Origin of the sequence: Solibacillus sp. FSL K6-1554 (genome assembly GCF_038005185.1) — a bacterium.
GTDB lineage: Bacteria > Bacillota > Bacilli > Bacillales_A > Planococcaceae > Solibacillus > Solibacillus silvestris.
In genome coordinates, this window is sequence record NZ_JBBOSS010000001.1 from 628,015 (window position 1) to 858,700 (window position 230,686).

At 38.0% G+C, this 230,686-nt stretch carries 184 protein-coding genes and 1 other annotated feature (2 of these 185 running past the window's edge); of the genes, 147 read left to right on the plus strand and 37 right to left on the minus strand.

All coding sequences use genetic code 11. The features are described from left to right. Positions 1–179 carry the end of a single-stranded DNA-binding protein gene (locus MHB58_RS03160; RefSeq protein ID WP_340734644.1) on the plus strand. Its footprint begins 232 nt before the window's first position, so 179 of the gene's 411 nt are visible here — the last part of the coding sequence; its start codon lies off the left edge, out of view; the stop codon is at positions 177–179. 172 nt (positions 180–351) lie between these two features. On the opposite strand, the gene MHB58_RS03165 is transcribed toward MHB58_RS03160, so the two are convergent. Together MHB58_RS03165 and MHB58_RS03170 are read right to left on the minus strand one after the other, a co-directional pair. Next, positions 352–3,129, minus strand: a complete 2,778-nt coding sequence (locus tag MHB58_RS03165) for a DEAD/DEAH box helicase (RefSeq protein WP_340734645.1) — start codon at positions 3,127–3,129, stop codon at positions 352–354. Between the two features lie 29 nt (positions 3,130–3,158). Beyond that, positions 3,159–4,733: an SWIM zinc finger family protein gene (locus tag MHB58_RS03170; protein ID WP_340734646.1), complete on the minus strand. Its 1,575-nt coding sequence runs from the start codon at positions 4,731–4,733 to the stop codon at positions 3,159–3,161. 316 nt (positions 4,734–5,049) lie between these two features. On the opposite strand from MHB58_RS03170, the gene MHB58_RS03175 reads away from it, so the two are divergent. The 33 genes from MHB58_RS03175 (at position 5,050) to MHB58_RS03335 (ending at position 44,303) form a co-directional block, all read left to right on the plus strand. Beyond that, positions 5,050–5,529: an IDEAL domain-containing protein gene (locus tag MHB58_RS03175; RefSeq protein WP_008404409.1), complete on the plus strand. Its 480-nt coding sequence runs from the start codon at positions 5,050–5,052 to the stop codon at positions 5,527–5,529. A gap of 384 nt (positions 5,530–5,913) precedes the next feature. Then, positions 5,914–7,182, plus strand: a complete 1,269-nt coding sequence (locus tag MHB58_RS03180; RefSeq protein WP_014824716.1) for a nucleotide sugar dehydrogenase — start codon at positions 5,914–5,916, stop codon at positions 7,180–7,182. Between the two features lie 80 nt (positions 7,183–7,262). Next, a complete protein-coding gene (locus MHB58_RS03185) occupies positions 7,263–7,985 on the plus strand; it encodes a WecB/TagA/CpsF family glycosyltransferase (protein WP_340734647.1) in 723 nt (240 codons plus the stop codon). Positions 7,986–8,678: 693 nt separating this feature from the next. Next, a complete protein-coding gene (locus MHB58_RS03190) occupies positions 8,679–12,005 on the plus strand; it encodes an S-layer homology domain-containing protein (RefSeq protein ID WP_340734648.1) in 3,327 nt (1,108 codons plus the stop codon). A 94-nt stretch (positions 12,006–12,099) separates the two neighbouring features. Continuing rightward, positions 12,100–12,552, plus strand: a complete 453-nt coding sequence (locus tag MHB58_RS03195; RefSeq protein WP_340734649.1) for a hypothetical protein — start codon at positions 12,100–12,102, stop codon at positions 12,550–12,552. A gap of 884 nt (positions 12,553–13,436) precedes the next feature. Next, the gene (locus MHB58_RS03200; RefSeq protein ID WP_340734650.1) at positions 13,437–15,962 is read left to right on the plus strand and encodes a hypothetical protein; all 2,526 of its coding nucleotides are present in this window, start codon (positions 13,437–13,439) and stop codon (positions 15,960–15,962) included. Between the two features lie 1,146 nt (positions 15,963–17,108). Then, positions 17,109–17,456 carry a hypothetical protein gene (locus tag MHB58_RS03205; RefSeq protein WP_340734651.1) on the plus strand — a complete coding sequence of 116 codons (348 nt, stop codon included), beginning with the start codon at positions 17,109–17,111 and terminating at the stop codon, positions 17,454–17,456. Positions 17,457–17,698: 242 nt separating this feature from the next. Beyond that, positions 17,699–18,163 (plus strand): JAB domain-containing protein, encoded by a 465-nt coding sequence (locus tag MHB58_RS03210; RefSeq protein WP_340734652.1) that lies wholly within the window; start codon positions 17,699–17,701, stop codon positions 18,161–18,163. A 13-nt stretch (positions 18,164–18,176) separates the two neighbouring features. Continuing rightward, positions 18,177–18,476, plus strand: a complete 300-nt coding sequence (locus MHB58_RS03215; RefSeq protein WP_340734653.1) for a hypothetical protein — start codon at positions 18,177–18,179, stop codon at positions 18,474–18,476. Between the two features lie 323 nt (positions 18,477–18,799). Continuing rightward, the gene (locus MHB58_RS03220; RefSeq protein WP_340734654.1) at positions 18,800–19,672 is read left to right on the plus strand and encodes a tyrosine-type recombinase/integrase; all 873 of its coding nucleotides are present in this window, start codon (positions 18,800–18,802) and stop codon (positions 19,670–19,672) included. Positions 19,673–19,696: 24 nt separating this feature from the next. Continuing rightward, positions 19,697–20,086 (plus strand): hypothetical protein, encoded by a 390-nt coding sequence (locus tag MHB58_RS03225; protein WP_340734655.1) that lies wholly within the window; start codon positions 19,697–19,699, stop codon positions 20,084–20,086. A 29-nt stretch (positions 20,087–20,115) separates the two neighbouring features. After that, positions 20,116–20,388, plus strand: a complete 273-nt coding sequence (locus tag MHB58_RS03230) for a DUF960 family protein (RefSeq protein WP_340734656.1) — start codon at positions 20,116–20,118, stop codon at positions 20,386–20,388. A 529-nt stretch (positions 20,389–20,917) separates the two neighbouring features. Further along, positions 20,918–21,409 carry a hypothetical protein gene (locus MHB58_RS03235; RefSeq protein WP_340734657.1) on the plus strand — a complete coding sequence of 164 codons (492 nt, stop codon included), beginning with the start codon at positions 20,918–20,920 and terminating at the stop codon, positions 21,407–21,409. Positions 21,410–21,521: 112 nt separating this feature from the next. After that, on the plus strand, positions 21,522–22,022 hold the full coding sequence (locus MHB58_RS03240) for a hypothetical protein (protein ID WP_340734658.1): 501 nt from the start codon (positions 21,522–21,524) through the stop codon (positions 22,020–22,022). A 532-nt stretch (positions 22,023–22,554) separates the two neighbouring features. Next, a complete protein-coding gene (locus MHB58_RS03245; protein WP_340734659.1) occupies positions 22,555–24,438 on the plus strand; it encodes a DUF927 domain-containing protein in 1,884 nt (627 codons plus the stop codon). Between the two features lie 104 nt (positions 24,439–24,542). Continuing rightward, on the plus strand, positions 24,543–25,409 hold the full coding sequence (locus tag MHB58_RS03250; RefSeq protein WP_340735888.1) for a tyrosine-type recombinase/integrase: 867 nt from the start codon (positions 24,543–24,545) through the stop codon (positions 25,407–25,409). A gap of 12 nt (positions 25,410–25,421) precedes the next feature. After that, the gene (locus tag MHB58_RS03255; RefSeq protein WP_340734660.1) at positions 25,422–26,177 is read left to right on the plus strand and encodes a hypothetical protein; all 756 of its coding nucleotides are present in this window, start codon (positions 25,422–25,424) and stop codon (positions 26,175–26,177) included. 234 nt (positions 26,178–26,411) lie between these two features. Then, positions 26,412–27,536: an Ig-like domain-containing protein gene (locus MHB58_RS03260; protein ID WP_340734661.1), complete on the plus strand. Its 1,125-nt coding sequence runs from the start codon at positions 26,412–26,414 to the stop codon at positions 27,534–27,536. Positions 27,537–28,180: 644 nt separating this feature from the next. Next, entirely contained in the window at positions 28,181–30,217 is a 2,037-nt protein-coding gene (locus tag MHB58_RS03265) for an Ig-like domain-containing protein (RefSeq protein ID WP_340734662.1), read from the plus strand. A 489-nt stretch (positions 30,218–30,706) separates the two neighbouring features. Next, a complete protein-coding gene (locus MHB58_RS03270; protein WP_340734663.1) occupies positions 30,707–31,171 on the plus strand; it encodes a JAB domain-containing protein in 465 nt (154 codons plus the stop codon). A gap of 13 nt (positions 31,172–31,184) precedes the next feature. Continuing rightward, positions 31,185–31,484: a hypothetical protein gene (locus MHB58_RS03275; protein ID WP_340734664.1), complete on the plus strand. Its 300-nt coding sequence runs from the start codon at positions 31,185–31,187 to the stop codon at positions 31,482–31,484. Positions 31,485–31,808: 324 nt separating this feature from the next. Further along, complete coding sequence (locus MHB58_RS03280; RefSeq protein WP_340734665.1) at positions 31,809–32,681, plus strand: tyrosine-type recombinase/integrase; 873 nt, start codon at positions 31,809–31,811, stop codon at positions 32,679–32,681. A 24-nt stretch (positions 32,682–32,705) separates the two neighbouring features. Next, positions 32,706–33,095 carry a hypothetical protein gene (locus tag MHB58_RS03285; RefSeq protein ID WP_340734666.1) on the plus strand — a complete coding sequence of 130 codons (390 nt, stop codon included), beginning with the start codon at positions 32,706–32,708 and terminating at the stop codon, positions 33,093–33,095. Between the two features lie 682 nt (positions 33,096–33,777). Beyond that, entirely contained in the window at positions 33,778–34,266 is a 489-nt protein-coding gene (locus MHB58_RS03290; protein WP_340734667.1) for a hypothetical protein, read from the plus strand. A 21-nt stretch (positions 34,267–34,287) separates the two neighbouring features. Then, positions 34,288–34,977, plus strand: a complete 690-nt coding sequence (locus tag MHB58_RS03295) for a hypothetical protein (protein WP_340734668.1) — start codon at positions 34,288–34,290, stop codon at positions 34,975–34,977. 117 nt (positions 34,978–35,094) lie between these two features. Further along, complete coding sequence (locus MHB58_RS03300; protein WP_340734669.1) at positions 35,095–35,706, plus strand: hypothetical protein; 612 nt, start codon at positions 35,095–35,097, stop codon at positions 35,704–35,706. A 79-nt stretch (positions 35,707–35,785) separates the two neighbouring features. Continuing rightward, a complete protein-coding gene (locus MHB58_RS03305) occupies positions 35,786–37,477 on the plus strand; it encodes a DUF927 domain-containing protein (protein WP_340734670.1) in 1,692 nt (563 codons plus the stop codon). A gap of 100 nt (positions 37,478–37,577) precedes the next feature. Beyond that, a complete protein-coding gene (locus MHB58_RS03310) occupies positions 37,578–38,504 on the plus strand; it encodes a tyrosine-type recombinase/integrase (protein ID WP_340734671.1) in 927 nt (308 codons plus the stop codon). Next, the gene (locus tag MHB58_RS03315; protein WP_340734672.1) at positions 38,494–39,192 is read left to right on the plus strand and encodes a hypothetical protein; all 699 of its coding nucleotides are present in this window, start codon (positions 38,494–38,496) and stop codon (positions 39,190–39,192) included. Before MHB58_RS03310 ends, MHB58_RS03315 begins: the two co-directional genes overlap by 11 nt. Positions 39,193–40,135: 943 nt before the next feature. Further along, positions 40,136–42,058 carry a beta strand repeat-containing protein gene (locus MHB58_RS03320; RefSeq protein ID WP_340734673.1) on the plus strand — a complete coding sequence of 641 codons (1,923 nt, stop codon included), beginning with the start codon at positions 40,136–40,138 and terminating at the stop codon, positions 42,056–42,058. A gap of 80 nt (positions 42,059–42,138) precedes the next feature. Next, complete coding sequence (locus MHB58_RS03325; RefSeq protein WP_340734674.1) at positions 42,139–43,263, plus strand: hypothetical protein; 1,125 nt, start codon at positions 42,139–42,141, stop codon at positions 43,261–43,263. A gap of 383 nt (positions 43,264–43,646) precedes the next feature. Continuing rightward, the gene (locus MHB58_RS03330; protein WP_340734675.1) at positions 43,647–44,111 is read left to right on the plus strand and encodes a JAB domain-containing protein; all 465 of its coding nucleotides are present in this window, start codon (positions 43,647–43,649) and stop codon (positions 44,109–44,111) included. A gap of 45 nt (positions 44,112–44,156) precedes the next feature. Further along, complete coding sequence (locus MHB58_RS03335; protein ID WP_340734676.1) at positions 44,157–44,303, plus strand: hypothetical protein; 147 nt, start codon at positions 44,157–44,159, stop codon at positions 44,301–44,303. 851 nt (positions 44,304–45,154) lie between these two features. On the opposite strand, the gene MHB58_RS03340 is transcribed toward MHB58_RS03335, so the two are convergent. Further along, complete coding sequence (locus MHB58_RS03340; RefSeq protein WP_340734677.1) at positions 45,155–46,228, minus strand: hypothetical protein; 1,074 nt, start codon at positions 46,226–46,228, stop codon at positions 45,155–45,157. A gap of 553 nt (positions 46,229–46,781) precedes the next feature. On the opposite strand from MHB58_RS03340, the gene MHB58_RS03345 reads away from it, so the two are divergent. Beyond that, the gene (locus MHB58_RS03345) at positions 46,782–46,949 is read left to right on the plus strand and encodes a hypothetical protein (protein WP_340734678.1); all 168 of its coding nucleotides are present in this window, start codon (positions 46,782–46,784) and stop codon (positions 46,947–46,949) included. 9 nt (positions 46,950–46,958) lie between these two features. Here MHB58_RS03345 and MHB58_RS03350 read toward each other — a convergent pair whose 3' ends face one another. Beyond that, positions 46,959–47,390, minus strand: a complete 432-nt coding sequence (locus MHB58_RS03350; protein WP_340734679.1) for a hypothetical protein — start codon at positions 47,388–47,390, stop codon at positions 46,959–46,961. 69 nt (positions 47,391–47,459) lie between these two features. Between MHB58_RS03350 and MHB58_RS03355 the strand changes: the two genes are divergently transcribed. The 5 genes from MHB58_RS03355 to MHB58_RS03375 all read left to right on the plus strand — a co-directional run bounded on the left by MHB58_RS03355 (position 47,460) and on the right by MHB58_RS03375 (position 56,172). Then, entirely contained in the window at positions 47,460–48,008 is a 549-nt protein-coding gene (locus tag MHB58_RS03355) for a hypothetical protein (RefSeq protein ID WP_014824707.1), read from the plus strand. A 666-nt stretch (positions 48,009–48,674) separates the two neighbouring features. After that, positions 48,675–50,060 (plus strand): Ig-like domain-containing protein, encoded by a 1,386-nt coding sequence (locus MHB58_RS03360; protein WP_340734680.1) that lies wholly within the window; start codon positions 48,675–48,677, stop codon positions 50,058–50,060. Positions 50,061–50,206: 146 nt separating this feature from the next. Then, positions 50,207–51,436, plus strand: a complete 1,230-nt coding sequence (locus MHB58_RS03365; protein WP_340734681.1) for a fibronectin type III domain-containing protein — start codon at positions 50,207–50,209, stop codon at positions 51,434–51,436. 330 nt (positions 51,437–51,766) lie between these two features. Beyond that, a complete protein-coding gene (locus tag MHB58_RS03370; protein WP_340734682.1) occupies positions 51,767–53,764 on the plus strand; it encodes a pectate lyase-like adhesive domain-containing protein in 1,998 nt (665 codons plus the stop codon). 17 nt (positions 53,765–53,781) lie between these two features. Further along, the gene (locus tag MHB58_RS03375; RefSeq protein ID WP_051032377.1) at positions 53,782–56,172 is read left to right on the plus strand and encodes an RCC1 domain-containing protein; all 2,391 of its coding nucleotides are present in this window, start codon (positions 53,782–53,784) and stop codon (positions 56,170–56,172) included. 74 nt (positions 56,173–56,246) lie between these two features. Here the strand turns inward: MHB58_RS03375 and MHB58_RS03380 are convergent, their stop codons facing one another. Together MHB58_RS03380 and MHB58_RS03385 are read right to left on the minus strand one after the other, a co-directional pair. Beyond that, the gene (locus tag MHB58_RS03380; RefSeq protein WP_340734683.1) at positions 56,247–60,233 is read right to left on the minus strand and encodes a DUF5011 domain-containing protein; all 3,987 of its coding nucleotides are present in this window, start codon (positions 60,231–60,233) and stop codon (positions 56,247–56,249) included. 21 nt (positions 60,234–60,254) lie between these two features. Further along, positions 60,255–60,878, minus strand: coding sequence for an Ig-like domain-containing protein (locus tag MHB58_RS03385; protein ID WP_340734684.1), 624 nt, complete (start codon positions 60,876–60,878; stop codon positions 60,255–60,257). A gap of 69 nt (positions 60,879–60,947) precedes the next feature. Here MHB58_RS03385 and MHB58_RS03390 point away from each other — a divergent pair, with 69 nt between their 5' ends. The 4 genes from MHB58_RS03390 (at position 60,948) to MHB58_RS03405 (ending at position 68,856) form a co-directional block, all read left to right on the plus strand. Continuing rightward, complete coding sequence (locus MHB58_RS03390) at positions 60,948–63,833, plus strand: Ig-like domain-containing protein (RefSeq protein ID WP_340734685.1); 2,886 nt, start codon at positions 60,948–60,950, stop codon at positions 63,831–63,833. A 23-nt stretch (positions 63,834–63,856) separates the two neighbouring features. After that, positions 63,857–64,651 carry a cohesin domain-containing protein gene (locus MHB58_RS03395; RefSeq protein ID WP_014824700.1) on the plus strand — a complete coding sequence of 265 codons (795 nt, stop codon included), beginning with the start codon at positions 63,857–63,859 and terminating at the stop codon, positions 64,649–64,651. Positions 64,652–64,665: 14 nt separating this feature from the next. Continuing rightward, positions 64,666–66,081 carry an Ig-like domain-containing protein gene (locus tag MHB58_RS03400; RefSeq protein ID WP_340734686.1) on the plus strand — a complete coding sequence of 472 codons (1,416 nt, stop codon included), beginning with the start codon at positions 64,666–64,668 and terminating at the stop codon, positions 66,079–66,081. Between the two features lie 369 nt (positions 66,082–66,450). Next, positions 66,451–68,856 (plus strand): hypothetical protein, encoded by a 2,406-nt coding sequence (locus MHB58_RS03405; protein WP_041865791.1) that lies wholly within the window; start codon positions 66,451–66,453, stop codon positions 68,854–68,856. Between the two features lie 101 nt (positions 68,857–68,957). Here the strand turns inward: MHB58_RS03405 and MHB58_RS03410 are convergent, their stop codons facing one another. The 3 genes from MHB58_RS03410 to MHB58_RS03420 all read right to left on the minus strand — a co-directional run bounded on the left by MHB58_RS03410 (position 68,958) and on the right by MHB58_RS03420 (position 73,999). After that, positions 68,958–70,298: a S8 family peptidase gene (locus tag MHB58_RS03410; protein ID WP_340734687.1), complete on the minus strand. Its 1,341-nt coding sequence runs from the start codon at positions 70,296–70,298 to the stop codon at positions 68,958–68,960. Positions 70,299–70,548: 250 nt separating this feature from the next. After that, the gene (locus MHB58_RS03415) at positions 70,549–72,366 is read right to left on the minus strand and encodes a transglutaminase domain-containing protein (RefSeq protein ID WP_340734688.1); all 1,818 of its coding nucleotides are present in this window, start codon (positions 72,364–72,366) and stop codon (positions 70,549–70,551) included. 742 nt (positions 72,367–73,108) lie between these two features. Continuing rightward, positions 73,109–73,999 carry a sulfurtransferase gene (locus tag MHB58_RS03420; RefSeq protein ID WP_014824696.1) on the minus strand — a complete coding sequence of 297 codons (891 nt, stop codon included), beginning with the start codon at positions 73,997–73,999 and terminating at the stop codon, positions 73,109–73,111. 472 nt (positions 74,000–74,471) lie between these two features. Between MHB58_RS03420 and MHB58_RS03425 the strand changes: the two genes are divergently transcribed. Together MHB58_RS03425 and MHB58_RS03430 are read left to right on the plus strand one after the other, a co-directional pair. Next, the gene (locus MHB58_RS03425) at positions 74,472–78,008 is read left to right on the plus strand and encodes a chitobiase/beta-hexosaminidase C-terminal domain-containing protein (protein ID WP_340734689.1); all 3,537 of its coding nucleotides are present in this window, start codon (positions 74,472–74,474) and stop codon (positions 78,006–78,008) included. A 194-nt stretch (positions 78,009–78,202) separates the two neighbouring features. Beyond that, positions 78,203–79,768: a sensor domain-containing diguanylate cyclase gene (locus tag MHB58_RS03430; protein WP_014824694.1), complete on the plus strand. Its 1,566-nt coding sequence runs from the start codon at positions 78,203–78,205 to the stop codon at positions 79,766–79,768. 48 nt (positions 79,769–79,816) lie between these two features. Here MHB58_RS03430 and MHB58_RS03435 read toward each other — a convergent pair whose 3' ends face one another. From MHB58_RS03435 to MHB58_RS03445, 3 genes are all read right to left on the minus strand, one after another. Beyond that, entirely contained in the window at positions 79,817–81,292 is a 1,476-nt protein-coding gene (locus MHB58_RS03435; RefSeq protein WP_340734690.1) for an S-layer homology domain-containing protein, read from the minus strand. Positions 81,293–81,431: 139 nt separating this feature from the next. Further along, positions 81,432–82,862, minus strand: coding sequence for an HlyD family secretion protein (locus MHB58_RS03440; protein ID WP_340734691.1), 1,431 nt, complete (start codon positions 82,860–82,862; stop codon positions 81,432–81,434). Continuing rightward, positions 82,862–83,542, minus strand: coding sequence for an amino acid transporter (locus MHB58_RS03445; protein ID WP_340734692.1), 681 nt, complete (start codon positions 83,540–83,542; stop codon positions 82,862–82,864). Before MHB58_RS03445 ends, MHB58_RS03440 begins: the two co-directional genes overlap by 1 nt. A gap of 245 nt (positions 83,543–83,787) precedes the next feature. On the opposite strand from MHB58_RS03445, the gene MHB58_RS03450 reads away from it, so the two are divergent. The 11 genes from MHB58_RS03450 (at position 83,788) to MHB58_RS03500 (ending at position 105,428) form a co-directional block, all read left to right on the plus strand. After that, complete coding sequence (locus MHB58_RS03450) at positions 83,788–84,972, plus strand: chromate transporter (RefSeq protein WP_340734693.1); 1,185 nt, start codon at positions 83,788–83,790, stop codon at positions 84,970–84,972. A 479-nt stretch (positions 84,973–85,451) separates the two neighbouring features. Then, complete coding sequence (locus MHB58_RS03455; protein WP_014824689.1) at positions 85,452–88,349, plus strand: S-layer homology domain-containing protein; 2,898 nt, start codon at positions 85,452–85,454, stop codon at positions 88,347–88,349. Between the two features lie 471 nt (positions 88,350–88,820). Beyond that, positions 88,821–91,592, plus strand: a complete 2,772-nt coding sequence (locus tag MHB58_RS03460) for an S-layer homology domain-containing protein (RefSeq protein WP_340734694.1) — start codon at positions 88,821–88,823, stop codon at positions 91,590–91,592. 174 nt (positions 91,593–91,766) lie between these two features. Next, positions 91,767–94,685 (plus strand): S-layer homology domain-containing protein, encoded by a 2,919-nt coding sequence (locus MHB58_RS03465; RefSeq protein ID WP_340734695.1) that lies wholly within the window; start codon positions 91,767–91,769, stop codon positions 94,683–94,685. A 482-nt stretch (positions 94,686–95,167) separates the two neighbouring features. Further along, positions 95,168–95,827, plus strand: coding sequence for an S-layer homology domain-containing protein (locus MHB58_RS03470; RefSeq protein WP_340734696.1), 660 nt, complete (start codon positions 95,168–95,170; stop codon positions 95,825–95,827). 481 nt (positions 95,828–96,308) lie between these two features. Next, the gene (locus tag MHB58_RS03475; protein ID WP_340734697.1) at positions 96,309–98,876 is read left to right on the plus strand and encodes an S-layer homology domain-containing protein; all 2,568 of its coding nucleotides are present in this window, start codon (positions 96,309–96,311) and stop codon (positions 98,874–98,876) included. Positions 98,877–99,167: 291 nt separating this feature from the next. Beyond that, entirely contained in the window at positions 99,168–100,229 is a 1,062-nt protein-coding gene (locus MHB58_RS03480; RefSeq protein WP_340734698.1) for a CAP and S-layer homology domain-containing protein, read from the plus strand. A 284-nt stretch (positions 100,230–100,513) separates the two neighbouring features. Further along, positions 100,514–101,455, plus strand: coding sequence for a C40 family peptidase (locus MHB58_RS03485; RefSeq protein WP_340734699.1), 942 nt, complete (start codon positions 100,514–100,516; stop codon positions 101,453–101,455). 575 nt (positions 101,456–102,030) lie between these two features. Next, positions 102,031–104,007 (plus strand): N-acetylmuramoyl-L-alanine amidase, encoded by a 1,977-nt coding sequence (locus MHB58_RS03490; protein ID WP_014824681.1) that lies wholly within the window; start codon positions 102,031–102,033, stop codon positions 104,005–104,007. 231 nt (positions 104,008–104,238) lie between these two features. Further along, positions 104,239–104,541, plus strand: a complete 303-nt coding sequence (locus MHB58_RS03495; protein ID WP_014822792.1) for a transposase — start codon at positions 104,239–104,241, stop codon at positions 104,539–104,541. Next, positions 104,538–105,428 carry an IS3 family transposase gene (locus MHB58_RS03500; protein WP_081483418.1) on the plus strand — a complete coding sequence of 297 codons (891 nt, stop codon included), beginning with the start codon at positions 104,538–104,540 and terminating at the stop codon, positions 105,426–105,428. Before MHB58_RS03495 ends, MHB58_RS03500 begins: the two co-directional genes overlap by 4 nt. Positions 105,429–105,705: 277 nt before the next feature. On the opposite strand, the gene MHB58_RS03505 is transcribed toward MHB58_RS03500, so the two are convergent. Beyond that, the gene (locus MHB58_RS03505) at positions 105,706–107,715 is read right to left on the minus strand and encodes an S-layer homology domain-containing protein (protein WP_014824680.1); all 2,010 of its coding nucleotides are present in this window, start codon (positions 107,713–107,715) and stop codon (positions 105,706–105,708) included. Positions 107,716–108,023: 308 nt separating this feature from the next. Beyond that, the gene (locus MHB58_RS03510) at positions 108,024–108,290 is read right to left on the minus strand and encodes a hypothetical protein (RefSeq protein ID WP_008407391.1); all 267 of its coding nucleotides are present in this window, start codon (positions 108,288–108,290) and stop codon (positions 108,024–108,026) included. Between the two features lie 162 nt (positions 108,291–108,452). Between MHB58_RS03510 and MHB58_RS03515 the strand changes: the two genes are divergently transcribed. The 4 genes from MHB58_RS03515 (at position 108,453) to MHB58_RS03530 (ending at position 113,648) form a co-directional block, all read left to right on the plus strand. Continuing rightward, positions 108,453–108,914, plus strand: coding sequence for a hypothetical protein (locus MHB58_RS03515; protein ID WP_014824679.1), 462 nt, complete (start codon positions 108,453–108,455; stop codon positions 108,912–108,914). 226 nt (positions 108,915–109,140) lie between these two features. Then, positions 109,141–110,631, plus strand: coding sequence for an O-antigen ligase family protein (locus tag MHB58_RS03520; protein ID WP_014824678.1), 1,491 nt, complete (start codon positions 109,141–109,143; stop codon positions 110,629–110,631). 245 nt (positions 110,632–110,876) lie between these two features. Beyond that, positions 110,877–113,150 carry an S-layer homology domain-containing protein gene (locus MHB58_RS03525; protein WP_014824677.1) on the plus strand — a complete coding sequence of 758 codons (2,274 nt, stop codon included), beginning with the start codon at positions 110,877–110,879 and terminating at the stop codon, positions 113,148–113,150. 300 nt (positions 113,151–113,450) lie between these two features. Next, positions 113,451–113,648, plus strand: coding sequence for a hypothetical protein (locus tag MHB58_RS03530; RefSeq protein WP_041865790.1), 198 nt, complete (start codon positions 113,451–113,453; stop codon positions 113,646–113,648). A gap of 234 nt (positions 113,649–113,882) precedes the next feature. On the opposite strand, the gene MHB58_RS03535 is transcribed toward MHB58_RS03530, so the two are convergent. Then, positions 113,883–114,830: a nuclease-related domain-containing protein gene (locus tag MHB58_RS03535; protein ID WP_014824676.1), complete on the minus strand. Its 948-nt coding sequence runs from the start codon at positions 114,828–114,830 to the stop codon at positions 113,883–113,885. A gap of 364 nt (positions 114,831–115,194) precedes the next feature. Here MHB58_RS03535 and MHB58_RS03540 point away from each other — a divergent pair, with 364 nt between their 5' ends. From MHB58_RS03540 to MHB58_RS03555, 4 genes are all read left to right on the plus strand, one after another. Beyond that, positions 115,195–116,337 carry a polysaccharide pyruvyl transferase family protein gene (locus tag MHB58_RS03540; RefSeq protein ID WP_340734700.1) on the plus strand — a complete coding sequence of 381 codons (1,143 nt, stop codon included), beginning with the start codon at positions 115,195–115,197 and terminating at the stop codon, positions 116,335–116,337. Next, complete coding sequence (locus MHB58_RS03545; RefSeq protein ID WP_340734701.1) at positions 116,337–117,425, plus strand: glycosyltransferase; 1,089 nt, start codon at positions 116,337–116,339, stop codon at positions 117,423–117,425. Before MHB58_RS03540 ends, MHB58_RS03545 begins: the two co-directional genes overlap by 1 nt. 31 nt (positions 117,426–117,456) lie before the next feature. Continuing rightward, entirely contained in the window at positions 117,457–118,974 is a 1,518-nt protein-coding gene (gene murJ, locus MHB58_RS03550) for a murein biosynthesis integral membrane protein MurJ (protein WP_014824673.1), read from the plus strand. Between the two features lie 308 nt (positions 118,975–119,282). Next, on the plus strand, positions 119,283–119,870 hold the full coding sequence (locus MHB58_RS03555) for a TetR/AcrR family transcriptional regulator (protein WP_014824672.1): 588 nt from the start codon (positions 119,283–119,285) through the stop codon (positions 119,868–119,870). 43 nt (positions 119,871–119,913) lie between these two features. Here the strand turns inward: MHB58_RS03555 and MHB58_RS03560 are convergent, their stop codons facing one another. Both MHB58_RS03560 and brnQ read right to left on the minus strand, forming a co-directional pair. Beyond that, positions 119,914–121,284 carry a S41 family peptidase gene (locus MHB58_RS03560; protein ID WP_014824671.1) on the minus strand — a complete coding sequence of 457 codons (1,371 nt, stop codon included), beginning with the start codon at positions 121,282–121,284 and terminating at the stop codon, positions 119,914–119,916. A gap of 187 nt (positions 121,285–121,471) precedes the next feature. Then, on the minus strand, positions 121,472–122,791 hold the full coding sequence (gene brnQ / locus MHB58_RS03565; RefSeq protein ID WP_014824670.1) for a branched-chain amino acid transport system II carrier protein: 1,320 nt from the start codon (positions 122,789–122,791) through the stop codon (positions 121,472–121,474). Positions 122,792–123,093: 302 nt separating this feature from the next. On the opposite strand from brnQ, the gene MHB58_RS03570 reads away from it, so the two are divergent. Together MHB58_RS03570 and MHB58_RS03575 are read left to right on the plus strand one after the other, a co-directional pair. After that, the gene (locus MHB58_RS03570; protein WP_340734702.1) at positions 123,094–124,077 is read left to right on the plus strand and encodes a C40 family peptidase; all 984 of its coding nucleotides are present in this window, start codon (positions 123,094–123,096) and stop codon (positions 124,075–124,077) included. 313 nt (positions 124,078–124,390) lie between these two features. Further along, positions 124,391–124,942: a C40 family peptidase gene (locus MHB58_RS03575; protein ID WP_008407374.1), complete on the plus strand. Its 552-nt coding sequence runs from the start codon at positions 124,391–124,393 to the stop codon at positions 124,940–124,942. Positions 124,943–125,439: 497 nt separating this feature from the next. Here MHB58_RS03575 and MHB58_RS03580 read toward each other — a convergent pair whose 3' ends face one another. Then, on the minus strand, positions 125,440–126,345 hold the full coding sequence (locus MHB58_RS03580; RefSeq protein WP_014824668.1) for an accessory Sec system S-layer assembly protein: 906 nt from the start codon (positions 126,343–126,345) through the stop codon (positions 125,440–125,442). Between the two features lie 3 nt (positions 126,346–126,348). Further along, complete coding sequence (secA2, locus tag MHB58_RS03585; RefSeq protein WP_340734703.1) at positions 126,349–128,709, minus strand: accessory Sec system translocase SecA2; 2,361 nt, start codon at positions 128,707–128,709, stop codon at positions 126,349–126,351. 367 nt (positions 128,710–129,076) lie between these two features. Between secA2 and MHB58_RS03590 the strand changes: the two genes are divergently transcribed. Together MHB58_RS03590 and MHB58_RS03595 are read left to right on the plus strand one after the other, a co-directional pair. Continuing rightward, positions 129,077–130,132: a glycosyltransferase family 4 protein gene (locus MHB58_RS03590; RefSeq protein ID WP_014824666.1), complete on the plus strand. Its 1,056-nt coding sequence runs from the start codon at positions 129,077–129,079 to the stop codon at positions 130,130–130,132. A 92-nt stretch (positions 130,133–130,224) separates the two neighbouring features. Beyond that, on the plus strand, positions 130,225–130,419 hold the full coding sequence (locus MHB58_RS03595; RefSeq protein ID WP_340734704.1) for a hypothetical protein: 195 nt from the start codon (positions 130,225–130,227) through the stop codon (positions 130,417–130,419). Between the two features lie 140 nt (positions 130,420–130,559). Here MHB58_RS03595 and MHB58_RS03600 read toward each other — a convergent pair whose 3' ends face one another. Both MHB58_RS03600 and MHB58_RS03605 read right to left on the minus strand, forming a co-directional pair. Then, complete coding sequence (locus MHB58_RS03600; protein WP_340734705.1) at positions 130,560–131,609, minus strand: LCP family protein; 1,050 nt, start codon at positions 131,607–131,609, stop codon at positions 130,560–130,562. Positions 131,610–131,750: 141 nt separating this feature from the next. Beyond that, positions 131,751–132,386 carry a YigZ family protein gene (locus tag MHB58_RS03605; RefSeq protein ID WP_340734706.1) on the minus strand — a complete coding sequence of 212 codons (636 nt, stop codon included), beginning with the start codon at positions 132,384–132,386 and terminating at the stop codon, positions 131,751–131,753. Positions 132,387–132,547: 161 nt separating this feature from the next. On the opposite strand from MHB58_RS03605, the gene MHB58_RS03610 reads away from it, so the two are divergent. The 4 genes from MHB58_RS03610 (at position 132,548) to MHB58_RS03625 (ending at position 136,201) form a co-directional block, all read left to right on the plus strand. Then, positions 132,548–133,711 (plus strand): sensor histidine kinase, encoded by a 1,164-nt coding sequence (locus MHB58_RS03610; RefSeq protein ID WP_087615613.1) that lies wholly within the window; start codon positions 132,548–132,550, stop codon positions 133,709–133,711. Between the two features lie 22 nt (positions 133,712–133,733). Continuing rightward, complete coding sequence (locus MHB58_RS03615; protein ID WP_008407366.1) at positions 133,734–134,408, plus strand: response regulator; 675 nt, start codon at positions 133,734–133,736, stop codon at positions 134,406–134,408. A gap of 258 nt (positions 134,409–134,666) precedes the next feature. After that, a complete protein-coding gene (locus tag MHB58_RS03620; RefSeq protein WP_340734707.1) occupies positions 134,667–135,182 on the plus strand; it encodes a nuclear transport factor 2 family protein in 516 nt (171 codons plus the stop codon). Positions 135,183–135,358: 176 nt separating this feature from the next. Then, positions 135,359–136,201: a DegV family protein gene (locus tag MHB58_RS03625; RefSeq protein ID WP_340734708.1), complete on the plus strand. Its 843-nt coding sequence runs from the start codon at positions 135,359–135,361 to the stop codon at positions 136,199–136,201. A 76-nt stretch (positions 136,202–136,277) separates the two neighbouring features. Here MHB58_RS03625 and cas5 read toward each other — a convergent pair whose 3' ends face one another. Then, on the minus strand, positions 136,278–136,382 hold the full coding sequence (gene cas5, locus MHB58_RS20275) for a CRISPR-associated protein Cas5 (protein ID WP_445683153.1): 105 nt from the start codon (positions 136,380–136,382) through the stop codon (positions 136,278–136,280). Positions 136,383–136,884: 502 nt separating this feature from the next. On the opposite strand from cas5, the gene MHB58_RS03630 reads away from it, so the two are divergent. The 22 genes from MHB58_RS03630 (at position 136,885) to MHB58_RS03735 (ending at position 157,145) form a co-directional block, all read left to right on the plus strand. Further along, positions 136,885–137,958 carry a DEAD/DEAH box helicase gene (locus MHB58_RS03630; protein ID WP_340734709.1) on the plus strand — a complete coding sequence of 358 codons (1,074 nt, stop codon included), beginning with the start codon at positions 136,885–136,887 and terminating at the stop codon, positions 137,956–137,958. Next, positions 137,951–138,556, plus strand: a complete 606-nt coding sequence (locus MHB58_RS03635; protein ID WP_340734710.1) for a ComF family protein — start codon at positions 137,951–137,953, stop codon at positions 138,554–138,556. Before MHB58_RS03630 ends, MHB58_RS03635 begins: the two co-directional genes overlap by 8 nt. A gap of 67 nt (positions 138,557–138,623) precedes the next feature. After that, complete coding sequence (locus tag MHB58_RS03640; protein ID WP_340734711.1) at positions 138,624–139,034, plus strand: TIGR03826 family flagellar region protein; 411 nt, start codon at positions 138,624–138,626, stop codon at positions 139,032–139,034. A 169-nt stretch (positions 139,035–139,203) separates the two neighbouring features. Then, positions 139,204–139,464 (plus strand): flagellar biosynthesis anti-sigma factor FlgM, encoded by a 261-nt coding sequence (flgM, locus tag MHB58_RS03645; protein ID WP_340734712.1) that lies wholly within the window; start codon positions 139,204–139,206, stop codon positions 139,462–139,464. 36 nt (positions 139,465–139,500) lie between these two features. Beyond that, entirely contained in the window at positions 139,501–140,004 is a 504-nt protein-coding gene (locus MHB58_RS03650; RefSeq protein WP_340734713.1) for a flagellar protein FlgN, read from the plus strand. Positions 140,005–140,097: 93 nt separating this feature from the next. Then, positions 140,098–141,807, plus strand: a complete 1,710-nt coding sequence (flgK, locus tag MHB58_RS03655; RefSeq protein WP_340734714.1) for a flagellar hook-associated protein FlgK — start codon at positions 140,098–140,100, stop codon at positions 141,805–141,807. Positions 141,808–141,838: 31 nt separating this feature from the next. Beyond that, entirely contained in the window at positions 141,839–142,762 is a 924-nt protein-coding gene (flgL, locus tag MHB58_RS03660) for a flagellar hook-associated protein FlgL (protein WP_340734715.1), read from the plus strand. A gap of 166 nt (positions 142,763–142,928) precedes the next feature. Beyond that, the gene (locus tag MHB58_RS03665; protein ID WP_340734716.1) at positions 142,929–143,495 is read left to right on the plus strand and encodes a DUF6470 family protein; all 567 of its coding nucleotides are present in this window, start codon (positions 142,929–142,931) and stop codon (positions 143,493–143,495) included. Positions 143,496–143,506: 11 nt separating this feature from the next. Further along, a complete protein-coding gene (fliW, locus tag MHB58_RS03670) occupies positions 143,507–143,944 on the plus strand; it encodes a flagellar assembly protein FliW (protein WP_340734717.1) in 438 nt (145 codons plus the stop codon). A 4-nt stretch (positions 143,945–143,948) separates the two neighbouring features. Next, positions 143,949–144,158, plus strand: a complete 210-nt coding sequence (gene csrA, locus MHB58_RS03675) for a carbon storage regulator CsrA (protein ID WP_340734718.1) — start codon at positions 143,949–143,951, stop codon at positions 144,156–144,158. A 221-nt stretch (positions 144,159–144,379) separates the two neighbouring features. Continuing rightward, positions 144,380–146,110 carry a flagellin N-terminal helical domain-containing protein gene (locus MHB58_RS03680; RefSeq protein ID WP_340734719.1) on the plus strand — a complete coding sequence of 577 codons (1,731 nt, stop codon included), beginning with the start codon at positions 144,380–144,382 and terminating at the stop codon, positions 146,108–146,110. Positions 146,111–146,197: 87 nt separating this feature from the next. Then, entirely contained in the window at positions 146,198–146,437 is a 240-nt protein-coding gene (locus MHB58_RS03685; RefSeq protein WP_340734720.1) for a hypothetical protein, read from the plus strand. A 302-nt stretch (positions 146,438–146,739) separates the two neighbouring features. Beyond that, complete coding sequence (locus tag MHB58_RS03690; RefSeq protein ID WP_340734721.1) at positions 146,740–147,096, plus strand: flagellar protein FlaG; 357 nt, start codon at positions 146,740–146,742, stop codon at positions 147,094–147,096. A 57-nt stretch (positions 147,097–147,153) separates the two neighbouring features. After that, entirely contained in the window at positions 147,154–149,220 is a 2,067-nt protein-coding gene (gene fliD / locus MHB58_RS03695; protein ID WP_340734722.1) for a flagellar filament capping protein FliD, read from the plus strand. A gap of 18 nt (positions 149,221–149,238) precedes the next feature. Then, positions 149,239–149,598, plus strand: coding sequence for a flagellar protein FliT (locus tag MHB58_RS03700; RefSeq protein WP_340734723.1), 360 nt, complete (start codon positions 149,239–149,241; stop codon positions 149,596–149,598). Between the two features lie 44 nt (positions 149,599–149,642). Further along, positions 149,643–150,050 carry a flagellar export chaperone FliS gene (fliS, locus tag MHB58_RS03705; RefSeq protein WP_340734724.1) on the plus strand — a complete coding sequence of 136 codons (408 nt, stop codon included), beginning with the start codon at positions 149,643–149,645 and terminating at the stop codon, positions 150,048–150,050. 649 nt (positions 150,051–150,699) lie between these two features. Further along, positions 150,700–151,242, plus strand: coding sequence for a competence protein ComK (locus MHB58_RS03710; protein ID WP_340734725.1), 543 nt, complete (start codon positions 150,700–150,702; stop codon positions 151,240–151,242). A 238-nt stretch (positions 151,243–151,480) separates the two neighbouring features. Then, positions 151,481–151,858: a PilZ domain-containing protein gene (locus MHB58_RS03715; protein ID WP_340734726.1), complete on the plus strand. Its 378-nt coding sequence runs from the start codon at positions 151,481–151,483 to the stop codon at positions 151,856–151,858. Between the two features lie 159 nt (positions 151,859–152,017). Continuing rightward, the gene (hpf, locus tag MHB58_RS03720; protein ID WP_008407321.1) at positions 152,018–152,575 is read left to right on the plus strand and encodes a ribosome hibernation-promoting factor, HPF/YfiA family; all 558 of its coding nucleotides are present in this window, start codon (positions 152,018–152,020) and stop codon (positions 152,573–152,575) included. A 153-nt stretch (positions 152,576–152,728) separates the two neighbouring features. Continuing rightward, positions 152,729–155,239 carry a preprotein translocase subunit SecA gene (secA, locus tag MHB58_RS03725; RefSeq protein ID WP_087615593.1) on the plus strand — a complete coding sequence of 837 codons (2,511 nt, stop codon included), beginning with the start codon at positions 152,729–152,731 and terminating at the stop codon, positions 155,237–155,239. Positions 155,240–155,521: 282 nt separating this feature from the next. Continuing rightward, a protein-coding gene (gene prfB / locus MHB58_RS03730) for a peptide chain release factor 2 (RefSeq protein ID WP_156732626.1) occupies positions 155,522–156,626 on the plus strand; the annotation gives its coding sequence in 2 pieces (ribosomal slippage) (positions 155,522–155,593 and positions 155,595–156,626; 1,104 coding nt in all). A gap of 165 nt (positions 156,627–156,791) precedes the next feature. Beyond that, the gene (locus MHB58_RS03735; protein WP_340734727.1) at positions 156,792–157,145 is read left to right on the plus strand and encodes a hypothetical protein; all 354 of its coding nucleotides are present in this window, start codon (positions 156,792–156,794) and stop codon (positions 157,143–157,145) included. A 5-nt stretch (positions 157,146–157,150) separates the two neighbouring features. Here the strand turns inward: MHB58_RS03735 and MHB58_RS03740 are convergent, their stop codons facing one another. Beyond that, positions 157,151–157,642, minus strand: coding sequence for a competence protein ComK (locus tag MHB58_RS03740; protein ID WP_340734728.1), 492 nt, complete (start codon positions 157,640–157,642; stop codon positions 157,151–157,153). A gap of 187 nt (positions 157,643–157,829) precedes the next feature. Between MHB58_RS03740 and MHB58_RS03745 the strand changes: the two genes are divergently transcribed. The 17 genes from MHB58_RS03745 to MHB58_RS03825 all read left to right on the plus strand — a co-directional run bounded on the left by MHB58_RS03745 (position 157,830) and on the right by MHB58_RS03825 (position 184,768). Beyond that, positions 157,830–158,069, plus strand: coding sequence for an IDEAL domain-containing protein (locus tag MHB58_RS03745; protein ID WP_008407312.1), 240 nt, complete (start codon positions 157,830–157,832; stop codon positions 158,067–158,069). Positions 158,070–158,429: 360 nt separating this feature from the next. Beyond that, positions 158,430–160,412 carry an excinuclease ABC subunit UvrB gene (uvrB, locus tag MHB58_RS03750; protein WP_340734729.1) on the plus strand — a complete coding sequence of 661 codons (1,983 nt, stop codon included), beginning with the start codon at positions 158,430–158,432 and terminating at the stop codon, positions 160,410–160,412. Positions 160,413–160,417: 5 nt separating this feature from the next. After that, on the plus strand, positions 160,418–163,285 hold the full coding sequence (uvrA, locus tag MHB58_RS03755) for an excinuclease ABC subunit UvrA (RefSeq protein ID WP_340734730.1): 2,868 nt from the start codon (positions 160,418–160,420) through the stop codon (positions 163,283–163,285). Positions 163,286–163,371: 86 nt separating this feature from the next. Further along, positions 163,372–164,586, plus strand: coding sequence for a DUF4097 family beta strand repeat-containing protein (locus MHB58_RS03760; protein ID WP_340734731.1), 1,215 nt, complete (start codon positions 163,372–163,374; stop codon positions 164,584–164,586). A gap of 541 nt (positions 164,587–165,127) precedes the next feature. Next, entirely contained in the window at positions 165,128–165,814 is a 687-nt protein-coding gene (gene ftsE, locus MHB58_RS03765) for a cell division ATP-binding protein FtsE (protein WP_008403596.1), read from the plus strand. After that, positions 165,804–166,700 (plus strand): permease-like cell division protein FtsX, encoded by an 897-nt coding sequence (ftsX, locus tag MHB58_RS03770; protein ID WP_340734732.1) that lies wholly within the window; start codon positions 165,804–165,806, stop codon positions 166,698–166,700. Before ftsE ends, ftsX begins: the two co-directional genes overlap by 11 nt. 133 nt (positions 166,701–166,833) lie before the next feature. Beyond that, positions 166,834–168,138 (plus strand): murein hydrolase activator EnvC family protein, encoded by a 1,305-nt coding sequence (locus tag MHB58_RS03775; RefSeq protein ID WP_340734733.1) that lies wholly within the window; start codon positions 166,834–166,836, stop codon positions 168,136–168,138. Positions 168,139–168,247: 109 nt separating this feature from the next. Beyond that, the gene (locus tag MHB58_RS03780) at positions 168,248–168,820 is read left to right on the plus strand and encodes a peroxiredoxin family protein (protein WP_087615588.1); all 573 of its coding nucleotides are present in this window, start codon (positions 168,248–168,250) and stop codon (positions 168,818–168,820) included. A 127-nt stretch (positions 168,821–168,947) separates the two neighbouring features. Then, positions 168,948–170,381 carry a S41 family peptidase gene (locus MHB58_RS03785; RefSeq protein WP_340734734.1) on the plus strand — a complete coding sequence of 478 codons (1,434 nt, stop codon included), beginning with the start codon at positions 168,948–168,950 and terminating at the stop codon, positions 170,379–170,381. A gap of 212 nt (positions 170,382–170,593) precedes the next feature. Then, positions 170,594–171,763, plus strand: coding sequence for a PDZ domain-containing protein (locus MHB58_RS03790; RefSeq protein ID WP_340734735.1), 1,170 nt, complete (start codon positions 170,594–170,596; stop codon positions 171,761–171,763). Positions 171,764–171,902: 139 nt separating this feature from the next. Next, positions 171,903–172,526, plus strand: a complete 624-nt coding sequence (locus MHB58_RS03795; RefSeq protein WP_087615585.1) for a TVP38/TMEM64 family protein — start codon at positions 171,903–171,905, stop codon at positions 172,524–172,526. A gap of 126 nt (positions 172,527–172,652) precedes the next feature. Beyond that, entirely contained in the window at positions 172,653–176,294 is a 3,642-nt protein-coding gene (gene addB / locus MHB58_RS03800) for a helicase-exonuclease AddAB subunit AddB (RefSeq protein ID WP_340734736.1), read from the plus strand. Beyond that, on the plus strand, positions 176,269–179,988 hold the full coding sequence (addA, locus tag MHB58_RS03805) for a helicase-exonuclease AddAB subunit AddA (RefSeq protein WP_340734737.1): 3,720 nt from the start codon (positions 176,269–176,271) through the stop codon (positions 179,986–179,988). Before addB ends, addA begins: the two co-directional genes overlap by 26 nt. Positions 179,989–180,000: 12 nt before the next feature. Beyond that, the gene (locus MHB58_RS03810; RefSeq protein ID WP_340734738.1) at positions 180,001–181,179 is read left to right on the plus strand and encodes a DUF418 domain-containing protein; all 1,179 of its coding nucleotides are present in this window, start codon (positions 180,001–180,003) and stop codon (positions 181,177–181,179) included. A 139-nt stretch (positions 181,180–181,318) separates the two neighbouring features. Beyond that, complete coding sequence (locus tag MHB58_RS03815) at positions 181,319–182,221, plus strand: fumarylacetoacetate hydrolase family protein (RefSeq protein WP_340734739.1); 903 nt, start codon at positions 181,319–181,321, stop codon at positions 182,219–182,221. A gap of 209 nt (positions 182,222–182,430) precedes the next feature. Beyond that, positions 182,431–182,799: a YisL family protein gene (locus tag MHB58_RS03820; RefSeq protein ID WP_008403585.1), complete on the plus strand. Its 369-nt coding sequence runs from the start codon at positions 182,431–182,433 to the stop codon at positions 182,797–182,799. Positions 182,800–183,313: 514 nt separating this feature from the next. After that, the gene (locus MHB58_RS03825; protein ID WP_340734740.1) at positions 183,314–184,768 is read left to right on the plus strand and encodes an alpha-amylase family glycosyl hydrolase; all 1,455 of its coding nucleotides are present in this window, start codon (positions 183,314–183,316) and stop codon (positions 184,766–184,768) included. 55 nt (positions 184,769–184,823) lie between these two features. On the opposite strand, the gene MHB58_RS03830 is transcribed toward MHB58_RS03825, so the two are convergent. Then, complete coding sequence (locus MHB58_RS03830; RefSeq protein WP_008403583.1) at positions 184,824–185,630, minus strand: Cof-type HAD-IIB family hydrolase; 807 nt, start codon at positions 185,628–185,630, stop codon at positions 184,824–184,826. A gap of 102 nt (positions 185,631–185,732) precedes the next feature. Here MHB58_RS03830 and MHB58_RS03835 point away from each other — a divergent pair, with 102 nt between their 5' ends. The 3 genes from MHB58_RS03835 (at position 185,733) to MHB58_RS03845 (ending at position 189,174) form a co-directional block, all read left to right on the plus strand. Beyond that, positions 185,733–186,497, plus strand: coding sequence for a serine aminopeptidase domain-containing protein (locus MHB58_RS03835; protein WP_338091643.1), 765 nt, complete (start codon positions 185,733–185,735; stop codon positions 186,495–186,497). Between the two features lie 62 nt (positions 186,498–186,559). Then, positions 186,560–186,868, plus strand: a complete 309-nt coding sequence (locus MHB58_RS03840; protein ID WP_039966323.1) for a metal-sulfur cluster assembly factor — start codon at positions 186,560–186,562, stop codon at positions 186,866–186,868. A gap of 176 nt (positions 186,869–187,044) precedes the next feature. Continuing rightward, a complete protein-coding gene (locus MHB58_RS03845) occupies positions 187,045–189,174 on the plus strand; it encodes an ATP-dependent Clp protease ATP-binding subunit (RefSeq protein WP_340734741.1) in 2,130 nt (709 codons plus the stop codon). A 317-nt stretch (positions 189,175–189,491) separates the two neighbouring features. Here the strand turns inward: MHB58_RS03845 and MHB58_RS03850 are convergent, their stop codons facing one another. After that, positions 189,492–189,689 (minus strand): YjzD family protein, encoded by a 198-nt coding sequence (locus MHB58_RS03850; protein ID WP_008403579.1) that lies wholly within the window; start codon positions 189,687–189,689, stop codon positions 189,492–189,494. A gap of 446 nt (positions 189,690–190,135) precedes the next feature. On the opposite strand from MHB58_RS03850, the gene MHB58_RS03855 reads away from it, so the two are divergent. Then, the gene (locus MHB58_RS03855; protein WP_340734742.1) at positions 190,136–191,071 is read left to right on the plus strand and encodes a beta-ketoacyl-ACP synthase III; all 936 of its coding nucleotides are present in this window, start codon (positions 190,136–190,138) and stop codon (positions 191,069–191,071) included. A gap of 117 nt (positions 191,072–191,188) precedes the next feature. After that, entirely contained in the window at positions 191,189–192,430 is a 1,242-nt protein-coding gene (fabF, locus tag MHB58_RS03860) for a beta-ketoacyl-ACP synthase II (protein ID WP_008403577.1), read from the plus strand. Positions 192,431–192,675: 245 nt separating this feature from the next. Here the strand turns inward: fabF and trpS are convergent, their stop codons facing one another. After that, positions 192,676–193,665, minus strand: a complete 990-nt coding sequence (gene trpS / locus MHB58_RS03865) for a tryptophan--tRNA ligase (protein WP_340734743.1) — start codon at positions 193,663–193,665, stop codon at positions 192,676–192,678. A 64-nt stretch (positions 193,666–193,729) separates the two neighbouring features. Beyond that, positions 193,730–193,946: a binding site (T-box leader), on the minus strand. A 465-nt stretch (positions 193,947–194,411) separates the two neighbouring features. Here trpS and spxA point away from each other — a divergent pair. The 4 genes from spxA (at position 194,412) to pepF (ending at position 199,089) form a co-directional block, all read left to right on the plus strand. Next, positions 194,412–194,810, plus strand: coding sequence for a transcriptional regulator SpxA (spxA, locus tag MHB58_RS03870; protein ID WP_008403575.1), 399 nt, complete (start codon positions 194,412–194,414; stop codon positions 194,808–194,810). 313 nt (positions 194,811–195,123) lie between these two features. Further along, positions 195,124–195,777, plus strand: a complete 654-nt coding sequence (mecA, locus tag MHB58_RS03875; RefSeq protein WP_014824615.1) for an adaptor protein MecA — start codon at positions 195,124–195,126, stop codon at positions 195,775–195,777. A gap of 321 nt (positions 195,778–196,098) precedes the next feature. Beyond that, on the plus strand, positions 196,099–197,226 hold the full coding sequence (locus tag MHB58_RS03880; protein WP_340734744.1) for a competence protein CoiA: 1,128 nt from the start codon (positions 196,099–196,101) through the stop codon (positions 197,224–197,226). Between the two features lie 54 nt (positions 197,227–197,280). After that, a complete protein-coding gene (gene pepF, locus MHB58_RS03885; RefSeq protein ID WP_014824613.1) occupies positions 197,281–199,089 on the plus strand; it encodes an oligoendopeptidase F in 1,809 nt (602 codons plus the stop codon). A gap of 1,069 nt (positions 199,090–200,158) precedes the next feature. Here the strand turns inward: pepF and MHB58_RS03890 are convergent. From MHB58_RS03890 to MHB58_RS03905, 4 genes are all read right to left on the minus strand, one after another. After that, positions 200,159–200,980 carry a DsbA family protein gene (locus tag MHB58_RS03890; RefSeq protein WP_008403571.1) on the minus strand — a complete coding sequence of 274 codons (822 nt, stop codon included), beginning with the start codon at positions 200,978–200,980 and terminating at the stop codon, positions 200,159–200,161. Beyond that, positions 200,977–201,375: a globin domain-containing protein gene (locus tag MHB58_RS03895; protein ID WP_008403570.1), complete on the minus strand. Its 399-nt coding sequence runs from the start codon at positions 201,373–201,375 to the stop codon at positions 200,977–200,979. Before MHB58_RS03895 ends, MHB58_RS03890 begins: the two co-directional genes overlap by 4 nt. 309 nt (positions 201,376–201,684) lie before the next feature. Next, the gene (locus MHB58_RS03900) at positions 201,685–202,452 is read right to left on the minus strand and encodes a lytic transglycosylase domain-containing protein (protein ID WP_340734745.1); all 768 of its coding nucleotides are present in this window, start codon (positions 202,450–202,452) and stop codon (positions 201,685–201,687) included. Between the two features lie 23 nt (positions 202,453–202,475). Further along, the gene (locus tag MHB58_RS03905) at positions 202,476–203,063 is read right to left on the minus strand and encodes a CYTH domain-containing protein (RefSeq protein WP_008403568.1); all 588 of its coding nucleotides are present in this window, start codon (positions 203,061–203,063) and stop codon (positions 202,476–202,478) included. A 168-nt stretch (positions 203,064–203,231) separates the two neighbouring features. Between MHB58_RS03905 and MHB58_RS03910 the strand changes: the two genes are divergently transcribed. From MHB58_RS03910 to MHB58_RS03935, 6 genes are all read left to right on the plus strand, one after another. Beyond that, complete coding sequence (locus MHB58_RS03910; RefSeq protein ID WP_008403567.1) at positions 203,232–203,615, plus strand: UPF0738 family protein; 384 nt, start codon at positions 203,232–203,234, stop codon at positions 203,613–203,615. A gap of 155 nt (positions 203,616–203,770) precedes the next feature. After that, the gene (locus tag MHB58_RS03915) at positions 203,771–204,448 is read left to right on the plus strand and encodes a GTP pyrophosphokinase (RefSeq protein ID WP_008403566.1); all 678 of its coding nucleotides are present in this window, start codon (positions 203,771–203,773) and stop codon (positions 204,446–204,448) included. Further along, complete coding sequence (locus MHB58_RS03920; RefSeq protein ID WP_008403565.1) at positions 204,448–205,242, plus strand: NAD kinase; 795 nt, start codon at positions 204,448–204,450, stop codon at positions 205,240–205,242. Before MHB58_RS03915 ends, MHB58_RS03920 begins: the two co-directional genes overlap by 1 nt. 11 nt (positions 205,243–205,253) lie before the next feature. Then, complete coding sequence (locus MHB58_RS03925; RefSeq protein ID WP_014824609.1) at positions 205,254–206,138, plus strand: RluA family pseudouridine synthase; 885 nt, start codon at positions 205,254–205,256, stop codon at positions 206,136–206,138. Positions 206,139–206,335: 197 nt separating this feature from the next. Next, on the plus strand, positions 206,336–207,706 hold the full coding sequence (mgtE, locus tag MHB58_RS03930) for a magnesium transporter (protein ID WP_014824608.1): 1,371 nt from the start codon (positions 206,336–206,338) through the stop codon (positions 207,704–207,706). Between the two features lie 40 nt (positions 207,707–207,746). Continuing rightward, positions 207,747–208,073, plus strand: a complete 327-nt coding sequence (locus MHB58_RS03935) for a 4-diphosphocytidyl-2C-methyl-D-erythritol kinase (protein WP_340734746.1) — start codon at positions 207,747–207,749, stop codon at positions 208,071–208,073. A gap of 97 nt (positions 208,074–208,170) precedes the next feature. On the opposite strand, the gene MHB58_RS03940 is transcribed toward MHB58_RS03935, so the two are convergent. After that, entirely contained in the window at positions 208,171–208,695 is a 525-nt protein-coding gene (locus MHB58_RS03940) for a CotY/CotZ family spore coat protein (protein WP_008403561.1), read from the minus strand. Between the two features lie 160 nt (positions 208,696–208,855). On the opposite strand from MHB58_RS03940, the gene MHB58_RS03945 reads away from it, so the two are divergent. The 6 genes from MHB58_RS03945 to MHB58_RS03970 all read left to right on the plus strand — a co-directional run bounded on the left by MHB58_RS03945 (position 208,856) and on the right by MHB58_RS03970 (position 211,557). Continuing rightward, positions 208,856–209,257 carry a YhcN/YlaJ family sporulation lipoprotein gene (locus MHB58_RS03945; RefSeq protein ID WP_008403560.1) on the plus strand — a complete coding sequence of 134 codons (402 nt, stop codon included), beginning with the start codon at positions 208,856–208,858 and terminating at the stop codon, positions 209,255–209,257. Position 209,258: 1 nt separating this feature from the next. After that, a complete protein-coding gene (gene spoVAC / locus MHB58_RS03950) occupies positions 209,259–209,714 on the plus strand; it encodes a stage V sporulation protein AC (RefSeq protein WP_014824606.1) in 456 nt (151 codons plus the stop codon). After that, positions 209,708–210,703, plus strand: coding sequence for a stage V sporulation protein AD (locus MHB58_RS03955; protein ID WP_014824605.1), 996 nt, complete (start codon positions 209,708–209,710; stop codon positions 210,701–210,703). The genes spoVAC and MHB58_RS03955 overlap by 7 nt, the downstream gene beginning before the upstream one ends. After that, complete coding sequence (gene spoVAE, locus MHB58_RS03960; RefSeq protein WP_014824604.1) at positions 210,700–211,074, plus strand: stage V sporulation protein AE; 375 nt, start codon at positions 210,700–210,702, stop codon at positions 211,072–211,074. The genes MHB58_RS03955 and spoVAE overlap by 4 nt, the downstream gene beginning before the upstream one ends. 63 nt (positions 211,075–211,137) lie before the next feature. After that, positions 211,138–211,290: a YjcZ family sporulation protein gene (locus tag MHB58_RS03965; protein ID WP_008403556.1), complete on the plus strand. Its 153-nt coding sequence runs from the start codon at positions 211,138–211,140 to the stop codon at positions 211,288–211,290. 18 nt (positions 211,291–211,308) lie between these two features. After that, positions 211,309–211,557 (plus strand): stage VI sporulation protein F, encoded by a 249-nt coding sequence (locus tag MHB58_RS03970; RefSeq protein ID WP_008403555.1) that lies wholly within the window; start codon positions 211,309–211,311, stop codon positions 211,555–211,557. 93 nt (positions 211,558–211,650) lie between these two features. Here MHB58_RS03970 and MHB58_RS03975 read toward each other — a convergent pair whose 3' ends face one another. The 3 genes from MHB58_RS03975 to MHB58_RS03985 form a co-directional block, all read right to left on the minus strand. Continuing rightward, positions 211,651–212,079 (minus strand): GNAT family N-acetyltransferase, encoded by a 429-nt coding sequence (locus MHB58_RS03975; RefSeq protein ID WP_008403554.1) that lies wholly within the window; start codon positions 212,077–212,079, stop codon positions 211,651–211,653. Positions 212,080–212,082: 3 nt separating this feature from the next. Continuing rightward, positions 212,083–212,598 carry a YjcG family protein gene (locus MHB58_RS03980; RefSeq protein WP_008403553.1) on the minus strand — a complete coding sequence of 172 codons (516 nt, stop codon included), beginning with the start codon at positions 212,596–212,598 and terminating at the stop codon, positions 212,083–212,085. 189 nt (positions 212,599–212,787) lie between these two features. Then, positions 212,788–213,507, minus strand: a complete 720-nt coding sequence (locus tag MHB58_RS03985; protein ID WP_065216510.1) for an alpha/beta hydrolase — start codon at positions 213,505–213,507, stop codon at positions 212,788–212,790. Positions 213,508–213,626: 119 nt separating this feature from the next. Here MHB58_RS03985 and MHB58_RS03990 point away from each other — a divergent pair, with 119 nt between their 5' ends. The 10 genes from MHB58_RS03990 to MHB58_RS04035 all read left to right on the plus strand — a co-directional run bounded on the left by MHB58_RS03990 (position 213,627) and on the right by MHB58_RS04035 (position 223,313). Beyond that, positions 213,627–214,208, plus strand: coding sequence for a phosphatidylglycerophosphatase A family protein (locus MHB58_RS03990; RefSeq protein ID WP_008403551.1), 582 nt, complete (start codon positions 213,627–213,629; stop codon positions 214,206–214,208). Between the two features lie 257 nt (positions 214,209–214,465). Further along, positions 214,466–215,284: a thermonuclease family protein gene (locus MHB58_RS03995; RefSeq protein ID WP_340734747.1), complete on the plus strand. Its 819-nt coding sequence runs from the start codon at positions 214,466–214,468 to the stop codon at positions 215,282–215,284. A gap of 110 nt (positions 215,285–215,394) precedes the next feature. After that, a complete protein-coding gene (gene aroQ / locus MHB58_RS04000) occupies positions 215,395–215,835 on the plus strand; it encodes a type II 3-dehydroquinate dehydratase (protein WP_014824601.1) in 441 nt (146 codons plus the stop codon). 395 nt (positions 215,836–216,230) lie between these two features. After that, on the plus strand, positions 216,231–217,007 hold the full coding sequence (locus tag MHB58_RS04005) for an NEAT domain-containing protein (protein WP_014824600.1): 777 nt from the start codon (positions 216,231–216,233) through the stop codon (positions 217,005–217,007). A 20-nt stretch (positions 217,008–217,027) separates the two neighbouring features. Beyond that, complete coding sequence (locus MHB58_RS04010) at positions 217,028–218,827, plus strand: S-layer homology domain-containing protein (RefSeq protein ID WP_340734748.1); 1,800 nt, start codon at positions 217,028–217,030, stop codon at positions 218,825–218,827. Positions 218,828–219,034: 207 nt separating this feature from the next. Then, positions 219,035–219,940 carry a heme ABC transporter substrate-binding protein IsdE gene (isdE, locus tag MHB58_RS04015; protein ID WP_340734749.1) on the plus strand — a complete coding sequence of 302 codons (906 nt, stop codon included), beginning with the start codon at positions 219,035–219,037 and terminating at the stop codon, positions 219,938–219,940. Positions 219,941–220,057: 117 nt separating this feature from the next. Continuing rightward, entirely contained in the window at positions 220,058–221,011 is a 954-nt protein-coding gene (locus MHB58_RS04020) for a FecCD family ABC transporter permease (protein ID WP_008403539.1), read from the plus strand. An 8-nt stretch (positions 221,012–221,019) separates the two neighbouring features. Beyond that, positions 221,020–221,790 carry an ABC transporter ATP-binding protein gene (locus MHB58_RS04025; protein ID WP_014824597.1) on the plus strand — a complete coding sequence of 257 codons (771 nt, stop codon included), beginning with the start codon at positions 221,020–221,022 and terminating at the stop codon, positions 221,788–221,790. A gap of 1 nt (position 221,791) precedes the next feature. Then, positions 221,792–222,475, plus strand: a complete 684-nt coding sequence (srtB, locus tag MHB58_RS04030) for a class B sortase (RefSeq protein WP_340734750.1) — start codon at positions 221,792–221,794, stop codon at positions 222,473–222,475. Positions 222,476–222,488: 13 nt separating this feature from the next. Then, positions 222,489–223,313 (plus strand): EfeM/EfeO family lipoprotein, encoded by an 825-nt coding sequence (locus tag MHB58_RS04035; protein WP_340734751.1) that lies wholly within the window; start codon positions 222,489–222,491, stop codon positions 223,311–223,313. 133 nt (positions 223,314–223,446) lie between these two features. Here MHB58_RS04035 and MHB58_RS04040 read toward each other — a convergent pair whose 3' ends face one another. Together MHB58_RS04040 and MHB58_RS04045 are read right to left on the minus strand one after the other, a co-directional pair. Further along, positions 223,447–223,875 carry a hypothetical protein gene (locus MHB58_RS04040; protein WP_339263894.1) on the minus strand — a complete coding sequence of 143 codons (429 nt, stop codon included), beginning with the start codon at positions 223,873–223,875 and terminating at the stop codon, positions 223,447–223,449. A 186-nt stretch (positions 223,876–224,061) separates the two neighbouring features. Next, positions 224,062–224,214, minus strand: a complete 153-nt coding sequence (locus tag MHB58_RS04045) for a hypothetical protein (RefSeq protein WP_008403534.1) — start codon at positions 224,212–224,214, stop codon at positions 224,062–224,064. A 319-nt stretch (positions 224,215–224,533) separates the two neighbouring features. On the opposite strand from MHB58_RS04045, the gene MHB58_RS04050 reads away from it, so the two are divergent. Then, positions 224,534–225,922, plus strand: a complete 1,389-nt coding sequence (locus MHB58_RS04050; protein WP_339263895.1) for an aldehyde dehydrogenase — start codon at positions 224,534–224,536, stop codon at positions 225,920–225,922. A gap of 46 nt (positions 225,923–225,968) precedes the next feature. Here MHB58_RS04050 and MHB58_RS04055 read toward each other — a convergent pair whose 3' ends face one another. Continuing rightward, on the minus strand, positions 225,969–227,546 hold the full coding sequence (locus tag MHB58_RS04055) for a two-component system sensor histidine kinase NtrB (RefSeq protein WP_065216502.1): 1,578 nt from the start codon (positions 227,544–227,546) through the stop codon (positions 225,969–225,971). A gap of 347 nt (positions 227,547–227,893) precedes the next feature. Here MHB58_RS04055 and MHB58_RS04060 point away from each other — a divergent pair, with 347 nt between their 5' ends. From MHB58_RS04060 to MHB58_RS04070, 3 genes are all read left to right on the plus strand, one after another. Continuing rightward, positions 227,894–229,363, plus strand: a complete 1,470-nt coding sequence (locus MHB58_RS04060; protein ID WP_340734752.1) for a UDP-N-acetylmuramoyl-L-alanyl-D-glutamate--2,6-diaminopimelate ligase — start codon at positions 227,894–227,896, stop codon at positions 229,361–229,363. A gap of 76 nt (positions 229,364–229,439) precedes the next feature. Next, positions 229,440–230,000 carry a VanZ family protein gene (locus MHB58_RS04065; RefSeq protein ID WP_008403529.1) on the plus strand — a complete coding sequence of 187 codons (561 nt, stop codon included), beginning with the start codon at positions 229,440–229,442 and terminating at the stop codon, positions 229,998–230,000. Between the two features lie 66 nt (positions 230,001–230,066). After that, on the plus strand, positions 230,067–230,686 hold the 5' end (the start) of the coding sequence (locus MHB58_RS04070) for a peptide chain release factor 3 (protein ID WP_014824591.1). Its footprint extends 952 nt past the window's final position; the window shows 620 of its 1,572 coding nt (coding positions 1–620); its start codon is at positions 230,067–230,069; the stop codon falls past the right edge of the window.

Below are 230,686 nucleotides of genomic sequence, written 5' to 3' on the forward strand. Positions count from 1 at the left end.
CAAGATCATATGTCAATCGTGAAAATCAGAAAGTATACACGATGGAAGTGCAAACAGAAGATGTACAGTTTTATTCATTAAAAGCCCCTGGTGAAGCAGAAAAGCTCCAAACACCGTCCCCGATTCCCGAAGATTTCGTGCTTCCAAAACAAGAAACCAAACTCGTACACCAGCCGTAATCTTTTTCCTCTCCGATAAAATAATATTTCTCAGGAGGTGAAGCGCCCAAATCTGCTGTTTGACCGCGCAGTAGTAACCATTCCTTCTCACAATCCTATAACAACTAAATAAAGTAGTGAAGTAAGCATAAAAAGAGTCTACTTCATGGCGTAAAAGTAGACTCTTTTCACATTATTTTATATTGCCCGTATCCAAAATGAGTAAATCCATCAGTTCCGAATCATCCAGTTCAGTCAACCATTTACTTGATTGAATTAATTCTTCGGACAGTGCTGATTTCATTGCAATCATTTTATCGATTTTTTCTTCAATCGTTCCAATTGTCACAAACTTATGCACTTGCACAAATTGTGTTTGTCCGATACGGTATGCCCGGTCTGTCGCCTGATTTTCGACTGCCGGATTCCACCAGCGATCGGCATGGAGTACATGCGTAGCTGCTGTTAAATTAAGGCCTGTTCCGCCAGCTTTAAGCGACAGTAAAAACACAGGGAACTCGCCAGCCTGGAACTGATCGACTAAATTGTCGCGCTGATTTTTCGGCATACTACCTGTTAAAAACGGAACTTCAACATTATAAAGCTCTGTTAAACAATGCTGAATTAAATTACCCATTCCGATGTACTGTGTAAAGATTAAGCATTGTTCGCCATTATCGATAATTTCCTTCGTCATCTCAATAATGCGCTTAAGCTTTACAGAACGAGAAACCATCGTATTGGCATCTTCAAAAGGCTCTTTTAAAAACAGGGCAGGGTGGTTGCAGAGCTGTTTTAATTTGTTAAGCATTTTTAAAATACGTCCCTTTTTCTCGAAGCCGGTGAGCTCTTCAAGTGTCGCTAAAGTATCTTGAATATAGCCTTCATAATGTGCTGCCTGCTCAGGGGTAAGTGCACAAAATTCAAGGGATTCCTGCTTGTCAGGCAAATTCAGCTGAAGCTCGGGATCACGTTTTGATCGACGCAGAAGGAACGGACGGATTTTCATACGTAAAACACGTTTATGGGATTCAGACTCTTCCCGTTCAATTGGTGTAATAAAGTTTTCGGTAAATCTTGTAAAGCTACCTAAATAGCCTTTATGAATAAAATCAAAAATGGCCCACAGCTCGGAAAGACGGTTTTCAACAGGTGTACCTGTTAACGCAATATGATGCTCGCCTTTTAATTTCCGGATTGCACGGGATTGCAATGTTTGCATATTTTTTATATTTTGTGCCTCATCCAAAGCAACTGTTGCCCAGTCTATAAGCTGTAAGTCATCTGCATCCTGAGTGACCGTACCATATGTGGAAAGAATGACATGCGGACGCTGTGTTGCAATATAGCTTGTCAGGTCATCACCTTTTAAACGTCGTGGCCCGTAATGTGTATATACTTCCAAGTCGGGAGCGAAACGAGTAAGCTCTTTTTGCCAGTTGCCGACAACCGATGTCGGGCACACAATCAATGTCGGTTTATCAATTTGCAGAACGGAAACGGTATGGAGCATATACGTAATAAGCTGAACGGTTTTACCAAGTCCCATATCATCTGCCAGACAGGCACCGAATTTTTGGTCACGCATGAAAACAAGCCATTCAAAGCCTTCCTGCTGGTATGGACGCAGCTCAGCATGAAGCTTGGCTGGTACAGCTACTTTTGGCAAACCTTTTTTATTTTGCAGTTGATCAATATAATCCTGCAGTGATTGTTGCATCTCAAATGCAAATAATGGGTCGTCGCGCTCAGCATCATCTTCTGTATCATCTTCAATAGGTGCAGTTAATGTTTCAGGCAGCTCACGGAACAGTAAATCGCGTACTGTCCAATTTTCTTCTTTTGCCTGATCCATCAGTTCACGCATTTCATTGAGCCACTCTGCATCAATACGGAACCATTCCGTGCCAATACGGATAAATTCACGTTTTTCAGCAACGAGTTTCTGGAAGGCTTCTGCGGAAATTTCTTCGCCATTCATCGAGAACTGCCATTTGAATGTCAAAATATCGTCCAGCCCTGCTACACTACGGGCCGATTGGTTATTGGCACTGACACGTACACGCATTTTCGATTGACGGAGTTCCTTAAGCCAAGCCGGTAAAATCACATCAAAGCCTAAAGCCTGTAATTTAGTAAGTTCGAGACGTAAAAATTCACGTACTTCCTGATCATTGAATTGTGTATGAATAAACTGAGCACTTTCAGCATTTAATTGAATTAAATCAACTATTTGATTTTGCAGCTCTTCAATGTCATTAGCAATTGCACTCCACTTTTTCGGCAGTGCTTCCAATATCGGCAGTTTCAGTTTTGATGAAGCAGGTGTCCAATGTTTTGCGGCATTTGGACTAATAAGCACCGTTTCCAACAGCCAGTTTTCCTCATTTTCTTCTGGCTCGCTTAAACGCAGTGCCACTTTTACACCATCAAATACATGAGAAGTTTGCATCGGCCAGCCGCCATTTTGGAAAAATGGAATCAGTGCAAGCGTATCTTCTTTAGAAAGTCCGGCATCCATCAGTTTTTGTTCAACCGCATGTTGTAATAGGGCATCGGAAAATGTAAAGCCTTCTTCTGTTACAGTTGCCTGCTGCCAAAGCTTTGGGTCGTTCCAAAGCGGCAATGTCGTCTGGATCGCTTGAAAGTGATTAACGGTTTCATCATCATATGCAGCAAAATCCAAAAACGGGTGACGGTATGCTGGTGACAGAACGTCCAGCAAATGAGATGCCGATATGATTAAATCACGCTCTTCCAATGAAGTGTGCAGCCCGTAAAAACTTTGCTCAAATTTGAAAAAGAGAGAAGGAATCCAATTGGCTGTCGGTAAAATTAAATCATTTTTATTGTACGCAGTAGCACGGAAGTAACCGGGACGCAGCTCTGAAAGCTTTAAGCGAAAGACTTGTAGAAAGGGTAGCTTCGTATTAAATAAATATTGCATTGTATCGTTGCGCAATAAACGCAATGTCACCTCCTATTAGCAAAATACATAATCTAAATGAGTAAATTGCTTTTATTTATCTCTTCTTGCAGTGCACGCAAACGCTTGTACTGCTGCTGCACAGCTTCAATATATGCTGTAAAATAGTCGAGCTTTCCGGCTTTTTTGGAAGCTGATTTCATGGCACGCCAAATGCGGACTGCCTGCTTATAATTTTGCCGCGATTTCTGCTGAATTTCTTCCATCGCATAAAAATGGTAAAGAGGGAGTGCAGTTTCAGGTGACTGTGCGACAACATCCTTTAAACCGTATTGATCTAAATAAGGAATCGACGAAGGATAGAGCTGATGAAGTCCAACCCACTCGTCCAAACGATTGTGACGCAGTAAATAGTTTGAAAACGACTCAATACCGTAACGGCCGAACGAAGAGTACAATGCGAGCTCCTCACTATCACTCAGTTGAACTTGACCGTATAGGTGATCGAGCTTACGCGTAAACTTCTGGCGACGTATTGGCAATAAGTTGTCCTGCACAAACGTTTGTAAAAAAGGAAGTGCCTTTTTTAAAAGAACGGTCGCCTCATCAACAAAGTCTTTCTGTAATGCATATTGGGCTATGTCGATAAACCCTTCCACATTATTTTCGCTCATTGTTTCAACTGCTTGTTCCAGTTGTGACGGTGAACTTAATAAAATATAAAAAATGGATTTTACTACATTTAATTCGATATCTGTATTGCTATCATCGCTTTGTTCCAAAAGAGCCAGCTCATTTTTTAAGCGCTTTTGTTCATTAAATAGCTTTGTCCAAAACTGCAAATACAATGATAGCCGAAATGCTGTTGCTCCTTTTTCGATAAAAAGAATCTCGTGAACATTTTTCTGAATAGCATCAAAAAATGGCTCGGTTGCAAACAGCCGTGTTGTTTTACTTAATGTATCAATCGACCTCTGAATGCGGCTTAGCGTATTTTCCAAAAAGAACTGAACATAATGATGACTCAGATCTGCTTTCGTTTTGACTGCATGTAACAGAAAATGTTTCGAAACGGCGATATCCATAAACAAGTTAAACAGCTCCTGCCATTCCTGCTCATAAGGGCGGTGGCGCTGCAGCTTAGTACGAATATTTTCGATTAAGCCTGATAATGTGTAAGGCTCCAATGGTTGCGGACCTTTAATTGCATAATTAAGCACTTCGTCAGCCATCATCTGCCAGTTTTCCGGACTGCGCTCTGACGCCAATGACTGGAGCGGAACAGATCTTTTAGAACGCCAAATAGAAAGCCATTGCTGCAGTGAAATAAAATATTGCGACAGCTTTAAAATAATTGCAAGCTGGTGGCGGCATAGATCTTTTTTAGGGCAGCTGCAGCTGATCGTTTGTTCCGGAAAATTAATCGTCACTTCCGCTGTATTGACGTCCTGAACTTGGCATACCAGTATTTGGCTGAATCTTGAATAGTGCGGTGGCTTAATTGCCTGATTACGGACAGAGAACATGGCGCGTGTCACCAATTCTGCATCTTCATTTGCTGAAGGGAGAAGCTGTTCTTCAAAGGATTGTAATGTATGTTGAATAAAATCTTTATGTGCATGGGCAATCTCGGAAAAAGATAAACTCAAAACGGGTTTCCCCTCCCTAATAATTTATTGCATTGGAAATTTTAACTTCTTTCAAGGTGAAGGAAGAAAAAAAGTCGTTCCTTCCATTATAATACGAATCCAGACAAATCGGTAATGTGAAGAGACATTGAATAAATTTTTAAGCGAATAGCACTTTTTAGAAGGTTTGAAATGTTGAAAGTATGGGGAAACTATAAGCAACAGAGAAATTGATTGAGTTTCAAGAACACTTACATGATTACATCCATATGATAAATGAAATTAGGTCTTATGACTCGGATAAATCCCAACGAAAATAAGTGAAGGAGGAATTCCCATGATTCAAGTTCAATTTATGAAGCCATTCTATACAAAAATGACGGGCACGAAATTACGCTTAGTCTTTGCTTATCAATACTTTTCCATTACAAAAGACGAGGAAGTTTTTCATTTCATTCCGATTGAAGGGAAAGAAATGATTATTGATTTAAACTCAATGCAAGTCGAAAATTTATCGGAAGTGTTTGTATTCCAGCGCGGCAATCGTTTCGTACGTCTCCCGCTGTATCAGCTTTTACTCGTATCTAACGTACACGAATATTTAATGCCGATTATTGAAAATGTCTCAAATAATGTAACACCGTTAAAAAATGAAACGTCACCGGAATTTGATGAAGAAGTGGAAGGGATTGTGCGGGTATTGGAAGAAAGTAACTTATCCCGTTTAATCGATGAAGCGCTCGAATCACGTGATGAGGTATTATTCCACAATTTAATTGCGGAAAAGGAACGATTAACTGGAGGCTATGCATCGTGATTGCCCATATAAACTAAACCCTGTTAGCTGATATTAGCTAATGGGGTTTTTGTATATATACTGCCAAACATCCTTTTTATTTAGTATAACAATCCTTTTCAAAGGCAAAATAATAGGAAAGCCTTCATTAAACAGCTTGAATAATAAAAACTATTTCACACAGCGAGCAGAAAGTTGTATACTGTAATGCAGGACTAATTTTCAAGCATTTACAGGCAACCATTTGAACAACCATTCCGTCCTATAAATGACCGGAATTTTGAAACTGTATTAAATGAAGTTATTCAATTTATTGGTAACGAATGCAGGCAAAATGCGTGAAACAAATTATACAACAATCAAACAATGAGATATAGCTTTTTTGAAAGTGAAGGAGAAACGATCATGACAAAATCAATCTGTGTCGTTGGCTTAGGATACATCGGTTTACCAACGGCGGTAATGTTCGCAAATCACGGCGTAAAGGTACATGGTGTTGATGTGAACCCGGCAGCTGTGAAAAGTATTCAGGATAAACAACTACATATTGAGGAGAACGGCTTACAGGAGCGCTTGAACAAGGCGGTGGATGAAGGCTTTTTAACGGCATCAACGACACCGGTCGCTTCAGATGTGTATATTGTCGCGGTACCGTCACCGATTAATCCGGACAATACAGCGAATTTAGAATATGTTCGTCAAGCAACAGCTTCAATCGTACCTTTCGTGAAAAAAGGCGATTTAGTTATTTTAGAATCAACAGTACCACCAAAAACAGTGGAAAATGTGATGCTGCCTGAATTAGTGAAGTCTGGTCTGGAAATCGGGACAGAACTATTTGTAGCCCACTCTCCAGAACGCGTTATTCCGGGCCGTATTTTTGAGGAGCTTGTAAACAATGACCGTATTGTCGGCGGGATTTCACAAAAATCAGCAGAGCTTACGAAAGAACTGTACGAAACATTTGTTAAAGGCACGATCCATTTAACAGATGCAACCACAGCAGAATTAGTAAAAGTAATGGAAAACACATACCGTGACGTGAACATTGCTTTTGCGAACGAATTAGCTAAAATGGCGGAGAAGCTGGATGTGAACATTTGGGAAGCGATTAAATTTGCGAACTATCACCCACGTGTAAACGTCCATTTTCCGGGACCTGGTGTAGGCGGTCACTGTATCGCGGTCGATCCTTGGTTCTTAGTTGAGTTAGGCGGGGAACAAGCCCAAATCATTCATTTATCACGTAATACGAACGATTCAATGCCAAGCTTCACAGCACAAAAAACACAGGCGATTTTAAATAAAAACGGTATTGCAGGAGCAACAGTTGCTGCATTAGGTTTAGCATTTAAAGGAAATGTAGATGATATGCGTGAAAGCCCATCGACAATTGTAATCGATGAGTTGGAGAAACTAGGCTTAACTGTTGTTTCACATGACCCGCACATTAAGCAAAACAAACATAAAACACAAACACAAAGCATGCAGGAAGCGTTGGAGCAAGCTGATATTTTAGTGTTCCTGACAGATCACAAAGAATTTAAAGAGCTGGATCCGTCTACATTAAATGCGAAAAGCAAAATCGTATTCGATACGAAAAACTGCCTAAATCGCGAAGCATGGGAAAAAGCAGGCTTCCAGTTCCACTTACTTGGGGATGCGAAGAACTAATATTGAAAACTTGGCAGTGCGTCTAACACGTACTGCCTACTGTTTTTTATAAATGGAATTTAAAGAAGGGAAGACTATATATGAAAGAAACCGTACTCGGCATTCAAGTAAATACCGAAAGCTATGATGAACTGCTACCGAAAGTATTTGATCAAATCGAGAAACAGCAAAAATCATTAATCGTGGCCATTAATCCTGAAAAAATTATTAAAGCAAAAGAAGATCAGGCGTTAAAGACACTTCTTAATAACGCAGAGTTTCAAATTCCGGATGGAATCGGTGTGATTTTGGCTTCGAAGATTCAAAAAGGGCAAATTACATCACGCGTAACGGGTGTCGATATGATGCTACGTTTATGTGAAGAAGCAGCACAGCGTAAAAAACCGATTTTCCTTTATGGAGGGAAACCGGGTATTGCCGATCAGGCAGCGAAAAAATTACAAGAACTCTACCCATCTATCCAGATTGCAGGTACTCAGGACGGCTATGAAAAAGATAATCAAAAAGTCGTGGCTAAAATTAATGAAGCGAAGCCGGATCTACTTTTTGTGGCTATGGGATCGCCAAAACAGGAAAACTGGATTAATGCAAACCGTGATCAGCTTCACCCGACAATCTATCAAGGTGTTGGCGGGTCGTTTGACGTATTGGCAGGCAATGTGAAAAGAGCACCAGAAGCTTTCCAAAAAGTGGGGATGGAGTGGTTTTACCGTTTAATGAAGGAACCGCACCGGATTAAACGCCAAATTGCACTACCTTTATTCTTATTGGAAGTAGCACGTGGAACGAAAAACAACAAGTAATCGAAAAAAAATAGTGTAATCTTTGTAATATATGATTGTTTATTTGTAATGTTAATGATACACTAAATTCAGTAGTGAGATTTCCTCTACGATATATATTAAATTTTAACTTTTCCCTGCAAGGAAAAAACTCGGTTGGTAGCCCGAGAAAAAGGCTTTAGCATTTAGATGCTAAAGCCTTTTTCTTTTTGTCATTTTGTCGAATTTTAGCGAAATAGTTCTATAAATTTGTATAAAACATACACTAATTTGGTAGGAAAAAAAGGGGTAATAAAAATAATAATTATATTACAAAAGTAATATATTAGTAATATATGTAATCTATAATTCCAGTAAAATCCTTGGTATTAATAGATTTTATATCCAAAAATAATCCTTTAATTAGGTTTACAAACCATATATTGCCTTAAAATTTAATTATATTAAAATAACTATCGGGATTTATCTCTAAAGAAAATGTTGTATTTATGAGTATATGTATGTCATAATTAAAGAAATTTTAAGTTATCTGAAATATATTTACGGTCTAAAATCTTGTAATCTAATAAGACAGGCTATTAATGGATTTATTGGCAAAAAAAGATTGACATAGTAAATGTATACTACTAGAATTTATGTGTAGTTAGTTTTTCTGCACATTTTTCGTGTGGGTAACTAAAATATTATTTTCACTTATGAGGAGGAAATTTTTCAATGGCTAACCAACCAAAGAAATACAAAAAATTCGTAGCAACTGCTGCGACAGCTACATTAGTAGCATCTGCAATCGTACCAGTAGCATCTGCTGCATCATTAACGGATATCGCTGGTAACACACACGAAGAAGCGATCAACTCTTTAGTTGATGCAAAAGTAATCTCTGGCTACCCAGATGGTACTTTCCAACCTAACAAAACGTTAACTCGTTCTGACGTAGTTAAATTATTAGGTAAATACTTAGAATCAAAAGGTCACGAAGTACCTGCTGACTACAAAACAAACGTACGCTTCAATGACTTAACTTCAGCTTCAAACGATGAGTTATTAAAATATGCTGCAGTAGTATATGATGCAGGCGTATTCAACGGTTCTAACGGAAACTTATTAGCTGGTGACAACATCACTCGCGAAAACATGGCTGTTGTATTAGTTCGTGCATTCGATACTTTAAACAACATCGACCTAGTTTCTTACGTACAAGATCAAGATTACAAAAAAGATGTTAAAGATCTTTACACTGCAAAATCAGAAGCACGTTCTGCTATTGAAGTTCTTGACTTCTTCGACATTACAAACCCAGCAGTATCGAACTTCAATCCAAAAGGTTCAACTACTCGCGGTCAATTTGCTACATTCTTATACAAAACAATCAACACTGACTTCTCAGCTGTAACTGGTGTTGCAAACAGTGCTGTATCTGAAATTAAAGCGATCAACAACACAACTGTTGAAGTAACATTCAAAGATGCTGTTGATAACATCGAAGCTTTAGACTTCACTATTGAAGGTCTTGAAGTGAAAAACGCTGTTGTTAAACAAACAGACGCTAAAACAGTTGTATTAACTACTGCTGCTCAAACTGGTGATACTGTTTACACTTTAAATGTGAACGCTGCTAAAGCTGGTACATTCAAAGGAATCTCAGCTGTAGTACCTACAGCAGTAACTATGACAACACCATCTGTACAAGGTAAACTTGGCCAACAAGTAACTGTTAAAGCTCAAGTAACTGTAGCTGAAGGTCAATCTAAAGCTGGTATCCCAGTAACATTATACGTACCAGGTTCAGCTGATGGAATTAAAGCACCTGTAACTGTTGAAGCAATTACAAATGCTGAAGGTGTAGCAACTCATACTTACACTCGTTATGCTGCAACTACTGATGCAGTGACTGTATATGCAACTGGTGATCGTTCTAAATTCGCAACTGGTTATGTATTCTGGGGTGTTGACACAATCCTTTCAATTACAGAAGTAACTGAAGGTGCAACAGTTAACAACGGAGCTAACAAAACTTACAAAGTTACTTACAAAAACCCAACAAGTGGTTTAGTTGAAGCTAACAAAACTTTAAATGTTTCGTTTGCAGAAAACATCAATGTTACTGCTGATAAAGTGAAAAACGCATCAGTTAACGGTGTCAATGTTAAACAATTAAGCAACGGTACGGTTGTAGAAGCTGCACAAATTACAACTGACTCTAAAGGTGAAGCTACTTTCACTGTTTCAGGTACAAATACTGAAGTAACTCCAGTTGTATATGTTGGAGAAACTATTTATACTTCTTCAAACAGTAATGTAGTATCAGGCCACAGCAAAAAATATGAAGCTTCTAGCTTACAAGCAACAGCTCCAAAAGTTAAATTCGCTGCTGTACAAGCTGATTACACAATCGAGTTGACTCGTGATGGTGGGGAAGTTGCTGCAATTGGTCACCTAAACGGACGTAAATACAATGTATTAGTTAAAGGCAAAGACGGAAAAGTTGCTGCTAATGAAGTAGTAAACGTTGCATTCAATGAAGATATTGACCGTGTAATTGGTACTGAAACTTCTGCAGAATTCATTCAATTAAATGATGATGGCGATAAAGTTGGATACCGTGGTGACAAAATTACGGTTAAAACAAACTCTAAAGGTGAAGCAAGCTTCTACATCGGAAACAATGTATTAAACTCTTATGCTACACCGGTTGCTTGGATTGATATCAATAGCGCTAATGCTAAAGAAGGTCAATTAGACGAAGGCGAACCAACTATTGTTGGACAAATCTCTTACTTCCAAAACCCATATGTTGATGGTGCTGGTATCAAGGTAACAGATAGAGCTGGTAAGAAAAAGACTAAGTTTGATAATGAAGGACCTGCAGTATTCAATGTGAACTTAACAAACCAAAGCGGTGAAGAGTACATTCTTGGTACTGGCGAGTCAATCAGATCAGTATCATACACAGTATTCAATACTGGTGCGAACGATGTATACGTTATGGAAGGTTCTAGCAAACGTGTAATCTCTCCTAACCGTAGCTATACATTAACTAACTTCGGTACTGGCAATTTAGAGGTATTCTCTGATGAAGGTAAATCGACTTCAGTTAAAGTTGTAGCAACAGGTGTTGCTAGATACTATGACGAAGATTTAAGAACAATTAAGGACTTTAACTTCAATGCTAAAGAAGCAACTGCAACATTCACAAACTCTGTAACAGTTACAGCACCATATACTGGTTATGTAACACAATTTAACGCAGCTGATTCGGGTTCTAACAGCAACTCATTATGGTTCGCTGATAAAAATCCTATTAAATATACAGGTGATAACGTTAAGTACTACGGTGCAAACGGTAACGAAATCTTTGGTGAACAAGCATGGGAAAACTACTTAACTACATTAGTAGGTAAAGGTATCCAAGTTTCTTACAGCAAAGATGGAGACAACACATTATTTAAAGTTGTTTCTGTAATCGATAACCCAACTGCTGGTACTGGATTAGTAAAATTAGGAACAACAACACCACCAGCACCTGAATTTACTTCAACAACTAATGTTGCAACTGTAAATGATGTAAATACTTTAGGTTTAGTTGGTACAACAGCTACTTCTTCAGATACATCAGTAGCAACAGTAGCAATTGCAGATGGTAAAATTGCAATTACATCTGTAAAAGCAGGTAATGCAACAATTACTGTTAAAGCTGGCGAAAAAGAAGCAACAATTCCTGTAACAGTAGCTGCTAACGGTGCAATTACTTTAGGAACAATTACAAAAGCTCCAGTAGATGAGGTTACGGACGTGTTAGTTAATACAATTGAAAATATCGATATTAAAGAACCAATGGCTGGATTTGTTGGTTTGACAATCAAGCTTGATGAAGCAGTTAAAGCTGGTTTAAAAGTAACAGAAGCATCTACAGTAGTAGTTACTTTAGCGAATGGTACTGTTAAAGAGGCAGCTTACACAGCTTCGACTGAAGGTTTCACATTTGCATTCCCTGGATCAACTCAAGATGCAGTAAAAGCAGCTAAAGTTACGGTTAAATAATTATATTAAACTAATTTAATCGAAATATTTAAATAGCCTCATTATATTTAAGTGTAGTGAGGCTATTTAATACTATTAGGAGGAATAAAAAAAGATGGCAAAATCAAAGAAATTAGCTAAACTTGGTATCGCAGCAGCAGTGGGTTCTGTAGCTATCGTCGCTCCAGTTGCTACACAAGCAGCTGAAGTAGCTCTTGACCCAGCAAAAGTAGCGTTTAACGTAGATGGTCAAGTGAAAATTATCTCAGCAGAGCAGTATATTCTAGCAATGATGGGCACTGAGCCAACTATCTTAGCTGCAATCACAAATGAAGCTGGGACAGTAGGTACTCCAACAGCTGTTTTTATTGGTGAAAAGTATATTTCTGCAGAGGCATATATTCTTGCCTACATGAGTGGAACAGCAGTTACTCAAGATGAAATCGATGCAGCTGAAAAAGCTCCAATTGATGGTGCCCTAGAGTTAGTAGACGGTGAGTGGAAAGAAGTAGACCAAACTCCTGAAGAAAATTCAAACGAAACGTTTTTCTATAACTTGGCTGCCTAAGCTAAGGAAATGAAAGGATACTTAGAATAAGTATCTAACTGTTATCTAGAATTACTCAGTGTAATTCTGAGTCATGATCAACAGCCCAAGATCATGTGCCTAATCCTCCTGCATCCAGGAGGCGTCTAACAGCGCTGAGGGGTGAAGTCAGGTGAAGTCGTACTCGAAGGTCGGAAAAGAAGTCGAGGCGGGGCTCCAAAATATAACTATGGCTAGGTTGACGAATCCATGTTGAAGTTCTATAAGTGAGTAATTATCGCGTATTGCTAGGAGTTCGATAATTATCGTTTAATCTGTAATGATTAAATTGCTCATTGTATAATTGGCTGTTAAACAATGTGTCCTTATAGTGGAGAGTGGAAGCCTAAGGTTATGTATGTAAGGATATAGATAATGGAACGTTTGAAGTTTTTACCGGAGAGGCTTGTTAGGGCCGATGACACAGTAAAAATGGCAGCAGATCCGTAGTAGTGTGGAAGGACTGCCGTTTGTATTGTTGTAGTAATACAACAAGAGGATAAAACAGTCCCGAGCGAAGGGATCTAGTCAGTAATAATTATTTATTTCCCCAAAATAAATTATTATATCTGATGGCACGCCGTATGCGATGAAAGTCGCACGTACGGTGTAGGCTCCAAGTGAAATTTATGAAGCAATAATTATAAGTGATGCTCATAATATAAGCGGAGAATAGCGAGTTAGAAACTGCGAAGGCAGCTTTAGAAGCATTAGTTGAAAAAGCAACAGCTATCGAAGGTCTAGAAGAAGCAGTAGCTACAGCGCAAGCAGTATTAGACAATGCTGATGCAACATTAGCAGAAGTTACTGAAGCAACTGCTACTTTACAAGCAGCTTATGATGAAGCAACTACTCCAGTAGACGAATTGGTAGTTGAGTCTGTAAGTGCGATTAACGCTAAAACTTTAGAAGTAACATTTAACACTGAAGCTGATGTAACTGCAGCTGATTTTTCAGTGAAAAAAGGTTCAGTAACTACTAACGTCTCTGAAGTTGTTATTGCTGAAGACAAAAAATCTGCAAAAATCGAGTTAGCGGCAAAATTATCTGAAGGTGAATACACAATATCTGTTAAAGTTGGCGAAGAAACATTAACTGGTACAGTACAAGCTGAAGATGAAAAATTAGATAAAATTGAAATTTTATCTGATGTAGCTGCATTAGTATTTGATGCAAATACTGATGATGATGGTTTAGATGATGAGTACTCAGTAAAAGTTGGTGTTCAAGCTCTTAACCAATACGGAGAAGACATTACAAAAACATCTACATTGAAAGCAACAGCTTCTGGTGCAATTGTAGCAAATTCAGCTGCTGATGTTACAAATAATGAAGTAACTGTAGAATTAAAGAATTCAGTGAAAAAAGACGATACATTCGTATTAACAATCGTTGATGAAACTACTGGTGTAGTAGCTACTAAAACAGTTAAAGTTTCTGATGTAGCTGTTGTATCTACTGTAGAAGTTGGCGAACTATATAATAAAGATGGTAAAACTTTATCACAAGACACTAATACTACAGACGATACATTCTATTTACCTGTAACATTAAAAGACCAATATGGTAATAATGTTAAAAATGCTTCTGCTGATGCGTTAGTAATCGCTGGTGTAAACACTGCAATCGCAACAGTTGGCGCATTAACAACAGCTACAATTGATGGTGAAGAAACGTTAGTATTACCAGTAACAATTGCTGGAAATGCATTAGCTGGTACAACTCCAGTAAACTTAGTAGTAGCAGCAACTGGTTCATCTGCGCAAACATCAGTAACAGTAGCACCAGGAAAATCAATTGCTACAATCACTTTAGGTGCACCTTCTAACGAAGTAGTGGCAGAAGGCGAGTCTATTAACTTCCCATTAACAGTTTTAGATAACGAAGGAAACGAAATCAAAACTGTTAAAGCATTAAAAGCATTAAAAGACGGTCGCGGATTTGACGCATCTACAGAAGATAAAATTACTGAAAAAGAAGGCGTATTATACTACTCAACGACAGCTCCAGCAAATTCATTAACAGTAGTAGTACAAACTGAAAATGGTAAAGTAGCTACACGTACAGTTTCTGTAAAAGCAGCAGCTAAAGTAGCAGCAATCGTAGGCTTAAATGCAAAAGATACAACACCATTAACAACAAGCTTCCGTTCTGATGATGAAGCAGGTAAAACATTTACTACAGACAGCTTCGTATTCCAAGATCAATACGGACGTACAATCAAATCTGATTCTAGCTTATTAGATAATGTAAAAGTAGAAGCAGAAAATGGAATTACAGAAGATGGTAAAAATCCATTTGTTATTGACAATGATGCTGGAACTATCACTTTAAATGACGCAGATACGGTAACAGCATTATCAGATACAATTACATTCAAAGTACTTGTAGATGATGTAGAAGTAAAAGGTAGCGAATTTGAACAAAAATTCACTATTGCTGACGTATCTACATTTATAGAAGGTTCATTCACAGTTGAGCCATTAAAAACTGTTTACGTAACTACAGAAGGTTATACAGTTGTAGGTGATCGTTATGCGACTGATGCACCAGTTGTAAAAGGTAAAACTAAAGCTGGAGATGTAGTAACATTAAAAGCTTCTGAATATTCAGTAGCAAAACCAACTTTAAACGAAAACTTCTTCAAAGATGCTGAAGGTAAAGTAGTTACTGAAAAATCAGCTGAAATCGTTGTAACAATCAACGAAACTGGTGAAAAAATTACTGTACCAGTAACCTATTCAACAGCGGCCTCAAAAGTACAAACTGTAGCTGCTTATGAAGTAGGTACTAAGAAAGCAACTACAAAAGCGACAATCGAAGGCGACACAGTTAATTTAGCTGACGTTTTAGCAGCAGTAGATGTAAAAACTAAAGACCAATATGGTGTAGAATCAAATGCGCTAGATGCAGCTGATGCAGTAACATTCCAAAAAGTTACTGGTGATGCAACATTCACAAATAATGGTACAGATGAAGCAACAGTAACAGAAGCTGAAGATGGTGCAGTAGTGCGTGCAATCATCGAAGTAGATGGCAAAACTGTAACTGTAGAACTTACATTTGAAGCAGCAGAAGTTAGTGGTGAAGAACCAGGAACTGAAGAACCAACAGAAGTAACTCCATTCGAACTTACAGTTTCTTCATCAGTAACAGCCCAAGAAATTGGAACTGAAGTATATACTGTAACTAAAGCTGGAACAACAGCAACTGTAGAAGCAGATGGAGAAGGCGAATTAGTAATTACATTTGCTAATACAGGTTCAGGTCAAACTGAAGCTGCAGTTACAGAAGCTGATCTAGGTAGTGAATTCACACTTACTTTATCAGATGATACATCATATACAGTAACAAAAGTTGGATCTACTTGGACATTGACAAAAACTCTTTAATAAAAGTAAACGAAACGTTACTTCATAATCTAGTAAACTAGTGAAAGAAGTGAAGATGACACCTCATGATTAAAGAACTTGGTCAAGTCAAGTTCTTTAATCACGGGGTTCATTTTTAACTATTACTTCCAATAAGTAGGTGTAATCCCTACTTTTGCTAAACAGTCAAATAAGCAAGTGCCTAATCCTCCTGGGTCCAGTGATGCGCTGATACGCAAAAGGGGCTAAGTCAGGTGAAGTCGTACTCGGTAGTGCCGAGGCGGGGTTCTTTAAAAGACAACTATGGTCAGGTAGACGAATCCATGTAGGTAGGGTGAGTTAGTGTATGTCGCGAAATTAAGCTAGGAGTTCGGTATACATCCTACTATATTAAATGATGGTATGGAGATCAGGACAATTGACTGTTAAACTGTTCTTTCTCACTCCTAGATAGTGGAGACCTAAGGTTGTCAAAAAAAGGGATGGAAGTAATGGAACGTTTGAAGTCTTGCTAGAATAGGTGTATCAGTACCGATGAAGCTAGTAAGATGGCAGCGGGTTCATAGTAGTGTTGATCGCTAGCCGTTTGGACTTGCATGGTAACATGTGAGAAGGGAAAAACTAGCGGGAGCGAAGGAACCCAGTCAGTAGTATTTATTCAATAAGCTTATTTCCCCAAATTTAAGCTTATCAATTTTATAGTAGGACCAATCATGTAACAGTGGTTGGTCTCTCTATTTACCATTTATATAGGTATATTTTCTTGGTTAAATATTACTGTTAAAATGTAATTATATGTAATGGTTGAGTCTACGGAGGAGAATAATTACTGTTGATGGCACGCCGTATGCGGTGAAAGCCGCCTGTACGGTGTAGGCTCGTTATAAGGCATAAGTATGTGTATAAGGCGAGAATAGCGAAGAAGAATTAGCAGCAAAACAAGCTCTAACAAATTTATTAGCAACTGCAAAAAACACTTCAGTAGGAAATGTTACTAACTTTAAGGATATTAAAACATTAACTGTAACAGGTACTACTATTACTGGTGATTTTACAGTAAATGATGATGTAAAAGCTGGGGTAAAAAGAATTTATGATGGTTTAGCAGCTCGAGTAGCAGATAACGGAAACTTAGCAGATCAAGGTGCGACAGACGAGAATGGTGTATTGACTGCTGTAAAAGGTAAAACACCGATTGCTTACTCGGTAGATTCCTATGTAATGAATACTATGGCTCGTTACTTACGTGCATTGGGGTTAACTGTAGACACTCCAGTAACAGAAATTAAATTTGGAGAGGTTACTTATACATTTGATACATCTTCAAGTGCATGGAAAAAAGGTGAAGATACATTAGTTTCAGCGGTTGTAGAGGCACAAAATTCAGCAATTCAAAACGTGACATTTACATTAGTAGACGCTGATGGATATTCAGTAGATGTTAATTTTATTGCTACTGGTGTTGATATTCACTTGGACTCTTATGGATATGAGAAAATTACAATTATTGAATAATTGTAATTTCGTGCAACGATTGCACAAACAATCCTAACAATTGTCTACAATTAAAGAATGAAAAATTGCTCTACATGGCTTCGGCTGTGTAGAGCTTTTCTTTTTGCCCTTCAGCCTGCGCTCATGTTCAGAGCCGTAACAATGCATTTTTGAAATACTTAATATTATTATGTAGTAGTATAATGATGCCTTTCATTCCAATTGGAGTGAAGGGCTATTTCTATTTCAAGGAGGAATTCATAATGGAAGAAAATCAAAAGAAACAACCAGCCAAACGCATTCAGCTAGTAGATGTTGTACTAGAAAGAAAAGGATCGCAACTGTTCAGTGGCAGACGTGTGCGCTCACCAGAGGATGCCGCAAACATCATTCGTGACTTCATCGGTGACAGCGACAGAGAGCGCTTTGTGGTGCTAGGAATGTCAACGAAGAATGAGCCACAGGTGCTACAAGTCGTTCACACTGGCTCAATCAATGCATCAATCGTACATCCGAGAGATGTCATGAAAGCGTTAATTTTAGCAAATTGTGCAAGCTGCGTAGTAGGGCATAACCATCCTTCCAATGATGTAACACCATCACCAGAAGACATTGAAGTGACTGAAAGATTAGTAGAAGCAGGTAAAATACTTGGCATTGATGTTCTTGACCACGTAATTTTGTCATCGAATACATTTCTATCATTAAAAGAGAAAGGCTATATGTAAAGGGGTGTTCTACATGAATGTATTTAAGCGATTAGCAGAAGTGATGTTAGAAAAGTACGGTATCTCTGTTCCCCTTAGTGAAGTAGGAATGGAATCTGTCACCTTGTATAAAGAGGAGTTTGATGAAAACTTAGTACCAGCAGGAGTTATTGACCATTTAGAAGGTCCAATTGAAACAGAAATTGCTAGTTACACGGATGAAAATAGTGATGAATTCCTTGTGATTTTAGTGGAAACGGATTCTGTTGATCCTTATGAAGTTTGGTTACTGAATGGTGAAGTTCAACATGATTTTTTAGATACGGTTGAATAATCAACTCGCGACATTTCTAACGAATAACTCACGTCAAAAGTAACCATCTAAATTAATGAAATTGTAAAGTTCATGCCGCACATGGTATGAGCTATTTTTGTGTGCTTAAAAACTGACGTCATTAATATAAAACTGTAGTGAGTGGTCACATGAAAGGAGGTGATCTTCATGTGGGAAAAACTTTTAGTAAGCGCACTGATTGCAGTTTTAACAACCGTGGCAAGTGAGTTAACGAAAGAAACAAGCGATGAAAAGAAGGATAGTGAATCGAAGTAACGTGTAAAATGCGTTGCTTCTTTTTTTATTTTAGGAGGCAACAAAGGATGCAAAACCAAAGACTAAATCAATTTCGCATATGGCTAGAAGAGGATGGAAGAGCTATATCCACTGTCTGCAGTTACGTGAGTGATGTGAGTAAATTCAATCAGTATTTAATGGAGAAAAATGTAGATTTAGCTGTACCGCTTAGTCGCTTCTACTTTACCAGTTATATGAAGTATCTCGAAGCAGAAGGAATGGCGATTAGTACTCGTAATAAAAAGGTGAATTCTCTGAAGGTGTACAATGATTGGTTGTTTAGAAACAGAATGGTCGATGAAATTTTCATCAGCATCAAAAAAGATAAAGTAAAGGTTGCCCATGGTTCAGAAGCAGAAGTAAGCGTATTGAATGACAAACAGGTGGAGCAGTTTCTTTTCTACCTAGAAAAAGAAACACAACGAAATAAGCTAATAGGCTACCTACTACTGTACACAGGAATTCGAGTAAGCGAACTTGTCCACATTCAGCTAACAGATGTTGATCAATTGACTTCCCATCTCACGGTAAGGGGAAAAGGTGGAAAAGTACGAGAAATTCCACTGCGAAAAGATGTGCTTGAAGTCATGAAACAGTACATCAAAGGTGAACGAATGCAAAGTAAATTTGCAGATAGCCCCTATCTCCTTCTCAGTCAACGAGCAGAAAAGATGCACAGGGATGCAGTCAGAAGATGGCTTGAAGAAACAGGTAGAAACCTTGGGTTTCACATCCATCCACACATGCTAAGACATACATTTTGCACAAGATTGATTAGAAATGGTGCTGAAATTAGTACTGTTTCCAAACTAGCTGGTCATGCAGGCATCAATATGACAGTCAAATATTACATCAATACATCAAAAGAAGAGAAGCAGAATGCTGTCGATCTCTTATAAGCGAATTGAAAGAAGGGTTACAAAATGAAAATCATTCACTGTTTAAGTGATATTGAGAACCTTAGAATTGAAAATCAACTACCTAAACCACTAATAAAAGCAATTGAACATGACTTTTTAGCAATATATGAAGAAGAACCAGATGATGTTTACTTGTTAAATTTCCGCTTGCCATTAGTGCAAGCTCTTTTTATTTTTGAAGCAGGAGATGATGTACTTGCTAAACTAAATGATCCATTTACTACGGAATATATAGAAAAAATTGTGAAAGATAAATTGGAATATTATCGCTGTGGATTACGAAAAGGAATTTCTATGCAACTTTACTATTCATTAAAGAATATTCATAATGCAGAAACGGAGGAATGGCTTCGTGACCAATCTGAATGGAATGAATGGATTAATGATTTATGATGTTTGAACAACCCAGCAAATAATTTTTCATGACAAAAGCAATTGCCGAGGAACTATCAGTTGAACACCAACAATTCATACTGAAATATATTTTTGAAAAGTACGAACAATTATCAGACTACCTACAAATCTTCGAATTCTATATTGTTGATGACCAACAATGGCTCATACAACGACAGGAAGAACCAGAACAGGAAACCACAATTTATGTTGAAATAGAAACAGCTGTACCAATCAATCGAAAAGTATGGGTGATGGATCAAGAAGACCATGTCATGATACTTTTTCCTGAAGATTATTAATGAATTATAGGTAAACGTTTCAAATAGCAATTCAAATAGTAAAATTAGAAACATCTGAATTAAAAATTCCAACGCTACAATTACATTTATTGTAAATTTATCATTGGAAGGAATTGAAATAAAAAATTAAAATTAACTATTATTTTCTTGAGTAATGCAATTTTTTAAGAATGAGGACTCATAATCGAAAACTGATTGTGAGTTTTTTTGATGTTCACAAAAAATACACATTTATAAAATCTTGTAAAAAACTGATATACATACTACTTTTAAACGGATTTCACTAATTTCTGATCTACGGGAGGGATTGTCCATCGACCCTTAAAATTTCTAAGCCGTTTAGAGCCCATTCACCATAAAATAATAAAATTAGTAAATCGTATCCATAATTTTACTTTTTGAAGCTTTTTGTTATTTTTACTAACATGCTAAAGCATTGCAACAATTTACCGTTGGAATTATATTTGGAATGTCGACGAACAAGTCGTACTTAAAACTCGTTGAATTATTTTTTTGGAGGTAAGAGGAAATGAAATTAAAAATTGATGAAGATTGGTTTTTGGAGTCTCTAGAATCAGATAATGTAGAAGTTAAGTTTTTAGCAAAGGCAGTTATTAAACTTGGGGCACAAGCTGCAACTAATATGGTTAATCAAAACCTTATTGATCCTCGTTTTACAGTTAGATTTGATTCAGATGATCCAGTATTATTATTTAATGATGATAATTATTCTTACTTGGCTTTAGATTTTCATATTCTAGTAGTAAATAAACCATCCCAAAAGTGGATGCAAAATGCCCTTAAAATAGAAGTTGAAAAATTATTTGATATACATGAAATTGAAGAAACAGAAATGCAATTTAAGTTTCATTTGAATCTAGATGAAGCACCTTATGCAAATTGTATTAAAGACATTATATCAAATATAAATGAAGAAATTGGTCCAATAGTTTTAAAGAAATTAGCAGCATTAGAAATTGAGGATTATCAAGTACAATTTTCGATTATGAAATTCTACTAATATTAGAAAAAGTCTACAAGCACAACTCTGAAGATTATACGGAATTGTATTAGCAGCAATATAACTAGAGTGCTAACAAGCGCTAACAATATACCATGGAGGTAAAGACGTAATGCAAAAAAATAAAATACCAATGTTAAATAATCGTAAGAATTTAATTCAAAAGAAGAATGATGTGATGTCAACCATTGATAATAACGACGTACTAGAAATGAAGAAAAAAGATACAGCATGGTCAGGAACACTTAAACCGATAAAACCGGCATCGAACCGATCCATTTCCAAAGGAGGTTGTTTGGGAGTTGTCAATAATTCAAACAGTAAACGGTCAGTAGTCTCCAAGGAAATCATTCGCAAATTCGGGTGTCCAGATAAAATCTTGTGTTCTATTGATGAGGATAAAGCTTTAGTACTTTCGGTTTGCACTGAAGATTCGAGCGATGGACATACACTAAGAGGTAAAGATGTTAAAAATGTTATTTATAGCGCAGCACTCGTTGAGAAAATAACTGAAATTTTTGAATTGGACTTTAGCAATTGTACAAGCCAAACCGTGGGGAACGTTGAGTATGTTACGGTGGAAGATCGCCTTTATGCGTATATTACAAAATAAAAAATCTTTGGATTGTGATACAGAAGTAGTTGCCGCTACTTCTGTACCTACCAAGTGTATATTGTTCAGATTCCTTTCAACTATAACAAACATTGAAAATAAAAAATAGACATATTGAGGTGTGTTCAATGCAAAATTTCTATCAAATTGTAGTCCATAATCCGGACAGTGAAACAGGTCATTGTAAAAGTATGTTACTAAAAGAATTATTAACTAACTACCAAACTAAAGGTGTTATTCATTTTAACCAATTTTCGAAAGAAGAAGTGGGTGGTTGGTGAGAATGCACTGAACTTTACTTCGATTTTTCCTCCCAAGAAGGATTGTCGATGCTTGCATGGACTCGAATTGATATTTTGCTCTGTGCTATGTACGGTGATGATTATAAATTTAGTACTCCTTTCCTTACTTAAAAGAGTCACAGTCTAATAGTTATATTCCAACATATATGAACCTAAAAGTAATCCTAATAAAATAACACAATAACACGATTGAGAAGGGCTATATCTCTTCTCAGTTAGGGGGAATAACATTGAAAGCAAAGCTAAAAGCTAAGCCAATATACAATATACAAGCTACAACCTTACCAAATCCTAAAGATGAAATATCCTTTGGTGATTTTGTAATAAAAAATCATGGTATTTATTTATGGAAAGAAGTGAAAGGCGATCAGCCAGATGAATTAACCTTTGTTTCATCCCTACTTTGGATTAATGAAATTAGGCAAAATAGTGAAACAAATGAAATCGAATATGACTTAATATTCCGATTTAAAAATGGTTACTATTCAACAGTAGTGTCTCGAAATATTTTAAGTGAAAAAGGGCTTCAATGCTTAATCCCAATAGGTGCAGATATCAATAAAAAAAACCAAGATATAGTATCAATGTTCTTACGATTCCAAGAACGGAAAGTAAAGAATACAAAACACACACATAAATCATTAGGCTGGTCTGATGTGAAAGAAGAGTTAGCCTATTATCATACAAAAAAACATAGTGGTTTTCAGAATGATACTTCTGAATATATTGGTAGTTTTGATATTCAACCGAAAGGAACATTTGAAGAGTGGTTTAAAATGGTAAAAGTTGATGTCATTGGACGAGTACCGCTTGAATTTGCATTAATTTGTGGATTTGCAGCTCCTGTACTATCCCTACTTTCACAATTAATATCACTCAAAGTCATTGTGGTCAGCTTTGTAGGGGAAAGCTCTACTGGTAAAACGATTAGTGCAAAACTAGCTGTAAGTCCGTTTGGTAATCCTGATAACGGAGGCCTGGTGGACAGCTGGAATAGTACGATCAACGCAATGATGAAAACACTCGCTAACAATAATGGAGTGCCAATCGTTTTTGATGAAGCATCAATTAAAGCAGGTCAGAACTTAACGTCTTCCATCTATCAATTTGCGGAAGGGCAAGAAAGGAAACGACTAGATTCAGAAAGTGAACTTCGTGAACTAGCAAAATGGATGACGCTTATCATCTTTACAGCTGAACACCTAATCATTGAAAACGCAAATCAAAATTCAGGGTTACGTGTACGTATTCAAGAGTACCAAGTGCCAAAATGGACAGATGATGCTGAACATGCCATCCGATTAAAAAATGCAGTTGAACAAAATTACGGTAATGCAGGTCCAAATTTTATTGATTTTCTAATTCGGGATTTTGATAAAGATCGGTATATCGCCATGTATGAACAGTGTCGTAAAGAAGTGGATGAAGCACTAATCGAAAGAGATGAGTTCTCTAGCCGACTAACTGAAAATTATGCTGTTTTTATTCTAACTGCAAAATTAGTGAATCAATGCTTCAATCTAGGTGTTAATGAAGATGCGCTCTTACAATTTATTGTTGAGCAAGACAAAGAAATGATGACAACACGAACACTTGAAGGTCGTGCAATAGATATCATTCAGCAAAACGTCTTAACTCATCAAACAAAATTTAGTATTGATGGTGGACAAGTTACAGGGACATTAACCTATGGAACGATTATACAAAAGGATGATTGTACAGAAGTAGCGATAGTGAAGAGTGTAATGGATGAATGGCTAACTGAAGCTAAATTTTCAAGTAAACAAGTGGTTTTAAAAACGCTTAAAGCCAATGGGTACTTAGATAATGAACAAGGTAAAAATACACGTACACGAAAAATACCCGTGATTAATCCTAATAAAGGTGAAGCTGATGAAACGACATCTTCTGAAAAAATGAGCAATAAGCGTGAAACTGTTTATGTATTAAAATTGCCAAAAGATTTACTGAATTTTCTGGAGGCAGAAAAAGCCGACATTCCTACTCTCAAAAAAACATATAAGCCAAAATCTAAATCCAATATGTTAGGTACTCTAAAAACTAGGTTAGAACCACCAACAATTGATGAGATATTAGATGACGATGATTTCTAAGTAGCAACAAATACATTACAAATAGGTGAAGCGATAGTGGTTTAAATCTATTCTTCACCTATATATTATCCAATAAAGAAATAGGAGTGATACCATTGAATCCAATGAACACATTAACAGACTTTAAGGAATGGTTAACAAAACGTGATAAGAGTGCAGAAACAATTCGAAGTTATCTAGCAGCTGTAAAACGCTTTATAAGTTTTAAGCAGGAGCAAACGAATGGGCCTGTGTTAGTCAATCAAACAACTGAGGAAGATGTTCAGGCCTTTGTATACCACTTACAAACCAAGAAACAGTATAAGCCAGCTAGTATTAATGTGATGTTAAATGCGCTTCGAACATACTTCAAATATGCAGAGCGTAATGAGTGGATTAAAACCAATCCTACGACACATATTGAAAGTGTCAAAAATCATAAACAACGTCGAGACTATCTAACAACTGAAGAAGTGCAGCAATTACTAAATGTGATTGATCATCCGATTGCTAATTTAATTGTTCGGACTCTCGCATTTACAGGTTTACGTATTAGCGAGTGTCTAGCATTAGAAATAGAAGATATCGATTTTGTTAAAAACCTTATCTATGTACGTAAAGGTAAAGGAAATAAGCCAAGAGTACTTCCTCTTTCTGCAGCATTAAAACCGCACCTATTAGAGTACATTGAAGGGCAACGATCCTACATCAAAGACAGCCAAAAATTGTTTGCGACACAAAAAACAGGTGGATTTTCAGCAGTCTACATCAATCGAATACTAAACGAAGCGACAGCAAAACTAGGCTGGGAAAAACATGTCACAGCACACACACTACGCCATTCCTTTGCCTCTGAACTGGTACGACAAAGTGTGGAACTACCAAAAGTCGCAGCATTACTAGGACATAGTGACTTTAGAACGGTAACTTCAATTTATGTTCATATTGCAGATGAAGAGTTACAAAAAGCAGTTGAACTGATCCAACTTTAGGAGGAATAAGCGATGTTGAAAGAAGCAAAATTCGTTTCACCAGAGGAAGATGAGCGTGTTCAACTCATCATCACAGAGTTAATGAAAGGGAAGTCGCGTGATGAAGTAGCGGCTTCCTTAGAACATAAAAGCTATAAATCTTTAGATGTATACATGCGTAGAAGGGGTTATCGTTACGATAATAAATCACAAAATTATATTGCTGATGTAGGAAATGAACCGATTGAAATCTCTTCTTCCAAGTCTAGCAGGGTTATTCAATTATTAAGTGAATATCCAGATCAGTTGGAGTTAGTCTGTAGAAAGTCAAATTTCAAAGATATGAATGAATTGGCAGCTTACATGACGAGTAAAAACTACAAATGGAATAGTGAACAGCAAAACTATGTCAAAATGACAGTAATAACAGTCGATGGTGAAGACAATTCACTAGTCGAATCAGAACCATTGATATCAGATAATAAACTGATGCAACAAAGTGATTTTGCAGAGTTTCTTCCTATATTAAATATGCTTAGAAGTAATGAAGATCGGTTGGTGGAATTGTTAATGCCATATGGCAAAGGTGCTACCTTACCAAGATTCACAATCGAGGGAATTCCAAAATCAAAAACCGTACAGATGGTTCATACGCTAGGTGATTTGGTAACTGAATATTCGAATGAAAAGAACATTTCACAACGAGATATTTTTGAAGTAGCATTAATTGAATTCTTCTCTAAATATGGCTATGAAAAAGAAGTTGAGCGATTACTAGCTGTTAAATAATTGTGGCAGAGGATGATATCATTCTCTGCTTTTGTTGTTGGATATATAAATTATGAGAATGTAGATTCCAAAAACCCCGAAACCCCAATTTTTTTGTGGGAGAGACATGGAAGTTTTTTAGTATCGTATCTACTGATTTATTCAGTTACCAATATATTAATAGATTTTATTGCATTGGTAAATTTGTTATAATTTTCATATAAAGTAAGATATTTATTTTAGGAGGATACATATATGAAGTTATGGAGAAACATATTTATTTCGTTTATTAGCATCGTCTGTATTTCAGTAATTTTCTTTAGTAAGGAAAATAACGCATTAGCTGCTGAGGATGATTTAGGAAATTTTACTGATGTACCAGTAGATAAAGTGTGGAAGGTTACTTTTAATCAGGAAATAGATCCAAATACTATACATAACATAGGAGTAGGTCTTGATGGAGTTTATTTAGATACTATTATTGTTGAATTGGGTGAAGATAAAAGGACTGTTTATGTTAAAAATACAGAATCCTATAATTTTAATTCGCATTATGTATTAGATTTTAAACGAAGTCTTAAATCCCTAAACGGAATATCATTAAAAAATTATCAATATGTTACGTTCTCCACAAAAAAGGAAATAATCGATGTGGGAGACGGTGAAAAATATGGAGAATGGACTGTATACAAAACTGAAGATAATTTCAGATTTTTTATAGATGATGATAGTAAGGACTATTTATTTATCTATCGTGATGCAGAGAAAATTTTTATAGATATTGAAAAGTACTTTAACCATAACATGACTCAAGTTGTTGATGTTTATCTTCGGAGAACTGGAGATAGAGGAGGAGCATTCTATAGTTCCGGTGATAATACTATGCAAATATATCCTCACCATTTTGGTGATGATACTAGATATCATTTTTCTCATGAAGCTGTTCACGCCATTACTGACAGTATTTGGAATATGGATGTTTTAATGGGGAAAGATGAACTTTGGATTGTTGAAGGAATTGCAGAATACGTTCCTAAACATCATATTGATTTTCCAGCATGTAGTTCATGTGGTGAATTAAAGCCATTAAAGTATGGCAAGGAAGAATATATTTATCGATTTAATAATAAGTCACATAGAGAAGACTTAGTTCAAATTGATAACCTTTTAGAATTAGATCAAACAAAAGACACTCATTCTTACTTAGCATATGAATCTATGATTTATTATCTCGTAGAAACATATAGCTGGGATCAATTAATGAACTTTGTTAGTGATAGATCTAATGGAAAGTCTAATGAAGTAGCATTAAAAGAAAACTTTGAGATTACTGAATCTCAACTAATAATAAACTGGAAAGCTTACTATCGTTTAAAATAATAAGATTTACGCTGATGGAACTTTGATTCTGTTAGCGTATTTCTTAATTAGTTCAAAGTTCTATTGATCTATAGGATAGTAGAAAATATACTAAACAAATCCTAAGTGGAAATAAATAACATACTCGGAATTCGAAATTTATTCGAACTTGCGCTTGTTCCAAATCTATAGGAAGGTTGGTTAACCGAATCTACTTTTACATGACAGAGAATTTTTTTTGTTTATCTTCTCCAAAAAAATTGGGGTTTTGGGATTTTGGGGAAGGTTTAGTTGTAACAGATGGAGTTGCTTTCTATTGAAATGACTTTTTTGAAAATATCTGCTTTTAGTATGTATTGCAACTTTTGTTTTTGATTTTCTATGGAACTTCTATTGGTTGAGCAACAATAGTTAGAGAAGCCTTGATTTTATTAGGTTTATGTGACCTTAGTTTTAGTCAGAATTTAGGTTGGATTAGTGCGATTAACCCTACTACTGTTGAAGTAACATTCAACCAAGCTGTTGAAGCATTAGCTAAAGCTGATATTGTTGTTACTAATCAAGAATCAGGCAACAAACAATACATCAAAACAGCAACTTTAGCTGAAGATGGAAAATCTGCAACTGTAGAATTCTACGATGCATTAACTGAAGCTACATATGATGTGGCTATAACTATTGGTGACGTAACTGCTAATTCAAGCTTCGATTTCGTTCAAAGTGAAGCAGCAACAATCGAATTAGCAGCACAATCAGTAGTACCTACGAAAGAAGTAGCTTACAAAGTACTTGATAAGAATGGCTTAGATATTACTTCTACTGTAACTGTGGATGTTCAATCTGATAAAACTATCTTCACTGCTTCAAAAGGAAAAGTAATTGTTAATTCTGGTGCTACAGGATCAGCATTTGCTAAATTTGTAGTGAAAAATGACGCTGGTAAAGTCATTGCTGAATCAGCACAAGTAAAAGTAACTGTAGCTACTGCTGCACCAACAACTGTAGCCGAGTACTGGACTTTAGCTGCAAGCTCGGCAGTATTGGATGAAACAACTTATGCATCTGAAACAACTGAATTTAAACAAGATAACACTGTAAACCTTGAAAGTGCTCCTGAATACTTAAACGTTTCAGTATTAGACCAATTTGGTAATGATATTGCTCCCGCAGCACCTTTAAAATATGAATCACTTGATACTGATATCGCAGTAGTAGATGCTACAACTGGTAAAGTGACACCACGTAAAGCTGGCAAAGCGCCTGTACGTGTAACTCTATCAGATGCGAATGGTAAAACGATTGCAACTAAAACTATTGAGTTAACAGTAGCTGCGAAAGCTGAATTAACTGCACTTGAGCTTTCTAAAGAAGAAGTATCATTAACTACAACTTCAGGTGTTAATAGTACAACTGTTACAGTTAAAGCTATCGATCAATTCGGTGATCAATTTACTGTAGGTTCTGGTTTAGAAACAGAAGTAGTATCTTCCAAAGAAGCTGTAGCAACTGCTACATTCGATGGATCAACAGTAACAATCAATGCTATTGGTGAAGGTACAGCTACATTAACAGTGACAGTTGGTGAAATTTCAAAAGAAATCACTGTATCTGTAACTGAAGCTGGTGAAATCGCATCTTACAATGTAACTGGATTGAAATCAGAGTTGTTAGTTGAAGACACTGACTCAACTGATGAAGTTGATGAAACTTCGTTTTCATTAAAGGTTACAGGTGTTGATGCTGACGGATTAGCTACTGAAGTATTAGCATTTGGCGATGACTATACAATTGAAGTGAAAGACAAAAATGGTGATACTGTAGTTCAAAATGCAGCTAAATTTGAAGCGGCAGATTACCAAGATGAAGAAGGTCCATTCACAGTAACTGTTAAAGTTGGTTCATTATCAGTATTTACTGGGGAATTCAAAGTTACGGACAACCGTGTAGCTCCTGAATACTCAATCACTGATAATGACTTAGTCTTTACGTCGTTAGGCTCTGATGATGATTCTGATGCAATTAATACAGCTATTCAAAATCTTTTGGATTTCGATATTGAAGAAGGTGCAAGTGTTTCTGTTGATGCTGTAGAGTTTGTATCTAAGAAGGAAACGGTAATTACAGCTAATAATGTAGTTGCTGATGGTTCTACTCAAATTTTAGTAGATACTGTAACTATCACTTATGATAAAGATGGTGTTGGTTCGGATTATGACGAAGAAACATTTGAATTAGACTTCGGTGGCGAAATCTTTAATGTGCTTGTAGATTCATCTGCACCTGTCGTTGAAGTAGTAGCACCTACTACATTAGCTCATGATGCTCAACAACTCACGTATACTTTTAAAGCAACTGATGCAAGTAATTTAGAGTTTTTAGAAATTGATCATAGCTTAGAGGGAAGCTTACCAGAATTCAAATTATACCCAACTGAAAATCCTTGGGGAACTACAGAAGGTAAGAATCAAGCAGCAGGGCTTGGTGTAAGTTCAACTTATGACTCAGCAACAAAAACTTGGACACTTACATTTGCTGATGTTAACGAAGGTTCTTCTGCGTTAGATGCTATTAAGGCAGTAGATGGTTCATTTGATATCTATTATGTAGTAAAAGATATTCATGGTAATACTTTTGGATCAATGGATCCAACAACTTCTGATAATACAGTTTCTGTAGATGTATTAGCAGAACCTGCTGAATAAAACTAAACGAAACGTTACTTCACAAACTAGTAACCTAGTGAAAGAAGTGGACAAGACACCTTATGTGATTACTTACAGAATTAATTTTTGTATTGTACATTACATAGGGTGTTTTTTCTAACTGTTACTTTAAATTAGTAGGTGAAATTCCTACTCCTAACAACAGCCTTTTGTTATGTGCCTAATCCTCCTGCATCCAGTGAGAGTCTAACAACTCGAAGGGATGAAGTCAGGTGAAGTCGTACTCGAAAGAGGCGGAGTTCCTTAAAATGTGGCTATGGTCAGGCAGACGAATCCATGTAGGCAGGGCGAGAATGGTCTAGATAAAGGCTATTCTCGCTTTTTCTTATTAGTAAAGATGAAACCCGTATCAAATGACTCTTGAAATATTTAATATAAACATGATAGAACGTATGTTCTTTTAATAATTCAAAGCCCTAATTCCCATTTGAGGAGTTAGGGCTTGTTCTAATTCAAGGAGGAATTCACATGGAAGAAAAACAAAAGAAACAACCAGCAAAACGCATCCAACTAGTCGATGTAGTACTAGAGAGAAAGGGATCGCAGCTGTTCAGTGGTAGACGTGTACGCTCACCTGAAGATGCTGCAAACATCATCCGTGACTTCATCGGAGACAGCGACAGAGAGCGCTTTGTGGTGTTAGGAATGTCAACTAAGAACGAGCCACAGGTGCTACAAGTCGTTCACACAGGATCAATAAATGCGTCGATTGTACATCCAAGAGATGTCATGAAAGCTTTGATTTTAGCAAATTGTGCAAGCTGCGTAGTAGGGCATAACCATCCAAGCAATGATGTAACACCATCACCAGAAGATATTGATGTCACTTCTCGATTAGTAGAAGCAGGTAGAATTCTTGGTATTGATGTAATGGATCATGTGGTGCTCGGTACGGACAAGTTCCTATCATTAAAAGAAAAAGGCTATATGTAAAGGGGTGTTCTTCATGAATGCATTTAAGCGATTATCAGAAGTGATGTTAGAAAAGTACGGTATCTCTGTTCCCCTTAGTGAAGTAGGAATGGAATCTGTCACCTTGTTTAAAGAGGAGTTTGATGAAAACCTAGTACCAGCAGGAATTATTGACCATTTAGAAGGTCCAATTGAAACAGAAAGTGCTAGTTACACGGATGAAAATAGTGATGAATTCCTTGTGATTTTAGTGGAAACGGATTCTGTTGATCCTTATGAAGTTTGGTTACTAAATGGTGAAGTTCAACATGATTTTTTAGATACGGTTGAATAATCAACTCGCGACATTTCTTACAAATAACTCACGTCAAAAGTAAATAGCTAAATCCATGAAATTGTAAAGTTCATGCCGCACATGGTATGAGCTATTTTTGTGTGCCTAAAAACTGACGTCATTAATATAAAACTGTAGTGAGTGGGTCACATGAAAGGAGGTGATCTTCATGTGGGAGAAAGTTTTAGTAAGCGCACTGATTGCAGTTTTAACAACCGTGGCAAGTGAGTTAACAAAAGAAACAAGCGATGAAAAGAAGGATTATGAATCGAAGTAACGTGTAAAATACGTTGCTTCTTTTTTTATTTTAGGAGGCAACAAAGGATGCAAAATCAAAGACTAAATCAATTCCGCACATGGTTAGAAGAGGATGGAAGAGCTATATCCACTGTCTGCAGTTATGTGAGTGATGTGAGTAAATTCAATCAGTATTTAATGGAGAAAAATGTGGATTTAGCTGTACCGATTAGTCGCTTCTATTTTATAAGTTATATGAAACATCTCGAAGCAGAAGGAATGGCGATTAGTACCCGTAATAAAAAGGTGAATTCACTGAAGGTGTATAATGATTGGTTGTTCCGAAATAGAATGGTCAATGAAATCTTCATTAGCATCAAAAAAGATAAAGTAAAGGTTGCCTATGGTTCAGAAGCAGAAGTAAGCGTATTGAATGACCAACAGGTGGAACAGTTCCTTTTCTACCTAGAAAAAGAAATACAACGAAATAAGCTAATAGGCTACCTACTACTGTACACAGGAATTCGTGTAAGTGAACTTGTCCACATTCAGCTAACAGATGTGGATCAATTGACTTCCCATCTCACCGTAAGGGGAAAAGGTGGAAAAGTACGAGAAATTCCACTGCGAAAAGATGTGCTTGAAGTCATGAAACAGTACATCAAAGGTGAACGAATGCAAAGCAAATTCGCAGACAGCTCCTACCTACTCCTCAGTCAACGAGCAGAAAAGATACACAGGGATGCAGTCAGAAGATGGCTGGATCAAGTTGGCTCAGCCCTAGGCTTTCACATCCATCCACACATGCTAAGACATACATTTTGCACAAGATTGATTAGAAATGGTGCTGAAATTAGTACTGTTTCCAAACTAGCTGGGCATGCAGGCATTAATATGACAGTCAAATATTACATCAATACATCAAAAAAAGAGAAGCAGAGTGCTGTCGACCTCTTATAATCGAATTGAAAGAAGGGATACAAAGTGAAAATTATTCACTGTTTAAGTGATATTGAGAACCTTAGAATTGAAAACCAACTACCTAAACCACTAATAAAAGTAATTGAACATGACTTTTTAGCAATATATGAAGCAGAACCAGATGATGTTTACTTGTTAAACTTCCGCTTGCCATTAGGGCAAGCTCTTTTTGTTTTCGAAGAAGAAGATGATGTACTGGGTAAACTAGATGATCCATTTACCACAGAATATATAGAAAAAATTGTGAATGATAAAATAGAATATTATCGTTGTGGATTACGAATAGGACTAACTATGCAACTCTACTATTCATTAAAAGGTATTCATAATGCAGAAACGGAGGAATGGCTTCTTGAACAATCTGAATGGAATGAATGGATTAATGATTTATGATGTTTGAACCGAATAAATAATTTTGCATGGCAAAAGCAATTGCCGAGGAACTATTAGTTGGACACGAACAATTCATACTGAAATATTTTTGAAAAGTACGAACAATTAACAGACTTACCTATAAAATGGGGATGGTTCAAGTAGACCATGTCATGATACTTTTTCCTGGAGATTGTTAATGAATTATAAGTAAATATTTCAAATAGCAATTCAAATAATAAAGTTAGAAACATTTAAATTAAAAATTTCAACGCTACAATTACATTTATTAGAATTCATCATTAGAAGGGAATTGAAATGAAAATTTAAAATTAAAGAAGGAGGACTCATAATCGAAAACTGATTGTGAGTTTTTTTGATGTTCACAAAAAATACACATTTATAAAATCTTGTAAAAAACTGATATACATACTACTTTTAAACGGATTTCACTAATTTCTGATCTACGGGAGGGATTGTCCATCGACCCTTAAAATTTCTAAGCCGTTTAGAGCCCATTCACCATAAAATAATAAAATTAGTAAATCGTATCCATAATTTTACTTTTTGAAGCTTTTTGTTATTTTTACTAACATGCTAAAGCATTGCAACAATTTACCGTTGGAATTATATTTGGAATGTCGACGAGAACAAGTCGTACTTAAAAACTCGTTGAATTATTTTTTTTGGGAGGTAAGAGGAAATGAAATTAAATCCAGATGTAGATTTTGTAGAACTTTTGGAATCAGATGTATTAACAAAAAAGTTTTTAGCGAAGGCAGTTATTGAACTTGGGGCAAAAGCTTTAATTAATATGGTTAATGAAAAACTAATTAATCCCCATTTTACAGTTAGATTTGAAAATGACGATCCAGTTTCATTTTTGAATGATGATGAGTATAGTTACTTGAATTTATATTCTAATATTCTAGTAGTAAATAAACCATCTCAAAAGTGGGTGCAAGACGCACTTAAAATGGAAATTGAAAAGATTGTTGATCTCGATGAAATTGAAGAAACGGAATCGCGGTATAAGTTTCTGTTTTCTACAGGGGTAATACCTTATGCAAATACTATTGATGAAATCATATGGGGGATAAATGATGAAATTGGTCCAATGATTTCAAAGGGATTAGCAATATTAGAAATAGAAGATTACCAAGTACAATTTTCAATTAATAAAAGCTACTAACACATGGAAGGAGCATAAAAAATGTGCGCTATTAAAAAAACAATTCCTAAAGTAAAAGGTAACAAAATCATCAAAACAAGACCATTTACAAGGGAGGAGGAAAAAGCTACTAATGAACAAGCTGTACAGCAAGTGAACCAAAATGAAGCCGTTGTTGAAGAACTAGCGCCAGAGCCGTTAGAGCATCAAAACGAAGCTCTACTGACAGTGCAAAAACATGAAGCTATAGCTATAGAGCAACAAAATAAAGCTTTACCATTAGTACCACAGTCAGAACAGACTACTGATGAAAAAGTTGAAATCTTACGTGAAATTGCAGGGCATAAAAATTGGCTGAAAACGCTAAAACCGATTGTTCCAAAACAAAATACCAGCTTTTCTGAAGGAGACGGTGTAGTAACTGTTGTAAATGACCGTAATTCCAAACGAATAAAGCTAAAAAGTAAAGTTTTGAAAGGCATAAAAAGCCCTAATTACATCAAGTTTTATGTAACGGACAATGAATTTGTTGTACAAGCTAGTACAGCAGATGAGGCTGGTTCATATAAATTAAAGCTCGAAGGTAAAAGGAAATGCCTCATCTATAACACAGAAGTTATTCAGTTACTCGTTGAAATGTTTGAACTAGATTTTAGTAAAGGTACTTCTCAAACTTTCGGCGAAGTGATATTCAAAAATATTGATGGTGTTGAGTATGCAGTAATTTCATAAATACAGTTGGCAAAGACCATGTAGTAAATGAAGCCTTATAACCTCAAAAATAGACAGAATATTCTGTTAATATAAATTTAAGTTTCTGAAAATAATAAGTAATTGGAGGACAAATTAATGTCATTTTTAGCGAATCGATATAATACAGTGCAAGCAGCAAACCAAATTGAAGAGGATAAAATTATGCCAATTGAAGTTGTAGGGGTAGAAGAAACCGAATCTTATTTAAAAGTGAAATTTAAAACGCTACTAACAGATATTTCAGCAGTTACGAATTTGCAAAAAAATAATTCTCCTTTTTCGGTGATTAATAAATTCATTGATGCAGCCAATCCAGAAGCTGAGAGCATTGAAGAACTAATTGGAGCAAAGTTAGCAGCAGTTTTCAGTGTTAAACATCAAATGAGTTACACGTATTATAACATCACAGCAGCATTTCCAATGGAGTCAGCCTTAGAGGAACTTTTAGGTGATTTCGATCAATCTACCGATTCAAAAGAAGAGGTGTTTGAAGAAGAAATGCAACCAGTCCGTAAATCTGACTTGTCTTCAAATCTCGGGAAAAAAAGTATCGTTCCATCGGAGAAGCTATCAATAAGAAAACTAGGTGAAAAAAGTGGTAGAGCAGTAAATAAGGCTAAGCTAGCTCCTCGAATCACTCGGCAAATCAAACCACATGTGGAGCTTAATGCAGAACACATGTTAGAAGAAGACGATATCGAATACTAATTAATCAGATGTCGATAGGTAAAGTGAGTTTACAACCTTTACCTATCGAATTATAAAAATACTATTGGAGGAAATCATCATGTTGCAATTGAAAAACGATCAAACGAATAAACAACTATTAGATATTACACAAGACCTTAAAATGCAGGGTTACTCAGTATATAGCAGTTATAAAATTACACCGAAGAATGTGTACGTCAAAGAAGATGAAAGTAGTGAGTATAGTAAATTTTGTGACTTACTTTACATCGATCGTTGCATTCAAGACTACCGAACAGAAAAAGTGTCAGTTCAATTGTGCATACGTGTTCAGGAGCAAACGAAGTTTCTAACTTTTCCAATGAAGTTTTTGCAGCCAGCTGAACTTCTAGGGTTAAATGATTACGGGTATCCAATGTCCATTGATTTAGCAAAAATACTGTCTAAATATTTACTGAAGCAAGTGAAGCATGTGCCATTTGAAATTCACTACGATTCAATTGGCTTCCTTCAAAAAGAATCAGGTATCAAACCTGTTTACGCATTAGAGGATACATTTGGGAACGTAGATAATAAGAATTTTAAAGTCCATTCGCAATTGGCAAAATTTAATCTAAAACCTAATGGATCGCTAGAAGGGTGGATAAGAGGTGTTCAAAAGCACGTAGTCGGTCAAATTCCACTCGAATTCATTCTAGGTGTAAGTTTTTCAGCACTTGTTCTCGGCTACCAAAAGGTACAAGGAAAGCAAGTCCATACATCAATTTCCCATCTAGTTGGAGCGTCAACAACAGGGAAAACGACAGCAAGCCTACTAGCCATTTCTGTTTTCGGCAAACCTGCAAAAGAACAGGGGAGTTTGTACCAATCGTTCAATGCAACACAAAATTCGCTCATCAATAAGCTTGGTCATAACTACGGTGTGTGCTATGTCATGGATGAATTTTCAATGTCTCGCATTAAGGATACAACAAGCATGGTCTATACCATTGCGGAGGGTTACGATAAAGATCGCTTAGATGAAAATTCATCACTCAAAGATGCTGTGTCATGGGCAATGTCTCTCATTACGAATGGCGAAAACAGCATCCTTGAAATGAGTAATAAAAATCTAGGTTTAGAAGTTCGGCTGCAAGAATACAAAGACATAAAGTGGACAAGTTCTTCAGACCATGCAGAAAGCATCCATGATTTCATTATTGATCATTACGGGCATGCAGGCATAGCTTACGCCAAATATGTTGCAAGTGATTGGACAATGATTGATTTAGCTACGGATGATTGGACTGCTTACTTTAAAGAAAACCTTCCAGCATCACCGATTAAGAATCGATTAGCACCAAAGTATGCCACGATTTTAGCTGGACTTCAATTAGCGGGAGAAGCTTTAGACATGGCTTTTCATTTAGAAGAAGTAGCACATTTCATCATCGGAAATGAGGAAGAGCTTTCCTATAATCGTGATATAGCAGAATGGGTGTATGGTCTCGTAGTTGAACATATTTTAACTCATGAAGAGTGCTTTGAAATTGATGGGAAAGAGGAGTTACCTGAAACAGTCATCGGTAAAATCTCACATCACGATAATCGTCAATATAAGGTTAACATTAAAGCCGATTACTTAAAAAAGGTGCTTTCAAAATTAGGCTATTCGAATACAGCACTCATCTTCAAAGCATTAAAAAGGAAACCTTACTTCAAGTCGGAATTAAATCGACAGACAACCCGTACTGCTATTGCTGGGGAGCGAGAAGTAACTTACGAATTTTTAGTACCCAAAGATGCTTTTTAAAGTGCAACAAAGTAAATCTAAAATATATATCATCTTAATGAAGCAAGGGGTAGTGAGTAACGCTATCCCTTATACACAATAACAAAAGGAGAGATTACTGATGGTTCAACAAGTTGAAGAAATGATTGAAGTACCATTATATTTACCAACAATGAAGGAGTTTTTAGAGCGTTTGAAATTGAAGCAACGTAGCCAAGAAACGATTCGAGGTTATGAAATTGATCTACGTCAGTTTTTAGAATCGCTCAAAACAGCAAGTAATGGTCCAGTATTTGTAGACCAAATTACAAGCGAAAGCATTGAAATGTTCATTCAAATGAAGATTAAAGAAAGCATTTCTCCCACATCCATTAATCGTAAAATCTATGCCATCTCAAGCTACTGTAATTACTTAGTTCTAAAACGCTACCTGCCATTAAATCCTTGTAACGAAGTTGAACGATTAAAGGGAAAAAGCAAAGAACGTATTTTCTTATCAGCTGATGAAGTTAATCAATTAATTGAGAAAGTAGAGCAATCAATCATCAAATATGTAGTAATTCTAATGAGCTTTACAGGCTTACGCATAAATGAAGCAATTAACCTTCAAATAAAAGATGTTGATTTGGAGAAAAGCGTTGTACAAGTAATCAATGGAAAGGGGGGTAAAAATCGTACTGTACCAATCAGTGACGAGCTAAAAGAATTGTTGCAGCACTACTTGGATCGTGTGCGACCTAAAACAGAGTCACTCAATTTCTTTGCTACAGCGAAAACAGGGAGCATCAGCCAACAATACGTCAATGTTCAACTAAAGAAAGCAGCTAAAAAAGCTGGCATCGAGAAGCACATCACTAGTCACATCCTTCGACATTCCTTTGCATCACGACTGGTTCAAAATAATGTTCATGTAGCAATCATTCAACGCCTCCTAGGTCATTCAGATGTGCGAACAACATCGGTCTACATGCATGTTGATCAGACGGAAATGTTAGATGCAGTCAATCACATTAACTTTTCGCAAGTAGGTGAATCTAATGCTCGTTAATTATAAAGATGATGAAAAGCTTCAAAGCTACCTAGCAAGCTTTGCAGAAGGACTTTCTAGAGAAGAAATCGCAGATAAACACAATGTTCAATGGAAATCGATTGATATGTACTTTAGAAGGAGAGGATACAAATGGGATAATGAACTTCATACTTATGTAGTAAAGGAAGAATCATCGTCCATTGTTGAAACTGTCCCCTTAAACACAAAAGCAGCACAAATCGTTCGCTTATTAGATGTAAAGCATCCAAATATTAGACAAACGGCTAATAAAATGGGGTTTGAATCGATTGACTCGATGGGTGATTACATGAAATCAAACGGATACTTCTGGAATGATGATTTGAACAACTATGAATTTCAACCCGAATTAGTTGAAAAGAAGCAAGTGACTTCTTTTAATCAAACGAGCGAATACGTACAAGATGAACGAGCATTTTTAAATTTGCTTATGCAACATAAAGATCGCTTGTTAGATTTATTAGCAACGGAGCAGCAATTAAATACCTATCGATTTAGGGGGAATAAAGTGAATAAAACGCTAACCTTAACGTCTGGTGCGGTTACTTTGTTAGAAGACTATAATAAGGAATTCAACATTACTCAACGTCAAATTGTAGAATCGGCATTAGCTGAATTCTTTGAGCGGCATGGCTATTCCAATCAACTAAAAACTGTAACCATCTAAAATCCGTTTGTTCCGCTTACAAAAACCGTGTCGAAGCCTTGTCAGCCTTCAACTTTCCGACAATCCGTAGAAATTCGAAGAGCGAGCATTTTAACAACGATTCCTAAATTTTAATGGCAAACACAATCAATGAATACTATTAATTACAGGGAGGAAGATTAATCTAATTTATAATTCGCACTATATAATAGTAGAAACTCCATATAAAATATTGAGTACTGAGGAATTTCTAATTTAAAATGGATATAAAATTGCTAATTTAATTCCAATAATTAAACAGGATATCTAACAGCTAGGTATCCTGTTGTGTTATAGGCAGTTAACCAAACTGCTTTTCTTTTTTTCTTACTTTAGCTAAATTTTCTTGGGTTTTTGGGAACTTGATGTGCCGCATGGAAAGGTACTGGTTTTTGTGGTTGGGATTGTCGGGAAAGTATTAGAATCTTTATGTACAAATTTTATAATTTATTATCGTATGTATATAAGAACTCTACTAAATATTAGGTTAATTTTTTGTATAGTTAGTTTGATAATACCTTTCAATTTCTTGGGAGACATGGGATTCAGAAATCCTTAAAATGAGTGGAATTTTAGTTAACTTTGTGCGATTAACCAAACAATTGCTTCAGGTGTTGCAACTGACCTTAAATTCTCTGTTAACGGTAAAGAAGAGTTAACTAAAGCAGAATTCGAAGAAAAATATGAAGGTTATACAGCATCGTTCTTATTCGATACAAATGACTTAAGTGGTTCTAAAACTACTGGTAATGTAAATACGACTAAGGACTTCAAATATGCTGTTCAAGTAACAGATTCTGAAGGTAATGTATTACCTGAAGAAGTAGTAGCTGCTGATTTCGTATCTGTATCAGTTAAATCTGGTGCTGTAGAAACTGTTACAGGTGCTGTATTATCAAACGAATTATCTTATGTTACTACAGATATGGCTTCAGTAACTTTTGAAGCTACTGGAGCTATTAACGGTTTAGGCAAAACTTTAACTGAAGAAGAATTAGAGGCAGCAACATTAACAGTTGACCGTGCTATTTCTTCAAACTTAGATGTTGCATACTTCGAAGGTGGTAAAATTGTACCAGTTAAAGAAGGTAATGTAACATTTGACGTATACTTTACAGATGTTAAAGAACCAGTAAAAGTATCTGTAGAAGTAAAAGCAGAACGTGAAGAAACTTCAATTGAAAAAATTGAAAATCAAAAAGTAGTTGCTGGTGATGTTACATTAGTGGCACCTAAAGTACTAGATCAATATGGTAAAGCATTTAATGCAGGTGAGGCTTCTACATTAGTGGTGAAATTATCTGATGAAGAAGGTAAAAACTTTGCAGAAGTAGAAGACATCGCTGTTGCTCAAGACTTATCTGCTGAAGGTAAATATACAGTACAATATTTCTTAGATGATAAATTAGCAGCTTCTTACACAATTGAAACAGTAGCAGTTGACGAAGAAGTTACAGCTGATACTTATGAATTATCTTTCAACAAAGATGGTAAAGAAAAAGAATTAAATACATTAGACTTATATACAGCTAACAATGTTACTGTAAATGTAAAAGGTTACTTCGAAGGTGTAGAAGTAACAACTGCAAACTTCGGTGACTTAGAAGCTAAATCAAATAAAACTGGAGTATCAGCTGTTTATGCAGATGGTGCAATTACAGTTTCAGTAACAGATACATCTAAAGTAGCAAAAGGTGATGAAATCACAATCACTCTTTTAGAAAACTTTGGTGACTTACCGGTAGTTAAAGGTACAGTAACTGTTAAAGTAGATAACTCTGCTCCACAAATTACTGAATTAAAATTAAAAGATGCTAAAGCAAAAGCAATTACTAAAGAGGTTACTGATGTAGCTACAGAAGGTAATATTGTGGATGCATTTACAAAAGCAGATGTACTTGCAGCAGTAACTGCTGGCAAAACAGCTGAAGATGTAGAAATTTTAGAAGAAGAAATGATTACAGGAGTTAAGTTCCTTAACCGTACAGTAAAAGACGGTGTTGTAACAGGTACAGTTCAAGTAACATTAGATTCTAAATTCGCAGCATCTTCATTCACATTTACTGGTGAAGTGACTGTAATTGCAGAAGACGACGGTGGAGTAACTAACGACGGTGGAGTAACTAACGACGGTGGAGTAACTAACGACGGTGGAGTAACTAACGACGGCGGAGTAACTAACGACGGTGGAGTAACTAACGACGGTGGAGTAACTAACGACGGCGGAGTAACTAACGACGGCGGAGTAACTAACGACGGCGGAGTAACTAACGACGGCGGAGTAACTAACGACGGTGGAGTAACTAACGACGGCGGAGTAACTAACGACGGCGGAGTAACTAACGACGGCGGAGTAACTAACGACGGCGGAGTAACTAACGACGGTGGAGTAACTAACGACGGCGGAGTAACTAACGACGGCGGAGTAACTAACGACGGTGGAGTAACTAACGACGGCGGAGTAACTAACGACGGCGGAGTAACTAACGACGGCGGAGTAACTAACGACGGCGGAGTAACTAACGACGGTGGAGTAACTAACGACGGTGGTACAGGAGCAGTTAATGCACCAACTACTCTAGCAGTAAACGATACTACAGTAACAATTACATTTACAGAAGTAGTAGATTCTTTAGAACTTCCTGTTATTTTAATTGGTGGTACGCAAGCAAATGTAGCAACTGTTGATGGTGAAGACAAACAAGTTGAATTTACAGTAACAGATGTAAATACTGTAGCAGAAGGTTCTATTATTACGATTGATGGTGTTGAATACGAAGTTAAAGAAGATGCTTTAAATCCAGGAACTCTTTTATTAGAAAAAGTAACGACACCAGTTACACCTTAATAAGAAATAAATGAAAGCGTTGGGAGAGAAATTCTCTCAATGCTTTTCTTTATTTAAATTTTTATGAAGGAATGAGAATTATGAGTAATCAATATTATGCAAAACGAACAAACTGGTATGCAGTAAAAGCTACAACACCTAACATTTCAAATTATATCTATAATGATGTGAACCGCAATGGATTATACGATATAGAAGATTTACCGATGATGAAGGTAGTTGTGAAAATGACGCGCCCCGATGGAACAACAGTGGCTAGACGTTCAAATTTAAATGGATTTGCAAATTTTACACATTCTTTAACGGAAGAAAAAGTAGATGTGAAAGCTACAGGTACTTATAAATTTGAAGTGATTGTTCCCGAAGGATGGGAAATAACAAGTTATAATGGTATACAACATGGTACATATTCAGCAGCACCACATGCTAGACCAGGTATTATAATAGATAAAGTGCCGGATCCGGTTGGAATTGCGCCTATTCTAACAATAAGTGGAGAAGTTTATATTAAACAAGATGATGGAAGTATTAAACGAGGTAATTCAGATTTAGTAACCATTCATGCACAACATTCCAATGGTGAAATAAAACAACTTGAATTAACAAATGAAGGTAAATATTCATTTGTTGGTAATCCAGGTTCATGGACTATTAATTATAAGGCTAAGAATGGCAAATCAGTAGTTAAGCGTGTAATGGAATTAAATCGTTGTCCAATTAAAGTCTCTTCTATTGTATTAGGGGAAGAAGATAGAACGGAAAAAAATATAAAGAATACGGTCGATTTTGCAGGAATTACGTATTCAGAAATTCAAAAAATGCCTAATGGTGTAGGTGGACTAAATTGGTCAAATTTAGTCGTGACACATAATAAGTTATATAAAGGTGAGGGTTATTCTAATGGTACTATATCAGGAGAATATGTAGGCTATAATTCATCAGGTCATCCAGTAACAATTGAATTAGCAGAGGGATTTGATTTTTATGGTGCTTACTTTACGGCAGCGTGGCTTGAACAGTCTGAAGGTGAAACTTTAGAGGTTCGTGCTTGGCGAGGTGAAGAATTAGTGGTGGATGAAGAATACACTCTATCAGCGCTAGGACCATTTTGGTTAGACGCAAATTATAAGGATATAACGAAGTTGGTGCTATCGACTAAACACTATTGGCAATTTATCGTGGATCATATACACGTGGGTATTTAATAGGAGGAGAGAAGTTTGCTAGTAGGGTGGATATGCCCGAAAAATAACGGCTGAAAATCCATGAAAAATTAGAACAAATCCACTTCAAAAGTCGGTGAAATAATCGGTTTTTGGAGGGGATTTTCTTTTATATCCGGACTTCATTATTTTGATAATTTAAAAGAGCAGAAGTAGGTTATTGTTCAAACTATATATCTTTTTTCATTTTCAAGGAACAGACGAGGTGTTGAATTTTTCTTTTGTCTAAATAAAAAAACTTGGTTCGGTAATCAAACCCGCAATAACATATATTTCATTCATATATTATATTCTTGAAGTCGTATAAACATGCTTGTCATTTCAAATGAAATGATAGGCTATATCTATTTCAAGGAGGAATTCACATGAAAGAAAATCAAAAGAAACAACCAGCCAAACGCATTCAGCTAGTCGATGTCGTACTAGAAAGAAAGGGATCGCAGCTGTTCAGTGGCAGACGTGTACGTTCACCTGAAGATGCTGCAAACATCATTCGTGATTTCATTGGAGACAGTGACAGAGAGCGCTTTGTGGTGCTAGGCATGTCAACAAAGAACGAGCCACAAGTGCTACAAGTTGTTCACACTGGCTCAATCAATGCATCGATTGTACATCCGAGGGATGTCATGAAAGCTTTAATTTTAGCAAATTGTGCAAACTGCGTAGTAGGGCATAACCATCCTTCGAATGATGTAACACCTTCACCAGAAGACATTGATGTGACTGAAAGATTAGTAGAAGCAGGTAAAATACTTGGCATTGATGTTCTTGACCACGTAATTTTGTCATCGAATACTTTTCTATCATTCAAAGAGAAGGGCTATATGTAAAGGGGTGATTTACATGAATGCATTTAAGCATTAGCAGAAGTGATGTTGGAAAAGTACGGTATCTCTGTTCCCCTTAGTGAAGTAGGAGTGGAGTCTGTAAACTTGTTTAAAGAAGAGTTTGATGAAAACCTTGTACCAGTAGGAGTTGTTGACCATTTAGAAGGTCTAATTAAAACAGAAAGTGCTAGTTAAACGGATGAAAATGGTGATGAATATCTTGTGATTTTAGTAGAAATGGGTTGTTGATCCTTATGAAGTTTGGTTACTAAATGGTGAAGTCATATCGAGTGAATGTGGGCGTGAAGATGATATACATTAGAAAATATGTGAGAGAGTTGATTAATGGCGATACCTATTACAGTGAAAAGAATATAATTGGGTACTATGGAGAGTTCCTAGCAGAACCAGTCGCGCCTTTGAGATTATCGAGGAAGTAGTAATCGATGTCGAAGAAATAATTTATATAGTAAATCGAATACAAGATGTAAAAATTAGAAACATCATTCGTCATTATATTGCTCATTTAGAAAAACTGGTAGTCGTAAAAGAAGCAACTTGAATGAGTATCATTAAAGAACTCACGCCAATAGTAATGCCAATCTAGCGACAAAAGTAAATGTATTATATTAACCAAATGGAAAGTTCATGCAACATAAAGCATGAGCTATTTTTGCGTGCAGAAAAACTGACGGCATTATATAAATACTGTCGCGAGTGGAAGTAGAAAGAGGTGAGGATCGAATGTGGCAACAAGTAGCAGTCGCTGCTTTCGATATCGTTTTTTTCCAAAATGAAGGAGAACGGTAAATTTAATCGAAATGTAAAGCTACGAGGGGGTGCTTCTTGCTGGCGCGCTTACAAACGTTCTTCCGGTGATAGGTGTTTAATTTTTACGCTCGACATGAAATAAACGATTGCATTCTTCAACACCTATCGCCAGTTTTACCACCGGCTTTCAGCCAATAACGTTGTAGTTGCGCTCAACAGTAAGCAAGAAATAGAAATATAGAATAATCTTGAAACTCATTTGTTAAATTTATCAATTACTCCTCATTAAAATCTGTCAAAAAATTAAATGTTTCTTCCATATAATAAATTGCATTAAAATCCTCGTCATAAACGATTATCATTGCATATATTTTATTGTTTTTTGGTACAAAGTCATTCAATGGGATCTGTCGAGCATGGGCAGATTTACTTATTTTACTTATTTCTTGTTTTTCACCCATATAGTAAAGTATTGCTGTTTCTTTTAAAGCTTCATCAATTGTAAAGTCTTCTTCACTTAGATGAGTTGTAAAAAATGAACCGTCATTTACACCCATAGCTCTAGTAGTATAATTTATATACTTTGAATTGGAATAACTGGAAGCTGATATCTTTAAATTTGAATCTTCTGATACTCGTTTCAGACCGGCTGATTTATCTACCTTTGTCTTTTGTAAATTTATCATACTGTGATCAACAGCAACAACTTGTTCATATTCATCTAGGAAATCAAAATTTAGGGTTACTTCAAGACTATCTTGCTGTTCAGGTACTTTAAATGTAAAACTATTGGAATAAGTTCCATTGAACTGATGTTGTAATTTACCTGGAAATTCCATCGGATCCGGTTTAATCTCTCTTTTTAAATACCTTATTTTTTTATCTGAGAAATCTTCATTTTCAATGAATTTTGATGATATTCCTACACCATTCGCAACAAAATATGGTGAATACTCCATAAGTCCTTGCTCTATGCTAAAACTCATTTTTACTGATTGTGCTAGTGGTTGCTCTGTTGCTGATACAATATTGGTGATATATAGTGTATAATTTCCCCCTACTTCATAACCGTTCTCAGGTGGATAAATTAAAACAACATTATTTGTTTCACCTACCTCAACTTCGTTATTAATTTTTAAATTATTATTTTCGTTAACATAGATATTTTGATTATTAATAGTAGAAAAATTAACATCATCACTAAAAGTAATTTTCCAAACCTTTTGAGGATCTTTTACAATCTTTTCATCTTTTACTTCCCATGATTCTGCTTCTGTAGTTGTTGCAAAATTAATAAAAGAAAATAGTACTACCAATAAGGTTAAAAATAACGCATTTATATATTCCATTTAATTCTACATCCCTTCGTGGTTCTGGTAATAAAGAGAACAAAATACTCTAAATTTTTATAGTCATCTTATGTTCATTGTACCACGTAATTTACTATTTTTGTAATTAATAGGTTATTTTATGTTAGTTCGCTATATTACTTCTGAGAGATAAAAACATAGGGAGTTTAGTCACTTAAGATGGAGCTTAATCGGCAAACGATTACAATCAATATGGTTGTATGATCATCGAGCGTATAATGATATGTTTGATTTTTAGCTTTTTCAATAGAGTCTTACCTGGCGCTAACATGTGATTGAGTAGTCAATCTTATATAGATTTTATATAATCCAATCCTGCTATAGTATGACCAACACAGTACATATACTTGCAGATTCTGCTAACCAGTATTACTTAATCGTTTAAGTAAAAAGGAGGGTATACTCGAAATTCATTTTCTATTATCGAAACAAAATATAGGGGAAACAATGGGGAAATGCCATTCTTAGGTAGGTTAGCATATAGAAGTTGGCATGTAAAAACAGCAAAAGATAGACGGTTGAGTCCTTTATCTTGAGCTTAAATCAATTAGCAAGTGGGATTTCCGGTGTGCAATTTGCGAAGGAAAAAGAAAATAAAAACTGGCTTCTGCAAATTAATGCAAAAGCCAGTTGTAATTATCCATTGAACAAATCTTATATAGTTACTTTAGTTTCTTATGAAGAATTAAGACTATATTAAACATTGATATTATTCTTCAATATTAATTTTCACTTCTTGCTCGGGATACTGTTTCTCTAAAAATAACATATAGTTGAATAGAAAACTTCCACGTTCCTTATCAGAAACTTCTTCGTTAAATGTAATGTTCGCAATAACTTCATCTTTAGAATCGTCAATTTTTATATCGTTGACGACTTGATCTTCTTGTGCAGTTTCCACAATATTTTGTACAACTTCTTCAGCTTTTTTAGGGGTAATTACTTTTTCAGTTTCACTCTGTTCACTCTGACCATCGGTAGAAGTTTGTTCTTCACGTAGAGAACTATTCTCTTCGGTTCCTTTTTCATTTGCTACTGGAACTTGTGTAACTGGTTCTGTTTCTTCAGAAGATTTTTCTTCCGTGCAGCCAAACAATAGCAGGGTACTGCAAACTGTAAATACATATACTATTTTTTTCATAAAACCACTCCATATACAAGTATTGTAAAATATTATACCATAAATTAAAAGAAAAGAGGTGATAGGGTAATGGAATGGAAGAATGGCTCTACTAAAAAAATATATAGAACAACTATAGATTACCATCTTTATTCTGAAAATCCTGTGAAACCCGGCGAATCAGTTGAATCGACTGTTATAATCAGGTTGTCTAAAACTACCGGAACAATTGCGCTAGATCATTCCTTGCCGCTCTTGGCCTACCTTTCACCTGCAGATTCAAAGGAAACTAAGATTATTTGGAGCTCAGAAGGTGATGATAGGCAGGAATATAAGGCCTGGCCTACTCAATTGAATGTAGAAAAAAATAAAACATGGAAAATAACGTTCGCCCTCCCTTATTACTCTGGAATGGGCGGACATCATGCTATTTATGTACTAGATCGTACAGGAAATGAGATTACTCAATCCTTTTATTATAGTGGAGATGAACGTACAACGACCCTAACAATAAAACCGAATAAGAACTATATCCCTGGAGAATCCTATACACTGTTTATCAAAAATATATTGGGCAGAAATGGCGAGGTGCTCGAGCAATCTGTGAAAGTAGACTTTACGATAAAAAAGGAAAGCTAAGCTAAGTAGTGCTTGAAGGGCAATTAATAAAACAGTTCTAAGTCAAATGAGTTAATATATTTTCATGGCATATGGCATGAAAATATATTAAAGAACCATAAAAAACGACATAAATAAAAAGAGGGTTAGCCGATTAAAGGCTAACCCTTATGCATTGGGATTACTCAATGCCTATTACTTCAAATGTTTTGTGGCTATTCTCCACTTATACTGAAAAATCAGTTTTCGTTTGGAGCCTACACCGTACGTGCGACTTTCACCGCATACGGCGTGCCATCAATAAAATTATTTATTTCCCCAACATTATTATAACATCGGTCTTAGTCTTTTTAAATTAAATTAATTTTAATTTAATAAAATTAGCAGTCTTTTAATAGCTCAGAAGCAGAAAAATGGTACAGATTTTTGGCGGATGTGTAAATTTGAAAGTGAATAATTTTTAAATAAGTATCTGAATGATTGTGCCAATCAAATAATTGGCATTATTCTCTATTCTCACCCAATAGACTAATATGTGGAACAAACTGGACGATATAAAGTAAGAAACAGGATGCCCTATTTATGGAGTATTGCATACATACATAAGAAGTTGGAATATGTGCAGGCAATGACGATTACTTAGTAAAATATTTCAAATCAAACAGTTATTTTAATGGAGGGGAAAGAATGCAGAAATTCATAAAAATTTTAGCAACATTTTTATTAGTTATTTCACTCAGTATACCTAATGCTCATACGTATGTAGCTGCCGCAGAGCAATGGGTGGAATACCCGTCAAATACAACTGGCAATGTAAATAAAGCTTGGAAAGTCACATTTTCAGAGCTCGTAGATAGTGGCTCAGTTTCCAATGAGAATGTTTATGTCAAAAGAGAAAATGGCACAAAAGTAGATGTCAAAGTGACCGTAAATGGTCCGACGATTACTGTTACACCTACTAATGCTGCTTATACAATTGGTGAAACCTACATAATGTACTTACATTCTTCGATTCAATCTTTAACTGAGCAGTCATTACCCAATACGAAATTTCAATTTACAGTATTGGGTGTACTAGAAATAGCCAACTCAGTTGCACAGGAAGCAAAAATAGCATCGGAAGCTATTAAAACAGGGCAGCCTGTGTTTGCAAATCCTTTAGCTGGAACAAAAGATGAATTATCAAGAGCGAATACCTTTGTTGCAGATTTAGAAAAAGCGATCGCTGCTGCAAAAGAAAAAGTGCAGGCAGCAGAGGAACTTATTAAAGCAGCGAGAATTAAAGGCTATTCAATTACAGAGCTGAACGTAGCAAATACTGCCGTAAATACTGCCGAAAAAGCAATTGCAGATGCGGAAAAAGCAGTCACGACAGCGAAACAGGTCATCGAAACGGCTTCAATTACTGCACAATTGACTGTAGCAAAATCGAATGTCGTAAGTTCTTCATCTGTTGAAGTTATATTAGCTGCAACACCAACGTATGAACTGACAAAATCTGACGCGGATAAATTTAGAGTGAATATGGACGGAACCATACTCCAAGTAACAGATGTCGCAAAGTCACAGTCTGATGATACACGCTATAAATTAACGATTGCATCTGCGTCATCGAGATATCCGTTATCTGGGAAGCAAGGGGCTTTATCGGTTAATAATACAAAAGCGACTATTAGCAACTCTGAATTTGGCTATGACTATCAAGCACCTGCAATTGAAAGAGTAGAGGCAGTCGATAATCGCCACATAAAAGTCTACTTCTCAGAAAATATGGATGAAGAAACAGTGGCGAATGTAGGAAGATATAATTTATATAAATCAACTGCGACAACCTCAAATTTATTAAGTGGTACAGGCGCGGTAGCAGTATTAAGTGCCGACAAAAAATCCGTCACATTGACTCTTGGAGGCACGAATACATTGGTCGCAACGGACTATACGCTGAAAATAACAGGAACAGTAAAGGATGCAGCGGGCAATAACTTAAGGCTGAATACAGCAGTTGATTTTTTAGCAACATCGAATCAGCTGCGCGACACGACACGCCCGTCACTGACAGCTGCAGCATCATAGCTTTATGTGACATTTGATGAAAAAGTAACGATTGTAAGTCCAGCTCAGTTCTCGCTTGGTAGCGTCTCATTAACAGGCTCTACATACACAGGTAGCAATGAGGGAACAAGTTATCTAATTAAATTTTCACTAGCGCTACGGCCCTAGTGAAGCTTGGTGGCACAATCAACGTAATAAACGTGCTGAAATCAGCTAAACTGCAGATAGAAAATGGAGCAACAATAACTACGTTAAATGTAGCGGGAAATTTAGAAGCAGATATCACGAATAATGGGGTAATCACTAAGCTAGCGGGAAATGGTACGGCAATTGAAAGAGGTTTAAAGGCAAATAATTATGAAGGTCCTATCGGTGAAAATACGGCAGTTGCGGCGATTAAAGCTACAATAAGTGCTGGTAATATGGAGGCGGTCTTGCTGGCATATCATCTGATTTTAGGGATTTCTGATTTAGCTGACTATAAAAACCTTGCACCTTCATACAAATCTGCGGTTAATACGATGCTGTATAACGAAAAAACTGGTTATTTAAATGCAACAGCTATTAAAATAGCGTTTAATGAAGCCATAGCTACTCAAAAAGCATTTTCAGCAATTAAAAATGCCATGAATGCAAGTAGTTTAGGGGTCGTATTTAACAATGATCACATAACATTAGGTATTGATTTAACAGAATATAATTCGCTGACAAATAAGACTACTGTCAATCAGGCAATTTTCAATGCAAGAAATAGTTTTGCTACTGTAGTGGCATTCCAAACTGTTTTCAATAATTCAGTAGCAACAGCTAAAACAACTGAAGCAAAAGATCTTGCTTTATCTCTCATACAGATGCAACGCTCTTCAGTATCGGATAAACAGGGTTCTGGTAATAATGGACAAGTGACAGTAAACTGGAAGCCATTAACAATAGAAGATATTTCGAAATCTGGGGCTACTAGCTATGTAATTTATTATGCAGAAGGAATAGCCGTTTCGAAAGATACAGCAGGTGCAAAATTTGTGAAAGTAACTAATTTAAATAGCAGTAGTTTAGATATAAGTGGTTTAGAGGCTGGAACAGACTATGCCACTGTCATCTATGCAGTAAATGTGAGTGATGTATACTCACCTGCTTCTAGTACCATAACTGCTCAGGCGAAAGACTATATCGCCGCTACAGCAGGGAAATTGGAGGGGGCTATAGTATTAGCCGATGATAGCACAGTAAAAAATATAATTAATGCCATTGATAAACACTTTCTAGTTACAATCGATGGAGCAGCAATTCCAGTGATGGTACCAGCTGCTACAGAAACAAAATCAGCTTTATTGAATGCCATTAACACTGCAATATCAAGTAAAGGAGTAGCTGATTTTTTGAAAATAAACTCGTAGTTACAAGTAGAACTACAGGTACTTCAAGTACTGTTTCTATTGAAGGTACTGATAAAGATATATTTTTTGGTACTGTAACAGGGATTGCTGGCACCGCTGCTACCAATTAAAATAACCTATTAATAAATTCTTGAAACCCCTGCATAAGCGTTCTATGCAGGGGTTTTTATAAAACTAGAGTGAAATACGCTATTTACCATTAAAAGTGCTAAAAATATGAATTATTACCTTAATCCTACCAATGATTAACCGATACTATTTAAAGAGGACTATAAGTAGATTCAAACAAGATATTACAAAAGTTTTCAGAAAAGAATTGGAGGTAATTACATGCAGCAAGTAAAGAATTTTTCACGCCGATCATTTCTATTAGCAATGATAATAGTCGCGGGTCTTTTTGCATTTGGCGGCGGCACTATACAAGCATCAAATTTAAAACCGTATGAATATACGTTTATAAAAGACGAGACAACGATACAAACTTTTAATGGAGTTAATGGAATTAAAAAGTTGAATGTTACTTTTGATCAGCCTATTCCGGTAACAGTTGTTCCGTTAAGCGATGTTTCTGTAGTTGCAAGTACAGAAAAAAGAGGCGAAGCTCCAGTAGCAAATATAATTGATATTGTAGATCGAATAGAGATTTCGGGGAAAACTCTTTCCATCCACTTTAAAAACCTGGATTACATAGATTATACAGATACATCGAAAAGCTACAAGTTAATTATTAAATCTGGTGCTGGTCTATACTTGGGTCAATCTGGAGATTTAGAGTTTCCGTTTGCAGTTTACGATTTATTGCCTGGGTTTGAAACTGTATTTTTAGCACAGGGGGCAGAAGGAACAGGGCAGATCAATAGAATATTTGAAGAAAATGCACCTCGTGATATTTTTGTGCATATTCCAAAATACTATTTAAATAAAATCGAGACAATTCACCGTTACAAAGGGGTTGTATCAGAAAAGGAAGCGTCGACTTTAACGAATATCGATGTACTGACTGATAATGCTGTATCAAGATTGAAAGTAGGATTGAATAATAATCTTATTCGCGACCTTGAACCTCACCCTAGCGTGAAAGGATTTACATTGGGCTATGCGAATGACCAGGCGCTTGAAGTCGATGATTTGGAAGAATTCTCTTTAAAAGCATACGATGTATATGGTCGGATTTTAGATTCAACAACATTTAAAATTAACTATATAGATGAGGCATATTTGGATAATACACGCATTAAAGTAAGTAATTATATTACAAAAAAAGCAAGTGATTTTGGTAAAACATATACATTATATGATTTGATGTCGAAACCGAAAATTTTTGAAAACATTCTTACTGGCTTATCGGTCGAAGATTTGAATAAGCTAGGAGTCACGTATGCTAACCAATTTAGTACAGTTCAGGTCAATGATCTTGCTCAACTGGAAATGGCATTAGCTAATGCGAAAATTAAAACAATTAATCTAACGAGTAATATACCACTATCTCGGCAATTGTTGATTGACAGAGATGTTACGATTAACGGTACTTCGAATGCACAAATTGCTGGCGATATTAGGCTTGGCGATGGATCAAAGAATTTAAATATTAAATTAAATAATATAGGTATTACAGGCACATTAACTGTTGATGCAGGGTCAGGAAATGTAATTCTTGAAAATGTGACAGCGAATGTACTGGACGTTATAAGCGGCGGTGTTAATTCCATCCATCTTATTAACTTCACAGCAACAAATGGCATTGTATTTAATAACATTGCACCTGTGCGTCTAGTGCTGACAAACTCGAATAAACAGAATGTAACGCTGGCTAGTGATAAAGAAGTTATTTTAGAAGGCGCTTACGGAACTATTGCTTCAACAAATCAGGATGCAAAATTGACGGTAAAACACAATGTTTCCATCGACAGCTGGTCTATTGGAGCAGGTATGAAGTTAACCGTGACACATCCGGAATCTGTTACATTGCCGGCTTATACGGGAGCGGGTGTTCTGGAGAAAATCAATACGGGTGAAACTGGACCAGGGGAAGAGAATAATCTAGGCACAGTTCTCGGTGAAATAGCATTAGATTATAACTGGGACGACTCTGAGTTAGGTAAAGAGATTGAATTTGATCAGCTAAATACAGAGAGCAAAACTATTGCAGAGAATGTTCAGGACTGGAAAATTGATGATACTAATCTTGAAGCATCTATTAGAAACAATAGAATCTTAGTAATTAATAACTTGAGTGAAGAATATGTAGGGAAAACGCTCAAAGTTACTTTAAAAGGAACATATGAAGAAAAGCAATATAGCATAATTATGAATGTGACTATTAATTAATGGGGGGTAATAATGTGATGGCCAAACATAAAGCAATTTATATAATGCTGATCATGATGCTTACTCTCTCAACACTTCTGCCGTTTGTTGAAACGGCGGAAGCTTATGGTGTTACAAATCATGAAGATGTCGTTGATGTAGGGAAAAATCATTTTATTGTATTAAAGGAAGATGGCAGTGTATGGGGCTGGGGCGACCATTCTTATGGCCAATTAGGGGCAAATGGCAGTAATACATCTTCTCCGATTCCGATTCAAAAAGCAGACGGAAATCGTTTGCTGAATATAAAAGCGATTGCCGCTGGAAGCAATCATACAGTTGCGCTTGATAGGAACGGTGAAGTCTGGACATGGGGAAGAAATAACCAGGGTCAGTTAGGGTATACTACGGCTAATTCATTCAGTAATTTACCTGCGAAAGTAACTGGCATCACTTCTAAAATTATTGCTATTTCGGCTGGAGAATATCATACACTGGCCGTCGATGAAAATGGACAAGTTTGGGCATGGGGAAGAAACGATTACGGCCAAATAGGGACCGATTGTAATCCTGCTCTTGCCCATGTACAAGTATGCGGCGTTTCCGGCATTATTGCAGTTGCAGCAGGAGATAATCATTCCGTAGCCCTGAAAAGCGACGGCACTGTCTGGGCATGGGGGCGAAATACAGTTGGACAGCTGGGCAATGGCGAAACGACTGATATCAATACAAATCCAACCGCTGTTCCAGGACTTAGCAATATTGTGGATATATCTGCAGGCGCCAACCATACGCTTGCTTTAAAGCAGGATAGCACCAGTATTTATGCCTGGGGATTCAATTCAAGCGGACAGCTTGGTGATGGGGGGCTGGAAAGTAAACTGCGCCCTATTCAAGTAGAGGGTATGAATAAAGTCAAAACGATTGCCGCGGGAAATAATCATTCCATCGCCATCAAAGAGGATGGGACAGTCTGGACATGGGGTAGACATACATCAGGCACTTCCTCTAATCGTTCTACACCAATTCAGGTAAAAGGTTTATCGAGTGCCATTGCGATCGGCGGCGGCGGTGATAGTGACAGCTATATTTTAGCCGTCAAAGAAGATGGAACGGTTTGGCAGTGGGACAAAGCCTCTTCTGATTCAACTACAAAACTGCCGATTTTCAAACAGGTTTCAGGCATTGATGAAGTGATGAAACCAAGCGAATTTCCTTTTGTTCAAGGGAGCCAAGTGCTATTCCGCTATATCGGGAATGCTGGAACATCTAGTGTAGAAGTTTATGGTAACTTTAATGAATGGAATTCAATTCCGTTAGACGATACGGGATCAAATAATGTCTGGGAACTGCAAGTCACGTTACAGCCGGGCGAGTATATATACGGCTTTAAAGTGAACGGGGTTTGGACGGTAGATCCGCTCAATCCGAATAAAACAATCGATATGAATGATGGCAGTCCGTATAGTGTGCTGAAAGTTGCACCTTACGCTGTAGAAGGACCGATCATTTCCAATAAAGAAGTCACATTTACGTACAGCAGCTATGATTTTAATGGTGAGCTGGAATTAGATGCGAAAACAGCTTATGTAGCAGTGATCGGGGACTTTACTGCATGGAGAGAAGTTCCATTGACGAAGCAGGCGAACAATGTCTGGACATTGAAGCAAACACTTGAACCTGGGGATCATGCTTATTCCTTTATCGTCAGTGATGCAAGTACTGGACCGAGACGGGTAGAAAGAAATGACCCCTTAAACAAGAATATCGGGACAAATGCTGTAACCGATATTCCAAGGAACCGCTTTTTTGTATCGGAAGATGTATTAAGTACGATTCCGGTATCAGGCATTACGTTAAATAAAGGGCCAAAATTAAATTTGATCGTAGGAGAAACAACAACATTAAATGCGACGGTTTTGCCGACGAATGCGACAAATAAAAACGTAAGCTGGAGTTCGAGCGATGCAAAAGTTGTCAGTGTCAACGAAACAGGAAGACTCACTGCCCATACAGCAGGGACGGCGGTGATTGCTGTCAGTACGGTGGACGGGGGCAAGCTGGCTCTGGTCACGGTAACAGTGGAGAAAAGGGCGGATGCCATTTCCTATCCGCGCGTTGGCTACAAAAATATGGGCGACCGAACTGGTGTTAATCCGACGAAAACATGGTATATAAAGTTTAACCAACAGTTGGATTTAGCATCCCTTAACGAAAATGCTGCTTATATTTTGGATGAATCCGGCGATAAAATACCGGTTGGCTATCAGTTATCAAATGATGGTAAAACATTGGAAATTCGCCCGCAAAACGGAATTACGTACAAAAAAGGCGCCAATCATTATCTATTCATTGAAAGTACGGTAAAAACGAAGTATGGTCTTCAGTTAAGAGAACCAGTACAGATGAAATTTACAATTGAACTATAAAGAAAAAGGATTCGGAGCTGTTGGCCGAATCCTTTTTGCTATACAAAAAAGGGGCGCAATTTGCACCCCTTTAGTTATTTTACCGTAAATGTCAATTTCGTCGGTCTACCTAAAAATTGCTTATTGATTGTATTTCCTTTAATCTGCTTTGTTACCCACAGAGTATAGTGCTTATTGCGACTATATGAAACAGCTGGTACAACATCTATTGATTGACCATCACTGCCGAGCACGAGCTTCGTTGGTACAATTCCGCCTGTACTGTCATCTGTCACGTAGATCGAATCATTGTATAATGCTTTTTTCTCGACCCGAGCGTTGAATTTCACATGCCAGATTTTATTTGCTTCCACTTGTTTAACATCTCTAGACCAAGATGAATAGCTTACTGATTGGAATATGCTGACCGGACTTATAATCTGGTCTTTGACAGCCACTGCATACAGTTCATTACCTGATATTGTAAGCGTTTCATAGTCTGCATACGTATTCCATTGCTCTAATTTGATATCGGAGTGATTCAATGAATAATTTCCCGCTTTTAAGGAAGCAGACTTATCATAGGAAATGTGTCGGCTATTTGTTGTGTAATAGATAGCCGAGCCTGGAGTCATCGGATAGATGCGATAGCTTCCATTTCCCAGTTCTTGAATATATGGCTTTGCGACATCATCAATCAGCGCATATAGCCCAGGTTCTGAAACAAGTCCTACTGTCTTCCCTGAAGCCTTATAGCTTGGCTGCACTATTGCATAAAGTTCGTTTTTTGCATTGCGCACAAGTTTAGAAAATACTTTACCTGTTGCATTGTTCAGCTCCATTTCTATTGGCTGATAGAAAGATGATTCCCCGCCCCATTGAACCTCTACGGGGTTGGTAATGGATTTCGCCCATGCTGGATCAGCAGATCTATAAATCGTGCTTACTGCAGGCTGCTGAATTGAAAGCGTCGGTACTTTACTTTCTATTATATTCGGTGCTGGGATATAGATAGATAAATCATTCGAAAGGAAAGCAATGCCTTTCTCAATGGCCGCTGCCTTTTCGTTTGCTGTTAAAGTGTAGTGACTGTTTGTGCCGATTGCGATATTTTTCTGTACAGCACCTGTCCACATATCAGAAGAAGCAGCTGCTTCTACAACGGTAACAATATATGTTTTTGAGATGGTCTTGTCGACGGTATTTGTTGTTACAGTATAAGTGACAGGTAACATAAAGTTTTGTGCCACCCCAGAGAGAGGGCTTACTGTTATTGTATTGACTGGATCATTATTTGTCTTAATTACAGGTGCTAATTTTGTACGATCCGTTCCTTTTGGTACAGTTACGGTAATCGTTCCAGCTGTATGATCGATAGCACCTACTGCTTTTAGTGATTCAAACTCAAAGGATGAAATAATAGACGATGCTGGCGCTTCATTGAATAGGCTAACGTTTACAGAGATAGATGGCGCACTTTCAATTCCGTTGACTGTTTGCGTTACATAATAGCCTAAACCAGCAGGGACATCTGTGAAATGAGCTGTTTTACCAGTATTAATTGTCTGAGATTGCATTTTTTGACCGTACGAATTATATAATGTGACGGTTGTTTTTGCTGATGCATGTTCGAATAATCCATTAATGACGTTTATTTTTCCTTCGCCCGCTTTACCTGCAAGTACACCTGTGACCTTTGGCGGTGCCAGTTCAATCTTGCGATGTTTATTATCGCCGGTACTTCCGCGAGGTGCTGTTGCTGAGTAGGTAATTTTGTACATACCTGGGACCGGCAATACTGTATCAGGAAAGTTAATTAGTCTTCCGATTGCTTCAGTTGGAAGGCCTATCGGTGTATTGTTTGGACCGACTAATATTGCCTTTAATCTTAATTCATTTGCTTCTAAATAATCGTCGGCATTTGCCCCTGGGTCTATAAACTTTGTACCGTCATAGTAAGGCAGGAATGCTTCACCATACACAAGTTGTACAGTTTCAACACCGTTTAATGTAATGTATGGACGGTCTGTATCTACAATTTCAACAATATTGGACTGACGGCTTTCTTGGCCGTTAACGGTTTGTGTTACATAGTAGCGGCCGGGACCGTATTTTCTGAGTACAAATGTGATTTCGTTATTCGTCAGCACTCTTGTCGCTACACGCGTAATGACTTCATTTCCGCCACTATCTGTATCAAACTTGTACAAAGTTACAGTTGTTTTTCGATCTACAACACCCGGAAAAATATCTTTTACTCCAATTTCTCCTGTTGTTGCGATACCGCCAATTGCTGTAACGGGTCTCGGTTTAACTTTAACCGTTCTTGCAATTGTTACCGCACGATTACCCGCTTTATCTGTCACATTGTAAGTAATTGTATATACACCGGGCATACTTGTATTAACAGTACCGGCAGTAATAATGTCTAGCTCTGATGACGGGGTAATATTATCTGTTGCTGTTGCTCCTGCATCTTCATATCGATCGCCGACTTCCAGTGTAATTTCAGGCTCACCCGTTAGTTTGAGTACAGGAGGTGTATCGTCTTTAATATCGACTTCTTCAGAAGAATCACTGGCTACTCCGTTTACTTCTTGAACGACGTAGTAATTATCGCCTACTGGAATATTTTTGAATGTATATTCACCTTCATTTAATCGTTCTGGAACGACAGGAACCTGTTCGATTGATCCATCAGCCAATCGTTGGAAAAGACTTAATTTTGCACCGGCGAATACACCATGCACCTTAAGTTCACCCGTCGTATCGTTCGGTAAAGTTGGGTCCGTATTTACGGAAGATAAATTTACTTTATTGGGATAGACAGTAATATTTCTAACAACTGTTGAAGTTAAATTTAAATCTGTTAAATCTGTTGCCTTGTACGTAATAGTATACTTCCCGGGGGGAGTATATTTTTCAGCCTCTCCGGCAATGGTTGGTTGACCTGAAATTTCAATTTTTAAAACTGGTGTACAAGCCGTATCTCCGGCCTCTGTTGTGACAGATTCTTCACAGAAAGTCTTTGCTGTTGTTCCTGTATAAACTTTCCCGTTTTTATAGCTTACTGTGTAGCCTGGTTCGTTATACAGCATTTTTGTAACTTTGTTTGTTGCATCAATTGTATAGCGGATTGCATAATTTTCGCCTGCATTCAATGAAATATTTGGAATTTGTTCATTTTTAATCATGACAAGATTTGATGAAGGTTCTTTAGATGCCACACCGTTTTCTATTTGTCGAACACGGTAGCTGCCAGCCGCTAAAGCTGTAAATGTATATTCTGTTGAAGATGCAGTTCTTGTGTCTACTACAGTTCCGTCTCGTAATAATTCAAGTGTGTTGCCGGATTTTGTATTCTTAACAAGAATTTGACCAGCATCATTGTTTGGACCTGAATCTTTGCCGTCTACTTTTTCAATTACAACGGTATTAGGTTGAACCGTAATATAAGTTGATTTCAAACTTTCTGCCCCATCAACAATTTGTGTTACTTGGTATTTACTACCTGCAGGAAAAGTAAGTGCGCCATTATTAGTATCAAATGTTACAGTCCCTGCAGTCGTTACAGGTAATTCTCTGACAAGCGTATTACTATCATTATTATATAAACGAACTTTTTGCCCTGTTAAACCTGTAATTTCTAATTTATAAGGATCAGTTGCTGGAGAAATAATATTAAATGATCCGCTTGTGCCTACAGATAAAGCTGCAGGAGTAATTTGAACTTTATCTGATGTTTTGACGACAGCCGGCTGCCCCTCACTTGCCGACTTTGTTGCTCTTACTATATATAAACCTGGAGCAACACCGGTGAATTTTTTTTCTTCATTTATATCATAATTCGTGATAGCAGTACCAACTTGCGCTTGACCACTACTATTATCAGGATGTTTATGTAATGTAAGTGTATAACCTGTTTCATTCATTGTGACAATAATTGTTCCTGTTTCAGTAGTACTCTCTGAAACAGACCCAGGAAAATCTACTGTCTCTGCTGTTGCTGTAGGAGTAGGTAAGGGTCCTATAGTCGAGATAATGAGCAGAAAAATCATTAAAATGGATATTAGTTTTTTCATATATAGATTCCTTTCTGTTTATTAATTAACGTTATAGGCTTGGGTTTCAAGCGAGTTGTTATCCTTGTCATAGACACGGATAATTAGACGATCTCCCTTCAGAAGACCCTGAAATCCTTTTGAGAAATGTGTACCATTTGGAATTAACTTCACGGCATTTGCATTGTTAATTGAAACCTCAACGTTTGCAATGTCATCGGTACCATTTACAATAATATTCGTTAAAAGCGGATTCACTGTTGCTGTAACATCTTCAATATATCTCCCTTCTATTTTAAATGTTTTTGACGTGTCCTCTGTTGTTTCTTGTCCTTGAGAAGATTTGAATCCCTTTGGAATGACAAGAGTGTATGTTCCGCTAAAAATATATTGATTTTCAGGAAGGACTATAACTTTCTTTAAATCTGCCGATAGTTTAATAGAGATTTCTATTTTCTTATTGTCGACAGTTTGTACATAAATTCGTTTAAGATTCTCTTGGTCATTCAGGACCGCTTCATTGAAAGTAATGGTCCATGGTTTTATAGGATCCGTCGTCGATGCTTGAGGAAAAGTACGGGCTTCAACATTAACGCTGGAAAAAAAGGGCATCAACATTGCAAAAAGCAAAGTGAGCGTGATTATCGTAAAAAAACTTTTTTTCATAGTTGTAAACTCCTTTAATAAGTTGTATCAGTATTGAATCTATTTTTATATCGGAAAGGAAGACGGAAAATGAAGATATATATAAAAATCCTTGTAGCATTTGTTTTATTGCTTTCTATTAATACACCAAGTATAAATACTTCATCTAAAACAGTAGAAGCAGCTTATGACTATTCAAATTTAAGCTGTACAAACGAACAAGGCCGGGATATTGTTTTTGTTATTCAGGATACTCCTGATATCCAAAGTCATGATCCCGATCAAAGTCGAGTGACCGAAGTATTATCTTTGATGGACGATGCTTCAAGTAAAGATCGATTTGGCTTTGTCGGATTTAATAAGGAAGTTACAAAGGAATTGGCATTGACAAATAATATTGTTCAAGCTAAAAGCAAATTGAATGAATTCGGAAAAAATATTAGCCCTTATATGGCAAATGATTTAAGTAAAGGGTTAGAAAAAGCTGTGGATGAGCTGACGAAAAAAAGTACTAGTAATGATAAAGTAATCGTCATAATGACAGTCGGTAACTCAATCTACAATGAAGTGTCGAAAAAGCTTGCTGCAAAAGCGTATGAAGAAGATATAACAATACATACGATCAGTTTCGGAGATCCATTGTATGCTGATGCGCCATTTTTAACTGAAATCGCTAAATTGACAGGCGGGAACTATACACATTCACCAAACGCGGCTTTTTTGAAGGATGTTTTGTCAAAACTAAGCATACCTGTTCAAAATTTTTCAGGGCGTGAAGTTTATAGCGACTGGACGTTAACACAAGATGTAGTGGAACCGAATGGGCTATTGATTCATGACAATGTAAAAGTGGATTTAAATGGATACGATTTAACAGTCAATGGCCAATTAGTCATGCAATCCTGTTCGGAAATGCGAGCTGTCAATAGTGTGATTACGGCAAAAGACCTTCATCAACAATCTCGAGCAACAATTCACTTAAACAACAGCCAACTAAATGTGAAAAATGAACTTGTACAAGACGGCAATGTTTTAGTGAATGGGAATTACGGCAGTGCATCCATTCCCGAAATTAAGGTGAATATGTACAATCAGAAAATTCACGGATTTTTACGTTTAGCAGGACAGTTGATGGAAGTAGAGAAAGATTTTCTGCAAGAAGGTAATATCAATTTTGAAAAAGGGCGAGTGACTGTTCAACAGGATGCGGTTCAAAAAGGCTATTTGAATGTACAGGAAGGCAAGTTACAGGTTAATGGTAATTTAACAATTAATGGCGGACCGTTAATGGACGTTGCTTTTACGGAAAATAAGTCACTGAATGTTGGCGGAGGAGTTGTACAGGTAGGTTTTGATGATGGAATCGGCAGTACGGGAAATGTGAAGCAGTTAAGTGGACAGCTTTATGTTAATCATGGGACAGTTGAAATTTTTGGAGACTATACAATTTCTGACGGCTGGCTGACTATGATTAAAGGTTCAATGGATACAACATCAGCTGGTTATGGTCCGGGTGATGGGGATTACGTACGTGTACATGGTAATTTCACAATGGCGAGCTTGCGAAATCATATGGAACGTCAGTACAGCTATATTGGGCAACCGATGAATGACCAATCCCATTTGACGGATGGGGTATTGGAAGTGGCCGGTGATTTTAGGCAAATGGGGAATACAGAATCCCATAGTACCTATAGTGACCGCTATCAAAAATATGAAAAAAACTACAGTAAATTCAATTTTAATGCGTCCGGAAGACATAAAGTTTTACTGACAGGTAAGGGAAATATTAGCTTTGCAAGTTCTGGGGCTTCATTTAATATTTTGGAAGTGAGCGGAAAATACAGCGATTATACAGTAAGTGGTCCAGTTAAATGGAAGTATGATCATCTAATCGAGCGCTCTGTTTCGGCAAATGCCGATCTAGCTTCCTTATCAATTAATGATATTCCTGTTGTCGGCTTTGATCCGAAAGTGAAAAATTACTTCAATCATATTGTACAACCGGGAAGCTTTACGAGCGGTGTATCTACATTAAAAGTCGAGGCGCGTGCAGATGATTATTTAAATGCCAAAGTAGAAGTACTGAATAATATAATTAGTACAGACGGGACGGCTAAAGTACAAGTGCTCGTTACTGCGCATGATGGGACAACTCAGAATGTCTATACAATAAATGTAAAAGTTGGTTCAGGCTCTAATGGACAAGTGACCTCTGTTACGTTGGATCGTGAAGAATTATTGTTCACAGAGGAAGGTACGGACTTTAAACCAAATCGTGCAACACTTACACATACCGTTTATCCGAACAATGCGGTTAATCAGAAGGTTTTATGGACCAGCTCGAATCATTCGGTCGTAACAGTAAGCCCGAGTGGTATTGTAACGCCCGTTGGAATCGGACAGGCATCAATTACCGTTACAACGGAAGACGGTAATTTTTCAGATAGTGTAACAGTGAAAGTATTGAAACAAGTGGATTTGCTGGAAGGTATTAAAACACTTGCTGATTTAGTAAGTGATAATGACCGCTATAATCGGATTATGAACGGTTTATATGATATGAACAAAATCGGTATTGTTGTACCAGGAACTTACATTCAATCTATCAATTTCAGTGCCTTAGGAAACCTGGCAGTAGGGACAGTAAAAACGAACTTAGCTGCACCAAAGGTAGATAAAGTAGAGGTAAGTATTAATGGTATTCCACTTTTAGCTAATACAGTGACAGCTTATGAAGAATTTACTTTCTTAAGAGCGACAATGTCTGTTAGAGATTATATTGAGGTAATTGCATATGACGCAACAGGAAATGAACTGGAACGTGTATCAAGCAGTTATCCTGTAAACTTTACGGCAGGAACACCGGTTGTACCAGGTTTCTACTCAATCCAGCGTTTATTAGCCGATCCAGCAACATTTTCGCTGATTTTAGATTACTATTCTCCTGAACAACTCCGATTTGCAGCACAATAACATAATAATAAGGGAGGGGAAAGGTGCATTATTTGTACCAACGAAAGATGAAATCAAAAATAATAAAAGTTTTAGTCGTGTTCAGCCTATTATTGTTCTGGCTGCCAAGTACAGCTAGTCAAGCAAAAGAAAAACCGATTCTTGGGGTATCCACAGTTTATGAGAAATCAATAAAAACAGTTGATCTCGCTGTATATGTTCAGAGTGATGAAAAAATTGCAGGAGGTTCGTTTGATATAACATACGACTCATCCCTGTTAACGGTATATGATTCATCTGTAGCTGTGGGGGATGCTTTGTCTGGCTTTATGATGAATTCAAAAAATGGAGCAACTGGCGGGAAAGTATCAGTAGCATTTGCCAATGATACCGGTTTAATGGTTAATGGTACTGTATTAGCTTTTAAAGGTAGGATTTCAAAAGCGGGTTCAACAATCAATCTCGATTTTGATAATGTGCAGTTTTACGGAGAAGATGGTAAGAAAATTGAAGTAACGATAGTCGATGGTGCAATTAAACCGTTTGGAGGAAAAGAAACAATACATGGCGAAAAAGTGAATAGTTCAAAACCATGGACAATTGAACTAAGTACTGCATATAATCGTGCTTCTTTAAATGAACATACAGTAAGTGTGAAAAATAGTTCTGGTAAACTAGTGGATATTGTCATAATGAAAGTGAGCAATACCAAGTTTACAGTAAAACCAAAAGGCAATTATGCAAGAGGTACGTATACATTGGAAATAACTGAACAGCTATTATCAGCAAGCGGAGAAAAATTAAAAGAACCCGTTCAATATAGTTTTACGGTGCAGTAAGGAGGACATAGAAATTGACAAAACAGCTAATCATTCGTGCAATGACTTTTATAGGGATGCTTTTTATATTATTTTCTAGTGTCCCTGCACATGCAGCCCTTTCTTCTACGTTGGAAATTGGAGAGGTGCGTACGTTAGAGAATCAAGTTGTACTACCTGTAACACTTCATAAAACAAGCTACTTAACATCTTTACAGACGAAGATCAGCATCCCGGCAAAAGATGGTTCGGTTACGATAAAAAGTTTCGAACCAAACGGAAGTTTTGCTGGAAATGCATTTAATACGATTGGCAAAATTAAAAATAATGAATTGACGATTGATATTTTATCAACATCCGGCACAGCTCAGCGCTTAAATGCGACAAATGAGGTTATCGGTTATATAACAGTTGCCCTATCAAGCAGATTTACAGAAGGCAGTGAAGAAGTCGTTACAATTAATTCCTTAAATGCAAAAGGGAGCCAAAATAAAGAAATTACACTCGAGAAGCTGGACGGAAAAATTGAACATCAAATTCCTTTTGGGGATGTGCTTGGACAAAATCAGCCGACAGCTGCCGGTGCGATGAGAATTCTGCAACATATTAAGGGTGATAGCATTACAGAACAAGCAGCCTTTTTAGCGGCTGATGTTGATGGTGATGGTATTTTAACTCAAATTGATGCACAGCAAATATTGGATTTTACAACAGGCAAGAGTACTAGTTTTTTAGCGGTGAAAGCAAAAGAACTGGATTCGGCAGTATTGAACAGTGAATACACGGCGAAATTTGAAGGAATCCATGGTAGAGGACCTTATAAATACACACGCGTTTTAGGCTCATTGCCAACTGGATTAAAATTGGATGATAACACGGGTAACTTAACAGGAAAACCGACAATTGCAAAATCGTACACATTTACTATTCGTGTAACGGATGCACTGGACCGGACATCGGATCGCCAATTTACGATGGATGTTATTGACTCCAATATTAAATCAGTAGCGTCGGTTCCACCTGTAAATGTCAAACTTCATGAGAAACCTGCATTACCAACCGAAGTTACAGTAACATACAGTGATAAAACGATCGGAAAAGAAAAAGTCGTGTGGGACCAAGTAGACACATCAAAACTGGGGACGTTTATTGTCAAAGGTACAGTGGGGGATAGCGGTTTTAAAACAAGTGTAGAAATACATGTCGTAAATCAGGATTATATTCATAATATTGATGTTAACTATACGCAATTTATGAATATCCATACAATAGTATTGAATGTCGCACCAAGTGTGTACAGTATAACTATTAATGACTTGCCTGTGAATAATTACGATGGCAACAATCAGTTTAGTTATGTAACAACTAGCTTTACAAAGGGTTCAAAAATCATTATTCGTCTATATGACCGATATGGTAACTTACTGGAGACGAAACAGCAGTCTCTCTAGTGTGGCGTAAAATACTAAGGCCATAACATAAAATAAAACGGTATAACTAACCTCTAGCTATAAGACGAGATGCTTATAGCTAGACTTTTTTGTTTAGGATGACTTTCGGAGATAAATATACTGAAGCAAGTAAAGAAGGAAGAAGGAAGTTCTAAAGTGGAAATTATATTTCCTGCTTTGGGGCTAAAATCTCAGAAAAGTTTCCCTGTAGTATATCCCAAAAAATAATGAGGGGTGTAATGTAAAATTTATACATTGATGGTATAATTATTTTGGGGAAATAAATATAAACTGATGGAACGCCGTATGCAGTGAAAGTTGCATGTACGGTGTAGGCTCTAAACGAAAGCTATTTTTTAAATAGTATAAGTGGAGAATAGCCAAGAAGAAAGTGAAGTAACAGGGACTTTTACATTAGCAGATAACTATATTGAAATTGGTGGCAAAGCGTATAATGTGGCACCTGAATTGTTAGGTCTTTTTAATGTTGACAATAAGCAAGTATTAACAAATGCTGAAGTCACTGTTACTATTCAAAATAACGTAATTAAAGAAATAAAGAAATTAACGCTTAATGAAGCGGGACTACTTAATGCTGAAGGTGCTGCAATTACAGAATTAATTGTTAATACAGATCAGGTCAGCGTGGAAAATCTAATCATTAATGGAGACGTGACGTTAACTGAAAATGTAACGGATACATTTAACGTAAAAAACGTAAAAATGGAAAATTTCATAACGCAAGAAAGGGCAGAGACAGTTGCAAATATACGTGAAGTTGCAGCGGTGAGTACGCGTTTAAAGATTACATTTACAGACTCGACAGTGGCTTATGTAGAAATTCGTCAAGATAATGTGCACTTTGCAGTAGGAGGTTCTACTCTAGTTGAGACGTTGAGTGTTAGAGCTGAAGGGGTATTACTTGAGTCACCAACAGCTATTTTGCCGAATTTAAAAATAGACAAAGGTGTGACAAAGGTTGAACTAAATGCCTCGATTGCCAATGTTGTTATTGAAACAGAAAATCCTGTTGAAATTAGCGGAAAAGGTAATTTTGAAAGTGTCGTTGTAAACACGAAGGAAGAGGTAAAAATTGCAACAGAGGGCACGATTGGTAAACTTCAATCAAATGCTCAAAATAGTAATATTGAGTTAGGTAGATTAGTTAAGGTCGGTGAAACGGTAGCAAATGGTGAAAAAGTAGATCCAGGAACGATTATTAAAAACATTGATGAAGTGAAAGACAATATCAATGTTGATGTCAAGGAGGAAGACAAAGATTCATATTTTGTTGTGAAACCGATGCCAGTTAAAGAAAAGTTCGGTTTAGTTACTCTATCTTTAACAAATGCTAATAATGCCACAATTAAATATGAATATGTTGAAAAAGATCAGGAATTATTAAAAGAAGGTCAAAGTGTTCCTGCTAATACAAAAATCTATACAGAAGGTCAAGAAATTAATTGGTGGTTTTTAAAAGATTTACATGTATATAAAGTGGATGCCAATAACAAAGTTGTTGAATCATTCCGACTTTCAAAGAGTCAATTCCAAATTCCTCTTACAGAAACAACAATGACTGATGATATAGTAACGATTAAAAGTGTTTTTAGTGAAGATCTAGCACTTGAATTTTTATATATTGCAGATGAAGCATCATTTTGGATGACAGAAGAAAAAGCTAAACTATCAAAAGATGAAAATGGTATTCCTACAGTGACGGTAAAGGTTGGAAATAACTTTAAGTTCAAAGAAGGGAAAACTTATGCAGTACATTTTAATGTCGAAAGCTTCGATGTTAAATCAAGTTTGTTAGCGAGAGATACAATTGGAATTTATAATGGTTATGAAGCTGTGAACCTGAATATATTGAAAAGGTATAAAGAGGAGCTACAACCTGTCGATAAAAATGAAGGTTTTACAGCTTGGGATTATTATCATAGGCTGGAAAATTTAATTCGGGAAATTAAACAAGATTATACTGAAGGTCCAGGTTTCCAGGAATCTTATTATAAATTTGTTTTAGATGAAATTTTAAATGAGTTAACAGTATTTGACTCAGTAGAAGAAGTGAAAACAGTTATAACGAATGTTGAAAAAAGCCTGGCGTCAGATATTCAGAAATATAATGATGCAACTACAGCCTTAAACAATCTATATCGTGATGACCGTCATGATTATAATTATGAGGATCAGTTGCGTCCTGATGTGACAATTGAAGAAATTAACGCCGTCAAGGTGAAAATAGAGGCATTACCCGAACAAGCAGATAAAGAAAGGGTTATGCTAGATTTAAATTCAGTAATGTATCAGTTTAGACAAGGACAATTAACAGCTTTGTCAACGACAATTGATAAGGAAATGCAAACCATTCTAGAAAATTTCGCAAATGGTTTAACTGAAACAATGTATACAGAAAATGAGATCAATAGAGCGTTATGGGAACTTTCTCAATCAGAAGCAGTTACAGCTTTAAATAACGCACACGATATTACTATTTCTATTTGGTATCGTGATAATCAGGTTTTATATAATTTCAAAAAGGGCGAAGATTTGTGGAGCCGTAATGCTAATTTCCCGTTAAATAATATTACGGTCACTACCTCTCATCCTGAAGATATTACAACATCCAGACAAGCGCTAAGTGTAGAATTTTTACCAATAACAACACATATTGGAGCCTCTTATGGGGAAATGTTTAATGAAGCAAAGGATTCTCTGGAATATTGGGTTAGTGAAAATGGAGAGCCATTTAGTTCTACAATTGAATGGTGAAGCAGTGCCAGCAACCGATCCGTAAATAATGAATGGTATTCATACTAAAAAATGCACCTCATAAAGTTGAGGTGTATTTTTAGATTGCTCTCTATCCAATTTTAATTGATAATAATTTTTTTTATAGCGGGTTGCGCTAACTTAGTACCCTTACTAGACTGTAATTCTGTATCAATAACTAACCAATATTCGCCTGGAGCTAAAGGACTATTAGGCGTAACAGTAAGGTTTGCTGAATCTGTAATTTCGATGGATACAGGATGTTGCTGTAGATGACCATTATATATCTTAATATATTTATTTAGCGAAATTTCGGGATTTACAGGTAAAGAAAGAGATATTGACCACGATTTCATAGAATTTGATGTAATGAAGGTTTCCCAGTTTTTACCTCTTAAAGATTTTAATAAGTAATCAGACATAATAAATCCATTGCCATATTCTTTATCGTAACCTGGAATACCTAAATCTGTTGCTAAAGTTTTTAACTGCTTCAGGGAATAATGAAGCAGGTTCGTATGAAGTATAGCTAATTGGCCGGTGAAATAAGCACTGGAAAAAGATGTACCGTTCACGATTTTAGTAGAACCAAGCATAGTATAATCCTGAACTAGTAATTTTTCTCCTGGTGAAACAAAATCAAGAATATCATTCGTTGTAGAAAATGAAGAACGTACATGATTTTGGTTAATAGAACCAATAGCCAAAACATTATCGTAGGCTGCTGGATAATAATATTCTTCGATTCCGCTATTTCCGACAGAACTTATAACAGTTATCCCTGAATCAACGGCTTTTTGTAGTGCCCGTCGTTCTAAATCATGTGGCGATTTTGCACCAAAACTTAAATTGATTATGTCTACATCAAGTTCAATAGCATAGTCAATGGCCTTTATTATAGTTGAAACATCTAATAGGCCTTTGGAATTGGCTGATTTAAGCGGAATTATTTCAATTGGGTAAGGTCCGGATATATCGTAAATAATACTTGCCAGGGCCGTGCCGTGCCCATTGTCATCGATCGGTGGCTTGGTTTCATTTATAAAATTTTTTCCGGGACTAATATTTTTTTTCCTTAAGAGTTCTTCGCTGATTCCTGTATCAATAATTGCTACTTTCGTTGCATTTATTGGTTCATAAGACCATGTAAAATTGAAATCGTAATTATTGATATACCACTTTCGGTTGTATATCACATTTGGAGGTGTCTCAGAAATAATTCGCGTACTATCTTCGTAATAAAGCTTGTTATCATCCTTAATAGTGCGGCTGGAATCATTGATAGCAATAATAGATATGTCGACATTTTCCAAATATTCTATAGAGGCATTTGCAATTTGGTCTACTTTACCTTTACTTAAAAATACTTGAGCTGCACACTCTGGGGCATAAATTAATAAGCTGGTTATGAATAGAAATGAAAGAACAAACAATTTATACATATAAATCACCTTTCAAATTTGACTGAAATAGGAGGTATATTCGTAAAATTATTGGAGAAGGATTGACTCTTATGATATATATATATTCAATCACTATTTTTCCATAATATTAACGCCAAGTACATTTAGACTTTCGTGACTACTTTTAATAAATTTATTAAAGCAATTATGGTATTAGGATTGAAATTGAAATATAAAATCCCGTAAAAACCATCCGTGTTCATTAATTGAACACGGATGGTTTTTACAATTATTCTCCAAACATAAATGTCAGATGTGTCCTATTTGGTAATTTTTCTCCGGTATTACTTTGTAATCCCCCATCAATAACTAATGTATAAGGAACACCATCCACATAATTTTGGTTCGGTTTAATCATTATTTTTTCTTTACGGATAGTAATATCAACATCAATTTCATCACCGAACATATCAACTACAGTAATTTTGGATTGATTCCCTGGTGTATTTGCTACTTCTTGTGATAGTGTCACCGTCCACGATTTAAGGGGTTCCGTAATTTTTTTCAAAGGAGCCCAGCTTAATTTTGGATCAATGAAAAGATTATTCATTTTTTCATATTGCTGCTGAATGTATTTTATTTGATTTAGTACATCGGCAGACAGATAGTTTTGTAAATCAACGCTTGCAATGTCTATAAGATTACTCAACTCATCCGCCTGCTTTTTAAATTGCTTACTTGGTAAAACAATTGTGTTTACTAAATTGGCAATTTTTTTGATTTCTGAATCGGCTTCTATTGCTGTGACATTTTCGGTATAGACTACATTTTGGTTGTTATATGCTTTGACAACGCCATTTTCCAGTTTAATAGAAGTCACACTGCCACCGCTATATAGCCTAGTAGTAGCTTTTGATTGTAAATCTACTTTACTTAAGCCTAAACGATTATCAATATCTACAAAATAAATAGCATGATCGGTAGCTAAAATATCCATAGCGCGAACATTCGCAACTTGTTTAATGATTAACTGCTCATTTTCCAAGTTTAAAGAATTTATAACATAGTTATTCGTATAATCTACAAAGAAAAATTGGTTATTCTTATACTCTGGTAAGAGCATGTATTGAATACCATTAAATTTAAAGGGAATAGATTCGATTGATCTGAAAACCTCAAAATTTTTAGCTGTTGCTCTTGGTAAATTAGGACGGGAATCCATTGTGCGTTCGGCTAGAAGTGTGTCGTCTGATAACAAGAAATATTGATAGGATATAAAATTCTCCAGTCCAGGAATAGGAGTTGAGAATGTTGGATCATTCCAAGTTGGGTCGATATGATACCATTGCCCGTTTACTTTTACTAAATTCCATGCATGGTCTTCCCCGGCATAACCAGTAACATAATGTGTTTCCAGACCCGCTGCTTTAAACATATGATAGGCGGCCATTGCATAGGCCTGGCAAACCCCTTTACCTTCTTTAAACAGTGCATAAGCAGCATGTGGAGTTGTAGAAGAAGAATATGAATAAGTAGTGTTTTTTACAATATATTCATTAATGGCTATTACCTTTTCCAAATCTGTCATATTTGGGCGAAGGATTTGTGCATTGATTCTTGCAACTTCTGCATCAACAAATTTTTGTTGTGCTTGTGTGATAAAATAGCTTGTTGTAAATTTCAAGTTGGCCTCATTACTCGTATAGGAAGCATTGTAGCCGACTGCTGAACCAATTCCAAGTAAATAGTCATTTTCATTTTGTGCTTCTTTTATTAATTGGAGAAGCTTTTTATTGGCGATTAAATCCGAAGTGTTTCCAACATACCGAACTTCAAAAACCGCTTCTAGATTTTCCATTTTATTAATGATATAGTCAACTAACTCTGTTTCACTTGTAATTGTAGGTACTGCTTCAACTGCTCCGGCTGAATGAGTTACTCTCGGTGTATGAGCAAGCGGGCTTGATGAGATAACTTCAGAAGTGACGAACTGTTCACTTTCTGGTTGGTAGTCATTATCGTTGATAGGTGCTGCATAAATTTCAGAAGAAATTACTACAGAAGCTGCACCAGCAAGAAATAGCGCTGTATACTTTTGATGTTTCATAGAAACCTCTCTTTCTTTAATTTATAGATTTGATAGCTCTTTGTTTACTGAAAATTGTAACATTAACGCCGATTTCACCATAGGTTAATAGCTGATATTTTCCATTCGATAAGTCACATTTGCCTCGTATGTATGAACAGGGGAGATAGTTAATTGACTATTACCTGAAAAATTAATATCTACAGGGATAAACTTATTATTGCTCTCTATAACTGCTCCATCGATTTTATCGAATGTTACGATATCTGAAAAAGTGACTGTCCAAGACTTCTTTAATGGTATATCTTGCTTTGATGGGAATGTAATCCATTCATTTGAATCGAATTATCCTACTATACTTTTTTGACTTTTTACACCATATTCATTGAGTGTTTGTTCGGCGTATGTACTTTGTGCTCCCAAAAATGAAAAAGCGAAAATAATGCTAAATAGTATTGTAATTTTTGATTTCGTTTTGACCTCCTATTTTTAAAATAGTGAAGCTTATTATACCACTTTTAACATAAAGTGGATATGATTCATCTGGAGATATTGCCAAGGTTCAATTTTACCTCCGTTCTACGGTTATCGATGAATAGAAGAAAGTATGACGGGGACACGATTCTTAGTATTATTAACAGTAGATAGAATAAAAAAACCAATGGATATAGGATTAACTCTAATATCCATTGGTCTTGGCAGTGGATTATATAAATATTATTAAAGCTTTGTAAAGGTTGATATTTATAGATGACTACATCCTTTAACCTTTCACCAACGGACAACTCTCATCAGCCGCCCACTCGTTCAACGACCCATCATAAACCGCCACATTTTCCTGCCCTAACTTGTTCAACAGCAACGCGTTCCAAGTTGCAGCGATTCCACCACCGCAATAAGTAATCACTTTTTTATTAGGATCGAGCGCACCTAATTTTTCAAAGGTAGCGCATAATGTTGCATCATCGAATAGTAAACGCGTTTCAGGATCTGAATGGGACCCGAAAAAAGCATGCTTACTTCCTGGGATATGGCCAGGGCGCGTGTATGTTGTTGTTTCACCGCGGAAGTCTGCCTCTGATAAACTATTGATTAATACAATATTTTCATCCCCTAAAGCTGACTTTACCTCTTCTTTAGTAACAATCAAATGCTCGCGGCGTTCTCCTGGAAACGGCGCAGGTTCATAGTTGGCGATTCCTAATTCAGTTGGACGACCATCAAGCTTCCACTTACGGAATCCGCCGTCGAGTACAGCTACATTATCAAAACCTTCATATTTTAATTGCCAGCGTAAACGCGCTGACCAGTCGGATGCTAATATATCGACATTTACAAGTGGACCGCGATCATAGATAACTACATATGTTTCATCTGTAATTCCTAAAGGTTCCACCGCTTTTAGAAATTGCTCTCTAGTTGCAATTGTAAATGGTGCCTTTCCTTCAGGGTTCGTAAAGTCTTTCAGTAAATCAGCGTAAGCAGCTCCCGGAATATGCTCTTCCTTGTAAGCTTCGTAACCAGACCATAGCTCTGGGAACCCTTCTCCTTCAGGAATTTTTAAGAAAGTTGATGCGTCGATTAAGCGTAAGTTTGGATCTTCTAGACGTGCTTCCAACCAGTCGCCATCTACTACATATGGAATATTTCTCATAATTATCAAGCTCCTTTTAAATTATTCTTACTGAATTACTCTGTATAAAATTTACTTTAGCACAAATTATTAGTGAAGTTCTATTTGTTGCTTTTGTAAGATAGTACAAATTTAACTGATTTGAGATGAGCCAGCTATAAAAGCAGGACTATACTTATGGAATGTAGAAATTTCAAGGGATAAGTAGAATTAAATATACACTAAGGAGATACCATTAATGAGAAATAAGACCCTAATTAATATAATAGGAGAATTGTCTCTACTAGATATTTCTGAAATTTAATAAAATTTAAACATTGTATAAATATAATTTTAATATTCAAATGATGTAATGAAATATGTAAGTGTCCTTATTATGAGACGTTTTTAAAAGTAAGGCAGTTTTCATCTGATCTCCCAAAGCAAATCCTTTAATTAAATAAAGAAGGGTTTGCTTTTTTTGAGATATAAAAAATTTTAAGGAGCTAAACAAATGAAAAATTATGGACTCAATTTCATTTCCAAAATTGCTTTATCATTTTTTCTAGTACTATCCATGATTTTGCCTCATTTTGCAATTGTAAAAGCAGAGGCTACAGGGGCTATCGGAATTGATGAAGCGATCAGTCAGTTTGATCCGGCTTCAGTTAAGCCTAATGTAACAGTAGAAGGTTATATAGTGGGGTTTGCGAAAAGTGAGACTTCCTATGTAATAGAAGCTGAAACGGATACGAATATCGCCATCGCGGACACTCCGGGTGAAAACGATGTAAAGAAAATGCTCTACATTCAATTGCCAAATTCACCTGCTTCAATTAGAACAGAATTTGGTTTAAAAACGAATCCTAGCAATCTCGGCAAGAAAGTAGTTATAACAGGTTCATTGGAAAAATACTTTGGTAACCATGCTGGATTAAAATCACCTACATTCATTCAGTTTGTTGGTAATGATACACCTGGACCAGAAGAGCCGACACAAGTAGCATCTGTCAAAGCTTCATCAGCAACCGGCGAAGTTTATGCAGGAACAAAAGTAACACTATCATCGGCTACTCCAAATGCAACGATTTATTACTCAACAGATGGTTCTGAACCGACGACAGAAAGTACAGTTTATAATGCATCATCAGGGATTGTTATCAATGAAGCAACGACGATTAAAGCATTTGCAACAGCAACAGATCTGGAAGATAGCGAAGTTGCAACATTTGACTACACGATTAAAACAGCACCAACAGCCATCTCAATTGAAGAGGCACGCAATAAGGCAATCGGCAATGAAGTAATTGTTTCAGGAATTGTAACAGCAAAACTGGAAACAGCGACAGCACATATCCAGGATGAAACGGGTGCAGCAATTGCAATTTACCCAGCGGATAGTCTTACAGCAAAAGTTGGAGACCTTGTTACAGTTCAAGGGACAATTGATGAATACAGCGGGCTTAAACAGTTAAAGAATATCTCTCTTGTTGGTACGCCAGCAGCGGCGACTTTACCAGATCCGCAAGTTATTACGAGTGAAGGAATTGCAGAAGACAACGAGTCACGATTAGTTACATTGAAAGATGTTGCAATTACCGGTTCTGGTCAAAACTTCACAGGAACAGACACAACTGGATCATTTGCGATTTATGATAAAACAAGAGACTCAGGTTTAGTGAATGGAAAAACGTACGGGGAAATTACAGGAATTGTTGGCCAGTTTACAAACCATCAGCTTCTGCCAATCCGTATTATTGAAGATACGACAAAAGTGCAGGATGTCCAAGCTTCTCATACGGGTGGCGTAACAGCCGGCACAGATGTAACACTTTCTACAATTACTGAAGGTGCATCGATTTATTACACAGTGGATGGCTCGACACCAACAACAGCAAGTACAGAGTATACAGGTGCAATTACTGTCAATAACCCGATGACAATTAAAGCTATTGCCGTCAAAGCCGGTTTAACAAACAGCGCAGTTGCGACATTCGTATACGAGATTATTGATACGGACAATGCGACAATCAGCGAAATTCAAGGGGCAAACCATACTTCTCCATATGCAGGATTACAAGTAAACGATGTAGACGGAATCGTAACGTTTGTAATTGACGCTTCAAATTTCATTATGCAAGAAAATACATCGTTCGATGGTGTGAAATCAACTGCGATAAAAGTGAACAAATCATCGCATGGTGTTTCGGTAGGAGATGCAGTGAAAGTAACCGGTAATGTAACGGAAGCCGGGGGAAATACGCGTTTAAAAGATACGCAAATTGCTGCTACTGAGATTGAAAAAACAGGAATGGCAGCTGTTCCTGAAACACTTGTTATCGGGGAAGATTTATTCCCTCCAAACAGAATCATCGATAATGATAGTTTTGCCATTTATGACCCGAACGAAGATGGAATTGATTTCTGGGAGTCAATCGAGTACATGCTTGTCTCATTCCCTGAAGCAAGGGTAGTAGGACCGATGTATAACAATGATTCACCAATCGTTGTTCCTAATACAACAAACAATACGTTTAATGTCAATGGCGGTCTAAATATTGCTGCCGATGATTACAACCCGGAAAAGATTATGCTTGAAGGTGTATCAGGGAAAAACTATGAATCAGGCGATCACTTTAATGATGCGCTGATCGGTTTTGTGGAAAACTTCTCTGACGGTTACCGCCTGAATACGAATAAAGTATTCCCGGAAGTAACAAAGGCGAACATTCAGCAGGAAGTAACACATCTTGAACCGGTAGCGGACAAGCTGAACTTGGCATCTTACAATATTGAAAACTTTTCGAATAACAAGGATAATACATCCGATGAAAAAGCAGCAAAAATTGCTTCTACATTTGTAAACAATATGAAGTCACCGGATATTATTACATTAGTGGAAGTACAGGATAATGACGGACAAACAGATTCAGGAAATGCCGATGCATCAGAAAGTTACTTGCGATTAATTAACGCAATTAAAGTAGCGGGTGGTCCCCAGTATGACTGGATTGATGTTATGCCGATCAATAATACTAGCGGTGGTGCACCAGGCGGAAATATCCGTGTAGGGTACTTGTATAACCCTGAACGTGTATCACTTGTTGATGGGATAAATGGAACAGGAAAACAGGCGAATGCATGGACAGAAAAGGGCAGCCTTGCATTGAATCCAGGTTTTGTGAATCCTTCAAAATTTGAAGATACACGTAAACCGATTGCGGCAGAATTTGAATTCCAGGAAGAACGTGTTGTTGTTATTGGTGCACATTTAAATTCTAAAGGGGGGGATGATTCGTTATGGAGCCCGACACAGCCACCGGTTTTAGGATCTGAACCTGAGCGTATTGAGCTTGCACAGGTAATCAATGACTTTATCGATGAAGGTCTTGCAAAAGATCCGGACGTTAACATTGTTGTAGCGGGAGATATGAATGACTTTGAATTTACACCGGCTCTTGAAACATTAAAAGGTGGCGTTTTGACGAATATGGTGGACAAGGCACCTGTGGAAGACCGTTTCAGCTATTACTTCCAAGGTAACAACCAAGTGCTGGATCATATTTTAGTATCGAATAATCTTGCAGAAGTAACGGAGATTGATATGATTCATATTAATGCGAACTTTACGGAAGCGCAGGGTCGTGCATCTGACCATGATCCGGTATTAGTTCAAATTGATTTGAAATCTGGTAAAGATGAAACACCCGAGCCAATCATACCGGAAAATGTGTACAATTATAACAACTATAAAACAGGCAAGTTAATTATGAACCGCCCAAGTATTTCACTTACACTGGGTGAGAATACAGATATTAAAAACGGTATTGCAGTATTTAGTGAATATGCGGAATTCCACGGAGTTGGATTCGCAGATAAAACGGTAACAATCAGCCCTAAAAAAGGTAATGCGATTATCGATTTTAAAGGAACGAAAATCGGTAAAATCATTATTGAAGGTAATCATGTAAAAGAAATACGCAATTTGCCATCCGATGCGGATATTACGTATAAAAAAGGAGCATCACCAGAGACGATTGAGTTTAATTAATTGATAACGAACAGCATCGCCAAATCGGTAAAATGACTTGGTGATGCTTTTTTACTGATTAAATACATAAATCCCTAACAATATTGTCATAAATATGGTACACAAGCTGAAATAGTGTTAGTCATGCTATGTTATAATACTAGCAATTATATTAAATCAAATATACGTACCTATATTTGGACTAGGAGATTGTAATGTTTTCGTTACGAAATATCGTTAAATTAAAATATTTATTTATTTCAGTCATTGCACTTGCCTTCGTACTTTCTACACTAGTCGGTGTGTACAGTACCTACAAAGGCAATATGAAATTAATGCAGGAACAAACACTGGAAAATAACCGGGTATACGCGCTGAAATTAGCGGAAACAGTCGATAAATTTATTGCTAGTACAACTAACACATTGCGTTATAGTGCAGTAGAGATTGCAAATAACTTAAATAATATAAATAAATTGCAAGAAGAAGTGAATCGTCTTTATTTACATGGAGATACATTTAGTTCTGTTCTCATTGTTGATGCGGAAGAAAATGTTTTGGTGAATGCACCTCAAACTCTCGGCGAAGCTGGAAAAAATATTCCTTTCTTAAAAGAACTGAAAAACTATGACAAATATAAGCCTTTCATTTCAGATCCATTTATTTCGCCAACCGGACGTAAATTGATTGTCATTTCCATGCCGATTTTTGATGAGCATGGAGCATTTAAAGGGGTTTTAAGTGGGAATATCTACTTATATGAATCCAATATTTTTGAGTCGATTCTCGGCCGGCACCCTTATGAAAATGGCTCTTATGTTTACGTAGTCGATACGCGAGGGAAAATTATTTATCATCCGAATAAAGCGAGGTTAGGGGCAGATGCTTCGGATAATGAAGTCGTCGCCCGTTTATTAAATGAAAAACATGGTGCATTAACATTTGTTAATACACTTGATCAGCCGATGCTGTCGGGATTCAGCCAGAGCGAACGGACACGGTGGGGAATTATCGTGCAAACACCATATGATGCAGCGCTTAGTATGGTGGGGCAACAGGTGGTAAGTGTGTTAAAAATCGGTTTACCATTCATTATATTGTCAACGATTGTCGTCTTTTTGTTGGCCAGTCAGATTGTTCGTCCTCTTGAAAGAATAGCGGAAATATCGGAAAACAGTGTGAAAGAGCAAGAGATGAAAAAGCTGAAAGAAATACGGACATGGTATTACGAAGTGTATAAAATACAAGAAGCACTCATCCACAGTTTTTCGTTTTTACATGGAAAAGTGAATACACTGGAAGAAGAAACGTCAATTGACTCACTGACAAATCTATTGAATCGCGCTACTCTCGAAAAGAGAATACAATTGCTTACTGAACAACGAAAAGACTATACGCTCGTCATGCTGGATGTGGATTGGTTTAAAACAATTAATGATACACATGGACATATCGTAGGGGATAAAGTACTGCAAGCATTAGCAAGTAAATTAAAAGAATCTTTAAAAGAAAATGAATTAGCTTGCCGTTACGGAGGAGAAGAGTTTATTCTTGTTTTTACAGAAACAACGGTAGAAGAAGCATATGAACGTGTTGAATTATTACGGGGAAATGTTCAACAAATTATCAGTCCTGCAGGAAAACCGCTTACATTCTCAGCGGGTATTGCAAACTATCCACTACACGGCGTCCAGATGAAGAACATCATCGAAAAAGCGGATGAAGCTTTATATAAAGCAAAAGAAAACGGACGGAACCGTGTGGAAGTAACGAATGTATAATTTAAAAATCCAGTCTCTCTTTATAATAAGAGGGACTGGATTATTAGTTTAATAGAAATTGATCGTAAAATAAGGGGCCTTTTTGCTGCTGTACTCCAGGCCTACGATTGCGTTGTTATAGGCAGGCTGCAGTAGGTTGTCTCGATGCCCTTTACTATTCATGAATCCTTCGTGTGCATAAATCACATTGTAGTGACCATACGAAATATTTTCGCCCCATGTTCTCAGCTCGGACTCACTCATACCTCCGCTGATCATACGGTCATATGGTATTTTACCTGAAAGACTTGTATGAGAGAAATAGTTGTTATCGATCATATCTTTACTATGCTTTCGTGCAATCGATGCCCATTGCGGTGAATGTGTTAGTGGATGAACTTCTTCAGCGGCACGTGCCTGGTTCATCAGCTCGACCATCAGCTGTTCGGAATGTTTTTGCGTATCCGATATATCGCCGTAATAGCCATCTTTCTTCACTTCATAGTCTTTATGGACATAAAGGATTGAACGAATAACATTCTTTTTATGAATATCATAGAAAAACGTTACGTAATAGTCATTTATTAAATAGAAATTATATTCATTGGAAGCTTGCGTATTGTAAACGATATTTCCGCGTTGTACATTTGCATTTTTCGTACCGTACTTCGCTTTTACATCGCTTGCATTATTTTTGCCGATTTGCAGGTCCTTTGCACCGAAGAAGCTTTTTCCTTGTTTTGTCATGTAGCGTGCAACAATCTTATTGTTATCGATACCTTCTAATTCAAAGTCCAAATTTTTTCCTGTTTGCTTCCACGCAAAGTCATATTCGCTATTGTACGTTGCTGTAGCAGTTTCAGGTTTTTCGGCAGTAGGAGGCGCGGGTTCGCTGATTACTTCACCTGTCGTTTTATAACTCAGTGCCCGATATAAAAATGTTGCCATTTGTGCACTTGTGACATTATTATTCGGTAAAAACTGATTTTTTTCATTGCCGGTCGTAATACTGTGGCTCGCCAAAATATTTACATAGTCATAGTACCAGCTGGATTTTGAGACGTCTTTAAAGCTGACCTTCGTACCGCCGTTCAGTTTCAGGCTTTCTACTAAAATTTTAGATAGCTGCGAGCGTTTTACTGGCTGATCCGGATTGAAATTGCCGTATTCGTCCCCGTCAAAAATACCTGATTCATATGCCCAAATAATTTCCTGTGCAAAAGGAGTCGAATTCGTCACATCTTTGAACTTTCCGTTGTAAGAACGTACTTTTGGAATGGCCAGGGCCGAATCGCTTGAAAGAATCGTTTGGAGAATTTTCGATGCTTCTGCCCGTGAAACAGGTTTGCTGAAATTAAATTGATTGCCGGACTTGTAATCATACACATTTAAATTATTTAAATATTGGATGGCTTCTGTATGGGAATTCCGGCTGTTCTCTACATCATAAAAAGTCTTTTTCGCAAAGACGTCATCACTCGCTACAAATAATGCGGAAGCGAACAAAGTAGTAACTATGAAACTTTTTGTTATTCCTTTTTTCATTCGTTTCGACTCCTTTTCTATTTTCCGTCACTTTTATTTTTATGTCTTTACCCGTACAGAAAGACAGTAAAACACAGTGTTCTGTATACATATTAAAACGGTGGGAAAGAAGAGCATGTCCCACCGTTTATTGTTTGTTTTATTTAATTAAATACCAAAGAGCGTCTTTCCATGTTGCATCAACATACGTCCATTCAAACGTACGTAATGGATACGGTCTGAAGGTAGGGGCGAACAGGTTTTTTTCGTCGCCGTCAATGAAAATTTGCTGTGGTGCGATTGGTGCTGTGAATACCGCTGTGTCTTCTAAATCCTTATCCTTCGCTGTATCCTCATTTTTGGAATCTTCGAGTTCAACAGTTCGGATGCGTGGTTCAGTAACTACAGCTTCCTCTTCAATGACTTCCTCATCAACAGTGTCCTCAACTGGCTCGCCATACATGAATTCATCTTGCTCAATTTCCGCTTTATGCTTGAATAGGAGGTCAACCGGTTCTAATCTAGTTTTCCCATCTTCTCCGACTGCATAAATGAGGTTTTCTGTATTGTCTTGTTCATATTTCACAAGCCAATTCTCATCTACCTGGAAACTGTCATTTGCTTCAAATGTTGTAATTGTTGCATCGGCAAGAGTACCAAGCGGTGTTTCCGTTAATAAGTCAGTTGGTTCAATGCTAACTTCATAGACTGTATCATCCGGCTTTACTTTATCGTTCTTTTTCATTTCATTAAATGCTATGGAATCACGAGCTGGGATTTGCTGCTTCTCCAGTACATCTCCGTCAATGATCAGCTCGTCTTCTTTATCTTCATTCAATATAACAGAAGCCTTTTGACCGATTTCGATTTCCTTCCAGTCTTCATGTTTCACATATGCAACAAACTTCTTCTCAAGCGATTGAATTTGAAAAATAATCGAATCGCCTTCAAGCACAATCTCTTTAACAATCCCGTCAACTGGTGTAGTTAAGGAATTATTGTTACTTAACTGGGAAATCATACTGTCCAAAATAGTAATCTGGCGCTCTGTTTCCGCAATCGAACGCTCAATAATCGCAATACCTTCTGCTGTTGGCGTATTTTGTTCAATGCCAAGCTCCAGTGTTAAATTAATATTCCAGATATCGTTGTCACCAAGTGTTGTTGAATCAGTTGCAGTACTCGGTGAGGAATTGTTGCTTTCATTTTGTAAATCCGAAACGATTCTTTCCAATTCTGATAGCTCGTTTTCATACGCATCGCGATCTGTCTCAAGGCGTGTAATTTCACGTTCAGCCTCTTCCGGTTTATAGATGGCGAGCTCTGTTAATAGGCTGACACTTTGCCCTTGTGTAACGAGAACTTCGCTAATCGATTGTACAGGCGCTGCGATGAAGTGCTCCTGCTTCGCTGCAACAACGGCATCGGTTTCCAAAACTTTTTCATGATAATCGGCTACTGCAAACTGTACATTGTTAATATAGTAGTTTTTCATAATAATATCGTTGTCTTTTAGTAATAAATAACCGTTCACCAAAACAAACAACAAGGCAACTGCACTAAAAATCTTCACTTTTCTCGTCATACGCATTACAGACCAAGCCACCCTTCAATCCAAGTTAAAACAGGAAGAATGCTATATAGCGCAACAAGCGATGCCAATACAATTTGAATAAGTATTAACTTAAACAGCAACGCTTTCGGTCGATCTGTCCAATTCGATAAAAATATGTATTGAATCCATACCGCAATTATCGATGCAACTGTTAATTGATTCAGGAAGAACAATAAGTAGTCATGATAATATACGTATGCCATCATAGGTGCCAGTGAAAACATTGTGAACTGTGTAGAATATCCTGCTATCGCAAAGATTATCACCGTCAGCATTTTTTCAAGGACAACGAAGAAGATGACGTAAAGCTGTATTTTTCGAATCCAGCCATAATCAATATTTGTCAATAAATGAATCAAATATGTAATGACATAATAATGAATGATAAAAAATAGTATACCTGCTAGAATCGCACCGATTAAAGACATCAGTCTGGCGAAACTATACAAATCTCCTTCACCATTTACAAGTAGTGCGGTTAAATCGGTTGTATTCATCCCCCAGAAGTTACGAATGATAAATAACAGTAATGTAAAACCAAATATAGCCAGCAAAACTCTCCGATACCCTATAAATCTTTGATCTTCGCTACGTTCAATGTTATGTATGAGTTGCGATGGGTGTGAAAGATGATGCCAAAACTTGTACTCGAACATAATTTCACCTCAATAATTTTATTAACATATGCCTAATACCCTAACTTGAAGAAAATAACACATATATTAACAGTGTAATATAAATATAATTTCATTATAAGCCTTATTGCAAAGTAAGTGTAAAAAGTATGTAAATTATAAGGAATAATCTATGTGTAACAAGAGAGAAGTGCTACTTTTAAGTAAGGCAGAAAGTTAATATAGAAAGTTGCACTTCTAAAATAGGGTTAAGGGGTTAGCTGTAGATGAATTCAACAAAACAAAATCGAATCAGATTACTTATCGAAATATTTTTGGTTTCAACACGTTTAGGGCTGACTTCCTTTGGGGGACCGACTGCCCATCTAGGTTATTTCTATGAAGAATATGTAAGAAGAAGAAAGTGGGTGGATGAAAAAAGCTATGCAGATTTAGTAGCACTTTGCCAGTTTTTACCCGGCCCTTCAAGCAGCCAAGTCGGAATCGGTATTGGCATTTTGCGTGCTGGTATCATAGGGGGAATCACATCTTTTATAGGATTTACTTTTCCTTCAGTAGTGGCGCTTATCGCATTGGCATTAGTTATGACAGGTTTGGATGTCGGAAATGCCGGATGGATTCATGGGTTGAAGATTGTGGCAGTGGCGATTGTCGCACATGCCATTATCGGGATGGCTAAAAGTCTGACGCCTGATTTAAAAAGAAAAGCGATTGCCATCCTAGCAATGCTTGTGACACTTCTTTGGCAAACAGCTTTTAGTCAAGTTGGGGTAATTTTGATCGCTGCATTTATAGGATATCTTTTGTTGAAACAGGAGGATGACGGTGGAGTGGTGAAATCGTATTTCCCGGTTTCTAAACAGGTTGGAGGGATTTGCCTTCTTTTGTTTTTCAGCTTACTGGTAGCTTTGCCTCTGTTGAAAGAGGCGACAGGTTTATATTGGGTAGCGATGTTTGATAGCTTTTACCGAACCGGTTCTTTCGTTTTTGGTGGGGGACATGTTGTGCTGCCGTTACTGGAAAACGAATTTGTACCTACAGGCTGGATAAATGAAGAAGCGTTTTTAGCAGGATACGGTGTCACGCAGGCTGTACCGGGTCCACTTTTTACATTTGCGGCTTATTTAGGGACAGTCATGAATGGCTGGCAAGGTGGGGTAGTAGCGACGGTTGCAATATTTTTACCTGCATTTCTTTTAGTGATTGGTGCACTGCCGTTTTGGGATCAATTACGGAACCACCCGAAAATTACAGGTGCCGTCATGGGTGTGAATGCTGCTGTTATCGGTATTTTAATTGCCGCATTATATTCTCCAATTTGGATGAGTTCGATTTTGGAAGTGAAAGATTTCGCATTAGTCGTGATTTTATTTAGCATGCTTGCTTATTGGAAACTGCGACCTTGGATTGTCGTTGTTATCGGTGCTTTAATCGGATTAGTGTTGTTATAGGAAAAGGGAAGCTGTCTCTACTGTTAGGGATAGCTTTTTTCATGGTTAGGATCTACTATCTCTTTTTGTTCTACTTTTTATTGAAATCATTCTGTGTCTTTGGCTGAGGAGGTTACATTAATTAGGTGAATAACTTTAAAGCTCCATAGAACAACAATGTTTTATTTGTTATTTTTACAGAGAAAAGGATATCAAATAAATACTATTCATAATATAATTAAATATTTCATAAAAATATAAAAAGTTATATCAATAAACTAATTATTACCATGTAAATAAATTATTGGTAAATAATATATATTAAAGTCCTTTTAATTAAATTATTGGTAATACTGGTTTTGAAAGGGTTTTATTGTTAATTTTTAAATTAGCATTGACATAAAAAAATCTTACTAATATACTTATGAATGTTATCGTAATATACGAGACAACATTTACTAAAATGATAAAAAAATGTTTTTATTGGAGGAAATCATTCTATGGCTAACCAACCTAAGAAATATACTAAATTCGTAGCAGCTGCTGCTACAGCTACTCTTGTAGCATCTGCAATCGTTCCTGTAGCTTCTGCTGCTGGCTTTTCTGACGTAGCAGACACTAACTCACATGCTGTAAACATTAACGCTTTAGCTGAAGCTGGCATTATCGGCGGTTATCAAGACGGCACATTCAAACCAAACCAAGAATTAACTCGTGGTCAAGTTGTTAAAATGTTAGGTAAATGGGTGGAAAAACAAGGTTTTGAAATCCCAGCTGACTATGCAACTAAAGCTCGTTTCACTGACTTAGCGGCAGACGCTAAAGATCAAGAATTAGTAAAATATGCTGCATTAGTATTTGACACTGGCGTTTTCGCTGGTTCTAACGGTGCATTAAACGCTGGCGGTAAAATTACTCGTGAAAACATGGCTCTAGTTTTAGACCGTGCTTTCAAAGCAATCAATGACACTACATTAGTAGAAGTTGCTGCTGAAATCGAAGACATTAAAGTTGCTGACTTAAACACAGCTAAAGCTGAAGCTCGTGAAGCTATCCAAGCATTACGTAACTTAGGCATTTCTGGTGTTGAAAACTTTATGCCTAAAAACTCTGTAACTCGTGGACAGTTCGCTTCATTCTTAAACAAAACAATCCAAACAGAAGTGGCACCAGTTGAGTTAACTGTTAAAGAAGCTGTAGCTGTAGATACTAACACTGTATCAGTAACATTATCTGATGATACAAAACACACAGTAAAATTAGAAAAAGCTTTAGAAGCTAACAAAGCAACTGAAATCAAATTCACTATCGATGAAAAAGAATATACTGCTGAAGTAACTTATGTATTAGAAGTGAAATCTGCAGTAGCAGTAGATGCTACAACTTTAGAAGTTGTATTATCAGATGACACTAAACACACTGTAAAATTAGAAAAAGCTTTAGAAGCTAACAAAGCAACTGAAGTTACTTTCTCTATCAACGGAGTAGAATTCAAAGCTACTGTAACTCATGTTGTTCATGACTTAACAGTATCTTCTGTTAAAGCAATCAATGCTAACGAGTTATTAGTTACATTCAGCAAAGAAGTGTTAGAAGCTTCTGTTGAAGTACCAGGTAACTTTGAAGTATTAGTAAATAACGGTGCAGCATTATCATTAGATGAAGGATCTGTAACTTTACAAGATGATAAAAAATCAGTAATTATTACTTTACCAACTCCTTTAGTAAATAAAGATGTTTATAAAGTAAATGTTGCTAAATCTTCAATTTTAGCTGCTGATTATAGCGAAGTATTAAAATTTGCAGGGGAAAACCAAACATTCTCAGATGTTGCAGCTCCAGTTTTAGTTTCTGCTAAATATAATGGTTCTGCTGTTGAATTTACTTTCAATAAGCCTTTAGATTTAGAAGCAAATACAATTGTTAAAATTGATGGTAAGTCATATGTATTAACTAATGCATCTTCAGCAGGTAAGTATGTTTACACTGCGACTGTTGCATTAACGGCTGGCGAGTACAACTATGTAATTACTGGCGCAACTGATACTGCTGGTAATGAAGCAGGAACATTAACTGGTAAAGTAACTGTTTCAACTGATAAAACTGCTCCTAAATTTGTAGGGGTTAAAGCTATTAACTCTAATACATTTGAAGTTTCTTACGATGAAGCTATCTCAGCTACTGATTTAGGAACATATACTGTAAAAAAAGGCTCTCAATTATTAACTGTTGATGTTGCTGCAAAAGCAACTGACGCAAAAGTAGTAGTAGTGACTGTTACATCTACAGATGAAAACAATGCTTTATATGGTAAAAACGAAACTTCAATCGATTTATCATTTGAAGTAACTGGTTATAAGGATAACGCTGCATTAGTAGGAGATAAAGTGACTGGTAAAGTTACTTTAACAACTGACACAAAAGCTCCAGCAATGCTGGCTAAAAACTTAAATACTTTAAATGCTGAGAACACTTCTTATACAGTAGTATTTGATGAAGCTTTAGATTCAACAGTAGATAAATCTAAGCTTACTCTTAAAAAATCAGGTATTATTCAGCCGTCAGTTATTACTGATTCAACTGCTGTTGATAATAAAGATTTAGATGTTGTGTTTGGTTCAGCTTTAGCTTCAGGTTCATATACTTTGGAGTTCGCTGAAGGAGCTGTTAAAGATGCAAATGGTAACAAAAACAAAGCGTTTACTGTAGAATTTACAGTAGGAACAGCTGCTGAGTACTTAACAACAACATCAGTAACTGAAGGTACAAATAACAACACATTTGTAATCGATTTCGATGCAGAAATGACAGATGCAGCAACAAATACTTCTAATTACAAATTAGATGGTCTTGAATTACCAGCTGGTTCTAAATTAGAATTCTATGGCGATAAAACTCAAGTGTTGCTAACATTACCAACATCATTTGCAGTGAAAGCTGATGCTCCATATACTTTAACAATTGGTAAAACAGTTACAACTAAATCAGGGTCTATTGTTGCTGCTGATGTGAATGGTAAAGTATTCACTACTTCTATTGACTTAGTTGATAATGTTGCTCCTGAATTAGCAACAGCTAAATTTGTGACTACTTCTGGTTCTGATTTGACTACTCAAATTGAGTTAACTTTTACAGAAGCATTGAACGAATTAGCTGAAGATGCAATTAAAGATGATTTAATCGTAACAGTTGGTGGTAATGAATATGCAGTTACTGCTTCAACAGTTGTAACAGATGGTGGTAAAGTAGTAACAATCACTGTTCCAACATTAAATATTAACCAAGCAACAACTGTTTCTATTGTTCCTGAAGGTGAAGATAATACTTCATTAGCAATTATTGATGATTCAGAAGGTGCTAACAAAGTAAAAGTTACATCTATCTCTGTAACAAAATAATTTAAAACTACTATTTTAATAAAGTGATTTTTCCCTCTTATTTCTTACAAGAAATAAGAGGGTTTTTCAATTCTAGAATATGGAATATAATATCCTTAAACAATTATCAAAATAAATGCAATCACTATTTTACCGCCAGAAAATTTGTAAATTACCATAATATTCTATACAATATTCCCTATGGAGGGGTGTACATGCATTTTTTTAGCCAATTAAAAGTGAGTGGATGTTTGCCAGAAGTTCAACTTTAGTTTCAGTCTAAAATGAATGTCCTGGTAATAAAGTGTAAAGAAGTAGTACCGTTACTCTGGAATCGGAAAAATAAAAAAGGGCTTGTTAGAGAATTTTCTTTAATTGATAATGATCAAACGGTATTTAGGTAGTTCTCCTTTGGTTGTAGCAGAAGTTTGTCATAATCAAATAAAGTTATTACATATATAAAAATATCATCTTAAATTGGGGGAGTTACATATGAAAGTTCATACTAAATTTCTAGCATCTGCAACAGCAGCTGTTCTAGCAGCAACGGCAGTTGTTCCTGCAGCCAGTGCAGCATCGTTTTCGGACATTAAAGGCAGTGGTCATGAGAATGCGATTACTTCATTATCGGAGCAGGGAATTATCGGAGGTTATCCGGATGGCACATTCAAGCCGAATCAAAACCTGACGCGTTCAGATGTTGTAAAATTATTAGGGAAATATTTAGTTTCATTGGGACATGAGGTTCCGAAAGATTATAAAACGAAAATGCGCTTTACAGATTTAACGGCAAAATCTCAGGATGAATTGTTGCAGTATGCGGCATTAGTAAAGGATGTTGGGGTTTTCCAAGGTAGTAATGGAGCACTTATGCACCGTGACCAGTTACGCCGCGACCAGATGGCGACAGTTTTAGTGCGCGCATTTAAAGTGATCAATGAATTTGATTATGTGGAAGCAATGAAAGAAACTGACTATAAATCGAATATTAGTGATTTAAACAGAACATCTAAGGAGCATCAGGAGTCTATTGAAACACTTGCTTACTATGCAGTGACAAAGCAAAAGACATTCAGTCCTAAAGATGCTACAAAGCGTGGTCAATTTGCAACATTCCTATATAATATGCTGCAAATTGAGGTGCCGCAGCCTGAACCGGAAAAGCCGGTTTTAACAGTAAAAAAAGTAGAAGTACAAGCAGCAGACAAACTGCGTGTAACGCTTTCAGATGATAAGGCGTATATTGTGACATTAAAAACACCATTAGTAGAAAATGTGGAAACTGATGTTACTTTTGATGTTAACGAACAAACGTTTACAACGAAAGTGAAATTTGAAGTGCCGGATCTGAAAATTTCTTCTATTACAAATCCTAATGGCGGACAAATTGCGATTTCATTCAATCAGCCGGTGAAACTCGGGACTGAGTTAAATACAGCAGTCATTAATAAACTCGTTGCGGTTACAGGTGTCGATCGTCTTGGACAAGTACAATTGTCAAAAGGCCAATTAAGCGAAGATAAGCGCACATTGACGGTAACAATTAATGCAACAACTGGGCTTGAAGGACGTTACCGTGTCGTAGTTGATGGCATTGAATCGGTAACAGCGAAAAAGCTTGATAAATACGATGATATCGCAACATTCGTACCTGATAAAACAGCACCGGGCGTTTTAAAAGTAGAAAATGTTTCGGCAACTAAGGTAAAAGTAATTTTTACAGAGCCGATTACAAATCCGATTGGGGTAACGCAATTTAAATTACCAGATGGTTCGGTTGTTTCAGGTGTTCAAGGAACAATTGAAAAAAATGCGACAGAAGTTATTTATGATTTATCCGCTGCTACAGCAAAAGGCCAAGCTTTAGCACCAGGCACTGCTATTGCAATCACATTTGGTACAATCATCGATATTTCAAACAATCTTTCTTCGCCAAACCCTTTAACAACATACGTTACAAAAGGCGATAAAGACGGAGTTGTACCAACGTTAACGAATGTTACACAATTGGGCGCGAAAAAGTTCAAGTTAACATTCTCTGAAGAAATTCGTACAATTATTCCGGCAGATATTAAGATTGCTCAAAATACGTACTCACCTGTAATTACGAGTGTTGTGAAAGATAAAGACGATGCTAATTCCTATATTGTTACGACAAACGGTTCGTTAAATGGCTATACTACAATATCAACGACGCCTGGACGTTATATTACCGATGTTTCCGGAGAAGTGAATGTATTTTCAACTGCGTATAACTTTGTTGCGGATACGACAATTCCATCTGTTGTAAGTACGAATGTTGTAAAAGATAAAGGGATCGAGTATTTAGAGTTTACATTTGACCGTAATGTAGAAGCGGCAGCATTTGCACAGGTGACGCTGACTGGCAGCTATATTTTAAATGGATATACGTATCCGTTAGAAAAGTCTTTAGTCGGACAGCTTGAAAAATCCACAACGAATGACAAAACAATCCGTGTTCGTTTAAGCAATTTAACTGGCTCTGGCGTGAAAACTACTCCAGGCTACACATATTCAGTGGGTGCTACATTCACAGGAGTTACGAGTGAATATGGACAAGCGGTAAACCCGGCCTACCAAGTGAATTTTGTGCGTGGCTCGGATTATGCGCAAAATGAAGAAAAGCTTTCTGTTTTAAGTGTGGAAAGTTCGTATAATGCTAGACAGGGCACGGTAATTGATAATAAAACAATTGTCGTTACATTCTCGACACATGTGGACGGTATTACGGCATCGAATCTGCAAAACTATACATTGGACGGTTTGACAATCCAACAAGCAGTTGTTAAACATAATGAACCGTATAAAGTATATTTAACGATTAAGGAAGACATTGCCCAATCACGCGGTACGAATTTAACAATCAGCAATTTACGTGCGTTAAATTCAGTCGTAACGATGGAACCTAAAACAGAACTGGTCTTTTTAAATGAAAATATTGCACCGCAATATGTGTATCACAATATTACTGGTACCGATACGATTACGCTTTCATTTAATGAAGCGGTTAAAAATGCTTTGAATTATTCGTTTGAAGTAAAAGTGGGTGACTTAGCGGTGCCGATCTCACAAGTCTATTCAACTACTAATGAGCAAGTGGCAATCCGGTTAGCTCAATCATTAAAAGCTAACCAAGTTGTTACAATTACACAAACGGCCAATTCAACAGTAAGTGATTTTGCCAATAATAAACTGGTCCTTTCACCAATTCAATTTACAGTTCCTACGAATATTAATTACTAATTTTTGGAGCATATCTATTTCGATAGATATGCTTTTTTTATCTTTATAATACTTTTTAGTCATTTTAATGGAATTATGTTTATATTCAAATAATTCGTGGAATTGGAAAGGTTGTAAGCAAGTTTGAAAAAGAGGCAACATATTCCATTGTTTACAAATTAGGAGGTTAAAAAGATGCAGAAGAAGTATAAAAAGTTTTTAACGACAGCGGCTACTGCGACATTAGTAGCATCGGCAATTGTTCCGGCAGCAAGTGCGGCCAGTTTTTCGGACACGGCAGGTAATACTCATGAGCGTGCAATTGATTCACTCGTAAGCCAAGGCATCATTTCAGGATATCCTGATGGCACATTTAAACCGAATCGTACATTGACACGTTCGGATGTTGTAAAACTACTAGGTAAATACTTAGTGTCACAAGGTTATAAAATCCCTTCAGACTATAAAACAAATATGCGCTTTTCAGACTTGCGCAGTACATCGCAGGATGAGCTATTGCAATATGCGGCATTAGTAAAAGACAACGGTGTATTTAACGGAAGTAGCGGAAACCTGTTACCGGCGGATCCGATTACACGTGAAAATATGGCAGTTGTTTTAGTGCGCGCTTATACGAATATTAATAATTTTGACTTCCTAGGACATGTTATGGACAAGGATTTTAAAGAGGATGTCATTGATTATAACAGAGCGAAAGCAGAGGCACGTTCTGCAATCAGAGTCTTAGATTACTATAACGTGACGGGCGTACCGAACTTCAACCCGAAAGGTAACACAACACGCGGACAGTTCTCTTCATTCCTGTATAAATTGCTTCAAGTGGAAGTACCGGGAGAAGGATTAAAAGCGGTCGAAGTTGTTGATGCATCAACATTGAAAGTTACGCTTACGGACAATACGGAACATACGGTGAAATTAGATACTCCGTTGGAAGCCGGTAAAGAAACACCAGTTAAGTTTAAAATTAACGGTAAGGAGTATGGAACTTCTGTAACTTACAATGTTGCATTAACAGTAAAATCAGCAGAAGCTACAGGTGTAAATAAACTAAAGGTAACTCTAAGCGACAACTCCGAGCATGCAGTTACTTTAGAAAATAAACTTCCTGAAAATGAGGAAACAACAGTTGATTTTAAAATTGACGGTAAAGATTATTCAGCGAAAGTAACGTATGTCGTTACTGAAGTGAAAGTCGCATCTGTGAAAGCGCTTAACGCAGGACAAATTGAAGTGAAATTCAATCAAAGAGTCGACTTGCCTGCCAGCTTAACGCCTGCACAATTGGCTAAATATGTAACAATATCGGCTGTTGACAATAATGCCGTTTCTGTTTCAAGAGGGCAGTTAAGTGAAGATGGCCGTACATTGACAATCTCTACAAACGGGGCGGCAGCTTTAACAGGACGCTATCTTGTAAAAGTAAACAATGTGAAAAATACTGCCGGTACAACGGTTACTCCATATGATGACGTAGTCAATTTGGGTACGGATACAGTAGCACCAACGTTAATCAGTACCGTAAACCGAGATGCGAAAACAGTCCGTGTTACTTTCTCTGAGCCTTTGCGCGCATTTAGCAACAGCAGTATTACATTCAGACTGGCAAACGGTACGAATGTAACAGGTATTACCGGAGAAATCGCTGCGGGTGCTACGTATGCAGATTTTGATTTATCCAACGCAATGGTTAATGGTCAGCCATTAGCGGCAAATACTTCAGTTACTGCAACATTTGCAGGGCTGCGTGATATTGCAGGAAACTTCAGCTCACCAAACCCGCTAACAACTAGCTTTGCAATGGGCGGGGCTGATGGAGTTAAACCAACCCTGACGAGCATCTCACAAACAGGTCCGAAAACATTCAGATTGGCATTCTCGGAACGAATTCATAAACCGGCAATAGGTGATCTAGAGTTACGTTTAGGTAATTCGGCAAATGCAATTACGGCAATTGAGGAAGTGCCTGGTGATGACCGTTCATTTATCGTTACTGCTACGAATGATTTAAATGGTGTTTACAATATTGGCACAGCATCGGGTAAAACGATTACAGATATTTCAGGTGAGACGAATACATTTACGACTACGCATTCATTTACGCCTGATACAGCAGCTCCCGAAGTAACATCAACTTCAGTAACACGAGAAGGCAATTTCGAGTATTTAAATATTACGCTCAATAAACCAGTGGATTTAGTGACTGCATCACGTGTCACAGCTTCCGGCAACTATGTTAAAGGCGGTGTAACACATACATTCAATGGTACAGCGACATCTTTAGAATATAGAGAAAACGGCAACCGTACTGTAGTGCGTGTGAAACTGGATGATTTACTAGGATCAGGCGATGCGGCTGATGCAACATATAGTGTGACATTATCGTTTACAGAAGTAGATAGTGCTTATGGTGTGAATACAGCAAATAAAGCGGTTACTTTCCAACGTACATCGGATTATTCAAACAATGAAAATGTACTGGTTGCACCAACTGTTACAACTTCAGTGACGGATCTCAAATTGACGAACAACCAAGTACGATTGAAGTTTAACCATGTAGTAGACGCTACAACAGCTTCTGTTGCAAGTAATTATTCTATTCCAAATGCAAGAATTACGAATGCGCAAGTTCCAAGCGATGCTTTAGATACGGTTATTTTGACGTTAGCACCAAATGAAACAACAGCTTCTGGAGAACGTAATTTAACGATTACCGGCGTAAAGGCAAAAGATTCAGTGGCATCGCAGGGGAACTTAACGGCCGTCGTCAATTTAAATGAAAATATTCGACCAACGCTAAATTCTGCTCAATTTATATCAGCAAATCAAATCGAGCTTACATTTAGCGAAAATGTAAGCGGGCTTGCTGCAGATGCTTTTGAATTAGTAAACTCTGCAGGAGCATCGGTCGGAATCGCATCAGTAACAACTTCAACAACCGGCAATAAAGCAGTCGTTACTTTATCGGCTATCCAACCAGGTGGTACAACCGTTACGGTTAAAAAAGGTACAGGTATAGCGAAGGTAGTGGATGAGGCAGGCAATGCTGTAGTTGATACATTCGATAATATACAAACAACTTTACGTACGAACTAAGTTTAGATGGGGCATACATGCTTAATTGCGTGTATGCTATTTTATTAGGGTTTTAGTTTTCTAATATAAACTGAAGTTGTTCTAATAAATCTTATAAAGGTCTAATAAGTAATTCATTTTCTAATAAAAAGTTTGTTTCTTCTAATATGTGTCCCTTATTTTCAAATATCACTGTTCAAAGTTCAAATAAGTCAGTTTGGAACTTCTAATAAAGAATGGATTGTTCTAATAAAATATATAGAGTAAATAAATTAGCACGGTTGCAGCATAGATATAATTCAACTTACAAGCCAAATATATGAAAGTGCTAATATCAGTACCGGAAATACTAATATATAGTAGAAATCATCAAATATTTTCTACTATATATCTAATAAAGCTGTTTGAGGTTAATGAGATACCTGCTGTATAGTTATCATCTACATAAAACTAAAACTATTGTATAATTATGCTAATTAGTTTAATCGAAAGGATTGATGTAAATGAAGAAATTATTCAACGTATCAATACTTACTGTAGTGCTTGTTATTATTTCAAGTGTTATCGTAAGCGGGCATTCAGTACAAGCATATACAAATCCATTTACCGATGTAAAAGAAACGAACTCCCATGCCAATGCAATAGTTTCATTATATAATGAAGGAATTATTACAGGTGTGACGAGTAAAACTTATGAGCCTAGTAAATCGGCAACACGTGGGGATGCAGCATTATATTTAGCGAACGCATTAAATCTGCAAAATACTACCGCGCCAAATCCGGAGTTCAAAGATGTTCCAACAACAAGCAAATATTACAAAGCCATCGCAGCATTAAATAAAGCAGGCATTGTAAACGGTTATGGCGATGAATTCCGCCCAAACGCAACTTTGACTCGTTCTCAGTTAGCCAAAATGTTAACGATCGGTTTTGAGTTGCAGCAATCTACTACTACAAAAACGAAATTCACAGATGTCAACAAGTTAACAGATACTGCAACGAAGAAGTACATTCAGACCTTAGTTGATTATGAAATTACAAAAGGTACGACAGCTACAACATTCAGCCCGAACATGAAATTGACACGTGCCCAGTTAGCGACATTTTTATATAATGCAATCCAAGCCACTTCTGATGACTTTATTGTAATTGGTATAGAATAAGGAAGCTTTTTGGGTAATGCACTTGAGTCTTGATATAAGCTCAAGTGTTTTTTTATGGGGAAATTCAGAGATTGAGGTTATGAAATAGAGGGGAGATAAGAAGTGGGAAGCTTTTATGTGTAAAGAGAAAGTTTATGCTTGAAAGTGGAAAATAAGCAGAGGAATGTAGAAAGTTTTTGCGAGAAAGTGGAACACATTATGAGGAAAGTAGAATTTCAGAAGGGAAAAGTAGAAAGTTTCGGCGTTAAAATAGAACCTTTTTGTCGAAAAGATGAACTACGCCGCCGAATACTAGACCCCCAACCCCAATAAAGAAATACCTACTAAAGGAAGAGAGAATTACCATCGCTTCATAACAAGTAGCGTGCTAAACTTACATTGATTGCTATTATTCTATTAAATATTGTACATTTCAGTGAAATATATGGCGATTTTCGGTATAATTTATACGTTATTGAAATAAAAGGAGGGAATCTGTCGAATGTTGAAAATAAAATCAGCACTGTTAGCCTCGCTACTATTTTTATCCACAGCGCTACCAACCGCAACGTATGCAAATGTACAAGGCACAGTTGAAGCTGAAAATCCAACAGTACAAAATTCAACCACTACTACGACTCAAACTACGGATTCCGGTAATAATCCGGTAGTTCAAGAGGAAACGGTTACAGATGAAAAGGAAGCGGAATCTACTTCTGCTGATGAAAAAGCTGAACAAACAACAACTACACCTGCTCAGCCAGAACCAAAAACAGAAACATCTCCGGAAAAAGAGGAATCAGTAGAGCAAGAGTCTCCGGCACAAACTGAACAACCTGCAACTGATGCAGAACAAAACGAGCCATCAGAGGAGCCAGCTAATCAGCCGCAAACAGGTGAAAAGTTAACGGTTAAGCAGAAGCTTGCGGATGTACCGGATAATTTCTGGGCTAAAAATGAAGTGATGCAGCTAGTAGAGATGGGCGTAATCGGCGGTTACCCGGATGCACAGTTCCGTCCCAATCTAAATATTAACCGTGGTCAGGCGGCAAACCTGTTTAAAGGTGCGTTAAAGCTTCCGGACGGTAAATATCAAAATAAGTTTTCGGATGTAAGTGCGAAATCTAGCTTTTTACAAGGTGTATTTTCTACATATGAAGCTGGTATTTTTGGCGGTAAACCAGACGGACGTTTCGGTGTAGCGGATGCTTTAACACGTGAACAGATGGCGACGACTTTAGTGCGTGCATTTGATTTGAAAGATACAGGTAAAGAACTGACATTTAAAGACTGGAACAAAATCAGTGAATCACATCGCGAAAATGTTAAAATTTTAGCGCAGCACGGAATTACGACAGGTCGTGAAGACGGTTCATTTGATCCAAAAGCAACGGTTAACCGTGTGACATTCTCAGTAATGCTTCACCGTGCACTTGTTGCGACAAATAAAATTGCGAAAAACGAATATAAAGTTCAGGCAGCAGAAGTATCAAGTAATTTTAAAAACAATCGTGAAGAAATGAACTTTGCACAAGTAACATCGGATGCAAACCCGTTATATCTTCGTTCAACAGCTACGATTGTATTTAAAGGAACAACGACTGAAACTTACGGTGTTGCAAAGGATACAATTTATAATTATGCAGTCGGAAACCAAGGGGCAACAGTGAAAGTAACAGTTCGAGCTTTGGAAAACGGCGATGATTTTGTGTTTACAACGTTAACGAATAAGGGGAAATCAAAGCTGACTGTGGATTTATTCCAGAAAGCAACGAATGTAACGAATTACCGATTATACCGATATGATCGTTTCCCAATCGAGAAAAATTCGGCTGATGTATTTGGCTTTGACTCGTCATCATACCCGACAGGATTATTACGCATTATGGAGAACGAAAAGCTGGCGACAGATCGTATGGTCGGAAAGGCATATCGTTCAAAACAATTAACACAAAGCTATAAAGATACTGGTGGTACAAGTTATATGCGTGATTTGGAATCGGAGTATGAAGCGTATTCACAGGCATGGCTTGGCGAAGATTTATTCAGCTACTATACACTTGTTTCTAATGGCAATGATATTGTTGACACATGGTATATGAATTCAAATGAACGTTTATTTAAAACAGATGAAAATATGAATGGCTGGATGCTTGAAACTGCGCTTAACTATAAGAAGCGTAACAACTGGTACACTGCAGAAGGTCCATACAATAAAATGGCGACAACTACAGAGCCAATGCCGAAATCTTACCAAGGGTTCGGGCGTAATCTATTGTTGGTAAAAGAAGACCGCGCACTTGTATTATTAAAAGAACAGGGCGACCGTTATTTTGCAAACTTAGTGAAAAACTCGTTCATTAACTTGAATAAGTTTAAAGGTGACGCGACTTACTGGAAGACTGAAGTAACGAGTACGTATTTGAAAAACTTATTTGGCATTACAGCACCATTTATCGACACGCGCTTCAATGAGCAGATTGCGTTATTCTACTATAATTCCGGAGCAGAGTTTAATATGCCGAATTATAAAGAGCCATTACGTAATTATGCGGACCTTTTAGCATCTCGTAAACAGGCAGGGCATGTTATTAATGTTGCTAAAGATGCTTACTATATTTCAGATTACTTCCCTGTGAATCAGCAGGTGACAACACATGCATCGATGAACCATGTACTTGGTGGCATGAATGTTCTGTTGTTGGCATATAAAGAATTCCAGGATCCAAAATATTTAGAAGCGGCAAAATCGATTAGCCGTGCATTACAAATTGAGAAGAACAAGTGGATCCGTTCAAACGGAGATATTTGGTACCGTGTAAATCCAAAAGGTGAATTTGCCGGTGATGATTATCAGCACTTAACGCTTGAAGACTTGATCAACTCTTATAAAAACTGGAAAGATGTAGATCCATCACAATTACCGGTGTTTGAAGAGATGTTGATTTCAAAAGCGAATTATTTATCGAAAAACCGTTTAGGTCACACATACAAAATTAAAAATGGTCTTGAAGAAATCGGCATGTCCGAGTATTTACCGGAAGGCAAATTATATACAGACGCATTGTAATGAACTTAGTTATAGATTTTTTGAATTAGGGTTGTAATTTAATTGAAAATATTATAGTTTAATTACTGTACCCCAAAAGGTAGAATGGAAAATCTGCCTTTTGGGGTATTTTTTAGAGTAAACTTAAATTTGGGCAGGGCGCTTTTTAGCAGAAAATAAGATTGATTCTGGTCGAATTTGGCGTAGAATTTCTATTTAATGGCTTTTAAGTTAGTTGACAAGTTTTCTGTTAAGAGAAAAGTAATTAATTCATTGTATAATAATAGGAAATGGACTGATAGGGGGGGTTTGATGAAACGGGTTTTAATTATGGGGTCCATCATTGCGTGTTTATTACATGCACCATCTTCTGATGCATATGCAAAAACGTCTCCAAGTTTCACTGATGTGAAAAGTACGTATTGGGCAGCACCTGTAATATATGAGCTAGTTGAAAAAGGGTTTATGGAAGGCTATACAGACGGTATATTCAAACCGAACAGTACGACGACTCGTGCTGAGGCGGCAAGTATTATTGCAAGAACGATGGGCATTCCTCTCGCGACTGATTTCGTTCCGGAATTTACGGATGTTCCTGCAAATCACCGTTATTATAAAGAGATTTGTAAACTTGCAGAATTGGGGATTATTCAAAACGCTAGTGAGTTTCATCCTGAAGCCCCTTTAAAGCGTGCACATATTTCAAAAATGATCGCTCTTGCCTATGAGGTTGAAGTTGATCAGAAAAATAAGACATCATTTAAGGATTTGCCTAAAAACTATTGGGCAAAAGATTATATTGAATCATTGGCAGATGTGGAAATTGTAAAAGGAAAGACTGCTAAAACTTTTGAACCGAATGAGTTTGTTACACGAGCTCATGTCGCTGCACTGACAATGCGCGGAATGGAGTTTAAGGAAAAGATTAATAATCTGGAAGTAGTATATGACTTTTTACAAAAAGATTATATTGATACAGTGAATCATCATAAACAATGGGAGAAAAAAATATTGGAGCTTGTTAATAAAGAACGGGCTGCTAAAGGACTTTCACCATTTATGCAAGACAGGAAGTTAACACAGATCGCTATTATTAAAGTGAAGGATATGCTAAAACGCAATTACTTCGAACATAATTCACCATTTTACGGCAACCCGTGGGATTTAGCGACATTGTTCGATTATGAGTATTCAAGCTATGGCGAAAACTTGGCCCGAAACTTCGAGTCACCGGAAACAACGGTAAAGGCTTGGATGGCGTCACCGAAACACCGAGATAATATATTAAAAGAAGTATATACACATATGGGCACCGGCATTGAACAATCAAAAAATGGAAAATACTATGTAGTTCAACACTTTTCTAGTAAATAATATGGTAAATACTAGTACCTTACATTACAGTAATGTTACAAAATATAATTTCATATTATAAAAATTCTATTAAAAACACCAAATCTCTGCTTAAATACAGGGATTTGGTGTTTTCTGTTTTTATATCGAATTACTACAAACTGTTACACAAGTGAAAAATAATATCACAATTATATATGTTACCCTGTTATTAGGTTAAATAAACATGAACAAACAAGTTTTACGTTATGTTATACCTCGAATATTCATCACGAGGCCTATTTTGAAGGGAGTTCCATTTTAAAGTGAAAAAGAAAATCTTATTACCGATCTTTGCAACTTTCATGATTTTTTCAGGTGTAGGGATGGGTTCGAATAATACAGCACAAGCAGCATCAGTTTCAGAATTAACAGCAACAGCTTCTAAATATATCGGTGTACCATACGTTTACGGAGGAACAACAGCAAGCGGATTAGATTGCTCTGGATTTACTCAATTAGTATTCAAGCAATTAGGCTTTGACCTTAACCGTACAGCTGCTTCTCAATATAAACAAGGTAGTGCCGTTTCAAAATCAGATTTACAACCAGGCGATTTAGTATTCTTTAATACAACTGGTAAAGTAGCTTCTCATGTTGGTATCTCATTAGGTGGAAATAAATTCGTTCACGCTGGTACAAGCACAGGCGTTACTGAAGCAAGTTTAAATTCTTCTTACTGGGCGAAACGATATAACGGAGCAAAACGCGTAGCGAGCTTTGGAGAAAGTAATAAAGTAGTTGCAGCAGTATCTTCAGTTGAAAAAGAAGAAGTTAAAGATTCAGCTATCGATTTCACGATTTATGCATCTCGTGGTGAAGTAGCGATTCAGTTAGCAAAAACATTAGGTTTAGATACATCTGATACAAATTCACCATTCTCAGATATTAAATCATCATCAAAATATGCAGGTGCAGCAACAGCACTATATAAATTAGGCGTTTTCACTGGTGATGAAGGTAAATTCAATCCAGCTTCACCATTAACACGTGCTCAAATGGCAAAAGTGTTAGTAAAAGCATTTGACTTAAAAATGAAACAAGATACTTTAAAGTTCACAGATGTACCAACATCTCACTGGGCACATAACGACATCTCGATCTTAGCATCGAACGGCATCACAGTTGGTAAAGGTGACGGCACATTCGGTACAAACGACAACGTTATGTTAAAACATTTAACAGCTTTCATTAACCGTTTACAATAATAAGATTGGCAATACCAATACTTAATGAAGAAAAATTAGTAACTTCTACATATCTCAATAGATATCCACCTTGCAGGGAAGTACTTACTAATAGTATTTGAAACACAGACGAAATATGTCTGTGTTTCTTTTTTTTGTGGGGAGCTTTATTAGCAGTTTGCGATGGGAAAGTAGAAACTCTTTCATATAAATTAGAATAGTTGCAAGGGAAAGTGGAAATTTCTACTCCTAATGTGGAACAATCAGCACTAAAAGTTTAACTCGACAACTCTATTAGAAATTCTCAGAAAGAAAGTGGAAACTTTTTTGCCTAAAGTAGAAGTTTACGAGAGTAAGTAGAACCTTTAACTAATAATGTGGAACAATCAGCACCGAAAGTAGAACAAGCCAACTCTATTAGCCATTCATTGATGCATTTTTCACCTAAAAGGGAAACTCTCATCAGCAAATAATGAAAATATTACCTTCTATTTTCTATAATCTAGAAAAATATTAAATTTCTTGCTTTGTACATATTAATTTTATGAATAATTTGGTAAAATGGGAACTATCTAATAGAGGGGAGGATTTTAACATTGTCTTTGCGCAATCTGGTCATGTCGGTGACAATCATCTTCATGGCAATGTTCCAATTGAATACGGCATATGCTAGTACAAGCTTTGCCGATGTCCCTTCTTCAAACGGGGCGTATAATGAAATAAACTATTTAGTAAATGCAGGTGTCATAAAAGGGTATACAGAAAACGGTAAAACTCTTTATAAACCGAATGCCCATGTAACCCGGGGGCAAGCTGCTAAGATGGTTGTTGTTGCAACAAATAACAAGCCTTTAACTGTAAAAAATTCCTCGTTTTCTGATGTTACATTAGGCACTGAGCTTTCGGGCTATGTAGAAAGTGCTGTGGAGTTAGGGTTTTTCTCTGAGCAGTCCAATGGAAAATTTGCGCCGAACACTCCTTTGACAAGAGAAGAAATGAGTAAAGTGCTGGCCATTGCCTTTAAATTAAACACAGCTCAAACAGAAAAGCTGGAAATTCCATTTAAAGATATTAAACTGACATATGGCTATTATCCATACATTGCGGCAATCTACTTTAACGGAATTACTGTAGAGGCTGATAAATATAATCCGAAAAATTCAGTAACACGTGCACAGTTCGCATCATTTATTGCTCGTGCCTCTTCTGACAAGTATCGTTTGCCATTGCCTGTTCAAGGGGTGAATGTACCGGATATTTCGACAGCAATTGCTTCTGTTAAAGCAAACGTAAATAATTTAAATGTACGCACATCTGCATCTTCTTCAAATGCATCGAATATTTTGGCGAAAGTAAATACAGGTGCATCGTTTGCTGTATTTGAAATTCAGAAAGATGGTTGGCTGAAAGTTTCCCATGAAGGACGCTATGCCTATGTTTACAAGGGTTATGTAGATTTTATGGATGAAACAGGTAAGCAGCTTAATAAAGTACAAAAGCATGTTTACGCAACGGGCAATATTCAAGCATACGAAAAGCGTGATGTCAGTTCAAATAGTGTAAGTTCAATAGCAGCAAAAGAGAAAATTGCTGTTTATAATACGATTGGCAATTGGTATGTCACGCTAGTAAATGGTTTACCTGCCTATGTCCGTGTTTCTCAAACTGAGGATGCATTGCAGACAGAACCAGTTACTCCTCCAGCAGTGGAACCGGAAAAACCGGTAGTGGAAGAGGAAAATAATGTACCGAATCCACCTGCAGATAATGGCAGTGAAAACGAACAACCAGTTACCCCACCGCAAGAGCTATTGACAAATACGGTTGGTAAAGCGACAGTTGATGCATTGCAAATTCGGGAATCGGCTTCAGGATCTTCACGTTCGCTTGGTCAAATTAAGCGAGGTACACTAGTGGAAGTCCATTCGGTATCCGGTAGCTGGGCTAAAGTAGCGTATAACGGTATTAATGGTTATATTAATAAAACATATTTACAACTTCTTAATCAAAAAGGACCTGCTGTAAAAGATCGTATTATTGTTCTAGATCCAGGTCATGGCGGGAAAGACCCAGGTGCTGTAAAGAAAGACGCACGTGAAAAGGAAATCGTTTTAAAAGTTGCAAATCTCGTAAAGCAAAAGCTTGAAAAAGATGGTGCAAAAGTGAAAATGACGCGTTCTGGAGATACATATCCTAGCTTAGAGGATCGTGTTCGATACGCAAAAAATGAAAACGGTGAAATTTTTATCAGTCTTCATGCAAATGCAGCAGCAAAGGAATCAGCAAATGGAACGGAAACATTCTACAGCGTGACTTCCAATGCAAATGAAAAAGAAGATTTAGCGTTGGCAACGGCCATTAACAATGAAATCGTTAAAAACGCCAAAATGTACAACCGTGGTGTAAAGCGCGCAGACTATGTTGTTATTAAAGGAAACGTAATGCCTGCTGTTTTAGTGGAGCTCGGTTTCATAACAAATAATGAAGATCGTTCGAAACTGGTATCTGACGAGTATGTCGAAATTTTTGCCCAGTCCATTTACAATGGCATTGTGCAATATTATACGAAATAATGAACTGAGTGGCTTCCTGGCAGAGGGGGCTGCTCAGTTTTTTGTTTTCGATTTGCTAATATCTTTATCAGAAGTTCTAATATCTTGAAAAATGTTCTAATAAAAGTGCCAAGTTCTAATATAATAGGCATTTCTTCTAAAATGACATCCGGATGTGAGGTTAGTATAAAAAATGGACACGTCTTAAGAGACACTTTAAGATTAAGATATCTAAAAAAGGACGTGGAACCGATGAAAGAAAAACAAACTCGTAAGCGATTAGACGCACAAACAAAAGAATACATTTTAAAGTCTGTTTTAGAAGATGGCGCAAAAGTTTCAGATCTGGCATTTAAGTTTGAAATTGGGTCTTCAACGATCCATAAATGGATTAAAGATTATCGTGAATCGAAAAATCAGGATGTCACACGATACTTTACTTCTAGCGAAGTAGATAAGTTGCAGGCAGCGTTTGATAAGAAGTTACGTGATTTGGAAGAAGAGAATGAAATTCTAAAAAAGGCTATGCACATCTTCGCGAAAAACCCCGAGTGATTTATGCATTCATTGAAAAGCATAAAAACGACTTTGGCATTGCGATGATGTGTAAAGTATTGATGGTTTCAAAAAGCGGTTATTATGATTGGCGTAAAAAACAGATACAGCCCTTATCGGAAAAAGAAGTACGTGATACAGAAATTGCCTATCAGATTCATCGATCGTATGCGAGGAGTTTTGGTACATACGGTAGCCCTCGCATTGCGCAAGACTTAGCGAGTTTAGGTTATGTCTGTTCGCAAAAGAAAATTGCGAATATGATGCGAAACCTTGGGTTAAGTGCCGTAATCCCGAAAACTGTTCAACGAACAACGGATTCCAATCACCATCAATTTATTTATCCGAATCTAGTCAAACGTCAATTTCAAGTAAAAGAGAAAAATAAAGTATGGGTCGCAGATATAACTTATATTCGAACACTGGAGGGGTGGGTGTATCTTGCGTCCATCATGGATTTATATTCTCGTAAAATCGTCGGCTGGGCCATCGCAGATCATATGGAAGAAACATTAGTAGATCAAGCCTTGAAGCATGCATTAGCAGTTCGAAAACCCGAGAAGGGATTAGTTCATCATTCAGATCGAGGCGCACAATATTGTGCCACAAGCTATACAAGAACTTTAAAAGAACATGGGATTAAAATTAGCATGAGTCGTAAAGGAGATCCCTATGACAATGCGTGTATTGAATCCTTCCACGCCACAATCAAAAAAGAATGGATCTATCGTCACCGTTTCGAATCCAAAAAAGAAGCACGAAAGAGCGTGGAGTCATATATCGTAAACTTTTACAATGAACGACGACGTCATTCAACAATCGGTTATTTATCACCAAACCAATTTGAGAGAAATCAACAGGAGTCAGTTTGTCAAAATGCCTCATAAAGTTCTCTTACAGGGTTTTCATCCCTCCATGCTCAGGTCTGGGCATGGAGGGATGAAAAACAGAGCAACCGAAGGGCGGTAGCAAAAAAGTCTCTTAACGCGTGTCCGAAATATTGACAGAAGACCAGATGTTCTAAAATCATAGCCAGAAGTTCAAATATCCTATCCCATTCTTCTAATAACCTTCACAACTTTTCTAATAGACAACAACTCTCGCAACCTCAGCCCCAACTCAAAAAAATCCAGCACTTCCGTAAGAAGTACTGGATTTAAAAAATTAATTTCCTGGAATTAGTTGAACTAAATCAGAGCGTACCCAACCGTATTTTTCAGGAGGGTTATTGTCTGACATAATTTTGTACCATACATAGCCGTCCGTACCCTTCGTTTCTTCAACGATTGAGATAGGGTAGCCGAACACGCCTGTTTCACCTACATATTTGGCTTTATAAGTGAAGTGAACTGGCGAAGCTGTAGATGGCTCGTTACGAACATTTACTAAAAGACCATTTTCATATGATACGAAGGCCAATTTAGCTTGTTTGTAATCTTTTTTACCAAAGCGGTTATCCATACGGTACATATGGCCCGCAATTTTACTGCCCCAGAATGGATCTGATGCATAGTGCACGTTCATGCCTGCTGTTTTATTCCCCGGTGCTGCACCTTTTGCATAACCTCCTGATTGAGGCACGTAGTTCAGGTTGACATAGCGGTTAATAAACGCAAGGACACTATCATCACGAGATTTATAAACTTCACCTAATGTCGGATCTGTATCGAATACTTTAATACCGAAAATATTGTTTTTCGTTAATGCATTTTTACTTACACCGTAATCACCTTCGTGCATTGCTGCAGCTAAAATGAATAGGGCATTGACATTATATTGTGCTTCCACCTGCTTTAAAAATTTACCCATGCCGATTAAACGAGATTCAGTCGTTGCTTTAGCATATTGAGGGGAAGTTTTGATTGCCTGGCGCTCTGCTAATAAAGTCATAATCATATTGTCCAGTTCCTCAGCTGTATAGTTAGATGGCTGACGAATTGACTGGAATTGGAAGTACGGATAATGTGTGCCTACTTTTTTCGTTAATAGAACATCAGAGTAGAAGTTTACACCATCCTGGCTATAGTATTGACCGCCGCGCTGCATAAATACAGGTGCTTCACTCACTACATAATCCCAATTATACTTTTGTGTAATATGGTTGTACGTACGATGTGTTAAGTAACCGCCTTCAACAAAATAGAAGTCTTGTCCTTTAATTAAGCTTGTCGGTGTTAATGTAACTTCATCAATTTTCGCATAGCCTTTTGTATCAGCTAATTGAACGATTGCATACTGATTGTTGCTTCCGATGTATTTAAACTGAGAGCCTTCTACAGCGTACGATAACGATTTCGTGAAGTTTTTGTCTGAATAAATTGTTACAGTGTTTGCTTTCGTGTCAGCTGCTGAAGCGATGCCAGATGACATTTTAATGATTTTATCGCCTTTAATAATCAAGTTTGAGCCAGAATTTTTTAACGCTGATTCAGCTTGTTCGTAGTTAAAGTAAACAGTAGAGTTTTTCGTAATTACTCCATTTGAAATTTTGCCGACATAATAAACATTTGGGTTCGGAGCAGGTGTTTCCACCGGTCCTTCACCTTCTTTTACAGCAAATGTTTCGATTGTCGTTTGCATACGGAATAAAAATGCTGCGGCATGTGCGATTGTCGCATTGCCTTGGGGTTCAAAAAATACCCCGTTTTTCGTATGTGATCCTCGGATAATATTATAGTAAACATTTGTAGCTACAGCTGGTTTGAACTGATCACTGATTTTGTTGTTATCCTTGAATGTTAATGGTTGTCCTTCCAATGGCACGTTTGAATAACGCAATGCTTTTTCCAAAAGTGCTGCCATATGCTGGCGCGTAATCTTCTCGTTCGGACGGAATGTGCCATCAGGATAACCGCTTAAAATATTCGAGCCAGCAGCTGCCTGGATTTCACGTGTCAATTCATTACCAGCTTTTAAATCTTTAAAAGTGTATGTAGTTGAGTCTGGTAATTCAAGTGCGCGTGTAATGTAAGAAGCAAATTCACCTCGCGTAACGGCACGGTTTGGGTAGTAATTTCCTTTGCTGTCTGGTCGGATGACATTAAGATTAGACCAGTATGTTAATTCATTTACCATTTGATGGCCTTTTATATCATTTGCATGAGATGTTGATTGTGTTGTGAAAGATAGAGCAACGATTAATGCAAATGCTAGTCCAACTATTTTTTTAAACACAGATTCACGCTCCTTTCCTATATGATGATATTTTACCAATATATGAGCGAGAATCATAGATGAATCCTAATTCTTTAGACGTTTGTAATATAAATGTAATTAAAAAGTCCTTTGAAAAATATTTTGATGATAGGGAAAAATGAGTTCAATACTATAAGGATAGAAGATATAAAAAAGAGTGAGCTGGGTTAAAGCTCATAAAATTCAATTGAGGGGGAGGTTTTTTATATGAGAGGAATAGGGATAAACAAATAGAAGGCACTTCAAAACAAAGCATCGTATTTCTATTTAAGAAAACCGGAAAATGACTACAAGTTTAATGCCTTCGATATTTTTTTTACTTCTTTTGTTAAGTAATGAAGCTGTTCATGTACTTCCTGGAGATTCACGTTGTTTTGATTGTTATTAGTGACCTGCTGCTGTGTTTCCTGTAGGGCAAGAGCAGATGCAAATGTAGAAATCCCTTCAGCTAACGTAGCTAACAAGCCGGCTAATACCTCAAGTGAAGCGGCTTGAATTAATGGATTGTTATCGATCGGCGGTTCATTGTTTTTCTTACGGTTATTAGTTTGCAATAGTACGACCTCCAAAATAGTGATGTATATATTTTATGGTTTTGATAAGCAATTATGAATGACTGGAGGGATTTGCTGCAGAAAGTTTTAAAATCTTTCAAGGTTATTTAATGGTAAAATTTAGGGGTTTTTTAATTCGAGAGGTTTGGGGGGCAAGTAAAAATGAATAAAGCTTATAAGTTTATTGCATATATTGGAGATATAGCACTTTTTCTTATATTAAGTTTTTATACAGCGCTTTTTTGTTTCATATTTCACTTAGGGTGGGCTGTAGATATAATTACTGTTGATACGCCACATGAAGAACATATGATCATACCTTTTCGAGAGTATATTATGTATTTTATATTAGGTAGTTTTGTATTAATTGTGTATATCTATAATTTATTTGGTCATCTTACTTACAAAAAACTCAAAATTGTCATACTTTCTTTCATACTATGTTTATCAATACTGCTTAGTGCCATCGAGCTCATTTCAATGGCTATTTTATTTAGAACGATGCCAATACAATTTTATATTTCACAATTGACTGTGCTTATTTTCCCTTTATTATTAATGCTCGTTATAACGAAAAAATATCGAGAATTATTTAAATGGGAAATTAAGGTTTTATTAAAATAAGTTTCGATTTAGATAGTTTTGAAGAGAGGCATATTTCCTCTCTTTTTTTTATGTTATGTGACTGAAAAACCATTGATCTGACAATTATTCTAGTAATTTAGGGTGTGTTTTATACTCTCATTGAATTATAATTGTAACCATATTATACTTAAGTTCGTCTTAATCCACATGAGTAAAACTCATCTAAAAATAGAGAACTACATATAGGAAAGGGTTTGGGACATCTATGAATGACATTTCTGTCAAAATGAATAAAAAAGAGTGGCTCGAAATTTTTGGGGCAATTCTTGTACTTGTGGCGGCCTTACTGCTTCCACCTTCGATAGCGCAAATCAGTACAGCGGTATTCTTTGTACTCTTTGCATTTTTTAAGCCTTTTCAAAGTTTAGTAATTTTAGTACCGTACGTTATTTTCCGTACCTTCTTTATTGAACTGAACCCTGGTCTTAAACTCATCGGCGATTTAATTACAATCGTCGTATTACTGCGTTTATTTTTACTTAATACGAAGAAATTTAAAACTTGGTTTCATTTCAAACCATTTGAATACTTCTTCTTCGCCTTTTTAATCTTCGGTGCAATCATTGGCTACAAAAACGGTGTATCACTTGGTGCGATCGTCTTCCAATTACGTACATTCGGCGTTATGTATTTACTGTATTACATTCTAAGCCGCAGTGAATTGCCGAAAAACTTCCTTGTGAAACTGGCATGGGTTACTGTATTTTCAGGTGCAGTTATTTTCATTCAGGGGATTTTCGAAAAACTGTCGATGCGCCAGTTATTAATGCCGGAAATTTGGACGGAAAAAATACTTTCTTCAACAAACTTCGTGCGTGTCTACGGTATGCTGAACAATCCGAACTCACTGGCATTAGTCATGTTCTTTGCTATTGGCGCGGTATTCTTCCTGCGATGGGCCTATAAAAATAATGAATTTAAATGGACATTCCGTATAGCACAAGTCGCTTTCTTTGGAATGCTATTATTGACACTTTCCCGTGGTACATGGATTTCAGCGTTCGTCTTCGTCTTATTCTTCATGCTGCTATCACGAAATTGGAAGCTATTGAAGAGAATTGCCATTTCATTTGTTGTGGCAATCGCACTAATTTATTTCCCTGTAAACTGGGGAGTATCATTTTTACAGAACTTAGGTGTGGAAAACACGGTAGCACCAGAGGAAATTTCTGGTGGAATCAGCAATCGCTTCACGGAAACATTCTCGGACGACACTTTGGAGTTGATGCAGGAAAGTGGTCGTATGTTCTATATTAAAAAAGGGTTTGAAGTCCTGAAGGATTATCCGATTACAGGTGCCGGTTTTGGTACATTCGGTGGTTCGGCAACTTTATCATATGACTCACCGATTTATGAGGAGTACGGTATCCGTTCTGATATATACGGCGGCAAGAACTTCTATTCCGATAACCAATATATTCAAGTTATTGCAGAGACAGGTGCAGTCGGCGTTCTATTATTTGCAGGCTTCTTACTGGCGATGGTATGGATGTACTGGAAAGAACGTAAAACAATCTTCGGGCAATATTTATTCGGGCTATGGTTTGCAACAGGTGTAGCAGGCTTCTTCTATAATATTTGGGAATTAAAAGTATATGTACTATTCTACTTTATTCTCTTTGGAATATTTGCAAGTATGCGCACAATGTATCCAATGCTCAAGCTCAGCGATTACGAAAAACAAAAAGCAGAATAAATTAAGGAACTATCTCTTCATGGGGGTAGTTCTTTTTTATGAAATGTACAGACTATTTTAGAAGCTTCCATTATTGTATTTGCATTATTCTCTTATACAAGATGTAACTTTATGTTGAAAAAATGGATTTCTTGTAAAATGTAACAAAAGATTAATAGTTTCTCATGCGAAAATTTGTTAAGGTTAGAGATAGGACATTAAGAAAGGAAGGTGACTTGCTTCAATTTAATTAGGAAGCACAAATTATGAAAACAAATAAATCTCTATTTATTGCAGTGCTAATGGTGTTTGCACTCATTTTCAGTACACCGCAATTTGCAAGTGCAGCACAAACGACAAATGACTCATACCCGATTTCGACAGGGGTAACATATTCAAACTATACTCATAAAGGTTCTAAAACAAGTGTGGTTAATCATTTAGAAGTTGATTTAACAGACTCTTTCACAAAAATCGGTTTAGGTTTACCAACTCCGGTCAATACGCTAATGACAACGACACAACATGCGAACAGTCATACGAAGGAAGGAAACCGGGTAGTTGGGGCAATCAACTCTAATTTCTATAATATGGGGGATGGCTATCCTTTATATTTAATTTCTCAATATAATACAATCGTTACACCAAGCGTTATTTCAGATTCAAGTTCGAACTATGTGAGCCAACCGATCGCATTCGGTATTACAAAGGACGGATACGGAGAGATTGCTTACTACAATAGTAAGATTAACGTTACATATAACGGTCAAACAAATGAAGTAAACGGTCTTAATGTAAAGCGCGGAACAGATGAGGCGGTTATTTATACACCGCAAAATCATAGTTCTATGACGCCGAACAATGGAAAAGGTATGGAGTTTATCGTTGAAACTGGAAATACGGTCGGTGCAACGAAATTCGGCCAAACATTAACGGGTAAGGTAACTGCAATCCGTGGTTATGATGATGAGACTAAAACGAAAATTCCGCGTAACGGTTTCGTGCTTTCTTTTAATGGATCAGCATGGGGCGATAAATACCGTGGTATTAAAGTCGGCGATGAAATTTCAGTAAACTTTGCTATTGATGATCGTTGGATGGATGCACAGTTTATGATGGCGAGTGGTCCATTACTCGTATTGGACGGCAAGAAAAATCTCACAATCAACGAATCAAGCTCACGTGCAAGAGAAGTTGCACCACGTACGGCGATTGCAATCAGCAAAGATAAAAAGAAAGTACACTTAATTACAGTGGACGGACGTATTAACTCAAGTGCAGGTATGTCTTTACCACAGTTTGCGGATTATCTAGTAAGCCTTGGCTTTGACCGTGCGATTAATTTAGATGGCGGCGGTTCAACAACAATGGGTATTCGAAAATACGGCAGTAACACAGTCGTTTTAGCCAATACACCGTCTGGAGGTACACAACGTCGCGTATCTGCTATTATTGAAGCAATCAGTACAGCACCAACAACAAATGCACCTAAATATATTCAAGTAAATCGTGATAAAGTAGGTACGTTATTAGTCGGTGCAACAGTGAAACTTACACCAAACTATGTGTTGGACGAGTATTACAATCCATTGGCAGTAAATACAAGTGATTTTGTGTTAACACCGCAAAATAACACAGTAACAGTTAACGGCTTAAGCTATACAGCTGTAGCGCCTGGCTCAGAACGTCTAACGGTTTCAAATAAAGGCGCAACACAAACAATCAGCTTTAATGTAGTCGATGCACCTGCTGGACTTTCTATTTCAGGTGTAACAGGTCCAGTTGAACCAAATGCATCGCTTCAATTAAAAGCAAATGTAACAGGATCAAATAATGAAACATTAATTTATAACGATTCACAAATTAAATGGTCTGTTGATGGAAACATCGGTTCAGTATCCAGCTCAGGTCTTTTCAAATCGAATGGTAAAGAAGGCACTGCCCGTGTAACAGCGACATTAGGAACAAAATCTGTTTCTAAAGATATCGTTGTAAAGGCGGTAGAAAAACCATTATTCAAAGATATTTCTGTGAACAATGTATATAAAAAAGAAATTCAATATTTAGTGGATAATAACTTAATCAACGGGTATCCGGATGGTACATTCAAACCGGATTTAGCATTGAACCGAGGTCAAGCAGCTGTACTGCTGACTCGTGCATTAGGCTTATCTACAAAAGATGTACCAAACCCTGGATTTAGCGATCTATCAACAAAGAGCACATATTATGGTGCAGTTGCAGCGATTGTACAAGCAGGCATCATGAGTGGTACTGGTGATGGCAAGTATGAGCCAGGCAAACCATTAACTCGTGCTCAAATGGCGAAAATCCTAGTTGAAGCATATAAGTTAACAGGTACTACCTCTACGAAATTTAAAGATGTAAGTACAAAGCACTGGGCGTACGATTATATTCATACGCTAGCAGCAAATGAAATTACGACAGGTTATGAAGATAATACTTATAAACCAAGTCAAGAAGTATCACGCGTGCACTTCAGCTTATTCTTATACCGCACAATTACACAAAACAAATAAGAGAGAACCTTTGTAAAGTTGCAGCGAGGAATCGCAACTTTTACAAAGGTTTTTTTATGGAGAAAAGGGGGCGTTGGGGAAGAGGGGGAGGGAATTAAACGAAGTGAGGTTGAAACGGAGAGTTTTATTACGTGGAATGTATTTTTTATGGGGAAAGTGTAAGTATTGGCTTCAGTGTTGTTGAAGATATTAAATTTTTTGGCGCGAAAGTAGAACCTCGTTTCAGGAAAGTAGAACATTTCTAAGGTAAAGGAGAAAGTTTCATTCGAAAAGTAGAACAGGTTGCGAGCATTCGCCTAGTTGCCGCAGAAAGTAGAATATTATGGCGCGGAAGTAGAATGCTTTTGGATTAAAGTAGAACTTCGCACCAAGAAAGTAGAACGTTTCCCGGGTAAAGTAGAAACATTCATTCAAACAGTAGAACGGGTAGAGAGTATTCGCCAAGCTGTTGCAGAAAGTAGAAAGTTTTGGCTCGAAAGTAGAATGCTTTCCGGTTAAAGTAGAACTTGGCATCAAGAAAGTAGAACATTAATCAGATAAAGTAGAAAGTTTCAATTGAAAAGTAGAAATGGTTGCGAGTATTCGCCAAGTTGTCGCAGAAAGTAGAATGAATTAACGTTAATGTAGAACCAAGCCCCAAAAAAGTAGAACTCTACCCGGAAAAAACTAGAAGAATATACTTCGTAAGTAACTCATCACCTCCTTTAAGTAGAAATTACATAAGAAAACAACCTATCCATTTTGCTGATCTAAAACGTCTTCAGGAATTAAGTAATAGACACCACGTCCTTTGCCAAATTGCTCAAAGTTTAAGCGCTTCAGCAGTTTGGAAGTAACTGCTTTACAGTCGATTCCGACAAATTCCCTCAATTCACGATTTGTAATGCGGTCCCCGATTAATACGCGATAGTGATGTAATGCTAAAAAGATTGCCTCTTTACTTTTCACGCCGCAATGTGGGCAAATCCATAATCCGTGATGATAATACATGACATGCTGAAAGTCGCACTTTTTGCAAAGGACGCCATTTCGTATACGATATCTATCTATTTTTCTTCTAACAGGTAGCCTGCAAGAGATGGCCGATAATTTATTTTCCAATTTCACTAAATCAAGTTTTGTTTCACCATAGTTTTGATATAATTTCTTCAGAAACTTCGGCAGGCCGCTTAAATGAATAATCGGGGAACCGTTTAAGGACGAATCCAATTTTGTTCTGATATTAGCATTGACCACAATATATAAGACAGGCAGCTGAATTCTCCAGCTTGATAATAAATGCGATAAAAATAACTGATGCCGGTAAGCCTGGTCAAACGGATTCGGGAAATTTTCTAAAACCCCTTCCTCCGTTTGACGGGCGAACTCGTGGAATGCGGATTTATAAAATAATGTACCGGAAATTTGTTTAACCTCAACAACGAGAAGAAATCTTGTCGTAATTATAAGGGCATCGATTTGATGTGAAAAACCCTTTTCATTTATACATTCAAAGTTATAAAAAATTTTATGTGGACCAATAAAATGATAATCCGCTAATGTTCTCTGCATTTTTAATTCGCCTGCAACTCCAGCTTGGACGCGATAATAAGCTTCTTGATAAGAGGTAAACTCTTCATCATCAGCTTGTAATCTAGAAACAAGAGCTTCCAAATAAACAAGATTTTCAGACCTGTACAATAAATCACCTCTACTCGTGCATTGAGACAAAATCTCTATGACAGCAATGTATCTGAAAATTTCCCGGCTTGCAAATGCCCTGGAAAAGTCATTTAATGCATAATTTCCACTTCAAAAAGTAAAAATGAAACTAATCTTATATGCAAACCGTCTCATTAACGAAAAACTAAAAATTTATTGTTAATTTTCTTCTTGTGAAATGGTGTGATCTTGCCCTCGGGAATATCGTTTCAAACAGACATTATGCTATACTGAAAATACGAATCATAACGCAGAACACATCGACTTCAGATGTGTTTTTCAAATGAAAAATGAAATAAGCCAAGCGTACTTAATATGCTTGATTCAAAGGATGAATGAATAAATGAAAATTGGTATTGTTGGAAATTACGGGAATGATAATAATGGAGACGAGGCGATTTTATTAAGTATTATTCGCCAACTGCAGAAGGTATTTCAAATAGATACAAAAAATATTACGGTATTTAGTAATAACCCAAAACAAACAGCTGAACGTTATTCTGTGCAAAGTTACCCTTTATATTACAAAAACGGTAATGCTGTGAAAACGTTTATGAAGACGTATAAAGAAAATTCTAATGTCGTGAAAAACCTTGATTTTGTCGTAATCGGCGGCGGCGGTATTTTGATGGATCTTTATAAACGTGAAGCACCGCTGTATGGTTCTTATGCGATGATGGCCAAAAATAATAATGTACCATATGTTGTCTACGGTTGTGGTGCGGGCCCGCTTAACACAGGTTTAGGTAAATGGTTTATCCGGTATATGGCCAAGCATGCACAAAATATTTCAGTGCGTGATCCGCAATCTGAACAGCTTCTAAAAACAATCGGGGTAAAACGTAATGTACATGTAATTGGAGATCCGGCATTTAGTTTAGAAGTAGAACGTTCAAATTATAGTGATAAACCAAAATCGGTCGGTGTTACAGCGGTTCCTTACTATAATGCTTCATACTGGCCAACAGGCGATGAGACTAAATACGAAAACTATATTAATGGCATGGCGAAAAACCTGGACCGTTTAATTGAGGAGCATAATGTCGATGTAACATTTTTTGCGACAAAATATCCGCAAGATGCTGATGTGACAAAAGATATTCAGGCTAAAATGAAGCATCCGGAGAATACAAAAATTATTGATGAAAACTTGCCGCCGCAGCGTATTTTACATCTTACGTCTACATTTGATGTGTTAATCGGTACAAGACTTCATTCATTAATATTGGCAACGGATGCGAAAACGCCGATTATCGGTGTGTCTTATCATGTGAAGGTGAATGACTTCTTACAAATGGCGGGGCTTGGCAACTATTCTTTACCGATTGATTCGCTTCATGAATCAGACGAGAAGTTTGCGATGCTCTTTAACGATATGGCAGTAGATTGGAACGGTGCACAAAACTTAGCGGCTCGTACAAATGCGTCATTTAAAGAAAAATCAGCATTAGGGGAGCAGCTTTTAAAAGAAGGTGCGAAAAAGTAATGAAAAAAGTATTCGTCATTAGCAATATGTATCCTTCAAAGGAACATTTAGCTTACGGCATTTTCGTGAAAAATCAGGTCGAGCAATTGGAACAAGAGGGTATCGATACAGTGCTCGCGGTAAATACCAATCCAGCAACAGGAAAGAAAAATGTTATTCTGAAATATTTAAAGTGGGCTCAACAGTTTATGCGTGTATTCCGTGCAAACAAGCGGAATATTTCGCTAACACATAGTCATTACGTATTTCCGAGCGGGATATTCAGCTACTATTTAAAAAAGCGTCACAATATCCCGTATATCGTAACGGCACATGGCGGCGATATTAATAAAATGGCTAAAAAAGGCGGACAAATCCGTGAGTTTACGGAGAAGATTTTACAGTCTGCAGATCATGTCATTGCAGTAGGGGAAGAGCTTGCTGCAACGATTGAAACAACTTTCCATGTTGAAAACGATAAAATTTCGGTAATGAGCATGGGGATTGATCGCACGGTTTTCAATAAAGCGGACGATAAAAAACAACATGCAAAAGAGCTTGGAATGGACCCTGACAAGACAAACTTTTTATTCGTAGGTAACATTATACGGGAAAAAGGCGTTACAGAACTTGTACGTGCATTCAATAAAGTAACGGAATCGCTTCCACAGCAAGCCGCTCTTTATTGTGTTGGTTCGACAAAAGATAGTAATTTTACTAGTAAAGTAAAAGAGCTTGCTAGGGACAATACTTCGATTCATTTTATCGAACCATTACCACAGCAGGAGTTGGCGCGTTATTTTCAGGCGGCTAATGTTTTCGTACTCCCTTCTTATATTGAAGGACTGGGATTAGTAGCTTTAGAGGCAATGAGCTGCGGCACACCGGTCATTGCATCGGATGTCGGGGGACTGCATTATATGCTGGCAGATGGAGCAGGAATATTAGTGCCTCCTAAAGACGAGATTTTACTTCAGCTGGCACTTGAAAATGCAGTGAAAGACGGAATCGCAGTGAATGAAGCACGTGTAGCTGAGCTGCTTCATACACATGATGCAAAAAACATTATTGCACGTTTAAAAGATCTCTACACAACACATGCGAAATAAAGTAATTGTAATTAAAGGATTGTGATAAGCGTTGAAAGGAATTTTAAAAATAATAGGGGCCGTCGCGGTTATTAATATTTTAGCGCGTCTGGTCGGTTTTGCCCGTGAAACATATATCGCGGTTGAATTTGGTACCACTTTATACTCAGATAGTATTGTTAATGCTTATACAATTCCAAACTTTTTATATTTAGTCATCGGCGGAGCGTTTACGACGGCGTTTATATCCATATACCATAAGACGACATCAAGCATTACCGAATATATACAGCGAACGTTTACAACGATTGCTGTTTCGATTACGCTCATTGTCATTTTATTTATGGCGTTGGCCGATCCGATATTAATGCAATTTTTCCAAGTTGAGAATCAGGCGGAATATGAAATACTGCGCTCGCTTTACTACTGGATGATGCCATCGACGATTATGCTCGTATTATCGACTTGGATGAGCGGTATTTTAAATGTCCAGGGCCGTTATCATTTATCAGCGTTTTCAGTGCTTATTTATAACGCTTCATTTTTACTCGTATCCGTAGTCTTATCCATCACAATGGGACCGGTCGGAATGGGGATCGGGGCATTAGTCGGGGCAATCTGTATGTTCCTGTTTCTTGTATTCGGAGTTCGGAATGTGAAAGAAATGTCCTTCAAGCCAAACTTTAAACAGGCTGAAGATCAAAAAATGCTATGGAAAATTGCGTTGCCGATTATGCTTGGCGGTGCGACTGCACAGCTTTATATTTTAATTCAACGATTCTTTACTAATATGCTGGAAGCTGGTGTTCCGTCAGCGATGAACTATGCGACAAAAATGTCTCAGTTCCCTCAGGCAATTTTAATGACTGCTGTAACGACCGTTATTTTCCCTTTACTCAGCAAAAAAGAAGGAGAAGGGGACACAGAGTCGGTAAAACAACTGTATGTTCGCGGGATGCGTTTATTATACTTACTAGTATTGCCTGTTTCGGTGTTTTTCTACTTCCAGGCAGAAGGGATTGTCCGCATCATATTTGAATATAAAGAATTTGATGCAAAGTCAACAGCGATTACAGCGCCACTGCTGCAAGTATTCAGTACGACAATGTTCTTCCTTGCTGCAAACACGTATATTACGCGTTTCTACTATGCGAAGGGTAACTCCGTATTACCGATGATATTCAGTATTTTAACAGTATTCGGTGTGAATATTGCGGTCGTAATGGCGACGATTGATGAAATGGGCGCTAATGCGGTTGCCCTAGGGACATTAATCAGTGCTATCGTAAACTTCCTGTTGCTTGTATTTGTGCTTCAAAGTAAATATAAGTTAAAACTTTTGGACAATAACGTTAGTCAGCTGTTTAAGTTGACCATCATTGGACTAATATACGTCGCAATTAACTGGGCGATTGCACATTGGATTTCAATCGATCAAAAATGGCTTCATATAATTGCTACATTTATCGTTGCGTCAATTAGCTATATGATATTACTGTTCGCGTTCAAAATGGATGAGCTGCAGCAGATTACAGGTAAAGTAAAAGGTAAGATTTTACGAAAAAAATAATATGATAAAGCGCGTATCCTAAATTTTTTAGGATACGCCTTTTTTATATAAGATTAATAATATTTTAGTAAAAGGGAAATTTATCCTTCGCTTATGCTATTTATCCTTAAAACAAGACAATTTACGGATAATAAAATTTAAATTATTGCTAATTTATGTCAATAGGGTGTTAATGATAAGGAGAAATGTTAGTTATATGGCGGAAAACTTTATTTTAAAAAAACTTTACTATATAATCATAGGTGGAATAATTGGAATTTAATCTATAATTTACTAGACATCTTAAATAGAGATAAGGGTGGAGAAGTATGGCAAGAGGAAGACGTGTAAATTCGTGCGGAGAAAAAAGTAAAAAATTATTAATGGAAAATGCAATTGAGTTATTTTCTACATATGGTTATCATCAAACAAAAATTAGTGATATTGTAAAATCTGCTAGTTTAACACAGCCGACATTTTATTTATATTTTCAAAGTAAGGAAATATTGTTTAATGATTTAAACAAGAGGTTCCACAATGAATTAACTGAAATATTTTCAGCATATGACATCAACGGAAAATTTGGAATCGATCTTATTCAGGAGAGTCTAACACTTATGTTTAACTATTTTATCGAAAATCCTAACCTCACAAAAATCGGTTTTTATGAAGCAGAGCAATCAACAGCCGTAAAGGAAATGCTTGTTTCTGAATTAATACATATCCTAAATACACAGTTAAAAGATTCGAATGTTTTAAAGCAGGTGGATACTACTATTCTTGCAGAAAGTCTTATTGGTTCGGTGGAACGACTGACATTGACAAACTTACTGACGAAGAAAACGAGTCCAGAACAGCTAGCAAAAGAGATTTGCATGATTTATTTTGCAACTGAACTTAGTTTAGTACAATCATAAAATTAAAGAGACGATTGCTAATGTGCAGATCGTCTCTTTTTCGTTATTTTTTGGTTGTTACATGTAAATAAAAACCGACTTTTAGATTTTTGCCTTTCTCATTTTTTACTTTAGGATGAATGATGACGGCATATTCTTTGCCAGCTGTTAATTCTTTTGCAGGGGTAACAACGAGCTGTTGACCCGATAATGTGTGAGTTGTCTTTACGGTATCCGCACCCAGTTCTACTAGTTCTACGGAAGAAGCATTGAACCCTTTCGCCAGTTTAGCGGAAAACTTGATCGTAAATTTTTTATTTAACGGAACATTTTTTAAGGCAGCAAGTTCTTTATAGTTTTTTAAGTTTGAAACGATTGTATCGTAATGTGCTTTAAAGAGGGGCTCGCTTGCTGTTTTAATATGAGGTTTAACCCCAACTTCATTTATTTTCGTACCGTTTGGACCATAAAAATGGCCAACTGTTAATTTTAGGAAGCTGCCATCTTCAAGCTCGTAAAATGCCTGCATTGAGCCTTTACCATAAGTTGTTTCCCCGTAAAGTGTGACTGCTTTCTGATCGGAAAGTGCTGCCGCAGTCATTTCCGACGAGCTGGCACTATATCGATTTATAAGCATTTTCGTATTTTCTGGGAATGTTGTTGATTGCTTCATCGAACGTACAATAGATGTCCCTGAAGTTTCTTTCAATTTATAGGCATAGGAGGCATTCGGGAACATACCAATAAGCTGTTCTGCTGCGGTTACATAGCCGCCCCCGTTATTTTGCAAATCGAAAATAAATGATTTTGCCCCTTTATTTTTTAAATCACGAATGGCTTTTGAAACAAGACTCGCCGTGTCGTTTGAAAATGAATTCAATGAAATGTATCCCGTATTACCGTATAAAAGCTTTGTTTCCACATTAGGAAGCGAGAAAGCTTTACGTGTTAATTTTTTCGTCAAAATTGTGCCGTCTTCACGTGAAAGCGTTAAAGAAACCGTTGTATTTGCTGCGCCTTTAATAAGTGAAGAAGCCTGATCGATTGTCAATTCTGCAACCGGTTTCCCATCAATCTCTGTGATGATATCACCAGCTTTTAAGCCGGCATTTTTTGCGCTGCCCCCATCGATCAGCTCGGATATTTGTACACCGCCTTCAACCTTTTCAATGATAACGCCGATGCCTACAGTAGTAAGGTCCACGCCACTAATAAACTCATCGAATTCTTCGGGTGTAAAGTAAGCGGAATACGAATCGAGCATTTCTGTCAGTTGGTCGATGCTTGTAGCACGGTTGATATCACCATTAATATTCCCTACATAGTTTTCCTTAACAATCTGTTTTGCTTCATCTAAAGGAGCACCTAGCACCGTCAAAGGAACGGTTAGGCACATGATGAAAAACAGTATTGCTGACAAACGTCTTTTTAGCACGAGTCCACCTCATTAGTTTTATTTGTAATGCGTAATGCCACAATAGCGATATTACCATATTTTATCATGAATACTTCACTAATTTATGGTAAGTATAAAAAATTATTTTAATCTATTTTTAGTCAATAAAAGAGGGTAAGTAACAAGTTTTTACACTTATAACTTACCCTCATTTTGGTAATTAAACTTATTTTCGTTTTGCTAAATACATGATGTAGCCGATGACACCACCAACTAATGCAGGGACAACCCATGCGATGCCTTGCTCATAAAACGGGAAGATTGATAAAAACTTATCGTAAGCTTCGATTTCGAATCCGGCTTGTTTGATTCCGTCATAAATTGCCACAATACCTGTGAAAATTAAAGCCATTCCATACACGCTCGGTGCATGATTGAAAAGATTTCCGAATAATGCAAAAATCATAAGCACAATGGCGAATGGATAAATTGCAACCAAAACAGGTAATGATAGATTAATTAAATCCGATAATCCAAAGTTTGAAACACCGAAGCTGAAAAGTGCGAAAATAACTAAGTACACCTGGTAAGAAACTTTCGGAAAAATCTTATGGAAAAATGTTGCGTTTGCAGATAATAAACCTACAGATGTTGTTAAACAAGCTAAAATGATAACGGCTGATAAAATGATATTACCGGCTTGTCCGTATAGTTGCTGTGCTGCTAGAGAAATTATTGTACCGCCATCTTCTTGGAAGCCGATAGCCGATGTACTTGTTACACCGATATAACCTAATGATACATAGACAAATGCTAAACCTATTGCAGCGACAATACCTGCGAAAATTGTAATTTTAACTTGTTTAGCTCTATCCGTTACGCCACGAGCAACTAATGATTGAACGATAACGATTCCGAATACTAATGATGCCAGTACGTCCATAGTCAAGTAACCTTGAATGAATGATTCACCAAAAGCGTTATTAATATATGGCCCCTGCGCTACACCAGCTTCACCTAATGGAGTAATAACTGCTTTAATCGCAAGTAAACAAATAACGATTAGAAGTGCAGGTGTTAAAATTTTTCCGACACGGTCGACGATTTTTGTCGGGTTATAAGCTAAATAGAATGTAATTCCGAAAAATATAAGTGTTGTAATAAATAATGGAATCCAGCTACCTCGCATTGCTTCTGTTAAAAACGGTTCCACACCGATTGAATAAGACACAGCGCCAGTACGCGGAATTGCAAAGAATGGTCCAATCGACAAGTAAATAATCGACGTGAATATTATACCAAAATATGGATTAATACGACCTGCCAATATTTCTAAGTCTCCGCCGTTTTTTGCTACGGCAATAATACCTAATAGAGGCAACCCGACTCCTGTTATTAAAAATCCGATCATGGATATTACAATATTTTCCCCTGCCATTTGACCTAGTTGTGGTGGGAATATGATATTACCTGCACCTAGGAACAATGCAAATAACATAAAACCTACCGCGATATTCTCACGGAAAAAACTTGACTTGCTATTCATGTTGACTTAACTCCTTTAATTTGAAAATACAAAGTTTTCTAAAAATTTAAATCTTTTAACAAAAACTAATTCTATCATAAAACTATTAAAAAACAAGCATATTTTAAGAAATCATTTTGCAACAATTCAGTGTCTATAAAATATTCGTTTATTTCTATTAAATAATATTACTATGTGAGTATAGTAATAGAAGAAAAATATAGCTATCCGAATAATTTTCTTATTAAAAGAGGGTTGTATCCTCTATTAAAAATTAAGTAAAATAGAGTAAAAAATAGTTTCATTGAGAAGGGGGAGTTTTCATGTTGAATAATAAATGGAAGGTAGTGCTGACAGGTGTCACATTTTCACTTGCACTATTCATTGCACCCGATGCCCAAGCATCCACCTATACGGTGAAACATGGCGATACGTTAACAAAAATAGCCAAAGCTCATAACACGACGATTAATCAGCTTAGACAATGGAACAAACTATCTCAAGATCGCATTTTTATTGCGCAAAAACTGGTCGTTGCACCAGCAAAAAGTGCATTGAGCAAAACGGCGGCGGCAACTAAAACGGCAGCAACAAAAACAACAGCTGTTTCAGTTGTAGAGGAAAAAGCCGAAACCCTGCAGAATGCCGTTTCTCATACCGTTATTAAAGGTGATAATTTAACAAAGATCGCTAAAAAGTATAGTATATCGGTAGCGAGTATTAAACAGCTGAACAATTTGAAAACGGATGCGATTAAAGTTGGTCAAAAGCTGACAATCAGTCCGCAATCAACTGAAGACTTAGCTGTTGAAGCGCCTTCTGCCAAAACAGTGGAAGCGGAAATTAATTTTAATCAAACAGCCGATGATGCGATTGAAAAACAGTTGAAGAAGGAAGTTGCAATGCCTGGGAAGGTTTCGCAACAAACAGAAAGCCTTTATGCACAAGCTATTGAAACGGCTAATGCAGTATTAGGCACACCTTATAAATACGGCGGAACGACAACAGATGGATTTGACTGTAGCGGCTTTGTAAACTACATATTTAATTCAGTTGGCATCCAAATGGATCGTAAAAGCAGTCTTATGTATTTCGAACAAGATACGACAAAAGTGACGCAACCTGTACCGGGAGATTTAGTATTCTTCAAAAATACATTTATCCCAAATGTCTCACATATGGGGATTTATATAGGTAATGATGAATTTATCCATGCAGGTTCAAAAGGGATTACGGTTTCGAATGTCAAAGAAAAATATTGGGATGAGCGCTTTGTCGCATACAAACGCATTAATAATTTAAAATAAAATAGTGAAGAGCTAATAAGTGGTGTTGAAAATCACTTACTAGTTCTTTTTTTGTTACATAAATTCGTGATAATGTTACAAATGTTACAAAAAAGAGCTTAAATATTGGTTAATATTACAATTAATAGAGGTATTTGTTTGGGTAATAGTTTAAAAATCCTAATTAAAATAGGTTCTTTGGCAATGTTTGAAGTTATTTAAAAGCGGGTAAATGTAACTTTGTTGTTACATAACTGTAATGTCATTAAATATAATCTCGTGTTAACCTAATATCAGTTAAGTTTTCAGAAAATTTATTGGTTGGGGGAACACGATGGATTACTTAAAATTAATACGCAATACCGTACTAACTTTGGCAGCTGCCTTCGTAATTTTCTTCGCACCGGTGAATGAAAAGGAAGCTTCTGCAGAAGAATCTGCTTACTCGATTGATGAGTTAAAAGAAGTCTCTTCAAAATATTTAGGAGTTCGCTATTCATACGGCGGTACATCAGCAAAAGGCTTTGACTGCTCTGGCTATGTACGTCATGTCTTTAAAGAACTAGGCATTACATCACTGAATCGCACATCTTCAGATATGTATACGCAAGGTACGAAAGTTAAGAAAAGTGACCTTGAGCCAGGCGATTTAGTATTTTTTAACACATCAGGCAAACGCATCTCTCATGTAGGGATTTACATTGGTTCGGGAAAATTCATCCACGCTTCTACAAGCAAGGGTGTTATCAAAACAAGCATTAACGACAAATATTACTGGGGTAAAAAGTACGTAGGTGCTAAACGCATCGCCAACTTCTCAACAGAAGAAGCCCTTGTAGCAGATGCAGACGATTCAGATGTAGACAACACTCCAGAAGCAGAATAATACATAGCTTACACACACTACTACATACTGCATAATTCGTAATTATAATCTCTCACCTTTTATAGGGTGGGGGATTTTTTAGTGTGGTTTGGGCTTGGTAGTGCGGCTGAATGATAGATTAGGTTTCTATATTTTGGGTGGGAAAGTTAGAATTTTGAATGGCGTTCTACTTTTAGAGAGGGGAATTTTCTCTATAAGTTTCGACGTGTTCCCCATTATGAGCGCTTCGTTCTACATTAGCGCTGAAACTTTCCACATTTCCTGATTGAATGGCGAATAAAAAGTCGAAGTTCTACTTTCAATGCGGAAGTTTCTACATAAGTGCTGCTACTTTCTACATTCCGAGTGAACCGTTCTACATTAGTGGTGAAAGTTTCCACAATAGATCAGAAACCTTCTACTTTTCCCGAAAAATCAGCAAATATAAGCGAGCCACAAACCAAAAAAGCACCCGAAAGCCAGTTAATGACTTCCGAATGCTGCCTGTTCATATAAAACTATTGTGGTACACGAGCTGTCCAGCGAGATAAGTCAGCGCCTTCAGCTGTAACTAATTCTTTAGGGTAGATGAAAGTCCAAGGTTTTGTCGTATTAGGCTGTACTGTTAATACAGGGTCTAATTTAAATGAGCCTTTTGCGACTAAGACATTGCGTGCATCCATAATTTCAATCGGTAACTGCTCTAAGTTAATCGCCTTTTCGTGACCGTTACGGATGAAAATTGAAGCGTGTAGGCTGCCATCTTCGTTTATCTTCGCTTGTAGTCCTGTAAAGTTTACTTCTGTTTTACCTAACTTCGGTAAAGTTTTCACAATATCTGCTAATTTTTCTTGCTGATTTTTCGGTAATTGTTTCTTCCATGTATCGTCCAAGTCTAATTGATGACCGCGTAATGAAAGCAGATTGAAAGAAATTTTCCAGCCTTCTCCAGGCACTTCATCTGCTGTAATAGAAGAAGCAGGGAATGTGAAAATCCATGGTCGCGCACTCTCTGCCGGGATTACACCAAGCTCTTTAAAATCAAAGTAATGTGAAGCAATACGGTTATCATCTTTATCCAAAATCAATAATTCGATTTCGCCTAATTCGATTGCTTCCGATAATGAAGAGCGGAAAAATGCTTTTACATTCCATGACCCGTCCGCCATTGAGGGCTCAATATTAATTGCTGATAATGATAATTGATTTGGTTGCAATGGTGCTAAATCATTTGCTAAGAAATTGAATACGTATTTTTGTTCTTGCGGTACATCCCACTCAGGATGGAAAGATAACTTTGTAATGACATCACGCTTTGCGCCTTTTTTTGAAGTATCACCAGATGTTTTTACGACAGATGATGAATCAACTGCGCTGTCTTTCCCTACTTTGTCACTCTTTTTAAATAAATCGAATAAACCCATCTGTTATTCCTCTCCATTCATCGTAATGTTTTTCATAAATGTTACAAGTTCTTCTACAATTTTACGACGAAGCTCTTGATAGTTTTTCCCGAACATTTCTAAACCTTCACGTTGGTAAATACGCATTGGGTCTTCTTGCTGGTAATGACGTAAGCCAATACCTTCTTTTAAGTGAGCCATTTGTTCTAGATGTTTTACCCACATTTGATCGATACAGCTCAGCATGACTTTCGGAATTATCGACATAATTTGTTCATTTTCAGCAAAGCCTTCGATAACTTTCGTTAATTCTTTTACGGAAGGCTCCATTGCGTCGAGCATTCTCTTCACTTTCGTCTCTTCGCGGTTCACAGTAACAGGTGTTAAGAATAAAGAGTTCACTGTGCGTTCCATTTTATCAAAATCCCACTCAAGCATATCTTTATCTTCAGAGGCATTTTCACGAACGGCAAAATCTACAGTTTCCTTCATCATCGTTACTAAATGTTCCAGAATATTTTCATTGCGTAATACTTTATCACGTAAATCATATACTACGCGGCGTTGATCATTAATCACGTCGTCCAGTTTTAAGTTGTATTCACGCATAGAGAAATGTGCACCTTCAACGATACGCTGTGTACGTTCGATTAGCTCTGTCACTTCTTTATTTTGAATAAGACCAATTTCGTCTGTTGTCATTTTTTTACGGAATTTCTCGACATCATCTTTTGCAAAACGTTTGAACATATCATCTTCAATTGAAAGGATAAATCGAGTTTCACCTACGTCACCTTGACGACCGGAACGTCCGCGTAATTGGTTGTCGACACGACGGCTTTCATGCTTTTCGGTACCTATTACGAATAAACCGCCAAGTTCATCAACGCCTTCACCTAATACGATATCCGTACCGCGTCCAGCCATATTTGTTGCGACTGTAATACGGTTTTTTTGACCAGCTCCTGAGATTAATTCAACCTCTTGTTCGACTGTTTTCGCATTTAATAATTGGAATTGTAATCCATGTTTTTTTAAATAATCCGCTACTTTTTCAGATTGCAAAATAGAAGTTGTCCCGATTAATACCGGCTGTCCTTTTTCATGGCGACGCAATACTTCCTGTGCCACATATTCGTATTTTTGCTCGATTTTTTCGAATACGATATCCGGTTGGTCCAGGCGTCGACGTGGACGGTTTGTCGGTATTTGAATAACGCGCATACCGTAAACCTCCAAAATTTCCTTTTCCTGAGTTTTCGCAGTACCTGTCATCCCTGATAATTTCGGATACATACGGAAGTAGTTTTGAATTGTAACTTGTGCCTGTGCTTTGTTTTCCTCAGTGATTGTCACGCCTTCTTTCGCTTCAATCGCCTGATGTAAGCCGTCAGAAAGTGAACGGCCTTCCATAATACGGCCAGTAAACATATCGACTAATTCGATTTTGTCATCACGTACGATGTAATCAACATCACGCTCAAACATAACGTGTGCACGTACTGCCTGAATGACGTAATGGTACAAAGTTTGATGTTCCAGATCGTATAAGTTGTCGACTCCGAATGCCGCTTCAACTTTTTCGATACCTTGATCTGTTAAAGAAGTCGCTTTCGTTTCGTCATCGAAATCATAATCTTCTTCAGCTTTGAAACGTTTCGCCAACATTGCAGCAATACGGTGCAGTTCTTCGTTTGCACCCATTTTACCCGCGATGATTAACGGTGTTTTTGCTTCGTCAATTAAGACGGAATCCACTTCATCGATAATCGCAAAGTGGTATGGGCGCTGTACTTTATCACCGATAGTATGTGCCATATTATCACGCAAGTAGTCGAAACCGAATTCCGTACCGACACCGTATGTAATATCCGCATTGTACGCTTCCTTTTTATCTGCAGGCTCCATCATTGGAACATTCAATCCCACTGTTAATCCAAGGAAACGGTGGATTTGCCCGATCAATTCGTAGTCACGTTTAGCGAGGTAATCGTTTACCGTAATCACATGTACACCTTTGCCTTCCAATGCGCGCACATAAGAAGGGAGTGAGGCAACAAGTGTTTTCCCTTCACCTGTCGGCATTTCGGCAATATTCCCTTCAGTTAATACAAGACCACCGATTAACTGCACATCAAAGTGGCGCATGTTTAATACTCGTTTAGAAGCTTCACGGACAACAGCAAATGCATCAGGGATGATATCAACCAGCTGTGTTCCGGTTTCTAAACGTTCTTTAAATGTAAAAGTCATATTTCGAAGTTCTTCGTCAGACATAGGACTATATGTTGCTTCGAGGCTGTTAATCTGCTCTACCGTTTTATAGTATCTTTTTAGCTCTCGAGCACTCGTTTGCTCTTTATTACGTTTGAAAATTGAGAACATCATTTTACTCTCCTTTGAAATTGGCTACTTTAATATAGTAGACACTTCGTTATTTTATCAAAGAATGCACAAAAAGACTACTGAGCAAAAGGGAATTCATAGGAACAATATAAATAAATTGGATAGGAACCCATTTTGTAATGGTACTTTTTTGATAATTTAAGAAATTTTTTTAAGTACTTAGCAATATGCTAGAAGTTTACTAGATAAAATTTATGAGCGGAATAAATAGTGGAAGGAATTTGAGCTATATTTTATGAATTGTTCATGCTATACTTAACTTGAATAAACATGTAGAGTTTTTAATGAATCTCCAAAAGGCGATTTATTGTAATGCTTAATACTACAAAAATTAAGGAGGAGAGACATGATTTACGTGTCTTTAATCGTAGCTTTTATTGCTGCTATTATACTAACTCCGCTTGTGAAGCGATTGGCTTTTCGCCTTGGAGCTGTAGATGCCCCGAACTATCGTAAAGTGCATGCTCGCATTATGCCACGATTAGGCGGTTTAGCAATTTTTGGTGCGTTTATGATCGGGATATTACTTTTAAAATTAGTCACGAACTTTGAAAGTGACTACTTATATGCAATTTTAATTGCCGCGACAATTATCGTAGCAACAGGTATTGTTGATGATATGCGGGAAATTTCCGCAAAGGCTAAGCTGCTTGGTCAAGTCATTGCTGCCTGCATCGTTGTATTTGTCGGCGGTATTCAAATTGATAATATTAACTTACCGTTTGGTGGGGAACTGGAATTCGGCTGGTTAGGTATTCCGTTCACGATTATTTGGATTGTTGGTATTACTAATGCGATTAACTTAATCGATGGTCTTGATGGACTAGCTGCAGGTGTCTCAACAATTGCATTAATGACATTAGCCGTAATGGCAATGATCATGGGTAACGGTATTGTTATCGCAATGGCTGCAATTTTGGCTGCTGCAACAATCGGTTTCCTGTTTTTCAACTTCCACCCAGCGAAAATTTTCATGGGAGATACAGGTGCACTGTTTTTAGGATTTATGATTTCGGTGCTCGCACTATTAGGATTTAAAAACGTAGCGGTTATTTCATTCGTTATCCCGGTTATTATGCTGGGTGTTCCAATTTCCGATACATTCTTTGCAATCGTGCGTCGTTTGCGTAGCGGTAAAAAGTGGTCGGATCCGGATAAATCGCATTTACACCACCGTTTATTAGATTTAGGATTCTCGCATCGTCAAACAGTGATGATTATTTATGCGATGGCTGCAATGTTCGGTCTCGCTGCTGTCATTTTCTCGATGGCAAAAGTATGGGGTGCAATTTTACTCATTGCCGTTATATTAGTGGCGATTGAGCTTTTTGTAGAAATTATCGGCCTCGCCGGCAAAAACTATAAACCATTGCTCAACCTCGTAAGAATATTTAATAAGTGAAAAGATCGAAACAAGTAAATGGCATTGTGCCGTTTGCTTGTTTTTTGTTTTAGGAGAAGTTATTTGCCAAGCCGTTGGAGGAAGTAGAATGTTTGGCGGCTAAAGTGGAAAGAGATGAAGTGAAAGTAGAATGGTCTGGAGCTAAAGTAGAAGTCTCGCAGGGAAATATAGAACGCGCGAATTTATTAGAAGATTTGCGGGGGAAAGTGGAACGGAATGAAGTGAAAGTAGAAAGTTCTGAAGCTAAAGTAGAAGCTTCTCGTGAAAATGTAGAACGGATCACCTGAAAAGTAGAACTCGTGAATTTATTGGCAAATTCTCAGGGAAAGTGGATCAGAATACCCGTAAAGTTGAACACCCCCCATACTATAGTAGAAACGCCATATAAAAAACCAACCCCCGCATTACTTGCGGAGGTTGGTTTCGGTTATTGTGTATCGGAATTTGTTTTTGTTGTATAAGCTGAATTGGATTGAGAGCTTGTGCCCGAAATGTTTGTCGATTCCGGAGTAAGTCCTAAATGACTTTTTAAAATATGGCTTGTTTCTGCAAGCGCTTCTTCATCCAGTTTGTAATAGTAAACACCTGTCGACATGTCGTCATAGCCTTCCAATGTCAATGTATCAATACGAGGCATGCCGTTTGTTAAATAGCTGAAGAACGATTTCATTTCAGTGAATGTCATATCTGTCTTCATATTGTTACCGACAGCGGATAAAATATCATCGTATTTTGAAAGTGATGTAAATGATGCTGCTTTAGAAGCGATCGCCTGAATGATTTCCTGCTGGCGTTTACCGCGTTCAATGTCATTGTCCTGTTTACGTGTGCGGGCAAGTGCCAGTGCTTCACGGCCGTCCAATGTTTGCAATCCTGGTTGCAAGTTGACTGTGTTGCGGTCGAACTCGTCTTTTTCAAGCATTGCGTAAGGTACTTCTGCTTCTATGCCGCCTAATGCATCGACAATATCGATGAAGGCATTAAAGTTTACACGCATATAGTAATCAATTGGGATATCAAATAATTCTTCTACAGTTTCAATTGAAGCAAGTGTACCACCGCGCGCATGCGCATGGTTGATTTTATCGTTATATCCGATGTGAGGGATGTAAACATATGAATCACGTGGAATACTTACTAGTTTAACTGTTTTTGTTTTATTGTTCAAAGTGGCAAGCAAAAGGGCATCTGTGCGGGAATTGTCTGCACCTTGTCCGCGCTTATCACTGTCATCGACACCTAAAATTAAAATAGATACATTGTCTTGGGCAGGCTCAACTTTTACTTCTCGCTGGTCCGACATTTTGCGGTCCTTGATTACTTCATATGCACTGTCTGCTGCATGTTCGGCTTGCTTCGTCAAATAGACACCGTATGCTGTTGCGCAAATTGCGAGTGAAAGAGTCAGAAGCATCGTAACTTTAAGAAATAATCTGAATTTCGAAGAGCCTTTCTTTTTATTTTGCCTTGTTGTCATAAAGATTCTCCTCTAGGTTAGGGATAGGTTACTATATTTAATTGGTTATACTAGTTAATTCGTAATCTTATCTAATATACTACAATCACCTTTTGTCGTAAAGTAACGAAATCTTGCATTATGATGACATTTATTTCGAGGTTATTCCTTCGAAAATTCGATGAAAAGCGCGTCTTCGTTTTTAATTGCTGCCTGCCCGTTTGTCAGTTCAGTAATCCAGTCGATAAATGTTTGCTCTTCTTCTTTTAAAACATGTACATAAATTTCTACATTTTCCGCATACTGAATATCATGAAGAGGGTAGTGGGAACCGCGTATCTCATTTTCTAATTTCCCTAACCACACATAATCAATCTCAATTTTCATTAAATAATGCAATTTTCGCTCAACAACTTGGGCAGCAGCGATTCCTTCTGTTGTAGCTTTACTATAGGCGCGGATCAAACCGCCTCCGCCAAGCTTAATCCCGCCGAAATAGCGAGTAACGACAACAACCGTATCTTTTAAACCTTGTTTTTTAAGTACTTCTAACATAGGGACGCCTGCAGTACCGCTTGGTTCCCCGTCATCATTCGCTTTTTGGATCTGGTCATGCTCCCCGATTATATAGCAGGAGCAGTTATGGGTAGCCGATGCATGCATTTTTTTTATTTTATCTATAAAGAGAATCGCTTCTTCTTCCGTCTCAACGCGTTCGACATAAGTTAAAAAACGTGATTTTGATATGATGATTTCTGATTCTCCGTAACCTTTTACAGTAATGTAGTTATTTCTCATTATCGATTCTCCTTAATATTACAATTTGATTTCAAATTTGTGGTTATAATTTAACTTAAAAAATGATTTACTAATGATATAATATGTATGTACTATAATAGTAGGTTGCAAAGTAAAAAGATAGAGTAGTTCGCATTCTGACTAAGTAAGGTGGGGAAAAAGTGCTAGAAAACAATCAAATAGACATCGCCTCGCTTGATGTAATATTTAATCGAATGTTGGAAACTATTACAAGTTCGAAAGATGATGTATTTATTATAAGCGAACAAAGCCGCAGAAACTTTGAAGAAATGCAACAAGAGCTGGAAGTTGTGCGTCATGAAATAAAGATTATAATAGATGAAAGTGATAACTTGGAAAAGTTGCTTCAATTGTCTAGACAGCGATTAGTCGTTGTAAGTAAAAGTTTCAATAATCATTCAGAAGAGCAAATACGTGCAGCTTATGAAAATACAAGTAACTTACAATTAAAGGTCTCCCTTTGCCGGGAGCGCGAAAAGCAGCTAAGAGATAAGCGTGACGATTTGGAAAGACGCCTGCGCACACTTTATGATACGATTGAAAGAGCGGATCATATCGTGAACCAAGTAAATGTTGTTATCAATTTTTTGACAACCGACCTGAAAAATGTCGGAGCAGCACTGGAACAGGCGAAGATCAAACAAGATTTTGGCATACGTATTATCGCAGCCCAGGAAGAAGAACGAAAACGTTTATCACGTGAAATTCATGATGGGCCTGCACAAATGATGGCGAATGTGCTGATGCGTTCGAATTTAATTGACCGCACTTTCCGAGAAAAAGGAGCAGACGCCGCTTTAAAAGAAATTCATGACTTGAAAATAAGCGTTCGCAACGCCTTATCAGAAGTACGCCGCATTATTTATGATTTACGTCCAATGGCACTCGATGATTTAGGTATTGATCCAACATTGAAAAAGTATTTATCTACGATTATGGAATACAATCCAGGTGTTGAGATTCAGTTCCTTTCATATAATAACGAGCGCAGAATTCCTTCAGATTATGAGGTCGCCGTTTTCCGTTTAGTGCAGGAAAGTGTAAACAATGCATTGAAACACGGAAAGCCGAACCTGATTATTGTTAAACTTGAGTGGTTATGTGACGAAATTAATGTTGTGGTAAAAGATAATGGGGTTGGATTTGATACGGAAAGCGCTCGTGAAGGATCTTTCGGTATTATAGGAATGAAAGAAAGAATTGATCTGCTGAAAGGTTCTTTGAAAATTAGCAGCAGCATCGGTAAAGGAACAACAATTTTAATGAAAATTCCATTGCCGACAAAAGATGAAGAGATAAGATAGCAGAATTCCAGGGGGTTTCGAAATGACGAAAATTATTATTGTAGATGATCACCAATTATTCCGTGAAGGGGTAAAACGTATTTTAGATTTTGAAGACACATTCGAGGTTGTTGCTGAAGGTGATGACGGTACAGATATCGTAAACTTGTATGAACAAAACGAACCGGATGTCGTATTAATGGATATTAATATGCCAGGTAAAAACGGTGTTGAGGCGACTGCTGATTTAATCGCTGTATATCCGGATGCGAAAGTAATGGTTTTATCGATTCATGATGATGAATCTTATGTAACACACGCATTAAAATCAGGTGCTCTTGGCTATATGCTGAAAGAAATGGATGCCGATGAAATCGTTGAAGCAATCAAAGTTGTTTCAAACGGTGGTTCATATCTGCACCCGAAAGTAACGAAAAATCTGGTTGCGGAATTCCGCCGTCTATCAGAGCACGAAAACAAAGGTAATTTCCACCAAACAGAAATTCGCCGTCCATTCCACTTATTAACGAAGCGTGAATGCGAAGTGCTTCAACTATTAACAGATGGCCAATCAAACCGTACAATCGGTGAGACATTATTCATCTCGGAAAAAACGGTTAAAAACCATGTATCAAGTATTTTACAAAAAATGAATGTTAATGACCGTACACAAGCAGTTGTAACAGCAATCAAAAACGGCTGGGTAGAAGTACGTTAATTACATATTATACGTTTAAACAGGGATTCGAATTCGTCTCCCTGTTTTTATTTTTGCATATTATTGAGGATTAATAAATAGACCTTGCAGTTTTATCTATGAAACATCTGTGAACAAGTTTCGTCCTAATGTTTTGAAGACGATAAGGTATTCGTTTTCAATGAAATCAGCATTAGAAAACATTATTCGTGCTATTTAATACAAGATGTGTTTTTCTAATATTGTGTGCTAAAATGTTTTGCGGGAGGTTGTAAAATTATGAAAAAATGGTTGGTAGCTGTACTGGCGGTTTTTGTACTGGCAGCTTGCGGGGATAAACAAGAAGCTTCACCTGAAAATCTGCAGAAAACGATTGATGAAGGTACTGTAGGTTTTGAAATGATGGGAGATTCGATTGAAGAAGCTACAGATGTCCCGGAGGAAGAAAAAAATAATATTATCTCTGCTTTTAATGAGTATATTGCAGCCTTTAATGAAAAAGATTTAGAACGTTATAAAAATATAATTTCAAAAAATGCAACAGGCTTTAATTATGATGAAGACATCGAGGCGGTTTCCAACGTGTTTAATCAATATGATGTAAAACGTACGGCTGAAGATATTACGATTGTTAAATATAGTGGCGAAGAAGCCCAAGTATTTTCCAATTTAAAGACCGAAACGAAAGAAATTGACACAGGTGCCGAACTATCCGGTGTCGGCCGCCAAGTAACGGTATTTAAGAAGGAAGACAGTTGGAAAGTTTCGAGTATCTATTATATCGGTAGTGAATAAAAACTTATCTTCTATAATATAAAGTAAAAACGTCTTGTGCGAATCGATGCCAAGATGTTTTTTTCATATAGCGATGAGGTTGAGACAGCGGGAAGTTCCCTATAAGAATGGCAATTTACCGTTCACAATTATAGTGAGTTCATGTAAACTAATGAACATAGGAGAGTGGGAGAGCGATGAAAACAGCAATTGTTACAGATAGTACAGCCTATTTAACACTTGAAGAACGAAATTCGTACAATGTCCATATGATTCCTCTAAGTGTTAACATTGAAGGAACATTTTACGATGAAGAAATTGATATTACAGCTTCAGAATTTTACGACCGTGTGCGCGGTGCAGCGGAGTTTCCGAAAACGACGCAGCCATCTGTCGGAAAATTTGTTGAGCTTTATGAAACACTAGGTAAAGATTATGATGAAATTGTAACGATTCACTTATCAAGCGGAATTAGTGGAACTTTCCAAGGCGCGGTCCAAGCGGGTGCAATGGTGGAAGGTGTAGACGTTCACGCTTTTGATTCGGAAGTTGCAGCCTACTTGCAAGGCTTTTATGTAAAAGAAGCTGCTAAACTAGCATCGAAAGGCGCTTCAGGCGAGCAGATTATGACACATTTAAACGATCTGAAAGACTCGATGGATGATTACATTATTGTCGACGATCTGCAGCATCTGCAGCGCGGCGGTCGCTTATCAGCAGCAGCGGCATTAATCGGCGGATTGCTTCAAGTAAAACCGATTTTAACTTTCCAGAACAAAGTCATCGTGCCATTCGAAAAAATCCGTACACGCAAAAAAGCACTACGCCGAGTGGAAGAACAACTCGCTTCAGCAGTCGAAAAGCACGGCGCTCTTCAAGCAACAGTCATTCACGCCAACTGTGAGGATGAAGCCCGCGAATGGATGAAATCTCTGGAAGCGGCTTACCCGACAGTCGATTTCACGCTAAGCTACTTCGGTCCGGTCATCGGCACACACCTAGGTGAAGGTGCAATGGCGATGGGATGGATTAAGAAATAATTTTTAGGCTTAACAGTCACTACTTCTGAGGGAGTTAGTGGCTGTTTTTTGAATTGTGGGCAGGTGGGCGGTGGAATTAGAAGTTCGTGGCTGGAAAGTAGAATGTGGGCCGTGAAAAGTAGAAAGTCACAGGGCGAAAGTGGAATGTGGGCCCCTGAAAGTCGAATATGAACAGGAAAATGTAGAATCTATCGTATTAAAAGTAGAATAATCCTAGGTACTTCATTAGGCCATTTTATTTCGAAGATTATCAACACTTAAAAATAAAATTGAATAAAGGAGCGAAAATTATGTTAACAACAACCTCAATAAACAAACGTTATCGACTTCACAATCCCTTGTTCACCAACCACTCCAGTGGTTCAAATAAATTTCATTATCCAACCCACACCCGATACACTGGACTCATCCCCGAACCGGCAATCGTAAATTTCTTCACTGGCCGAATTTGGGCGCGCCGTCATACTCCATTTCCCCAGCAAAAAATTGACACCTACATCAACCACGGCTATTTTGAAACAACCCCAGCTGTCATCACAGCACCCAAGCTTACTTGCCGTCGTTGTCAAAATGAACAACCATATAAATTTGTTTCCTTTCCCTGTGCGAAGTGTCAAAAAATCTGTCACTATTGCCGGCACTGTATTACGATGGGGCGAATGTGCAGCTGTGATGAGTTAATTTTGTGGAAAGGAACGAAAACCCCGAAACCAAGATCGCAAGTTCAGTTTGCATGGACGGGCAACCTTACCTCTCATCAGCAAAAAGCGGCGGATGAACTCGCCCAAAGTATTTCACAAAATAGAAATCATCTTGTGCATGCCGTTTGTGGTGCTGGTAAAACAGAGATTCTTTTTGCTACTATATACGAATTACTGAAAACAGGTAAAAGAGTTTGTGTGGCAACGCCTAGAACGGATGTAGTCCTAGAATTGTACCCTCGTTTTCAGCAGGTGTTCCAAAAGATTACGATCCATGCACTATACGGCGGCGCGGAAAATAACGCCGAGTTTGCGCAGCTTGTTCTGGCGACAACACATCAGTTGTATCGGTTTGAAAATGCATTTGATGTCATGATTGTCGATGAAGCAGATGCCTTCCCGTATACCTATGACGAAGCGTTGCTGCGTGCGGTCATGAAAGCAAAAAAAGCTGATGCCCCGATTGCTTTTGTAACGGCTACTCCTTCAAACAAACTGCTCCTTCAGCAAAAAAGAAAAAAATGGGGCTACTCATTTATAGCAAGGAGGTACCATGGCCATGCCTTGCCGGTGCCGAGGTTCGAGTCCTTATGGAATTATGAAAAAGCATTTCAGAAAAATAAAATCCCTCAAAAGCTCCATACATGGGTCAAGCAAAGGATCCAGGAAAACGAGCCATTCCTCATCTTCTTTCCAACAATCGAATTAATGGAACAAGCAACACCCTTGTTTCAAAAAATAGAATCTACCATTGAAAGTGTCCATTCCGAAGATCCAGACCGAAAAGAAAAAGTCTTGCAATTGCGCAATGAGCAGCGGACAGGTTTATTGACGACGACAATATTGGAGCGCGGAATCACGATTAAAAATGTCCAAGTCGCTGTAGTAGGTGCGGATAATCCGGTCTTCACATCCAGTGCTCTCATCCAAATAAGCGGAAGGGTAGGACGTAATGTGCAGTATCCTACAGGGGATATCGTATTTTTCCATCATGGTATTACAATGGAAATGGACCGGGCACTCAACAAAATAATGGAGATGAACAGCCATGAATAAGCCAATTTTGAATTGCCTCTTATGTGATCGTGAGCTACATCAAAATATTGGCTGGAAAGAACTGCTGCTGAAAACAGTGCCTCAAACAATCTGCCCGCGCTGTGAACAACGCTTTCAACGAATCGAGCAGCAACAGGAAGAAGGTATCGTGTCTTTATTCCACTATAATGAAGCGATGAAAGATTACTTGCACCGCTATAAGTTCCTTCACGACATACTCCTTGCAAAAGTATTCAATAAAATCCTCCATGAACAGCTAAAAAATGAAAGCCGCCTCATTATCCCTATCCCAATGCATCCCGAAAATTTGCGATTACGAACGTTTGCACATATCGATGAATTGCTAAAGTTTGCGAATATCCCCTTTGCCCACCATTTAATTAAGCTTTCGACTGAGCAGCAATCACTGAAAACACGAGAAGAGCGGCTGCAAACCCCACAACTATTTGAAGTTATCAATCCGGCTGCAATAAAAGATAAAAGTTTACTTATAGTTGACGATATTTATACTACAGGGACAACATTAAACCATGCGAAAAAGGCGCTGCTCGAAGCCGGTGCGAAAACAGTGGACGGATTCACATTAATCCATGGGTAAAATTTAGAACCTTTTTAATCAAGATTACTAAAGCATTTTAAAAGTGAAGGAATGAGGAGGGCTCAAAATGGCTGAATTAAGAAATTGCCCGACGTGTAACGGTTTTTTTAACTACACTGGTTTGAGAGAAGTTTGCCATAACTGTGCGCAAAAAGAAGAGGACCAATATCAGGAAGTGTATCGTTTTCTGCGTAAGCGTGAAAACCGTGCAGCAAATGTAGACCGAATAGTTGAGGCGACAGGGGTTGAGCGGGAACTGCTTTATAAATGGGTACGAAAAGGGCGTCTGCACCCGGCGATGTTTCCGAATCTTGGCTACCCGTGCGACAACTGTGGACGTTTGACAACTACAGGGAAGCTATGTGAAAAATGCCAAAATGAATTAAAATCAGATTTGCGTACATTGGAAGCAGCACAGGAATTCCGTGATGAGATGAATCGCCAGAATCGTGGGACATATCTCTCTGGAAAAAAATAATTTCGTAAAACGGAGTCGTTTGAATAGGACTTCGTTTTTATTTTTCGTAAAATGAGCATAATAATATACTACATAAGTCCAGTTTTTTGCGATAAAGCATAAACAATTGGCCGAAGCAGTCGAAATATAAAGTAGACATAGCTTTTAATTTGAGAGGAGGTCTATAAAGATGAAGATTAATCCAATCGGTTTGCAGGCAGTCAATCCTTACAACAAACAGGCACGCGCTGTAAAGAGTGCAGAAACTCAAAAAACATTTGCAGACCAGATCGAAATTTCAACTAAAGCAAAAGAGATGCAGGCAAATTCGACCTATGCAAATGAGCGTGCAGAACGTGTGAAAAAGATTAAGGAAGATATTGATTCTGGAAACTACAAAGTAGACGCAAAGAAGGTTGCTGAAGACATGCTGAAATTCTTCCGCGACTAATAACAGAAATTTTACAAGCAAGGGAGCGCTAAATACATGTCAATTGCCAATATTGTCGTCACGCTGGAGAAGCTAGAGAAAATGCATAAAAGTCTGTTGGAACTAGCGCTTGCGAAAACGGAATATATTAAGCAAGGTGATATGGAACAGCTTGATCAGCTCATCAAAAAAGAGCAGGCGCATGTAGCGGCGATTAACACATTTGAACAACAGCGTCAGTCGATGGTAACGGATTACCTTCGAGCAAAAGGAATTGCTCTCACTGACACACCGTCTGTTGCCGATGTGATAATGGCCGCTGAAAACAGCGAATCCACAGAAAAATTGGTCAGTGTGCGCGAACGATTAATCGCGTTGCTGAATCAATTGAAGATGCAAAACGATTTGAATCAGAAATTGGTTATGAATTCACTGCAGTTTATAAACATTACATTGGATGCAATGCGCCCACATCAAAATGAGCAATTCAATTATTCCGGCGCGCAAATACGCGGGAATGCTGAAGTTACGAAACGTTCATTCAATGAATTTAAAGCCTAATCGCATGTAAGCTTCCGCATGCTGCGGAATCAATACATGCGATTTTTTATTAATACTTATCAGAAATAACACACTTAAAAGGGAGGTCCTACAATGCGTTCAACATTTATGGGACTTGAAGCAAGCAAACGCGGCCTGTTCACGCAGCAATCAGCGCTTTACACAACAGGACATAATATTTCAAATGCCAACACACTCGGCTATTCTCGCCAGCGCGTCAATATGGAAACAACACCGGGATTTCCAAGTCCGGGTTTAAATACAGGTAAAACAGCTGGGCATATTGGAACAGGGGTACAGGCACATTCTGTACAACGGATTCGCGATGAATTTGTGGATCGTCAATATCGCCAAGAAACAAATAAATTAGGCTATTGGCAATCAACGACACAATCAATTTCCCAAATGGAAGATGTTATGTCAGAGCCATCAGAATTCGGAATCAACCAAGCGTTTACAGAATTTTGGAAGTCAATGGAAGATGTAGTAGCAGATCCAAAAGATACGGCGGCTCGCCAAGTAATGATTTCAAAAGGCCAGTCTTTAGCCGAGTCATTTAACTATATGGATACACAACTTAAGCAAATTCAAGGCAATATCGGAAATGAAATTAATGTTGTGACAAGCGAAGTAAACAGCCTACTAAAACAGATTGCTGATATTAACAAACAAGTGCAAGCGATTGAGCCGAATGGTTATATGCCTAATGACCTTTACGATGCTCGTGATGTTTTATTAGATAAATTGAATGATATTATTCCGGTATCGATTTCATACGAAAAGTCAGGCGGTGCTGCATTGGAGATTGCTGAGGGCAGTATGACAGTTACATTTAAGGATGTAAATGGTAAATCGATTGATTTAGTGCGCGGGAAAGAGTATGGGGAACTATCAACTGTCGGTCCGGAGCTAAATCCTAATGGTACACCTGTATTAGATGCAGCAGGTAATCCAGTATACAAAAAAATCGATGGTGATGTGGATAACTCACAAACTGCTGGCTATTCTCCTTTTAGTCACATTACGATGACCAGCGTACCTATCAAAAAGCTAAATCCGGACTACGATCCTACCTTTACTGATCCAACTCATGTAAATTATGATGAAGACTATAATATACCTGAATTTATTTATCAACGTAATCAAGAAAATATTAGCCATAATTCTCTTGAATCGAGTAAAGGGAAACTAGTCGCATTAATCGATGCATATGGTTTTGAGGATGCAGCGGGAAATGTAAAGGGCCTGTATCCGGAAATGCTGGGAAAATTAGATGATTTAGCAGCAACTTTTATTGATAAGTTTAATAAGATTCATAAAACTGGAAAAATAGATGGCACTGGTAATGGAGCTTTTGATTTAAAAGGAAATCCGGGCGAAGCATTTTTTACAGGTACTACTGCACGCGATATGAAAGTTGTAGATGGTATCCGTCCTGAAGATTTAGCTGTATCCGATGCACCAAATGAAGAAGGTAACAATAAAAACATTATGGAACTTGCGAAACTTCAATCAACTGTAATTGGTGAGCTGCAGGGCGGTACGTTCCAAACCTTTTATAAATCTTTAATCGGTGAGCTAGGCGTAAAAGGACAGCAAGCCGCAACACTAGAATACAACTCAACAACAATCCGTCTACAGATTGAAAATAATCGTGCTTCCCATAATTCCGTATCTTTGGATGAAGAAATGACGAATATGATTACATTCCAGCAAGCATACAATGCAAATGCGCGTATGATTACAGTAATCGATGAAACGCTAGATAAAATCATTAATGGTATGGGCCGTGCAGGACTATAGTAAGCTTTAAAGTTTGAAAGGAGAGTCCCTAATGCGTGTTACACAATCGATGTTATCGAGCAATATGCTTCGTAACTTAAATACAAGCTATAACAAAATGGCGAAATACCAGGAACAACTGAACTCTGGTAAAGTGATTAACCGACCTTCTGACAATCCGGTAGTGGCAGTTAAAGGTATGGGTTACCGTGTAGATTTAGATAAAAATGAACAGTACCAACGTAATATGGGTCAAGCCCATTCTTGGTTGGATTCTACAGATGAAGCGTTAGGCCAAGCTGGTAGTGTGCTCATTCGAGTAAAAGAACTTGTTGTGCAAGCGGCAAGTGATACGAATACATCAGAAGACCGTGAAAAGATTAATCAGGAAATTACGCAAATCAAGCAGCACCTTCAGGATTTGGCAAATACAAGAGTGGGAGAAAACTATATTTTCTCCGGAACAAATACAAATAGCCCGCTCTTTAAAGCAGATGGAACAATTCAGTCAAGTACAGATTTAACGGGACTAAAAAAGCCTATTGAAGTAAATGTATTTGACGGTATTAAAATGCAGATTAATACAGAAGGTGTCGATTTGTTTAATGATATCGACACATTTATGGGCGAGCTTGAAGATTTATTAACTTCAGATGCGTCTGGTAAAGAAATTGGCGATAAATTAGGAGTGAATAGTACTGACGGAACAAATCAAACAATTTTAGGGCTTGATTCATTATCGGAAAATGTACTAGCAAAACGCGCTGAAGTAGGTGCAAAGCAGAATCGTGTAGAGTTGATGGAAAACCGATTACAACTTCAAGAAGTAAATGTAACGAAGCTGATGTCAAAAAATGAAGATACAGACTATGCAAAAACAATCACAGAAATGGCAACAGCCGAATCCATTCACCAAGCCTCACTTTCTGTAGGCGCAAAAATTATTCAGCAAACTTTAGTAGATTTCATCCGTTAGATGAAATCTACTAAAGTTCTGTCCCGAAAGCGGAGCGGCAGGTACAAACGGTTTTATTAAAGTAGTAGATTTCATCCCGTTAATAAATTTACTAAAGTTTTGTACCGAAAGCGAAGCAACAGGTACAAACAGCAATGAATCGTACATTTCAAGAGGAGGACTTTGATTGCGCATACCACGTATGGAAATTACGCACCAACAGATTCAATTAGATATGAAAACAATACCTGCGGAACAGCGAATTGAGCAGCGCCCTGCAGATCTAAAAATTGAACAGCCCGCCGCAATTCTCGAAATAAGTACGACAAAACCTACGCTAGATATTAACTTAGATCAATTTTGGGCAGATTTAGGATTTAAAAAAACAGGTGTATTGGTAGAGGAGTATGCCAATCGAGGGCGTGAAGAAGTAATGAATGGAATTGCAAGGCGTGCGCAAGAAGGTAGGAAATTAATGCTGAGTGCAGGGAAAGGGCAAGGCGCACAAACTATTCAGTCCATTGCGAAGGAAAACTACGGACCAAAACGACCTGGACCAATTAATATTAAATTTATCCCTTCCTATCAATCAGTCAAAATTCAATATGATCCCGGCAATGTAGACATACAGGTACAAATGCAAAAGCCAAAGATTAATGTAGCAATTCAAAAACCCGTACATGAATATACAAAAGGTAAAACTCAGATTGATGTTTTACAATACCCGTCCCTTAAAATAGATTGGACCATTTAAAGGAGAATTCGATGAAAATACAAACAGCTTATATGGATGACATCGAAATAAATGAAGCAGACATAGTTCACTTCCAGCACGGACTTCCCGGATTTGAAGAAGAGCGACAATTCATTTTGTTATCTATATCGAATGATAGTATTTATCAAGTACTACAATCGATAAATACAAAAGAAATTGCATTCATTGTGGCGAGTCCTTTTATTACAATAAAGAATTACAACTTTGATTTAGATGAAGCTACTGTTGAAGCATTGCAAATAAATGATGAGAGAGAAGTCGCTATTCTAGGTATTGTGACTTTAAAAGAAACATTAGCCTCTTCAACAATTAATTTAAAAGCACCTATTGTTTTAAATACAACAAATAAACAAGCAAAGCAAGTTATTTTAGATAATAGTATGTTTACTATTCACCAACCGTTAAGCAACCCGAAAGAAGTGGGGTGAATAAATGCTTGTACTATCACGAAAAGTAGGCGAAACAATTTGGATTGGTGATGATGTGGAACTTATTATTACTGAAGTAAAAGGTGATTATGTTAAAGTGGGTGTCCGAGCACCTCGTACCATTGACATTATTCGTGGGGAATTGCGAAATGATGTAAGTGATGCGAACAAAGAAGCGGTTATGAAATCAATTGATTTATTAAAGGATAAATAGTTTAAACTTCCCGCATAAATAGCGGGTATTTTTATGTTTATAACAATGGAACAATTATCTTCTAGAAAATATTTTTTAAAAAGTATTAAACTATCTTTGATTCGTACGATAATAGTAATGTAAGCAAGAGAGGCTAGTCCGGCCGGATAGAATCTCTTCTTCGAACAACATACAATTGCTCGCAAGGACGTGAGCAGAAACATTCCAAGGAGGAACTAAAAATGAGAATTAATCATAATATTGCAGCACTTAACACACACCGTCAATTAAATAGTGCAGCAGCTGGACAATCAAAATCAATGGAGAAATTAGCTTCAGGCCTACGTATTAACCGTGCTGGAGATGACGCAGCAGGTCTTGCAATCTCTGAAAAAATGCGTGCACAAGTACGTGGTTTAGACCAAGCTTCTAAAAATGCTCAAGATGGTATCTCTATGATCCAAACAGCTGAGGGTGCATTAAACGAAACTCACTCAATTTTACAACGTATGCGTGAACTAGCTACACAAGCATCTAACGATACTAACGTTACTGTAGACCGTGGAGAAATCCAAAAAGAAATCAACCAATTATCTTCTGAAATTAACCGTATCGGTAACACTACTGAATTTAATACTCAAAGCCTTTTAAAAGGTGATGGAAAAGCTAACCTTAATTCTACGGGTGTTGCTAATGTTGATGGGAAACTGGCTAGTGGTGCTGCGAGAGCTACTACAGAAGCTACACAAACTGTAACTTTAACTGCAGGTGCGGCAGCAAATGATACTACAAAATTTACATTAAATGGTGTTGAATTAACTGTTACATTTACTGCTGCTGGTTCAAATGGTGGTGCAACAGGTGATAATAAAGGATATGGAGTAACAGCAACTTCAGCAAATGTTGCAATTGATACTACAAGTTCTACTACTGGTACTTCTGCTGCTGGTTTAAGAGATTCATTACAAAAAATGATTGATGCAAATGATACTTTAAAAGGTCAATATACTGTTAGTGGAACAGGTAATGATGTAAAAGTAACAGCAGTTAAAGGTGGAGCTTTTGAAGGTGCAGCAGGTACAATCGGAGCTGTCGCACATACTGGTACTATTGATGGTGCTGCTGCAGCAAACACTGGATCTACAACTAACGCAGTTCAAGCAAGTAAAACATTAGATTTTTCTGCAGTTGACACTGTTCAAAAAGCAAAAGATTTAGTAGGTACAGGTGTAACTATCAATGGCACTCAAATTGAATTCTACAATGCAAACGATGGAGCATACAAAGGTAGTGCTCTAGGCATTGATATAAGCGATGCTATCGAAGCGTCTGCTGGTGCTAATGACGAAGCTTTAGCTAAGGCAATTGCTACTCAAGCGAAAATTGATGGTGTAACTCTAACACAGGGTACTGGTGTTGCAGCTAATTCTGTAATTGTTAAAGCAAACGAAGCAGGAACTGCAGGTAACAACATCGAGATTAAAGACGGTGGAGTTCAGAAAAACTTTGAAGCTAATTTCCAAGTGGGTGCAAATAAAGGTCAAAGTATGACTATTTCTATTGCAGACATGCGCTCAAGTGCATTAGGAATTACTGGTAAAGTCGGAGACGCTGGTTTTACAACTGAAAACGTTGTTACAGATGGTACTAATAACAATGCTAAAGAAACTGCTCTAGATGTTACAAATCATACTAATGCTTCATCAGCTATTAAAGTAATCAATGATGCAATTGAAACTGTTTCGGCACAACGTTCTAATCTTGGTGCATTCCAAAATCGTTTAGAGCACACAATTAATAACTTAGGTACATCTTCTGAAAACTTAACTGCTGCGGAATCTCGTATCCGTGACGTTGATATGGCAAAAGAAATGATGGAACAAACTAAAAACTCTATCCTTTCTCAAGCTGCTCAAGCAATGCTTGCTCAAGCTAACCAACAACCACAAGGTGTACTTCAATTATTACGTTAATATTTATAAAATTAGAGGCTCTAGCTATGCTAGGGTCTCTTTTTTAAATTAGCGAATAGTAATAGGCTGTTCAGTAGGAGATGACTAATGGATAAAAATCAACAAGAATTAAAAAGGTTATTAGAGAAACAATTCGAAGGGTGTAAATGGCAAGATGGTATTTTAGAAGAGATTGAGAATAAACTCTACGAAATGAAAGAACTAGCAGAGTATGCTCGTGACCATGTACTAACGACAACAGAATTAAATAAATTGAATGAGCGATTAAATCTAATGAAACAGGAAGTCCATTCCCTAGGGCAGCAGCTGCAACCCAAAATAAATTAAGGATTTGTTGCTGTTGCTTATTTTGGGGGAAAGTAGAAAATCAATAGTGCCTCACAAACACTTATCCTGCTATACAATGTATCTGCTAAAAAATACATAAACAATAACCTCAAATTTACATATAAATTCTTAAGGGAAGATAGAAAGATTAGCAAAAGGTGGAGTAGGAAATTAGGATAATTTAATTTGAATATTACAGTAACAAATTTAAAAATTTTAATTTATCATATTTTAAACAATCATAAAAAAATTGACACTTTAGCCGATAAACTAGATATAAAGAAGTTAACGGAGGGGTATAAATGCGAATTGATGGAACGAGTATTTCAATGCCTAACATGAAACAGCAGATGACAGAAAGGATAACAGAGCGTCCTTTACAGACGGATGTCATTACCCAGCAACAAAAACAACCCACAGTAGATATGAAAGACACAAAAGAAAAACTAGAGCAGGCGATCGATTCTTTAAATGAGTTTTTCACAATTAATAACAGTGAACTGAAATTTGTATTCCATGAAGGACTGGATACGTATTATGCACAGCTCATAAATTCTGAAACCGAAGAGGTAATCCGTGAAATTCCTTCAAAAAAAATACTCGACGTTTTTTATGAAATGCAAAAGCTCGTAGGGATGATTGTGGATAAAAAAATTTAGTGTCTGCTGTAATATTGTAGGGCAAAATTGATGGATAAGTAGTTTGGAGGAGATAATATGTCAACGATGCGTATTGGTGGTTTAGCATCCGGTATGGATATAGATAGTATTGTAGAAAAATTAATGGTGGCTGAACGAATGCCTATGGACAAGCTCGAGCAGCAAAAGCAGATTTATGAATGGCAGCGTGATGCTTATCGTGATGTAAACAAAAAGATGACAACTTTGGATTCGTATATTGCGGATAATTTTATTTTAAAAAGCTTAAATACTAAAACGGCGACAAGTTCGAATTCGGATTTAGTGTCGGCCGTAGCCACCGGTTCGGCTTCAGGTTCATTAACTATTGAAGGTGTTTCACAATTAGCTAAGGCAGCTCGTGGGATTGGTACACATATTAATGCAACAAGCAGTACTAAATTAAGCTCATTATTTGGGACTGATACGATGCCCTCAACGTTTACCCTTCATGCTATCGACACCCAAGGAAAATTGGGTGAAAAAGTTTCAATTGGAATCGATGCCAATACAACAGTTGGAGAATTAATGACAAAAATAAATGGAAGTAATGCAGGCGTTTCTGCGCTGTTTGAAAATGGCCGTTTATCTTTGACTGCTAAAAACACTGGTAAGGAAGTAAACGGTGGTTCTGCGATGGCAACCGATATGGATGGTAAAGATTTATTTGCTAAACTAGGCCTTTCAAATTTAGTTACTGAAGAGGGCCAAAATGCAGTATTTCAAGTAAACGGAATTTCTACCGAGCGTACGACAAATGCTTTCTCTCTGAATGGTTATAATGTAACATTGAAATCGATATTTAACGAAGGAGCCTCCATTACAAAAGCAGCGAAAGAATCGCTTGCTTTTGCAACAAATAACTTAAATCAAATGTTAGATTCACTTGCAAAAACTTATAATGTTACATTACCTGTTGCAACAGAGGATCCAAATAATCTAAATGATCGAATAACTGCTATAAAAACAATAAACGACAATAATATTAGTGCTTATCAAATGAGCCTAGGCGCAGAAAATATTAATTTGGAAAATGCACGCAATGTTAATGTAAACGGGCAAACAGCAGGAGAAGTATATGAAAAACTATCAAAAGAAGCAATAACGGTACTAGACCAAGTCTTGACCTATGGTGATTTGACAGATGATCAAATTGCCTTGTTTGATCCAACTTTAACAGAGAATGATTTTAATACATTAAAAGAAGTTCATACACTTACAACAACGAAGACTAAATTAGAAAATGAACAGGTTGCAAAAAATTCTCTCACTGCAAGAATAGTTGAGTATAATAATGCAAAAAGCACAATTACTGAATTAGAAAATAAGCCTCCTGCAACAACTTTTTCAACAAGTCCTGTAACAATGACTTCTTCTACAAACGTCGATGAAATCATGAACAAAGTAAAAGAATTCGTTGCAACGTATAATGGATTTATCACAGATTTGACCGCTCAAACAAAGCAGCCTAAATACCGTGATTACCAGCCATTAACAGAACTTCAAAAGAAAGGAATGGATGCAAAAGATATCGAGAAGTGGGAAGGATTTTCAAAGAGCGGTTTATTGCGTAATGATTCAATTATTACAAGTGGTCTTTCATCACTACGCGGTCTTGTTTATCAGACAAATCACGCTGTTACGAACCAAAAATACAATGCCTTATATACAATCGGTATCGGCACTTCGAAAGATTACAACAGCGGGGGTACACTAGAAATCGACGAGACAAAATTACGAAAAGCATTGGAAGAAGATCCGGATGCGGTCGTGCAATTGTTGACGATGAGCGGAGAAAAATCTGCAACGGTAACGAAGGCAGATGGTACAACGGTGCAAGGAGACACGCGTGGTTTCATGCGCAAAATTCGCGACGAAATGGATGCAATTGAGAAGAAAATCGATGAGCGCGCTGGCCGAGGCTCAATGACTGAAACGCAATATACGTTAGGTAAATATTTGCGCAACGTGAATCAAAGTCTTGATGCGTGGAAAGACAAGCTTATCAAGATTGAAGACCGTTACTGGAAGCAATTCGGTGCGATGGAATCGATGATTAACAAGGCAAACAGTCAATCGGCTTCATTGATGAGTCAGTATTATTAAAGAAGCGGAGGCGAAATCATGGTGGTAGAACAACAATTACTTCAAGTTTCCGCAAAGCTTTTTAAGCAGCTTGGGGAAGTGGCGCAAACAGAAGACCGTGAGACTCTTTTAAAAGCGGTTGATGAGCTGCTGGAAGAGCGTGGCCAGCTCATTGCCTCCCTTCAACAGGAAAATATTCCACTGTCCAAAACGAATCCGCAGCATGCACTTTTGCAAGAGCTTGACAAAGGAATCCGGGAAAAACTTGCAACAATTATGAATGAAATCAGACAGGATATGAAAAATGTCCAGACAGCAAAGAAAAGTGAAGTGCAGTATAATAACCCGTATGCATCCGTTCGTGTTATGGACGGGAAGTACTACGATCAGAAGAAATAACAACGTGCCGGTATGCGCGTTTTAACTATAGAGGAGTGTGTATGATGACAGTTCAAACAGCAGCTGCTTTTAATGCATATAAACAAAACAGTGTGACAACGGCGTCACCGGGTGAGCTTACTTTAATGCTGTACAATGGCTGCCTGAAATTTTTAACGAGAGCTAAAAAAGCGATTGAAGAAAAGAATATCGAAGAAAAAAATACGAACATCCAAAAGGCACAGGCGATTATTTCGGAGCTGATGTCGACTTTAAATGCGGAGCTTGACGTATCAAAGCAAATGATTCCATTATACGACTATATGAACCGCCGCTTAATGGAAGCTAATATCAGCAACGACCCTACGATTATTGTAGAAGTCGAAGGGTTAGTTACAGAATTCCGCGACACATGGAAAGAAGTTATTAAAATTACACGCCAGCAGCAGTATGGTACAGCTGGACAAGTTTAAAATATAGAAGCCGCTGTGAGAAGAACGCATCTTTTCACAACGGCTTTTTCATATATATCTTTTCTCTCAAATTCAACTTCATTATTTATAAAATTTAAAATAATCAAAATAGTATTGATTATATTGTACTATTTTGTATAATGTAAATAATTAGCAATTCGAACTTGGAAATATTCACTACAAATTAAACGTACATAATCAATAGACCTACATTGATTTATAAACATCCACGACCATTAGCATCAACAAATTAATATTCGCCTTTTAGTAAATAGAAAACGGTAATATTAAACCCCCAAATGCACTACATCCGATGAATTCGAACATCTCATCCGTTTTCCCAAAATACATAATCAACCGGTTAGTCATCTATAGCAAACTTTTATCACGTTTATCACAATCTGTTCCGTTGCGGTATTGCTTTTGTCTGGAAAAATTCCATTACTTTAATTCATCGAAAAAAGCGGTTACCATGCCAGTTTAACCGATAAAGGGGGTGAGTGAGTATGTGAAATGGCAACATAAAAACCCCAAGTGAGCATCCTCCAAAGATATCACCTGAGGTTTGGAAGCCGGAGTATACCGACATATAGTTAGTATACTCCTTTTTACTAAAAATGATAACTATAAAATGGAAGGAGTATGGAAAATGTATAGAATTTCCTTGTATGATGCCTGTGTATTAAAGCCTAAATTTGATCAGTTCAATAATCTTTATACGCTTATGATCACGCCGAATGGTAACAAAGTAGTCCCTTTCACACCGATGCAATTGCTAGATAGCGAGCTGAAAGAACATGGTTCCAGCCTAAAAGGTGCAAAGGAAGCGGCAAAAGCCGTTCTTAGCTCCAAATCTGTTAACCCGATCATGATTCCGAGATTACCTCTTCTTCATATTTGGTTCCCCACTGAGGCAATGCGCAATGTTGAAAGTTGTATGTACTTTTCATTGCATCACGTCGAAAAAATCGTACCGTATCTGGAAAATTGCACAATCGTCGTTTTAACAAATTATGAAAGAATTGAAGTGCCTGTATCATACAGTAAACTGCATAAACAATGGAGTAAAGCAAAAGATTATTTCTCGACGGCCTTATTAAAACAATTTTACAAGGATCCTTTATATTCAAAAGCCGAGCAACAAATTATGTTAAAATGTGCAGAAATAAATGAACAATATGTAATCAATTAATAAGTATAGAGTTTTACGCAACGGAGCACCCCAATGTGTAAAACTCTTTTTGTTTCGCATTTTTTTATCGATTCCACATTCTTTTATTGCAATGGGGAAAAATTCAGGTTCATTAGTCATGAGTTTGAAGTCACAAATTCTCCTTAAAATAGCAATTAAGCACATAGACATTTAATCGTGTATTGCATCATAATGTGGGTATATAAATTGTAGCACTGAATGGCTAGGGGGAACAGTTATGGCGTTTAAACGCACAGAAGGATTTCGCTTTACTTTTGGGATCCCAATCGAAGCAAATTTCACTGAATTGATTAATGGAAAACAGGAACAATTAGAAGTAGTAAAATATCCGTGTGAAATCATCGATGTGAGCCCGCATGGCATGAAAATGTTTTCTTCTCGGGAAATTGGTGAAAATAATAATTACCTGGTGCAGTTGGAACTGGAATTCATTTTAGACGAGGTATTGATTAAGGCCATTGGAGACATTGTATGGAAGAAGAAATACGGCGATAAGTTTCAATATGGTTTGATCTTCGAAAATCAGCCAGGTATTGAAGAACTGATCGTCAGTGAATTGAAAGTACGCCGCAGAAAAGAAGTCGGACGTAAATAAAATTGGTTGGTTACCATTGAATTTTATAACGATGCGGTGTCTTTCTAATCAATATTTAGGACAACTTGTCGAAATTTGAAAAAAGTTTTAAGTCGTAACAGGATTTTATTGATGTATGTAGAATTAGATAAGTAGAGCAGTAATGAAGGAGGAGTTCACATGCTAAAGTTTAACATTCGTGGTGAAAATATTGAGGTAACTCCAGCGATTCGTGATTACGTGGAGAACAAAATTGAAAAGGTAGAACGCTATTTCAATGAAGATCTGAACGCGAACGCTAACGTCAATTTAAAGGTTTATAATGATAAACAAACAAAAGTAGAAGTGACGATTCCGATGAAAAATTTAACATTGCGTGCAGAAGAGCGTCATAATGACATGTATGCGGCAGTTGACTTAATTGTCGACAAGCTAGAGCGCCAAATTCGTAAACATAAAACTAAAGTTAATCGTAAATTCCGTGATCGCGAAGGTACAGGTGTTTACTTCGCCAATGTGACATCCCAAATGGAAGCGAACGCAGAGTCTTCAGAAGATGAATATACAATCGTTCGTACAAAACAATTTGATCTGAAACCGATGGATCAGGAAGAGGCCGTTTTACAAATGAACATGCTTGGCCATGATTTCTACATTTTCACAGATGCTGAAACAGATGGCACGAACATCGTTTACAAACGTAAAGACGGTAAATACGGTTTAATCGAAACAAACTAAATGATTGGTTGCAAGCGGATTGCCTGATATGGGCAGTCCGTTTTTTCTTGAAGTGTTCCTAAATTTTCCACATTGCAACCGTCCATTTGCGCCACCGGTATATATAATGCTAAAATATACTTTGAGACTATTTATTGGGAAGTGACCAATTCGATGGCAAACATATTAAATAAATTATTTGATTTCAATAAAAAAGAAGTAAAGCGTTTAGAAAAGATTGCAGATAAAGTAGAAGCATTGGCAGGGCAGTTTGAAAGCCTTTCTGACGATGCACTAAAAGCGAAAACAGAAGAATTTAAAAACCGTTTCCAAAATGGTGAAACAGTGGATTCTTTATTGCCTGAAGCATTTGCGACAATTCGTGAAGCATCCCGCCGCGTTCTTGGCATGTTCCCGTTCCGCGTTCAGATTATGGGGGCGGCTGCATTAAATGAAGGAAATATCGCGGAGATGAAAACCGGTGAAGGTAAAACGTTAACGTCGACAATGTCCGTTTATTTAAATGCGCTTACTGGTAAAGGTGTTCATGTCGTGACGGTCAACGAATATTTAGCAAGCCGTGACGCGACTGAAATGGGAGAGTTATATAATTGGTTAGGCTTAACGGTCGGTCTGAATCTGAATAGCCTGTCTAAAGATGAGAAGCGCGAAGCTTATGCTGCGGATATTACATATTCGACGAACAATGAGCTTGGTTTCGACTATTTACGTGACAACATGGTGCTTTACAAAGAAGACCGTGTACAGCGTCCGCTTTATTATGCGGTAATCGATGAGGTTGACTCGATTTTAATCGATGAGGCGCGTACACCGTTAATCATTTCCGGACAAGCAGGGAAATCAGCACAGCTGTATGTACAGTCAAATGCATTTGCCCGTATGTTAAAGCAGGATGAAGATTACAACTATGAAGAATCAACAAAAGGTGTAACACTGACGGAGCAAGGGATCGAGAAGGCGGAGCGTGCATTTGGCATCGACAACTTATTCGATTTAACACATGTTCGCTTAAACCATGCAATCAACCAAAGCTTAAAAGCACATGCATCTATGCATAAAGATGTCGACTATGTTGTGCAGGACGGGGAAGTTGTAATCGTTGACGGCTTTACTGGTCGTTTAATGAAAGGTCGTCGCTATTCGGATGGTCTACACCAGGCGATAGAAGCGAAAGAAGGTCTCGAGATTCAAAATGAATCGATGACAATGGCGACCGTTACATTCCAAAACTATTTCCGTATGTACGAGAAACTGTCTGGTATGACAGGTACAGCGAAAACAGAGGAAGAGGAATTCCGCAACATCTACAATATGCAGGTTGTAGCGATTCCTACGAACAAGCCGATTGCCCGTGATGACCGTCCTGACCTTATTTTTGCAACGATGGAAGGTAAGTTCAAAGCGGTTGCTGAAGACATTGCAGAGCGTCACCGTATAGGTCAACCAGTACTGGTTGGTACGGTTGCAATCGAAACATCTGAAATCATTTCAAAATATTTAACGAAATTTAAAATTCCGCATAACGTGTTAAACGCGAAAAACCATGAGCGTGAAGCGGAAATTATTTTAAATGCCGGTCAAAAAGGTGCCGTTACAATTGCGACAAACATGGCAGGTCGTGGTACGGACATTAAACCGGGTGAAGGTGTACTTGAAGTTGGCGGTTTAGCGGTAATTGGTACGGAACGTCATGAATCACGCCGTATCGATAATCAGCTTCGTGGTCGTTCTGGTCGTCAAGGGAACCCGGGGGTAACGCAATTCTATCTTTCTTTAGAGGATGAGTTAATGCGTCGATTCGGTTCAGATAAGATGAAGTCGATGATGACAAGACTTGGTATGGACGATACACAGCCAATCCAGTCAGGCATGGTTTCAAAAGCGGTAGAATCAGCACAAAAACGTGTTGAAGGGAATAACTTCGATGCACGTAAACGTCTATTACAATACGATGATGTACTTCGTCAGCAACGTGAAGTGATTTATAAAGAGCGTGAAGAAGTATTGGATTCGGAAAATATGCGTGCATTAGTAGAGTCAATGATTTCTCAGGCAATCGAAAATCAAGTGGCCCTTCATACACAAGGTGAGAAGGAAAACTGGACACTGGATGCACTGGAAGACTATATCGCGGCAAACCTTTTAGATGAGGGCGATATTACGAAAGAGCAACTGGAAAATAAATCACCTGAAGAAATGATTGCGTTCATCTCTGAAAAAGTGACAGCGCGCTATGATGAAAAAGAAGAAGCGATGACACCAGAGCGTATGCGTGAATTTGAAAAGGTTATTTTACTTCGTTCAATCGACTCGAAATGGATTGACCATATCGATGCAATGGACCAGTTACGTCAAGGGATTCACTTACGAGCTTACGGTCAAAACGATCCATTACGCGAATACCAGCAAGAAGGTTTCGCAATGTTCGAAGACATGGTCGCAGCAGTACGTGAAGATGTGGCGAAATACGCATTAAAGGCAGAAATCCGCAGCAACCTGCAACGTGAAGAAGTAGCAAAAGGCCAAGCTGTTAACCCGAAAGAAGAAGGCGCAGCAAAACCGAAAAAACTACCGACACGCAAAGCCGAAAACATCGGACGCAACGACCCATGCCCGTGCGGAAGCGGCAAAAAATACAAATCATGCCACGGCGTAGGCCAATAAAAGGCAATAAAAACCGAGGTCATTGAAACTATGCTCAATGACCCGGTTTGTTTTTATTATTTGATGATAGCTATTTAACAAAAAACTTATTTATTCATAAATGATATTAGTTGATTGGAGTGGAGGCGGCGACTTCTGCGGGATAAGCGGGACAGCCGATACACCGCAGGAGCAAAGCGACGAGGAGGATTGGCGCCCGCCCGCGAAACGCGTCCGCCGCAACGGAAATCAACGGTTTTAGAAGGCCAAACTTTATCACCCAACTACGGAGGAAAATATATGATGGAATTAGCAGATGTGCGCAATGCACTCGAAAATACAGCTACAAAACTAGCGGACTTCAGGGGGTCTCTTTGACTTAGAAAACAAAGAGGCACGAATCCAGGAACTAGATGAACTTATGCTTGAACCCGAATTCTGGAATGACCAGAACGGTGCACAGGCAATTATTAACGAAAGCAACGGCATTAAAGCAGTTGTAAACGAATACAAAGAATTAGTCGATACACAGGAAAATCTCGAAATGACGCTTGAGCTGTTACGCGAAGAACCAGACGAAGAATTGCAGGAAGAACTAGGCAAAGAACTAGCCGAATTCCAGACAAAAATGGAAGAATTCGAACTGCAAATGCTGTTGTCAGAACCATACGATAAAAACAATGCCATTCTGGAACTGCATCCAGGTGCAGGTGGTACAGAATCACAGGACTGGGGCTCGATGCTGTTACGTATGTACACACGCTGGGCAGAGAAGCGCGGCTTTAAAGTAACGACAATCGACTATTTGCCTGGTGATGAAGCCGGTATTAAATCGGTTACACTGCAAATTTCGGGCCATAATGCGTACGGCTATTTAAAAGCGGAAAAAGGGGTTCACCGTCTAGTGCGTATTTCACCGTTCGATTCATCAGGCCGCCGTCATACATCGTTCGTATCATGTGATGTTATGCCAGAGTTCAATGACGAAATCGAAATCGATATACGAACTGAAGATTTAAAAGTCGATACGTACCGCGCAACGGGTGCCGGTGGTCAGCATATTAACACGACAGACTCAGCTGTACGTATTACCCATCTTCCAACAGGTGTCGTTGTACAATGTCAGTCAGAACGTTCACAAATTAAAAACCGTGATGCGGCAATGAAAATGCTGAAATCAAAGCTGTATCAGCTGGAAATTGAAAAGCAGCAAGCACAGCTGGATGAAATTCGCGGTGAGCAGAAAGAAATCGGCTGGGGCTCGCAAATTCGTTCATATGTATTCCATCCGTATTCAATGGTAAAAGATCACCGTACAAGTGCCGAAACAGGAAATGTAGGCGCTGTAATGGACGGCGATCTCGATATTTTCATTACGGCCTATTTACGATCAAAAATCTCATATTAATACCTTTCACATCGTAATAAAATAAAACCGTGCCTTAGTAAAAAAGCTAAGGCACGGTTTTTTAGTGAAATTTAAGCTAGGTATTTATTTTCCACTTGTCAAATATAAAAAAATATGTGAAAATACATATACGAACAAACGTTCTTATTAATTGGAGGTATTCGTATGCTGCAAATTCCTTCTAAAACGATTCCGTATTATGAGGCAGGGATTTATTTGCCGTTGCTGTTAATTATTCTTGGGAAGGATTACTCAATAGTGGAGCAAAGTCCGTTCAAATTTAAAAATCCCTATTTGCAATTAATCGATGCTGTACGTATCAAAATAGAGCATGACTTAAAAGAAACGAAGGACTATTTTAAACTTCATCAGATGCGCTTAGTGAGAGGCAAAACGGATGATTTGTTTACCGAGTATCATTTTTACTTTGGGGGAGTCATGGAGTGTAGAAGATATTCGAATATTCGCCTTCGTAATCAAAGTGAGTTACTTCTTGCTGAATATTTAAAAAAAAACTGATGCTCTTATAAGATACTATTGCGCTGTAAAAGCAGATATTTATAGTACATCGCAGCGCGTACATATTGCTGGTTGAATGATTTCATATTGATGTCCAGACTAATTTCAGTATTATCCACAAAAGTTACGAGCGTTTTATCCCCGTCTTCACTAATATTAATAATAGGATTCAAGGATATCCAAATATTTTGAGATGAATACGGCGAAAACAGCGGGAATAAAATGCACGGGTCCCCGAAATCATAGGCCACCATGATCGGCAATTTATGTTTATTCTCTCCGAAAAATCCCCTCGCCTGATATTTGCTAGCATCATAGGAACTTCCATGCAGACGACATGTATCGCGAATAATTTTTAGAGGCTTATACGGAGAGGTAGATTTGCCGTACTTGTCCAATATAGTAGTGTGAATTTTATCTCGATGCTGATAGGACTTCAAACAAAAGGTGGAATTAGAAATAATGTAATTGGAATTTCGTGTTAAATTACTGATCATTTTGCATCCCCTATCTTTCCTACTTTTTTAATCGCTTAAATTTTCACTATACATCTAAACTACTGCATAAAGTGCTAAAAATCAACATTATATTTAGAAAATTCTGTCATATGATAATTTTTCAGAATATATTGCAAATTGTATGATTTTTAACTTATAATGGGTAAAAGAGGTCGAGGTGATATCGATGGATAAATATTATTCGTATACAGACTTTTTAAAAGCGGTTAGTCAGCAGTCCACTGAACATCATGCAGAGAAGCTATTGAATGAAATTTATTTAGATTTATTTATTAGTCGGTTGCAGCGGATGCAACGTATTGAACAATTAAAGTTACTTATCGATACATCGTTAGATCAAAAGAACGAACAAGCATTTTACAGCTATACTACAGAGTTAAAAGAGTTATTGGAAACTGTTTCGTAAAAGCCACCCTATTCCAGGTGGTTTTTTTTATGGGCAAAATCGGGGCTCCGATTGTTTTCTAATATATGATGGAAAGATTCTAATAAAATAAAAATAGTTCTAATAAATTGGTTATTTTCTAATAAAAAGGATAATTCTTCTAATATGTGCTTAGGATTTTCAAATAACCGGCTCGAATCTTCAAATAAGTCACCGTACTTTTCTAATATCCACCACAAAAGTTCTAATAAAACCAACAACGCGCATCTAAGACGCTAACGCCACACTAAATTCGAATGTACGTTCGCAATTTTATCGTAAATTAAAAACGGGTATGTTAAAATAGAAGATACCATAAGTGACAGAAAGGATAATCTAAATATGACAGAAACTTTTACATTAAAGTCCGCCTATCAGCCTGCCGGGGATCAGCCGGAAGCGATTAAACAGCTCGTACAAGGTGTTAAAGAAGGCAAGCGTCACCAGACATTGCTTGGGGCGACAGGTACGGGTAAAACATTTACGATTTCCAATGTAATTAAAGAAGTGAATAAGCCGACGCTTGTGATGGCACATAATAAAACACTGGCCGGCCAATTATATAGTGAGTTTAAAGAATTTTTCCCGGACAATGCGGTTGAGTATTTCGTCAGCTACTATGACTATTTCCAGCCGGAAGCGTATGTACCGCAAACCGATACGTACATTGAAAAGGATTCAAGTATTAATGAAGAAATCGATAAATTGCGCCACTCGGCAACGACTGCGTTATTTGAACGGAAAGATGTCATTATTATCGCATCTGTATCGTGTATTTACGGTCTCGGTAATCCGGAAGAATATCGTGAAATGGTCGTTTCCATTCGTACAGGGATGGAAATCGAGCGCAATCAGCTATTGCGGAAACTAGTCGACATTCAATATGAACGTAATGATATTAACTTTACACGTGGTACGTTCCGAGTACGTGGGGATGTTGTCGAAATTTTCCCGGCTTCACGCGATGAACACTGTATCCGAATCGAGCTTTTCGGGGATGAAGTTGACCGGATTCGTGAAGTGGATGCACTGACGGGTGAAATTTTAGGGGACCGTCAGCACGTAGCCATTTTCCCGGCTTCCCACTTCGTTACCCGTGAAGAGAAGATGAAAATTGCCATTGAAAATATCGAAAAAGAGTTGGAGGAGCGTCTTGCTGTCTTGCGTTCTGAAGACCGTTTACTGGAAGCGCAGCGCCTGGAGCAACGGACAAATTACGATTTGGAAATGATGAAGGAAATGGGCTTCTGCTCAGGTATCGAAAACTATTCGCGCCATTTAACATTGCGTGAAGCAGGGGCGACGCCGTATACATTACTTGATTACTTCCCGGAAGACTTTTTGCTTGTCGTTGATGAAAGCCATGTTACATTACCGCAAGTACGTGGTATGTATAATGGGGACCAGGCTCGTAAAGGAGTATTGGTCGAGCATGGTTTCCGTCTGCCGTCCGCACTGGATAACCGTCCGCTCATGTTTGATGAGTTTCAGTCGAAAGTAAGCCAGGCCATTTATGTATCTGCAACACCAGGACCTTATGAATTAGAGCATACACCGGACATGGTGGAACAGATCATTCGTCCGACAGGGCTGCTTGATCCGACAATTGATATCCGTCCGATTGAAGGGCAAATTGATGATCTGATCGATGAAATTCATGAGCGAATCCGTCGCAATGAACGGACACTCGTTACGACATTGACGAAGAAAATGTCCGAAGATTTGTCGAGCTATTTAAAAGAAATGGGCTTGAAAGTCGAATACTTGCACTCGGAGATAAAAACGCTGGAACGGATCGAAATTATCCGGGAACTTCGTAAAGGGACATATGATGTGCTGATCGGCATTAACTTATTAAGGGAAGGTCTTGATATTCCCGAAGTATCTCTTGTCGCAATTTTGGATGCGGACAAGGAAGGGTTCCTCCGTTCGGAACGTTCGCTTATTCAAACTATCGGACGTGCTGCGCGTAACTCGAACGGTCATGTCATTATGTATGCCAATAATATGACGGATTCAATGACAAAGGCGATCAGTGAAACAAAGCGCCGTCGTGAAACCCAAATGGCTTACAATGAAGAACATGGTATTACACCGAAAACAATCATTAAAAAGATTCCTGATATTATCCGCGCAACACAAGCTGCGGAACAGGAAGAAACATATATTACAAAAGTGACAGGCGGTAAAAAGCTGACGAAAAAAGAGCTGGAGAAGCTTGTTGCAACATTGCAAGTTGAAATGAAAGAAGCCGCAAAAGCGCTGGACTTTGAACGCGCGGCTGAACTACGTGACATGATATTTGAATTGAAAGCAGAAGGGTGAACAATGTGAAAAATACAGAAATTGTCGTACAAGGTGCACGAGCGCATAATTTAAAAAATATTGATGTCACAATTCCACGCGATAAAATTGTCGTTGTGACAGGGCTTTCAGGTTCCGGTAAATCTTCACTGGCATTCGATACGATTTATGCGGAAGGGCAGCGTCGTTATGTCGAATCATTGTCTGCATATGCACGACAATTTTTAGGACAAATGGACAAGCCGGATGTCGATACAATTGAAGGACTGTCACCAGCGATTTCGATTGACCAGAAGACAACGAGCCGTAACCCGCGCTCAACAGTCGGGACAGTAACAGAAATATACGATTACTTGCGACTGCTTTTTGCGCGTATCGGAAAACCGTATTGCCCGACACATGGGATTGAAATTACATCGCAGACAGTTGAACAAATGGTTGACCGCCTGATGGAATATCCGGAGCGCACGAAAATGCAGCTGCTTGCCCCTGTTATTGAAGGCAAAAAAGGAACTCACGTGAAGCTGCTTGAAGACTTGAAAAAACAAGGCTTTGTTCGTATCCGTATAAACGGGGAACTGCGTGATCTCGATGATAATATCGAGCTGGATAAAAATAAAAAGCATACAATTGAAGTAGTCGTGGACCGTGTTGTCGTAAAAGAGGGCAATGAAACGCGTTTAAGTGATTCCCTTGAAGCAGCGCTCAGAATTGCGGATGGCCGCGTTCTGGTCGATGTTATTGATCATGAGGAGCTATTATTCAGTGAGCATCATGCATGTCCATTATGCGGCTTTTCGATTGGTGAACTTGAGCCGCGCATGTTTTCATTCAACAGTCCATTCGGGGCTTGCCCTACATGTGATGGGCTTGGGAGTAAGGCAAAGGCCGATATCGATTTAGTCATTCACAACTGGGATTTAACGTTGCTTGAAAATGCGATAGCACCATGGGAATCCGTATCTTCCAACTATTACCCGCAGCTGTTGGCATCCGTATGCAAACATTACAACATTCCAATGGATGTACCGGTAAAAGATATTCCTAAGGAAAAAATGGATAAAATTTTATTCGGTTCTGGAAAAGAGAAAATTCTATTTGAATATACAAATGATTATGGCAGTATGCATAAGAAAAATATCGAATTTGAAGGCGTCATTGCAAATATCGAACGTCGCTTTAAAGATTCCTCTTCAGACTATGTACGTGAATCGATGCAAAAGTACATGACCGAACAGCCTTGTGCGACTTGTAAAGGGCACCGTCTGAAAAAGGAAACACTGGCAGTGAAAATTAAAGATCAGAACATTTCGGAAGCGACACGCCACTCTATTCAGGAAATGTATGAGTTCTTTAGTTCAGTAGAATTAACGGAAAAAGAACGCCAAATTGCGAATTTAATTATTCGTGAAGTGATTGAACGACTGAAGTTTTTATTGGATGTCGGTTTAAATTACTTAACGCTTGCACGTTCTGCTGGAACATTATCCGGCGGGGAAGCACAGCGTATTCGACTGGCAACACAGATCGGCTCCCGTTTAACAGGTGTACTTTACATTTTGGATGAGCCGTCAATCGGGCTCCACCAACGTGATAATGACCGGTTAATTAATACGCTTGTAAATATGCGTGACCTCGGTAATACATTAATTATCGTCGAACATGATGAAGATACGATGATGGCAGCGGATCACTTAATCGACATCGGTCCGGGTGCCGGTGTACATGGTGGTCAAGTCATTGCACAAGGGACACCGAAGCAAGTCATGAAAAACAAAGAATCAATTACCGGCCAATATTTGAGCGGGAAGAAATTTATTCCACTGCCGCTTGAGCGCCGTAAATCAGATGGCCGGAAAATAAAGATTAAAGGCGCATCTGAAAATAACTTGAAAAATGTCAGTGTCGATATTCCATTAGGTCAGTTCATTGCCGTTACTGGTGTGTCCGGTTCCGGTAAATCAACATTAGTGAATGAAATTTTATATAAATCACTCGCATCAAAACTGAACCGGGCAAAAGTAAAACCGGGCAAGCATAAAACAATAGAAGGTTTAGAACAACTGGAAAAAGTAATTGATGTGGATCAATCGCCAATCGGTCGTACACCACGTTCTAACCCTGCAACGTATATTGGCGTATTTGATGATATTCGCGATGTTTTTGCTATGACGAATGAAGCGAAAGTGCGCGGCTATAAAAAAGGACGTTTTTCGTTCAACGTAAAAGGCGGACGTTGTGAAGCTTGCCGCGGGGATGGCATTATTAAAATCGAAATGCACTTTTTACCGGATGTTTATGTACCGTGTGAAGTTTGTCACGGGAAGCGTTATAACCGCGAAACACTTGAAGTAAAATATAAAGATAAAAATATTTCTGATATTTTGGAAATGACGGTAGAAGATGCGTTGGAGTTTTTCGGGAACTTGCCTAAAATCCAGCGTAAACTCCAAACGATTGTCGATGTAGGTCTTGGTTATGTGAAGCTTGGTCAGCCTGCAACTACATTATCTGGCGGTGAAGCACAGCGTGTGAAATTGGCGTCGGAATTGCACCGTCGTTCAACCGGTAAGTCATTTTATATTTTGGATGAACCAACAACTGGTTTGCATGCCGATGATATTTCCCGTTTGCTGATTGTCCTGCAGCGCTTAGTCGAAAACGGTGAGACCGTGCTTGTGATTGAGCATAATCTCGATGTTATCAAAACAGCCGACCATATTATTGATTTAGGTCCTGAAGGTGGCGAAGGTGGCGGTACAATTTTAGCGACAGGTACACCGGAGAAAATAGCCGAAGTGAAGGAAAGTTATACAGGACGCTACTTAAAACCGATTTTGGAGCGCGACCGTGAACGTATGGAATCAAGAATTAAAGAAGCGCAAAATAAATAGATTGAAAAACTAAGAGCGCAAACGAAACTTTTCGTCCTCCCTCCTCGTATAATAACTATATACGAAGCAGAGGGAGGAATTTTTTTATGCAAGAAGAACGTAAACGCATTTTAAAATTAGTTGAAAGCGGTACAATTACGGCAGAAGAGGCAATTGTATTACTGGAAAAATTGTCGTCGGAAAAGGAATCCACTCCATCACAAGCAGCACCAGTCGAGCAACCGCTTTTTGAAGAAAAGTTTGGGGAAGAGCCGCATAAGGCAGAACCGGTTTTTGAAGAGCAAAAAGAAAAACGTAAAACAACAGGATTTGAAGATATTTTCGGCAAGTCATTTAACGATAAAGAATTCAATAAAAAGATGGACGAGTTCATGGGCGATATCAAACAGGATTTATCGCAATTCAGCACACGCATGACAGGATTGGTCGGTGCAGCATTATCCAAGTTTAAAGAACTTGATATTGATACACCGTTTGGAGAAAAAGTTGAGTTTACTAAAACGTATGCTTACCCTGCAGCAGATGTTAAAGGGGTAGAGCTGGAAATCGCCAATGGTAAAATCAATATCGTACGCGCAGCGGATGAATTAGTTACTGTAAATGTGACAGGGAAAACGCCGTTAAAAGGTACAGAGGAAGAAACGATTGCACAGGCAACGGAAAATATGTCGAAGCTGACAAATGACAAATTATTTATCCAGTCTACAAATAAATTTGCACAAGTGAAAGTACAAGTAGCTATTCCAGAGAAACATTATGACGTCATAATCGCAAAACTATTAACAGGTAGCGTTTCAATCGAACAGGTTGACGCAAAGTTAGTTAAAGCGCGTACACATAACGGGGTAATCCGTCTGGAAAATGCAACATTTGATCATGCGGAACTGCAAACGAGCAATGGTGCAGTAGAAGCCCGTCATATTAAAGGTGAAGATTTGGAAATCGGCACAGCGAATGGACGTATATATGTAGATGGTGAATTAAATGAAGTAGAAGCTGAATCGATGAATGGACATGTTGTCATTACAACAACGAGTGCGGAAGCGCATAAAATCAAGGCCCGTGCTCTAGCAGGTTCAGTAGAAATTTACGTGCCGAAAACAGTGGCACTGGATGGTCAGGTTTACTCGAACTTCGGAAAAGCAGATATCGGTTTAAGTGATGTATTGCTTACAGAAGAAGAAGAGCAATTCCTGTCAAAATCGGTACGTTTCACTAAAGAACTGGAAGGCGCGAAACTCTTGAAATTAGTAGGAGAATCTCGCACAGGTACAGTGTTGGTACGCTATACGCTGCAATAGGTGTAGGATATTAGCTACAGCTTTCCGGATTCCGTGAAGCTCGAGTGACTAATTCTTCAAAAAAATAAATTCCTTATAAAATCAAGCATCCATTTTCTTACAAAGAATTTGGGTGCTTTTCAAATTTATACGAACTTTTTGTTTTCCCCCAAATCTCCAATAAAAAGTCACAAATTGCCGCATTCCTACATAGAAAAAGAATTTTTTTAAAAATCCCCCTAAAAATACCATAATAATCCAAATGCTGAGAAGGGTTTTCAGTAAAATCGTCGAATAATTAAAAATAGTGTAGAGTATTTTATTATATTAAGAACATTTCATATTTTAACAATTACATTACGAAAACCAAAAAATAAGTATAATTCCATGAAATTTTATGAACAAATGAAATTTAGTAATGTTGTCATGGCGCTCCGGGAGCCTGAAAACGAGACGGGGCTTACATTGAAAAGAAAATGTAATAAAATTTGAGCCTGAAAATGCTATAATGGGTAAGACTAAAATTTAAAATTCTAGATATTGAGCTTAGGTGGTTTCGTGAATGATTGAAATGAATAATGTAGTGAAGAAGTATCCTAATGGGGTCGTCGCCGCAAACGGGATTACGGTTCATATAAAAAAAGGTGAATTTGTGTATATTGTTGGCCCGAGTGGAGCAGGTAAATCGACATTTATTAAGTTGATGTACCGTGAAGAAAAACCGACTTCCGGCGATGTCATCATTAATGGCATTAATTTGAGAACGCTAAAAAATAATCGCGTACCTCATTTACGCCGTCATCTTGGTGTCGTCTTCCAGGACTTTAAATTATTGCCGCGCTTAACAGTGTATGAAAATGTAGCGTTCGCGATGGAAGTAATTGAAGAACAGCCTAGCGTCATCCGCAAACGGGTAATGGAAGTACTTGAACTGGTGGGCTTAAAGCATAAAGTGCGAATGCTGCCGAATGAGCTGTCAGGTGGAGAACAGCAGCGTGTAGCAATTGCCCGCTCGATTGTAAACCGTCCGAAAGTGATGATTGCGGACGAGCCTACGGGAAATTTAGACCCGGAAACATCGTGGGAAATTATGAATATTTTCGAAGAAATCAATCGCCAAGGTACGACGATTTTGATGGCAACACATAACCGTGAAATCGTAAATACTGTGCGTAAAAGAGTTATTGCAATTGAAGGCGGAATGATCGTCCGTGATGAGTACGGAGGTGACTACGGCTATGAAAACTAGAACAATTGCTCGTCATTTCCGTGAAAGTTTTAAATCATTAGGCCGTAACAGCTGGATGACAATCGCTTCTATTAGTGCTGTAACGGTTACATTATTATTGGTCGGTGTATTTGCTGCGATTATGATGAATTTAAACAAAGTCGCTTCCGATTTGGAAAACGATGTTGAAATTCGTGTCATGATTGATATTATTCCGGAAGCGGAAGAAGCGAAATTGGCAGAAGAGCAGCTTCTTGACGAGATTCATAATATGCCGGATGTCGAGGAAGTTACATATTCTTCTAAAGAACAAGAATTAAGTAAGTTAATTAAAGATTTTGGCGATGAATTAAGTTTATTCGAACAGAACAACCCGTTATATAATGTGCTGTACGTCAAAGCTGTCGATCCTTTGAAAACAGCTGATGTCGCCAAGCAGATTGATAGCTTAGACAATACTTTTGAAGTAAAATATGGCGAGGGTAAAGTAGAAAAACTATTTAACTTCTTAGAAATCGCTCGTAATGTTGGACTCGTATTAATTTTAGGACTGCTGTTTACAGCGATGTTCTTAATCTCTAATACAATTCGCATTACGATTATTGCACGTAAAGATGAAATTGAAATTATGAAGCTTGTAGGGGCAACAAATTCTTTCGTCCGCATTCCATTTGTATTGGAAGGAATGTGGCTTGGTTTGATTGGATCTATTATTCCAGTCGCAGCCGTTACAATTGCTTATTACAATATTTATGATTTATTGGCACCTCGATTAAAAGGGGAATTGTTCCAAATGTTAGAAGTAACACCACTTATGTACCAGGTGAACGGATTAATCATCTTCATCGGGATGTTCATCGGTATATGGGGAAGTTTCATGTCAGTTCGTAAGTTTTTAAAAGTATAACTTCTTTCAGCGACTGTCACACATTGCCAAGGCAACATTGACAATGACGAAAATAGTGGGAAGTGGCTCGTTTTTTACATCTTAGAGAGACAAAAAGAGCCACTATTACCCATGCATTTAGGGGGAAAAGTTTTTGAAGAAGCTAACGACGCGTTCATTTAAAACCATTGCAGCAATACTTGCGCTAGTACTATTTGTTCAAATACCGGCAGCATCCGCAGCATCATTAAGTGAACTGAAAAAAGAGCGCAGTCAACTCGAAGCAGAAAAGAAATCAATTAATAAATCACTCGAACAAAAAACAAACGAGATTCAAACAAATCAAAACAGACAGCAAAAAATCATATCGCAACTAGAACAACTTGGTGCAAAAATTAATGAAACGAATCATAGTATTGCCGTTGTCGAATTGGATATTAAAATTGCAAACGAAGAGATTTCTATTTTAGAAGATGAAATTGCAGAATTAAAAGAGAAGATCGAGCAACGTAATGAACTATTGCGTGAGCGTGCACGGGCGATTCAGTCATCAGGTACAGTTAGTTACCTTGACGTCCTGCTTGGAGCAAATAGTTTCGTAGACTTTATCGATCGTTTTTCTGCTGTAAGCACACTTATGGACGCTGACCGTCAAATTATGCGTGAGCAAAAGGAAGACCAGGAAAAACTTGAAGTTCAAAAGCTGGAGCTTGTGAAGACGAAAGAAGAGCTTGAAGCGAATAAAGCGAAATTGAAAAGTTTGATGGCTTCGTTAAATCAACAAAAGAAAGAAAAGAAACAGTTAGTAGCAGAGCTTGAAAAAGAAGAAGCGAAACTACGATCTGAGAAAACAGAACTGAAAGCAGAGTACGATGATAAGGTAGAATTAAGTAAAGAGCTGGAAGAGAAGTTTCTTAAAGAACAGCGCCGATTAGCGGAAGTTGCCCGTCAAAAGGCATTGGAAGCTGCGGCTGCTAAAAAGAAACAACAAAACAGTAGCAGCAGCAATAGTACTGTAAGTTCCGGAAACTTGCCGGTTGTTTCTTCAGGACATTGGACAAGACCTGCAGCGGGCCGTTTTACATCAGGGTTCGGTGGGCGTGATATTGGACCAATCGGAAGTAAAAATCACTTAGGAATTGACATTGCCAACTCAATCGGAACACCGGTTGTTGCAGCAGCGGATGGTGTTGTTTCCTATGTTGGTTCGATGAATGGTTACGGGAATGTTGTAATGGTTACGCACTCGATTGAAGGACAATTATTCACGACAACGTATGCCCATTTAAGCGGATTTAACACGAGTGTTGGCGCATCTGTTTCAAAAGGTCAGCAAATTGCACGACTTGGGAATTCAGGTAACTCAACAGGACCTCATGTACACTTTGAGATCCATGTCGGTGAATGGAACGGTAGTCGTTCAAACGCCGTCAACCCATTAAACTATATTTCACTGTAAGTTATATAAAAGGCAAAACTTTAATTATTAAAGTTTTGCCTTTTTCGTTTGAATAATTATCTAAAAGTTATGATAATGTACTAATAGGAAGAAATGTGGGGTGAAGTTGATGAAAAAAAATGTTGGAGTCGGTATTATTTTAGTGCTTGTCATTACGATGCTTGGCACTTACATAAAAGCTGAAATCGATCAAAGTACTGCAATCAACGAGCATGCATTAGGGAAAGAAGTTGAACTGGATGAAGAAGTCGGCCTCGAAAAAGGGCAGTTTGCACCGGATTTTACATTATATAGTTTACAGGGCGAGCCACTGACACTTTCGGAGCTGAGAGGGAAGCGTGTCGTACTGAATTTCTGGGCAACCTGGTGTCCGCCATGTGAAGCGGAAATGCCGCATATGCAAAAATACTACGAAAAATACCGTGAAGAAGACAATGTGGAGATTGTCGGTGTCAATATGACGTACGCCAACGAAAAGCTGGAGCGTGTAGAGCAGTTTCTAAAAAGTTATGACATTACCTTCCCAATCGTACTGGAACAAACTGAAGCTGTTGCCTATCAATATGAAATTATGACGATGCCAACAACATATATGATTGATACATCAGGAAAAATACAAAAGCAAATTATCGGACCACTGGATTTGGATGCATTGCGGGAAAATGTAATTCAACTAGATTAAATGCAGGAATTGAGACGATTCGGCCGCCGGAATCTTAAAATATCTTAATTTTAGGACGTTTAAATTCGACTTTATAAGTATGAAAGTTTCATTCGCTTCATAAATTTTATGGAACGGAGGAGAATTCGTGCGAAAAAGTCGGATTTTTTTATTAGTATTAGTAGTTGCGGTGGTGTGTATCGGAGTAATTGTTTATGGTGTGATGAAAAAGAAGCCGCAGCCACAGCAGGAACAGGCAGATTTTGCGGTAGTCAATGAACTGCATCAGTTAATCACGAGCGAATCAGTTTATGATGTCAACTCTGAAAAATTGGTGGAGGGTGCACTGCGAGGGATGGCAAATGCTATAAATGACCCCTATAGTACTTATTATTCGGAGCAAGAAGCGGCATTACATAAACAGACGCTCGCAAGTGAACGAATCGGTATTGGTGTTGAATTGGCAGATGCGAATGGCAAGATTATCGTTGTAGCCCCTATTAAAGCTTCACCTGCAGAAAAAGCGGGCATTCGACCATTGGATGAGCTTATACAAATTAATGAAGTAAGACTTGACGGAAAATCTATGGGGGAAGTTCGTAAGCTGATGTATGGTAAAGAAGGGGAAGCCGTGGAACTTGTCATTTATCGACCGGAACTGGACCAGCATTTAAAGTTGGTCGTGAAAAGAGAACGTTTGAAAAATGATACGGTGGAAGCTGAAGTTCTTGAAGTAGAAGGAAGAAAACTCGGCTATATAACGATCAATCTATTTGGTGAAAAAACAGCAGAAGAATGGAAAGAGGCTCTTGATGGAGTGATGAAGGAGGAAGTAGAAGGGTTAATCATTGATGTGCGGGACAATCCAGGTGGCTATTTACATAGTGTTGCCCAAATGATGAGCATGTTCGAGCAAAAAGAAAAAATCTTTGCGTATATGCAAAATCATGACGGTGTAACAGAGCCACTGAAAACAAAGGAAGTGGAACAGTTCCAGCCTTACGTAAATTGGCTGCGTGACACACCTTTAACACTTATCCAAAATGAAGGAAGCGCATCAGCTAGTGAAGTGTTTGCCGGTGCCCTACAGGACTGGAAACGTTCGGTCATTATTGGGGTGACGAGCTTCGGTAAAGGAACGGTCCAACAAACATGGGATCTTCAAAATGGCGGAGAAGTAAAACTGTCGACGAATAAATGGCTTACTCCTTCGAAAAAGTGGATCCATGATGTAGGGATTGAACCAGATGTCGAAGTGACACAGCATCCGCTTTACAGTGTAGAAACAAAAATACTGAAAGGCCGATTTGAAGAGGGAGAATACAGTGAAGAAGTTGCCTACAGCCAGCGTATTTTAAGTGAACTCGGCTACAGTATCAGCCGGACAGATGGATTCTTTGATAAGGATACGGCACAGGAAGTGGAAAGCTTCAGAAAAAAGCATGATATTGCAGAAGGAAGCTATATGGATGAAGTATTTTTCCATGAATTAACAGAAGAACTGCAAACATTCAAACAGTCAAAAGTAAATGACATGCAACTGCAGATGGCGATCAGTTATATTATGCATCAGTTTGAGTGATGGACAGTGTAAAGCATATTGAGGGCTCGTTTCATAATGAAACGGGCTTTTTTATATGATAAACATAAAAACGATCTGAAGAATATCCAATTTATTTAACTCACCCGTAGATTTTCAATTTTCCCGACAAGCCTTTATTTTATTTCCGGTACAAATGGGACTACGCATTACGGAAAGGATTTGGTACAATTATTCGTACGGTAGGTGAGAATATGGATGGAACAATTTTGATTGAAATTTTAAAAGGGATTGGCCGATTTTTTATAAATCCTTTGTTTTATGTCGCCATCATTTCCGCAGTTTATTTAGGATATCGCCGAGTGAAGCGCGAACGAAGGTATTTTAACCGACGGATATTAGGTGGCTGGTCCGAGCTGAAAAATATGCTTGCGATGGGTTTTATGCTGTCCGTTATTATTTCCTTATTTAGTCTTGTAATAGGCTTAACAGTATCACTCGAATTATTGACAATTGTTTTTATTGTAAGTTTCGTAGGTTTATTCATTTATATGTATCAATTATTATCGCCAGCGATTGTGATGGCGGTTGCTTTTTGTGGAATCGTTTGGATGCAATGGCAAGATTGGTCATATACAATCGGAACACTCGAATTGGCAGGCAGAAATGTTACAAATGATCTTGTTATGACAATTCCGATGATGACGGGGCTCTTACTCATGGCGGAAGGGATTTTAATTCGCCGGTATGGTGCCCGTTTTGCTTCACCGATTGTGGAGAAAACAAAGCGTGGATTAAATGGGATAGGCTATTTCAGTAAGCAACTTTGGATTTTACCTGTCTTTACGATTATTCCAGGTGAAGGCATTCAAAACTTTGCGCCTTATTGGCCACAATTTACGATCGGAGCAGAACAGTTTTCGATCATTGTTTTCCCGTTTATTATCGGATTCCAGCAGATGGTGCGTCAAAAGCTGCCGATGAATGTGTATCCGCAAATGGGACGTTCGATTATTATGATAGGACAATTTGTGCTGGTCGTCGGATTAGCCGCTTATTTCCTGCCGATACTAGGTGCAGCTGCATTAGCATTAGGTGCAATTTCCCGTACAATTATCGGTATTCATTATAGTCGCTCAGAGGACCGCAACAGTTATGCTGTTGTACGCAGTGATAAAGGTGTGATGATTGCCGGCATTTTACCAGATTCTCCTGCTGAGAAAATGGGACTTGCTGCAGGTGAAATTATTAAACGTGTAAATGGACAAGATGTTTTTACAGAAGAAGATTTGTACAAAGCATTGCAGATTAATGCTGCCCATTGTCGCTTGGAAGTGCTTGATCATTCAGGCGAATTGCGTCTAGCCCAGCATGTTGTCCATCGAGATGATAACCACAAAATCGGGTTATTAGTTGTTAGTTAATTTCAAAAGAATCTCGCTAAGACGAGGTTCTTTTTTTTGGTGAAAACGGGTATAAAGAAATTATGTTAAGATTAAATTGTACTAGACTACATTGTGTAGCTTCAGGAATTTTTATCGTTTTTGGTAGGGGTGAGCAGTTATGTTAGAATGGATGACAATCGATAATATTGAAACAATTGTAGAAAAATATAAACTGTTAGGTCCGTTTTTCGGGATTTTATTAACGTTCCTGGAATCATTTATCCCTGTATTGCCGCTGTTTGTAATCATCATTGCCAATGCTGCAGCTTACGGGTTATTTTGGGGTTTTTTACTGTCATGGCTTGGAACGGTCGCAGGCTCCTACATGTTCTTTCTCATGATTCGCATGTTTGGGAAGTATCGTCTTTTCCGTCGGATTAAAGAGCAGAAACAAGTGAAAAAACTGATTAACTGGGTGGATATTAGAGGATTTACACCATTGTTTGTGCTGCTGTGCCTGCCATTTACACCTGTTGTCGTTGTCAATACGGTCGCCGGTTTATCCAATATAAAAAAGAAATATTATTTTTTGACACTCCTTATTTCAAAACCGATCTTGATCTTCTTGATTAGCTATTTAGGCAGTGATCTACGTGATATTTTAACCTCTCCTGTAAAACTTATTATTTCAGCTGTGATAATTTTAATTATTTGGGGAATCGGCAAATTGATCGAACACATTTTAAATAAGCGTGTGGAAAGAGATTTGCGTGAGATTGGAAAATTACGAAAACATAAATAAAAAGCTTCAGTCTTGTCTTTTAACAAAATGTGAAAAGACAGGGCTTTTTTGTATGATGGCAATTAATGCACGAACATGCATTCTTATATTATAATAGAAGAAAGAAATAGAAGTGAGGTGGGAATTGTGACGTTACGAGTTATAACAGGACGGGCAGGCACGGGGAAAACGACTTTGATACACCGTGAAATAGTCAATGATTTAAAAACAAATATATTTGGACATCCAATTTTTATATTAGTTCCTGACCAAATGTCGTTTACAACGGAATATGAGCTGACGACGAACTATGATATAGAAGGAATGATGCGTGCACAAGTTATGACATTCAAACGGCTGGCCTGGTTTGTGCTGCAAAATGAAGGAGGTATCGCCCACGAACGTATTGACGGCACAGGGTACCGCATGCTGTTACGACGCATTTTGGAAGAACATCAGGAAGAGTTCCTATTATTTAAACGCGCGGCAGGTAAATCCGGTTTTACGAAAGAAGTCGAGCAGGTATTAAAGGAATTCAGCCAATATCATATCGATGTGGAAACTATCGAGCCATTGATCGAGTCATTAAGATTAAACGGGGCAAGTGAAGTACTGCTTCATAAATTACATGACCTGAACATTATTTTAAAACAGTTGCATGAACGGATCGGGACAGATTACATTGATGGCGATGGCTATTTCCCTCTGCTAATTGAACGTATTCCGAAAATGGAAAGCTTGCGCAATACCGATATTTATCTGGACGGGTTTGTTTCGTTTAATGGACAGGAATTTGCCATTTTAAAAGAGCTGCTTATTTATGCGAAGAGTGTCACAATTGTGCTCCCGATGGAAGACCCGCAAATGGATCTACTGGAAGGATCGGTATTTTACAGAGCTGCGATGACGTATGACAAAATAAAGAATGAGCTGCAAAAGTTACGATTCGAACGAGGAATTGATATTGAAGAGGAGCCGCGTGTTCATTTAGAAGTAAATTACCGTGCGACTAATCGGGACTTGCTGCAGATTGAACATTGCTTCGACAAAATTACCGATAGACCAGTCGAATCAACGGGACACACGAAAATATTGGAAGGCGTAAATCCGCGCGCAGAAGTGCAAGGTATTGCCCAGGAAATTAAACAGCTTGTTCTGGAAAAGGGACTGCGTTATAAAGATATCGGGATTATGTACCGACAGGCAGATGTATATGATGCGATTATCGGAACGACCTTTACACAGTATGAAATTCCGTTTTTCTCAAATGAGAAGCGGGCGATGCTTTATCATCCTCTTATCGAATTTAGTCGATCTGTACTGGAAATTATTACAACAAACTGGAAATACGAACCGATTTTCAGAAGTATAAAAACAGATCTGTTCTTCCCTTATGGAGCCAACTTAGTCGCGATGAGAGACAGAGCGGATATATTGGAAAACTTCGTCATTGCAAAAGGGATTGTTCATGACCGTTGGATGAAAGAGGAAGTATGGCATTACCGTCGCTTTAAATCACTGGAAAAAGTAAATGCGGTTCAGACAGAAGACGAGCTGGAGCATGAACAGCTTTTGAAATCGGTACGAGACTTAATCCGTGAACCGGTACTGGCATTGCAGAACCGGTTGAAAGGCAAAAAGACAGGCCGTGAAATTGTCGTTGCACTGTATGAATTTATGGAGCAGCTTGATATTTATAAAAAGCTGTTAAAAATGCAGGAGCAGGAAGAGCAGTCCGCTTCACTGCATCAGTCATTGGAGCATGAGCAGGCTTGGAATGGCTGGATTCATATTTTGGAGCAGTTTGACCTGATGTTCGGCGATAAAGTTATGCCGTTGGAAGAAGTTGCGCAAATTTTGGATGAAGGCTTTGAAACACTGGAATTTGCAAGTGTACCGCCGACATTGGATGAAGTGACCGTTTCGACTGTCGAGTTTGCACGATTTGATAATAAAAAGGCGATTTTCGTAATCGGTGTCAATGACGGGGTGTACCCGATGCGTATGGAAGCGGGAGGTCTGCTGTCTGATGATGAGCGTGAAACATTTGAAAAAATCGATGTGGAACTTGCACCAGGTATAAAAAGCAGGCTCCTGCAGGAAAGCTTCCTGTTTTACCGGGCAATTTCTTCATCGACACAATATCTATATATTACGTATGCAAATGCAGACGAGGAAAGTAAAAGCAAACTGCCATCACTTTATATTAACCGCCTTCACAGCATGTTTGAAATGACAGAAAACCGCGGTACACCAGATGAAAAAGTGGTTCGTACACTGCCTCATCGAAAAATTGCAATGGACCCGCTTGACGAGTTCCAAAAGGACAATGTGCTCAATTATATACAGCACCCATCACCGGCGATTGGCTTCTTAATGACCCAGCTGAAGCAGGCGCAGCATGAGCGACGTCCACTTACAGAAGAATGGGCAGCATTAAAAGCTTTTTACGAACGGGAACAGCGCTGGAAAGATGTGCTGAATGTCGTGGAAAAACCTTTATATACGACAAATGAAGCGGAGCCTCTAACGGAAGAAGTAGCGACAGCATTGTATGGCGAAGATTTCTTGGCGAGTGTGTCGCGTATCGAACGCTTTTACAGCTGTCCGTATTCGCATTTTGCGTCCTACGGGCTGAAACTGCAGGAGCGTACTGAATTCAAGTTGGAAACGTTCGCGATGGGCGATCTGTTCCATGAGGCGATCCGGACGATTTTATCCGAGAAAGAGCCATCGATTCCGCTCACAACATATGTAGCGTGCTATAAAAAAGCGGATGAAACGATTTCAAAACTGGCGGATTATTTCTCTTACAGTATTCTGAAGAGCAGCCACCGTTTCGAATATATTAAAACGAAACTTGTGAAAATTGTTGCCCGTACGATTTATGCGCTCATTAATCAAAGTGAGCTGTCGAAGTTTAAAGCGATTGCTCATGAAAAGCCATTTGGGAAGCGAGACGATAAAAATACGGAACAGGATGACCGCAATCCGCTGGAAGCACTGAAAATTGATTTGGAGCATAACCGGAAAATGTATGTACGCGGACAAATTGACCGGATCGATGCATATAAAGATGCGGAAAACCTGTATTTGCGCGTCATTGATTATAAATCTAGCGGCCGTAAACTCGATTTTACAGAAGTATATAACGGGATTTCACTGCAGCTGTTGACGTATTTGGATGTAGCGATGAAAAATATCCCGATTATCGCACGCGAAGGAAAGTTCATCCAGGACTTATCGGAGCTGGAAAATATCATTGTCCAGGCAGCAGGGATGTTCTATCTCCATGTGCATAATCCGCTTATTCCGACAGAGGACTATGAGCAGTATGAGCGTGTGGAAAGTTTACGTCAGGAGAAGTTCAAGTTAAGCGGCTATATGGTAAAAGATGTGGAAGTGGCACAGTTGATGGACAAGTCACTTGAGCCGAGTAAAACATCGATTATTGTGCCGGCAGCGTTTAAAAGCGGCGAGAATCCGGAATTTAACAGCCGTTCATCAAAAGTAATCGAACAGGACCAGATGGAAAACCTGCAGGAATTTGTACACTATAAATTCCGTCAGGCGGGCAATGAAATTTACCGCGGAAATACGGAAATTAAACCGTACAGCCTAGGGAATCAAAAGGCTTGTACGTATTGCAGCTTTAAATCGGTTTGCCAGTTCGACCAGTCGGAAACCGGCAACAGCTATAATGAAATTAAAAAACAGCCGGAACAGGAAGTATTCGAAAATATTAAAAAGGTGGTATGTGCAGATGACGATTCCAGCGAAGCCGAATGATGTTCAATGGACAGATGTGCAGTGGAAAGCCATCTATGCATCCGGTCATGACATATTAGTATCGGCAGCGGCCGGTTCAGGAAAAACGGCCGTATTGATCGAGCGGCTTATTCAGAAGATGTTAGCGCCTGAAGACAAGCGCATTGATGTAGATGAGCTGCTCGTCGTAACGTTTACAAATGCCTCGGCTGCGGAAATGCGTAACCGTATGGCAGAAGCGCTTGAAAAGGAGCTTGCCCAAAATCCGAACAACCAATTTCTGCGCCGTCAGTTAAGTTTACTGAACAAAGCACAAATCTCTACATTGCATTCATTCTGTTTATCGATTTGCCGTGAATATGCATACACGATTGATCTGGACCCGGGTTTCCGTCTGGCAAGTACGGAGGAAGCTTCATTATTACAGGATGATGTGCTGATGGATGTGCTTGAAAAGGCATACCGCGGTGATATGGAGGCATTGTTCACGAAAGAGGAGCTTTATACATTAATCGACAGCTTTGCGTCTGACCGCAGTGACCAGGCGATTGAGCTGTTGCTGCAGGAAATGTATAAAGTATCGCGCGTACAGCCAAACCCGTATGAGTGGCTGCGTGCATTGCCGGAAAAATATAATATTGATCCTGAAAGTCCAATTGATGAACTGGTCATTGCGCAGGAAGTCCGCCCGTTTATTATCGGGAGCCTGAGAGAAATTGCCACTCGTCTTGAAAAAGGATTGCAAATTGTGTCCGTTACACCAGCGTTAGAGAAAAATAAGCCATTGTTTGAAGCTGAATATACAGGGGTTATGCATGTACTCAAGGCAATGGAAGAAAGTTCATGGGAACAGGCATATGAGCTGATTCCAGCTGTTGAGTTCGGACGGATCAAGCCATTGACGAAAAAGGATACCGAGGAAGATAAACAATATTATGCGGTAGCGAAAAATCATCGTGATACGGCAAAAGAAATGCTGTCTGATTTAAAGGAAACATTTTTTGCACGCCATCCAAAGTTGTATGTACAGGAAATGGCGGCGACAAAGCCTATTTTGGAAACGCTCGTAAAACTGACGATTGAATACAGTGAAGCGTTTAAAAAGGCGAAGCAAGAGCGCGGCCTGCTTGATTTTTCGGATTTAGAGCATTATGCACTGGAAATTTTGACGGATGAAAAAAGTACGTCAAATCCGCCTCTGCCGTCCGATGTTGCATTGAATTTCCAGAAGCGTTTCAAAGAAGTGCTTGTCGATGAGTATCAGGACGTCAATTTTCTACAGGAAACAATTTTACAGCTTGTGAAAAATGGCGGGGAGCAGGACGGGAATATGTTTATGGTTGGCGATGTAAAGCAGTCCATCTACGCGTTTCGTCTTGCAGAGCCACGTCTTTTCCTTGATAAATATAAGCGATTTGAAGAAGACCCGTCCGGCACAGGAATGAAAATTGACTTGAATGCCAATTTCCGTAGTCGTTCGGAAGTGCTGGAAGGTACGAACTATGTGTTTGAGCAAATTATGGATGAAGAAGTCGGTGAAATTGCGTACGATGAACAGGCAAAACTGAAGTTCGGGGCGAGCTATGATGAACAGCAAGTACCGATTGAATTAGTTTTACTGGAAGGTGATTCAAAAGCGCAAATCATTCCGGGAAGCGAAGATGGTTCAGAGGAAGAGAGCATCAGCTCGGCACAGCAGGAAGCGCGCTACATTATCCAGCGCATCCGTGATTTAGTCGATCGTGGTGGACAAGTATACAATCCGAAAACGAAATCGATGCGCCCTGTCAGCTACCGCGATATTGTCGTATTGATGCGTTCACGTACATGGTATACGACGTTTGCGGAGGAATTCAAATTGGCCGGCCTGCCGCTATATGCCGAAACGGACGGTGGTTATTTTGAATCGCTAGAAGTCATGATTATGATTAACACATTAAAAGTCATCGACAACCCGTATCAGGATATACCGCTCGCGTCTGTACTGCGTGCTCCGTTTATCGGGTTAACGGAAAATGAACTGGCAAAAATCCGTTTAATTAATGGAAAAGTACCTTTTTATGAAGCGTTAAAACAATATAAAGAAGAAGCAGCGGGTGACATGCCAATCGAAACTGAAGCTAAGCTTGATAAGTTCTTCACAATGCATCAGAAATGGCGGCAGTTTTCCCGTCACGGGGCATTGGCTGATTTAGTATGGCAAGTGTATTTAGATACGAATTATTATGAAATGGTCGGCGCGATGGCGAACGGCAAGCAGCGACAGGCGAACTTACGGGCACTGCATGACCGTGCATTAAGCTATGAAAAATCGTCATTCCGCGGATTATTCCGCTTCCTGCGATTTATCGACCGCATGAGTTCACGCGGAGACGATTTAGGGATTGCGAAATCGACAAGTGAAGCTGATGATGTCGTGACATTGCTTACAATCCACAAATCAAAAGGGCTTGAATATCCGGTCGTGTTTGTAGCGGGGATGAGCCGGGCTTTTAATACAAAAGACTTAGGCAGCCGCTATATTTTCGATCAGGATTTCGGTTTGGCGATTAAATCGGTCAATCCGGATTTAAATATCATTTCGACCTCTTTGCCGCATTTATATGTGAAGGAGAAAAAGCTGGCGAAAATGAAGGCTGAGGAAATGCGTGTTTTATATGTTGCGATGACTCGTGCAAAGGAACGACTTATTTTAGTCGGTTCGATTAAAGATTGGGAGAAGCAGAAGGAAGAATGGGCATTTTATCAGGAGCTGGAGGAGACGGTGCTTCCTGCATACATTCGTTCAAAAGCGAACAGTTATTTAAGTTGGGTCGGTCCGGCTGTTGCCCGACATAATGATTTCCTGTTTGCCGATTACGGCTATTCGAATGACGCGGCAACAACTGAAAAGTGGACAGTCCGCATTATTCCAAACCGCGACTATTTGCTTGCCAATGAAGCGGAAACGGTGGAGCAGGAAGTGGTTGAACAGGCTGTGAATGAAGAGCTGGTGGAGCTGCTGACAAAACGTTTTACAACACCGTACCCGTACGCAAATGCGGTGACGAAAAAATCGAAAACGTCGGTGTCTGAGCAAAAGCGTCTTGAAAGTTTGCAGCAAATGGAAGAAGAGCAGCTTTACAATATGGAAGCGAAGCGCTACGTAAAAACCGATGTACCAAGCTTTATGCTGAAAGGGAAAAAAGAACGTAAACTTTCGGCAACCGAAGTCGGTACAGCTGTCCATGCAGTTATGCAGCATATCCCGCAGCAAGGATTTGCATCGATTGAAGAGACAAAACAGTATATCCAATCACTCGTAGAACGTCAGCTTCTGCAGCAAATCGAAGCAGATGCGGTTTCGGCAGAAAAGGTATTCGCCTTTTTCGAAACAGAAATAGGTGGGTGTTTTAAAAAAGCGAAACAAGTGCTGCGTGAAGAACCATTTACCCTTAGTTTGAAAGATCAGGAAGGGGACGCCCAAATTATTCAAGGTGTCATCGACTGTATTTTTGAAGATGAACATGGGAACTGGGTGCTTCTTGATTATAAAACGGACTATATCGAACAATATTTATTAGGCGATTTTGAGAAAATTAAACAAAAAATGACAAAGTCGTACCAAATTCAATTAAACTATTATCAGCATGCTGTCCAATCAATTAAGCGTATTCAAATAAGTGAACGCATTTTATATTTATACAGTATTGGACAAGAAGTGAAAATAGATTAGGGGGATTTGACGGTGGATTTTCGCCCAGTAGGTACGAAAGAGCGTGTTGCGACACTCGATATATTGCGCGGTGTAAGTTTGCTCGGCATTCTATTAGTGAATATGTTTGGATTTTACTTACCGATGCCGCATATAGCGGATTTAGGCAGCTGGTTTAACGAAGTGCAGGATGTCATACTCCAGCAGCTTTTGGATATTTATGTACAAAGTAGCTTTTATCCGTTATTTTCTATGCTGTTCGGGTATGGACTAGCGATGCAATATATTAAAGCAAAGGAGACGGGCGCCGATTTTTACCGGTTTGCACCGAAGCGTCTCATTTTGTTGTTTTGCATTGGGATGTTTCATGCAGTTGTTATTTGGTGGGGCGATATTTTAGCGACGTACGCGTTTTGCGGTGTATTTTTAATCGCGCTTATTCGGTTAAAGGCAAAATGGCTCCTGCTTGTAGCAATTGCGGTAAATGCTTTGTATCATGGTTTTAATTTAAGTTTATATGTTGCAGCAGGCTTTTTTACGGCATCAACGGATAGTTTTTCTGTCGATATTGAAGCAATTCAAAGTGCCTTAACAGCATACGGTATCGGGAACTGGACAGATGCATTTATGCAGCGTCTGGATGATTTATCGATTCAGATGGGTGTCATGATGTGGATTTCGTCTTTATTTACGATATTACCTTATATGCTGTTTGGCGCAGCACTTGCGAAATGGCGTCTCATCGAGCAAGCGAAAGAAAAAATCGCTGTTTGGATCATTCTGGCTGTAGCTGGTATGGGCGGTGGACTTTATATGAAGAGCTTGCCGATTGCCGGTGACCAAACATTCGGCAATGAATACTTGCAAGTTTACATTGGTGGACCGTTGCTGGCGATTGGCTATATGGCAGTCATCACATTGCTGACACAATTGTCTGTCATTGTAAAAATGCTGTCGCCAATTGCAAAGGCTGGCCGTATGTCTCTTACCCTCTATCTGATGCAGTCCGTCATTTGTACGGTACTGTTCTACAATTGGGGATTCGGTTTATATGGAAAAGTAGATGTGCAGATGGGGATTTATATGGCGGTCGGAATTTTCGTCATCCAAGTATTGTTTGCGGAAATCTATTTCTCAAAATATAAACAAGGACCGATTGAAGCGTTGCTGAAGAGATTTACTTACGGCAAACCGGCAGACCGTAAAGCGTGAACAAAGAATACGGTATTGTAAAAAGTTTTATGCGCCGAACGCTTAGTTTTACGTATTAAGTCCCTTTTTGTCAGAAAAGTAAGGCAATTGTTTTTGTTTTAATGTATGATGTAAAAAAACAGAAGGAGTGCTCCACGTTATGAAATTGTTATCATTTAAAGTAAACGAACAAGTAAAGTTTGGCCCAAAAGTAAAAAAAGAAGAGGCAGTTTGGGATGTTATTGAAATCCAAAACCAACTTAATGTACTAAAAGACTTTCCGAAAACAATTATTGACGGGATTGCACATGGCTATGAATTTGTTGAGCAAGTTCGTAAATTAGTAGAGGCAGCTCAGAATCATGAAGATGGTGCTCAGTTCAAACTGGCTTATTCTGATATTGAATGGCTGTCGCCAGTTCCTCGTACACCGAAAAATATTTTATGTGTTGGTAAAAATTACAGTGATCATGCCCGTGAAATGGGTGCAGAAAAGGCACCGGAACATATCGTTGTCTTCACAAAGTCACCAACTGCAATTGCTCCGGATGAATCAACATTACCTGTGCATGCAGATGTGACGGATTCCCTTGATTATGAAGGAGAGTTGGCTGTCGTAATCGGCAAGCGCGGAAAAAATGTTCCAAAAGCAATGGCATTTGATTATGTGTTCGGTTATACAATCGCCAATGATCTTACAGCCCGCGATGCACAGGAGAAGCATAAGCAGTTTTTCTTAGGGAAAAGCTTGGAAGGCAGCTGTCCAATGGGGCCGTATTTAGTAACAAAAGATGAAATTCCTGATCCGCATGCATTATCAATTGTGACGAAAGTAAATGGTGAAGTACGTCAAAACGGTTCGACAAAAGATATGCTGTTTTCCGTTTCGGAAATTATTGAGACAGTTTCTAAATATGTCACATTAGAACCGGGCGATGTTATTTTAACAGGTACGCCGGCCGGAGTCGGAAAAGGGATGAACCCGCCGCAATTTTTAAAAGCAGGCGATGAAGTGAAAATTGCAATTGAAGGAATCGGGACTTTAGCAAACCGATTTGCTTAATGAAATTAGGATATTCATAGCTGCAGATTGCTAGATTCGCTATTAATAGGCAGTAGATTTTCTGGTATAGGGAAATCTACTGCCTTTTTGCGGAAAAGTTTCGTTTTTTATGACAACTCATAGAACACTTGGCAGATTCAATTGAATTTATATAGCTTTACATGGTAGGATATTGCCTGTAGAGAATAAATAGAAGAGGTGGAAAATTCGTGGATTTCTTAACTAGTACGACACATATGCACATCACGACTTGGGTAATAGCATTAATATTATTCTTTATCGCTGCATTATCCGGCAAAAAGATGAAAGCAGTACACATGATCTTACGTGTAATGTATATTTTAGTAATCGTAACAGGGTTGTCTTTATTCCTGGAATGGCGCGACAAGATTACTGAAAGCGGCATGAACTATGATATGAAAGTTTTATTTGGTATTTTAGTAATCGGCTTTATGGAAATGGTGCTAGTACGCAAAAACAAAGGCAAATCTGTCAACATGTTCTGGGTACTTTTCGGTATCGTTCTATTAATCACATTATACTTAGGCTTAAGCATGGGTATCGGTGTAAATTTCTAATAAAGGTTGAAGCGTGTAAAAAGTGGAGGTGGCTTTTTACACGCTTTTTTGTATGGAGTAAAGGCAGAATTGAGAGGTTCTACATTTAAGGAGATTCGTTCTACATTATCTCCGGAAATTGCTACATTTGTCGCAAACCTTTCTACTTTAATGGATAATTGTTCCATATCAAATCCAAGTTGTTCTACTTTCTTGGGCCATCGTTCTACATTTCCCCCGCAAGGTTCTAATATCCCTAAAACTTACTATATTACCGCGAATCATTCTACATATGAGGAGAGCTGTTCTCTTTTATAGCCAAAATAATCTCCTTTCCCAATCAATCGTTCCACTTTCCACACGAAAACTTCTATTAAAAGACACAGCGCCACCAATTCCTAACCTTATGTAACAATCCATACACATTTTTGTCACGTATTTGCCGAATTTCCTATAAATAACTTTTTAAGCTAGCTACGTTTGTACCTTTTTTGGTAAAATGACGTTGGACTGTAAATGAAAGAGAGGGAAATGAATGGGATTTAATAAATGGTTTCGTACATTGGCTGTGGTTGTGCTGCTTTCGACTTCATTGTCAGTTGCTGCTGTTGCAAATGCGGAAGAAGAGCGTACGATTGCAGATGAAAGTATATATGACGTTTTAGTGGACCGTTTCTTTAATGGTACCGGTAAAAATGATGATGATACAGTAAATACACAGGACCCGACGATGTTTGCAGGCGGGGATTTTAATGGTTTACTGAAGAAAATCGATTATGTTGCAAATATGGGGTATACGATGCTTTCGATTGGCTCTGTATTTGAGACTGAAAAATATGATGGGTCGATGCCAACGAGCTATACAATGTTTGACCACCGATTTGGTACAGCAGAGGAATTTAAAAAAATGATCGAGGCTTATCAAAAACGTGACATCAAAATAATGGTAGATTTCCCTATTTCCAATGTAAGTCCAAACCATGAACTTTCAGAAAAACAAGGATTTGTAGCATCTGAGAATAATGGGAAAATACAGTGGGACTTAACGAATGAAGAAGTACAGAATGAGCTGATCAACAGTGCTGTACAATTTGTGAGTACATATAAATTAGACGGAGTTCGTTTGACGAATATCGAACAAGCCGATACTGCATTTTTAAATCGCTTTATCGAGCAGTTAAAAGCAGCAGGTGCTTATACAATTGCGAATGCGGAAAGTGATGCAAATTTTGACGCGAAATTTTATAGTGATACTGCTTCAAACTTCACAAATGCATTTAAAAATGTCGATTTAAATACGACTGTACTGGATCCTCATATCGAGGAAATGCTTTCAGGGACACCGGTTTTATCCATGACGGATACGATCTGGTCGGATCGCTTCACATTGGCGGCAACCGAGGAAGGTATGTATCCGCCGACTCGGAGTAAAATTTCCATCGCGAGCACACTCTTACTTCCAGGTGTGCCAGTAGTGCAATATGGATCTGAAATTGCGATGAATGGGGAAGCGGGTGTTGAAGCGCACCAGTACTACAATTTTAAAACGGATTCGGAATTAGCCGATTATGTAGGAAAGCTCCAGTCATTAAGAAATGATTCCGAGACACTGCGTCGCGGGGAATTTAAATGGCTTGAAAATGAAGACGGCTATCTTGTATTCGAACGCAAATCTGATAAGGAAACATGGATTGTTGTCATTAATAATAGTAGTAAGACAAAACGTGTGCATATTCCGGTAGCTGAGCTAGGTGAAGGAAAAGAAGTTCGCGGCATGTTCAACAGTGAAATTATTCGTGAAAATAAGGACGGCAATTATGCGATTATTTTAGACCGCGAAATGGTGGAAGTGTACCAGGTGATTGAAGCGCGGGGTATTAACACTTCTTACATTGTGGCACTTGGTTTGGTCGTTGTATTGTACACAGCATTTATGATTGTTATTATGAAGCGCGGGAAAAAACGCCGTGCCGAGAATTCAGCACAATAAAAATAGCCTGGAGAAGCAGACCACATGCTTTTCCAGGCTGTTTACATTCTAGCTGTTATAGTTTCAAGCGGTCCTGCAAAAACTTCGCAATACCGTCTTCATTGTTCGATAATGTAATTTCATTGGCGATTGTTTTCAAATCGTCAATCCCGTTACTCATCGCAACCCCAACACCAGCGTAATCGATCATCTCCAAGTCATTGTCCTCATCGCCAAATGCAATGATGCGTTCGCGCGGAATGCCCATTTCTTTTGCGATATAGTCGATGCCTACCGCTTTACTTAACCCTTTATGGACAATTTCGATAATTGGGAAAGGCGCCCCCCAACGTCGATGCTCGATCAGCTCAGCGTGGACATCCTGTAAATGCTTGCGAATAATCGGTGTATTTACATCATCGGCTTGAATGAGTAAACTTGTCGGGTCTTCCTTTAATGTATTTTTCAGATCGCCTGTTAAAATATTGGGGTTACCCATATGCAGCAACTGAAGCACACCTTCATCTTCACGGTGAAGATATACATCATCCATTACTTCGGCGATTAAGTTGTCGTATTCATATTTATGAACAGATTCTACAACATCGTGGACTACGCTTAAATCGACTGTTGTATGAATCGCTTTCCACATCGGATTTTTAGGGTGGTGGATGAGGGCTCCGTTAAAATTGACAATCGGGGTTGTTAAACTCAACTCCTGATAATAAAGCTGACTTGCACGATACGGACGTCCTGTCGCGATCATCACCTGATGACCGGCTTCCTTTGCTTTCAACAACGTTTCCTTTGTCAGCAAAGAAATCTTTTTCTCGTCCGTCAATAAAGTGCCGTCTAAATCTAATACAATTAAATGTTCGTTCATAAGAGTAAGCCTCCTTTAGCCTGGGTATAATTGTAACGTGCAAATTTAGTATTCGTCAAAGTTTTGAAACATTGACCAATTTTTGCTAATGTAAACAAAGAGGTGAGAAATTTGATAGTTAATAAAGAACAATGGAAGTCCATTCCATTACTGCATGTATATGATGAAACGATGGATGAGCAAACACCAGTCGTGATTTTTCTCCATGGTTTTTTAAGCGCAAAGGAACATAATTTACATTATGCTTATCAGTTTGTGCAGCAAGGTATACGCGTTATACTTCCGGATGCATTATTGCATGGTGAGCGCTCGAATCAATTGACGGAAGACCAGATGAACTTTAACTTCTGGAAAATTGTATTAAAGTCAGTGGAAGAAGTACATACTATTTATGAAGAATTGAAGCTGAAAAACTTAGCTGGGAGCAAAGTTGGTATTGCCGGAACTTCAATGGGCGGAATCGTTACATCAGGATGTTTAGCGATCTATCCTTGGATCGAAACGGCAGGTATTTGCATGGGAACGACAAGTTATACGAAACTGGCTCTTCATCAAGTAGAGGAATTAAAGCAAAAAGGCGTAACATTCCCATTGTCTGAAGAACAGCAAACAGGCTTGCTTCAAATGCTGCAAAAATTCGATATGGAGCAGCATGAGGATCTATGGGCAAACAAACCGATTATTTTCTGGCATGGTGAGCGCGATACGGTCGTTCCTTATCATATGAGCCGAGATTATGTTGAACAACTAGAAAAAGAAAAAAAAGCAGAACATATTACTTATTTGGCAGAACAAAAAGCAGGCCATGCCGTATCGAGAAATGGGATTTTGCAAGTCACGCAATTTATGGCGCAATGTTTGGCATAAACCATACGTTCTGCTATGATTAACAATAACACCAAGGCGAAAGGGGAAATTTAAAAATGGCAATTGATCACGATATGAAAGAAAGTATGTTAGGTGCATTGGAAAACGTAATTGACCCTGAGTTAGGCATTGATATTGTTAACTTAGGTTTAGTATATGAAGTGGATTTAACAGACGAGGGTTTAGCAATTGTTACAATGACATTAACATCAATGGGCTGTCCGCTTGCTCCGGTAATTGTTGACCAAGTAACAACTGCACTAAGTGAATTACCGGAAGTAAAAGAAGTAAAAGTTGACATCGTTTGGCAACCGGCATGGTCTAAAGACAATATGTCCCGTTATGCAAAAATGGCATTAGGTATTCGTTAATAAAAGTAAATAAATCATTTGAAATTCGGTCATTTTGCATATAGGCAAAGTGATCGATTTTTTTTTTACGAACATATATGCGAAGGAATCTGGGTGTAATTATTTGTTGTTTGACCAATTTTGACTTATAATTAAATTAATCAAAAAAGGTCAAACTAAATGAAAGGGTGCACTGTATGCAATTTAATCAAACTCAAGATAATCGTCCGCCATTAGAACAATTTGGACGTAATTTAATTGAACAAGTAAAAAAAGGTAAGATGGATCCGGTTATCGGACGAGATGAAGAAATCCGAAATGTCATTCGTATTCTGTCACGTAAAACAAAAAACAATCCGGTTCTCATCGGTGAACCAGGTGTTGGTAAAACAGCGATCGTCGAAGGATTGGCACAGCGTATTGTGAGACGGGATGTACCTGAAGGATTGAAAGATGCGGAGCTTTATGAACTGGATATGAGTGCGCTCATTGCCGGTGCATCGTATCGCGGACAGTTTGAAGAGCGACTGAAATCTGTATTAAAACAAGTAAAAGAATCAGAAGGACGTATCATTTTATTCATCGATGAGATTCATACAATTGTCGGTGCAGGGAAAACGGACGGAGCAATGGATGCAGGAAATATGCTGAAACCAATGCTTGCACGCGGTGAACTGCATTGTATTGGAGCAACAACATTGGACGAGTACCGCATGTATATCGAAAAAGATCCTGCCTTGGAACGCCGCTTTCAGCAAGTAATGGTGCGGGAACCTTCTATTGAAGATACGGTATCCATTTTACGCGGTATAAAAGATCGATTTGAAGAACATCATCGTGGCGTACGCATTCATGACCGCGCAATTATTGCAGCGGCCCAGCTGGCAAACCGCTATATTACAGACCGCTTTTTACCGGATAAGGCGATTGATCTCGTTGATGAGGCATGTGCAATGATCCGTATTGAAATCGATTCAATGCCACAGGAACTGGATCAGTTAACGCGCCGTCTTACACAGCTTAAAATCGAGCAGCAGGCTTTGAAAAAAGAAAAAGATGACGCGAGCAAAAAGCGTCTTGAAATAATTACTGATGAAATTGATACATTGGAAACTTCGATTAAATCGATGAAAGAACAGTGGGAGCTTGAAAAAAACGGCTTGCAAATCGTGCGCGATAAAAAAGATGAACTGAAAAAAATGGAGGCCGAACGCGATGACTTATTTATTTCAGGCAATAATTTAGCGCGGGCAAGTGAGCTCCAATACAGTAAAATTCCACAGCTTGAAAAGGAAATTACCGAGCTGGAACAGCAGCTGAAACAGTCGGAAGGTAACCGCATGCTGCGTGAAGAAGTGACGGAAGAGGAAATTGCTAAAATCATTTCACGCTGGACAGGTATTCCGGTAACGAAGCTTGTTGAAGGTGAACGCGAAAAGCTGCTCCGTTTAAAAGATACGCTGCATGAACGGGTAGTCGGTCAGGACGATGCGGTAACTTATGTAACAGAAGCAGTATGGCGTGCACGTTCAGGTATTAAAGATCCGAATAAACCGATCGGAAGCTTCCTGTTCCTAGGGCCGACTGGTGTCGGAAAAACCGAATTGGCAAAAGCATTGGCCGCACAATTATTCGATTCAGAAGATCATTTCATCCGTATTGATATGAGCGAGTATATGGAGAAACATTCTGTGTCGCGACTCGTAGGAGCACCTCCAGGCTATATTGGCTATGAAGAAGGCGGTCAGCTGACAGAAGCGGTACGCCGCAACCCGTATTCAGTTGTACTCTTGGATGAAATCGAGAAGGCGCATCCGGATGTCGCGAATATCTTACTGCAAGTGCTCGATGATGGCCGCATTACAGATAGCCAAGGGCGGATCGTCAACTTTATGAATACCGTCATTATTTTGACATCGAATATCGGCTCGCAGTTTTTACTGGAAGGATCAGAAGAATCGGAACAGCTTGTCCAAACGGCATTACGCCAGCACTTTAAACCAGAGCTGTTAAACCGGATGGATGATATTATTATGTTCCATGCCTTATCAAACGAGCACTTCCATAAGATTGCCTGGAAATATGTAAAGCAGCTTCAAGATAGAGTTGCCGAACAGGAAATTACGTTATCAGTGGACGGTGAAGTGGTCGACTGGATTGTCAAGCATGGGATTGATCCGCAATTCGGTGCACGTCCATTAAAACGCTTTGTCCAACGCCATTTAGAAACGATTATTGCCCGTGAGCTGTTAAAAGGGGAAGTCGCAGCAGGTGGAACATTGTCAATTGCATTGGAAAATGAAGAGTTGGTTATAAATTCAAATTAAGTGTGAAAAAAGCTTGTACGTGAATGCGTACAAGTTTTTTGTATGCGAGGGATATGCTAATAAAGCTGACTGAAGTTCTAATAAAAATGAAGAAGTTCTAATAAAAGCCGGAAGTTCTAGTATAAATGTCGGTTGTTCTAATAAGAGGTGCTACTGTTCAAATAAACAAGCAAACTTTTCTAATAGCAAGTATGTAATTTCTAATATTGGATAGAAGTGTTCTAATAAAAAATGAGGCTGGTAAGCGCCGCAACAAATAGAGCGGTAAATAACAAGGGGCTGTCCAGTAATTTTACCGGACAGCCCCTTGTTATCTATTAATGATGCTCTGCTTCTGCTTCTGGAGTTGATTCGTTTGGAATGATTGCAGCGATAATAATAACTAATACGCTGAATACTAATGATACGATTACGCCATTCATGAAGTTAAAATCTACACTTAATACAGAACTTACTACATAGTTTAGCATTGAAACTAATAAGAATGACCAAAAGAACGTAATGATATATTGCATCAAATTCACCTCATTGAACTTATTTATAACGTTATTGTGAAATTACATCTTCAATATCATACCACAAGCCTTCATGAAATTAAAAGGGCGAATCAAATTATTCTTCAAGTTGTCATAAATGCCTATTTTTATCGCTTTTTTAAGTAGGAATTAACAGGAAAATAGAGAAGATTAGCTCGAATCTGTTTCTCTAACAATGTTCGTTTTTAACAATTGTTTCAGTAAAAAATTTAAGCGTAATAAACGTCCATCCGCATTTCAATTTCAGTAAGGTTTTTCTCGGTTAGTATAGCCAATTTAATGGGGAGAAAGACAAGAATAAATGTCCAATCCCTCGTTTTCCAGAAATTTTAATTGTGTTCAAAATAATTATGCTCTATAATTAGTACCAACTACTAATAATTAGTTATATTTTTTGATTCACGAGAAAACAAGGGGGCTATTATATGAATGCCGGTATTATAGGGATGGGGAAATATGTTCCGGAAAAAGCTATACCAAATAAGGATTTTGAAAATGTTTTAGATACATCAGATGAATGGATTCGTTCTCGTACAGGTATTGAAAATCGTTTTATCGCTGAGAATGAAGAAACATCGGATTTAGCATATAAAGCAGCAGTGCAAGCTATTGAAAACGCAGGTATTAAGCCGGATCAAATCGGTTTAATCGTAGTGGCAACCGTTACACAGGATCAGAATTTCCCGAGTGTAGCTTGTCAGATTCAAGAGCGACTTGGAATATCGGGATGCGGTGCAATGGATGTGTCCGCTGCATGCTCAGGATTTATTTATGGAACGGCTATTGCCAAGCAATTTATTGAGAGTAATAGTTATGAATATGTGTTAGTAGTAGGTGTTGAAAAACTGTCGAAAATTGTGGATTGGGATGATCGCAACACGGCTGTCCTTTTCGGAGATGGTGCAAGTGCGGCCGTTCTCGGAAAAGTTTCGGAAGGGCGCGGTATATTGGCTTTCGAACTGGGAGCTGACGGAACAGGCGGAAAGCATCTATATTTAAATCCTAAAAATCACATTGCGATGAATGGTCGTGAAGTATTTAAATTTGCGGTTCGTCAAATGGGCGAATCGGCTGTAAATGTCATCGAAAAGGCAGGCATGACTAAGGAAGATGTCGATTATTTAGTGCCGCATCAGGCAAACATCCGCATTATGGAAGCCGCAAGAGAGCGTCTTGACTTGCCAGAGGAAAAAATGTCGAAAACAATCCAAAAATACGGCAATACATCTGCCGCTTCAATCGGAATTTCGATTGTAGAAGATTTGGAGTCTGGTAAAATCAAAGATGATGATATCGTTGTTTTAGTCGGTTTCGGCGGTGGGCTTACATGGGGAGCGCTCGCATTAAAGTGGGGTAAATAAAAACTTGGGCTCCTGGGAGAATGGTACAATATTTTTCCCTTTGGAAAGCGTTCGACTGAAATGGAAATTAACCTTTAAATAGAGGAAAGAACTTAACTTAGAAAAGGGTGTTAAATAATGGAGAAAAGAAGAGTTGTTGTTACAGGAATCGGTGCAGTTACGCCAGTAGGAAACAGTGCAGAGCAAGCCTGGGAAAATGTAATTGCAGGCAAGTCTGGTATTGGACCATTAACACGAATTGATACGAGTAAGTTTACTGTGTCTGTAGCGGCAGAAGTAAAAGACTTTAATATAGAAGAGTATATTGAAAAGAAGGAAGCACGCAAAATGGACCGTTTTACACATTATGCGATAGCTGCTTCAATGATGGCTGCAAAAGATGCCAACTTGACTATTACAGAGGAAATGGCGCCCCGCGTAGGTGTATGGATCGGGTCAGGGATCGGCGGAATGGAAACGCATGAGCAGCAGTTTCTAACTTTCCAGGAACGCGGTGTTCGACGTGTGAGCCCGTTTTTCGTACCAATGATGATTCCGGATATGGCTTCAGGTCAAGTATCGATTTATCTTGGGGCAAAAGGGGTCAACTCTTGTTCCGTAACGGCTTGTGCGTCGGGAACTAACTCGATTGGTGACGCGTTTAAAGTAATTGAACGTGGAGACGCTGATGTGATGATTACGGGTGGAGCAGAGGCGCCGATCGTAACAATGGCGGTTGCAGGCTTCAGTGCAAACACAGCGTTATCGTTAAATCCGGATACGGCTACTGCATCACGTCCATTTGATAAAAACCGTGACGGCTTCGTTATTGGCGAAGGTGCAGGGATTTTAATTTTAGAAGAATATGAACATGCGAAAGCGCGCGGTGCGAAAATTTACGGAGAAGTCGTTGGTTATGGTTCAACAGGGGATGCCCACCATATTACAGCACCGGCTCCAAACGGTGAAGGTGCAGCACGTGCGATGCAAATGGCGATCGATGATGCACAAGTATCTCCTGACCGCGTTGGTTATATTAATGCACACGGTACGAGTACACCATATAATGACTTATTTGAAACACAGGCAGTCAAAACTGTTTTTGGTGACCATGCCTATAAATTGGCGATGAGTTCAACGAAAAGTATGACAGGCCATTTATTAGGTGCAGCAGGCGGGATTGAGGCAATCTTTACGGTACTTGCATTGAAGGAAGGCATTTTGCCGCCGACAATGAATTTACAGGATCCGGATCCGGAATGTGACCTGGACTATGTACCAAATGCCGCACGAAAAGCGGAAGTTGAATATGCGTTAAGCAATTCACTGGGCTTTGGCGGACATAATGCTTGTTTATTATTCAAAAAATATACAGATTAATAAATGACAAAAAACGAACGTGCTTCTTCTATCGCACGTTCGTTTTTCGTATAGTTGTACGAAGGATGGTGTTTTGACACGCTTCGTACTATTTTTATTTTTTTATGGGCTCAGTGTCATGTCGATCAGTAATATGATTCTATACTTGAATTACCGCACGCTCGGCTATTCATGGCATGCTGTATTACTGTACATTGTACATGGAGCAGAGTTGTATCTGTTGATTGTTGCTATTGGTGGGATGATTAGCGTCGTTTACGGCCTAAGCCCATCGCGTTCTCCATTTTCTTGAGTGTTTTAGAGGCAATGGCATTCGCTTTTACTGCACCCTCATCCAAAATTTCATCAAGTTCCGGTGAGTCAATCAGTGCATAATAGCGTTCTTGAATTGGTGTTAAATGGTCAATAACAGTCTGCGCTACTCCAGCTTTAAAATCACCATAGCCTTTGCCTTCATACTTTGCTTCTAAATCTGCAATCGCTGTACCGGATAGGGCAGATTCAATAATAAGCAAGTTCGATACACCCGGTTTGTTTTCAATATCAAATTTAACGATTCCCTCAGAATCTGTTACAGCGGATTTGATTTTCTTTTCGATTTCTTTTGCTGTATCAAGCAGGCGAATCGTAGCTTTTGAATTTGTATCGGATTTTGACATTTTTTTCGTTGGCTCCTGCAATGACTTGATACGAGCGCCTTCTTTCGGCAATTGAATATCAGGAATCGTTAATACATCATTGTAGCGCTTATTGAAACGTTCAGCTAAATCGCGTGTTAATTCAATATGCTGCTTTTGGTCTTCACCAACTGGTACGATGTCTGTATTGTACAGAAGGATATCGGCAGCCATTAGCGGCGGGTATGTTAAAAGTGCGGCAGAAACGGATTCTTTACCTGTCGATTTGTCTTTAAACTGTGTCATGCGCTCTAATTCTCCGATTGAAGCGACACATTGAAGCATCCAGCCTGCTTGGGCATGGGCAGGGACTTCTGACTGAATAAATAAAATCGATTTTTTCGGATCAATGCCACATGCGATATACATTGCTGCCAATGAGCGAATATTTTTTCGTAACTCAAGGCGGTCCTGTGGCACAGTAATTGCGTGCTGATCCACGATGCAATAAATGGCGTTGTTGTTTTCCTGTAAAGCGGGGAATTGTTTAATCGCACCGATATAATTCCCTAAAGTAATTGTTCCTGTTGGTTGTACACCTGAAAAGATGGTTTTCATTGGGTGTTCCTCCTTAAAAATCAAATGAAAATAAAAAAACATCATGCGTCCTCTATTCGAAAATAGAAGGGACGAATGATGTTAAAATCCGCGGTACCACCCAGCTTGCCTCAATTGGCCACTTTACTTCGTAACGTGAAGGCGACGAGCTGGACTACTAATAGAAACGTTCATCAAGCTAACTCGGAAGTCCATTCCATTTAACGAATGATCTGTTTGCACCAACCACAGACTCTCTAGGCATTCAAATTAAATGTACTACTCTTCGTCATCGTTTTTCATAATCTTGAATGGATTATAACGTAAGTATTGAAAAGAAAGCAATTGTTTTATTTAAAGAAATAGGAATAAAACAAAGCGAAAATGGAAATAGTAGTAAATAGATAATTATATTTTAAGAAATGGCATGATATTATCTGACTTTTTTCTCAATTACAATTTGATAAATGAGAAAAAACTTTAAAAATCAGTACGTTTTATTTTACTATTTTATGGGTAAATTTTAATATGGCGCAAAATTCTAGAAAGTGTGCTTATTAGAGAGAAATACGTAATAAAATTTATTACGTAAGTTGAATTATTTGTTGACATTGTATATTCAAACATGGGTTATTCATGTATAATGGGAACAGAATCTTAAATTAAATTAATTCTAAATTGAGTTTTATTTATACATTTGTGCTTCTTCATAAAAGGAAGCAACATCTAGCAATTGAATTGAAATCAATTAGAGAGGGAGTGAGCCAATGTTAGTAACATTATTTACTTCACCAAGTTGTACTTCATGTCGAAAAGCAAAAGCATGGTTAGAGGAACATGATATCCCATATACAGAACGCAACATTTTTTCCGAGCCACTTACAATTAGTGAAATCAAAGAGATTTTACGAATGACAGAAGATGGTACCGATGAAATTATCTCGACGCGTTCGAAAATTTTCCAAAAGTTGAATGTTGATGTTGAAACATTGCCATTACAGCGATTATATGAGCTTATTCAGGAATATCCAGGATTATTACGCCGTCCGATTATTTTAGATGAAAAACGTCTGCAAGTCGGTTATAACGAAGATGAAATTCGTCGATTCCTGCCTCGTAAAGTACGAGCATACCAGTTGCAAGAAGCCCAACGCATGGTTAACTAAATAGACCGCTCATGATGTTACGGATGCATATTGTGCAATTGTAGCATCTTTTTTTTATTTTAGAACATATTAGAAAGACACCTTAATTACTTGATTTAAATGGAGTGGTGCAATACAATTTCAATTATTCAAATAATTTATGCTGAATAATGTTTTTCCTTTTCATTTTAATCGATTCCATCATACAATAGAGTTATAGATACTTCTAATATTTAAAAGTATCTCAGTTCCGATGCAATAGAACGCCATATTGTATGCCACTTGGAAATAAAGCGACGTTCTATACAATGACTGTGAAGGGGGTTGAGGTCTAATGGACATCGAACGCATTAATGAAAATACGCTAAAATTATTTATTACGTATAGTGATATCGAGGACCGCGGTTATACTCGTGAAGAAATATGGTACAATCGCGCAAAAGGTGAAGAGCTTTTCTGGGATATCATTGGTGAAATAAATACAGATGATTATTTCGATTTAGATGGTCCAATTTGGATTCATATTAACGCTTCAGAAAGTGGATTGGAAGTCGTTGTTACACGCGCGTCTGTAGGTAATGACTCCGAAACTTCTTCAATGACAGGCAACTTTGAAGATGACCTTCATATATCAGATCAATTAAATGAAATGGAAGAATCGATCTTCAATGCGATTGGCAAAGCTGCAAAAGAAGAAGAACAATCGCTTGAAAATGCCCGATTCCGATTTAAAGATATTGACGAACTAGTACCTCTTGCAAAACGCGCAGCACCATTAGGAATAGAGTCTGTGTTGTATAAATGGGAAGATTATTACTATTTATATGTAGAGTTAAAAGATTTGGAAAGCGAGGAAGCGAGAAATATCATCGCTTTATGTACTGAATATTTAGCTGCTTCCAAAATTACAGCGCACCGACTTGAAGAGTACGGGGAAACAATCATTGCTGAAGACTGCTTCGAAACAATCATTACGTATTTTGATTAGGACAGCAGTTTACGAAAGCCACCTGATTTCAGGTGGCTTTTTTGTGTTTGAGCTGAGGGATATCTGGTTGAGGGAAGTAGAATATAGGGGGACAAAAGTAGAATAATGGTTGAGGAAAGTGGAATATAATGCGTGTGAAGCAGAACAGAGCATCGAGAAAGTAGAACCTTGTGACGGAAAAGTGGAAAGTTCGTCTATAAAAGGGAACGGCAATCAATAAAAGTAGAAATCCTTTGAAAAAACCAGTTTCCAATAGTTACTATTTATAAGTTGAAATTGAATGTTCAGTTCATTAAGATAGATAAAAAAGGGGGGTAGCGAATGCTAGTCGCTTTGACGGAACAACAGCAATTATTCTATTTAACGTCGAAACTGCCGCTGGATGAGTTACAAAAATTAAAAAAGCAACAATCCTTTTTTTGTCCTCAATGTAAAGAACAGCTTCTGTTAAAGGCTGGTCAAATAAAAATCCCGCACTTTGCCCATCAAAAAAATAGTGAATGCGATTCTTTGTTTTCAGAAGGGGAATCTGCCGCGCATCTCCTCGGGAAACAACACCTCTTTCAACTTTTTACAAGCCTTCAGCTACGTCCCGTTCTTGAACCGTATTTACCACAGCTTCAACAAAGACCAGATCTTCTCATCGCATTTAATGATCGCCAATTTGCTATTGAGTTTCAATGCAGCCCAATCGCGCATCCATCTTTTCAACTGCGTACAACCGGCTATTTAAATGCTGAAATCACACCGATCTGGATATTGCACACTCCCGAAAAATTCAAAAGTCCCGGTATTGTAAAAATTTCAATCAATCACACAAACGCGCAGTTTATGCAACGGTATAAAAAGCAGAAATACCTCATCACCTACGATGAAAAAAGTAAAACTTTCTACTATATAAGCAATTTAATCCATCTTCATAAATTGCAGTATTTTGCTGTCGTTAAGCCATTGCCGCTCAGCCAACAACGTTTTCCGCTTTTAGTTCCAGAGAAAATATCAAAATCACAATTTCATCTGCTGCTAAAAAAATACAGGAGTTATCGGGAGTACTATATCCGTCACCGTCTACTATTGAGTAAAAAAGGGGTTAACGATCGATTTTTTCGAGCCATTTATGAATTAAGGCTAATTATGACGAGTTTACCGATTTTTTTAGGGATTCCTGTCTGCAATACGCATGCTTTTAACCGATTCTGTATAGAATGGCAAGTAGGGCTTTTTCATTTTATGAACGCCCATGCGCTCACACCTAAAACGATGAATGTGAAAGCGATTCCTTACTTTTTCAAATGGAGTCAATTGGACCTGACGAATGAGCGGAAAACAGCGGTGGAACATTATTTAACAATTTTAAGACATCTTAAAATTGAGCAACTGGATGAAAATATAGCCGAAGAACAACTTTTTAATGTTCTATACGACGAATTGGTTGCAATTGGATGTTGAAATTGTTTAAATAGATTTATAATTTCGAATATCGGAATAGTAGGAGGCAAATAAATGGCAAAGCAAATTTTAACGCGTGAAGAAGTACCGGAGCAATTAACATGGGATTTAACATCAATCTTTGAATCGGATGAAGCGTGGGAAGCTGAATTGAAGGAAGTTGAGCAATTATCAAAACAAGCTTCAAATTATAAAGGAAAAGTAGCGGATAGTGCGGAAAGCTTATACAACACTTTGCAATTTAGCGATGCATTATACGAGCGTTTACACAAATTGTACGTATATTCACATTTAAAACATGACCAGGATACTACGAACAGTAAATATCAGGATCTGGATGGTCGTGTGCGATCTGTTCTCACAAACGTAGGGGCAGCGTGGTCATTTATTACGCCTGAAATTTTAGCTTTGGATGAAGCAACATTAAACAGCTATGTGGAAAGTTATGAACCACTTTCATTATATGAACAAAGCTTAAAAGAACTTAACTTAGGCCGTCCTCATATCCTATCAGCTGAAAAAGAAGAATTACTTGCTCAATTTTCGGAAGTGACATCGACAGCCGGCAAAACATTCAGCGCATTAAACAATGCTGATTTAGAATTCCCGAAAATTAAAGGGGAAGACGGCGAAGAAGTACAAATTACGCACGGTAACTACATTACAATGCTTGAAAGCGACAATCGCGAAGTACGCGAGGCAGCATTTAAAGCCGTTTACAAAACTTATGGTCAATATAAAAATACATTTGCGACTACATTAGCGGGTAATGTAAAGGCACATAATGTAAATGCAAAAGTTCGTAATTACAATTCTGCTCGTCATGCAGCACTTAGCAATAACTTCATTCCTGAAAAAGTGTATGACCAGCTTGTTTCAACAATCCATGATTACTTACCGGCATTACACCGTTATGTAGAGCTTCGCAAAAAAGTACTTGGTGTAGATGAGCTGCATATGTACGATCTATTTACGCCGCTTGTTAAAGAAGTGAAAATGGAAGTAACATATGACGAAGCAAAGAAAACGATGGTAGAAAGCTTCGCGCCACTTGGTAAAGAATATCAGGAAATCGTCGAAAAAGGTTTGGAAAGCCGTTGGGTAGACGTGCTAGAGAACAAAGGGAAACGCAGCGGTGCCTATTCTTCGGGAACATTCGGTACAAATCCGTATGTCTTAATGAACTGGCAAAATAATGTGAATAACCTTTATACATTGGCACATGAATTCGGCCACTCGATGCACAGTTATTATTCACGTGCCAACCAGCCATATCAATATTCAGATTACTCGATTTTCGTTGCAGAAGTAGCTTCAACATGTAACGAAGAACTATTATTTGATCATCTAATGAAAACATTAGATGATGATAAGCAGAAAATCTATTTATTAAATCAATGGCTGGATGGTTTCCGCGGTACGGTATTCCGTCAAACAATGTTCGCTGAGTTTGAGCATATGATTCATGAATTGGATGCAAAAGGCGAATCGATTACATCGGAAAAATTAACATCGATTTATTACGATCTAAACAAACAATACTTTGGTGATGCAATGACAGTTGACGAGGAAATTGGTCTGGAATGGGCACGTATTCCACACTTCTACTACAACTATTACGTATATCAATACGCAACAGGTCAATCAGCGGCAACAGCATTATCTAAACAAATTTTAGAAGAAGGCGAACCGGCAGTTGAGCGTTATATTAACAATTTCCTAAAAGCAGGCTGCTCGGACTTCCCAATCGAAGTATTAAAAGCTGCGGGTGTAGATATGGAATCTCCGGAACCGATTGCATTGGCATGTCAAGTATTCGAAGAGAAGCTAGAAGAGCTTGAAAAATTATTATTAAATAATTAATAGTTTGTGAAAACGCATCTGTTTCAGGTGCGTTTTTTGCTTGAAAAAATGGAAATTTACTTATTAGATGATGAAATTGATGAAAAAAGATTGCGGTTGATATTAAGGGGAAATGGTATAGAAATGTTGATATATCGGCGTTTGAGGCGGGAATTTGACTACAGATTTATGACATTTTGTTTTAAACCACTTTTCTTTGAATGGAAACGCTTACTATATGACGAATTTGTGAAATTGTGAAAGATACATTGCAAGAAATATTATTCCATGATAGAGTAATACTCGTGAAATAAATCACATAACAAACATACACCCCTTTGTTTGAACGTGAACATTTCTCCCATCCCCTTTGTGAAAAAGAGGCGTCTTATTTCTCGAGAATAAGGCGCCTCTTTTGTTTTGTTCTTCTAATTCGTGCTCTCGGGTTAAAGGGGAAAGGGAGTTCTACTTAATCATGCAAGTAGAACTCATTCCGATAGAAAGTTTCTACATATCAGGGGAAACGTTTTACCTTCACCTTAAAAGATTCTACTTCCTCGATTAAATTGTCTAATAAGGAGAGGGAGTTCTACTTAATCAGACAAGTGTTCCACATTTCAATGAAAAGTTTCTACATACGAGGGGAAATATTCAACTTTTACCTCAAAAGAATCTACTTTCCCAATTGAATTGACGAATAAATAGAGAACGTTCTACTTAATCAGGCAAGTATTCCTCATCATACTCGAAACTTTCCACATTCCAAGGTAAACGTTCTAATTTAATCCTAAAAAATGCCACTTTTCCAATCCGAACGGCGAATAAAACATGCGCTACTGCACTTCATCCAAAAACGCTTCTGAATCCCTCACAACAGCTTTTATAATCTCCCTAACTGATGCTAGTAAGTTCTCCATTCGCAGCCGTATAAACGAGCACAGGGGCAAATTTACCTATATCTATTCTTACCACCCTAAAAGAACTCACTTACCTTATTCCTTCTTCGCACAACTTCCGGAAAACAAAAAAACCAGCCCTGCATGAATGCATAGCTGGTCAAAATATTGTATAAGTGCGTTTTATAAATTATTTAGTAGGTCGTGCGTTCTTTTGCACGCCAAAGTGTAATTTCGTCAGTCATGATGCGTTCTACTTTTTGCTGAAGCATGCGTTTCTTTAATTCACGTTCTGCCAGTTGTTCATTGATTGAGTAGATTTCGGCTACTTCAGCTGTTGTTAAGGTGCTGAATCGATCGAATAACTCATCTAATGCAGGAACCGGTTGGCGAATTAATTCTTCCCCAAGCAATTCTGCTAAAATATGCTCGTAAACTTCATAATTATAAGAACCGCTTACTTTCAGGCCTTCATCTTCAATGCATTCATTGAAAAATACGATGCTTGGAATTTCTTCAACTTCCATTTCACGTGTTAAGTATAAATCACATTGGAAGGCGCGAGCTGCTTCTTTTGAACCAAAGTCGGATACGAACTCATCCATATCCAAGTTAACTTGTTGGGCGATTTCAATTAACGTCGCATGGGAATTGATATTGCGTGTATTAAGTGTCGCTACTTCTTGAACTTTGTTTAAATAGCGGAAACCTGCTCGCTTTCCTTGAAGTTCAGCCGCTTTAATTGCAATTGAAGGTAATGCTGGATGTGTAATATCCAATTCCGCTCCGGAAACACAGCCTTTCATCCGGCTCGTCATGCTGTTGAGAGCAGAGAGTTCCGTACTAAGGACATATCGACATGTAAAGTAATGACCATATTCTACTTGCAGTTTACGCATTGTCGTTTGAAGAGATAATGCTTTTTCGCAAAGGGGGTCAATAAAAATATAAAGCTCAATCGGTTTATTACATGTGGATGGTGCAACAGGTTGCTGTAAAAGTTGGATATTATTCACTCAAATCCCTCCTCATCATTTGGGGCGTTGACCATATGGTGAGCAGTCATCACGAGACGCTTATAGTAAACTTCACGGAATTTCCCGTCCAAGCCCACTTCGTCCATCGCCTCTGCCATACATTCAAGCCATGCCTGGGCACGATCGGGTGTAATTTTAAAATGCATATGTCTAGCACGCATCATTGGATGACCATGTTCTTCAGAGAAAAGGTTAGGCCCCCCAAGATACTGCGTTTGGAATTGTATTTGTTTACGAATTGTTTCCGTCAAATCTTCAGGAAAAATAGGAATTAATAAAGGATGCTTCGCCACTCGAGAGTAGAACGCGTTAATTAATTCAGAAAGCTTTTCAGCACCGAGTTCCTCATAAGGAATCGTATATTTTCGATTCATTAGTTATACTCCTTTGTGTCTTTCTTTGCCAGTATATGAAATATGAATGTCATGTAAGTAATGTAAATTTCATTTAGGCGATACAATCATTCTAGCAACGTAGGGCCATTTTAACAAATAAAGTGCCCTGCCAAAAAATTTGAAGGGCATTTCACTTCTATTAAAAGTATGTTGGAATTGTTGATTTAATAGGTGTCCACATCAATTTTCCAGCAAATCCAAATTAGAGCATTTCAGGAGCATTTACAATTACAACTTAAAATTCCTTTTGGTTTTCGTCTTCCGATTTTCACTGGTTCCTGTAAAAAATTAAACACTCATATAGTTCATTATTTTTTTAACATAATTTTGAGTTTCTTGGAAAGGCGGAATGCCACCATATTTTTTAACATTTCCAGGACCGGCATTGTACGCAGCAAGGGCTGTTTCCACATTATTATCGAACTGGTCGAGCATTTGGCGTAAATATTTTGCACCACCCATAATATTTTGGGCAGGATCAAAGCGGTCAGAAACTCCTAAATACCGTGCTGTTGCAGGCATGAGCTGCATTAAACCGGATGCACCGGCAGCACTTGTTGCAGAGGCATTGAAATTCGACTCTTGTTTAATAACGGAAGTAATCAGTTTTTCGGGTAAATTGTATTTCTTTGCGGCAGCAGCAATTTCTGCTTCATAAGTCTCAGCACCGGCAAAGAAATTTGCTACGTCGGTCTTTCTTGTGAAATCCGTCATATACTGTTCAATTGTGGGTGCTTCACTACTTGCCGAAAGGGTATTGAATGTCCCCGGTAAATTTGTTAAGTTTGTTGAATTGTTCAATAAAAAGGATGCGATATAGTTTTGAGCAGCCGATTTTTGCTGCTGTGAATTAGAAGTTTGGTCGGAATCCGTTAACTGTTGGAAAGTGCTCACATCACCTAGGCCATTTAGCGAACTAGATAATGATTGTCCGTTTAAAATGTCGCTCATTAAATCGGAAAATAAAGTCGACGTAGATGATGACAATACACTTGAGCTTGACTGATTGGATGTATTTAAATTTTGAATTGCCTGAAGTTCAAGCAATGTTCTCATCGATGAAATATCCATCACAGCACCTAGCCTTTCTGATTGTTTAAAGCCATCATAAAGCGCACAATTTTCTTTTGCGCAGGCTGTGGCTCAATTGCATGATGTGCTAAAAATTCAGAGAAAATTTCTTTTCCTACTGCTTCATCATGTGTCTCATATTCTACCTCATAATCGTCGCAGTGCAAATAGAAAGAATGGTCAAACACGAGCAAACCGCCTTTGTATGGGATTTCTACCCGGTCGGTCGTCAATGATCCGTAACAGTGCAGCTCCCCTACCGGAATATTAAATAGCGCCAGTCTTTCGTTTACAGAATACGGGGGCACTCCTTCACCGGCCAGCATACGATCTGCTTCCTCACTTGTTAAGTAATCTGTCGTTTCTAAATGCTGGTGCTTGGAAGCTTTTTCTTTTAACGTAAATTCAATCGAATCTTCCACGACACGAATTCGAAGAGCACTGTGAATTTGTTTTAAATCGTTTTCTTTAGTATCAAAATAATGGTTAACCTGGCGAATAATTTGTTCGTTTTTTATGGAGAATGCTTCAAGAAGCTGTTCATACTGTCGTTTTGTTAGCATATTCTTAAATTCTATTTCAATTTGCTGTGTCATTGTCATCGTCCTTTTTGTTAATAGTTTTCAATTAAATTCAACGGCTTAAAGAAGTCAAACGTTTCTGCACCAATCGAGTGTCCTATGGTAAAATGTGAAGGGTAGATGAATCATCAATTTTATTATCGGACATTTTCCGGTTATGAAAAGAAAAAGGAGATTAATTCATTGCGAAACGTATATATAATTGAACATGTTGAAGTAGTACATAATGAAATCTATTTTATTTTAAATGAAAAGAAACAACTTAGCCAATTGCAATCGACAGGGCAAGTGATCGTCGATTCGGATAATGAGGCGTTTCTATATATCATAGAAGAAAATGAGGCATACAGTTATTTAAGCTTTTCAAAAAGTGTATGGCCGCAACTATTACAGCTGTTATTGGCAGAGCAGAAAGCATACTTGAAAGTGGAAGACGGTTTGCTGCCGCTACAACAATTTGCTGATGAATTACAAGGATTACTTTATAATATTGAAGGCAACAGCAACTATGGAGATCAATTTGTTGAAAATATCGAAAAGGCATTTGCCGAATTCTTAAATAAATAGCATTTAACTTAATTATTACAAGAAAAAGAATCATTTCACGCGATTTAGGTGTGAAATGTGTATTTCTCGTTCACAAGAAGTATAATTGTTTGAAACAACGTGTTGATGAAATAGTGTGACAGAAATGAACTATTTCTAGTTGGGGGGTTTTTAAATTGGGGCAGTGGGAAGTATTTTTGAGTCCATATCGACAAGCTGTGGATGAACTTAAAATTAAATTAAAAGGGATGCGTTCGCAATTTGGTATTATGAGTGCCAATTCGCCGATTGAATTTGTTACAGGTCGTGTAAAACCACTTGCTAGTATATATGACAAATCGCTTGATAAAGAGATACCATTCGAACCGACTGCGCGTTTAGGAAATGAATTGCAAGATATCGCCGGTGTACGGATTATGTGTCAGTTCGTTGATGATATTGCAACAGTAACCGAGCTAATCCGTCAGCGTAATGATATGAAAGTGATCGAGGAAAAAGATTACATTACACATAGTAAACCGAGCGGATATCGCTCACACCATATGATTATTGAATATCCGGTAGAAACGATTCAAGGTCGCATCGTTGTCGTGGCAGAAATTCAAATTCGTACATTGGCGATGAACTTCTGGGCATCAATTGAGCATTCCATGAACTACAAGTATAAAGGGATTTTCCCGGAAGAAATAAAAAATCGATTGCAAAGCGCAGCCGAAGCAGCATTTCGTTTAGATGAGGAAATGTCCTCAATTAGAAGTGAAATTCAAGAGGCGCAGGCATATTTCAGTGAAATAAAAGAAGCAACGAATACAGCTATCCATAAGTCAACTGACAAAGAGGAGCGTGACAACTAATGAAGTTTTCAATACAATCACGCAGAGATGACCAATCAAATGAATTGATGGAGCTCGCAAAATCTTATTTAATTGATTTCGGTTTACAATTTGATGAACAAGAGCCGGAAATTGTTCTTTCGATTGGTGGCGATGGGACATTATTGCATGCGTTCCACCGCTATTTGCACCGTTTGGATAAAACAGCTTTTGTCGGCATCCACACAGGACACTTAGGCTTTTATGCCGATTGGAAACCTTCAGAGCTAGAAAAGTTAGTATTATCGATTGCCAAAAAGGAATACAATGTCGTGGAATACCCGTTATTGGAAGTTCAGGTTCATCGCCTGCATTCCGACTCCAGTACGTTTCTTGCGCTGAATGAAGCAACGATTAAATCACCGGACGTAACGCTTGTGATGGATGTGGAACTGAACGGTGAACATTTTGAGCGTTTCCGTGGAGACGGTTTATGTATTTCAACACCGTCAGGCAGTACAGCATACAATAAAGCATTAGGCGGCGCGATTATTCATCCGACATTGCAGGCCTTGCAAATAACAGAAATGGCATCGATCAATAACCGCGTTTTCCGGACGGTCGGATCTTCTTTAGTATTGCCGGCACACCATAACTGTGTATTAAAACCCGTACATGAGCAGCAATTTAATATGACGGTCGATCATATTAGCATGACGGAAACCGATGTAAAATCGATTACTTTTAATGTGGCAAATGAAAAAGTGCGGTTTGCACGTTTCAGACCATTCCCGTTTTGGGAACGTGTGCACGATTCATTTATCTCGAATGAATAGAATGAGGGTATATGGATAAACGATTTCAATTACAATTTACGAATAAGGTTGATCAAGAGCTTTTGCGTGATGCAATTGCTCAATGGGGCATTTCAAAGCGTGCATTGACTGCTATCAAATTTGATGGTGGGGCAATTTTGGTTAACGGCGAAGAAAGAAATGTACGGCATCGGCTGGCAGAAGGCGATGATGTGACGATTATTTTCCCGGTAGAAGAAGCAAGTGAAGGGCTGATTCCCGTACAAGGAGAATTAGCGGTTGTGTATGAAGATGAGGCAGTGCTTCTTGTCGACAAACCGGCCTTTATGAGCTCAATTCCTTCCCGGGAACACCCTAATAATACGCTTGCAAACCTTGTATATGGCTATTTTGAACAGCAGCAGCATGCTTCAACTGTTCATATTGTGACAAGGCTTGACCGTGATACGTCCGGGTTGATGCTTATAGCGAAGCACCGTCATATCCATCATTTAATGAGTGAACAGCAAAAAAAGGGACAAATTCACCGCGAATATGAAGCAGTTGCAGAAGGCATCATTGTACAAGATCAGCAATCCATCATCGCTCCGATTGGACGGAAAGATACGAGCATTATTGAACGTGAAGTCCGGCCAGACGGGCAATTCGCACATACGGATGTGACTGTGCTGACTCGTAAAAATAACATGACACATATTCGTCTGAAGCTTCATACTGGAAGAACCCATCAAATACGTGTTCATATGGCTTATATTGGCCACCCATTAGTGGGGGATGAATTATATGGGGGTACTCATACATTCATTGATCGTCAGGCACTCCATTGCCGCTACATTGAATTTGAACATCCGTTAACGAAAGAAAGAGTGCACTTTGAAAGCAAGTTGCCAGAAGAGATTTCTACATTGATTTACTAATGTAAGATGCCAAGATTTCATTGGCATCTTTTATTTTTGGGGAAAATGGGAATATACTGTTGAGAAGGAATTTGTGTAGTCATTGGTCAATTTTTGTATATACAAAAAAATAATGATAAAACGTAATTAGCCTTGACGAGAGATATGAATTAATCATAAAATAACTCGTTATGAAATGTTGAAAGGAGGGGGCAAGCATGATAGAGGAAAAAAATGATGAAGTCCAGTACGATGAAGCGTTTTTGCGAATGCTGCTTGATGAAGAAAATATCGAGTCGTTCCGTGAACATTTCCTAGTACTCCATCCATATGATCAAGCACAGTTTTATGAAGAGGTGGGCCCGGACATACGACAGATTATTTATCGTTACTTGTCTCCTCAAGAAATGGCAATTATTTTTGAAACAACTGAAATTGAAGATGACGAATATAAAACTTACTTAGATGAGATGGATCCATCATACGGTGCAGCGATGTTCGGCTTCATGTATACCGACAATGCGGTAGATATTCTGAATGAATTGGATACCGAACAACGGGAAAATTACTTGGAAATGATGGATGAAGAAACGGTCGATGAAATTAATGAGCTTTTAGGCTATGAAGAATATACTGCCGGCGCCATTATGACGACGGAATATGTATCGGTAGTAGAAAGTGCAACGGTTCGTGAGGCAATGCGTGTACTGCGTCAGGAAGCCCAAACAGCCGAAACGATTTACTATATTTTTGTCGTGGATCAGGCACATCGACTACTCGGTGTCATGTCTTTAAGGGAACTGATTGTTGCTGAAGGTGATTTATATATTCGCGACATTATGAGCGAACGTGTCGTATCGGTAAAAGTAACGGATGACCAGGAAAATGTCGCAAACTTAATAAAGGACTATGACTTATTGGCAATTCCAGTTGTTAACGAGAACCGTGAACTTCAAGGGATTATTACAGTCGATGATATTATCGACGTTATTGAAGAAGAAGCAGAGGACGACTATTCCAAGCTGGCAGGTATTGCAGATATGGATGATAATGATGCGGGTCCATTACGTGCAGCGGGCAAGCGTTTGCCATGGCTCATTATTTTACTGTTCTTAGGAATGCTGACATCAGGACTTATGGGGATTTTTGAAGCAACGCTCGATAAAGTCGCCTTGCTAGCAACATTTATACCGCTTATTTCCGGTACATCCGGTAATAGTGGAACCCAGGCATTGGCTGTAGCGGTGCGAGGGATTGCAACAGGGGATATTGGCGGGAAAAGTAAATTCAGGCTGATCGTTCGGGAATTAAGTACAGGACTTATTATGGGAATTGTAAGTGGTGCTATTGTTGTCGGAATCATTTTCTTCTGGAAAGGTACATTAATGATCGGACTGCTCGTCGGCGCAGCGATTTGCTGTTCGATTATTGTCGCAACACTTGCTGGATCGTTCATTCCGATTTTAATGCATAAGCTGGGTGTTGACCCTGCCGTCGCATCAGGACCTTTTATCACAACATTGAATGATGTTACAAGTATTATTATTTATCTTGGCCTTGCAACGACGTTTATTAGCCGGATTCTGTAAGGAACGATTTGAAAAGACTTTGCATATTGTATGAAAAAGGATGTGGAATGTGGAAATTCACCCATTACTTTTTATTGCAAGTCCTGTTTATATACAAGAAAAGCGGGTCGAAATAGAAGAAGAAAGTACATCAATTTATGTACGTCCTGCAACTGAAAAAATAGAAAATGCGCTTATTGCCCGACAGCTCCATTATTTTTCGAAGCCGACGAAAGAGCCAAGGGTGTTGGTGTTTATTTTGAAATCTGGCGAAAAAATACACGGATCAATCGATAAAATCAGTGGTAGTCAAGTATTGTTGAATTGCTATGATACGAAACGCTGGGTTAAAGCTAATGAGATTGTGTTAATTCATCATACTTTATAAAAAAGAGGAGCCACGTTAATGGCTCCTCTTTTTTAGTACGTTTCATAGAAAATACACCATCTCGCGCTATATGCGCGAGATGTGTTTTTCCTGTGAATTAGTCACAAATGCCAAGGTCTACGTCATCGATACATTGAACAGCACAGAAGCAATCTAAATCAACTGTGATACAGCTATCTGAAGCTTCAAATTGTGTTACTTTACATACTTGACGGAAATCAATAGCAGTTCCGTAGTCGTTTAGTAAATCAACTGTATGCCCATTGTCATCTTGCGGTACAAGAACGCGTAGTGTTGCACAGCAGCCATCAAATACATCTTCAACACGGAAATAAATTGATACACAATGACAAGAGCCATTTGGTGTATTGAATGTAGCGAAGAATGGTGATCCATCCTTGTTTAATAATGTAAATACACGTGTGTCAACATTTGATCGCGCCGGGCTAACGATTCCACCAAGCGGCTCTAAGAAACAGTTTGTTGTACAACGGTTACATTCATCCTGTACTGCTGCATTTTGAATTTCTAAAATTGCACGAACAACCTCACAGACACAACCACGTGAGTGATGATGTTCACCTGCTCCACCTACATCATTATTACCTCTTCCACAACCCATAATTTTTCACCTCCGGTATTCTTAACTCTTACTAATAATATGAATCGGTTATCAAAGGAATCGGGCGAATGAACAGGTTTCCCCAAACTTCTATGCAAGATGAATAATTCAAAATACGGACGGTTATACTTGGAGAAAAATGGACAAAAGGGGGACTAATATGCGGAAGGCATTCATGGCATTGAGTTTGCTTTTTATTCTTGCAGGCTGCAATGACCGAGAGAAAGTTGCAACGTATTCAATGACAGATAATGTACAAAATCAGCAGGAAGTAGAAAAGCTTTTAAAAGAAGATGATGCAATAGAACAGGCTAATCTTTTAGTATTTGAAGATGAATTATTTGTCGCTATGCAATTAAAACCATTTAAAAAATGGAATCGCGAAAAAATTGAAAAAGATTGGAAAAAAAAGTTGGAAGATAAATTTTCCGATAGTAAAGTCAACGTTTCATCAGATTTTAAAATGTTCTGGGAATCGACCAAATTAATGGAGGAAAATAACCAGAAAAAAATGCTGAAAGAATTGCATGAGCTTAAAAAGCTTGCTAAGGAGGAAACGTAACTTGAAAGAGCAACAATACAATACGTTAAAAGAACAAATTTCACCGAAAACACCTCTTGCCATTAATTGTCTAAAAGCATTTGTTGTTGGCGGTATTATTTGTTGTGTAGGACAGGCTATTTCCTTTTTTTATATGATGTTTTTTGATTTTACGGAAAAAACTGTAGGCAATCCAACAGTGGCAACAATGGTATTTCTCGCCATGCTCCTGACAGGGTTCGGACTATATCGAAAACTTGGCCAATTTGCCGGAGCTGGTAGTGCCGTTCCCGTAACGGGGTTCGGTAATGCTGTTGTTTCTTCAGCTATTGAAGGGAAATCGGAAGGATTTGTATTAGGTGTCGGCAGTAATATGTTCAAACTTGCAGGTGCAGTTATTTTGTTTGGGGTCGTTTCGGCCTTTTTTGTGACATTGGTTAAATTAATTCTGGTATCGGTAGGTGTCGTTTCGTGGTAATAGTTTTTAAGTCAAAGCCATCCATTCTTTCTTCTGGTGTTGTAGTAGGACCTTTGGAAAAGCGGAGTGTCTTTCAAACGTATTTTGATAAAATATCGACCGACGAACGGTGGCAAAAAGATTCGAATGAAAAAGGAAATGCCATGCTTATTTCTGAAGCATGTCAAATCATTTTGAAAAAGTCGAACTTAAACAATTTGGATGTTGATTATTTATTGGGCGGGGACTTAGTTAATCAAATGACGCCTACAAACTTTGCCGCACGGGAACTGGCGATTTCGTTTATCGGTCTATTTTCTGCCTGTGCAACATCGGTTTCTTCTATAGTTATTGCTTCATTATTGACAGAACTGGGTGCAAGTGAGTTTTCCATTGCCGGTGCATCTAGTCAGCACAACTCGGTCGAGCGCCAGTTTCGCTATCCGGTAGATTATGGAGGTCAAAAGCCTGCAACTGCTCAGTGGACCGTAACAGCAGCAGGATTTGTATTGGTTGGCAAACATCAGCCGAAGCTTCCGTATGTAGAAGCCGCAACAATCGGAAAAGTAATTGATTACGGAGCAACAGATCCATTTCATATGGGTGGAGCAATGGCACCAGCAGCATTTGATACGATTCAGGCACATTTAAAAAAACGTTCACAAACGGTTCAGGATTACGATGTCATTATGACTGGTGATTTAGGGAAAATTGGATTAAAAATTTTAATTGCGATGTTTGCCCAAAGTGGTGTAAAAAAAGAAGATTTATCAAGATTCCGTGATGCCGGGGCTGAATTTTACGGAGAAGATACAGCATTTTTGGCAGGAGCGAGTGGGGCGGGTTGTTCTGCAGCAGTCTATAGCGGCTATATGATGGAACAATTTAAAACTGGTCGTTACAAACGCGTATTATTGGTGGCGACAGGAGCACTTTTATCGCCGCTTTCTTTTCAACAAGGTGAGTCAATTCCGTGCACAGCACATGCAATTGAAATCGGGATGGGGTGATTACAATCGGCTTTACATTTTTAGTGGCATTTGTCGTAGGTGGATTAATTTGTGTAATTGGTCAGTTATTATTGGATGTAGGAAAGCTGACACCTGGTCATACATTGTCCATTTTAGTAGTAGTAGGGGCAATTTTAGATGGACTTAATTTATATGAACCCTTAATAAGTTTCGCTGGGGCCGGTGCGACAATTCCGATTACTTCGTTTGGGAACTCATTGACACATGGTGCAATGGCTGAAGTTGAAAAACATGGCTGGATTGGTCTGTTGACAGGTATGTTCGAGGTGACGAGCTCCGGAATTAGCGCAGCAATATTGTTTGGCTTTATCGCGGCAGTAATATTTAAGCCTAAAGGAAAAGTAGATTAGACGAATACCCTCCTTTTTTTTGAGTGTTTGCATACACTACAAAATAGAAAGGGGGGTATAAGTATGTCTGGATATGGTTGGCAGCAACAAGGTTGGCAACAAGGTGGTTGCGATTATGGTTCCTCAGGCTATGGCGGGGGTAATAACAGTAGTACATTCGTATTGATCGTTGTACTATTTATTTTACTTATCATCGTTGGTAGCGTATTTATTTAAGGGAGGTAAGCAAACAGTATGGATCGTTCGTTTTTTAAAAAAGTGGAGCGCAAAACCGGCGTTGATTTCGATGAAATTATGACTCTTGCCAATGCATTGACGTATGCAGATTTCTCGGATGAAAAACAAGTTCGGAAAATCGTGAAAAAGGTGAGCCGCCTTGCAAATAAACCGATTACGAGTGAACTTGAAGACAAAATTGTCCAATCAATCATTCAAGACGGTAAATCTTTGGATTTTTCAAAAATCGAGAAAATGATGAAGTAAATCGGAACGTTAAAAGTGGCGTAATAATACGAAAAACATCCATTTTCTCCGGCGGAAAATGGATGTTTTTCTCCTTTTATTAGTTTTAAAGAATTAGATTTTCTTTTCCATAGCGCGATGTGGAATCCCTGCATCCATAAATTCCGGAGAAGTGACAGTGTAGTCCAGCTTTTCATAGAAAGGAATTGCATAGCTTTGGGCATTCAACTTAAGCTTTTCAAACGCAGCTTTTTTTGCATATTGTTCAACAGCTTCCATAATTAATGCGCCAAGTCGTTTACCGCGATAATTGTTCAATACGCAAACGCGCTCAACTTTTCCGACTTTCGGTTCGACTTCCCGAAGACGTGCTGTAGCAATTGAATTTTCACCTTCATTTACTAAAAAATGAGTGGCTGTTTCATCATATTCATCTAATTCCAAACTCAGTGGAACCCCTTGCTCTTTGACGAATACTTCTTTACGTAGTTCAAATGCACGTTCGCGGTCTTCGTCGGTTGTAACTAGTTTTACTTCAAACACGTATTACTCAGCTCCAGTCAATTTGTATGTTTCATAGGTTGTCCATGAGCCGTCTTCCAATTGGTAAAGCAAGTGGAAACGATCGATCGAATCTTTTTCATCTACTCCAACCATACGCAACTGGCCGTGAATATCATCATGCTCGGAAGCGCTCATTTTTTGTGCAATTGTAATATGTGGCACAAACACATGCTTTGGCGCACCAAAATTAATTTTTTCCTGAATTGACTTTTGAATATTTTCCAACTGTGGTGTTGGCTCAACACGGAAGTAAATGGCATTCGTCGTCGGATAAAATGAACTGATTCGTGAGGCGTGAATTTGTAAAGGTGCAAACCTTGATGCCACTTCCTGCAAATGCTTGGAGATTTCTCCGATTTCAGCTTCATCCGCATCAAACGCATCTTTGAGCGTAATATGAGGTGTGATTAAAGCATAGTGCGGGTCGTAGCGTTTGCGATAAGTGTTCGCTAAATCTTGTAATTTTTTAGATGGAAAAGCAACAATACCATATTTCAAATTCATTACCCCCTAAAAATTTTATAATATCATTTAGCACCGTGCTAAATGAAGGTAAGACGTCCTGTAAATGGCATAGATTTTATACAACTATTTATACTAACAAAAATCTAGATACAGCCACACCAAGGCGTAATTGTTATAAGTATAACAGAAAAATTTGTGAATAAACATTTCCAACATACCGTATTATCCGAAAATTTCAATTAGTGCACGTTTTAAATCAGGTTTCCAATAAGTCCATGTATGATTTCCATTGAATTCTTCATAGAATGTATCAATACCATGTTGAACGAACAGTTGATGCAGCTCACGGTTCGGTGTTAAGAGATCTTTGACCGTGCCGTCCTTTAATGAAACCTGATCTTCCTGTAGACCGATAATATGGTACAACGAAAGAATATCGACGTTTTTCGCATCCTTAACTCCCTGCAATACAAGCTCATCTACATAAGGTGATTGTAAAATGGCTTTCCCGAAAATATTTGGATAATGGATTGCAGTCATTAATGAAATGGTTGCAGCCATAGAATCACCTATTAATGCACGTCCGCCGCCAACTTGTGTAGTTGAAAATTCGTCATCCAAATAAGGCACGAGCTCATGTGCCAAAAACCGCATATACGCTTCAAATTGATCCCCTGCTGGTGTATACTTTCGCTTACGATCTTCGTAATTTTTGTATGGCACACCAACAATGATTGTATTTTCGATTAGATAGCCATCAATCAGTTCATCAGCAAGGCGCGGAATGCCTCCTAGCTGAAAGTAATCTTTACCATCGGACGCAATTAGAATGTTATATTCATATAATGGGGAATAATTTGCTGGAATATAAATTAATAACTCCAGCTCCTCGTTTAATGCATTGCTAAAAAAAGCAACGTCTTTTACTGTGCCTCTCTCCAATGTTGTCACCCCTGTATTTTGATGTATGTAAAATTGTATCATATAGGAAAATAAAGGTGTAATATATAGAAAGAAGACGAGAAATAAATACTTAAAATAAATAGAAGTGAGGATTTCTTATGCATAATAAAAATATTCGCGTACACTCTGACGAAGTGACAAAAGCTACTTATAACGCGTTGGAACGTCGTCATGTAACAATTGAAGATATTGCTGAAATCGTGTTTACGATGCAGTCACCATATAATGAAGGTTTAACGATCGAACACTGCATTCAATCGGTTGTTCGTGTATTAAATAAACGTGAAGTACAACATGCTGTGCTAGTCGGAATTGAGCTTGATGAACTGGCAGAGAAAAGAATGCTGTCGGCACCGCTACAAGCAATTATCGAGGCTGATGAAGGGCTGTTTGGCGTTGATGAAACATTGGCATTGGGGTCAGTATTTACGTATGGAAGTATTGCCGTAACAACTTTCGGTCATTTGGATAAGCAAAAAATTGGAATCATTGAAAAGCTTGATACAAAAGCGGGCGAATCGGTAAATACATTTCTAGACGATCTAGTTGGAAGTATCGCGGCTTGTGCAGCATCTCGCCTGGCACACCGAATGCGTGATCTGGAAGAAGAAGGCGGAACATTTGCAGATATCCCACCGATCGTGCTGGGGCCGAACCCAAAGGCAAATAAAGAAATCTAAAAGAAGTAATTTAATAAAAAATTACAATCTTCGGTTTTTTAGGCTGAAGATTTTTTTATGTGTTCAATAATGATAAAATGGATTATACGTAATAGAAGAGAGGTACAGAATATGAGTGACAAAGATATTAAAACATTGATTACGAGTGGGACGATTATTTTAGCCGTTGTACTATATTTAATATTTAGTTAAGACTACAGTATGAATTGAACCACCGTAGTTTATTTTATAGCAGGTTAAGAAAGCAGGATAGAGATTTGAAAAAGATAATTATGGCTTTGTTTTTTTCTGCACTACTAATAAGTGGATGTACAGAGGAAACGAATACAGCTACTACTAGTGAAACCAATACAATTCAAGGAATTGCAGCTTCTTCGAAAGAGACTGCAACGAAATATGATATAAGCGATTTCGAAGAGTACGAACTGCAGGACATCATTGACGGTGATACAATACGGATTAAATATAACGGCAGTTCAGAAAAAGTACGTCTGCTTCTTATAGACGCGCCGGAAACAAATCATGAAACATTAGGTGAACAACCGTTTGGACCTGAAGCAAAAGAGTATCTAAAGCAGTTATTAGCTGGACAAGATTCTGTTTATGTCGAATTTGATGTAACGTACCGTGATAAATACAAACGTTTGCTAGCCTATATTTATACGAAAGAGGGCATTAGCGTTCAAGAACAATTATTGAAAAGCGGACTTGTACGGGTAGCTTATATTTATGATCCAAATACGAAACATGTCGACTGGTTTAAATCCATTCAAAAAACGGCCCAACATAATGCGATCGGCATTTGGTCTGTTGAGGATTATGTAACGAATCGAGGCTACAATAAAGAGGTGTACTATGCTGCAGTAAACGATGAAAATAAATCTACTGTAGAAGAAGATAGATTGAGCATGTCAGAAAATGACGCAAGTTGTAAAATTAAAGGAAATATAAATTCCAAAGGTAATAAGATTTACCATATGCCAGGACAGCGTGATTTTGAGAATACTGTAGCTGAAGAAATGTTCTGTTCAGAAAAAGATGCCAAGGATGCCGGGTTTGTACCGGCAAAGCAGTAAAATGCTGCAAGGTTAAGGTTAAATTAAATAGTCGCAGAATATGTGAAAAGCGCTTCCCTGAAAAGGGGAGCGCTATTCTATATAACAATTTATTTTAAGGAGTATGGATGATGACAAAAATTTTAATGTTACATGGTGTTAACCACAACATGTTCGGGAAACGTGATCCTGAACATTATGGCACAATTACTTTAGATCAAATTAATAACAACATTCAAGAACTGGCAAAAGAATTAAATGTAGAAGTAGAAACTTTTCAAACGAATCATGAAGGTGAATTTGTAGAAAAAATTCACGAAGCATTCCTTTCGGGAGTTGACGGCATTGTTATGAATGCAGGTGCATGGACTCACTATAGCTATGCAATTAGAGATGCTTTAGCTATTTTTACAGGCCCAATCGTTGAAATGCACATGTCAAATATTCATGCACGTGAGAGCTTCCGTGAAAAATCAGTATTCGCGGATATTGTGACAGGGCAAATTTCCGGTTTTGGTGAAGAGAGCTACTTATTAGGAATTCGAGCAGCAGTGCAGGCAGTGAGAAAATAAGTGTTTATATATCTAAATTCAGAATGTGGGTTGTACATAACTAAATAGGTAAATTAATAAGCGATTTCTTTAATTAGAAGTCGCTTATTGTTGGATAGGGGAAAGGGTTATCTGCCAGGCGCTCTTCCACAAATCAATAAGTAATATACAGGTCGAAAAATACAAGTGTCCGTTGTTTATACTCCTTTTTTGTAAAGAGATGAGTTTCAGTAAAAAAGAGTCAAGTTGTAATTGCGACAAATTCATGAATTTTTAAAGGATTGGCCGAAATTTAATGGGAAAGGGGAATGTTGCCATTTGAGAATCAACCATTTTTATGGCATGCTATATAGTGGAATTGAGAAATATTCTCTATTAGAAACTTTGATATTATATAGAAAAGGAGGAGAAATAGTGTGAGAAAAGGTTTCTTCATATTTTTTGCTGCTCTTTTTTTGGTAGCGTTTACTTTACCGAATAATTCATCTGCAGCAATTGCTGATGGTACATATGATGTTAGTTATCAAGTAAATAAACCCGGGAGCAATTCGGCATCAATGGCAAATGACTATTTTTTAAAGCCAGCCAAGTTAATCGTAAACAACGGAAAAATGACAATGCAGATTACGATTAAAAACAGCAGTTGGGTGACACAGTTTAATCCTCCAGGCGGAGCGAAAGTAATCAGCTCAAATGAATCCTCAGACCACCGTACAGTGCAATTTTCTGTTTCCAATGCAAATTTAGTGACAGTAGCGATGAAAATCGACATTGATGATATCGATTACCATCATAGCTATAGTGTAGACTTTGTATTTAATAGCGGAGGGTTACCTGAAGCAAAAGTCGAGGAACCTAAAGAAACGGTAAAGCAGGAACCTGCAAAAACAACTCCAGCACCTAAAGAAACACCAACAAAGTCGTCAGGAAGTCATACTTCTTCAAATACACCAGCACCATCAACTGAAAAGCAGAATACAGATTCATCCGAACAGCAAGCGACAACAGAAACGACAGAGACAGATGATTCTACAAAACCAGATGAAGAAATTGCATCTGAAACGGAGCAAGCTGAAGATTCTGAGGTAGTTGAAAATCCGGAGACGAGCGATGAATTACCATTAATGGCAGTTATTTTATTTATCATAGCAGCCGTTGTATTCATTCGCGCAAAGAAAACAAAAACTATATAAACAGACAGGGGAAATAAAGAATGGCTAACAAATCAAAAGCAACTAAAGCAGTATTAGCATCATTGCTTGCTACATCAGCAATCGTACCAGCAATGGCAGTATCTGCTGACACGACTACAGAAACAAAGGCAACAGTTGCAGCAACTTCGACAGCATCAAAAACAATTGACTTTAATGTTGATGCAGATGATGCACTAAAAGGTTTTATTCCAACTACAGGCAAGTTAGTTGAACGTAATGGTCAGCAATTTATCAATATTGAATTATCAGATGCGGTATTAGCAATGGTAAATAGCGTAACAGTAGCAGGACAACCTGCAATGGCTGAATATAACGGGAAAAAGCACATCAATATTCCAGTAACGGCAGATTATGCTCCTGTAGAAGCTACTCTTAATATGACAATTCCTTTCGTTGGCAAAGATCCAGTTGATTATAAAGTTACATTAACACCTGATGCAAAATCAATTAAAGAAGTAACGGAAACAATAAAGCCGGTTGAAGAAGTGAAAGAAGAGAAAGTTTATACACCAGGCAAAACTTTCGATTCAGTAGCGGATGGTACTTACGATATTGTTTGGGATGCATATAATTCAGAAAAAGTAGGTAACTACAAAGCAATTACAAACCACTTCACACCTGAAGCGAAATTAATCGTAAAAGACGGCAAATATTCTGTAGAAGTATCTGTAGCGGCAACTTCAAAAGAAATGGTAGCTGGATTTAAAATTGCAGGTAAAGAAGCAACTGAAAAAGATGGCGTTTATACAGTAGAAATTCCTTCAATTAGTGAATTACATGAAGCAGGTGTACATGTTGTTGTTCCTGCAGCGAAGATGGATAAATGGTATGACTTCGGTTTCGCTATCGAAACAGCTGACCTGGAGTTACCAAAAGCTGAAGTAAAACCTGCACCTGTTGAATCTGTAAAAATGGATGTTAAAGCATTAAAGAACGGAACTCAGGAATTGTCTATTATGCACAATAAATATTTAGACGATGAGGTAACAGTGACAACAACTGAAGGTGGCTATGATGTAGAATTAACATTCCCTGAAGGTCAACATTTATTAGGCTTCGATGTTGAGGGCGCAACAGTAGCATTAAAGTCAGAAGAAAAAGTTGGCAATAATACAGTAAAAATCTACACGTTATCAGTTAAAGATTTAGAAAAAATCTATACAGCAACAGCAGATTTAAAAGTAGTTCTTAATGGGAATGTATTATATGAAACTGCACATGACTTCCAAATGAAGTTTAGCGATAAGAACTCAACAACTGTTCCATTTAAAGATATCGCAAACAACGGTAACAAAGATGCGATCATTAACCTTTATAACAAAGGGATTTTCAAAGGTGCAGACAAGTTCAACCCTGGAAACAACTTGAAACGCTCTCAATTCGCATTAATGCTAAACCGTGCATTAAAATTGGATGTACCAGCAAAAGCGAATTTCTCTGATATTGCAAAATATGATGCTGAAACAAAAACAGCAATCAATGCATTAAACGGTTACGGTATTATTAACGGTAAAACAGCTACTACATTTGCACCTGGACAAGATATAACTCGTAAACAAGCGGCGTTAATGATTTACCGTCTATTAGAGAAAAACGGCTATAAAGCATCAGGAGAAGCAGCAAAATTCTCTGATATGCCAAAAGAAGTTGAAGCATCAAAAGCAATTTCTGAATTAAATAAATTAGGTATTATCTCAGGTTTTGAAGGGAAATTCAATCCTGAAAACAAATTAACACGCTCTCAAATGGCAAAAATCTTAAACAATACGTTAACAGTTGTTGATGGTCTAAAGAAATAATTCAATGAAACGTAAATGGCTTATTACAAATAGCCGTTAGCTAATATGAGTTTAGGTAGGGTTGTGTTGAAAGCTGCGGCTTTTAATACAGCCCCAATCCTATTTTTAAGTAAGGAAAGTGGAGATGCTACGCTTAAATTGAACTAAACTTCCATCCTGGATGTGATGAAATTTTACTTCAGTTTAAACAGCTGGGAGGAAAAGGAAATGAAGAAGTGGTTAATCGGTCTCACGCTGAGTATCGCCGTACTTGCGGGATGCGGAAATAGTGAACAGAAAGCAGAGTCATCCAATACCGGCGATGACAATACTTCATCAGAACAGGCTTCGGCAGTTGAAGAGGAGCATCGCATTATTGCGGGAACGGTTGTCATTGCACAAATATTAGATAGACTTAATCTTGATGCTGTCGCAATTCCGGATACGGTAAAGGATTTGCCTGCTCGTTTTGATGATCTGCCGAATATCGGGAATGCAATGGATCCGGATGCGGAAATAATCAAATCGCTCAATCCAACTGAAGTATTGTCTGTTTCAACATTGGAATACGATTTAAAGGTTAAATTTGAACAATTGAAAATTCCGGTCGATTTTGTTGATTTAACAAGTATTGAATCAATGATGGGTGAAATTACAGCACTTGGCGAACGTTACAGCCGTGTGGACGAGGCAAAGGCTTTAAATGATGAGCTACAGGCTGAAATTGATGCGGTAGAGGTTGCAGCAAATAATGAAGAGAAGCCGAGGGTACTCATTTTACTAGGTGTACCAGGCAGTTATTTAGTGGCGACCGAAAATTCCTATGCGGGAGATTTAGTACGTCTTGCAGGCGGGGAGAATGTCATGGCTGGTCAAAATGCTGAATATTTGCCATCCAATACAGAGCATTTATATTCATCGAACCCTGATATCATTTTACGTTTATCGCACGGTATGCCGGATGAGGTAATTAAAATGTTTGACGAGGAATTTGTAAAAAATGATGTATGGAAACATTTTAATGCCGTGAAAAATGGACAAGTATATGATTTAGAGGAAGAACTATTTGGTACGACAGCAGCATTGAATGTACCGGAAGCACTCAATCAGTTAGTAGAAATATTTTATCCCTAATTAACGGGTAGTAAATTATTTGCTCCACTGATTGAAGTTTCACTATCTCAATAATAATGTTGGAAAAGCAAAGTCTTGAGGGAGGTTTTGCTTTTCATCATATAAAGGATGTTTTCTGTGACAAAAAAAATTATAAGCTTTATCGCTGTCACTGTATTGCTTGTTATGACAATTATTTATGCAGCGACAACAGGCAGTATACAGATGTCATTTATCGACTTTATAACGAATTTCTTCAATGCCGATAATGCGGATATGGCTGCGATTAAGGATTTGCGTTTTCCGAGAATCATCGTTGCGATCTTTGCCGGAGCTGCTTTATCGGTTGCCGGTGTACTATTGCAGGCAATTATGCGAAATCCATTGGCAGATGCCGGTTTTATCGGAATATCCGCGGGAGCTGCATTTACAAAATTATTTATCGTAAGCTTTGTACCGACATTATTTTTCTTCACCCCAATTGCAGCATTTATCGGGGGTGCACTTGCATGTTTCTTCGTTTTCCTGCTTTCCTGGAAGTCAGGGCTGAATCCATTAAAGTTAATTTTAGTCGGGATTGCAATCAATGCGATGTTCTCGGGACTAACGGAAGCGATGATCAGTTTTGGCGCATCGGCAACAGGCGCAATTACATCGAACCTGTCCTTAAAAACATGGGATGATGTATCGTTAATTGTTACATATGGCTCAATCGGTTTACTTCTTGCTTTTATTTTATACGCTTCCTGCAATGTGCTCGTGTTATCCGATAAAACTGCCAAAAGCGTCGGTTTTAATGTTACAGGTGCACGCATCCTTATTGCAGCGGTGGCCGTGCTGCTAGCTGCAGCATCCGTCGTGGTGGCAGGGGTCATTTCATTTGTCGGAATTTTAGTGCCGCATATTGCGCGTCGACTTGTTGGTTATGATCATAAAGTGTTGATTCCATTTACGGCACTGCTCGGTGCATTTATTATTTTGTTGGCAGATACCCTTGGACGTACAATGTTCAGCCCGATGGAAGTACCGGCATCAACGATTATGGCCATTATCGGAGGACCTTTCCTCATATTCCTACTTAGAAAAGAGTGACAACCAATATGGAAATTAAACAAGTAGTCGTTTCCCATGATGGGGCGACCCGCCACTTAAATGCAGTATCGACCGCCATTCCAAAAGGGAAAGTGACGACAATCATAGGGCCTAATGGCTGCGGGAAATCCACATTGCTAAGTGTTATGTCACGGAACAAAAAACCGCTTGAAGGTCAGGCAACGCTCGAAAATCGGGATTTAGTGGAATATAAGTCGAAAGAGTTTGCAAAGAAATTGGCGATTGTCTATCAGCAAAACGATATTCCTTCAGATTTGACGGTGGAGAAGCTTGTTATGTACGGTCGGATGCCGCATACTTCATTATTCAAGAAGCGAGCTGAAGAGGATGAGGAGGCCGTTACATGGGCGCTTACATGTACGAATCTGCTTGAAAAACGGCATAATGATTTGTCGGCACTTTCCGGCGGAGAACGGCAGCGTGTATGGATTGCAATGGCACTTGCACAAAAATCGGAAATATTGTGCCTGGACGAGCCGACAACGTATTTGGATATATACTATCAGCTGGAACTGCTGGAGCTCGTTAAGCAACTGAATGAACAGTATGGCTTGACGATAGTCATGGTACTCCACGACATTAATCAGGCAATCCGCTATAGTGACCACATTATTTTGATGAAAGCCGGTAAAATCATTGCTGAAGGTGCACCGCGCGATGTTATTACAAAAGAAGTAATTAAGGAAGTATACGGGGTCAATTCCGTGTTTCATGAAGATGAGCAGCTCGGGTTATATATGATGCCGTTAAGTATTTAAAATGCGTAAAATTATTCAAATTGTAAGCGGCATTGTTATGATTATTTGCGCGGCGATTATTATCCGGTATTTTTTCAGCTATCAGGAAGTGGAAAACAAGCTGGAAGATGCGCGGCAAATTGTCGAACAAAGTGAGCTTGCCGCAATTCAACAGCAAAACGATCATATCATCGGCTGGCTCACATTGGAAAATACCCGTCTTAATAACCCTGTTTTGCAAAGGGATAATAATGAATTTTACTTAAAACATAATTATTTAGACGAGAAAAGTCGTGGCGGAAGTATATTTGCCGATTTTCGCAATGAGGTAATGGAAGATCGTCATACGATTTTTTACGGGCATGTTTTACGCAATGGTACGATGTTCGGAGATTTGCCTAAGTTTAGCGAGCAGGTATACGCAGAAGCCCATCCTGTATTTTATTATGAAACGAATGACAAGCGCTTTGCATTGCAAGTGTTTGCCGCATATGAAACGACAACCGACTTTTATTATATTGAAACACAATTTACAGACAACACGTATACGCAGTTTTTAGAGAAAATACAGCAACGTTCCAATATAAAATTGCCGGTTCATATAACGGCTGCTGATAAAATAGTTACATTGTCAACATGCACGACATCACAAAACGATAAGGAACGTTTCGTCGTTCATGCAAAAGTAGTCGAACTAGAAAAATAAGAGGTGAAGTAAGATGAAAAACAGTAAAAAAATAATGACGGCATTACTTGCTGTTTCCGTATTGGCAGCATGTGGGCAAAAAGAAGAAGAACAGAAAGAAGAGCCTGTGGAACAGCAGGAAGCAGTAATCGATGTGAGTGCAGAAGCAGAGCAGTTCAAATCACTTTTAGCAGGGGAAATGGACAGCTTTGTAACAGATACCGAACTTTTAGCGACTGCTATTAACGAAGGAAAGCTGGAAGACGCACAGAAACTGTATCCGCTAGTAACGATGTATTATGAACGACTACAGCCACTTGCCCCGAGTTTCCAGAAGCTTGACGGAAAAATAAACGGTGACATTGTTGAAGGTAAAGAAACGGACACGACAGGTTTTCAGCGTATAGCATATGGATTATTTGGTGAGAAGAAGACAGCAGGTTACGAAGGAATTGCTGAGGAACTTGTTGCCGATGTGAAGTCACTTCAAGCCGATTTTGCGACAATTGACGTTTCTGAAACTAATGTACTTGCTTCAGCAGTAACAATGTTTCAGGATATGGCAAATAACCGATTAACTTCGCCGAGCATTGCTGGAAATGAAGTATATGCAGTGAAAGCACAAACGGATGCAGCAGAAGATTTAATGGAAGTGTTTGTTCCACGTGTTTCTACTGAAAGCGCCGAAGCTGCATCAAATGCTATTACAAAATTAAACGAAATTGTGGCGTACTACGAAGTGGGAAAAGAAGATTACGTAAACTATAATCTCTTCACGACAAAACAAGAACAAGAGCTAATTACAGCGGTAACAAATGTGGAAGCGGCATTACAGCAAATGAATGAATCAATAAAATAGCTGATGCTGATGAATAAACGGAAAAATTTTGTTTGCATAAGCAAGTTTCAGATAAATCTTGAGACATAAATTAAAGCGGTTCAAATTCTACGACACGTAAAGTTTGAACCGCTTTTTATTTAGTAAATGGACTTTAATCTAAATGTTCATGCTTTATATATTGAGTGGCTGCTTGAGGAATGTCTTTATACGAAATTTCGTTGATAGCAGCCAACGCCTCGTCATCAAAAGTGACAGTGAGAATTTCAGTATTATTGTTCTTTACAGGCATAAACCACTTTAATGTAATATCATTTATTTCTTCCACATGCTGAATTTCTTTTAATAAGTTGTAGCTATCTTTCAAGAGTGTACTTTCTTTAAGAAATTCTGATGCCCGCAATGAGACGATGACATTTTGCTTGTCGTCAACCGGTACGATTTCGATATTCAGCATTATATTTTCGACAAACTGCTTCAGCACAATTTCTGTCATCATAAGCATAGTGTGAGTTTTCAATTGCTCCTGGGTCATTGATGCCTTGGCTTCAATGATTGTTTCTTCCTCTTCGGAATTCTGCATTTTTATAATATATTGTACTGAAACGACGCAAACAAAAATAAGTAAGGCGATTAACATAAATTTCAGTAATTTATTTAAAATAAGGATAACCTCCTATGAACCTAGCGTAATAATCACTATTATATAGTCATTATGCCACAAAAAAATACTAAAAAGGACTGCCAATTGTGACAGTCCTTTTAAAAATTAAGTATTTTGTTCTTCATTAGGAATTGTAGCAACAAATTCGTCAAAGTATAAAAATGATTCATCCTCAAGTTGTTTAACTTTCTGTTCGTTTAATCCAATAGATAATGGCCCCGAAAAAATTTCGCCCCACCAAGTTTCAGTAATAATCATTTTATATAGCCTCCTTGTACGATTGTTTTACATTACTTATTATGTTCGATTATTTATTTAATTATGAAATTCCCATATGCCTTTATTTATAAACCTTTCTTTAAAAATTAAGACAAATTTATCATCAAACCTCCTTTTATTTGCAGGAAAATTTATTAACTTTGTAGTAGTTATTACTATAGTTAATATGTGTGAACAGCTATAATTTATGCATACATTTATCTTCATTCAGAAAAAATGGCCATTTTCTTTAGTCGTGATGAATGAAGCTGAATCTCTGTATATGTCACGGATATTAATTTTGGGAAGGATGAAAAAAATGAATTTTACTGCAAATGATGTTGAACTAATGATTGAGAATCAGCGCGCTTTTTATTTTACTGGCGCAACAAAAGATGTGGAATTTCGTAAAGAACAGCTCTTAAAATTAAAGGACACAATAAAAAAATACGAAGAACAAGTAATAGAAGCTCTAGCATTGGATTTAAGAAAAAGTGAGTTTGAAGCATTCACAACTGAAATCGGTATTGTATATGATAGTATTTCTTACTTTTTAAAAAATATAAATAGCTGGATGGAACCGCAGCCTGTCAAAACACCGCTTCATTTCCAGCCTGCAAAAAGCTATGTTGTGCGTGAACCATATGGAGTGGCATTAATCATTGGGCCGTTCAATTATCCATTCCAATTAATTATGGAGCCATTGATCGGAGCGATTATCGGAGGAAATACGGCGATCGTAAAACCATCGGAATCCGCAGAACATACAGCATTTATTGTGAAAAAAATTCTCGGAGAAGTATTCCCTCCTGAATATATACGTGTTGTAGAGGGAGAAAAGGATGAAGTTACGGCTTTAATCCATGCATCTTTTGATTATATTTTCTTCACGGGAAGTGTCGCGGTAGGGAAGGTTGTTGCAAAAGCGGCAGCAGAACGTCTTACGCCGATTGCGTTGGAATTGGGTGGAAAAAGTCCGGCGATTGTCGACCAAACAGCAGATTTGGATGTAGCAGCGAAGCGAATCGTGTGGGGGAAATTCAACAATACAGGGCAAACATGTGTGGCGCCTGATTATGTTCTTGTCCATACAAGTGTTGCGAAAAAATTTACTCGTCTCCTAAAGAAAGCAATCAAAGAATTTTATGGTCATGATCCACAGCAAAGTCAGGACTACGGGCGTATTATTAATGAACGCCAATTCGACCGTCTACAGACGATTTTAGATAAGGAACGGGATACTGTCACATTTGGCGGGCGAACTGACCGTGAGGATTTATATATGGAACCGACAGTGCTGGAAAATATTACGTGGGATCGACCTTCGATGGAAGATGAGCTGTTTGGACCGATTTTACCGATTATGACGTATGAAAATTTACCAAAAGCAATTCATGAAATTCGTCAATTGCCAAAACCATTAAGTGCGTATTTGTTCTCGGAAAATGAAAAAGCCATCGCGTACTTTTTAGAGGAACTTCCGTTTGGCGGAGGCTGTATAAATGACGTCATTACACATGTCGGCAATACGCATTTACCGTTTGGCGGAGTGGGGCCTTCAGGTGTGAAGGCATATCACGGGAAAGCAAGTTTCGAAAACTTCACACATCCGAAATCAATTATGCATCGTTCTAATAAACTGGCAAATAGTTTGCTATACCCACCATATAAACAAAAAGTAAAGCTTGTTCGAACAATAATGAAATAAAATAAGAAGAAGGCTTTCCCGCAAAAATCAGGAAAGCCTTCTTCTATTATTCTGTCATTATCGGGAATGTTAATAAGATTTCAGTACCGACATGCTGCTTGCTTTTAATTTGGATGGATCCTTGATGATCTTGCACAATTTTATTGATAATCATCATGCCGAGCCCGGTCCCTTTTGTTTTCGTCGTATAGAAAGGTTCAAATATGCGCTCCAGTACATGTGGCGGAATACCGCATCCCGTATCAATCATCTGGATATAGATTTCCTTCCCATCCTTACTTTTGCATACTTGCAATGTAATTGAACCGTCTTCATTAATTGCTTCAATTGCATTTTTAAATAAATTGATGAAAACTTGCTTCAGTTGATTTTTGTTACCTAAAATTGTAATGTTCAAAAATTCATTAATAATATTCAAGGAAATCGCTTTTGACTGGAACTCATATTGAAGAAACTGGACGACTTCCGATAATGCTTCCGCCAAATTAATCGGGGCATACTGATTTGCTTGAGGTTTAGATAATACAAGAAACTCCGATAAAATTAATTCGATACGCTCTGTTTCATTTTGAATAAGCTTTGTATACTCATAGTAAGGTGAATTTGGGTCTTCATTCATCATTTGTACATAGCCGGAAATGACCGTCATCGGATTGCGGATTTCATGGGCTACACCCGCAGCAAGCTCTCCAACAAGCTTTAGTTTTTCCGATTGCAATATTAGATTTTCATTTTCTTTAATATAGGAAATGTCCCGTGAAATTACGGACGATCCGATAATTTCGCCATGCGGGCTCAAAATAGGCGATAACGAAAGTTGTGCATCAAAAAAAGTGCCGTCTTTTCTCATATCGATCGTTTCATGAAGATGATATTTCTTTCCAAGCTTTAAATCTTCTATTCTTTTTTTTGACTCTTCCACCCTTTCCGGGGGAATGAGCGGTAAAATACGCCCTAATGCTTCCTCTTTGGACCAACCATACAATTTTTCGAATGCAGGATTGACCGCAATGACACGGTCCTCCAAATCAAATACAGCAATTGCATCATTAGCCTGCTCGAAAAACAAATGTAAATATGCATGCTTGGAATTCAAATAATACTCCCGGTCAATTGCATTTTTTTCTAACTTTAACCAAATCTGTTTTATAAAAAGACTTTGACCAATACTCATGATGATAACGGTAATTAAAAAACTGAAAAGTAAAAGGTGATCTTCTGATTTAAAGCTATGGTAGGGAATCATTGATAATTTATCTAAAATAAAAATTTCAATAAACACAAGGCAAATATTGATTAAAGTAATAATATATGAACGGTAAATGGTTAAAATCGCTATAAGCCATATAAAAGTATAAAACGAAATTATATTTACATTTTGATAATTAAAAAGGAATACGATTAAATGCCATGTACAAATCAAAATAATTTGAAGCATTTTTGGAGGCGTTTTTAAATAATACAAAGCAATGAGTATAAAGAAACTTCCAATATTAATGACTAAAAATGAATAAGGATGCTTGAACAGCTGTGTAACAATGACAGTAGTAAAAATAAGCGTTGAGAAAAAATAAGTAATAATCATAAGCAGGTTTCGCTTATTTAAAATTTCATGTTGCTGCATAAAACACCTCGGATAAGTAATATTAACTATAATGATACAGTAATTCATGATGTCGATAAATGGCGAATTTTGATATGATAGATATATCGTATAAATAAAAAAAATAAGTAAACAAAAGTGGAGTCTTTATCTTAATATAATTTTAGTTCAATATTGATTTAATATTGAGAAAAATGAACTTATGTATTATATGTCCAAAGTCCTTATTTTGCAAACAAGTTTATTTTATACGGAAACATTACAGTTAATGAAAAGCGTGGAAATTTTAATCTATGCACAGTATGATGATTAGTACATAGAAGGAAATTATCATTCGCAATTATATTGCAAGTGTGGGGGAAAGAATTATGTATGCAGAAGAACTTTTAAGTACACTGATGCAAAAAAAAGTTGTAGGTCAACTACCGAAATTGATTACCGATATTGCGATTGACTCGCGCAGTGTACAGCCAAACAGTTTATTTATTTGTATAAAAGGTTTTACGGTGGATGGGCATGATTATGCTCAAAAGGCAGTTGATGCAGGTGCAACTGTAATCGTTACAGAACGTCTTTTACAGTTAGATGGGGAAATTGCACAAGTAATCGTAAAAAATACAACACGTACACTTGGCATTTTAGCGGCAAAGTTTTTTGATTATCCATCAAAGGATATTATGATGATCGGGGTAACAGGTACAAACGGCAAAACAAGTGTATCTGGAATTATCCACAATATATTAATCGGGCTTGGCGAAAAATCGGCATTGTCCGGAACAATCGGTTTTAATTTAAATGGTGTGTTATATGAGTCGGCAAATACAACTAGTGATTCATTGAATACACAACAGATGATTTTCCGTGCGAAAAGCGAAGGCTGCCGTGCAATGGTGATGGAAGTGTCATCACACGGGTTAGCGTTAGGCCGTTTAGCAGGTGTAGACTATGATGTGGCGGTATTTACGAATTTAACACATGATCATTTAGATTTCCATGGTACGATGGAAAACTATGGTAATACAAAAGGTCTACTGTTTTCTCAACTTGGACAAGACTTGGAAAAGAACAAGCATGTCGTTTTAAATGCGGATGATCCTTGGTCTGAGCGCTATGCGGGAATGACACCATATCCAATTTGGACTTACGGATTGCATAATAATGCAATTTTCCGAGCAGTAAACTGCAATTATGGTAATGGAATGACGCAATTTGATATGGAAACGCCGGAGGGTACATTCCCCGTGTCAATGCATTTACTTGGTGAATTTAATATTTACAACGTCCTTGCAGCAACAGCCGTATTCTATGCACGCGGTTTCCCGATTGAAGTCATTATTGAACAAATTGAAATGCTGCCACCGGTGAAAGGTCGTATGGAGAAAGTAGATTCGGATTTACCGATTCAAATATTCATCGACTATGCACATACACCGGATGCTATCGAAAAAGCGATCAATGCGGCAATGCCCTATAAAAAACCGGAAAATAAACTGATTTTCCTTGTTGGAACAGGTGGCGGTCGCGATAAAACGAAACGCCCGACGATGGCAGAGAAAGCATCTGTTGCCGATTATGTTATCTTGACGACAGATGATCCTCGCTATGAAGAGTTCGACAGTATTACGGGTGATTTGGCAAAAGGCATGAAACATAAAAATTATGCCTGTATCGGTGACCGTGCAGAAGCGGTTAGACATGCGGTAAGCGTTGCAAATCCTGGCGATATTATTATTTTCGCAGGTAAAGGTCATGAAGATTACCAAATTATCGAAAATACGAAATACCCGCATAGTGATGCGAAAATTGCGATTGAAGCTGGAAAGTTAAAATTTGTATAGATTATGCTATAATTTTTTCAAATCCACCGTGTTAACGTAATAGCGTTAACGGTGGATTTTTTTGGAGGTGACAAAAATGATCCATTCATTTTTACTTAGTATGATTGCTTATTGCACTGTGAGCTTCCCGATTTATTGCATATTGCGAATGTTTTATATGAAAAATAAAACAAAAAGTGCAAGGCGCGAGTTGGTGATGCTCCTATTCTTCTTTTACAGTATCAGTATTTTTTCACAAACGATTATCCCAAGCTTCCAAATCTCAAATGGACAGATCATTTTTGATACTTCCAGCGCATATGTACGCAGTAATTTTACCCCATTACAAACAATTATGCTGTATTATGATCAATTGAATGGACCATTGGCAAATATCGCATTTTATAATTTGGCAGGCAATATTGTCCTGTTTATTCCTTTTGGCTTCTTTATTCCGCTGTTATGGAAAAAATTTAGAGGATGGCGCATCATGCATATCGTTGCATTCGCAATTCCCTTATTTATTGAAAGTACCCAATATTTTATTGGTCGTAGTATAGATGTCGATGATGTATTATTAAATGCAATTGCCATCGTGATAGGATTTGTGCTCTTCAAAATATTCCGGAGATTACGTAAAATGAGCGCGCCAAAGTAAAAAAGGTTGTAACAACTGACTGTTGTCTTTTAAAATAAGAAAGTATGAAAAAAGGAGACGAAATTAATGACTTTAGAACAAGATATATTAGCGCGTCGTACATTCGCCATCATCAGTCACCCGGATGCCGGTAAAACGACGATTACAGAAAAGCTACTATTATTCGGTGGTGCGATTCGTGACGCAGGAACAGTAAAAGGTAAAAAATCAGGGAAGTTTGCAACATCTGACTGGATGGAAATCGAGAAACAACGTGGGATTTCGGTTACATCTTCTGTAATGCAGTTCGATTATTCAGATTGCCGTGTAAACATTCTGGATACACCTGGACACCAAGACTTCTCGGAAGATACGTACCGTACGTTAATGGCTGTAGACTCGGCTGTCATGGTAGTCGATGCAGCTAAAGGGATCGAGGCACAAACATTAAAGCTATTCAAAGTTTGTAAAATGCGCGGTATTCCTATTTTTACGTTTATCAACAAATTGGACCGTCAAGGGAAAGAGCCATTAGAGCTTATCGAAGAATTAGAAGAAGTGCTTGGCATTAACGCGTACCCAATGAACTGGCCAATTGGTATGGGGAAAGAATTCCTTGGAATTTACGACCGTTACAACAAACGTATCGAACAGTTCCGTGTAGAAGAAGGTGACCGCTACTTACCACTTGATGAAGAAGGGCATTT

Bases quoted from the DNA above. Each gene is read 5' to 3' on its own strand.
- MHB58_RS03175 (WP_008404409.1), top strand. From the start codon at position 5,050: ATGATTCAAGTTCAATTTATGAAGCCATTCTATACAAAAATGACGGGC.
- MHB58_RS03180 (WP_014824716.1), top strand. From the start codon at position 5,914: ATGACAAAATCAATCTGTGTCGTTGGCTTAGGATACATCGGTTTACCA.
- MHB58_RS03185 (WP_340734647.1), top strand. From the start codon at position 7,263: ATGAAAGAAACCGTACTCGGCATTCAAGTAAATACCGAAAGCTATGAT.
- MHB58_RS03190 (WP_340734648.1), top strand. From the start codon at position 8,679: ATGGCTAACCAACCAAAGAAATACAAAAAATTCGTAGCAACTGCTGCG.
- MHB58_RS03195 (WP_340734649.1), top strand. From the start codon at position 12,100: ATGGCAAAATCAAAGAAATTAGCTAAACTTGGTATCGCAGCAGCAGTG.
- MHB58_RS03210 (WP_340734652.1), top strand. From the start codon at position 17,699: ATGGAAGAAAATCAAAAGAAACAACCAGCCAAACGCATTCAGCTAGTA.
- MHB58_RS03215 (WP_340734653.1), top strand. From the start codon at position 18,177: ATGAATGTATTTAAGCGATTAGCAGAAGTGATGTTAGAAAAGTACGGT.
- MHB58_RS03220 (WP_340734654.1), top strand. From the start codon at position 18,800: ATGCAAAACCAAAGACTAAATCAATTTCGCATATGGCTAGAAGAGGAT.
- MHB58_RS03225 (WP_340734655.1), top strand. From the start codon at position 19,697: ATGAAAATCATTCACTGTTTAAGTGATATTGAGAACCTTAGAATTGAA.
- MHB58_RS03230 (WP_340734656.1), top strand. From the start codon at position 20,116: ATGACAAAAGCAATTGCCGAGGAACTATCAGTTGAACACCAACAATTC.
- MHB58_RS03235 (WP_340734657.1), top strand. From the start codon at position 20,918: ATGAAATTAAAAATTGATGAAGATTGGTTTTTGGAGTCTCTAGAATCA.
- MHB58_RS03240 (WP_340734658.1), top strand. From the start codon at position 21,522: ATGCAAAAAAATAAAATACCAATGTTAAATAATCGTAAGAATTTAATT.
- MHB58_RS03250 (WP_340735888.1), top strand. From the start codon at position 24,543: ATGAACACATTAACAGACTTTAAGGAATGGTTAACAAAACGTGATAAG.
- MHB58_RS03255 (WP_340734660.1), top strand. From the start codon at position 25,422: ATGTTGAAAGAAGCAAAATTCGTTTCACCAGAGGAAGATGAGCGTGTT.
- MHB58_RS03260 (WP_340734661.1), top strand. From the start codon at position 26,412: ATGAAGTTATGGAGAAACATATTTATTTCGTTTATTAGCATCGTCTGT.
- MHB58_RS03270 (WP_340734663.1), top strand. From the start codon at position 30,707: ATGGAAGAAAAACAAAAGAAACAACCAGCAAAACGCATCCAACTAGTC.
- MHB58_RS03275 (WP_340734664.1), top strand. From the start codon at position 31,185: ATGAATGCATTTAAGCGATTATCAGAAGTGATGTTAGAAAAGTACGGT.
- MHB58_RS03280 (WP_340734665.1), top strand. From the start codon at position 31,809: ATGCAAAATCAAAGACTAAATCAATTCCGCACATGGTTAGAAGAGGAT.
- MHB58_RS03290 (WP_340734667.1), top strand. From the start codon at position 33,778: ATGAAATTAAATCCAGATGTAGATTTTGTAGAACTTTTGGAATCAGAT.
- MHB58_RS03295 (WP_340734668.1), top strand. From the start codon at position 34,288: ATGTGCGCTATTAAAAAAACAATTCCTAAAGTAAAAGGTAACAAAATC.
- MHB58_RS03300 (WP_340734669.1), top strand. From the start codon at position 35,095: ATGTCATTTTTAGCGAATCGATATAATACAGTGCAAGCAGCAAACCAA.
- MHB58_RS03305 (WP_340734670.1), top strand. From the start codon at position 35,786: ATGTTGCAATTGAAAAACGATCAAACGAATAAACAACTATTAGATATT.
- MHB58_RS03310 (WP_340734671.1), top strand. From the start codon at position 37,578: ATGGTTCAACAAGTTGAAGAAATGATTGAAGTACCATTATATTTACCA.
- MHB58_RS03315 (WP_340734672.1), top strand. From the start codon at position 38,494: ATGCTCGTTAATTATAAAGATGATGAAAAGCTTCAAAGCTACCTAGCA.
- MHB58_RS03320 (WP_340734673.1), top strand. From the start codon at position 40,136: ATGGCTTCAGTAACTTTTGAAGCTACTGGAGCTATTAACGGTTTAGGC.
- MHB58_RS03325 (WP_340734674.1), top strand. From the start codon at position 42,139: ATGAGTAATCAATATTATGCAAAACGAACAAACTGGTATGCAGTAAAA.
- MHB58_RS03330 (WP_340734675.1), top strand. From the start codon at position 43,647: ATGAAAGAAAATCAAAAGAAACAACCAGCCAAACGCATTCAGCTAGTC.
- MHB58_RS03340 (WP_340734677.1), bottom strand. From the start codon at position 46,228: ATGGAATATATAAATGCGTTATTTTTAACCTTATTGGTAGTACTATTT.
- MHB58_RS03350 (WP_340734679.1), bottom strand. From the start codon at position 47,390: ATGAAAAAAATAGTATATGTATTTACAGTTTGCAGTACCCTGCTATTG.
- MHB58_RS03355 (WP_014824707.1), top strand. From the start codon at position 47,460: ATGGAATGGAAGAATGGCTCTACTAAAAAAATATATAGAACAACTATA.
- MHB58_RS03360 (WP_340734680.1), top strand. From the start codon at position 48,675: ATGCAGAAATTCATAAAAATTTTAGCAACATTTTTATTAGTTATTTCA.
- MHB58_RS03370 (WP_340734682.1), top strand. From the start codon at position 51,767: ATGCAGCAAGTAAAGAATTTTTCACGCCGATCATTTCTATTAGCAATG.
- MHB58_RS03375 (WP_051032377.1), top strand. From the start codon at position 53,782: ATGGCCAAACATAAAGCAATTTATATAATGCTGATCATGATGCTTACT.
- MHB58_RS03380 (WP_340734683.1), bottom strand. From the start codon at position 60,233: ATGAAAAAACTAATATCCATTTTAATGATTTTTCTGCTCATTATCTCG.
- MHB58_RS03385 (WP_340734684.1), bottom strand. From the start codon at position 60,878: ATGAAAAAAAGTTTTTTTACGATAATCACGCTCACTTTGCTTTTTGCA.
- MHB58_RS03390 (WP_340734685.1), top strand. From the start codon at position 60,948: ATGAAGATATATATAAAAATCCTTGTAGCATTTGTTTTATTGCTTTCT.
- MHB58_RS03410 (WP_340734687.1), bottom strand. From the start codon at position 70,298: ATGTATAAATTGTTTGTTCTTTCATTTCTATTCATAACCAGCTTATTA.
- MHB58_RS03415 (WP_340734688.1), bottom strand. From the start codon at position 72,366: ATGAAACATCAAAAGTATACAGCGCTATTTCTTGCTGGTGCAGCTTCT.
- MHB58_RS03420 (WP_014824696.1), bottom strand. From the start codon at position 73,999: ATGAGAAATATTCCATATGTAGTAGATGGCGACTGGTTGGAAGCACGT.
- MHB58_RS03425 (WP_340734689.1), top strand. From the start codon at position 74,472: ATGAAAAATTATGGACTCAATTTCATTTCCAAAATTGCTTTATCATTT.
- MHB58_RS03430 (WP_014824694.1), top strand. From the start codon at position 78,203: ATGTTTTCGTTACGAAATATCGTTAAATTAAAATATTTATTTATTTCA.
- MHB58_RS03435 (WP_340734690.1), bottom strand. From the start codon at position 81,292: ATGAAAAAAGGAATAACAAAAAGTTTCATAGTTACTACTTTGTTCGCT.
- MHB58_RS03440 (WP_340734691.1), bottom strand. From the start codon at position 82,862: ATGCGTATGACGAGAAAAGTGAAGATTTTTAGTGCAGTTGCCTTGTTG.
- MHB58_RS03445 (WP_340734692.1), bottom strand. From the start codon at position 83,542: ATGTTCGAGTACAAGTTTTGGCATCATCTTTCACACCCATCGCAACTC.
- MHB58_RS03450 (WP_340734693.1), top strand. From the start codon at position 83,788: ATGAATTCAACAAAACAAAATCGAATCAGATTACTTATCGAAATATTT.
- MHB58_RS03455 (WP_014824689.1), top strand. From the start codon at position 85,452: ATGGCTAACCAACCTAAGAAATATACTAAATTCGTAGCAGCTGCTGCT.
- MHB58_RS03460 (WP_340734694.1), top strand. From the start codon at position 88,821: ATGAAAGTTCATACTAAATTTCTAGCATCTGCAACAGCAGCTGTTCTA.
- MHB58_RS03465 (WP_340734695.1), top strand. From the start codon at position 91,767: ATGCAGAAGAAGTATAAAAAGTTTTTAACGACAGCGGCTACTGCGACA.
- MHB58_RS03470 (WP_340734696.1), top strand. From the start codon at position 95,168: ATGAAGAAATTATTCAACGTATCAATACTTACTGTAGTGCTTGTTATT.
- MHB58_RS03475 (WP_340734697.1), top strand. From the start codon at position 96,309: ATGTTGAAAATAAAATCAGCACTGTTAGCCTCGCTACTATTTTTATCC.
- MHB58_RS03480 (WP_340734698.1), top strand. From the start codon at position 99,168: ATGAAACGGGTTTTAATTATGGGGTCCATCATTGCGTGTTTATTACAT.
- MHB58_RS03495 (WP_014822792.1), top strand. From the start codon at position 104,239: ATGAAAGAAAAACAAACTCGTAAGCGATTAGACGCACAAACAAAAGAA.
- MHB58_RS03515 (WP_014824679.1), top strand. From the start codon at position 108,453: ATGAATAAAGCTTATAAGTTTATTGCATATATTGGAGATATAGCACTT.
- MHB58_RS03520 (WP_014824678.1), top strand. From the start codon at position 109,141: ATGAATGACATTTCTGTCAAAATGAATAAAAAAGAGTGGCTCGAAATT.
- MHB58_RS03525 (WP_014824677.1), top strand. From the start codon at position 110,877: ATGAAAACAAATAAATCTCTATTTATTGCAGTGCTAATGGTGTTTGCA.
- MHB58_RS03540 (WP_340734700.1), top strand. From the start codon at position 115,195: ATGAAAATTGGTATTGTTGGAAATTACGGGAATGATAATAATGGAGAC.
- MHB58_RS03545 (WP_340734701.1), top strand. From the start codon at position 116,337: ATGAAAAAAGTATTCGTCATTAGCAATATGTATCCTTCAAAGGAACAT.
- MHB58_RS03555 (WP_014824672.1), top strand. From the start codon at position 119,283: ATGGCAAGAGGAAGACGTGTAAATTCGTGCGGAGAAAAAAGTAAAAAA.
- brnQ (WP_014824670.1), bottom strand. From the start codon at position 122,791: ATGAATAGCAAGTCAAGTTTTTTCCGTGAGAATATCGCGGTAGGTTTT.
- MHB58_RS03570 (WP_340734702.1), top strand. From the start codon at position 123,094: ATGTTGAATAATAAATGGAAGGTAGTGCTGACAGGTGTCACATTTTCA.
- MHB58_RS03575 (WP_008407374.1), top strand. From the start codon at position 124,391: ATGGATTACTTAAAATTAATACGCAATACCGTACTAACTTTGGCAGCT.
- MHB58_RS03580 (WP_014824668.1), bottom strand. From the start codon at position 126,345: ATGGGTTTATTCGATTTATTTAAAAAGAGTGACAAAGTAGGGAAAGAC.
- secA2 (WP_340734703.1), bottom strand. From the start codon at position 128,709: ATGTTCTCAATTTTCAAACGTAATAAAGAGCAAACGAGTGCTCGAGAG.
- MHB58_RS03590 (WP_014824666.1), top strand. From the start codon at position 129,077: ATGATTTACGTGTCTTTAATCGTAGCTTTTATTGCTGCTATTATACTA.
- MHB58_RS03600 (WP_340734705.1), bottom strand. From the start codon at position 131,609: ATGACAACAAGGCAAAATAAAAAGAAAGGCTCTTCGAAATTCAGATTA.
- MHB58_RS03605 (WP_340734706.1), bottom strand. From the start codon at position 132,386: ATGAGAAATAACTACATTACTGTAAAAGGTTACGGAGAATCAGAAATC.
- MHB58_RS03615 (WP_008407366.1), top strand. From the start codon at position 133,734: ATGACGAAAATTATTATTGTAGATGATCACCAATTATTCCGTGAAGGG.
- MHB58_RS03620 (WP_340734707.1), top strand. From the start codon at position 134,667: ATGAAAAAATGGTTGGTAGCTGTACTGGCGGTTTTTGTACTGGCAGCT.
- MHB58_RS03625 (WP_340734708.1), top strand. From the start codon at position 135,359: ATGAAAACAGCAATTGTTACAGATAGTACAGCCTATTTAACACTTGAA.
- MHB58_RS03635 (WP_340734710.1), top strand. From the start codon at position 137,951: ATGAATAAGCCAATTTTGAATTGCCTCTTATGTGATCGTGAGCTACAT.
- MHB58_RS03640 (WP_340734711.1), top strand. From the start codon at position 138,624: ATGGCTGAATTAAGAAATTGCCCGACGTGTAACGGTTTTTTTAACTAC.
- flgM (WP_340734712.1), top strand. From the start codon at position 139,204: ATGAAGATTAATCCAATCGGTTTGCAGGCAGTCAATCCTTACAACAAA.
- MHB58_RS03650 (WP_340734713.1), top strand. From the start codon at position 139,501: ATGTCAATTGCCAATATTGTCGTCACGCTGGAGAAGCTAGAGAAAATG.
- flgK (WP_340734714.1), top strand. From the start codon at position 140,098: ATGCGTTCAACATTTATGGGACTTGAAGCAAGCAAACGCGGCCTGTTC.
- flgL (WP_340734715.1), top strand. From the start codon at position 141,839: ATGCGTGTTACACAATCGATGTTATCGAGCAATATGCTTCGTAACTTA.
- fliW (WP_340734717.1), top strand. From the start codon at position 143,507: ATGAAAATACAAACAGCTTATATGGATGACATCGAAATAAATGAAGCA.
- csrA (WP_340734718.1), top strand. From the start codon at position 143,949: ATGCTTGTACTATCACGAAAAGTAGGCGAAACAATTTGGATTGGTGAT.
- MHB58_RS03680 (WP_340734719.1), top strand. From the start codon at position 144,380: ATGAGAATTAATCATAATATTGCAGCACTTAACACACACCGTCAATTA.
- MHB58_RS03685 (WP_340734720.1), top strand. From the start codon at position 146,198: ATGGATAAAAATCAACAAGAATTAAAAAGGTTATTAGAGAAACAATTC.
- MHB58_RS03690 (WP_340734721.1), top strand. From the start codon at position 146,740: ATGCGAATTGATGGAACGAGTATTTCAATGCCTAACATGAAACAGCAG.
- fliD (WP_340734722.1), top strand. From the start codon at position 147,154: ATGTCAACGATGCGTATTGGTGGTTTAGCATCCGGTATGGATATAGAT.
- MHB58_RS03700 (WP_340734723.1), top strand. From the start codon at position 149,239: ATGGTGGTAGAACAACAATTACTTCAAGTTTCCGCAAAGCTTTTTAAG.
- fliS (WP_340734724.1), top strand. From the start codon at position 149,643: ATGACAGTTCAAACAGCAGCTGCTTTTAATGCATATAAACAAAACAGT.
- MHB58_RS03710 (WP_340734725.1), top strand. From the start codon at position 150,700: ATGTATAGAATTTCCTTGTATGATGCCTGTGTATTAAAGCCTAAATTT.
- MHB58_RS03715 (WP_340734726.1), top strand. From the start codon at position 151,481: ATGGCGTTTAAACGCACAGAAGGATTTCGCTTTACTTTTGGGATCCCA.
- hpf (WP_008407321.1), top strand. From the start codon at position 152,018: ATGCTAAAGTTTAACATTCGTGGTGAAAATATTGAGGTAACTCCAGCG.
- secA (WP_087615593.1), top strand. From the start codon at position 152,729: ATGGCAAACATATTAAATAAATTATTTGATTTCAATAAAAAAGAAGTA.
- MHB58_RS03735 (WP_340734727.1), top strand. From the start codon at position 156,792: ATGCTGCAAATTCCTTCTAAAACGATTCCGTATTATGAGGCAGGGATT.
- MHB58_RS03740 (WP_340734728.1), bottom strand. From the start codon at position 157,642: ATGATCAGTAATTTAACACGAAATTCCAATTACATTATTTCTAATTCC.
- MHB58_RS03745 (WP_008407312.1), top strand. From the start codon at position 157,830: ATGGATAAATATTATTCGTATACAGACTTTTTAAAAGCGGTTAGTCAG.
- uvrB (WP_340734729.1), top strand. From the start codon at position 158,430: ATGACAGAAACTTTTACATTAAAGTCCGCCTATCAGCCTGCCGGGGAT.
- MHB58_RS03760 (WP_340734731.1), top strand. From the start codon at position 163,372: ATGCAAGAAGAACGTAAACGCATTTTAAAATTAGTTGAAAGCGGTACA.
- ftsE (WP_008403596.1), top strand. From the start codon at position 165,128: ATGATTGAAATGAATAATGTAGTGAAGAAGTATCCTAATGGGGTCGTC.
- ftsX (WP_340734732.1), top strand. From the start codon at position 165,804: ATGAAAACTAGAACAATTGCTCGTCATTTCCGTGAAAGTTTTAAATCA.
- MHB58_RS03780 (WP_087615588.1), top strand. From the start codon at position 168,248: ATGAAAAAAAATGTTGGAGTCGGTATTATTTTAGTGCTTGTCATTACG.
- MHB58_RS03790 (WP_340734735.1), top strand. From the start codon at position 170,594: ATGGATGGAACAATTTTGATTGAAATTTTAAAAGGGATTGGCCGATTT.
- MHB58_RS03795 (WP_087615585.1), top strand. From the start codon at position 171,903: ATGTTAGAATGGATGACAATCGATAATATTGAAACAATTGTAGAAAAA.
- addA (WP_340734737.1), top strand. From the start codon at position 176,269: ATGACGATTCCAGCGAAGCCGAATGATGTTCAATGGACAGATGTGCAG.
- MHB58_RS03815 (WP_340734739.1), top strand. From the start codon at position 181,319: ATGAAATTGTTATCATTTAAAGTAAACGAACAAGTAAAGTTTGGCCCA.
- MHB58_RS03825 (WP_340734740.1), top strand. From the start codon at position 183,314: ATGGGATTTAATAAATGGTTTCGTACATTGGCTGTGGTTGTGCTGCTT.
- MHB58_RS03830 (WP_008403583.1), bottom strand. From the start codon at position 185,630: ATGAACGAACATTTAATTGTATTAGATTTAGACGGCACTTTATTGACG.
- MHB58_RS03845 (WP_340734741.1), top strand. From the start codon at position 187,045: ATGCAATTTAATCAAACTCAAGATAATCGTCCGCCATTAGAACAATTT.
- MHB58_RS03850 (WP_008403579.1), bottom strand. From the start codon at position 189,689: ATGCAATATATCATTACGTTCTTTTGGTCATTCTTATTAGTTTCAATG.
- MHB58_RS03855 (WP_340734742.1), top strand. From the start codon at position 190,136: ATGAATGCCGGTATTATAGGGATGGGGAAATATGTTCCGGAAAAAGCT.
- fabF (WP_008403577.1), top strand. From the start codon at position 191,189: ATGGAGAAAAGAAGAGTTGTTGTTACAGGAATCGGTGCAGTTACGCCA.
- trpS (WP_340734743.1), bottom strand. From the start codon at position 193,665: ATGAAAACCATCTTTTCAGGTGTACAACCAACAGGAACAATTACTTTA.
- spxA (WP_008403575.1), top strand. From the start codon at position 194,412: ATGTTAGTAACATTATTTACTTCACCAAGTTGTACTTCATGTCGAAAA.
- mecA (WP_014824615.1), top strand. From the start codon at position 195,124: ATGGACATCGAACGCATTAATGAAAATACGCTAAAATTATTTATTACG.
- MHB58_RS03880 (WP_340734744.1), top strand. From the start codon at position 196,099: ATGCTAGTCGCTTTGACGGAACAACAGCAATTATTCTATTTAACGTCG.
- pepF (WP_014824613.1), top strand. From the start codon at position 197,281: ATGGCAAAGCAAATTTTAACGCGTGAAGAAGTACCGGAGCAATTAACA.
- MHB58_RS03895 (WP_008403570.1), bottom strand. From the start codon at position 201,375: ATGAATCGAAAATATACGATTCCTTATGAGGAACTCGGTGCTGAAAAG.
- MHB58_RS03900 (WP_340734745.1), bottom strand. From the start codon at position 202,452: ATGAGAACATTGCTTGAACTTCAGGCAATTCAAAATTTAAATACATCC.
- MHB58_RS03905 (WP_008403568.1), bottom strand. From the start codon at position 203,063: ATGACACAGCAAATTGAAATAGAATTTAAGAATATGCTAACAAAACGA.
- MHB58_RS03920 (WP_008403565.1), top strand. From the start codon at position 204,448: ATGAAGTTTTCAATACAATCACGCAGAGATGACCAATCAAATGAATTG.
- MHB58_RS03925 (WP_014824609.1), top strand. From the start codon at position 205,254: ATGGATAAACGATTTCAATTACAATTTACGAATAAGGTTGATCAAGAG.
- mgtE (WP_014824608.1), top strand. From the start codon at position 206,336: ATGATAGAGGAAAAAAATGATGAAGTCCAGTACGATGAAGCGTTTTTG.
- MHB58_RS03935 (WP_340734746.1), top strand. From the start codon at position 207,747: ATGTGGAATGTGGAAATTCACCCATTACTTTTTATTGCAAGTCCTGTT.
- MHB58_RS03940 (WP_008403561.1), bottom strand. From the start codon at position 208,695: ATGGGTTGTGGAAGAGGTAATAATGATGTAGGTGGAGCAGGTGAACAT.
- MHB58_RS03945 (WP_008403560.1), top strand. From the start codon at position 208,856: ATGCGGAAGGCATTCATGGCATTGAGTTTGCTTTTTATTCTTGCAGGC.
- MHB58_RS03965 (WP_008403556.1), top strand. From the start codon at position 211,138: ATGTCTGGATATGGTTGGCAGCAACAAGGTTGGCAACAAGGTGGTTGC.
- MHB58_RS03970 (WP_008403555.1), top strand. From the start codon at position 211,309: ATGGATCGTTCGTTTTTTAAAAAAGTGGAGCGCAAAACCGGCGTTGAT.
- MHB58_RS03990 (WP_008403551.1), top strand. From the start codon at position 213,627: ATGCATAATAAAAATATTCGCGTACACTCTGACGAAGTGACAAAAGCT.
- aroQ (WP_014824601.1), top strand. From the start codon at position 215,395: ATGACAAAAATTTTAATGTTACATGGTGTTAACCACAACATGTTCGGG.
- MHB58_RS04010 (WP_340734748.1), top strand. From the start codon at position 217,028: ATGGCTAACAAATCAAAAGCAACTAAAGCAGTATTAGCATCATTGCTT.
- isdE (WP_340734749.1), top strand. From the start codon at position 219,035: ATGAAGAAGTGGTTAATCGGTCTCACGCTGAGTATCGCCGTACTTGCG.
- MHB58_RS04025 (WP_014824597.1), top strand. From the start codon at position 221,020: ATGGAAATTAAACAAGTAGTCGTTTCCCATGATGGGGCGACCCGCCAC.
- srtB (WP_340734750.1), top strand. From the start codon at position 221,792: ATGCGTAAAATTATTCAAATTGTAAGCGGCATTGTTATGATTATTTGC.
- MHB58_RS04035 (WP_340734751.1), top strand. From the start codon at position 222,489: ATGAAAAACAGTAAAAAAATAATGACGGCATTACTTGCTGTTTCCGTA.
- MHB58_RS04040 (WP_339263894.1), bottom strand. From the start codon at position 223,875: ATGCAGAATTCCGAAGAGGAAGAAACAATCATTGAAGCCAAGGCATCA.
- MHB58_RS04045 (WP_008403534.1), bottom strand. From the start codon at position 224,214: ATGATTATTACTGAAACTTGGTGGGGCGAAATTTTTTCGGGGCCATTA.
- MHB58_RS04050 (WP_339263895.1), top strand. From the start codon at position 224,534: ATGAATTTTACTGCAAATGATGTTGAACTAATGATTGAGAATCAGCGC.
- MHB58_RS04055 (WP_065216502.1), bottom strand. From the start codon at position 227,546: ATGCAGCAACATGAAATTTTAAATAAGCGAAACCTGCTTATGATTATT.
- MHB58_RS04060 (WP_340734752.1), top strand. From the start codon at position 227,894: ATGTATGCAGAAGAACTTTTAAGTACACTGATGCAAAAAAAAGTTGTA.
- MHB58_RS04065 (WP_008403529.1), top strand. From the start codon at position 229,440: ATGATCCATTCATTTTTACTTAGTATGATTGCTTATTGCACTGTGAGC.